This is a genomic window from Mucilaginibacter sp. NFX135 (assembly GCF_048565145.1).
Taxonomy (GTDB): Bacteria; Bacteroidota; Bacteroidia; order Sphingobacteriales; family Sphingobacteriaceae; genus Mucilaginibacter.
Window position 1 is genome coordinate 922,744 of sequence record NZ_CP183412.1, and the last position, 230,686, is coordinate 1,153,429.

Below are 230,686 nucleotides of genomic sequence, written 5' to 3' on the forward strand. Positions count from 1 at the left end.
ACCTGTTCGGCCAGAGCCGGAAATTTTTCAACCTCCAGTACATCCAAACCGGCGCCCAGTATTTTGCCTTGTTTAATGGCGTTTAGCACAGCGCTCACTTTAGCAGTTTTACCGCGCGAAGTATTGATAAAAAATATAGGTTTTTTAAAGTGGAACAGGTATTCATCATCCACCAGTCCGTTGGTTTCGGAAGTAAGCGGGATGTGCAGGCTCAGCACGTCGCTATGTTTCACAATGTCCTCCATGCTCACTTCGCGGGCATAGCGGTCGCTAAAGCCGGTTTTGTACTTATCATAAGCAATTACCTCCACCTGGAAACCCGACAGCTTACGGGCAAAGCTATGCCCCATGTGGCCATAGCCAATAATGCCTACGGTTTTACCTTTAAGTTCAAAACCACGGTTGGCTTCGCGCTGCCAGCTGCCGCCGCGTATCTCGGCATCGCCTTTATTTAAATTATTCATTAAGGATAGGAGCAGGCCAATAGCATGTTCGCCCACCGCGTCCGAGTTACCTTCGGGTGCATTAATCAGGCTGATGCCATTTTCGGCGGCATAGGCTTCGTCAATATTATCCATACCGGCACCGGCCCGGGCCACAAAGCGCAGATTTGTTCCGGCATCTATCACCTGTTTATCAACCCTGAATTTGGAACGGATCACCAAGCCTGCATAATCCCCGATGATCTGCAAAGCTTCATCGGCTTTGATCAATGGTTTGTAATCGCATTGGTAACCTTTGGCAACGGCCATCTCCATAAATATGGGATGCACATCGTCGACAATAAGAATGTTATTTTTCAATTTTGAATTATTAGGAAAGGGCGAATTTACAAAACCTCCTATTATTAGTCATCAGCTATTTATTGTATTCCTGATTTTTACAATTTGAATATAATTTTACGAATATGGCATAACGGATTTGAACGCCGGCAAGGACTCACCCCGGCGTCGCTTCGCTCGCCGACCCTCTCTTCGCCTGCGGCGGAAGGAGGGTTGAAAATATTAATCAATAACGTCATTGACGCGTGAAGAGAAAATCCCCTCTTTGCGGCAAAGCCGGAGAGAGGGTGATCCAGCGAAGCGCAGATCGGGTGAGTCGTTTCGCCCCCATTTAAATATATTTGTTCAGCAACAAAGCCCAATTATGGAAAACTTACAAAAACAGGTTAAAGCATTAAAAATATACGCAGGCGTTTTAACCTTATTGGTATTGGCATTAATGATCATGGTGTTCAGACAGAACAATAGCGATAACGAACATTTTAAACACATCACCGCCGAACGCATGGACATCGTCGATAGCAACGGTAAAATTCGCATGGCTATCAGTAACCGCGAGCGCCAGCACCCGGGAACCATCGGTGGTAAAGAACTGCCGAAACGCGACCGCCCTGCCGGTATGATATTTTTTAATGATGATGGCGACGAATGCGGCGGACTGGTTTATGACGGCGATAAAAAGAGCGCGAGTATGACCTACTCTATCGATCAGTATCAGAACGACCAGATCATGCAGATCCAATACAGTCAGGATAAAGACGCGGGCAGCCTGCATCGCAGTTATGGCTTAAAACTGTGGGATAAGTACGACAGCTTTCCAGGTGTAAAAGTGGTAGCCTACGCCGATTCATTAAAAAAACTCAAGGATACCGCCGCCTACAATGCCGGCATTAAAAAACTACAGCAACCGGGTGTAATTACTGCCGAGCGGCTTTTTGTAGGTAAAAACACCAAAGGCGAAGTAGGTTTGTTTTTGCGTGACGATAAAGGCAAACCACGGTTAAAAATTTATATCAACGCCCAAAATCAGCCGGTTATAGAAACCCTGGATGACAAAGGCATGGTGGTATCATCCAAATAACCGACTGCCATTTTGCTGGCCTTTATAAATTGGCACGGGAATAGCTTTATAATTAATTGGATTATTGATTTATAGACGATAAAGCATCCATGTAGTTTTTCACACAAAGAGATGAAATCACTAATTCAATAACTCACTAAATCAATAATTGCAAAAGATGAAACTCATCAAAATAAAAAAGCTGGGGGCAGACATAAAGCACCAGGCCGAAAAACTGGCTGATAGCGGCTTTAAACAGATATTTACCCACATAGATCAGCTCAAGATAAAAAAAGGGGTCGACACGATGGGGCTGGATAAGTTTATAAATCAATGCGCACTCATGGCAGCCGGTTCGGGCGCTATATCGGGTAGTGGCGGTATGATCACGCTGATAGCAGGCATGCCCATTGACTTTGCCAACCTCATTACTCAGCAATTCAGGGTAACTATGGCCATTATGTACTATAACAAGGGCAGTTACCAAATTGAATTTAATGATTTTATGGGACTGGTAGCTACCTCGCTAAGGGTGGAGGCCGGCGTAGCCATATCCAAAACCATGATGGAGGGCATTGCCGAAAAATTCCTCATGGTATTAGGTACACGCACCGCCGAAAGAATGGTACCTGTTGTAGGCGCCGTGATTGGCGGCACCGCCAATTACCTGTTCATCAAACGCATGGGCGAAATGGTTAAAAAAATGCAGGACACACCCATAGTGATACCGGTAAGTTAAGCCCCCTGAGACTCCCTTAGAGGGAGCTCGCACTCCTGCCTGCCGCCACCTCGTTGGTAAGCTTTACAAAATCGGCAACTGTGAGTCGTTCGGCCCGCAGGTCGAGGGTGGTATTGCCAACCATCTGTTCTTTGTTAATGAGTGATGATATGGCATTGCGCAGCGTCTTGCGGCGCTGGTTAAATCCGGCCTTCACAATCTGCCAAAACAGCTTCTCGTCGCAATCCAGGGCCTCAGCGCTATTCCGTGTCAGCCTGATCACCGCCGAAAGCACTTTGGGCGGCGGGTTAAATACACCGGCCTTTACGGTAAACAGGTACTCTACTTTGTAGTAGGCCTGTAAAAACACGCTCAGGATGCCGTATTCCTTACTGCCGGCTTTGGCGGTGCAGCGTTCGGCCACTTCCTTCTGGAACATGCCAACCACTTCAACCACCTGCTGTCGATTGTCGAGCACTTTAAACAGTATCTGGGAGGATATATTATAGGGAAAATTGCCAATAATAGCCAGCGGACCATTAAATATGCCGCCAAAATCCATCTCCAGAAAGTCGGCATTGATGAGGCGGCTGCCCAGCTGGGGGTATTTTTTTTGCAGGTACTGGTATGATTCCTCATCAATATCGATCAGGGATACTTCGTACTCTGTTTTCTGTAATAAAAAGTCGGACAGGATACCCATACCCGGACCAACCTCCAATACGTGTTGATAACGGCCATCAGGTTTCAGGCTGTCCACAATTTTAGCAGCGATATTTTTATCCGTAAGAAAATGTTGCCCTAAATGTTTTTTTGCCCTTACCAACGTCATTATTAATCAAATATTTGAGCAAATTAAGGCATATTTGTGCTTTATTCGGGAACTATAAGCTTAAAATCTTTTATTTGCAGTAAAAAAACGAGGTAAAAGGCAAAAGGTTAAGGGTAAAAAGGAAGGCCCGGACCGCAAATTATAAATAAAATAATCACAGATCAACATCAGTGAGATCAATCCAAAATCGGTGAAATCATTAAATGATCAGTGTAATCATACATAATAACATGAGCGAAAAAATTAAAGTAGGGATAAGCATAGGTGATGTAAATGGCATTGGATTAGAAATAATTATAAAGACACTGGCAGATGCCCGCATTTACGATTATTGTACTCCCATTGTTTACGGGCATACCAAGGTAGCTTCGTTTCATCGCCGCGCAACCCAGGTTAATGAGCTTAATTTTCATGTTATTAATGATCCCTCACAATCGCAGCCCAAAAAGCCCAACATGATCAATTGCTGGGAAGAGGACGTAAAGATAGAGATGGGCCAGGTTACCGAGGCAGGCGGCAAGTACGCTTTCATCTCCTTGGAACGCGCTACTTTTGATTTGAAAGAAGGCTATATAGACGCTCTGATCACCGCTCCTATCAACAAGGATAATATACAAAGCGACCAGTTTAATTTCCCGGGTCATACCGAATATTTACAACAACGGGATGGCGCGGCCGAATCGCTGATGTTCTTAGTAAGTGATACCCTGCGGGTTGGTGTAGTTACCGGGCATATTCCTATCAGTAAAGTATCCGAAAGCATTACCGGCGAAAAAATACTGGCCAAGCTTAAGCTGATGAATCACAGCCTGCAAAATGATTTCTGGATCCGCAAACCCAAGATTGCGGTGCTGGGCCTTAACCCGCACGCCAGCGATAACGGATTGATTGGCAATGAAGAAAAAGAAGTGATCATCCCAGCTATTGAAGAGGCACGCAACAATGATATACTGGCCTTTGGACCATACTCGGCCGATGGTTTTTTTGCTAACGGAACTTATTTGCAGTTTGATGCCGTATTAGCCATGTATCACGACCAGGGACTTATTCCTTTTAAACAAATAGCATTTGAATCGGGAGTTAATTTCACGGCTGGTTTAAACTTTGTACGCACCTCGCCCGATCATGGTACCGCTTATGACATAGCCGGTAAAAACCAGGCTTCGGAAATATCATTTCGGGAGGCGCTGTTCACGGCTATACATATTGTAAAACACCGCCGTGAAACCCTGGAGCTGAATGAAAATCCGTTGGCATTTACCAAACTGAGCCGCGACAGGGACTAAAATCCGCTCTGTAATAGTAATGTTTCAATTTAATTAACGTTAGATTAAAACATTTGCTTAGTTATCGCATTTACCACTTTAATGAATGATTTTTTTAGTCGAGTCCGATCCATTGATGCTTTCCGCGCGGTAACAATGTTCCTGATGATATTTGTGAACGACCTCGACGGCATTCCAAATACACCTAACTGGCTCAAACATGCCGGAGAAAATGTTGATGCCTTAGGAATGGCCGATACCATTTTTCCCGCGTTTTTATTTATCGTAGGTTTATCAATACCTTTCGCGTTTCAAAACAGGTTAAAAAGCGGCAATTATAAACTGCTGTCGCGCATAGTCAGTCGCTCGTTTGCGCTGGTGTTCATAGGCTTCTATCATGCCAACATGGAAACCTATAATGAGGTGACCACACTGCTGCCAAAGCCTGTTTGGGAAAGCCTGGTTACATTTAGCTTCTTCTTTATATTTTTAGATTACGGTAAAGAGACTTCCAACCTTAAGCGGTATATACTGCAAGGTTTTGGAATAGCGCTGCTCCTGGCCATGTCCATCCTCTATAAAACCAGCGATCCGGGTCATACCTGGCTTCACTTTACCTGGTGGGGAATCCTGGGGCTAATAGGTTGGGCGTATTTGCTTTGCGCACTGATATACTATTACTCGGGCGGATATCTATGGATCCAGGCGGCGGCATGGATCTTCTTTATGTTTTTTAACATCGATTTTCACTTTGGATTTTTGGATTTCCTTGCCCCTTTGCAAAAATATGTGTGGATAGCCGGCAATGGAGCCATGCAGGCCTTTACTATGGCCGGGGTATTTGTATCGGTGCTGTACATGCGGCTTAAGGCCAACAACGAACTTAAATTATTATGGGCCGCCCTGATCATGATCGCCATTATCATGTTTAACATGGGCTTCATAGTACGCTACTTTAGCGGTGGCATTTCCAAAGCGCGCGATACCCCTTCATGGGTGCTTATTTGCACGGGCATTAGTTTGGTGATGTATGCCATTTTTATTTATGTGGTGGATTTTAAACATAAATACAACTGGTTCAAAATCATTGAGCCGGCCGGCACCAATACGTTTACCTGTTATATTGTACCCTTCCTGTTTTACCCCATGTATGAAATGAGCAACCTGGGCTATCCCGAATATCTGAGCCAGGGAACCGGCGGACTGATCAAATGTATCCTATTTGCCTTTGTAATGGTTTGGCTCACAGGCTTACTGGATAAGATCAATATCCGGCTGAAGATATAGTTTGAAGCTTAAAGCAGAAGGCTAAAAGCTTAAAGCTTCCATTTGCTTTCAGCCTTTGGCTTTGCGCTTTAAGCTAAATATGGTCTTTAAATTTCAAATACCGAAATAGTATTTGGTTTATATTATGCCCTGTTTTTGATAATTAGCCTTGTAGATTACAATATTATCTTTACCTTTAATCATTAGTGTTTTATCAGGTCTATAAGCAAATTAAAAAAACAGTTTCCAGTTATGGTATTTTTCCATACATTTGCGGGCTAATTGTTGCTCATTGAAATCGCTTAGAACATATTCGATTCCTTTTACAGGACTTAAACTGGGAAAACACCAGTTTGAATACGCTGTTGATGATGCTTTTTTTGACGAGTTTGATTACTCGCTGGTAAAAAAAGCAAATCTGCAGTGCCAGGTGGAATTGGATAAACAGGAGACCATGCTGATACTGGATTTCCATATCAGCGGAACTGTTAATGCCACCTGCGACAGGTGCCTGGCCCAATATCCGCAACCGTTGGATATAACCGAACAGCAGATCGCCAAATTTAGCGACGAGGTGATTGATGAAGATGACGAGATCATCACCCTGAATAAAAATGATCATGAGATCAATATAGCAGGGTTAATATATGAATATATAAACGTTGCCATGCCATTTATATCGGTATGCAGCGATGAGGGTAACACCTCTTATTGTGATAAAGAGATGCTCGAAAAGTTAAATAACCTTTCGGGAAATGAAGGACAAAATGAGCAGACAGACCCGCGGTGGGATGTACTCAGGAAAATAAATAAATAATAAATAACAGGATCATGCCACATCCAAAACGTAAAATATCCAAATCAAGAAGAGATAAGCGTAGAACACACTACAAAGCTGAGGCTCCAACTTTAACTACCTGCCAAACTACCGGTGCTATCCACTTACCACACAGAGCTTATACTGTTGATGGTAACGTTTACTACAACGGTAAATTACTGATAGAGAAAGCAGCAGTAGCATAAGTTTAATTTTCTGAAAATGAAGATTGGCTTAGATATTATGGGCGGTGATTTTGCTCCCAAAGCAGCCGTTTTAGGGGCAATCGAAGCTTATAAGGCTTTATCTGCCGACCAAAAATTGGTGCTCATTGGGGATAAAGAAATTGCTGCCACTATTCTTCAGGAAAACAATGTGAGCCCCGATCACTTTGAGTTTGTGCATACAACCGAAGTGATTGGTATGGGCGAACACCCTACAAAAGCTATTGTTCAAAAACCGGATTCAAGTGTTTCGGTTGGATTTCAATTGCTTAAGGAGGACAAAATACAGGCCTTTTCTTCGGCTGGTAATACCGGCGCCATGCTTGTTGGCGCCATGTTCAGCGTAAAAACCATTCCCGGCGTTATTCGTCCGGCTATGACCACTATTGTGCCCAAGCTTAAAGGAGGTTTGGGTATTTTGTTGGATGTAGGCGCCAACGCCGATTGCAAACCAGACGTTATGGTTCAGTTTGGTGTTTTGGGCAGCTTACTCGCCCAGTCTGTGTATGACATGACCAACCCCCGGGTGGCGTTGATGAACATTGGCGAAGAAGAAGAAAAAGGTAATATTCTAAGTCAGGCCACCTATCCTTTAATGAAAGAAACATCCCTGTTTAACTTTGTAGGTAACGTTGAAGGACGCGACCTGTTCAGTGAAACTGCCGATGTTTATGTATGTGATGGCTTTACCGGTAATGTAATATTAAAGCTGGCCGAATCGTTTTATGTGATAACACGAAAGAAACAGCTTAAAGATGAGTTTTTTGACCGGTTTAATTATGAGCAATACGGTGGCAGCCCTATCCTGGGTGTAAATGCCCCCGTAATTGTAGGCCATGGCATTTCAAGTCCCGAAGCAATCAAAAACATGATCCTTTTATCAAAAAACATGGTTGAGAGCAAATTGGTGGACAAAATTAAACAAGCTTTTCAGTAAAAAAATAAAAGATGAGTAAGATTCATGCTGCTATTACTGCTGTACATGGTTACGTTCCCGACTATATTTTAACCAACCAGGAGCTTGAAACACTGGTTGATACCAATGATGAGTGGATTGTAAGCCGTACCGGTATTAAGGAGCGCCGTATACTTAAAGGCGAAGGCTTGGGTACATCTGATATGGCAGTTCCGGCGGTTAACGGCTTGTTGAAAAAACGAGGTATAAGCGCTGAGGAAATTGACCTTATTATTTTTTGCACAACTACGCCCGATATGCCCTTCCCGGCAACGGCAAACATCCTGGCCAACAAAATTGGCGCGGTTAATGCCTGGGGTTTTGATCTGCAGGCGGCCTGTTCCGGCTTTATATTCGGCCTTACCACAGGTGCCCAGTTCATTGAAAACGGTAAACATAAAAAGGTACTGGTAATAGGCGGCGATAAAATGTCGTCGATAGTTAATTACGAAGATCGTGCTACCTGCATTATTTTTGGTGATGGCTGCGGCGCCGTATTGCTTGAGCCTAATGCCGAAGGTTATGGTGTTATGGATTCCATCCTGAAAAGCGATGGGTCAGGTGCACAGTACCTACATCAAAAAGCCGGCGGTTCTGTAAAACCAGCAACTCATGAAACCGTAGAGGCCCGTGAGCATTTTGCTTACCAGGAAGGCCCTGCGGTATTTAAATTCGCGGTAACCAACATGGCCGATGTTGCCCATGAGGTAATGGAACGCAACAGCCTTGGTGCTGATGATGTGGCCTGGTTGGTACCGCATCAGGCTAATAAACGCATCATTGATGCTACAGCCAGCCGCACGGGTTTAAGCGCCGATAAGGTGATCATTAATATTGAACGCTATGGTAACACAACTAACGGAACAATACCATTATGTTTATGGGAGTGGGAGAGCAAGTTCAAAAAAGGTGATAATCTTATTTTAGCCGCATTTGGCGGTGGCTTTACCTGGGGCTCCGTTTATTTAAAATGGGCTTATTAAGTGTACATACAGAAAAATAAAACATCTGTTCATTTTAATATGTTACTTAATTTATAGCCAAATCATAAAAAACATTTGCACATTTGCAGTCTGCATATTTGCATATTGCCAGTTTGCACATTATCATATAACTTAGATAATAAACTTTATCCAAAACCACTCAATCCCAAAGTATGGATATTAAACAAATTCAGGACCTTATTCGTTTTGTTTCAAAATCAGGCGTAAATGAAGTATCAATTGAGCAAAAAGATTTTAAGATAACCATAAAAACCAACGAGGTACAACCACAGGTTATTCATGCAAGTATTCCGGCGCAAACCGCCCCGGTTGCATTACCGGTTGCTCCCGCTGTGCCGGCAGAACCTGCGGCGCCAGTTGCTCCGGCAGCGGCCGATACCTCAAAGTATCTTACTATCAAATCGCCAATGATCGGTACTTTTTACCGTTCGGCCAGTCCAGATAAACCATTATTTGTAAACGTTGGCGATGAGATAAAAACAGGCACTGTTGTTTGTATTATCGAAGCCATGAAACTCTTCAACGAGATCGAGTCTGAAATTTCAGGCCGTATTGTGAAAGTATTGGTTGACAATGCCTCACCGGTTGAATACGACCAGCCTTTATTTTTAGTAGAACCTATTTAGTAGATGTGCAGATATGCGGATTTCAGATGTGCAGATGATTGGTTTTAATTCATCTGCACATTTATAATTTGCACATCTGCACACCTGTAATTTATCATCTGCATATTTGCACATTTGTAATCTGCACATTTAAAAAAAGATGTTTAAAAAAATATTAATAGCTAACCGGGGTGAGATCGCCTTACGTATTATCCGTACCTGTAAAGAGATGGGTATAAAAACCGTAGCTGTATATTCAACTGCCGACCGTGACAGCCTTCATGTACGCTTTGCCGATGAAGCTGTTTGTATAGGCCCCCCGCCAAGCCGCGATTCTTACTTAAGTATTCCTAATATCATTTCGGCTGCTGAGCTTACTAATGCCGATGCCATACATCCGGGCTATGGCTTTTTATCTGAAAATGCTAAATTTTCTGCCATCTGTGCCGATTATGGTATCAAATTCATAGGTGCAACAGCCGAGCAGATCAATAAAATGGGTGATAAGGCATCAGCCAAAGAAACCATGAAAAAAGCCGGTGTACCTATTGTTCCCGGATCTGAAGGTTTGCTTACCGATGTAAAACAAGGCATTGCCATATCTAATAAAATTGGTTACCCGGTTATATTAAAAGCTACTGCCGGTGGTGGTGGCCGTGGTATGCGTATTGTTTGGAAAGACGATGAGTTTGAGAATGCATGGGATTCGGCCCGTGCCGAGTCTGGTGCTGCCTTTGGTAACGATGGCCTTTACCTGGAGAAATATGTACAAGACCCGCGCCACATCGAGATACAAGTGGTGGGCGACCAATATGGTAAAGTATGCCACCTTTCTGAGCGCGATTGCTCTATCCAGCGTCGTCACCAGAAACTGGTGGAAGAATCACCATCACCGTTCATGACCGAAAAACTTCGTAAAAAAATGGGTGATGCCGCTATAAAAGGCGCCAAAGCTGTTAAATATGAAGGTGCAGGTACCGTAGAGTTTCTGGTTGATAAAGACCGTAACTTCTACTTCATGGAAATGAACACCCGGATCCAGGTAGAACACCCGGTTACCGAAGAGGTGATCAACTTTGACCTGATCAAGGAGCAAATAAAGGTTGCCGCAGGTATCCCTATCTCTGGTAAAAATTACGAGCCAACCATGCATGCTATCGAGTGCCGTATCAACGCCGAAGATCCATTTAACGGCTTCCGCCCGTCACCAGGTAAAATAACTAATTTTCATTCGCCAGGTGGTCACGGCGTACGTATAGATACGCATGTATATACCGGTTACGTGATCCCTCCAAACTATGATTCGATGATAGCCAAAGTGATCTGCGTAGCACAAACGCGTGATGAAGCATTAAGTACCATGGAGCGGGCATTGAGCGAATTTGTAATAGAAGGTGTAAAAACAACCATACCATTCCACCTCAAATTATTGCAGGATCCTAACTTCCGGGCCGGTAATTTCACTACCAAGTTTATGGAAACCTTTGAATTTTAAAATAAATTCAAACTATCTTCATATAATTAAACATACTTAGCACAATAGCGTTGATACAGCGGTATTTATAAACCATGAGCGATAACAAACTAATTAAAGCCATCAAAGACAAAGGCAAAACGATGGAGGCAGAAATGTCCTTCTTTGATCATTTGGAAGCGTTAAGGTGGCATTTGGTAAGGGCATCAGTAGCTATTGTGATATTTACCGCTGTAGTATTTTATTTTTACGACTGGATCTTCGATACCGTGATCATGGGTCCAAGCAGGCCTACCTTTTGGACCTATCGCATGCTCTGCGAGATTGGCGCGGCACTACACCGTTCAGGTTTTTGCATCGATAAGATCAACATCCAGTTGATCAATACCGAAATGGCAGGACAGTTTACCCTGCAAATTAATTCAGCGCTCCTTATAGGGATCACTTTGGGTATCCCTTACCTCATCTGGGAGATCTGGCGCTTTGTAAAACCAGCCCTGCATGAAAAAGAGCGAAAAGCCGCTACCGGATTTGTTTTTTATGCTTGTATGCTTTTTTTCATGGGCATATTATTTGGGTATTATGTTATTACCCCAATGTCCATTAATTTCTTATCGGGCTATACGGTAAGTTCAAAGATCCAGAATTTATTCTCTATTGATTCCTACATATCATCAGTTGCCACTTTAACACTGGCAACCGGTGTGGTTTTTCAATTGCCTATTCTGGTGTACATATTATCAAACCTGGGTATTTTAACGCCTAAATTTATGCGCGAAACACGCAGATACGCTATTGTGATCATCCTGATCATCGCGGCGGTGGTAACCCCAACGCCTGATATGTTAACCATGACTGTAGTAAGTATCCCGCTGTTTGTACTGTATGAAGTAAGTATTGTAGTAGCCGGTTTGGTTGAGAAAAGAAAGATAAAGCGCCACGAAGAGGTGATGTCCTAATTAATGTGCAGATGATAGATTGCAGATGTGCAAATGATAAATAACAACAAAAGCGGCCATAGCCGCTTTTGTTGTTTAGCCCTCACGCGTCATTGCGAGGTACGAAGCAATCTCTATGCTGTACAGAGCCGATATAAAGGATTAACCTTCCTACGTAGAGATTACTTCGTACCAATGACGCGCGGGAAAAGCACATCCATCTGCACATCTAATCACACATGTGAAATTCGCGCATCCTTACATTTAAAATTTTTGCACATTTGTATCTTAACTTAATACTTATTTAACTGATGAAAGAAGGGCTAAAGATTGCCATTGGCGCCGACCACGCCGGCTTTGATTATAAACAAGCTTTGCTGAATGTTGTATCAGCAACCGAGCTGAAAGATTTCGGCACTTACTCCAATGCCTCGGCAGATTACCCCGACTTTGCCCACCCCGTTGCCTCGGCCGTTGAAAGCGGTGAATTTGACCTGGGCATACTGGTTTGCGGCAGCGCCAACGGTGTAGCCATCACCGCCAATAAACATCAGGGCATCCGCGCAGCCATTTGCTGGACAGTTGAACTGGCCGAACTCGCCCGTAAACATAATAATGCCAATATCGTATGTATTCCTGCCCGCTTTATCAGTATTGATGATGCCGAAAAAATTGTAGCTGCTTTTCTAAGTACCGAATTTGAAGGTGGACGCCATGCTACCCGCGTAGGTAAAATTGCCTGTTAAAGCTTAAAGTCAAAAGCTAAAGGCCGAAAGCAAAAGAATGCCTTTTACTATAAACCATTAACAAACAATAAATGAAAAAAATATATCTGTTGGCCATCTCGTCTGCATTTGCTTTAAATGCCTGTGCCCAGCAAAATCCAACCATTATAAAGTACGCTAAGTTGATCACTGCCGACGACGCCAAAAAGCACCTGAGCATCATAGCATCAGACGCGTTTGAAGGCCGCGAAACCGGCAAGCCCGGCGCCGAGAAAGCAGCAAATTATATCGCAGCTGAATTTAAAAGGTTGGGCTTGCAGGCTCCTGTGAATGGATCGTACTTTTTGGATGTTCCGCTTACACAAAACCTGTTGCAGGTAACCGATTTTACCGTTAACGGCAAAACATTTAACTATGGTAAAGATTTCTATCTTACCGGAACCTACCCTGATAATAACCTAACTGCCAATACAATCGTATTTGTGGGCTATGGAACTGAAGAAGAAATAAGCGCTGCCGACTTGACCGGGAAAATATTGCTTTGGATAAACGAGGACAAACCCGAAGCCGGATCCACCCCCAATACAAGCTACCGCATGACGGCCGCCCGCACCAAAATTGTTAAAAACCTGCAAAGCAAAAAACCTTTAGCCATACTTGCAGCTAACCCTGGCATCGCCAAAGCACTAAGCCGCTTTGGTAACAGCATAGCGAGCCCGCGTTTAACCATCAAGAAGGACGACGCAGTACCGTCAAACCCAAATGCGCCGGTATTCAATATTACTACCAGCCTGGCAGATGAGCTGCTAAAAACAACAGGTATAACCTATGAACAATTAAAGGCACAGTCGGCCGCTAAGACTACTCCAGCGGTGACTGCGAATACCGATATCGTACTAAATTATCATACTGAAAAGAAAGATGTAAAAGCGGTTGATGTATTGGGCTACCTGCCGGGTACCGATCTTAAAGATGAGGTACTGGTGTTCTCGGCGCACTATGATCACATTGGCTTAAACCCCGATCCCAATGCCAAGGATAAAGTAAATAACGGTGCCGATGATGATGGCTCTGGTACTACAGGGATATTGGAAATTGCCCGTGCATTTTCCCAAGCTAAAAAAGATGGGCACGGCCCACGCCGCAGCATTTTGTTTTTAGGTAACGTAGGCGAAGAAAAAGGTTTATTGGGTTCTGAATACTACTCCGAGCACCCGGTTTTTCCGCTGGCTAACACCATAACCGACCTTAACATTGATATGATTGGCCGTGTGGGTGAAGAGTATATCGGCAAGCCCGATTCAGCTAATTATGTTTATGCCATAGGCTCATCAATGCTGAGTAAAGAACTGCATGAAGTTGGAGAAAATGCCAATAATACTTACACCAAGCTGCATTTAGATTATAAGTATGATGACCCGAATGATCCAAATCGGTTTTACTACCGCAGCGATCATTATAACTTTGCCAAGCATGGCGTGCCTATTATATTTTACTTTAACGGCGTGCATGCAGATTATCATCAGCCTGGCGATGAAGTAAGCAAGATCAACTTCCCGCTGCTGGCCAAACGTGCACAATTGGTATTTTACACAGGCTGGGAACTGGCCAACCGTGATAAACGCCCTTTTGTAGACGGCAAAATATCTGAAGAGGCCAGGTAAAACATTTTGGACAATCGGTTATAAAAATTTAAAATATAGAGACGCGTATTTGCGTCTCTTTTTTGTTTCCGGTAAATATTCAGGAGGCGTAAATATGCGTCTCTATAAAAAAAATCTTATTTTCGCATATATGGGAAGCACTGCGGAAGAGTTTTTGGTAGCCTCTGAAGAGAAGGCGTTTGACGTTGATCACCGCCGTATTATCAATAATAATATTGATAAATACAGCACTGCCGTTGAGCGCGGTCTTTCCCGCATTACTAACCTTGACAATGCCAAACGCAAAGGACATGTGATCAAGTGGAAGGTGATGGAAAACCTGGATAAATTTTTACCAGAGTTTGAAGCCAATTTCCAAAAACGCGGTGGCAAAGTGATCTGGGCCAATGATGCCGAAGAAGCCAATCGCGAGATATTGAGTATTATTCGGAAAGCCAACGCCAAAACTGTTGTAAAATCAAAATCAATGGTTACGGAGGAAATTCATTTAAATGAGTTCCTGGAAAGTAATCAGATTGAGTCATTGGAAACCGACCTTGGTGAGTATATTGTGCAGCTTCTGGGGCAAAAGCCATACCATATAGTTACCCCGGCTATGCATCTCAGTAAAGGGGATATAGCTAAACTATTTCATGAGCGTTTTGGTACCCCTATTGATGCCACACCGGAGCAGCTTACCCTTAAAGCACGCGAATTACTGCGCGACAAATATCTGCAAGCTGATATCGGCATTACTGGTGCTAATTTTCTCCTCGCTGATACTGGCAGTATCGCTATTAGCGAAAACGAGGGAAATGCCCGCTTATGTACTACATTCCCTAAAATACATATTGCTATTGTGGGTATCGAAAAGCTGATACCATCTATTGCAGATCTCGACCTGTTCTGGCCAATACTATCTACACATGGTACCGGCCAAAACCTTACGGTTTATAACACCATTTTAAGTGGCCCGCGCCAACCCAATGAAACCGATGGCCCCGACGAAATGTATGTGATATTGCTGGATAACGGTCGCACCAATCTGCTGGCTCAGAAAGAGCAGCGCCAGGGGCTATACTGCATTCGCTGCGGTGCCTGTTTAAACGTTTGTCCTATTTATAAAAATATTGGCGGCCACACCTATAATACCACCTACAGCGGCCCTATTGGCTCAATTATTACCCCCCATACCCGGGGCATGGGCGAGTTTAAACACCTCAGCTATGCCTCCAGCTTATGCGGCCGATGTACTGAAGTTTGCCCGGTTAAAATCGACATTCACAAAATGCTGCTCCTTAACCGTCGCGATGCGGTAAAAGAGCACCTGGTTACCCCTAAAGAACGCTGGGGCTGGAGCATCTGGACAAAAGGGATGCTCAAACGCAAGCTCACCGATTTTTTTGGAGGAAAGATGAAGAACTATCTACTCAAAACTTTCTTTAAAAAGACATGGGGGCACCTGCGGGATATGCCCAATGTAGCCGAAAAATCATTCAGCAAACAGTGGCAGGAAAAGAACCGCGTTCAGGAAGACGAATAAATCTGTACTACATCCAAAACTAACATGCGAAAAATAATTTTGAACCTGGCTTTGAGCCTCGACGGATATATTGAAGGCCCTAATGGTGAGTACGACTGGTGCTTTGCCGATCAGGACTATGGTATGACCGGGTTTTTAGGCAGTACCGATGCCATATTTTTGGGACGCAAAAGTTATGAGATGCTTATGCGCGATAGTCCGGAGGTATTCGCGGCAATTAAAATGTACGTTTTTTCCAATACCTTAACACATGTTGAGGGCAATGCCGAAATCATTACCGAAACTGATTTTAAAGCGCGTATAGAAGAGATCAGGCATCAACCCGGAGCAAATATTTGGTTGTTCGGGGGAGCCGAATTGGTATCGGCTTTTATAAACCATAACATGATCAATGAAATGTTGATATCCGTGCACCCCGTGATTTTAGGTGCCGGCAAACCGCTTTTTATCAATATAAAGGAACGCACAGAACTTACACTCATTGGCAGCGAGCAGTTCAGCAGCGGTTTGGTACAATTGAAATATACGCTCAAACCCAAATTTGATTTGAGTGTGCTGGATAATTTGTAAAGATCAAAATTCCAAAGGAGCACCGCTTAATAGTATCAATATTATCATCGGCAAGGCTTTTTAATGATGGAAATCTCATTGACATAAGGTTTATACCAGCAATGTGCTGATTTTTGTAAAATATATGCGGTAAAACCTCATCTGCACCTGCTTGGGGATTGCATTTTACACATTAGTGTTTATATTTGCGGTCGCAAAAAACATCATTTTATATAAATATAATGAGAGAAATACAGTTCAGAGAAGCGCTAAGAGAGGCCATGGTCGAAGAAATGCGCAACGACGATAAAATATACCTGATGGGTGAAGAGGTTGCCGAATATAATGGCGCCTATAAAGTAAGCCAGGGTATGCTGGATGAATTTGGTGCCAAACGCGTTATTGATACGCCCATCTCTGAATTAGGCTTTGCCGGTATAGGCATTGGCTCTGCTATGAATGGATTGCGCCCGATCATCGAGTTCATGACTTTTAACTTTTCGTTAGTGGCTATTGATCAGATCATCAATGGTGCAGCCAAGATCATGTCCATGAGCGGTGGCCAGTTCTCGGTTCCGATCGTTTTCCGCGGCCCAACCGGCAATGCGGGGATGTTAAGCTCACAACACAGTCAGTGTTTTGAAAACTGGTATGCCAACTGCCCTGGTTTAAAAGTGGTAGTACCATCAAACCCTTACGATGCTAAAGGTTTATTGAAATCAGCTATTCTTGATCCGGATCCGGTTATTTTCATGGAGTCTGAATTAATGTATGGTGATAAAGGGGAAGTTCCTGAAGAAACTTATTATATACCATTAGGTAAAGCCAAAGTGGTTAAAGAAGGATCTGATGTTACTTTGGTAGGCTTTGGTAAGATCATGAAAGTGGTTATAGCCGCTGCTGCCGAACTGGAAAAAGAAGGCATTCATGCCGAAGTGATCGACCTGCGTACCGTACGCCCTATCGATTATGCTACTGTGATTGAATCGGTTAAAAAAACAAACCGTTTAGTGATCATTGAAGAAAGCTGGCCTTTAGGCTCAATCGCTACCGAGGTTGCCTTTAAAGTTCAAAAAGACGCGTTTGATTATCTTGATGCACCTATACTACGCATCATGGGCGGCGATGTTCCGCTGCCTTATGCACCAACCCTGATCCAGGAATACCTGCCAAATCCGGAGCGTGTGATTAAAGCGGTTAAAGAAGTAATGTACGTTACTAAATAATAACGTTATACCATATTATATAAAGCCTGCTCATTGTAGCAGGCTTTTTTATTTGCAACCAATAATTTCAACAGAATATATCTTAAGGATGTTAAAAATGAAGGTTATTCTTGCCGTTGACTAAAATCGATGGCAATGTTTTTTAAAAGATACATAAATAGTTTAAAGCAAATTAAGCAGGCTCTGCTAATTAATTGATCAGCAACTTATAACCCCGGCCATGCACATTAATGATCTCGACATTAGGATCGTCTTTTAAGTATTTGCGTATCTTGCTTAAAAACACATCCATGCTACGACCGTTAAAGTAATTATCATCGTGCCAGATATTCAGTAAGGCTTCTTCCCGGGTAAGTACCTCATTTTTACGCATACACAACAAGCGAAGCAGCTCGGCTTCTTTGGTTGATAGTTTTTGCTGGTTATCACCAATGGAGATCGTCTGCAGGGTAAAATCAAATATGTACTTGCCAATTTTAAACGAGGTTTGCTTTTCTTCCTCCTTTTTCTCGGTATTCTCGGTTCTCTTAAGCATGGCATTAATGCGCAGCAAGAGCTCCTCTATGCGGAAAGGTTTGGTAATGTAATCGTCGCCCCCCAGGTTAAAAGCCTGCATCTTATCTTCGATCATGCTTTTTGCTGTAGCAAAAATGATAGGTACATGCGGATTTATCTTCCTGATTTCTTTACCCAGCGTAAAGCCATCTTTTTTGGGCATCATGACATCCAATATCAACAAGTCATATACCTGTTTGGTAAAGGCGCGCAAACCTTCTTCGCCGTCTTTGCATAAAACAACATCAAACTTACCTTTTAACTGCAGATAATCCTGTAGTAGCGCGCCCAGATTGGCATCATCTTCAACCAGTAATATTTTTTTCATTTGCTTTTTTTAGTCCGGAAGTCCGATAAGTCAGAATGTCCGGAAGATTATCCTTTATTTGAAAGCCTGATAATCACAGGGAATCCAAACGCTATATTTTATTTTTTACTTTGCCGGCTTATCACACTTCCGTACTTTCGTATATCTTTTATACCTGCGCAAATTTAAGCTCAAATTCCGAGCCTTTGTCTTTTTCAGATCTTACACTTATTGTCCCGTTCAATCTTTTTACAATCGTATTCACATAACTTAAGCCCAGGCCAAAGCCCTTCACATCATGAAGGTTCCCGGTAGGGATACGATAAAACTGTTCAAATATTTTGGTTTGCTGATCACGGCTCATACCTATTCCCTTATCGGCGACGCGGATAAGCACCTGCCCGTTTTTCACTAATGTGGTTATGGTGATATCTGGTGTATCGGCACTATATTTTATAGCATTATCAACCAGGTTGTACAGCACGTTTGAAAAGTGCAGCTCGTCGGCTATAATCGTAGTATTTTCATCAGTAAGATCGAGCGTGGTTTTGGCGTTGCATTTATGTAGTTTAAGCGCCATGCTATCTATTACCACCGTTACCATATCATTCACATCCAGCGGCTTTTTATCCAGCTTAAAATCATTTTTTTCAATACGGGCAATATTGAGTACCCGTTCAATATGGCTGCCTAAACGGGCGTTTTCTTCAAAAATAATATTGGCTAAACGTGATACCCGGCTTTTATCTTCCGATATCTCAGCATCCTTTAAAGCTTCGCTGGCTATCATGATAGTTGATACCGGAGTCTTAAACTCGTGGGTCATATTATTAATGAAATCGATCTTCATCTCCGATACCTTTTTTTGCCTGAGGATTGAGAAGATGGTATAACCAAAACAAAATATCAATACGATCAATAATCCACCGGTGGTACCCATGGTGGCGGTCATATTACGTAATATGAGTGAGTTTTTTTGTGGGAATGATAACCTGATCTTACCCGGATCATTGATCACATCTTTACCAAATATGGGGGTTTGATAGGTATTGGCGGCTATAAATACGGGTTTATTACCATCGTTATCAGTAGCACTTGAAAATATGAGTGAATCGCTGCTGGCGGTTGTTACTTCATAGCTAAAGGGCAAAGAAATGCCTTTATTATGTAGTTCAAAACGTAATAAAGAATCGATCCAAAACGGGTTTATGCGTTTATTTAGCGGCTCGCCCGTTTTGCGGTATTCTTCGGCAAGGTTTTCAATTACGGTAGTTTTACCCGTGTTTAAATTTTGCAATGAATCCGTCTCCAGCATTTTCTTGATCTGTGCTACCTGCCGTTCCTTTTGTTTGCGAATTTGTTCACGCTGCCATAAAGGATTTATTTGCGGAACAGAAATGAGCTGCTTACCGAACTGAGGGTCGATATACACATACCTTAGGGTATCATATTTATGCAGTTTTTTAGTGCGTATAGTACCGCTGATGCGGGTACGTACTATTTGTGGCGTAAACCGGCCGTGTACAACGCCCAACTCATCGGTGTACTCTTCTACCTTTACCTGGAAATCCACCGTACCTTCCTGCTGCAGCAAATTGGCCAGCTCATCATCCATTTTTTTATGCATGATCATCCGTTCCAAACTATCACGCAAAAGGGCTATTTTCTTTTCGCGCAGGGTTTGTCTTCTTTTTTTTGGCAGATACAGTTTATTGGCATCGCTTTTTACAATCTTTATTCCGGTATTGGCGTCATCAGCGTTGGTTACTTTCCGCTGCCGCTGTGCCTTGTTATTTAAAAAGTTTACCGCATCCTGCTTACTTACTTTTGACACTACATTGTTAAGCGCCTCGTTCACAGAGCGGTCAAACAATTCAGATTGCATCTGGTACGATTGCCGTAAAAAGTATAATTGCATGGCCATTACACCGAGCAGTGCAAACCCCATTAATCCAATTATTAAACCGATGCTTCTTTTCTTCATTTGTTAACAAGCAAAATTATTTTAAAATAACCGTACAATACGCCCTTTTAACAAATTTTAACAATTACCGGCGGCAATAACCTTTTGAAATATAACATTTTGCCTTTTTGGGGGCCATAAATGGCTTGAATTATACAATATACAAAAATGACATGGGAAGGGGACACTAAACGGGGTCAATTCAAATTGCACCTCCCTAAACTCAGGTACAGGCAATTCACCATAGCTTCAAAAGCTGCTGTATACAAAAAGATCCCTCTTAAAACTAAAAGGGATCTTTTTAAATTGACAATATCTTTCTTATCGCACAGCGAAATTAGAACGGCAGGTCGTCATCGTCAGCCGATGAAGCGATATCCGGTGATGGTGCCGCGTATTCTGGTGTTGTAGCGCTACCGGCGCCTGCTGCCAGCGCGTTAACACGCCATAACTGCAATGAATTAAAATAGCTTTTTTTACCTGTTTTGTCAGTCCAGGGACGACCTTTCAGATTAAAAAACACTTCTACATCATCGCCTACTTTAACTGCGTCAAGCAGCGCGCAACGATCCTGTATAGCTTCAAACTTTAAATATTCAGGATATTGAGGGTTCTCAATATATTCAAGTATTAGTTCGCGTTTTTTAAGTGACTCAGTAACCTGCACTGTTGGCGACACTTCATATACCTTACCTTTAACTTCCATAATAATCTTCTCAAAAAAATTTAAAATGTAAAGTTAATAGATAAGAAATTAAAATAGGGTGTTTTTAATTTATAAATTCGCAAAATAAATATGCAAGTTTTCCACACCGAGAGTAAAATCGTAATTACATGCAATAAAAGGCTATCGCCTTACCTGCAGCAGGAAGTTGAGGCACTGGGTTTTAAACCAACCCGTGTTTTCCAGACCGGGATTGAGCTTCAGGGTACCGTAACTGATACCATTGCGCTTAACCTTAACCTGCGCTGCGCCAGCCAGGTACTCTATTTACTCAAAAGCTTTAAGGCTGACGATCCAACACAGCTTTATAATGAGCTGGTGACCATTGAGTGGGAAAAACTGATCGATTTTGCCGGCTATTTCTCGGTATCGTCAAACGTAAATAACGAGCACATACTTACCCCGCTGTTTGCCAATGTAAAGGTAAAAGATGCCATTGCCGACAGGATAAAATCCATAAAAGGTATACGCCCCAACTCAGGTGCCGAAGCCAATAAAACATTGATACACCTTTACTGGCAGGATAGCGACGCTGATATTTTTATCGATACATCAGGCGAAACACTGGCCAAACATAGCTACCGCAAAATACCGGGCAAAGCGCCAATGCTGGAGGCTTTGGCAGCATCAACCGTTATGGCTACCAACTGGGACAGGCAAAGCACATTCATTAACCCTATGTGCGGATCAGGCACATTAGCCATCGAAGCTGCTTTGCTGGCAACCGATAAATGCCCGGGTTTGTTCAGGATGAATTATGGCTTTATGCACATTTTAGGTTATGATGAAACAGTATTTTTTACTGAGCGCCGCAAATTAAAGGATAAAGCGAAAAAGGAAACCGGCTTTAAGATCATTGCAACGGACCTATCTGCCGACGCGGTTGACATCGCGCAAAAAAACGCGAAAACTGCCGGCGTAGACCATTTGATAGATTTCAGCGTTTGTGACTTTGCAGACACCGAAGTTCCTGAGGATGCAGGCATCGTGATGTTTAACCCGGAATACGGCGAACGCCTGGGTGTACACTCCAAACTGGAAGCCACCTACGCACGCATGGGCGATTTTATGAAAAAGAAATGCCTGGGATACCGGGGTTATATTTTCACGGGAAACCCCGATCTGGCTAAAAAGATCGGTCTGCGCCCATCAAGAAGAATTGAATTTTACAATGGTAAGCTGGACTGCCGTTTACTGGAATATGAGTTGTATGAAGGCAGCAAAAGAGAACCAAAAGAAGTATAAATGAAGAAGATCATCTTATTATCCGCTGCTATTTTATTATCCGCTTATTGCAAAGCACAAACCGAACTGGCATTTCCGTTTCAGGGTGGCGGCGCTGTAATGACCCGTTTTTTCAGGGATAGCCTGAAAGTAACACCCGAAATCATTAGCAAGAAAGCTTCGGGTACAGCAGTATTTAAGTTTACAGCCGACGAAAAGGGCACCATCAAAAAAATAATTGTTTATTATGCTGATGATTACGTGCTAACCCTGCCTATTATTGCAGCGCTTAAAAAATCAAATCACAAATGGATAATTCCGGATCATGAGAAACTGCATGATTTTATTATCCCGTTCTCCATCAGCTTTAATCCGCCGGCTATGGCCAGTAATGCAACCATCAAGGAAGCTTACAAATTTTACAGCCAGCGCAAACCCATTATATCTTACAACCAGGTGCCATTGGAGTATGCTACCCTGTTACCAACAGTTATTGTAAGCTACGATATACCGGAGTAATAGCTTTACCATTTTTAACAGAAAAAAGCCCATGCTCATTGAATTGACCATGGGCTTTTTTCTTGTCATAATATCAGCTATACGTTTGTCTTTTGTTTAAGTCTTATGATAATATGCACCTGTCGGTTAAAAAAAGTAAAAAATAAAAATCTAAGCACCCATTAATTTCGTTAGGTATAGATAACCAATTTATTACGTGAATGAAAGAGATGCTGAATTTTAAAATAAAGGCGATTGCAGCCAATATCAGGAATACCCGGGAGGGCCTGAATTACACGCAGGAATATCTTGCGGCAAAGTTAAGTATATCGCAAAATGCTTATAGTAAAATTGAATTAGGCTATACTAAAATAACGGTTGAACGCCTTTTTCAAATAGCCGCCATATTAGGCTCAGATGTTCATGAACTCATCGAGACCGAAAAAGTAGCAGCCGCTTAATTAAGCTGAAAGCTAAAGGCAGAAAGCCTAAAGCTTTACTTGGTTCTTTAAAATCCATCCCGCTTTAAGCTTTCTGCCTTCGGCTTTAAGCTTTTTGCTATTTTTGGCTGATGGAACATAGTGAATTAATTGACGCAACCGTACAGTTTGTACGCGAAACACTTAAAAATGCTGAAGGCGGACACGACTGGTGGCATATACAACGCGTTTGGACAAATGCCAAACTGATAGCTCAAACCGAAAAAGCCGATCTGCTTACGATTGAACTGGCAGCCTTATTACATGACATTGCCGATAGTAAATTCCATAATGGCGATGAAGAGATTGGCCCGCGTACTGCCGGCAATTATCTGCAAAGCATGCAGGTAGATGCAACCATGATTGAGCATGTACAGCAGATCATCCGGCATATGTCGTTCAAATCAAGCTTTGATAAAACTACTTTTCACTCTCCAGAACTGGCCATTGTACAGGATGCCGACCGCCTGGATGCCATCGGTGCTATTGGGATTGCCCGGGCATTTACGTATGGCGGGTTTAAGGGCCGGGAATTGTACAATCCCGAAATTGCGCCCAATCTGAACATGAGTAAGGAGGAATATAAAAACACATCGGCCCCAACCATCAACCATTTTTATGAAAAGCTGTTATTGCTGAAAGATAAAATGAATACCACTACAGGCAAAAAACTGGCCCAGCAACGGCATGATTTTATGGAAGCTTATTTAAAACAATTTTATACGGAAGTGGGATTGTAAACTAAATAAAGTTTAGTTTCTTTGCGCAAAATTTGAGGCTGATGAAAAAAACGATACCCCTAACCGTTCTCCTGCTGAGTATTACCTTATTTGCATTTGCACAGGATACCCTGAAACAACAGCGTTTTAATCTCCATTTCCAGCAAACTGTAATTACCCAATATAAGCCATCATTTGGTGCCGATTATACCGGTGCCAACAGTTTGCTTACCAAATCAGAAACACAAAGCTCCATCACCACAACACTTTTTGGTGCGGCCCGCTTATGGAAGGGTGCACAGGCCGTTTTTAACCCGGAACTATCCGGAGGATCTGGTCTGAGTAAAACCCTGGGCGCCGCGGGCTTTCCTAACGGTGAAACTTTTAGGGTAGGTGCTGCGGAACCTAAAATTTATATCGCCCGCCTATATTTTACCCAGAATTTTGAGTGGGGTAAAGAAAAAGACACTCTCACTGATGACAATAACCAATTGGCCGGCTTAAAAAGTAAAAGATACTTTTCTTTTACCGTTGGTAAATTCGGCATGGCCGATTTTTATGATGGTAATGAATTTAGTCATGACCCTCGTTCACAATTCATGAACTGGGCCCTGATGGATAATGGCGCCTGGGATTACCCTGCCAATACGCGCGGCTATGTTCTGGGTAGCCATTTTGAGCTGGGGCAACCCAACTGGACGCTGCGTTTCGCCTTCACCATGTCGACCACTACGGCTAATGGCGCTATCTGGGATGCCAAAATAGGGCATGCCAATACCCAAACACTGGAGTATGAACGCCGTTATACCATCAATGGCAACAAAGGTACTGTACGGGTATTGGGCTTCAGGAATAATGGCAAAATGGGCGTTTACAACCAGGCACTGGCTCAAAACCCTGTGAACCCGGTAGTGGATACTAACCTTACCTATGGCAAGCACAAATATGGTTTCGGCATCAGCGCCGATCAGTATCTGAGCAAAGATTTTGGCGTATTTGCCAAAGTAAGTTACAACGATGGTAAAACCGAAACCTGGTATTTTACCGAGATCGACCGTTCATTAAGTTTTGGGGGCGTGCTCAAAGGCACTTCCTGGAAACGCGGTGATGATGAACTGGCTTTGGCCTTTGTAGCTAACGGGTTATCAGCGCCACATCGCAATTATCTGGCAGCCGGTGGTTATGGCTTTATTATTGGCGATGGAAAGCTCAACTATGGCCACGAGCTGATAGCGGAATTATATTATAAAGTAAACGCTTATCAAAAGAAGGTTTGGCTTACACCCGATTACCAGTTTATCGTGAATCCGGCTTACAATAAAGACCGCGGCCCGGTAAACGTATTATCGTTGAGGGCGCATGTGGAATTTTAGCATCTAACCCCATATCGCCAACACACCAAAATAAAGCAACATACATCCGGAGCTTAAAAAGTTCATGCGCATGGCGTTTTTATAATCGGCGTTCTCGGTTGATTGGCCAACCTTATAAAACCAATAGTTAAAAAACAAGAATATAGGCAGGGCGCAAAGCAGGAAAAAATAAAAATTCAACATCTGCCCTGCCAAGTGCCAGTAATAGTAAGATAAAGCTATCCCCAGGGCAAATAGCACGCCTGAAAAAATAAATGAGCCTTTATAACCCAGCAATAAACTTATCGTGCGGTCACCGCGACGGCTATCCTCCGCATGTTGGTAAACCTGGGTAAGCGGGTATGATGCCCCAATAAGACAGGAACATATAGCCCCGGCCACAGCAAAACCAATATCCCAATGCCTGAACAGGCTTAATCCGCTTAAAGCTGAATAAGTGGTATAGTAAATAAATGCCCCCTGGAAAAAGAAAACCGTTAAAAAACTGATAATAGGATACTTTTTTAATCGTGTAGATGAGTGGCTGTACAGTTTTGACATAATACCGTAAAGCAAAACCGAAAAGGCAAATTCCCAACTGATCAGGAAACCCAGTAAAAAGGCTACCACCTCCAGCAGTATCGAAAAATAATACAAACTGATATCTACCTCAGGCGGTTCAGCTAACAGGGCGATGCTCTCCTCGTCGCGGTCAAAATAGCTATTATAACCGTTACTTGCCGGGAAAGCCAGTAAGTGCCAGATAAAAAAAACCAGAACCGCCGGCCAAAAATGAACGTCATGCGCCTGGCTAAAAGCAAACAGATACACCGGGAGCAAAAAAACAGAAAATACAAAACGCAGATGCGCCCATGCCGATGGGGTAGGTATTAACTGTTTTAAGTTCATGAGCTGGGTACTAATTTAGTGATTATGATAAATATTATTTGAGCGCTGAAGGCAACCCTTCGTACTTGCATTAACGTAATAATAATAAACATGGTTGCCTTGTGATCACGAATGTAAAAATTGATACCTGATAAAATGTTATGTTTGAAAGTACGTTCGTAATTCATGATGAAAAAAATTTATTTCGCCACTATTTTAGCTTTTTTAGTAATTAACAGCTTTGCACAGATAAAAACAACGGTCACCAAATCGGCCATTGCTTTTAAAATTAAAAATATGGGTATTACTTGTACCGGTGTCTTTAACGGCTTGCAAGCCGATGTGCAGTTTAAACCTGCAGACCTTGCCGGCAGTAGCATTATTGCCTCAATAGAAACCGCCACGGTTAATACAGATAATGAGATGCGTGATAATCACCTGAAAAGCGCTGATTATTTTGATGTAGCTACTTATCCAAAGATCACGCTAAAGTCGGTATCATTTAAACATAAAAGCGGAGACAACTATACGGGCAGTTTTAACGTAACTATAAAAGACAAAACAAAACTGATAGAGGTACCTTTTACTTATACAGAAAAGGGGAATACCGCGGTATTTAATGGCAGCTTTAAAGTAAACCGCAAGGATTTTGGCGTAGGCGGCAACAGCATGGTACTGGCAGACGAGGCTACGGTTACTGTAAACGCAGAGATCAAGACCCCCTAAAGGGGGAACTTTTGATTTCGGAATTAGGATGTTCGATTTCGGATTTTAGGGTTTCGGATTTAGAAATTAGAGTTTAGAATTTATATAGATGGATAGTTGCATCAGTGCCATTGGGATAGCTAATCCCGATAATCGAATAGCGCAAAATGATATTTACCATTTTATGGTGAATGCTTTTGGCTTGGATACAACTAACGCGGCCCGGTTAAAAAGTATTTATGACCACTCCGGTATTGACTATCGCTACTCTGTGATCCCGGATTTTGGCGAGGGCGATCCATCACAATACACCTTTTTTAAGCAATCGGCTGATCTGGAACCTTTTCCCGGCACCAAAGAGCGATTGAAAGTTTACGAGAACGAAGCTATAGCCATTGCCGTTAAGGCAGTACAGAATTGCCTTGCCGGTTTTGATGAAGGCATTTTACCGCAGATCACCCACCTGATCACCGTAAGCTGTACTGGCATGCATGCCCCTGGTATTGATATTGAGCTGGTTGAAAAACTGCCGCTTAACCGTGATACCGAACGCACCTGTATCAATTTTATGGGGTGTTATGGCGCCATCAATGCGCTCAAAGTATCGGATTATATTTGCCGGGCCAACCCCGAAGCTAAGGTACTGATCGTGAGCATTGAGCTATGTACTCTCCACTTTCAAAAAGTTAATACGCTTGATAACTGGGTGGCCAATTCGCTGTTCAGCGATGGCGCGGCGGCTGTCCTGGTAGAGAATACCGCCAATCGCTCGGGCACAGGAACCTGTTTTTCTTTAAAGAACTTTTATACCGAATTTGTAACCGAGGCCCGGGACGATATGGGCTGGCATGTGGGCGATACTGGTTTCGAGATGATATTGACCTCCAAAGTATCTAAGCAGATTAAAAAACATATCGGCGCCCTGATGGACCGTTTTCTGCATAAAGTAAAAATGAATGCAGATCAGATCACCGCTTACGCCGTACATCCGGGCGGCCGCAAAATATTGGAAGCCGTTGAAACCGCGCTCGATCTTCCTGAAGAAAGCAACGCCTTTGCTTACCAAACCTTGCAGGAATACGGTAACATGTCATCGGCCACTATATTATTTGTGTTGCAAAAAATGCTCGCCGCGCAAAATTTGAAGGAGCAAAAGATCATGAGTTTTGCCTTTGGCCCCGGCTTAACTGTGGAGGGTATGATACTCGAAATGCATTAACCCATGAGCGATGTAATCATAGTAGGTGGCGGGTTGGCTGGTTTATTCAATGCCATTTTATTGAACCGGGCTGGTCTTAAAGTTACGGTTATCGAAAAAAAGACTTACCCCATGCACCGGGTATGCGGCGAATACATCTCCAACGAAGTGATCCCATTTTTGAGCAAACTGGATATCGACCTGGAACCTTTACAGGTTGCCCGGATCAGTCGACTGGAGGTAACCGCGGTATCCGGCACCAAACTTTCGCAAAAACTCGATCTGGGTGGATTTGGCCTAAGTCGATTTACTTTTGATAATCTATTGTACCATAAGGCAATGGCCGAAGGTGTAAATGTTATGCCTGGCACTCGGGTTGAAGATATCCGTTTTGTCGATCAATATTTTGAAGTGGTTACACCTGGTAACATCTTAACCGCGCCGTTGGTAATAGGTTCATTTGGCAAACGATCCAACCTTGATCAAAAACTGAAACGTCCTTTCTTTTATAAACGCAGTCCGTACCTGGCCGTCAAATTTCATGTGCGGATGGATTTTCCGGATGATCTTATCCAGCTCAATAATTATAAGGATGGTTACTGTGGCGTAAGCAAAACCGATGGCGACCGTTATTGTATGTGCTATATGGCTCACCGGGATGACCTTCGCAAGTTTGGCACCCTTGAAGGCCTGGAGCAAAACGTGATCCGCAAAAACCCATACCTGGATGACATTTTTAGTAACGCCGAGTTTCTGCTGGATAAGCCCGAAGTGATCAACGAAATATCTTTTGAGAAAAAGGCCCCTGTTGAAGATCATATCCTGATGAGCGGCGATACTGCCGGCATGATAGCCCCGCTTTGCGGCAACGGCATGACCATGGCCATTCATTCGGCCAAAATATTATCCGAAAAGATCATCGCCCACTATCAGCCTGCAACATTTACTGCCGATAAACGTGCGGCATTAGAAGCCGATTATACCCACAGTTGGAATAAGGAATTTGCCCGGCGCCTTTGGGTCGGCAGGCAATTGCAGCGTTTGTTTGGCAATAACACTACCACGGCGCTCACCTTAAATATCCTGAATAGCCTGCCTCCGCTGTCCCGGTTCCTGATCAGTCAAACGCATGGACACGAATTTCATTAATGAAAACGAATAGGCACAAATTAATATTTTATTCGATCTCATTCGTGAAATTCGCCCCAATTCGTGAAATTAGTGTCTATTATTATGCCTGATTTAACCATACGCGCCTCCGATGCCGAAATAATGGATGATTTTGATCTGCCGAGCAGCGAGATCGAACCTGTTTTAGCAGGTTTAGGTAAAGTAAACGCCCTACTGGGTGGGCATAAAAGTCTAATCAAGGCATTAAAGAATTTCCCTATTCATACCGGCTACTCCATAAGCGATTGGGGCTGCGGCGGTGGCGACACTTTAATCGCCATTGCCAAATGGTCGGGTAAAAACAATTTGCAGCTCAATTTAACCGGTATTGATGTTGCACCAGCCGCTATTAATTTTGCCCGTCGGGAATCAGCTAATTTTTCGAATATCAACTATTTGCAGGCCGATGTGATTACCGGTACAAAGCATATAAGCCCCTGCGATATCGTTATCAGCAGCCTGTTCACGCACCATTTTGATGACGAACGATGGGTAACGCTTGTCAAAAACATGCAGGCATCCGCGCGCAAGGGCATCATTATTACCGATCTGCACCGCCATTGGTTATTGTATTATGCCATTGTAGCAATAACCCATGTTTTTACCCGGAACAAAATGGCCCGTAATGATGGTCCGCTATCTGTAAAGCGTGCATTCAAAAAAGCCGAATTGGTTGCTTTATTAAAAAATGCAGGAATTGATAACTATAATTTAACATGGCATTGGCCATTCCGCTGGGCTTTAATCATCTACAAATCGTAACTTTACGATATGAATTTGCGTGTACTGGTTTTAATAACCGCCCTGGGCGTGGCAATTACGCTTTCGGCCGTTAACTTTTATTTTCAGCACAAGTGGTACGATGTTATGGTAACCTTTCTGGCTACACTCATTACCAGCTATGTGGTTTTCTATTACCTCATCGAAAAATATATCTATTCACGCATCAAGCTTATCTATAAACTCATCCACAATTTAAAGCTTGGTCGCGACCTGCGCGATGCTCTTGGCGAACATGTAAGTGCCAATCCCATCAACGATGTAGAATCAGAAGTAAAGGAATGGGCCAAACAGAAAAAGATAGAGATAGACGAACTGCGCAAACAGGAAAAATTCCGCCGCGATTTTCTTTCCAATATCTCGCACGAGTTCAAAACACCGCTTTTTGCTATACAAGGCTATATTGAGGCCCTGCAGGATGATGATTTTGAGGACCGTGAGATGGCCCGCCAGTTTTTAGAGAAGGCCTCTAAAAATGTGGATCGTTTGAGTTATCTGATCAAAGATCTGGACGAGATCTCTAAACTGGAATCGGGCGAAATACCCATCAATTACAGCAAATTCAAGATCAATGATCTCATCAAAGAGGTTTTTGAATCATTGGAGATCAAAGGCAAGCAATACCATATTAAATTAATATTTAAGCAAAAATACGACGAAGGTATTCTGGTATATGCCGACCGGGAGAAAATACGCCAGGTACTGGTTAACCTCATTGACAATTCCTTTAAGTATGGCAAGGAAGAAGGCAGTACTTCGGTAAGTCTTTTTGTACTGCATGATCAGGTGTTGGTTGAAGTTACTGACGATGGTATTGGTATAGAAGAAAAGTTCCTGCCGCGCTTATTTGAGCGTTTTTATCGTACAGACAGTAGTCGTTCAAGGCAGATTGGCGGCTCCGGTTTGGGACTGGCCATTGTAAAACATATTATTGAAGCACACCAGCAAACCATCAATGTGCGCAGCACCGAAGGCTTGGGTTCAACCTTCGGCTTTACGCTGCAAATTGCCAAACAAGCTTTGCATTTACCCAATATACCCGTGTTGAAAAGTTAACATTAACTTAACATAGCAAACGTACCTTTACCCCAATTTAAAGCATTATGTCACTTAACAGCATATTCCAATACTTTGTACCCAAGGACAAGAAAATATTTTTTCCCTTATTTGAGCAGGCGGCAAGCAATGTAGTTACCATGGCTACCGTATTGGTTGAGGCTGTTAACTCCAACAATCCTGCAACCCAGGAAGAGCTTTATAAACAGATAGATAAGTTAGAGAACAAAGGTGATGAGCTAACTCACCAGATATACCTGGAATTAGGTAAAAACTTTATCACCCCGTTTGACCGTGAAGATATACATGCGCTGGCCACCGCTATTGATGATGTGGCCGATTATATTCATGGGGCAGCCAACCGCATGAGTCTGTACAAGATTGATGACTTTAATGAACATATCCGCAAGCTGTCTGACCTGATATTACAGGCCAGCGTCGATCTGGAAAAAGCCGTAAAAGAATTAAAAGACCTTAGGAATGTACGCAACATTGCCGATTCCTGCATCAGGATAAACAGTGTGGAAAACCAGGCCGATTATGTATTTGACCGCGCCGTGGCCGATCTGTTTCTGTATGAAAAAGATGCTATCCGTTTGATCAAATACAAAGAAATACTTGCCGCGCTTGAAACCGCTACCGATATGTGCGAAGACGCGGCAAACGTTATGGAATCAATTTTAGTTAAAAACGCTTAAGCATACTTAATCATCACTAAATGGTTACCTCCTTACTTGTTGTTGTTGTCGTTCTTGCCCTTCTGTTTGACTATACCAATGGTTTTCATGACGCTGCAAACTCCATCGCCACTATAGTATCTACCAAAGTATTAACGCCTTTTCAGGCAGTGCTTATGGCTGCCGTATTTAATTTTGCAGCATACTTTTTTATCAAAGATCATAAAGTTGCCAATACGGTTTCAAAAATTGTATTGGAGCATTTTGTGACCATTCATGTGATACTTTCCGGCTTAATTGCCGCTATATCCTGGAACCTGATCACCTGGTGGTTTGGTATACCTTCCAGTTCATCACATACGCTTATAGGCGGCTTTGCCGGTGCCGGTATGGCCAATGCCATTTATATGCATGTTAATCCGCTAAACGCAGTTGAAATGCATTATGTGTTAACCATTATAGCCTACATTGTACTGGCTCCATTTATTGGTTTGGTTATTGCTTATTTGATCACCATACTAATATTACATATATGTAAAAAGGCCAGGCCTGCAACTGCCGAACGCTGGTTTAAGAGGCTGCAACTGGTATCGGCAGCGGCATTAAGTTTTGCTCATGGCGGTAACGATGCGCAAAAGGTAATGGGTATATTATATGTAACCCTGATCACTTCAGGTGTAATTAAATCCGGCGCGCCGATGCCCGAGTGGATCCCATTGGCTTGTTATACCGCTATTGCCGCCGGAACCATGTCTGGTGGTTGGAAAATTGTAAAAACCATGGGTTCCAAAATTACCAAGGTAACCCCTTTAGAGGGTGTAAGCGCGGAAACCGCGGGTGCGGTTACCCTGTTTATCACAGAAAGATTTGGTATCCCGGTTTCAACTACGCATACTATCACAGGTTCTATCATAGGTGTTGGTTTAACAAAACGTGTTTCGGCGGTACGCTGGGGGGTTACTATTAACCTGGTTTGGGCCTGGATCATTACTATACCTATATCTGCCCTTATTGCCGGTGGTGTATTTGCACTGATACACCTGATAGGATAAATTTTTATTGCCTGCAATTTTTACTAAATTTAAACATGATGAAAACAAAGTTTTTAGTAATTACCGGTTTGCTGGCATTTACAACATTTGCTGGCAGCAACACCCTCAATCAGACCGCACAGGCTGCGGTACTACCTGCACAAATTACACCAACCAATTTAGAAATAGGCAAGGGCCTGAAGCAGGCGCTTGAAATAGCTACCGGCAAAAGCTCAGATCAGTTATCGGCAGTTAACGGTTTTTTTGGTAATGCCGCGGTTAAAATACTTTTCCCGCCGGAGGCTCAGAAAGCAGAGAAAACTTTACGCAGCCTGGGCATGGGCAAACTTTGCGACAATGTGATACTATCGCTTAACCGTGCCGCCGAAGATGCCGCGAAGCAAGCCAAACCTATTTTTGTGGATGCCATTAAGCATATGACACTGCAGGATGTAACCAATATTTTAATGGGTAACCAGGATGCTGCTACACAATATTTTGAACACGCTACTACCCCTCAGCTAACTGCTAAATTTAAACCGGTTATACAAACCAGCCTCAACAAGGCCAACGCAACCAAGTATTATACCGATGCTGCAAAAGCCTATAATAAAGTTCCTTTCGTAAAAAAACTGAACCCTGATATCAGCGATTATGCAACTCAAAAAGCCATCTCGGGTTTATTTGTAGAGATAGCTAAAGAAGAATTGAACATTCGCCAGAATTTAGGTGCCCGCACCACACCGCTATTACAGAAAGTATTTTCTTTTGCAGATAAGAATAAGAAGTAAAAGCCTTCTCTTTGATCAGGCCTATAGTTCATAGATCATGGTTCATAGTTTTATGCGGCGTGTTTAGTTCATATCAAAGCACGAACCTTGACCATGAACTATGATCAATGACCTATGAACCAAAACTAACTACTTCTGAAATTTCACCTTTACGGTAACTGTTTCGGGCTTGTGGTTATTATTCCCGATCCATGAGGGGCCATTTTTAATCAGGTCGATGGCTTTTTGATCAGCGATACTATTCAGGCTCTTTTTGATCTTAAAATCACTTAGCGATCCATCAGCATCTACGGTAAAACTTACATTTACATTGCCGGTGGTGCCATCGGGTAAAGTTGCATTGGCTTGCAAGTATTTTTTAAAGCTGCTCCAATTATTTTGTGGATGAGCGCTTTCGGCAATGGGTTCTCCGTCGGCATCTTTTTTACCGTCATAACCTACTACCACAACCTCGTTAAGCGAATTGGTAGCATCCTTAAGCTCAACCCTCAAACTATCGCCTACTTTCGCGCTTACTTGTTTACGTTCAAAGCCTATGGATGCGATATCCAGTGTTTCATTAGATGCCGGAGCCGCCGACAAGGCAAATTTACCATTAACATCCGTTACTGTTGATTTATTAGTACCCTTAATGCGTATAGCAGCTCCAATGACCGGTGAACCATCGCCTTTTGAAAGAATGATACCCGTTATCCGGCTGGCTTCGGCCTGTGATTTAGGATCTGCGGGAATCACGGTTAGGCCATCAACCTTTCCGGGTAATATGGACGCTTTGACGGCCTTTGATCTCCTCAAGGCTATGGCATTATCCAGGCTGTCCTTTTTACTTTGCGAAGTATAATTCATTACCACAGCCTCGCTTAACTGTTGGGTATTATCGGTTTTATTAGCTTGAGTTTTAACCTCGTGCAAAACTACAGGAACCGGTTGCTTGAATGCATGATCGGCATAATCAGCTGTTGAAGTTGTTGAAGCTTGTTTACTATCCGTAGCAGATATTTCCTGTTGGTAAACGGCCTTATCATTGGGTTGGGCAACAGGCTGCTTAATAGTCTCTTTCACTACAGCCGCTGGTGTTATACTTTGGGCCACCAATGCTTCAGGATGGGTGGCAGGCTGATTTGGCGCCGCTACGGTATCTTTAAGTGGTACAGCCTGTGTCTTGTCGGCCTTGGTTTGCTGCACGACATCGGCTACTCTTGCTTTTTCGGGTGCAGGAGATGAGTTTTTGAGCCACAATCCACCAATAGTTAATACTATTAAAACCGATGCCGCTATCGACCATATCTTCCATGAAATAACACGGCCTCTTTTTTCCACTGTGCGTTCCTGCAGGCGGCCAGTCAGTTCGTTCAGATTTCCCTGCTGATTTTTTGAAATGGCTTCGTAGCCTTCCAGGGCATCCATCAAAAACGGATCGTCAAGGGTCTCCCGCTCCAACTGATGCATGTCGGTAGCGTTAAGCTCCCCGTTAAGGTACTTCCTGATCTGCGATATGTCGGCTTTTTTATTGCTCACTGCTCTTTTCCAGGCAAATTTTTAAATTTCGTTTGCCATTTTGTATATAACTTTTCACCTCATTTAAACTAAACCCGGTTATATCAGCCACCTCTTTGTAACACTTCTCTTTTAAGTAAAACAGATCGATGCTTTGCTGCTGCGCGCCGGTCAATTTATCAATACAACGCTCCAAAGCTTTATAAGCTTCTTCGCGGTTATTATCATCAGGATGCAAAAAAGGAGTAAATTCCATAACCTCATCCAAAGCAACCACTTCTAATTTTTTGCCGGCCCTTAACTGCATCAAGCAATAATTGCGCCCCAATACATACAGCCAGCTTCTGAATATAGCTATATCATGCTGTTTTACTTTAATAACCAATTCTTCAAATATGCCCATCACGGCATCTTTAGCCAAATCTTCATCCTTCAGGTATTTTAAGCAGACGCCATAAACCAAAGGCATATACCGCTCATAAAGCTGCCCTAAAACAGCAATATCACCGTTATCACGGTAAGCAGCTAACAATTCTGCGTCAGTTGATGAGCTTAGTTTATTTGGTTTGATAAAATTGGTCATTAAAACACTGCCAAAATAAATTTTTTATATCGTTTATGGAAATTAAGCTGCTGTAACATCCTTATTAAAATGAAAGCAATGTGCAGATTCAAATGTGTAAATAGGCAGATGAGGACTGCAGGTATAAAAATCAGTAATTCACTAAATCAATAATTATCAAATGAAACAGCTACTATTCATTTTAATATTCGCGGGCCTAACCGGGTTTACGCCTGCCTCCAATCGTCATATCAGCGGAACGGTTTATGACGATAATAACAAGGTGTTGCCGGGTGTACAGGTAATCATTACAGGCACCAGTCGAGGTACACAAACTGATATCAAAGGCCATTATACTATTGACATACCTGCAGGTAAAAGCAATCTCACGTTCAGTTTTATAGGCTTTGAATCACAAACCATCAAAATCGGTAAAAGCAATACGTTGAATGTTCATCTGAAAGCATCTAACCAGTTACTTAATGAAGTGGAGGTAGTAGGTTACCCCACGCAATACAAAAGCAATGTAACTAACGCAGTTGCTACTGTCAATTCAGCTGTTGCCGATAAAATGTACTCCGCACCGGTAGCCGGGGTAGCAGTCAGCAAAAACGTAAGGCATTACAACAAGTCTATTCAGATGAGGGAAATAAAAATGATACCCCCTCCCGTGCCTGATAACGAAAGCTATAAAGGCATTAACGAAAATGGTTTTAAAACCGTTGAAAGTGAGCCATTATCCACTTTTTCTGTTGATGTGGACGCGGCATCCTACAGCAATGTAAGGCGTTTTATTAACAATGGTCAGCTGCCCCCTGCCGATGCGGTACGGATTGAGGAAATGATCAATTACTTTCATTACAATATTGCCGGCCCAACCAATAACGAGCCGGTTGCCATACATACCGAACTGTCTGCCGCCCCCTGGAACAGTAATCACCGCCTGCTGCGCATCGGTCTGAAAGCAAAAACTATCGCTAACGATAAATTGCCGGCATCAAACCTGGTATTTTTGATAGATGTTTCAGGCTCAATGTATGAGCCTAATAAGTTGCCATTGGTACAATCATCCTTAAAAATGCTGGTTAACCAATTGCGCCCGCAGGATAGGGTGGCTATTGTAGTATACGCTGGTGCCGCTGGTGTGGTTTTACCGGCAACATCAGGCGATAAAAAGACTACTATTAACAACGCCATTGATAACCTGCAGGCAGGCGGCTCAACAGCCGGCGGCGAGGGTATTAAACTGGCCTACAAAATTGCCATGGAAAACTTTATGAAAGGCGGCAATAACCGCGTAATGCTGGCTACCGATGGTGATTTTAACGTTGGTGCATCCAGCGACGACGACATGGAAAAACTGATTGAAAAAGAACGTGAAAGCGGTATATCCCTATCCGTTTTAGGCTTTGGCATGGGCAATTATAAAGACAGCAAAATGGAAACGCTGGCCGATAAAGGCAATGGTAACTATGCCTATATTGATAATATTACCGAGGCCCGCAAAACCCTCATCAGCGAGTTTGGCGGTACCCTCTTCACCATTGCCAAGGATGTAAAATTACAGGTAGAATTTAACCCCGGCAAAGTGCAAGCCTACCGTTTATTAGGCTACGAGAACCGGGCCTTGAACAAGGAGGACTTTAACAATGATAAAAAGGATGCCGGCGATATGGGATCTGGCCATACCGTAACGGCTTTTTATGAGATAGTGCCTGCCGGCGTTAAAGACGATTACTCGGGCAGCGTTGATCCGCTTAAATATCAAAAACCGAAACCCGTGCCTTATTCAAGCTCATCTGATGAAATGCTGACCATTAAGTTCCGGTACAAACAACCTACCTCATCGGTAAGTAAAATGAGCCATGTGGAAGTGTATGACAAACCGGTAGCTTTAAATTATACATCAACCGATTTTAGGTTTGCGGCGGCTGTAGCTGAGTTTGGCATGCTGCTGCGCGATTCGCAATTCAAACAACATTCTTCCTACGACCAGGCCATCAAAATGGCCCGTGCCGCCAAGGGTGACGACAGTGAAGGTTATCGTGCCGAGTTCATTAAACTGGTTGAAAGCGCCAAATTATTGAGCCCCAGCAATAAGGTTTTGGCAGCCGAGGAATAGACTTTAGATGTGCAGATTTCAGATGTGGTAATTATGGATTTGGGGTCATAATTGGCCTGCAAATTTTAAATCCGCTTATTTGAACATCTGAAATCTGCATATTTGCACATCTACATATTTGCACATCTGAAATCTGTGAAACTGTACATCAAAAATATGGTATGCAACCGCTGCAAAATGGCGGTACAAACCGAATTGGAAAAAGTCGGGCTGGAACCTTTGAGCGTGGAACTCGGTGAAGTAGCGCTGAAAAAAAGTCCGGAAGCACAACAACTTCAAGCGCTGGAAAAATCACTGACATCTCTTGGTTTTGAGCTGATAGATAACCAGAAAAGCCGCCTGATTGAGCAAATAAAAACCGAGATCATCAAATTAGTGCATTATACCGATACGGCCAACCCATTGAAACTTTCGGTGCTGTTAGCCGACCATCTAAATCATGATTACAGTTACCTGAGCAATCTGTTTTCATCGGTAGAGGGTACCACCATCGAAAAATATTATATCGCCCAAAAAATTGAAAAAGTTAAAGAACTGCTGATCTACAATGAACTGAGCCTGTCTGAGATCTCTTACCAGTTAGGTTACAGCAGCGTAGCTCATCTTTCGGCCCAGTTTAAGCAGGTAACCGGGATGACGCCATCACAATTCAAGAGTCTGCAAAAGCATGACCGCAAAAGTATCGACGCTGTATAAGCTAACCCTTTAACGGTAAAAATCTTATAATAACCATCCATAATTCTGTAAAGCCTACAGGTTGAGCTGTGAGTAAATTTGTGTCATCAATTTAATAACATAAAATCATGACACATACTTATCAAATAACTGGCATGACCTGCAGCGGTTGTCAGCATAAAGTTGAAACCTTGCTTTCGCAGGTAAAAGGTGTACAAAACGTGGATATCTCCCTTGCCGAAGGCACTGCCGACATTACCATGGCGCAACATATCCCTACAAGCACCTTACAGGATGCGCTGAAAGACTATCCCAAATACCAGCTTAGCGAAGCGCAGCATACCCATACCATGAGCATGGATATGGAGGATACCGAAAACCGCACCTGGCTGGCCACCTACAAACCTATCCTGCTCATTTTCGGCTATATTTTAACCATAGCTATTATAGCCGGGTATATGGAGCACGGGTTCATGACCATGACCGCCATGCGCGTATTTATGAGCGGCTTTTTCCTCACTTTCTCCTTTTTTAAACTACTTAATTTGCAAGGCTTTGCCGATAGTTACTCCATGTATGATATTGTAGCCAAACGCTTTAGGGCATGGGGCTATATATATGCTTTTATTGAACTGGGACTTGGTTTAGCCTTCGCGCTGGATGTACAGCCTTTTGCGGTAAATGCAGTAACCTTTGTGGTGATGACTGTAAGCCTGATAGGTGTGCTGCAAAGTGTACTCAATAAACGCAAAATTCAGTGCGCCTGCCTGGGGGCTGTTTTTAACCTGCCCATGAGCACCGTTACCATTGTGGAGGATGCCCTGATGATTATAATGAGCGCGGTTACTTTGGCGATCATCCTTTAAGAAACCCATTGGCTATCTAAAAAACTTTTTAAAGCTTATTTTAACAAAACAGCCCGGTTTTCCTTTTGGAGCGGAAAACCAGGCTATTTATATATACAAATATACGCAATATTTTGAGGAGTATCCAGGGTGCTATTGTACCACTTCGCTGATCTGGATAAGCGGTGTGATATTGGTGTACTTTGGAAAATCAGCTCTAATTTCGTCCACATGTTTTGCAAGGGCAGTCTCGTAATCAGAAAGCTTGTCGAAATACAAATAACCAATTGCCAGGAACGGAACAGGCACATTAGGCGTTCCACCAGCCAATCCTTTATCAATAGCATAAATTTTGAGGTTAAAGAATTTCGCCATCAGCGGCATGTGGTTCTTGGTGTAATAGTCCATGTCAAAAGTTTTCCCTTCACCATTGGGGTAAAGGACGGTTACTTTGATCATGCCTTTTTTTACTTTGGGAGCGTCTGTAGTTTGAGCTTGCAGGCAACTTACAGACATTCCCAAAAACAGGAGCATTAAAATAGCTTTTGCTTTCATTTTATAGGCTTTTAAGGTTAAATTTAAAGGTATTGAAAAAAGCCGGGATCAGCCTAATTTTCGATGGTGACGAAAATAACCGATCTTCAAAATGTTGACTTTCACATATTACGTGCTGGCGTCCGGGAAACATTACACCCATGCCCGGTTGAGGTTTATACGCCAGTTAAACAGCTAAAGGTCCATTCCAAAACTACCCACTATATGTCATTTTTTTGCATGTAACCAGCATTATACATTTAAAAACCATCTTATTCCCTAACTTTGCGGTTTGCTCCGGATATAAAATACCAGGGGCCTTGGTTAATAAAAGGGGAATTTCATGTACGATATTTGTTGCATAGGGCATATTACTTTGGATAAGGTGGTGACACCACAGGCGGTTAAACACATGGCCGGTGGCACATCTTTTTACTTTTCGAGCGCCATCCGTAATATGGATGTGAGCTATACTTTGGTAACCTCGCTTGCCGAAAACGAAATGCCAACCGTTGAAGCTTTGCGCGCCAAAGGCACTGAAGTACATGCATCTACCTGTGCCCATACCGTATATTTCGAAAATATTTACTCCGGCAACCAGGACCACCGCACCCAGCGTGTGCTCCAGAAAGCCGATCCTTTTACCGTAGAACAATTGCAGGGTATTGATGCCCAGATTTTTCACTTAGGTCCGCTTTTGGCCGATGATATCCCGGTTAGCCTTATCAAAGAATTAAGCGGCCGTGGCAGGGTATCGTTGGATGCGCAAGGTTACTTACGCAAGGTAGAAGACAAAAATGTGATCCCGGTTGACTGGCCCGCCAAAAAAGAAGCGCTGCAATACATTGATATTTTAAAGGTTAACGAGCACGAACTGGAAGCTTTGACCGGACTAACAGATATCAAAAAAGGTGCATTAGTACTGGCCGATTGGGGCGTGAAAGAAGTAGTGATCACCCTGGGTAGTATGGGCTCCGTAATTTATGCCGATAGTCTTTTTTACAATGTGCCTGCCTATATCCCCACAGCTGTTGTTGATGCTACGGGTTGCGGCGATACTTATATGGCCGGATATTTATACCAGCGTATCAAAGGCGCTTCGTTCCAGGAAGCAGGCGAATTTGCAGCCGCCATGGCCAGCTTTAAAATAGAATCGTCAGGACCATTTACCGGCACTAAAGAAGATGTGCTGAATTTACTGGAAGTAGGCGAGAAAAACGTTTGCTGTTTATAGTTAATTATTGAATTAGTGATTAAACAAAACCATTCTTCTTCCCGTCAGCAGATAAGCTTCGGACGAAATCAGGCAGAACAATGGTGGCCATGTGCGGATGCGGGGCATAGCAAGTTTTTGCTGAAGCGCAGAATTGTGCGAACAAAGTAGGGCAAAATAATTGCAGCCCTGGTTCTGACTGATTTGCGGGGTAAAAGCCTCGTGCGGCAAAGAAGCATTTCTGATGACTTGATTTTTGGTTACTTTGTATCAAGACAAAGTAACAGCCTTAGCGGCAATTGAGCGCTCTACGATAGACTTCTCCGCCCTGTATAGCATAGAGATTGCTTCGTGCCTCGCAATGACGCGCGGAATTGAATTGTGGACATTATTTATATTTCCCTTACATCCGTAGCACTTATCCATCCTTCGTTGCCGTTGGAGAGCCTGATCTTTACCCAATCGGCGTTATGCTCCAGGATATCTACCTTGGTGCCATCGTGTAGTACAAACAGGTCTTTCGACTTTAATGTGGGTTCACTTTTGATGGTAACCGAACCGCTGAAAACAATGGCCTCGTGATGGCTGTCAAAATAATCTGCCTGCCTACCGGCTATAAAAATACAAACCAAGCCTAAAAACACCAGCGCTATGGCTGAGTAAAAGGATACTTTTTTAATGGTTACCGATGAGGTGAACCTGTACAGGATCAGTACCAGCGCCCCTCCCAATATCAACAATACACTCAGCACAGCCAGTGTACCTAAGGAGCAGGTCAGGATAAAACCATGCCACCATTTGGTGATAAAAAACTCGGGGGTTGCTTCCAGCTTGTCGGTAGTTTTTAAGTTGGCCAGCTGGATATTGATACGGATATCCTCATCACCGGGTGAAAGCTTGTGCGCCTTTTCGTAATACAGCAATGCCGATGGTATATCGCCGTTTTTGTAATAGGCATTACCCAAATTAAAGTAAATCGCAACCGAGCGGTAACCACCATCAACCAGTTTCTGGTAGGATGCTATGGCCGCCGGGTATTGAGCTTTTGCATATTCGGCATTGCCTTTCTTAAACAAGGCCATGGTAGCATCATCGCTAAACGCTAACAGCGGCGATATGATAAGCAATAATATATATATAATACGTAATAGAGTGCGTGTTGCCGGTTTCGCGTTGCCAGACACATCTGCACATCTGAAATTTGTACATCCGCACATTTGCACATCCGCATATCTGCACATCCTCATTTTACAATTTATCTTCGATATCATTGATCATGTTTTTTGCTTTGTCAAACATCTGCTGCTCTGATATACCCGATACCGGTGCATAGCGCGCCATATCACACAGGTCAAGCGTATCCAGCAGCTCGTTGATCAGCCCTTCATCCAGCGATCGTGCTTTCAGTTCCGAAGCGATCTTTTCGCGGTTCAGGTCGGCCGCGGCAATGTTCAACTTGTCACTCAAATAACCATACAAGCCTCTGAATACATTTTCGTAAAAAGATTTAGAGTTATTGGCTTTTAACTGCGCCTGAGCGCTGGCCAGGTGTTTGGCTGCTATTCTACCCGCTTTCCTCTTTTTCACCTCCACAATATCGCTGTTATTCTTCTCGTACCATTTGCCGTATATCAATGCGCCTAAAAACAAAAGCGGACCAAAAGCCAGGAAACTATAATACAGGGTCGAGTCGTAAAAACCTTCGCCATTTTTAGTGATATCGCCGCTGGTTTTAATATAGCGGATATCTTTATTCAGCAGTTTTATATCCTGCTTATCGGCACCTGAAAAAGCGGTTACATTATTTTCCAGTGTCCCTTTGTTTACCTTTATTTTGAAGCCCTCGGTAGGCACCGATACATATTTGCCGGTAGCCGGATTAAAATACGAAAACTTAACCGGGTCGATGGCAAAATTACCCTCGTGCCGTGGTATCAGCAGATAGTTATAGATACGGGTACCTGTTTCGCCGCTTTCTTTTTCGGCAATGGTATCCTCGGTTTTGGGGTCGTACTTTTCAAAATCGGCAGGGAATACAGGGCTTAAAGGTTTTAACAGTTTCAGGTTACCGGTTCCCGAAATTTTGATGCTATAGTTGAGTGGCTCATTAGCCTTGATCTCTTTTTTATCTAAGGAAGTACTGATAGAGAATTTACCTACCGCGCCACCAAAGCCATCTGGTTTTCCCGGTGGTAGTGGTTTTACGTGAATAATGGTCGGGGCGCTTTTAATCTTGTATTTAACATCGTTATAGGTACCAAAAAACTGTCCGAACATATCGTCGTCGCTTGCTTTGGCGGCCTCGCGTATCACAAACAGCATGGATATGGGATCAATAGTGATGTTGCCGGTATGCTCGGGGAACAGAATGTTCTTTTTCATATCGGCCACGTTGTATTTTACACCCTTGTAAGTTTCCACATGCCAATTCGGGTTCTGATTTGGATTTTTGATTTCCTGGCTGAAAAAGCCATTCAGATCAGGGAGTTTATCCGGTTCGCTGCCTACAATAGCTACCCGGGTATATAATTTGTAGGTTAAAGTGATCTGTTCGCCCAGATACACGTTATTTTTGTCCACATCGGCCCTGATGAACAGTGATTTATTAATATCAGTACCAGGTCTTTTCATAGTAACCCGGCTATCGGGAGCACTTTGTGACTGTGCTGCGGCCGCTGCATTATTCTGCGGGGCAGTGGCGCCTTTTACTACTTTTATTTTCAGCGGTTTAGTATTCAGCTGCCGTCCGCCCGAAAAAATGGTTGCCGGCCCAATGGTGTAAGTACCTTCTTTTACAGCAACCAGCACATAACTAATAGCTATGCTCGAAGAAGCATTACCATTGATAACTTCCATGCTGGTTGACGTGTTTGGGCCTGACACTACCAGGAAACCGGTAAAGGAAGGGGGTGTAAAACGGTCGCCATTATTATTGAGGGTAAAAGTTACTTCAAACTGCTCCGTTGTACCCACTTCTGTTTTACTTGCCGAAGCCGTAAAATGAATATCGGCAGCAAAAAGCACGCTTGTACTCAGCAGTAGTAGTAACAATATGAAGTATTTCCTTTTCATTCTTTCATTTATCTGGTTCGGGCGGCGAGGATCGAGGTTCGGGTTACGTGCTGTCCGAAGTCTCCGACTTCGGACCATTATGCCTGTAGTTTGCAACTACATAATCAAAATCTGTAGTCTGAAGACTACGAACATAGTCGTCCGAAGTCAAAGACTTCGAACAGCGCAGACTCCGAACTTAAGACTACAAACTTAAGACTTAACCTTACCATTCTTTTTCTATGTGCATTTTAGCACCTTTTTGCTTTTTATTTTTCAGCTTATCCTGCGTTTGCTTTTCGTCGTTATTCAGGGCTTCCAGCATACGTTCGGCATCCTCTTTGGATACGTTATTTGGATCGGGTTTCTGACCAGCGTTGTTTTTATTCGGATCGTTTTTATCCTGCCCGTCTTTATTATCCTTATTGTCTTTGTTGTCCTTGTTCTTATCGTCGTTCTTTTTGTCCTGGTCCTTCTTGTCCTTGTCCTTATTGTCTTTATTATCCTTGTTTTTATCTTTATTCTTGTCTTTGTTCTTATTATTCTTATCCTTATTTTGTTTTTGCTTCAGCTTTTCCAGCGCATAGGCCAGGTTATAGCGGGTTTCCTCATCCTCCGGATTGTTGAGTAATGATTTTTTATACGCCGTTACACTTTCTTCCAGTTTGTTTGACTCCAGCATGGAGTTACCCAGGTTATGGTAGGCTTTAGCCAATACCTCTTTGTTCTTGCTTGATGCCGCTATCTTGACAAACTGCTGCCCGGCATCGGCATATTTCTTTTGTTTATACAAGGCATCGCCCAGGTTAAAGTTACCGGCCACGGTTTTACCCTGTTTGCCGATAGATACCCGGTAGTTGTTTTCGGCATCCTTATAGTTTTGCTGCTGATACAGTTGATTACCCTGCCTGATATACTTTTTTTCCTGCTGGGCAAAAAGGACAGAAGCCTGCAGCACTAATATAACTACGATGATATATTGCTTCATGACTTTTTTACTTCAAATAATTTTAACGCGCTTAACCGCATATTTTTACGGTTAGATATAAAAAATTCCGCCACCAATAAGCCCAAGGCTATAGCCAGGAAAAACTGAAAGCGATCTTCAAAATCTTTAAACGATTTGCTATCATATTGTTTGCGCTGAACCTTAGCTACCTGATCCATCACAATATTTAAGCCGCTGTTGGAGTTGTTGGCCCTTACGTAGATACCGCCACCCGCGGCGGCTATATCCTTACCCATTTGTTCATTCAGCTTGGTGATGATTTTATTACCGGTTTCATCGACACGAAAGGTACTGTTAGCCTCATCCGGATAAAGCGGGATAGGAGCGCCCTCTGCAGAACCCACGCCTATAACATTCACCATCACTCCCTTGCCTTTTGCTGACGACGCGGCCTCCATGGCGTTATCCTCATGGTTTTCGGCATCGGTTATCAGGATCATGGCTTTACCAGTTCCATTCTTAAAATCGAACGATTTTACGCCCAACTCAATAGCAGCGCCTATAGCCGTGCCTTGTGTGGGTACCATTCCTGTACTCACGGTATTTAAAAACAGCTTGGCTGCAGAATAATCAGTGGTCATGGGTAATTGTACATAGGCCTGGCCTGCAAAAACAATCAAACCGATACGGTCATCATGCATCCTGTCTATCAGCTGTGAGATAGCCCGTTTGGCGTTTTCCAGGCGGTTTGGCGCCAGGTCTCGCGCAAGCATACTGTTGGATACGTCGAGCAGTATCATCAAATCGGCGCCTTTGCGTTTTACCTCCTCCGTTTTTGAACCCAGCTGCGGATCGGCCATGCCGATGATCACAAAGGCATAGGCTACTATAAAAAAGATGAACTTGAGCCATGGCCTGGAGAATGAAACCTGCGGCATCATGAGGCGCACCACGGTTTTATCGCCCAATGAGGCAATGGCTTTCCTTTTCCAGCGGCTTACCAGAATAAACAGCAGGATAAATACCGGAATAACCAGCAACCCCCATAAAATATCTGTATGTGCAAAACGTAGCATCTTTTTTAAATTAGATTTAAGGATTTTTGGAGCAAGGAACAAGGATTTCTAAAACCCGTATCCTTTCTACCCTTACTCCTTATTCCATTAATCCTTACTCCAAATGTCTTCTCTTTATTTCAAAAATCCTTGCTCTAAAAGTCTTTGCTCCTTGCTCCAAAAATCTTTGCTCCCCCTATGTTAAAGCTCCCTTAAACAGGGTATTTTTTAATAAAAACTCAAGCGATAATAAGGCCAGCGCGATGATGGCCCAGGGCAAAAACATTTCTGTTTTGCGGCGGTACTGGGTTACATCGATTTTGGCTTTTTCCAGCTTATCAATCTGTGTGTATATCTGTCTCAGTGTTTCGTTATTGGTTGCCCTGAAATATTTGCCTCCGGTTATATTGGCTATTTTTGATAGGGTGCCTTCGTCGATATCAACCTTCATTCGCTGATATTGTATGCCCATTGGTGTAGGCACCGGATAAGGCGCATAACCATTGGTCCCTAAACCTACAGTATAAACCCTAACCCCAAACTGTTTGGCTATCTCGGCCGCGGTAATAGGCGGTATAGAACCGGAGTTGTTTGAACCATCGGTAAGTAAAATGATCACCTTGCTTTTGGCGGTGCTGGTTCTTAAACGGTTCACGGCGGTAGCCAGGCCCATACCTATAGCGGTTCCGTCCTCGATCATCCCGTTCTTGATATCAGAGAATACATTGATCAATACATCATGGTCAATCGTGAGTGGACACTGCGTAAAGCTTTCACCGCTGAAGATCACCAGGCCGATACGATCGTCGGGGCGGTTCTTGATAAAATCAATAGCGATATTTTTGCCGGCTTCCAGGCGATTGGGTTTAAAATCCTCGGCCAGCATACTGCCCGAAATATCAGATGCTATCATGATATCGATACCCTCGGTACTGCTGTTTTGCCAACTTAATGACGACTGCGGCCTGGCAAGCGCCACAATTAAGGCAGCTATAGCCAATGATCGTATCACAATACCCACATGCCTGAAACGGGCTGTATAGCTTTTTTTGAAAGTAAAGCTCTTCAAGGTAGGCACACCCAGCGTACCCTGCAGCTGGCGCTGTTTCCAAACGTACCAGGCCACCATTAAGGGTATGATTAAAAACAACCAGAAAAATCCCGGATGGGCAAATTCTATTCCTTTAAACCAGCTCATTTGTTATCCTCTTGCTTTTCAATGGGTAATTGAATGGCTTGCTGCGTTCTGTTCACAAAGGCAACGGCATTATCCATGCTTTGTTCATTATCCTGCGGCAATGGTTTTTCTTTCGCAAATTTCACCAAATCGGCCAGTATCAGTACCTGGCGCAGCGCGTTGCGGTTCTCTTCGGTGATATCCATATACCGCAGACTGGCAAATATCTCATCAGAGGTTTGCTCATGTGCTTTGATCATATAACGGCTTTCCAGATAATCACGCATAATATCAGTAAGTTCGGTATGATATTGCTTTGTTTGCTCCTGCTGCCATAGCTTTCTGTTGCGCAGTTCGGTTAGTTTTTGCAGCGCTATCACGTGAACGGGTACAATGGGCTGGGGCTCTTCAACAACCACTTCTTTTTTATTCTTCTTCCTCAGGTAATAGATCAGAAAAATAAGCCCTCCGATTATGATGGCTGCTTCTATGCTGATCACCAGGGTTAGATGATCCATCAGCCAGTCTAAAAAAGTATACTGGACAACCAGCGGCTGTTTGATGTCATAAGCGGCTTTGGTGGTATCCACCGCAACGGTGGCTACTATCAGTTTCAATGGCGCGGTTTTAATCTCAGCACCCTCGGTATGGAAGGCGTATGCCGGGATCACATATTCCCCGCTATCAAACGCGGTTATGAGGTAATGATGCCCAATAGTTTCGATACTTGCATCATTCTTATCAACTATGGTATCAGCTTTACTGCCTACGATCAAAATTTTATTGGCTATGCTGTCTGCCAGTACCGGGAATTCAACCTTGTCCTTATCCTTTATGTGCATGCGGGCAGTAAGGTGCAGCTGTGTTTGCTCGCCTATTTTAATAGCTTTACGATCGAGCGTGGCTCCAACCTCCGCGGTTTGCGCACTGCTTTTGTAAACAAATCCGGTAAGCAGTATAGTTAACAGTAGCAGGTGTTTAATAAAGCACTTTATCATCTTTTGCCTTCCCGCTTTTTAAATAATGTCATTAATGGTTTCACGTATGATTCATGGGTACCAATACTGGTAAAATCAACACCCGAGCGGCTAAAGGTTTCCCTTAGCTGGCCGTTCCTTCTTAGCCCTTCGGCTTTAAAGGCAGTGCGTACCGCCTCGTCAGAAGTATTCACCCAGAGCAGTTCGCCGGTCTCTTCGTCCTTCATCGGGATGAGGCCCAGGTTTGGGAACTCTTCCTCATGCTTATCATAAAGGCGCAGGGCAATCAGGTCATGCTTTTTATTGGCTATCTTTAACTCATCCTCAAAAGCGGGACTTATAAAATCGGAAATAATAAAGGCCGTACACTTTTTCTTGATGGCCCGGGTAAAGAATTTTAATGCTTCGGCAACGTTGGTTCCCTTGCTTTCGGGCTTAAAATCGATCAGCTCGCGGATGATCATCAGGATATGGCCGCGGCCTTTTTTGGGCGGAATGAACTTTTCGATCTTATCGCTAAAAAACAGCACGCCCACCTTATCATTATTCTGTATGGCCGAAAATGCCAGCACCGCGCAAAGCTCGGTGGCTATATCCTGCTTTTGCTGATTTTGCGTTCCGAAGTTTTCAGAGCCGCTTACATCAACCAGCAGCATAAAGGTAAGCTCGCGCTCCTCGTCAAAAACCTTTACATAAGGGTGGTTAAAACGGGCGGTCACGTTCCAGTCGATAGTGCGGATCTCATCGCCCAATTGGTATTCGCGCACCTCGCTAAAAGCCATACCACGGCCCTTAAAAGCCGAATGATACTCGCCCGAAAACAGGTGATTGCTCAACCCACGGGTCTTGATCTCGATCTTCCTTACTTTTTTCAGCAGTTCTTTGGTATCCTTAGCCATAAGAGCCTCACCTAAATCCTCTCCAAAGGAGAGGACTTTTGATTTGCATTTTTATTTTTAATTCTTTTAATCATTTATTTTTACTCCCTCTCCTTTGGAGAGGGTTGGGGTGAGGCCTACGGTACTTCTACCACGTTCAATATCCCTGTAATAATATTTTCACTGGTAATGTTCTCTGCCTCGGCCTCATAGCTTAAACCTATACGGTGACGCAGCACATCATGGCAGATGGCACGCACATCCTCGGGGATCACATAGCCCCTGCGTTTGATGAACGCGTAGGCTTTTGCAGCCAGCGCCAGGTTGATGCTGGCCCTTGGCGACGCGCCAAAGGTGATCAGATTTTTATAGTGCGCCAGTTTGGCCTGCTCGGGGAAACGGGTAGCAAAAACAATGTCAATAATGTATTGCTCAATCTTCTCGTCCATATATACTTCCCTTACAATTTTTCGGGCGCGCACAATTTCCTCCGGTTTGATGATGGGTGATGGCTTTGGCATGCCGCCTGGCAATATATTGGCTCGGATGATGCGTTTCTCTTCTTCCTTATCCGGATAGTTGATCACCACCTTCAGCATAAAACGATCGACCTGTGCTTCGGGCAGCGGGTAGGTACCTTCCTGCTCAATCGGGTTCTGGGTAGCCAGTACCAGGAAAGGGTTTGGCAATGGGAAGGTATTGTCACCAATAGTTACCTGGCGTTCCTGCATCGCTTCCAGCAGCGCGCTTTGCACTTTGGCGGGTGCACGGTTGATCTCATCGGCCAGAATAAAGTTGGAGAACAGCGGCCCTTTACGCACAATGAACTCTTCCTTTTTCTGGTTGTATATCATGGTACCCAGCAAATCGGCAGGTAAAAGATCGGGGGTAAACTGGATCCGGCTGTAATCGGCCTGTATGGCTTTAGCCAGCGTATTGATGGCCAGTGTTTTTGCCAGTCCCGGAACACCTTCCAAAAGGATGTGACCATCGGCCAGCAAACCGATCAGTAATCGCTCCACCATATATTTTTGTCCGATGATCACTTTATCCATCTCCAGTTTCAGGAGGTCGATAAACGCGCTTTCTCTTTGTATCATTTCATTCAGCGCCCTGATATCGGTTGAATACGATAAACTACCAGGTACAGTGCCTGATGAAACGTTTTCAGTATTACTTTTTAATTCTTCCATGCTTCTTTTTTGTTCGGTAGGCAAACTTACTCACACTAACATTTTTTCGCCAAAAAAAATGCCCGCTTAAATGTTAAAATTTGTTAAATCTTTGTCGTTCGCCGTAAATATATAAGTTTTTAGGAGGTAAGGGAGTAAGCCAATAGTCTAAAGTCCGAAGTCTTAAGTTATTCCTATGAAAAAGAAGATCTTAATGGCATCAAAAGGCTTGTTTAGTAAAATGCCGATCAAATTGCTGCACGCATAGCCGACTCACCCCGCCTACGCTTCGCTGGGCGGCCCTCTCTCCCGCTTTGCGGCAAAGAGGGCGGGGAAATTCTCTTTTCCAAATACCCTCTTTGCGCCGAAGGCGGAGAGAGGGATGTCGAGCGCAGCGATGACAGGGTGAGTCGACACCACGCGGCAATTTGAATTGCACCCGTTTTGCTGTGTTTTTTAAAACAGAACGATTTGGCTACCTTTAAAATCCATTTTAAGAATATACATGTATAAAAAATATTTATCCTTCATCCTGTCTCTTGTCACCCTATTTTTCTCAGGCATTGTTCACAGTCAAACTGCATTCAAAAACATCCCTCTTCCGCCAAACATCAGCAGTGTGAACGAAGAATTTTCGGGCATGACGCTACACGCCGGCAGGGTTTACCTCGAACCGCAATACGGCAGTCATAAAGAAACCAAACTCGATGGTGATTTTTTTATATACAGCCTGCTGGCCGATAGCGTTGGCCGTGTGATTGACGGTAAAGACACCGCGTTAACCGCTTATCGCACCGTCCGCGTTAAAAACCTGGATAAATTGCCCGATTCTGTAAAAACTTATTATGAAGGTTTTGAGGCAATAACCATTGTGAACAATGTGGCATACTTATCCATCGAAACAAATGACACCTACGACTATTGTTTTTTACTCCGAGGAATCCTGGACACCCTACAAAATACCATCACCATCGATGCTCAGCATTTCGCAACCCTTAAAAGACCATTGCATATTAACAACGCGGGTTTTGAAAGCGTAACCTGGCTGCCTAAGGAGAAAAAGTTATTGGCTTACTATGAGTACAACGGCATGCCCGATGGCGGTAAGGGTTATTTGATTGATACCTCTTTTCAGAGAGCGCCACAAGCTATAAAAGTGCCATTTCTTTATTTCAGGATAACGGATATCACCGCTACCCAAAAGGATAAGATCTACGGTATCAACTATTTATGGAACGGTGATTATGATGCTTACCTGAATAACGACCAGCTTAAAAACCAGGAAGAAAATATAAAAACAACTATTCCCGACCTGAAGGATAACATCACCCAAAACCCGGATTACCTGAAAAAGAAAAGCACCAGCTATGGTCGTATCGTAGTGCTTAAAAACCGGAAGGATAAACATTGGAAACAGGTAACCTCGGCATTCCCCGCACCAAAAAATAACTGGGAGGGTATAGCACTTTACCGTGACGGCGCGCTGATTATTACTGATGCTAACCGCAGCAACAAACAGTTGACTACGTTTGGATATGCGAAATTTTAATGTGCAGATGTGCGGATTTCAGATTAACGAATGATTTAAATGTTCTTCTTAAAAAAACATTTGCATATCTGCACATCTGAAATCCGCACATCTAACCTCAATGCTTATCGCCAAAGCCAAACTCTTTATAGGTATTGGGTGCGCTATCCGCATTTTTGAACGCGAAAGTGAATGTGGCACCCCAGCTTTCAAAATCAGCATTTTTATCGGTCGATGTTTCCACATGTACCGAGCTGATCATATATACCCCTTCGCGGCTCAGTTTAAAATAGACTTGTCCCTGGGCATCAGAGCTTAGTTTTTGCGGGAATACATTACCATTTATAGTACGGGTGTACACAATTACCACGGCATCTTTTAATGGTTTCCCTTTAAATAATATCTGGGCGGTTACATCATCGCCATAGCTGGCTTTATATGGATTTTGCTGTATCACTATTTCATAAGTTTCGCCCAGCGGTTTATCAAAATCTTTGCCGTTGGGTTTATCAACCGCTATCAGCGTTTTTAAATACCGGTTTGTTTTTTCGACAAAGTATTGTTGATTGCTGTTCTTAGCATCCTCGGCTATTTTATCCAAACCTTCGTTATCCAGATATTTCAGGAATTTATTTCTTTCCGATTCAATGCTTTCGCTTTTCACCATCTCAATGAGGGCTAACCCGCTATTCTCCAATCTGTAATTCAACACATTTGCCGATGTATCTTTTGGAGCCTGACTCAGGTCGGTTTTTTTTGATCCTTCATAAAGCATAAACTTAGAAACCTTGGCATCTTTATACCGGTATTCGGCGTCTTTTTGAAAATCATTACCGCTTAACAGGTGCAGGCTGAGCTTGTCGCCTTTTTTCATGTTAAAGGATTCCGGCAGCAAAAAATAATCCTGTGAGCTGACGGCAAACCCAATGATCAGCAAGAGCGCGAGGAGTAAAAGTCCGTTTCGTTTCATAGTTATTAGATAGGATTACCAAACATACAAAGTTTTAAAAACTTCAGTAGTTTTACACTATGATTTTTGACCGTAAAAGCCTGAATAACGAAAATTTAACATTTTTTTACAAAAAACTGTTGCTGCCTCGCCTCATTGAGGAGAAGATGCTGATCCTTTTACGCCAGGGTCGTATTGGCAAATGGTTTTCGGGTATAGGGCAGGAAGCTATTGCCGTAGGCAGTACGCTGGCCATGCAAAGCGATGAATATATATTGCCCATGCACCGCAACCTGGGTGTTTTTACTACCCGGGATATCCCGCTTTCCAGGCTGATGGCCCAGTGGCAGGGTAAGCCCTCGGGTTTTACCAAGGGGCGCGACCGCTCTTTCCATTTCGGCACGCAGGAATATAAGATCATCGGGATGATATCGCACTTAGGGCCACAGCTGGCCCTGGCTGATGGTATTGCCCTGGCCGATGTTTTAGCAGACCGGAAAAGATCGACCCTGGTATTTACCGGCGAGGGCGCAACCAGCGAAGGCGATTTTCATGAGGCCCTCAACATTGCATCTGTTTGGAAACTGCCGGTTATATTTTTAATCGAGAACAACGGCTACGGTCTTTCGACCCCGGTAAACGAACAATACAATTGTTTAAAATTGGTTGATAAGGCTGTAGGATACGGTATAGAAGGCCGCCGGATTGATGGCAACAATATCCTGGAGGTTTATCATACTATCAAGGAGATCAACGAGAGTATCCGTGAAAATCCACGGCCGGTACTGCTGGAGTGTATGACCTTCCGAATGCGGGGGCATGAGGAGGCTTCGGGAACCAAATATGTTCCGCAGAATTTATTTGAATGGTGGGCGGGTAAAGACCCGGTGGCTAATTTCGAGCAGTATTTACTGGACGAAGGCGTGATCCGCCCGGAATGGATCCCGATATTCAAAAAGGAGATCACAACGCTTATTGAAACAGAATTTGAAAAGGTTTATAGCGAGGCAGATATAGTACCGGATATAGCAACCGAAGTACGTGACATGTACCAGCCTTATCAGTTTCCGGCAGCACAACCGGCAACTACCCCCGCAACGCATAAACGCTATATTGATGCCATAAGCGACGGCCTGCGCCAGGCCATGCGCAAACACCCCAACCTGGTGATCATGGGTCAGGACATTGCCGAGTATGGGGGAGCCTTTAAAATAACCCAGGGCTTCGTGGAGGAATTTGGCAAGCCCCGTGTGCGCAACACGCCTATTTGCGAATCGGGCATTGTAGGCGCAGGCATGGGCCTGGCCCTTAACGGCTACAAGGCCATTGTTGAAATGCAGTTTGCTGATTTTGTTACCTGCGGCTTTAACCAGATTATTAACAACCTGGCCAAAACACACTATCGCTGGGCTCAAGCGGTTGATGTGGTGGTGCGGATGCCTACAGGAGCCGGAACAGGAGCAGGGCCATTCCATTCGCAAAGTAACGAGGCCTGGTTTACTAAAACTCCCGGACTTAAAGTGGTTTACCCCGCTTTCCCGGCTGATGCCAAGGGTTTATTATTGGCCGCTATTGATGACCCAAACCCGATTATTTATTTTGAACACAAATACCTGTACCGCAGCATCAGCGGCGATGTGCCAGAGAATGATGTGCTGATAGAAATAGGCAAGGCCAATGTAGTAAAACAGGGCACACAAGCCAGCATTATTACCTTTGGCCTGGGTATACACTGGGCCCTGGAATATGCCGAAAAACACCCCGAACTTTCTCTTGAGATCATCGACCTGCGCAGCCTGCTGCCATGGGATCAAGAAGCGGTAGAAGAAAGCGTAAAGAAAACAGGCAGGGCCCTGGTATTACATGAGGATACGCTTACCAGCGGTTTCGGTGCGGAGATAGCCGCCCACATAGCCGAGCATTGTTTTAAATACCTGGACGCACCCGTAATGCGCTGCGGCAGCCTGGATACCGCCATACCCATGAACAAAGCCCTTGAAGACCAGTTTTTGGCAAAGGCAAGGCTGGAGGAAACGGTTGAGAAATTGCTCGAGTATTAACCCCCTTGCCCCCTGAAGGGGGAACTTTTTGATGTGCAGATGATTGATTTTAAATCAAAACATCTGCATTAATCATAAACATTATCTATAATTTGCACATCTGCACATCTGAAATTTGCACATTGGCTCCCCCTTCAGGGGGCTGGGTGGCTCCATTTAAAACTCTTGATCATCACCGCAATATCCTGCTTAATAAAATTAAGCACGGGCTGGATAGAATCCAAGCGGGGTTCGGAGTTAAAGTAGAGGGCGCCACGCAGGTAATTTTTCGTACTGTCGGTCAGGAAGAATTGTGCCGATGAAGCCGCGTTGCCGTCAATAGTATAATAAATGCCATAAACCTTACGGTCGGCGTAGCCTATTACACCTTCATCAATAGAAGTGGCTTTTACGGTATGTTTAAATGCGAAGGTGCGGGCATCTTCCACCAGCTCATTAAATACTTTTTTTGATGTTACCGGTTGATAACTTAAATGCAGCGTGGCATGAAACTGGGGGAACTGCATATTTACCCAGCATGGTTTGGCACCCTTGGTTCTGTCGGGTTCAATAACGGCGTATTTGGGATAGCTAAAGGAGTAAGGGCAACCCGTGTTATAATCCTGGTATTCTTTTTTTGGAAAAGCGATGCGGTAATATCCCCGTGGTTTTGGCGAATAATCATGGTTACCGCCACAAGCAGCCAAAAACAACAGCGCTGCTATTAATAGCCCAGCATATCTCATACCCGGTTATCTTTAGCGTTCCATATCTCCCATGACCTTTCGGCTTGCAGCACCAGCATTTCGTAACCGTTTTTGGTTGCGGCACCCTGCTCGCGGCCTTTTCGTAAAAATAAGGTTTCCTCGGGGTTGTAGATCAGGTCGTACAGTAAATGCTCGTGGGTTATAGCCTCATAAGGGATGGGCGGGCATTCATCAATTTTGGGTGCCGTCCCAACAGGAGTGGTATTGATAATGATCTTATGCCTTTTGATGTCGTGCGGTTTCAGACCGCTGAACAAAATATGATCAGGATGCGGCTTGCGGGTAACCGTTTTAAAGGCAATGCCCATATTCTCCAGTACACATTTTACCGCTTGCGCCGCACCGCCATCACCCAGCACCAAGGCCTCAGCTTCAAAATCCTTAATAAGCGGACGGATGGACATCTCGAAACCGTACAGGTCAGTATTATATCCTTCCAGCCTGAAATCATGACCTCCAATACCAACCTCCCCGGTAAATGCAGCCTGTACAGGACTTTCGGCAATTACACAGATACAATTAACCGCCCCGGCTTTGCGGGCATCATGCTCAATCCAATCCAGGTATGGCAGTACAGCAACTTTATGCGGGATGGTAATGTTGAGCCCGCAGATACCTGGGTGTTCATCCAGCAGGTCCTGCAGATCTTTGATGTGCTCCAGCGGATACAGCTCATAAGCAGCATCGGTTATACCTTCGTTCTTGAATTTTTCGGCAAAGTACTTCTTTGAAAAAGAATGTGAAAGGGGGTAGCCTATAAGCCCGTATTGTTTCATGGCGTAATATTAGTAACATTTCATAAGTTATGGAAACTATTGAGCAGCGGGAGGCGGATTCCTTTTTAATTTAAAGTACAAAACTTTAGCTTTTTGTCTGCGCCAGCAAATAATAAACGCGATAAGCAAAGTACCCGCGGGTATAAACAGGGCGTAATCATGCATCCTTTTCGTGGTTAAGGCAGCCAGGATGGCGCCGGCTAAAAAACAAACGCAAACAAAGCCAAACAGCCGGGCCTCGCGCAGGGCAACCCGATCGCGCTTGGGCATGGTGCCCCTGAAAAAAGCTTCGGCAAAACGGCGCAGGTTACCCGTGGTCATTACTGAGTTGTAGGTCCATTGTTCCAGTTTGGTAAAGCTGGAGTTTTGCATAGCCGCCACCAGCGATATGGCCAGTACTAAAGGAATATCCGGAAAAGAATCTGACAAGAACGAGCAGGCGATCAATACAATGATCTCGAAACCCAGGCAGGTTAACGCGGGCTTGGGCAGATATTTTAATACCGATGGCAGGTGCATGCGATAGGCGATGAACACACCAATCAAAAATGCTATAATAGGCGGAATGTGGTGCATGGCCTGCTGCCAGTCGCCCAGCGCTGCGTACATCCCTAAAAATACAATATTGCCAGTCATGGAGTTGGCAAATACCCCACCATGCCCTACATAGGTAAATACATCCAGGAAACCGCCAGATAAGGTAAGCAAGGCCGCTACTTCTATAGAATTATCAGAGTACACCTGTAAAGGTATCTGATCCGGGTCAACTGTTGATGAGTTTTCAGCTTCCGAGGCCATTGTTGTTTGATGGTTTTATAACTCAAATGATGTTGATGCCAAGATAGTTAAACAAACACATTATGAGGACACAAAAACGAATAAGCCGCGAAAAACTATCTGGTACCCATGGATTTAGCTTTCAGCTGAGGTTTCTCCTCGCACCAACACGTTACCCCTCGCTGTTTGTTGAAATTATATAAAGCGTTCTTCATGATGGACTTATACTACTTAAACGGATTACCTGTAGTGTATTGGCTAAAAGCTATTTCCAATCCCAGCGCTGCCATACGTTTAATACTTCGTTTATCTATATACGGTCCTCCGATAAGACCATTCCCGTTATGAATATCCTGGTCAACCTGGATATAGGCTTCCGCATAATTGACCAGTTTTTCAACTCCCGATACATCCTGCTCCAGATAGCTAAGTAAGTTTTTTAGCTTATTTTCAAAAGTATCTGGCCCGAGGGTGGGTTCGTAAATGGCACAGCTATATTTATATAAAGCTGTGCCAAATGCTCTTGTATCGTCTTTGTTAAATGTTTCGCTGGGCTTTAATAAGCTCATAGCAGTTATTTGCAGCCAGGTAAGGTTTTCGGAGGTAGCCCGCAAATAAACTTTATGATGGCTCTCAGTACCTATATATCTAATGGCGATATCCGGCGAGGTATCAAAATAAATAACCAGGTAAAACTTCTCTCCTGTTACCTGCAGATACACTATGGCTGTATCTTCCTTGCTTTCCAGATCAACCTTTGCTATTTGCGGTATACCATCAATTCGTACTACATCATGAATTTGCAAGTACTGTTCTGTTGCGCCCCAGGTTTGTTGTTCAATTTCCTGTAAAGCGGCCCTGATAAGCCGATCTGTTAAATTCATTATATAATTATTGATATGATAAAGCTATACAATGGGTCCTAAACAAAAAAGCCCTCAGAAATTAATCCGGGGACTCTCTAACTTTATATAGTAAGATCAGTCAAGTTCACAAATTCAAAAAGTGGTCGAAAGTATCGCTGCGGATACCTAATCTTAATGTTTCCAGCGGGATAATATCTGTTGGGGCAATATTACCCAGGCTTACGTTGGCGCCTATCAGTTTTATAAACCATACCTGCTGCGCTTTTTGCGGAGCCTCCCAAATAATGGTGCCCTCGGGTATTTGGGTCAGTATTTCATCAATAAGCCCCTGTCTTACCTCGCCTGAGTCGCGGTAGATGCCTACGTTACCGCTTTCGCGGGCTTCGGCTATTACTTTCCATGAACCAGCCTCAATTTCGGCGTTCATCAGTTTGATCCATTTATAAGGTGCAAAGATCTTTTGCACGTCCTTGGAACCCACTTCTGATATCACGGTAACCTGTTTAGCCAGGCGACTGATATACTCGCATTTGATATCATGCTCAATGGTGATCGACCCGTCAGATACTTCGCAGTGTTCCAGTTTGTACTTATCCAATATGCGGCAGTAATCATCAAACTGGTTACGTACAATAAAAGCCTCGAACAAAGTACCGCCAAAATATACGGGGATGCCCGCGTCCTGGTACAGTTTTATTTTTTCGGTTAAGTTGGGAGTAACGTATGAGGTTGCCCAGCCCAGTTTAACAATATCCGTATAAGCTGCACCTACTTCCAGAAAATCCTCTACCTGCCTTAAACTTAGTCCTTTGTCCATCACCATGGTGATGCCTTTATCGCGGGGTTTAGCTGTACGTTCTGGAAGATCATTGATCATATAATTCATACAATAGATGGTTATAGCCTATAACTAAAAGTTCTAATGGTGCAAATATCCGAAAAAAAAGTGAAACCGGATGTGCAAATTTCAAATGTGCAGATGTGCAAATGATGAAGTTTTTGTAAAATTTATATCACAGATGTGCGAATGTGCAGATGAGTAATTGATGTGCGGATGTGCAAATAACAGATGTGCAGATGAAAAAAAGGATTCTATAAAAAATGCAGATAACAATTGATCAAAACATCAATCATTATCTGCACATCTGCTATTTCGTATATTTATTGATAATATCTACAATCACCTTATTCTTTTGCAATTGCGGCAGGTAATCAAAAAGAATATAATGCTTATCCGGATCGCTGGTGAGGGCCATTTCCAGGTGGTTTAGCGCCTCATTGTATTCGCCTTTGGCAAACAAATAGGCCACCATACGGTAATAAAGTTCGGCTGCTTCGGGGTTATTTTTAATAGCCTCGGATATGATCTCGATAGCACCGGGCAGCCTGTCCTGTTCATACAATATAGATGAGTAGTCCAACCAGGCATCAATATCCAGTGGATTAAGCTCTACTACTTTTTCATAAGCCTGTTCGGCTTCGGGCATATGGCCCAGTTTATACTCGGCATCAGCTATGGCAAACCAATAATCGGCATTGGCTATGTCCAGGTCGAGCGCTTTTTTATAAAAATGCAGGGCCTCAAAATAGCGCTCTTCAAAATCAAGCGTAACACCTATGCCAAACCAGGCATCAGCCAGTTTCGGGTCCATCTTAACCGATTTTTTATAAAAGGCGCGGGCATCGTCCATTTGCTCCAGCTTTTCGTAGCACTCACCAATAGCACAATAAGTATCGGCATTAGGCTGCTCGTACTCAAATGTGTGGCGGTATACTTCAATCGCTTCTGCGTATTTTTCCAGGTTAACCAGGGCATTACCCTTGTTAAAGTAGGCCGATGCAAAGCTGTCCTTGATCAGGATGGCATAGTCATAAGCGTCGATAGCTTTTTCAAACAAGCTCAGCTTGGTGTAGGCGTTGCCCAAATTATACCATGCGGCATAACTGTAAGGCTCGTTATCAATATACTGCTGATAAAACTGCACGCTCTCCTGCTGATTGTCCATCACGTCATAGCAAAAAGCCAGTTCATAAAGGGCATCCTGGTTTTCCATATTCTGCTTAAGGCAAAGCTTAAGGTAGGTTATGGCCGTGTCATAGTCGCCCATGTTTTGGTACACGTAGGCAATATGCAGCAGGATCTCGTCGGTTTCTTCGGCCAGACCTAATGCTTTTTCATAATTTTCCAGGGCTTCGCCATAGCGCTCCATACTTTCGTACAGATTGCCGCGGATAATATAAATATCCGCATCGGAAGCTTCCAGCATAGCCGCTTTTTCCAAAGCCGCGAATGCCTCGGTCACTTTATTGGTAACAACCAGTAATTGTGCCTGTTTAATTAAAAAAACCGCTGCAAAAGGGTGCTGGTTACGCGCGTATTCTGCTACTTGCAGTGCCTTGGCCGGATCATTTTTCTCTATGTAATAGTCGATAATGTTCTCAAACGCCTGGGCATCAAAAAAGTACTGGTCGTGATTACGAATCATCTCCTCGTACCGTTCTACCGAAAACTTTGGATCTTCGGTAAAACCAAATTCAAATTCTTCTTCCATTCAATTTTGTTTGCAGAACATCCGCTTTAGGTTAACAATTGTTATTGTCTTGTAAAGACTTATTGAGTTCAAAATACAACAAGTAAGCCTCCAATAAACAATTTAGTTTTCAACATTCGCACATTTTTAACATGATTTACATGCAAAGCATTGATAATTAACGACAAGCAATTCACGAGCCAAAAGTGGGCAAACTAAAAATTGCCTTAAGATTTTTACCTTTGACAAAAGTAACAATTATGAACCTCGATATTTCAGACATTCTAAAACGTTTACATATAAACGATATTAATGACGCTTTTAGTACGGGCAACCACTGGGGCAGCAGCGCCGGCGCTACCGTAAAAGATATTATATCGCCTGTTGACGGCAAAAAAATAGCATCCGTAAAATTTGCTTCCGAAAACGATTATAACCAGGTAGTTGAACAAGCCACCAAAGCTTTTAAAACATGGCGCAATACCCCCGCACCAAAACGCGGAGAGATCGTACGCCAGATTGGCGAAGCTTTACGTACCCACAAACACGATCTGGGCAGTCTGGTATCGTACGAAATGGGTAAAAGCCTGCAGGAAGGCCTGGGCGAGGTTCAGGAGATGATTGATATTGCCGACTTTGCCGTTGGCCTAAGCCGTCAGCTGTATGGATTAACCATGCACTCTGAAAGGGCCAACCACCGTATGTATGAGCAATACCACCCGCTGGGCATTGTGGGTATTATTTCGGCATTTAACTTTCCGGTAGCCGTTTGGAGCTGGAACTCCCTGCTGGCCTGGGTTTGCGGCGACGTTTGTATCTGGAAACCATCAGAAAAAACACCTTTAACCGCTATTGCCTGTCAGCACATCGCGCAGGAGGTATTCAAAAAGAATAATATTGAAGAGGGCGTATCCAACCTCATCATCGGCGACCGTAACATTGGTGAGCTGATGGCGGCCGATACCCGGGTACCATTGATATCGGCTACAGGATCAACCCGCATGGGTAAGGCGGTTAGCGCGACTGTAGGCGCGCGTTTAGGGACAAGTCTGCTGGAACTGGGTGGTAACAACGCTATTATCATCAGCGAAAATGCCGATCTGGACATGTCGCTCATCGGCGCGGTATTTGGCGCGGTGGGTACTGCCGGTCAGCGTTGTACCAGCACGCGCAGGCTCATTATTCACGAAAGTGTTTACGAAACCTTTAAACAAAAGCTGGTGAATGCCTACAAACAGATCTGCATTGGCAACCCATTGGATGAACATAACCACATGGGCCCGCTGATTGATCATGACGCGGTGAAACTGTACCTGGACTCCATAGAAAAATGTAAAGCCGAAGGCGGCAAATTTGTGGTTGAAGGCGGCAAGCTTGAGGGCGAAAACTATTCATCGGGCTGTTACGTAAAACCCTGCATTGCCGAGGTAGAGAACCATTTTAAAATAGTACAGCACGAAACTTTTGCGCCGATACTTTATTTGATCAAATACAGCACACTTGAGGAAGCTATCGATTTGCAGAACGGTGTTCCGCAGGGCTTATCATCGGCTATTATGACTAATAATTTGCGTGAGGCAGAACAATTTTTATCCTATGCTGGTTCTGATTGTGGCATAGCCAATGTAAACATCGGTACATCGGGTGCAGAAATAGGCGGCGCGTTTGGCGGTGAAAAAGAAACCGGCGGCGGTCGCGAATCTGGTTCTGATGCCTGGAAAGTTTACATGAGGCGCCAAACAAATACTATTAATTACTCAAAAACGTTGCCTTTAGCACAAGGGATCAAATTCGACCTTTAGTTAGGTTCGAGGGGCGTGTTGCGAGGACCGGGATATAATTTATAACAAAGGTTCACGAACCTCGCAACACGCTCCACGAAACCCATATGATTATTTTTTCATTTTCTAATTTTTGTACATGTTCAATTACCGCAAATTATTAATCACCGGCACCACCTTATTAACTGCATTAACATTTAGTCAAACAACTTTTGCGCAAATACTCCCCAAAGCAGAGCCTGAGCCTCCAAAAGGCTGGCAATTGATGGACCTGAAAGAAAATGGTTTTTATGGCATCAGCTTAAAACCCGCTTATCTTTTTTTACAGGGCAAAAAAAGTAAGCCTGTGGTAATAGCCACCATTGATAGCGGTATTGATACTTTGCAAAAAGACCTGAAAAGTATCCTTTGGACAAATACCAAAGAAATTCCTGGCAACGGTATCGACGATGATCATAATGGTTATGTGGATGATATACACGGCTGGAATTTTTTAGGTGGCCCGGATGGCAAAGCTGATTTTAATGAAACCACCGAGGAGGTACGTGAATATAATAAGCTGAAAGGTAAATTTGAAAACATCAGTGATACTAATGCCGTTGATAAAAAGCAATACGCTTATTGGAAACGTGTAAAAACCATTTACGATAGCACCGTTAATAAATCGCGTACCGAGACTGAACAGCTGCAACCCATCATGAATGCGCTGATGGTAACCAGCGGTTATATTAAAAGAGGGCTTAGTCTGCCAGCCAACGGCACCTTTAAACAAGCCGACCTGGTAAAATTGAAGCTGGCTAATGACACCCTTACCCAAAGCAAATATGTTTGGGAATCTATATTTTCGCAAGAGGGTACCAATAAAACCAATGCCGCAATCATCAAAGATCTGAGTGAGTACCTGGCCAAGTTAAACAATGACCTGTCGCCCGATCTGGAAGCCCGTAAGCGCATAGTTGGCGATAATGTAGATAGCATGGACCATAAACCTTATGGCAACAACCTGCTTAAATTTACAGATGCATCGCACGGTACCGGCGTAGCCGGTTTAATCGGGGCCATCCGCAACAATAGTTATGGGATTAATGGTGTGGCTGATAACGTGCAGATCATGGCTATTAAGGCGGTACCCAATGGTGATGAATACGATAAAGATATTGCCAACGCCATCCATTATGCGGTTGATAACGGTGCCCGCATTGTTAACATGAGCTTTGGTAAAAAAATATCGCCGCATAAAGAGTGGCTTGATGAAGCTTTTAAATACGCGGCATCAAAAGATGTACTGCTGGTACAGGCGGCAGGTAATGATAATCAGGATGTAGACGTTATTCCTGATTATCCGAACGATACCTTTTTGGATGGCGCAACTGATGCTGATAACGTGATCAACGTTGGCGCATCGGGACCCAGATTAGGCGAACACCTGGCCGGTGATTTTTCTAACTACGGCAAAAAGAATGTGGATGTATTTGCTCCGGGTGTTAAAGTAACTACTGTTGATACCGATGCCGAATTTATGACCGAGGATGGTACCAGCTTTTCATCGCCCATCACGGCAGGTGTAGCGGCTTTATTGCTGGAATATTATCCAACCCTGAGCGCTAAACAACTGAAGCAGATCATCCTGCAATCGGCTACGCCTTTAACCGGCACTATGGTGTTCAGGCCAGGCAGCAAAACCATTAAGGTTGATTTTGCCTCCCTAAGCAGAACGGGAGGTATTGTAAATGCTTACAAAGCCCTGCAGATAGCATCAAAAACAAAAGGCGAACGGGCTAATTAACGAGTCGATCAAATATAACGCGTCATTGCGAGGCACGAAGCAATCCCAAACTATACAGAGCGGCTCTGCCTATCGGGGATTATTAATATTATTAATTATCTTTAAAGGTATTAATGAGCTCCCTCCGGTCGGTTGTCCACGCTGCGCTCGCAATGACGCAACAGTTTAAAATAAGAAAGCTTAGCAGGTTACTGCTAAGCTTTCTTATTTTAAACCATCCTATTTTATTCTAAAACTCGTCGCAGGTAATTTACCTGGCCGAGATGATAATTCAAATGGATCGCCAACCGTATCAGTATATAACTGTTTGGAACTTTCATATCATCAAACATGATCGGGTACTCAGCTTCCATGCGCTCATCGTCAAAAGTGTTCAGCGTTTTACTGATCATCAGCATAAGCGCTTCCAACTGCGCCACAAGCTCAGTTCGTGGTACGCCTTTTATGATAAACTCCTGGTCGCGGTTACGAACATATCCAGTTTTTGCAAGCATGGTACCGATCAGGTAATTGGTGCCTCCAACAATGTGCAGCACAAGGTTACCGCTTGAGTTCTTGATCGTTCCCGCTGTCTTCCAGAGGTTTTCTTCATCATGGAATAAGTTGATCTCTTCAATCAACCTGCGGATATCACGCTCATAAAAATTGGCCAATGTACTATTCAACATAGTCATGATATTTATTTATAAATTTAGTAAATCATAAGAATTACTAAACTCGAATTTGTCATCCTGAGGAACGAAGGATCTTCTTCGCGGGCCAAGTCGGTCGGCATACATGATGAAGAAGATCCTTCACAACGTTCAGGATGACAAGAGTTATAAAGTAAAGAAGCTTTCCTGATGACAAGGAAAGCTTCTCTTCGATAAAATAAGTTACACTACTTAATCCTGCTACTCAGTTCAGATAGCGGCATGGTTACCATCCTGCCAATCGGTTTCTTACCTCTGTAGGTGATTACCCGTAGCGTTGTTGCATCCTTAGGCGCATCAATAGGCTGCGTATATTTTGGATAAAACCTGTCGGGGAATGAATTATCAAAACTGTAATAAATATCGAGCCCATCCACCTCATTGGTCAGGGTGATCTTTAGCGTACCATCGGCATTGCGTATAGCGCTAAAGGATGGATCATAAACACTTGGCGCATATTTTGTTTCGGCGGCATTAAAACGATCGAACTGTTTCTCTACTTTTCCAAAGAAATAAGGCCAGCTTTTCTTTTCCTTTGGCGACCATACCGACTCGGCAATAGCCATACCTCTTGGCCAGGTCATATATTCGGCCTGGCGGATGTTGTACACCTGTTCGGTCCATAAATTAGCCTGCCCGCCTTTGATCAACCTGGCGTCCACACTATCCGGTACCGGCTCAAACTCGTATGATTTGCTCAGGCGCAGCGTAGCGTAAATTTTTGTTTCGTTCACACGGTCGCTTTGCATGTAATCCAGGTAAGCAAAAGTAGTAGGACTCATCACTACTTCATGACCCTGTTTAGCGGCCTCGATGCCTCCTTTAATACCTCTCCAGCTCATTACCGCGGCATTCGGACCAAGTCCACCTTCAATGATCTCGTCCCAGCCCATGAACTTTTTACCTTTTGATTCAACTATCTTTTCCAAGCGTTTCTCAAAATAGCTTTGCACTTCCTGTTGTGTTTTCAGTCCTTCTTTAGCCATCAGGGCTTTAATAGCGTCGCTTTGCTCCCAGAAGTTCTTAGCGCACTCATCGCCGCCCATGTGTATATAAGCAAACGGGAACAGCTGCGCCACTTCAGTCACCACCTTATCCAGAAAAGTGTATACATTTTCATTAGCCGGACAAAGGGTGTTGTCCACAATGGCTGTATTATGCGGACCATTCCAGTTCATAAACGGCTCGCCGGAGTTAACTACATATTTATCGGCCCCCGGCGTACATGATAGTTCGGGATAAGCTACAACAGCGGCAAGACTGTGCCCCGGTACATCTATCTCGGGTAATATATTTACAAAGCGGTCTTTGGCATATTGCACCAGCTCGCGGATATCATCCTGGGTATAAAATCCACCGTAAGTGCGGGGTTCATCCGGTGTCGGCGGAGTAAATGTACCAAACTGACCCACTTTTTTAACGTTATAAGCCCCAACCGAAGTTAGCTTTGGCAAACTCTTGATCTCTACGCGCCAGCCTTCATCATCGGTTAAGTGCAGGTGCAGCAGGTTCAGTTTATACTTCACCATGGCATCTATATATTGTTTTACCTCTGCTTTGGTAAAAAAGTGACGCGCCACATCAAACATTAATCCCCTCCAGGCAAAACGCGGGTAATCGGTAATTTCTACACAAGGCACCGTCCATTTTACATTTTTCACCGGCTCCACGCTTTCAATATCGGCAGGCAACAGCTGCATCAGCGTTTGTACACCATAAAATAAACCTGCGGCTTCATTTGCCCTGATCACGATCTTTTTGGTTTTTACCGACAGCGTGTAGCCTTCGGTACCAATAGCCGCATCGGCAGTTTTATTCAGAATAAGCCTGATAGAAGCCGTAGGCGCCACGCTCTTGATGATCACGGATGAACCCGGCGCGGTAGCCAGTTTCTTTTTCAAATAAGCCTTTACCGAAGTCAGTTCAGCCTGATTGCCGGCCTCTACAATAACACTTTTAGGCAGCAGGAACTGGCCCGTTAAACGGGTGGTTTTCACCGGTTCGGGAATAATGGATAAGCCGCTTTGTGCAACCTGACCAAACGAGAGCGCATGCGCAAAGCAGCAGCAGAGCAATAAGGATAACTTTTTCATATAAAGGATATGTTTTAATTGGGAAACGGTATGCAAATTAAACTTTTTAAATAAAATTAAAAAGTTGCAGAGTAAAATTTGTTGTTTTAAATTGCATATAAATACATCTCGTAGCTGCGCCTGCAGTATATACCCGATTGTACAAACCAATTATTCATTTACCTGAACTAATACCTATGGCAACTGATAGAAGAAAATTTTTAAAACAATTTGGCACCTCGGTTCTCCTCACTTCGGCATCGCTTACCAGCCTGGCTGCCAAAGAGGAGCATGAAAAAAGAATACTACAGGCCGAAAAACGTGTAAGCCCTAATGACAAGATCAGGATAGCCACTATAGGCATGGGTATTATGGGTTTTAACGATACCCACGCGGCGCTTACCGTACCAGGTGTGGAACTGGTAGCTGCCTGCGACCTGTACAAAGGCCGGCTGCAGCGTACTAAGGAAGTGTATGGCCCCAATATTTTTACTACCGATAATTACCACGATATTTTAAACCGCAAGGATATTGATGCTGTTATTGTGGCTACCAGCGACAACTGGCACAGCCCCATATCTATTGAAGCCATGCGTAAGGGCAAAGCCGTTTACAGCGAAAAGCCCATGATACACCACATTAGTGAGGGTCTGAATGAAATAAAAGTGCAGCAGGAAACCAAAGCGGTTTTCCAGGTAGGCAGTCAGCGGGTAAGCAGCATAGCGTTTAAAAAAGCGAAAGAGCTTTACCAGGCGGGTGCCATAGGTAAGATCAACGCGGTAGAGGCCTCTTTTAGCCGGCAAAGCGCGCTGGGGGCATGGCAGTATACCATTCCGCTGGATGCGTCGCCCCAAACCGTTAACTGGGCGCAGTTTCAGGCCAACAGCAAGGTAAAACATGCTTATGACAGTAACCGTTTCTTCAGATGGCGCAATTACCGCGAATATGGTACCGGCGTTGCCGGCGACCTGTTTGTACACCTGTTATCGGGCATTCATTTTATAACCGGCTCCAAAGGACCGGATAAAATATTTTCGATAGGCGGTTTAACCTATTGGAAAGACGGCCGCAATGTGCCTGATGTGATGAGCGCAGTGATCTCCTATCCCGAATCGCCGGAACATCCGGCTTTCCAGGTCACCCTCCGGGTAAATTTCGTAAGTGGTGAAGGTGATCGCGCCTCCACCAAAATTGTGGGCTCTGAAGGAGTTATTGATATGAGCGATGGCGGCGGCTTTACCATCCATAAAAGCAAAATGCCGGTAGCGCCGGGTTACGGCGGTTGGGATGCCTTCGGAACTTATCCGGAAGCCATGCAAAAAGCCATTGTAGAGGAATACAATAAAAAATATTCTGCTGCCGACCAGCAGGCGTCCAAAATGGATGATGTGATTTACCATGAGCCCGAAGGCTATAACGACTCCAACGAACATTTCGCCAATTTTTTTGATTCCATGCGAACCGGTAAACCCGTAGTGGAGGATGCTGCCTTTGGCTTCCGCGCAGCGGCCCCCTGCCTGGCCTGTAATGATAGTTATTTCGAGAACCGGGTGATCAAATGGGATCCGGTTGGAATGAAGCTGGTGTAGGTAATAGAGACCCTTGTTGTCATTTAGAGTTTATATAATTAAGCTGAAAGCTTTAACCATGCTCCCACGAGATACGCTGCGCTAATCTCTCGGGAGCGAAAGAATCGCACGGCTCCGCTTTTTTTCACCTCCTTGTTGTCATCTCGAACGAGGTACGAGGAGAGATCTTCTACGCGAAGTAATTGAGCGCAAAAGATTTCTCCCTCCGGTCGAAATGACATTATTGGAGATATAAATAACAAAAAAGCCGCATTAAGCGGCTTTTCCTATGTTTAGTAAAATTTAAATCTCTATTCTTCTACCATTTCACTGTTAGGGCTGTTTACTTCGGGTACTTCATGTTTGAAATAGTGTTTCTGAAATATCAGGATCATAATAACACCTACACAAATAGAGGCATCGGCCAGGTTAAATATTGGTCTGAAAAACTCAAACGGTTCATTACCCCAAACAGGTACCCAAGCCGGGAATGTACCCTGGAACAATGGGAAGTAAAACATATCAACCACGCGCCCATGAAATAAGGGGGCATAATTGTACATGATACCATAAAAGGTCGAGTCGACGATATTTCCTACGGCACCGGCCAAAATAAGCGCCACATTCATGATGAGGCCGCGATGATATTTATGTTTTATTAAATATATAAGTGTATAAACAATACCGCATACCGCAAAAATGCGAAACAGCGTAAGTGCCAGTTTACCTGCATCTCCTCCCCATTCTATACCAAATGCCATACCGTTGTTTTCGGTATAGCGCAGCATACCATGGCTCCCAAAAAAATGGATCTCTTCACCCATGATCATATGTGACCTTACCCAGGTTTTAATGATCTGATCAAAAAGAACAATAAATATAGCCGTTAGAAAAGGTTTGGTATAAGCAGCCTTCATTTATTGCTTTAATTTAGCTTCCATGGTCAGGGTAGTGTGCGGCACGGCGCGCAAACGCTCCTTTGGTATCAGTTTACCGGTTTCGCGGCAAATACCATAAGTTTTGTTTTCAATACGCACCAGGGCAGCTTCTAACTGGTCAATAAATTTTTTCTGACGGGCGGCTAACTGGTTAATCTGTTCTTTTTCCAGTGTGGCCGAGCCATCTTCCAGTGTTTTATAAGTACCGGCAGTATCATCAGTTCCGTTCGCGTTTGGCGAGCTTAACGAAGTTGCCAGCGAGTTTAACTCTTCTTTGGCAATACGCAGTTTATCAAGAATAAGAGTTTTAAACTCTTGCAGGTCTGATTCAGAATATCTGGTTTTTTCGTTTTCTACTTTCATTTATACTTTACTAATAACAATAAAAATTTCATTTCCATCAATCTCTACTTTGTCACCTTCATGTAGTTGAGCGTCAAGCACTATGCTGTCTGCTAAAATTTCGGCGCAAATATAGGATAAATTATTTTTTACCGCTTCGCTGATATAAGGATGTTCGCTAATGCGAACGTCAATTTTATCAGTAACCTCAAAACCTTTCGTTTTACGCAGGTTCTGGATACGGTTTATCAACTCTCTCGCAATCCCCTCCTCTTTTAATTCATTGGTTATGGTAACATCTAAAGCCACAGTTAGTTTTCCTAAATTTGCAACTTGCCATCCGGGAACATCTTCTGCAATAATTTCTACATCTGCAACCTGTATTAAGTACTTGTTTTCAAGTACATTAACACCGCCATCGCTTTCCAGCCTGGTTATGTCATCCTGTGTAAAATTATTTATAGCCTCGGCCACAGCCTTCATATCCTTCCCTACTTTTTGGCCCAGCGCCTTAAAGTTTGGTTTTATTTTCTTTTTAATGAAGCCTGCAGTGTCGGTAATGTACTCAATATCCTTGATGTTTGTTTCAGACAATATCAATTCTTTTACCTGCTCCACATGCTGCTTAAAGCCCTTGTCCAATATAGGTAATAATATTTTGCTGAGGGGCCTGCGAACAGGGATCTCGATCTTTTTACGTAATGATAACACCAACGACGATACATCCTGTGCCAGCTGCATACGCTCTTCCAGGTCGGCATCAACCAATTCATCATGGTAGCTTGGGAAATATGCCAGATGTACCGATTCAAATTCCTCTTTACCGGTAACCTTGTTCAGATCTTTATATAAACTATCGGCAAAAAACGGCGCTATCGGCGCCATTAATTTACTGATGGTAATTAAGCAGGTATATAATGTTTGGTAAGCCGACAACTTATCGTCGGAGTTATCTGATTTCCAGAAACGGCGGCGGCTTAAACGGATATACCAGTTGCTGAAATGCGCATCGACAAATTCCTGTATAGCACGGGCGGCTTTGGTTGGCTCATAATCGGCATAAAAACCATCAACCTCGCGGCTCAGAGTATTGAGTAAGGATATCACCCAACGATCAATTTCCGGGCGTTGCGCCAATGCTATCTCGGGCTCACTGTATTTAAACTGATCGATATTGGCGTACAGTACAAAGAACGAGTAAGAGTTATACAGCGTACCAAAAAACTTACGGCGCACCTCATCAATACCTTCTTCGTTAAATTTCAGGTTATCCCAAGGCGCGGCATTGCTGATCATGTACCAGCGGGCCGCATCAGCGCCATATTGTTCAATGGTCAGGAAGGGATCAACGGCATTGCCCAAACGCTTTGACATTTTGTTGCCGTTTTTATCCAGCACCAAACCGTTTGAAACCACGTTTTTGAACGCGATACCTTTGTTACCCACTTTGGCATTTACCGCCTTTACCTCGTCGCTGCATTCGCTTAGCATTACGGCTATGGCGTGCAGGGTAAAGAACCAGCCACGAGTCTGGTCAACTCCTTCGGCAATAAAATCGGCCGGGTAGGCGGCAGCAAATTCTTCTTTATTTTCAAAAGGGAAGTGCCATTGCGCATAAGGCATAGCGCCCGAGTCAAACCAAACGTCGATCAGATCGGGCTCGCGGAACATTTTATTGCCGGCAGCCGAGGTCAGGATCACATCATCCACATAGGGGCGGTGCATATCTTCCAGCTTAAAGCCTGCGGGCATAAAACCTGCGGCTATCGACTTTTCGATCTCGGCGTTCAGCTCTGCTATAGAACCAATACATTTTTCTTCTGAGCCATTTTCTTCGCGCCAGATAGGCAATGGTGTACCCCAGTAACGTGAACGCGAAAGGTTCCAGTCCACCAGATTTTCCAGCCAGTTACCAAAACGGCCTGTTCCGGTTGATTCCGGTTTCCAGTTGATGGTTTTGTTCAGCTCCACCATTTTATCCTTTACCGCGGTGGTACGGATAAACCAGCTATCGAGCGGGTAATATAATATGGGTTCGTCTGAGCGCCATGAGTGCGGGTAGCTGTGCTCATATTTCTTTACGTCAAACGCTTTATTGTCTTCTTTCAGTTTGATAGAGATCAGTACATCCGTTGCCTTAAAACCAGGCTCGGCACGCTCTGCATCGCTATAGTATTCTTCTTTTACATAGCGACCGGCAAAATCGGTCACTTCATCAACAAAACGGCCTTGTTTGTTAACCAGTGGAACTTCTTTGCCTGTTTCATCCAATACCATTACCGATGGTACACCTTGTTCTTTACAGGCCCTGAAGTCATCAGCGCCAAAAACAGAAGCGGTGTGTACTATACCTGTACCGTCTTCGGTAGTCACAAAGTCGGCAGGGATCACGCGGAAGGCGTTTTTCTCCAGGTTCTCATTGCTTACATAAGGCATCAGCTGATGATAACGCAAACCGATCAGCTCAACGCCTTTAAATTCAGCTCTTACTTCCCAGGGGATAATCTTATCACCACCGTTATAATCCTGGAATGATGTGTTTTCGCCTTCGGCTTTAAAGTATTTACTTACCAGCGCTTTGGCCAGTACTACACTAACCGGCTCATAAGTATAAGGGTTAAAAGTGCGGATCTTTACATAGTCGATATTTTCGCCAATGGCCAGTGCGCAGTTTGATGGCAGTGTCCATGGAGTGGTTGTCCATGCCAGTATTGCGGTATCCTCATTTACATCCTCAAATAAAACAGGGATCAGGGGATGCTGCTGGTCGTTCTTTAAATGGAACTGGGCCACAATCGAAGTGTCCTTTACCATTTTATAAGTACCCGGCTGGTTGAGCTCATGCGAGCTTAAGCCGGTACCCGATTTTGGCGAATAGGGTTGTACCGTATAACCTTTGTATAAAAGGTCATTTTTATAAAACTCCTTCAGGATCCACCAAAGGCTTTCAATGTATTCGTTTTCATAGGTAACATACGGATCGTCAAGATCAACCCAATAGCCCATTTTTTCGGTCAGGTCGTTCCAAACGTCGGTATAGCGCATTACCTCCTTGCGGCAGGCATCGTTATAATCCTTAACGCTGATCTTTTTACCGATATCATCCTTGGTTATCCCTAAAGCTTTTTCAACGGCAAGCTCAATGGGCAGGCCATGGGTATCCCAGCCGCCTTTGCGCTTTACCTGGAAACCTTTTAGCGTTTTGTAACGGCAAAAAATATCTTTTATAGAACGCGCCATCACATGGTGAATACCGGGCATACCATTAGCGCTCGGCGGCCCTTCGTAAAACGTGTAGGGGTTACTTGCCGGGCGACTGCTGATACTTTTGCCAAATATGTTGTTCTGCTTCCAAAACTCCAGTATCTCTTTGCCTGTTTGCGATAAGTTTAACTGCTTATATTCCTTATACATGTATATAGTTCACCTCAATTTTTAGAGGTTGCAAAAATACGGAAATTATAAATGATTTTTTTAATTTGGACGAATGAAAAATAAAGTAAGGCGTACGGTATTGATGTTGTTGGTTGCCGTGATCCTGTTTTCGGCATCAATGGCTATCCCTGCCTTATACCATTCCAAGTGGAAAGACCTTGTTCAGGGCGCCGCGCTGGGCTTAACCATAGCCGGCATCATCAGTATTATTACCCTGGTTATAGATTATTTACGCGAAACAAAAAAAGGTGCCTGACCTGCTATTTTTTAGGCGACAATAAAATTATATCTTTATACATACTATAAAAAGCACCAAATGAGATCTAAAATATATATCATTATTTCGGGGATTATATTTATCACCGCTTTAATCATCAGTCTGCAAAGCGCAGATCACTCAACCACCGACAAATGGGCCAGCGTTGTCATGGGCTTTACATCTGTTACGTTTATAGGAGGGCTGATATCGATTTTTAAAAAAGGCAAGTCAGCCAAAAACGAACAAGCGCTGAATTAAAAAATGCTAATGCGCCTGGCACAACCATTATCAGTATATCAATGAAGTTTTATAAACCCCATCGGGGCTAAAGCTTTGTAGAAAAAACATCATTAGGATCAGTGCCGTAGGTACTGCACTCAGGTAGCATACCTACGGCATGCTAAATTCTTATTGTTTACTTGCTACAAAGCTTTTACTCCTACGGAGTAAGCTAATACCAGTTCAAAACAGCTATCAATAAATACTCCTGCTCGCGCCACCATCAACCTGGATGGTAGTCCCGCTTATGTAAGCAGCCTGTTCCGATGCCAGGAAGGCAACCAGCGCGGCCAGTTCTTCGGGTTTGCCTATGCGGCCAAGCGGGATGCTTTTGGCCCTGTCTTTAATAGCCTGTTCCGGGTCTACGTCTTTTGGCAATGTATGTTTTATCCTGTCGGTCAGGATCAGTCCCGGGGCTACATTATTTACGGTGATATTGTACGGACCAAATTCATCTGCCATCAATTTGGCCATCCCCACCACACCCATCCGCATAGTGGTTGACAGCACCGAGCCGCCCAGCACCGCTTTTACTGAAACACTCACAATATTGATGATGCGCCCGCTGCCTGTTTTTTGCATATGCGGCAATACCAGCCTGCTCAGGCGCGCAACGCTCAGCAAATTAAGGTCAAAAGCTTTTTGCCATTGCTCATCATCAAAATTCTCGAATTTATCAAAGGGAGGACCACCGGCATTGTTCAGCAATATATCAATCCGCCCGAAAGCGCTTGCGGCTTTGCTAACGAACGCTTCTATCTCGTCGGCCCTGGACACATCAACAGGTATAGCGATCACCTCATTGCCGGTGATATGTTTTATTTCGGCAGCGGTTTTATTCAGCTCCGCCTCATCGCGCGAGCCAATAATCACTTTTGCTCCTTCGGCAGATAAAGCTGTGGCTACTGCTTTACCTAATCCTTTGCTGGCTGCTAATACTACAGCTACTTTGTTGTTGAGTTTCAGATCCATAATACCCCTCCATGCCCTCCCCGAAGGAGAAGGTTCTTTTAGTTAATTAGCATGTTTATAAAAATCAAACGCAATGTCGACTCACCCCGACATCGCTGCGCTCGTCACCCCTCTCTACGCGCAGCGTAGAGAGGGGTTTCTTTACCCTCTTTGCGGCAAAGCCGTAGAGAGGGTGGTCCAGCGAAGCGTAGACCGGGTGAGTGGTTATGCGATTTGTTTTTAACCTTGTAAGTTTAAACTCCGCCTTTTCACGGGCTATTATTCTTTGGAGAGGGCCGGGGTGAGGCTCTTATTCCTCAATATCCGGTCCTTTTATTTTCTTTCGGTCAACGCCGCCATCCAGGCTCAGTAAAAAAGCAGGAAGCAGCGTAAGATTGCTGATCATAGCCACCAGCAATGTTATGGATAACAAAATCCCCAATGCTACGGTTCCGCCAAATTTGGATACCGCGAATATGCCGAAACCAAAAAACAATACCGTCGCGATAAATATCATACTCACCCCCGTTTCGCGGATAGTATCCGATACTATACGCGATATCCCTTTACGGGTATAGCGCAGCTCATGACGGTAACGGGTGATAAAATAAATAGTTTGATCGGACGAGATCCCCATCGCTATACTAAATATCAGTATAGTTGATGGTTTAAGCGGGATACCAAAAAAGCCCATGATACCAGCTGTTATAATAAGCGGTACCAGGTTGGGCACCAGCGAAATGGCTATCATTTTCACCCCCCTGAACAATATCCACATCACCCCGGCTATCAATACAATAGCCCAGGCCAGGCTTTCGTACAAGTTTGTAAGCAGGTAATTGGTTCCCTTTATAAAAATGATGCTGGATCCGGTAAGCTCCACATGAAACTTTTTAGGGTTAAATATCGAGTCGATACGGGGCTGTAGTTCGGCCAGTACCACGTTCATTTTTTTGGAGCCGGCATCAACCATTTCAAAGGTTACCCGGGTTATGCGGTGATCTTTATCCAGGTAAGTATTCAGGGCGCCCGACGAGCTTTTGCCCGAATTGGCGGCATAGTTTAGGATAAAATTCTGCTCCAGGCCGTCGGGCAAACGATAGTACTCCCGACTGCCGCCATAAAACGCCTGGGTTGAGAATTTTAATACCTGGATAAGAGAAATAGAACGGCTGAATTGCGGATACGAGGAGATCAGCTTTTCCAGTTTTTCTACCTTACGGATCACCGTTTGGTTCACCACACCATTTTTTCGTTTGGTATCGATACTTACCTCCAAAGGCAGTACCCCGTTAAAGTTAGATTCAAAAAACTTCAGATCCTCCAGCGTATTGTTATGCTGCGGCAAGTCATCAACCACATAACCATTAATATTGATGCGATAAATGCCCACGGCCGAAATAGCCACCAGCACCAGTGTGGTAATATAGATAGCTTTCCTTTTTTGATGAACCAGGGTATCCAGCTTAATCAATAAGGCTTTCATCCATTTACTATCCTTAATACCGGTTTGTTTTGCTTTAGGAGCGGGCAGGTAGCTGAATACAATAGGTACCAATATCAAACTCAAAGCAAAGGTAGACAGGATGCCCAGCGAAGCTACCAAACCAAACTGGGTAAGCAGTTCGCTGTTGGTAAAGCACAATACACCAAAGCCAATAGCAGTAGTAATGTTGGCTATAAAAGTGGTGATACCAGCCTTTTCGAGCGCGATGGCCAGGGCCTCCATTTTATTGCCCGATATGTCAAACTCGTGATAGTACTTATTAAGGATAAAAATAGTGTTCGGGATGCCGATAACCACCACCAGCGGCGGAATGATGCCGGTTAAAATGGTCATTTCATAATGCATCATATACAAAATGCCCAGGCTCCAGAGTACACCCAGCACCACAATAAGCACCGGGAATATCACCGGGAAAAACGACCGGAAAAAGATAAGCAGAATGATGGCCGTGATCAATATAGACAAGCCCAGGAACATGGAAAACTCATGCGCCACCAGGTCGCCCACAACGGTACGGATGAGCGGCAGGCCAGAGTAATGTACCTTGATGCCATGCTTCTGCTCAAAAGCTTGGCCCAGCTTAAGCATTTTGTTGATGATAGGCACACGTTTGGGCGTATTGATGATCTTATCATCAAAAGTGATAGCCATTAAGGTTGATTTGCCATCGTTGCTCAGTACCACCCCCTTGTAAAATGGCAGGTTTAAAAGCTGCTGCTTTACGCTATCAACCGCCTGCGCAGAAGGCAGTACGCCGGTAACCAACGGTTTTACTACAAAACGGTGCTGCAGCGTATCCTTTTCTAAATTGTACACATTAGCTGCCGAAACCACGGCTTTAACTCCTTTGATCTGTTTAAGCTGGGTGCCTATCAGGAACCAGTCGTTAAATACATCTTTATCAAATATCTTGTCAGATTTGATCCCCAAAACCATCGATGAGGCATCCTGGCCAAAGGTTTGTTTAAACTGATTATAGCGGATATAGGCCGAATCGGTAATGGGCAGTACTTTACCTCCGTTAAAGGTTATTTTTACTTTCGACGCTTCAAAACCCATAAAAGCACTCAGTGCCAAAACGCAGATAAGTACGATGAGTCTGTTTTTAAGGATAAAAGAGGCGGTGTGTTTCCAGAACATTTGAGTGACATTAAGGGCGCCGCTAAACTACGAAATTTGATTTACCCACCGGCTCAAGATATTGATATTGTGACAAAGTGTTAACTTGTTGCCTCATTTATAGCGGGCGGGAGGGGGCTTTGTTGTTGGGATTTAACCTATAAACATTTCACCTCGGGTTATATAGCCCCCTCAGAAATCATTAAAGCCCGGGCGTCCGCCCTTTAGAGGTTTTCATGCTTCACATATCGGTGTTTTCACCTATTGCCTGGCTAAAATATTAACTACATATTGGGTATATTATTTAAATATGAAGTTAAACTATTGTTCCTATACCTAAACCCATGTTCAGAAAAGTATACCTCTTGTTTGTCGCTGCCTGTCTGGTTGCCATTGTCATTAACAGCTGTAAAAAAGATTCACGCACAGATCAGCAGAATGCCGTTTCCGATCCGGTTATTGCACAGGCCAAAAACTGGTATGAAAGGACTTACCCTGTGAGTGAAAACAAGGTGAATACCCAGAGCACTACTAATGCCGACCTAAGTCAATTGATTAAACCCGACTGGCAGCATACAGTCAATTATAAGCGGAGCGATCAGCCAGTATTGGAAATTCCCCTTGAGCTATCGGTTAAATTTGTTTCAGCACTGAAAAACATGACAACCAGTAGCTTTGTTTATAGTAAAGATTATAGCCGCAGTTCATTCCTGTTACTACAAGATGGCGAGCACTACAATGCTTATATCATGACCATTATAGCTGATGCGGCTTATCTTAAAAACGACGTAACCAAGCTCGATCATAATAAATACAACAAACGCGATACCGATTTTAGTGGCGTAGTTTTATACAGTACACCCAAGGGGGTCTTTGTCAGCGGTTGGTTTTATAAAAATGGAATGATTACCCAAGCACTACAACCAAATGGCAGTACTGTAAATAGTGGTGGTCAAAAAGTGCAAAGCCTGCATCCTGAGTTAACGGAGGTAGATTGCACAGACTGGTATCAGTATTCGGAGGTTGATGGCACCGTAGTAGATGTGAAATTTTTAGGCACCACCTGTAATCAACATGGCGGCGATAATAGCGGCAATGGCGGTGCGCCGAGCGGAAGTGGTGGTGGTGGCGGCGCGGGTGCTACTCCATCGAAGCCACCACCACCTCCTCCATGTACCGGCACCAATTCAAGTACATTAAAAGTACAATCAACAGATGGGCATTTGGTTGTTTACAAAAATGTGGTACAACCTCCACCAGGTGATGGTGATGGTACATTTCCCCCACCAACAACGCCTCCTCCGCCACCACCGCCATCTACATCAAGCCCATGTACAGTAACAATACCCGCACCAACCATCTTGGACAGCTTGGGATCAAAATATCCTTGCACTAAGGTGCTATTAGCGGCTTTACCAAATTTGAATACCAATATTGCAAGGCTTATTTATCAGGCGTTTGATTCAAAAAACAGCAGTGACATTACTTTTTTCGCTGGAGACCCTGCTGATTTTACCGGAACTGATTCCAAAGAAGATGGGCATACCATTGGATATAAGATCTATATAAACCCATTTGTCCTTTCAAATTCAAGTAACGAGTATAGACTGGTTACATTGTATCATGAAGCCCTCCATGCCTTTTTAAACTTAGAAATGGAACGATTGAAAGATGTAGGCTTTGCGGCCAAATATCCAGAGATTAAAGTGACATCACATTCTAATCTTTCTGGCAACATTAAAAACATCTTTGATTATACATTTGATGAAGGAGCTACGGTGAGTATCGTAGACAAAGACCCGCAGCACAGAACTATGGCAGAATACTTCACAGATAATCTCAGGGATGCTATATTAGCCTACAATCCCAGTTTCCCTGTTGACCGGGCGACTGCATTGGCAAGGTATGGGATATTTAATGACACAAGTATCATCGCAACAAATAACGCGGAACGGGATGTAACAACAGGCAATTCCGTTGGCCATAAATGCAATCCATAAGCTTATTTTAAACCATGAAAAGATATCTCATTTTATTTGCAGTATTAATATTAAGTACAGTTAACGCAAATGCACAAACTAAATTAAAGCTATATGGGGGTAAACACCATGACCAATTCCTCGGATGTATTGATTGTTCTACGGAAGATTTGAATTCCATATGGTGCGGATTTGGTGAATATGGTTCCGTACATAAAGCCAATTCCATATGGAATGAACTAGGAAAATATGGGAGCAATAAAAGTGACTATTCGCCTTTTAATAAAAAAGCAAAATACCCCCCTCTGGTATTGGACCAAAAAGGCAAATCATATGGATTTATGACTATAAACAAAAGTAACCCTAAAAGATCCTGGGATTCTTTTGTTAATCAAATAACGGAGCAAAGGGATGAGATTGTAAAAGATATACCGGCCTATCATGACCGGGTTTTTCATGATTTTCATAATTGAATATCGAGCGATAATAGCCGACTGAGTCATATTTAACAAATCATATTGCAAGTAACTAAGGTAAAAGCCATGAAACAACTAACAATATTATTCGCTTTAATCATTTTTACCTCCCTTAAAATGTAATGTCGCAATTTATTCTTCCGAACACTTGTAGTGTTATCACCGCACCATAGGCTTGTAGTTAACCACACGTGGGACGCTTGCGCTAACGAATCACTAATTCAGTCATTCACTAACCCACTAATTAAAAACAAAAAAGTCCTGCTTTCCATCTGGGAAAGCAGGACTCGGGGTGCTCCGTAATGTATTCTTTAATTAATTAAAAATCAATTAATTAAAATTCAGCAATTGTGATGTAGGTGGGGTCATGGCGAAATAATCGTCGTACCCGTACTTTTTAGGTTGCTGGATAATTGCTTTCATAGCAATAAGCTTGTAAACGTATGAACCGGTTTCGCGGTTCAGGCTCATGCGGAAGTAATTATCTTCATTTTGTTTGTTAATAGCTCTTTCCAGCTTAATTGAGCCGTTGTTGTACGCGGCTGCGGCCAGTGTCCAGTTATTAAACTCACCGTATAGTTCTTTGATATACTTGCAGGCTGCAATGGTTGATTTGCGCAGGTTAAGGCGCTCGTCGACACCATGGCCCACTTTAAGCCCGTAAGTACGCGCGGTGCCCGGCATAAACTGCCACAGGCCGCGTGCTCCCTTGGGTGAAGTGCCTTCGCAAAGGCCCGACTCTACCAGTGGGATGTACTTAAAATCATCGGGGATACCATAAAGCCTCAAAAGCGGTTCAATAACCGGGAACCATTTTTCGGCTTTGCGATGCAGAATGGTTGACTGAACGGTTTTGAAATTATGCTGTTTAAGCGATATTTTCAGTTTCCGTGTCACCCGCGCATCGTTTACAGGTAAAGCTTCGTTTGCAAAATTGTATGCATTTGCATTGCTTTTTATAAAAATAAATTTCGAGTTCCGATGGCTAATATCTCCAGTGCTCACAACCTTTTCATTGATGGTTGTGCTGAAAATATTGAGCTTTGAAATGAGAACCAGCACCAGCATTACGGAGCACGTAATTAAGTGTTTTTTGATCATTTCTTTCTTTATCATTAACTATACATTTGGTTAAAATGTGCAGCAAAGGTAGTTTATACAGGTCACATAATCAAATACTTAGCAAAATACTAAAAATTTTAGCTGCGGTTTTCGGTTCAAAAACAGGCTTTAAAACTGTTTAAACCGGGTTTTTGAACCGATTAAAATTTTTGCTTTTTTTGATTAAAAATTGCCAAAAAAGCGTATCTTTGACCCTCACGCTGCGAAAGCGCAAAACAAAAAAATATGGTATTTAAGAGACCAAACGGTAGTCGCGACGACAAGCCAAAAAGAACAGCAGGCCGGAGCTCAGGAAGCGACGAAAAACCCAAAAGACCTGCAACCGCGAAAGGCAAAGCCACGCCAAACGGAGAGAAAAAGAAATTCACCAAACCCGAACCCAAAACTTTTCAGAGCAACAGGTTTAGCGACGACAAACCCAAAAGCAATTTCAGGGACGGCGCTTCATCGTCGGGCGAAAGAAAATCCGGCGGAAGATCAAAACCTTATTCAGGCCGCCCATCGGGTGATAGCTCATCATCATTTTCACCGCGCAACAAGCCATACTCTGGCAGGCCAACCGGTGGTGATGAAGAAAGACCGAAAAGAAGTTTTGGATCAAATACCGCTGGCGACAGGAAGCCATACTCTGGCCGTCCGTCATCCGGAGAAGATGAAAGACCAAAAAGAAGCTTTGGCGGTGGTGCAGCCGGTGATAAAAAGCCATACTCATCTCCGCGTACCCGCTCATCAGCAGGTGCCGAAGGTAAACCCAAAAGAAGTTTTAGCGAAGGCGGTGACCGTAAGTTTGGCAACAGACCAACCGAAGGTGGCTTTAAAAAACGCGATGACGCTTCATTTAAAGATAAACCGTACCGCGATAAACCGTCACGTGATCAGGATGCGCCGGCTAAAACCATGCGTGGCCGCAAAAACCCCGCTGCGCCAAAAGCCAAAGACGATGGCCTTATCCGCCTCAACCGTTATATTTCAAACGCTGGTATCTGCTCACGCCGTAAGGCCGATGAGTTGATCATTGCCGGTGTAGTTTCGGTGAATGGTGTAGTGGTTGATGAACTGGGCGCCAAGGTTGATCCCACCAAAGACGATATCAAATACAACGGCGAAACCCTTCGCCGCGAAAAAATGGTTTATGTGTTATTGAATAAGCCAAAAGACTATATTACTACTACCGAAGATCCGCAGGAACGCCGTACCGTAATGCACCTGGTTGAAAAAGCCACCAAAGAGCGTATTTACCCTATCGGTCGTTTAGACAGGAATACGACCGGCTTATTGTTAATGACCAACGATGGTGAACTGGCCGACAAGCTGTCGCACCCGCGCAGCAACATCAGCAAGTTATACCAGGTTGAACTGAGCAAGGCTTTAACCCAGGGCGATTTGAACAAAATTGGTTTTGGCGTTGAACTGGAAGACGGCGTAATAAAACCCGACGCGGTATCATACGTAGCCGGCGGCACAAAAAGAGAAGTGGGCATACAAATACACAGTGGTAAAAACCGTGTGGTACGCCGTATTTTTGAAAGCCTGGGTTACGAGGTGGTAAAACTCGACAGGGTAGTTTATGCCAACCTCACCAAGAAAGACCTGCCCCGCGGCAAATGGCGTTTCCTGGATGAGAAAGAAATTATCCAACTGAAACACCTGATAAAATAAGATTGGTAAATGTGCAGATTTCAGATGTGCAGATTGTCAGAACTATGATTCACCAGGTTGAAGGATTTTCATAATCTGATCAAAAATCAGGGCAATCCTTGAATCCTAAAAATCAAGGTTCAGAAACAAAAACAGAGCTATTATTTAGCTCTGTTTTTGTTTTATATAATCGTTGTCAATAAGCTACTACTTTTTAAAGCTTTCAAAACCCATCAAAAATTTGTTAAAAAGTGTTAAAATCGATGGTTTTGAATCAATTTCGGAGCATTTTTGAGGCGTTTTTTATCGATTTTTAGCCAGAAATTGTTAAAATAAAAGGTTTAAAAAGTTTTATTTCAGGATCGGTGTCCGTTGGGTGGAGAGCTGTTTTTTTAGCAATTTTATTAACTTGCGGTCGTAACCCAATTTCATCTCTCATGAAAAAAATCGCATTGTTCATTGTCCTATTGCTGCCTTTGTTTGTGCAGGCGCAAAACAAGCAAAACAAAAAGAAAGGCCCCTCAACTTATGACCTCGTTATTGGTACCTATACCACAGGCACCAGCAAAGGCATAGCTGTTTACCGCTTTTATGCCGAAAACGGCAGGCTGGCCTATCTGAGTCAGATCGACGGCGTTGTAAACCCTTCCTATGTAACCGTAAGTGCCGATAATAAGTTTATTTACGCTGTAAATGAGTTACCCAAGGGCGAAGTAAGCTCCTTTTCATTTGAGGCCAAAACGGGCAAAATGCAGTTTATCAACAAACAATCGTCCCTCGGTGCCGACCCTTGTTATATAACGGTGGATAAGGCGCGTAAAAACGCTTTTATTGCCAACTATTCAAGCGGGCAGGTTACGGTAATGCCTATCAATAAAGATGGCTCTTTAGCCAATGGAGTAGAGACAGTGAAAAATGATGGCACAGGTCCTAATAAAGAACGCCAGGAAGGGCCGCACGCGCACATGAGTATCCTATCTCCAGATGAGAAATATGTGCTGTATAATGATCTGGGGACGGATAAAATACATATCTATCGTTTCCGCTCAGGTAAAAGTTCACCCTTAACCGATCCAACATCGGTAAGCGTAACTCCGGGCGATGGTCCGCGCCACCTGGATTTTTCGCCGGATAAAAAACACGCCTACCTGATCACCGAAATGGGATCGAACGTTTACGTGTTTGATTATGACAACGGGAAGCTTAAACAAAAACAAACTATAACCCTGCTTCCGGAAGGTTTTAAAGGTCAAACGGCTGGCGCGGCTATCCACATATCGCCCAATGGTAAGTTCCTGTACGCATCCAATCGTTTAGAAACCAACGAGATCATTGTATATGCCATTAACCAGGAAACCGGCGAACTTACCTTTGTGCAGCGCCAATCATCCATGGGTAAAAACCCCCGTGACTTTGCTATCGATCCAACAGGTAAATTCCTGCTGGTAGCTAATCAAAACAGCGACAGCATATTTGTATTCCGGATAGATCAAACTACTGGTCGTATATCACCAACCGGCTTTAAACTGGAAATCGGTAATCCTGTGTGTTTGAAATTTGTACCGGCTGAGTAAGAAGCTAAAGGCTTAAAGCAAAAAGCTCAAAGCTCGCAAGGATTTTCCTTACAGCTTTGAGCTTTTTCATGATATAGCTTTTGGCTTTAAGCCTTTAGCTTTCGGCTTACTTGCTTTTTGTAAACGAATAAATGATGTACCCGGTACCACCTGTACCAATGGCTACTGGTGATTTCAGGGTCATGGTTGAACCATCATTGCTGGCTATATCTAAACGATAACCTTCGGCTACGTTTTTAGCCTTATCGCCCTGGTACAGTTTTTTAAATTGGAATTGTGTGCCTGTAGTGCCTCCGTTATAAACCGACCAGAAGATAGTTTGTGAAGTACCGTTCGATAAAGTATACACACCATTGCCGCTATTGGTTAGTTTCCAGGTACTGCCTGCAAATGCTTCGGGAGGTGCCTGGTCAAATACATTTTGAACAGCATTTTGAACCAGGCCATCATAACTTACGTTGTTTAACGTCCAGGTACCCACAAATTTGCCGCGTGATACGTTACTGGAAACTGTGTTTTTTTGTCCGGAGCAAGCCGATAAAACAAGAATAACGGATAAGATTGCGATTGAGGTTTGAAATATCTTTTTCATGATTTGGGTTATTTATGGCATAAGAGCATAAATCCTGCCAAACATAGTAAACTCAACAGTTTTTTAGCTTAAGCTTTTTCTGCATTTCGCTTAATCGCTTATTAATGGACTCTGCTATTTGGTTGGCTTCTTTAATATGATTAAGGCTATTGGCAAATTGCTGATCGTTGTTTTTGAAAAATGCGGCGCGGCTTAAATGTATTACAGTCTTCATGGTAGCTCCTAAAAGTTTAGTTATACGAACTTTTAAAAGGAATGTTACTCCAAGGTTAACTGAAAATAATTTTCTTAAAGTCCGGCCACTGTACTTAAAAAATGAATAAGCTTATCCATGGCTTTGGCACGGTGACTTATTCTGTTCTTTTCTTCCAGGCTGATTTCGGCAAATGTAACCTGATAGCCATCGGGTTCAAATATGGGGTTGTAGCCAAATGGATCATTGCCACTGGGTTCGGTGCGAATGCGGCCTTCAACAGTTCCATCAAAAAAATGTTCTTCCCCGTTCCATATCAATGATATCACGGTACGGAAACGTGCTTTGCGATTGGTTTCACCCGCTAAGTTTTGCAATACCTTATTAATGTTCGCCATTTGGTTACCATGCTCGCCTGCATATCGTGCGGAGTAAACACCCGGCTCGCCGTTTAAGGCGTCTATTTCCAGGCCGCTATCATCGCCAAAGCAGTTCAGTTTATATTTCTGGTAAATATAGCGGCTTTTTATGGATGCGTTTTCGCGGAAGGTGGTGCCGGTTTCTTCAATATCATCGGTACAGCCGATATTATCCAGGCTCAATAGCTCAAACCGGCCTTCTATTTTGGCCGATACTTCTTCCAGTTTATGGCGATTATTGGTTGCAAAAACTAATTGCTGCATTTTTTTGATTAATGGATAAATGGATCAAAGATTTTTGGACAAAAGACTAAGAACTAAATACTTCGGACTATAGACTTATAAAGCCTTCATTAGTTCCCAGAAAATTTTCTTATTGTCAACACTATCCATCATCTCATCAAAGCCAAAACTGTACAGTGCCGTACGCGTGCCTGATGTTTTTGGTGTGTTGAGCGCAAGCGGCGTCATACCTTGCGGAATGGCTGCCTGACCTAATAACAGGAGTTTTACAGGCTTAAAAAAAGCGGCCAGCTGAGCAATTGTTATGTTATAATGTTGAGCCATGTTGAGTATAACCACATCATCAAGCTCCAGCGCCTTGCGCTTCAGTATATTTTGCAGTGCAGCCAAATGGGTTTCGGCAATAAACTCCTGATCGGGATAATGAACCAGGATCAAAAAGTTTTTTAAATTTTTACCCAGATAATTAAAAGCAGGCTCCGGCGTTTTAACCTCAGGCTTAGCTTCTTGAGGTATTTTATTTATGACGGGGGTTTTTATTTCGGGTTGAGATTCCTGAATAGATGGAGGACTAACTTGCGTTCTTATTTCAGGCTCGGATATTTCTTCAACAATAGGTGGAAGTATTTCTCTTTTTTCGTATAAGGCTTTGTCTGTATTTAACAGGTAAAGTTCATCCTGTAATATAAAGCGCAGGGCAACCGGGTTTTCAACTTTCACTTTAACAAATTTTAACCAAAAGTAGTTAAACGGTTTCAAGCTTTATAGCCATATTAGCACAATTATAGGCAGTTATATATAATTGCCGTTTTTTGTTCGGCTATAATTAATAAATTTTACCGAAATTCGAAGTTTTTAACGGACTATTGATCCGTATTATATTAGAGTATAAGTGCATTACATGAGAAAGTTAGGGATATTCATTTTAAGTTTTGTTTTGATCATATCAGTTGCCCGGGCGCAAACCAAAGTTGATTCCACGGCAAAAGCAGTTAAGGTTGATTCAGCTGCAAAAACAACGGCTAAGGCCGATTCAACAGTGGTACCATCAGGTCCGAAGCGTACTTTAGATAAAATTGCGGCCATTGTAGGCAACAGCCCCATATTACAATCAGATATTGAAACACAGTATGCCAGGTTCCTGTTTGAAGGAAACCAGCCAGACGCAAGCGTAAAATGCCGTGTTCTGCAATCTTTATTAACGCAAAAACTATTGGCACAACAAGCCGCTATTGATAGTATTGAGGTAAAAGAGGACGAGGTTGATAACAATGTTGATCGTCGCATGCGCGAAATGACTCAAAGAGCAGGCGGGCAAGAAAAACTGGAGGCATTCCTGGGTAAATCTGTTATTCAATATAAAGACGAGATCCGTCCGGACCTGAAAGAGCAGATGGTTGCGCAGAAAATGCAGCAACATATTACTGAGAAGCTTAACGTGACCCCACAGGACGTTAAAAGCTATTATGACAAGATCCCGAAGGACAGTTTACCTTCCTTTAATAAGGAAGTAGAAGTTGGCGAAATCGTATTTCAGCCGAAATTAAATAAGGAAGAAAAAGAGCTGTACAAGGAAAAAGCCGAAGAACTGCGCCAACGTATAAAAAAAGGCGAAGATTTTGGAACGCTTGCCCGTTTATACTCCCAGGACCCTGGCTCGGCGCCAGATGGTGGTGATCTGGGCTTTGCCGATCGTACCACCTTTGTGAAAGAATTTACAGCGAATGCCTTCAGGCTTAAAGCGGGTGAAATATCACCGGTGTTTGAAACCGATTTTGGCTTTCACTTTTTACAGGTGATAGAGCGCAGGGGTGAGCAGGTGCATGTTCGGCACATATTAATAGCACCGGTAATTACCCAGGCCAGTTTGGAAAGGGCGAAAGTAAAAGCCGATAGTATCTATACGCTAATGATGACCAATAAAAAGATCGACTTTTCGAGCGCGGCCGCTTATTACTCTGATAACAAGGATACCAAATTCAATGGCGGCATGATGCTGAATGCCGAAAACGTACAAAACCGTACAACCTTTATTCCTACCGATAAACTTGATCCTAAAGTTGCCCTTACGGTTGATACCATGAAAGTTGGCAGCATATCAAAACCTGATGTGTTTACCGGCCCCGATGGTAAAAAAACATATAAAATATTATACCTTAAGTCGGCAACAAATGCACATAAAGCCAACCTGGAGCAGGATTTTCCTAAACTAAAGGATATGGCTTATGAAGATAAAACCAATCGCGCGGTAACCCAGTGGTTTGAAAAACGCAGAAAAGAAACTTTTATTAGGATTGACCACGAATATCAATCCTGTGATATATTGAAAAAATGGATCACCGCTCCGGCAATCACCGCGCAAGCTAAATAAAATTAACTATATGCAACACCGATCTGACGTGGAAGCTGCCGATGCTTTAAGGCAGGCATATCAGCAAATACGCTCCGAAATTGGCAAGGTTATTATCGGGCAGGATGAAGTGGTGAAATTTGTACTGGTATCCATCTTCAGCAACGGTCATTGTTTACTAGTTGGTGTGCCGGGCCTTGCCAAGACCCTGCTGGTACAAACTATTGCCCAGGTGCTTGATCTTGATTTTAAGCGCATACAATTTACGCCCGATCTGATGCCGTCAGACATTATTGGGTCTGAAATACTGGGCGAAGACCGTAACTTTAAGTTTATCCCTGGCCCGGTTTTCTCCAACATTATCCTGGCCGATGAGATTAACCGTACGCCGCCTAAAACACAGGCTGCCCTATTAGAAGCCATGCAGGAAAAAGCGGTTACGGCTGCCGGTATTACCCATAAACTTTCGCAGCCGTTTTTTGTACTGGCTACGCAAAACCCGATTGAACAGGAGGGTACTTATCCCTTACCAGAGGCGCAGCTTGACCGCTTTATGTTTAGCGTAGCGCTAAACTATCCTTCTTTTCAGGAAGAGCTACAGGTGGTTAAAAATACAACCAGCTCTACCCAAACCGGGGTTAATAAAATATTGAATGCCGCACAGATCATTTATTTTCAACAACTGGTACGCAATATACCGGTTACCGATCATGTGCTGGAGTATGCCGTTAAGCTGGTGTCCAAAACCCGGCCCAATGGTGAGTTTGCAACGCCACAGATCAATCGTTTGCTGAGCTGGGGTGCAGGCCCAAGGGCATCGCAATTTCTCATCCTGGGTGCTAAATGCCACGCCGTGATCAATGGCAAATATTCGCCCGATATTGAAGATGTACAGGCGATTGCTAAGCCTATTTTAAGCCACCGTATAGTACGCAGTTACCATGCCGAGGCCGAAGGGTTGTCGGCTGCCGATATTATTCAGCAGTTGTTTTAAAAAGCTAATTTGTCATCCTAAGCGGAGCGAAGGACTATTCATAAATATACATATCGCTTAATAGATACTTCACTACGTTCAGCATGACAAATAACAAATATTATAAAACAAAAAAGAGCAGTTCTTAGAACCGCTCCTTTTTGTTTATCTATTTATAAAAACTCTTATTCGTTTTCAATTGCCGAAAACACCTCCAGCAGGATATCCCATTTTTTCGTTTTATCCAGTTCCCAGATCCGCACATAGTTGTAGTTACTTACTACATTGCCTTTTGTTATACGGGCATGGCCATAAGTATAAGCCAAATCGTTACTGGCAGAACGGCCACCGTCTGTAGTTTCGGCGGTAATACTGATGGCCTGGTTATTAATAAATTTCATAATCACATCCGGACCTGTCATCGGGTCGAAGCCTGGGAAATAATAACGGGCCTCGGGACTTAAAAACTCCTTATAGCTGGCCAGGGCAGATATAGTTAAGGAGTGATTAAATATCTTGTCGGTATTTACAATGATGCTTTTTGCGGTAAACGGATCCTTGCTTGGCGCTGTACGGGCGGCAGTAGGCTCTTTAAAATCGGTTACTTCTTCTTGTTCAGGCTCCGGGTGCTGTATACCCAGGTCTATCAGCAGCTTTAGTTTACCTTCGGCATCAGAACGCCAAACGGAAACATAATCACCAAAAACTTTGTCGTCCTCGCTTTTACCATTGGTATAAATATAAGGCCCGGCAGTAAAAGCTAAATCACCATTTGCTGATATACGGCCAAATTTAGGGATCCAGCTTAGCTTACCTGCTTGTTTATCAATATTTGAATAAAAGTCGGTTATTTTAACAGCGTTTGGTTTAAAAATAATGCCTTCAGGATCGGCAACAGACAAAAAGCCATCTTTTATGCCTTTGCGCTCTACTAATTTATTAAAAGCTTCTTCGGCACTAACTACTTTATTTACTTGTGCGGGAGCAGTTTGCGCAAAGGCAAATGCACTGTAACCAATAAATGTAGCAGCTAATAGTATTTTCTTCATGATCATATCAGATTTTGGGGCAATTTAACAATTAATTTTAAGTCGGGAATGTAATTTGAATTAAGGTGATAAGTAAATAACTCCGCAGCATCGTAGCTAAACAGGTTCATATCTGAAACGAAAGGGTTGATATTTAATTGTAACTGAGCGGAGCTAATCATGCAAAAACTGACACCTAAGGGCAAAATATTAAGTAAATGCCTTCAATTTAAAACTTATTAACCCCATAGCGCTGATTATGTTTTGATTAAAAAAAGCATTATGTGCATATTTATAAAAATTACGTTGCAATGAACAAATTTATCGCTTGTTTAATAGCTATGGTGTCGGCTTGTTTAGCAGCCCAAGCTCAATATATACATGACCTGCAGGGCAAACCATATATGGAGCAATCTTATACTGAGGTAGAAGGCAATCCGTTCCTGATCAGCAGCTGGGCCGATGGAAACATTGACTTTGCAAATGGAAAAAAAGCAACCATCAGAGTGAAATATGACCTGGTGAAGGATGTGCTTTTATTTCAGCATAAAGGTGATTCGACTGCCATGTATTTTGTTGATCCGGTTAAAGGGTTTACACTAACCAATTCATTCATTAATGAAAGTAACATCCTCCCTTTGGTGTTTAACAGCGGTTACCCGGCTATTGATGTGCAAACAACGACCTCATTTTACCAGGTAGTTGCTTCTGGCAAAATGCAGTTATTAAGGCACTATCGGAAAGCAATACGTACCGATCAGGCTTTTAATTCGGCAACAGTTACTAAAACATTTGCATTTACTGATCTTTATTATCTATATGCTGATAACAAGATCGTCCGTATAAAGCCAAGCCAAAAAAGTATCCTCGCCGCTATGGCCAATAAAAGCACAGAGATACAAGCTTATTTGAAAACTAATACTGTTGACTATAAAAACGATGCGGCCTTAGCCAAGTTGTTTAACTATTACAATTCGCTTTAATAGCTCAGGATTTGCTCCAGTGTGTACCGTCTTTACTGTCCTTGAGCTGAAAACCTATGCGGGACAGGCCATCGCGTATTTTATCAGACATGGCATAATCTTTATTGATCTTCGCCTCGCCCCGGAGCTCAACTATCAGGTTTAGTACATTCGGCAAGTCGTCATTTGCCGCTTGTTCGTCCTTTAATCCCAATACATCCAGCACAAAAGTGTTCATTAAGGTTTTAAGCAGCTGCAAATTGGCTTCATCTATTTTCATTTTGCCATCATGAACCGAGTTAATAATGCGCGATGCCTCAAACAGCTCGGCAATAAGCACAGGGCTGTTAAAATCATCGTTCATGGCCGCGTAGCAACGCTGCAACAGGGGTTCTATTTCAATTTCGGTGGTGCTGCTTGCCTTTAAGCCGTTAAGTAGTGCAAAGGCATTCATTAAGCGTTTAAAGCCTTTTTCAGACGCTTCCATAGCTTCGTTGCCAAAATCAAGCGTACTGCGGTAATGAGCCTGCAGCATAAAAAACCTTACAGTCATAGGGCTGTAGCCTTTATTCAGGATAGAATTATTACCGGTAAAAAGCTCATGCGGTAAAAAACTGTTGCCTAATGATTTTGACATTTTTTGCCCATTCACCGTAAGCATATTGGTATGCACCCAATAATTGGCTGGGTTTACACCGCAGCAGGCCTCATGCTGTGCAATTTCATTAGTATGGTGGGTTGGCACCAGGTCAATACCGCCGCCGTGTATATCAAACTGGTTACCCAGGTATTTTTGGCTCATGGCCGAGCACTCCAGGTGCCAGCCTGGGAAACCAACGCTCCAGGGCGATGGCCATTTCATCAAATGCTCCGGTTTGGCTTTTATCCACAGGGCAAAATCAAGCTTGCCATGTTTTTCGTCCTGACCGCCAAGGGTGCGGGTATTGTTTAACAGATCTTCAAGATTACGGCCGCTCAGTATGCCATAGTTTTTGCTTTTGTTGTATTTCTCCACATCAAAATACACCGTACCATCAACCTCATAAGCATACCCTTTTTCCAGTATCACCTTTACCATTTCTATCTGCTCAATAATATGGCCGGTAGCGGTTGGTTCAATGCTGGGTGGCAGCGTGTTGAATATTTGCATAACATCATGAAAGCCAACGGTGTACTTTTGTACAATTTCCATGGGTTCCAGCTGTGCTATTTTTGCTTTTTTTGATATTTTATCTTCTCCTTCATCACCAGCATCGCCTTCCAGGTGACCGGCATCAGTCACATTACGAACGTAACGTACCTTATACCCGATTTGAGTAAGATATCTGAAAATAAGGTCGAAAGATATATAAGTACGACAGTTGCCCAGGTGCACATCACTGTAAACAGTAGGGCCACATACATACATGCCCACATGGGGCGGGTTAAGTGGCTTAAATTTTTCCTTTTTACGGGTTAAAGTATTGTAAACAAACAAATTTTGTTGCATGAGCGCAAACTTACGATTTTTTCAATTTCATGGTAACTTATAGAAGCAAGAGATTAGAGTCAAGAATCAAGAGGATGTAAAATAATCCTGGGATTTTCTTAAATCTTGATTCTTGACTTTAATCTCTTGCCGCTTTAATTGAGTACTACATCACTGCGCAGGGGGTAATGATCTGATAACTTTTTCTCAATGATCTTGTAAGTGGCTACGTCGAACTGCGGGCTGGCCATAATATAATCGATCTGGTAGTTCGGAAAATCGCCGTTATAGGTGCGACCGAACCCTGATCCTTTCTGTCGGAACGCGTTTTTTAATCCCTTAGCCATCTGGTTAACCGCAAACGAAGTTGGTGTATCATTAAAATCGCCCGAAATAAGATAAGGGTACGGGCATTTGGCGGCATGTTCTTTGACCTTAAAAACCTGCTCGCTTCTTTTTCCAAAAGCGATTTTCAGCTTACCCCCCAAACGCTTGGTTGATTGCATATCCGTTTTCCCTTTTTTGGATACACTGTCCAGGTATTTATAGTCCTCGGGATCAAAGCGGATGGACTGCAGATGAATGCTATAAAAGCGAAAGATCTGCTTCCCTTTTTTTACATCAACAAATAAACACTGGTTCTCGGAGTGGGTGTCAGTAAGTCGGATCAATCCTTTGTTCACTATCGGGAACCTTGAAAAAATAGCCATACCAATAGCCTCGGTACTATTAAAGTTAAAAGGTTCAAAATAAAAATTGCTGGCACCTATGATCCTGATCAGTGAATCGCGCATTTCAAACTGGCCCTTGTTTTTAGTATAAAACTCCTGGAAACCAATAATATCGGGCTGCTGCTGACTAATAAGTGTCAGAATTTGATGCTTGGTTGATATATCGTTGGAAGCCCCGTATCGTTTAAAGTTATGCACGTTATAGGTCATTACCCTGATGGCATTTTCCGCGGCGGGCTTTGCAGTCTCCGCAGCGCTTAATCTGAAACCAATATTGTTGAACAAAACATTGTAGCCCAATAGAATAGTAATAAAAGACAACAGGAACTGCCAGCGACGGCGTAACAGCCAGTATGCAAGCATAATAAGGTTAAAGATAAGTAGTACAGGGTAGGCCAGGCCAAAAAAAGCGAAAATCCAAACCTTTCTGGGGTCAACATGAGGCGCTAAATAACTCATCAGTAAAGCAACACATAACAATAGGTTTATCCATAAAAGTATTTTACCTATAAAGCTTTGTTTGCGTTTAACTTTCATTATTGCTTGCGCGAAATAAAATTTCTTTTTCCTGCTTGGTCAGGCTGTCATAACCCGATTGTGATATTTTATCTAAGATACGGTCAATTTCATCCTGACGGGGATACTCAGGGCTGTTTTTATTGAAGTTTTTAGCTGCTACTTTCAGTTTGGGCCTGGCTTTAAATATATTGCCGATACTGCCTATCCAATCATGCCCCTTTTGTAATTGTTTAATATAAACAAAGCCCAGCAAGGCGCCACCCAGGTGGGCTATTTCGCCGCCCGCGTTAGGGCCAACAACGCCCAGAAAATCAATCACCAGGATAACAAATACCAGCCATTTTAACTTTACCGGGCCAAATAAGATTAATGATATAGTGTAGTTGGGCAACAGCGTGGCGGTAGCCACTACAATAGCCATAACACTGGCAGAAGCCCCCACAATTAAAGCAGAGTCGGCAGCGTGCAGGCTGGTAAAGGCTGGTAATAGATTATAAGCCAGCAGATAGAATAATGCACCCGCAAGGCCCCCCATAATATACAAACCAATGGTGCGCTTATTGCCCAGGTACTCTTCAAATATCTGCCCCATCCAGTAAAGCCAAAGCATGTTAAACAAGATGTGCAAAACGCCATCATGCATGAACATGTAGGTAATGGGTGTCCAGAAGTGGGCAAGCAATTTGGGGAAAGAGGCCGGCATACGCAGGTATTCGATCGCGAATATTAATATTCTACTATTACCAAAACCCGTAAAAAGTAGTTGTTCCAGGATAGCCGAAACATTGATGAGTAAAAAAACGGCTACGTTAATACCAATGAGCAGATTGAGCTTATTGCCCGACCGCAGCATTTTGTACTGAATATTTTGCCAAAGGGTACTCATAAAATATACTTCCGTTTATTGGATAACTACCGTTATTAATAAAAATTGTTTGGTCTTTGCAAACGCCAAACCTTTACCATAATATAACCGATCAGTGCTCCGCCTAAATGCGCGAAATGCGCTACCGAATCGCCCGAATACTGTTTTACACCCAAAAATAGCTCTAATACCACATACACCGGTATAATGTATTTTGCTTTAATAGGTACCGGGATAAACATGATCATCAATTCCATGTTGGGATAAAGCATGCCAAAGGCAATTAACAACCCAAATATAGCACCTGATGCGCCTACTATTGGTACATAATATATCTCGGCTAACTTTTGACCCTGGTCTCCGTATGCTGCAAAAGATTCTGGCAGGCTGGGGTGACTTATAGTGAATGCGCCCGTTATTGCATGTACCTCATAAGCCTGAACCAGTGTTTGAAACACAATAGCTCCAATGCCGCAAATGAAATAAAAATTAAGAAATCTTTTTGAACCGATGGAATACTCCACAATAGGGCCAAAAGAAAATAGTGCAAACATATTGAAGAAAATGTGTGCGAATCCTCCATGCATAAACATGTAGGTTATAACTTCCCATAATCTGAAATTTGGTGAGTTAAAGTAATACACTGGCAGATATTTGAATACATCAGGAATGAATTTTTCCAGTGTAAGCGACCCGATAAAAAATATAATATTAATGATGAGCAGGTTTTTTACAACCGGCGGTATATTGGCAAATGGTGATTGACTGTTCATAGTATAAATAAAAGCCGTGTCGGGCTATTTTTCAAATCGTTCTAAAAGCTCGGCCATGGTAAAGGTACTGATTACGGGCTTACCGTTCAATGCCTGGTTTGGTGTTTCGCAGGCAAAAAGCTGGTCAATGAGCTGGTTCATCTCCTCCAATGATAATTTGGTGCCGGTTTTAATAGCCCCGTTGCGGGCTAATGACCGGGCCAGGTTATCGCGCTTGTCCAGTTTTAAAATGGCCATATTGTTTTTAAAGCCTTCCAGCAAATGCTCCAGCAACTCATGCTCACCCACATTGCTCAGCTCGGCAGGTATCCCTTCTACCACCACGGTATTTTTACCAAACTCACGGATGTCAAAGCCCAGTGAGCGGATATCAGGCAAAAGCTCTTTCAATAACTCAAAATCGGCACCGTTTAGTGTTACCGACTGCGGGAATAAACTTTGCTGACTCACGCCCGAGTGATTTTGCAGTTGCTGTAAAAAACGCTCGTACAAAATACGTTCATGCGCGGCCTGCTGTCCAATGAGCATAAAACCCGATTTAATTTGCGACAGGATAAAGCGGTTATGGATCTGGAACAAAGCCCGTTCGCTTGATTTAGCTACTTCCTGCTCATTAACCGCAATGCGCTCTTCCTGGTGCAGTTCATGCTGCAGGTTATCCTCTTTTTTGCTGATCTCGTACAAGGTATCCCAGTTTTTGGGGATAGGGTTGTTTCTAAAACCACCATCCTCCCTTAAAAAAGGATGTTCGCGTACCGGTTTTTTCTCAGAGGCAAAAGGGTTAAAATCGGGGTTGAAGGATATGGTCGGCGCCACTATCTCCTCAAATGGCTTGGGTGTTATCAGGTGTTCAATGCTGTTCTCCTGGTCAAAATCAAGGCTTGGGGTAATGTTATACCGCCCCAACGAGCGCTTTACCGCCGAGCGGATAATGGCATAAATAGCCTTTTCGTCCTGGTACTTGATCTCGGTTTTGGTAGGGTGCACGTTGATATCTATATGTGATGGATCGATATCAATAAACAGCACATAAAAAGGGAAACTATCATCAGGCAGCAACTCTTCAAAAGCAGTAAGCACCGCGTGGTTCAAATAAGCATCGCGGATAAAGCGGTTGTTTACAAAAAAGAACTGCTCGCCCCGGGTTTTACGCGCAAACTCGGGTTTGCCTACAAAACCGCGCAGGTTAATAATAGTGGTATCTTCCTCCACAGGTACCAGGCGTTGGTTATAGTTATTGCCAAACAAGTGTACTATACGCTGCTTTAATGCGGCTCCCGGCAAGTGGTAAACCTCCTGCCCGTCATGGTGCAGGGTAAAAAATATTTGTGGATTAGCCAGTGCCACCCGTTGAAACTCGTCGATAATATGGCGCATCTCTACCGGGTTACTTTTTAAAAAGTTGCGGCGGGCGGGTGTATTATAAAAAAGATTTTTAACCGATATAGAGGTACCGGTATCAGCCTGGCAAGCCTCCTGGCTTACTACTTCGGAGCCTTCGATAAAAATGCAGGTACCCAGCTCGTCCTCATGGCGGCGGGTTTTCATTTCAACCTGGGCTATGGCTGCTATAGATGCCATAGCCTCGCCCCGGAAACCCATGGTGCGTATAGCAAACAGATCGTCGGCCTTGCGTATTTTTGAGGTGGCATGGCGCTCAAAACACATGCGCGCGTCAGTAAGGCTCATGCCGCAGCCATCATCAATAACCTGTATCAATGATTTACCCGCGTCCTTTACAATGAGCTGAATTTTTCCGGCCCCGGCGTCAATAGCGTTCTCCACTAATTCCTTTACGGCAGATGCGGGGCGTTGCACCACTTCGCCAGCGGCAATCTGGTTGGCAACGGCATCCGGTAAAAGCTGTATGATATCTGACATCTAAAAAAAATCCCTCCAATTTCGAATTCGATGCTAAATTAAATATTTGAAGGCATAACTTTATGATTTGATAATTGTATATGAAAAGGATGACGGAATAAAGATTTTTGGATTAAGGACTTTTAGGATAAAGATGAAGGAATAAGGGGCAAAAATATGGCAATCTTGTTCTTTTCTCTAAAATCTTTGTTCTTTGCTCCAAAAATCCTTATTCTATCCTTTACAAAAATTTAGTTTATGAAGAAATTATGGCCAGCACTGCTCCTTTTCGCGGTAGCCTGCAAGCAAAAAGAGTACAATGCCGACCTTTTGGTTAAAAACGCCGTAGTTTATACGGTTGATAGTTCCTTTACTACCGCCAATACCATTGTGGTAAAAGGAGGAAAAATACTGGCGGTGGGTGATGCTGATACGCTGGAACAAAAATACCTGGCCAAAGAAGTGGTTGATGCGCAAGGTGCGCCTGTATATCCCGGTTTTATTGATGCACATGCACATTTTTATGATTATGGATTGGGTTTGCAGGAAGTTAACCTGACAGGTACACACAGTTGGAATGAAGTGATCGATTCGGTGCAGGTCTATTCGGTCCGGAATACCGATGGCTGGATAACCGGGCAGGGTTGGGATCAGAATGATTGGACTCTGAAACAATTCCCCAACAAAGCTAAGCTCGATTCGCTGTTCCCGGTAAGGCCCGTGATACTGAGCCGTGTTGATGGGCACGCGGCCATAGCCAACCAGGCGGCGCTCAATATTGCCGGTGTTAAGCCTGGCCAAACTATTAATGGTGGCGAAATAGAAACCATTAACGGTAAACTTACGGGCATCCTGGTAGATAATGCCGTGGGGATAGTAACCCGAAAAATCCCTGAGCCAACAAGTCAGGTAACAGAGGACGCCCTGCTGGCAGCTCAAAAAAACTGTTTTGCCGTGGGATTAACTACCGTGGACGATTGCGGCCTACCTTATACCATGATAAATACCATTGCCGAACTGCAGCACAAAGGATCATTAAAAATGCGCATGTACGTTATGCTGGCCGATAGAGAAGAAAATTACGAATACCTGTTTAAGCGTGGTGCTTATAAAACCCCAAGCTTGAACGTAAGGGCTTTTAAGGTTTATGCTGATGGTGCATTGGGTTCAAGAGGAGCTTGTTTACTGCAACCCTACAATGATCAAAAAAATTGGAAGGGTTTTTTACTAAGCAGCCAAAAACATTTTGAAGAGGTGGCCAAAAAAATTTATGACAAAGGCTTTCAGATGGCTACCCATGCCATTGGCGATTCGGCCAACCGGGTGATGCTGAAAATATACGCCTCTGTACTGAAAGGGAAGAACGGCCGTCGCTGGCGTATTGAACACGCCCAGGTGCTCTCGCCCCAGGATATTAAACTATTTGGGGACAACAGCATCATCCCTTCGGTGCAGCCCACTCATGCTACATCCGATATGTACTGGGCGGGTAAAAGATTGGGAGAGGAGCGTTTAAAATCGGCTTATGTGTATAAACAATTATTAAAACAAAATGGTTGGATACCTTTGGGAACAGATTTTCCGGTAGAGAATATAAACCCCATGTATACGTTTTATGCAGCAGTGGAGCGTAAAGACATGAAGGGTTTTCCTGAAAGGGGTTTTCAACCCGAGAATGCCCTAACCCGGACCGAGGCATTAAGGGGTATAACCATATGGGCTGCCAAAGCCAATTTTGAAGAGAAAGAAAAAGGCAGCCTGGAGCCTGGTAAATATGCCGATTTTGTGATACTGAATAAGGATATCATGAAAATAAAAGGCGCCGAATTGCCAAAAGTTAAAGTGACCAGTACTTATATAAACGGAGTTAAAGTATATGATAAAAAATAAATGGGGCTGTATCCCCTTTGTGTTGTTTGGTTTTACCTTGTTAAATACGGCCTGCGCGCAAATACCACCAATTATACCAACCGGGCAGGCATATATAAACGAAGAACGGCTGGTTGAACACTCCACTGTTTTATTTAACAACAGTAAATACCTGCTGCCGCTGAAAGATCTTGATCAGTTAAAAATAGCCAGCGTTCATTTCTCTAATCAGTACGCTGGTGTGTTTGATAGTTTGCTTAATAAATACAGCAAAGTGCAGGCGTTTGACGGTCGTACTTACAGCGGTGCAAAAACATTGGCCGATCTATCTGCCGATCTGAAATGGTATAACACCATCATCCTGCAGGTAACCGATGCCGATCTGAACAATCCGCAGGTTATTGATTTTATCAACAGTACCCAAAAACTCAAAAATGTGATCGTGGCGGCGTTTGGTGGCGGCGCTATTTTAAATAAGCTAAACACTGTTGCCGCACCCATTTTATGGAGCGAGCGCTTAACAGCTGTTGCCGCGTTATACAGCGCACAGGCCATTTTCGGAGGTTTACCTATAACGCAAAAGCTCACCCGTACCTACTCGCCGCAATTTGCAGCAGGCATGGGTTTTATTACCGATAAGATCAGGCTGCAATATACCGTTCCGGAAGATGCCGGTATTAACGCTAATAACTTAACCGGTATTGACGACATTGCCCGCGAAGCCATTGCCGAACATGCTACCCCAGGCTGTGTGGTGTTGGTGGCCAAGGATGGTAAGGTGATATTTAACAAAGCCTACGGCTATCATACCTACGACAAAACCATTCCCGATCAGATAACGGATATTTTTGACCTGGCATCCATGACCAAAATAACCGCTACCACCGTAGAGGCTATGAAACTCACAGATGAAGGTAAGCTAAACCTGGAGGCTACCCTGAGTGACTATCTGCCCCAAACTAAAAATAGTAATAAGAATAATATCCAGATAAAGGAGTTGCTGATGCACCAGGCAGGTCTGATACCGGATATAAAAGGCTTTGACATAGTGAAGCCGGCAGATCATAGTACCGATTCATCCGCAGCTTACCCAACCCGGGTATCTGATCATTATTTTTTGCGGAAAGATTATTATAAGGATGTGATGTTTCCGGAAATGCTGAGCTCGCCATTAAAAACACGAGGGCAATATGTATACAGCGATGTAAGTATGCTGTTTATGATGGAGGTGCTGGAAAATATTACATCGGTGCCCGAGAATGTGTATGTACAGCAGCAATTTTATAAACCACTGGGAATGCAAACCGCGGGTTTTTTACCGCTGTACCGTTTTAACCAAAACCAGATACCACCTACCGAGAACGACCAGGAATACCGCCAGAGCTTGCTGGATGGCTATGTGCACGACCCAACCGCGGCCCTCATGGGTGGGGTAGCTGGTCATGCCGGGCTTTTTGGCAGCGCCAATGATGTAGCTATTATGTACCAGATGCTGCTGAACCGGGGTACCTATGGCGGCACCCAGTATTTTAAACCCGAAGTAGTTGATCTGTTTACTTCCAAGCAATCGGCGGTGAGCCGCCGGGGACTGGGTTTTGACCGCTGGGACCCTATAGCCGACAGGCATTACCCATCTAAACTGGCTTCGCCGCAAACTTATGGACATACCGGTTTTACGGGCACCTGTATCTGGGTCGACCCGAAATATAACCTCGTTTATGTGTTCCTGAGCAACCGGGTACATCCCAATGTAAGTAATAAACTGGGCAGCCTCAACATCAGGCCAAGGATACAGGATGTGGTTTATGAGGCGATCAATAAGGGAATGTAAGTTGGCTTATTGAAATGAAAGTAAAATTAATTCCTGTAATAAGAATTGGATATCATAATCAAGGCATCCCAGTACCAGAAAAAGGACCTTATTGGAGTTATTCTGCTCTTTGGGATAATTATAATGCCGCCAATTATATAAAAGCAGGATTTAAGGATAGGTTTAAACCATACTTGTCCGGCTCAACTTTTTATACATTATCAAGTCTATCGAAGGACAATTTAATAAAAATCATTAAGGATCATGCTTATGATATCATCAATAACAAATATGCCAGAACCGAAGCAAGCCCTTTAAATGGGGGTTATGTTTTGAACGTTGATGACGAAGACATATATTTCCCTCAATGCTGTGGAGATTTGAGCGATATAAATTATTGGGAGAAACTTGTATTTAATAACCAGCTTTCATTCTTTGCAGGCCACCCCGAACCTCAATTAGAGATAAAAAAAGATACAATAATATTTGATTTTGAGGTGGGTGAGTTTGATGAGCATTTTGTACCACCACCTGCATATAATAAGGTTGAGGTTCATAAGATCGATTTAAAAGGAGCGATTGAGCATGTAAATGCCGAACTACACCATTTTGCTGATGTTATTAAAAAAATAAGTATAGCTGAACAGTTAGATATACCTGATATAGATAAACTTTTCATCTGGGATGAGTAAATTGTTTGATCTAAATTCAACTATTAACCGGAGTGATTTATATGATTTTAACTTTAAGTAAAACAATTTTCCAGTCAGTTCGTTTCAGTTTTCTCTAATAAATAAAAATTACTAAACATGAGAAAACTATTCAAAGTTACCCTGCTTGCTTTAAGCCTATTGTTTATTGGTCAATTTTCAAATGCGCAATCCAAGATCGGTTATGTTGATTTTCAGGCAGTTGTTAGTCAGATGCCCGAGGCTAAAACTATTAAGCCCCAGATGGATGCCTATCAAAAGCAATTTGTGACCCAGTTAACCGCTATGAACAACGATTTGCAAACCAAGGGAAAGGCCTATCAGGATCAAAGCAAAACCATGAGCGATGCCGATAAAACAGCAAAGCAAACGGAATTACAGGGGCTGCAAAAAAAGATGCAGGACTATCAGGCCAGTGCACAGCAGCAGGTTGAGGCTAAATCAAACGAACTGATAAAACCAATAACCGATAAGGCCCGCGCCGCGGTTAATGACGTAGCCAAAGAAAAAGGTATTACCTATGTATTTGATTCTTCCCAAGGCTCGGCGCTGCTTGTTTCTAATGAAGGTTCCGATCTTACGGCTTCGGTTAAAACCAAATTGGGTATCAAATAAAATTTTCTAAAATAAGGGAATATAAAAAAGCGCCTCATCGAACGCAACATAGCAATCCCAAACTATACAGAGCGGATATGCTTATTGGGAGATCTTTTTGGTAATACCTGGTGGGTAACTAACCTGCTTTGAAACGCTGCCAACTCAAACAAAACGCCATCTTGTTATAAAAATACGGTGGCGTTTTGTTTGGGCTATGTAATTTTACGATGTGGTGGATGTTGACGCATTGTTTTATAACTGATTCATAGTTAGTAAGTTTTGCTGTATTTTCTTATATGGCATAGCCTGTTGATTATGGATTGATCCAATATACCGCTGATAAGAATGTTAATTTTGCGGTATCTATGAGTACGTTAACATCAAAAGCCCCTGCCATTAAGGAGCATCATCAGTCCATAGCAACACTGCTGGCTTTTGCCCTGATCCCTTTATCGGGTTTTGCTACCGATATTTATATTCCATCATTACCCACCATGGCCGGCGAAATGGGCGTGAGCAATGTGCAGGTACAATTAACATTAAGTATTTTCCTGATCAGCTATGGTATATCCCAACTATTTATCGGCAGTATACTGGATAGTTTTGGCCGGTATAAAGTTAGCCTGGGCTCGTTGGTCATTTTCGCGGTTGCCAGCGTAGTGATTGCCATCACCCATAATATCTATCTCATTTACCTGATGCGGGTGATACATGGCGTAACCGTTGGTGCCATTATAGTTGCCAAACGAGCCTACTTTGTGGATCTGTTTACCGGCGATAAGTTAAAGCATTACCTGAGCATGTTTTCTATCATTTGGTCAACCGGGCCTATTGTGGCGCCGTTTATAGGGGGATATCTGCAAACCGCTTTTGGCTGGGAATCAAACTTTTATTTTTTGGCGGGCTTCGCGGTGGTATTTGCCATCCTGGAGCTTATTTTTAGTGGTGAAACCCTGGTGCATTTTTCTGAGTTTCATTTTCAAAAAATCGTAAAAGTATACGCCAACATGATCAAAACCCACAGCTTCACGCTGGGTATAGTGATGCTTGGTTTAGCTTATTGCATGGTGATGACTTATAACATGACTGGTCCGTTTATTATTGAGCATCATTTACATTTAACACCTGTTATTGCTGGTTATAGTTCGCTGGTGCTGGGCTTTGCGTGGATGGTTGGGGGCTTTATCGGTAAGGCAACTATCAACCGCCCATTCTTCAAAAGGATGGTGGTTAATGTGATCATGCAGGCGCTTTTTGTACTGGTGATGATCATCAGCGTTCAATTTATCAATAATTTATATTCCATGATATTTTTCGCGTTCATCATCCACGTTTGCGCCGGGTATACTTTTAATAACTATTTCACCTTTTGTTTAAGCAAATTTCCTAAGAATGCGGGTATCGCTGGTGGCCTAACCGGGGGCATCACTTATGTGATCGTTTCTTTTTTAAGTTACGGTATTGTTAACGTAGTACCGGCCAAAGACGAGCGCAACCTGAGCTATAGCTACCTGATATTCATTTTACTTTCAGCACTGATCATGTTCCTCATCTTCCGGATCAATAAAAAAGAAAAGGCGCCGTCGGAGGCTTTTGCATAATAATCTAAAGCACCTGGTTAAATTCCAACCTTTCACCATCAGGCCCGGTGATGTTAAAATACTTACAGCCATTCTTCCAGAACTGCAGGAAAACCGGGGCTTCTTCGATAATGTTAAAGCCAGCCTCTTTAATGATCGCATAGGTTTCATCAATATCACTCACATCAAAAGCCACATGGTCAATATGCCCGTTGCCACGGTTCCTGATCTCTGTTAAGCCAGCTTCGGGTAATTGGTAAAGTTCTATGATCATGTTTTCGCGCTGCATCATTACACAGGTGCCCTGTTCGCCATGATCGATAAAATGGGCCTGCATTACGTTGTTAAAACCCAGTCGCTTGTAAAATTGCTGTGACGCATCGAGATTGGTTACGGGTATGCCTATATGTTGTATGCTGTTGATTTTTAGTTGGATAGCGTTTTTCATTCAGGGCGATATTAATAGTATAAAATTAAAAAAATGAGTAACTTGACTAAGTTATATCATTTTACACAGTGTTAACACATTTGCCGTAAATTGCTGTTAAACTTGCAGCCATAATTAACCAACTTAATGAAAATCGGAATTGTATGTTACCCAACCTTTGGTGGAAGCGGCGTTGTAGCCACAGAACTCGGTAAGGCCCTTGCCGACCGCGGTCACCAGGTTCATTTTGTTACCTATAACCAGCCAGCCCGGTTGGATCTTTTTTCCGAAAACCTGTTTTACCACGAGGTATCGGTATCCAACTATCCGCTTTTTGATTTTCCGCCTTATGAGCTGGCCCTGGCCAGCCGCCTGGTTGATGTGGTTCGCCACGAAAAGCTGGATGTATTACACGTTCATTACGCCATTCCGCATGCTTCTGCCGCGTTTATGGCTAAACAGATATTATTAACCTACGGCATTTATATCCCGGTGGTTACTACCCTGCACGGTACCGATATTACCCTGGTAGGTAAAGACCGCACTTTTAAGCCGGTAGTTACTTTCTCTATCAATCAATCAGACGGTGTTACTGCGGTATCTGAAAACCTGAGGCATGATACTTATGAGTTTTTTGAGATCGATACCGATATCAAGGTGATCCCAAACTTTATCGATCTTACCCGTTTCAGTCTTAAAGCAAAAGACCATTTTAAAAAGGCCATAGCGCCATCGGGCGAAAAAGTACTGGTGCATACCTCCAACTTCCGTAAGGTAAAACGTACCGAGGATGTGGTGCGGATTTTTGCTGAAGTAATTAAAAAAATACCTTCCAAATTACTGATGGTTGGTGACGGACCTGAGCGTTCCGGCTGCGAGCAGTTATGCCGCGACTTAGGTGTTGCCGATAATGTGCGCTTTTTGGGTAAGCAGGATGCCATTGAAGAAATACTTTCGGTAGCCGATCTGTTCCTGATGCCCTCACAGTCAGAAAGTTTTGGTTTAGCCGCTTTGGAGGCCATGGCTTGTAAAGTACCGGTGATCAGTACCAACGCGGGTGGTTTACCCGAGTTAAATGTGGATGGAGTAACCGGTTTTCTGAAAGATGTTGGGGATGTAGAAGGCATGGGCAAAAGCGCTATTTATATACTGGAAGACGAAGACCGGCTAAATCAGTTTAAAGAAAATGCCCTGGCCCGCGCTAAGGAATTTGATTTGGCCACCATTTTGCCTTTGTATGAAAATTACTACTTACAGGTGATTGATAAGTGTAAAGACAAGTGTAAAGAGCTGTGCACAGGTAAAGCCAAGGTTGCCTGAATGTAAACGGTATACAATTAACTCATATAAAGTTAATTAGCTATCTGGGGATTTTTTTTCTTATATTCAGATCATTCATTTGATCACCTAAATAGGTGTAACATACCTGATACAATTGAAAGAATATTTTCTAAAGGTTAAATATTTTCGTTGATGTTAACTAACTTAGTCTACTGTTCACTTTTAAAATTAAACTTATGGCAAAGCACACAACCCTAAAACGTGGTCAATTACTTAAGTACATTGGTAAAAGATGGAAGAATTTAAACATCAGCAACCCCTTCATGAAATTTCTGGGCTACGACGGAAACGGCTTTGCTGATTTGTGGGTAGAATATCAGGGCCGCACATTATTCCTCTCTATTAAAGAAGTTGAACTGGCTGTTTAAAACGGCCTGTTTTTATACTACGTAAAGGGTTTGGTTTTAAACCTACCCCGGATAATTATGGCTTTATAAAAAAAGAAGCTATATTCGTACAAAGGAAATGGTGTCTTCCTACTTAACCGCCCTAAAAAGCTGATGGCGCCTGCAATAAATTAACCCACAGGATTTACCCTGTGCTGATTTTTTGTAGGTGGAAAAAAAACTCAATATATCGCTTTTGAAATTATACCGGCATAATGTCCGGATGAAACTCCTGTTCTCTTCGTATTTTATTGCTGTAAAAAGCTCCAGTCTACTTCATGTCATTGCGAGGTACGAAGCAATCGCATGCTTTACAGAGCCGCTTTGTATTGTTTGCCGAATACTTCGCAGTGTAGTTTTCTGTTACCGAATAAAAGAACCTAAATTAGTCGCTCATGAATGATAAGCTTTTTACGTCCGAACATTTTTCAATCCTTAAACATCTCATCCGCTGGACGGTTATCATCATACCCATCGCAATCGTCATCGGTAGCATGGTGGCCCTGTTTTTATGGTTGCTTAATTGGGCAGTCCATTTCAGGTTTGCTCATCCCTTTATCCTGTATCTGTTGCCTGTTGCCGGCGTGTTGATCTATTTTATTTATAAGCTGATTGGCGGATCTACCGAAAAAGGGAATAATCTTATTATTGATGAGATCCATACACCCGGTGGTGGCGTACCCAAACGCATGGCCCCAATTGTGCTTATCACCACTATTATTACCCATTTGTTTGGCGGCTCGGCCGGGCGCGAAGGTACAGCAGTACAAATAGGTGGCAGCATAGCGCAAATGTTTAGCGGCTGGTTTAAATTAAGTGAGGATGATACCCGCATTGTGCTCATTGCCGGTATTGCCGCGGGGTTTGGAGCCGTTTTTGGCACACCGCTAACCGGGGCTATATTTGCCATGGAAGTGTTGACTATTGGTCGCATTCAATACAATGCCCTGCTGCCCTGTCTTATAGCCAGTATTATAGGCGATGTTACGGTTGCTGCCTGGGGTGTTCATCATACCCCATATCACATCGATATTTTCGCCACAGCGCAGCATTGGTTCTCGGCTTATTTGTCATTTGATTTTGTTTTGCTTTTTAAGATCATGATCGCCTCAGCTGCATTTGGACTGGCCAGTTACCTGTTCGCCTGGATGGTGCATGGCATCAAAGGCTTTTTCATTAAACGGATTCCTATTCCCTGGCTGATACCTGTATTGGGCGGACTGATCATTATTGGTCTTACTGTGCTGATCGGCAAGCCAGATTACCTGAGCCTGGGTGTCGATCCCGAATATGCCGGCGCCGTTACTATTCCCTCGGCTTTTCACGCGGGAGGTGCCGATACCTGGAGCTGGCTCTGGAAAACCATTTATACTACTACCACACTGGCTACAGGTTTTAAAGGCGGCGAGGTAACCCCGCTTTTTTACATCGGTGCAACATTGGGTAATACCTTATCTGTATTAATGGATGCCCCGGTAAGTTTATTTGCAGCGCTGGGTTTCATTGCGGTTTTTGCCGGGGCAACCAATACTCCACTGGCCTGCACCATTATGGGGGTTGAACTTTTTGGCGGCCAGTATGTTTTGTTTTTCGCGGTAGCCTGTTTTACCGCTTATTTCTTCAGTGGTCACTCCGGTATTTACAGTGCGCAGCGCATTGGCATACCCAAAGTAGCAGATACCCGTTTTTCTGATGCGGCCACCCTTTCAGAAGCAGGCAATCGCCGGCAAAATTATGTGCAAAAGAAATTGCAGAAGTACGGATTGGGAGGTAAAAGGGAAGAATAAGGGTAAAATCCTTCAAATTCCCTTTCCCGTCAGCATAAGCTTCGGGCGAAAGTGGACAGAACGGCGGCCAAGTGCGGCTGTAAGGGATAGCAAATTTTGCAGAAGAGTGGGGCTGATAAGCGTGCGAGTATTGTATATAAATAATACTGCACGCAGACGACTCACCGTCTATCTCCGCCAGCTGGCGAATGGGCCACCCTCTTTTTGCCTACAAGGGGAAAGAGGTTTGGGATTTTTTTCCATTTATATCCAAATTTTTCAAATTCCCTCTTTCCAGCGAAGCTGAAGAGCGAGATGGCAAGCGCAGTGATGACCGGTAAGTCGACTCTTGAACCATTCAAAACCATAATTCAAACCCGAATAAACTTCACCAACTCCTTCAACACATTTCGCCCAAATTTTTACCTTTGCCTAAACTCAAACTATACATGAGCGAAAAGATTTTAGTGATAGGAGCCAACGGCCAGATAGGGACAGAACTGGTTGTTGCTTTACGAAAAATACATGGCGCCGAAAGCGTTATTGCATCCGATATCAATGATCCGGGTTATGCCATACGCCACAGCGGGCCTTATGAGCTGGTGAACGTGCTGGATAAGGACAATCTGCATCACATTTTCCAGAAACACCGCCCTACCCAGGTTTACCTGCTGGCAGCCATACTCTCGGCTGTAGGCGAACAAAAACCCAAACTGGCCTGGGACCTGAACATGACTGGCCTCATCCATATACTTGATTTTGCCGTGGAGTTTAAAACTGCCAAAGTTTTTTGGCCAAGTTCCATCGCGGTATTCGGGCCAAACTCGCCGCAATTCCATACGCCGCAATATTGCGTAATGGACCCAAACACCGTTTATGGCTTCAGCAAACTGGCCGGCGAACGCTGGTGCGAATATTATTTTACCAAATACGGATTGGATGTACGCAGCATCCGTTACCCCGGCCTCATCGGCTGGCGCGCTAATCCGGGTGGCGGCACTACCGATTATGCCGTGCATATATTTCATGAAGCGTTAAAAAAAGGGAAATATACCAGTTTCTTATCAGCGGATACCGCTTTGCCCATGATGTATATGGATGACGCCATCAGGGCTACTATATCCTTAATGGATGCACCTGCCGAACAGCTGACCATCCGGTCGTCATACAACCTGGCAGGTATCAGTTTTACGCCGACCCAACTGGCCGGGGAGATCAAAAAACAGATCCCGGATTTTGAAATAAGCTATGCCGAAAACGACTCGCGGCAGGCCATTGCCGATAGTTGGCCAAAATCAATTGACGATAGTTATGCCGAAAGAGACTGGGGATGGAAACTGGAATATGACCTGGCCGCCATGACCAATGATATGCTGACTAATTTAAAAAACACCATATAAGCCGAAGGCATAAAGCAAAAAGCTAAGGGTTTGAAACTTATATAAAACAAATATTATATTTAACCACTTTACCCCGATTGGGTAAGCAGTTATAAATACTTAGGTTGATTATGAACTATCAACCATGAACAATGAACTAAAAACATGGGAAGAGCATTTGAATTCCGCAAAGAGAGAAAATTTAAACGCTGGGCCAAAATGGCCGTGCAGTTTACACGTTTAGGTAAAGAGATTGTAATGGCCGTAAAGGCAGGCGGTGGTGATGTTACTACCAACTCGCGCCTGCGCACCGCGGTACAAAATGCCAAGGCGGTAAATATGCCTAAAGATCGTGTGGAGGCTGCTATAAAAAGAGCTACCAGTCGCGATGAAAAGGATTATGAAGAATTAGTATACGAAGGATACGCGCCTTATGGTGTTGCCGTATTGGTTGAAACCGCAACCGATAATACCAACCGTACCGTAGCCAACGTGCGTAGCTATTTTACCAAATATGGTGGTTCGTTGGGTAAAACAGGATCATTGGATTTTATTTTCACCCGCAAATCTGTTTTTACATTTGATCCTGGCGATCGCGACCTGGAAGAACTGGAGCTTGAACTGATTGATGCTGGTTTAGAAGACCTGTTTGTGGAGGCCGATGAAGAAGGAAACGATATCGGCGTGATCCATACCGCGTTTGAAGATTTTGGTAAAATGCAGAAAGCCCTGGAAGAACTGGGTGTCGAAGTAAAATCGGCCAAGCTGGAGCGTGTGCCGCAATCATTCCACGAAGTTACCGAAGAACAGGTTGCCGACATCATGAAACTGATCGATCGCCTGGAAGAGGACGACGACGTGCAGGCGGTTTACCATAACATGGCGGAGTAATTTTTGATTTCGGAATTGGGATTTTCGATTTCGGATTTTGAAAAGTGAAATATAACTCATGTCATTGCGAGGAGGGACGATGAAGCAATCGCGAACTTTGCAGGGTACAGTTTTGATTTTTGAATTTTAACTTTTGAATTAATTCCCCATGCCTCTATTCAGTTCACGTAAGGAAGAAAAAAAGGTAAAAGTGACTTTTGCCAATGGCTTGCTTTTTGTTGAAAAACCTGATGGTAAACAACAGGCTTTTCCGCTGGAGTGGTTCCCGAAACTGATGAACGCCAGCGATGAGGAACGGGAAGACTGGAAACAAACCGATAAAGGCATTCACTTTAACCAATTGGATTTGGACGTGGATCTTTAAATAGAAGCAAGAGATAAGAATCAGGAATCAAGATAAATATGATGTTTGTCTTGATTCCTGATTCTTGTTTCTAATAGTCTGAAAAAAATTATGACTTTCGAAGAGTTTTTTAAAAAGAAAAAGATCGACCTGGCTGCTTTGCAAGCGGTGGAAGGGACACTATTTTCTGAATTTAAAACTCATTTTGAACAAATGGGCGAAAAAAGTTTCGACCATACCAAAAAATACTGGTTCAATAAACTCAGGCGACAGTTCCCGGCCGCTCCCGAAATAAAAACGGAAAAGGTAAGGATAGAAAACAAGCTGGCCGAACAAACCATTACCGAAAGCCTCACAGAACCAGCCGCGCCATCAGCCAAACTGGGTTTTGCGCCTAAATTCAGGGCTGGCGGAGTTGCCAAATCTGCCGAAGAAAAACAAGAAACCAAGCCCGAAGAGACTACACCTGCTGCAGAGGCTTCGGCCAAACCGGCATTTAAGCCCCGGTTTAATCCAGGTATGGTAAAACCCAAACCAGCAGAGGATACTGCAAAACCACAGGAAAAGTCTGAAGCGAAAGAAGAAAATACAATCCCCGCAACTGACGCTCCAAAGCCATTTAAGCCACGTTTTAATGCCGCGATGATGAAGCCGAAACCTGCTGAAGAGGCCGCAGAACCACAAGATAAGCCTGAAGCAGAAAAAGAAAATATATCACCGCCTACAGATCAAGCATCGGCAAAACCAGCATTCAAACCCCGGTTTAATGCTGCCATGATGAAGCCTAAGCCTGCGGAAGGTGAAGCAACACCAGAAGAAAAACCGGAGGTAAAAGAAGAGCCTGCTTCATTTGCTGAACCTGCTCCCAAACCCGGATTTAAACCGCGTTTTAACCCCGGTATGGTAAAACCAAAACCTGCGGAAAACGAAGCTGCACCGGAAGAAAAGCCAGAAGATAAGGCTGATCCTCCGCCTCCTACGGGAGAGTCTGCCCCTAAATTGGGATTTAAGCCCCGGTTTAATATGAAAACTCCTCCGCCAAAATCAACTGAAGAGTAGCTGAGGACATGTTTTCTCCACGCGTCATTGCGAGGTACGAAGCAATCTTTATGCTATACAGAGCGGCTCTGCTAATCGGGGATTGCTTCGTACCTCGCAATGACGTGCGGGAGAGAGAAAACTATCATTCCAAACTACTTGCTGTGCGAAAACAGCCAGCTAAATAGTTCCGGTTCTTTAAACGCATTATCCCAGCTGTTATGGTCAACGCCCGGGTAGAGGGTAAACTTAGGGTCGCCGCCGGCCTCTTTAATGGCTGCTACCATTACTTCGGAATGATCGGACGGAACAACACTGTCTTTGCTGCCGTGGAAGATCCATAGCGGTACTTTTTTAGCGTATTTTTTAGCGTTCAGTGTATTGTCGCCGCCGCAGATAGCAAAAGCCGCGGCAAATATCTTGGGTTCGCGGCCGATAATTTCAAACGTACCCATACCGCCCATGCTGAGGCCACCCACGTAAACCCGGTGTTTATCAACAAAAGGTTTATCTAAAAACTGATCGACCAAACCCATCAGCAAATGCATAGCTATGGTAGGTTGCTCATTTACCTGGAAAACGAATTTGCGCTTTTGCGTAGCGGGATCGGTTTCCTGCTGTACGTTTGACCAGTAGCTGTTTGCCGGGCATTGCGGGAAAACTATAATAGCTTCGTATTTTTCCCTTACGCTATCCTGCAACAAACGTGATGGCCCATATTTTAACTGCGACTCGTTATTATTGCCGCGCTCGCCGGCACCATGCAGCACAAACAGCAATGGGTATTTTTTAGCGGGATCAAAATGCTTGGGGAATAGTAACCGGTAAGGCAGGGTATCGCCTTTCATAGTAAAGCTGCCGCGGTCAAAAGACGATAAGTTTTGGGAACGGGCCGAAAAAGAAAATGCTAAGAGTAAACTTAGCATTCCTATAATAAATTTTTTGTGGATCATGGGCTATGTTTAAGATCTGTTTATGCTATAGTTAGCTAAACAAATTTAACGCCTTTTGATTTACATTTTTTTAATATTTTTTTACAGCGGTAACAATGAACATAAAAACCACTGCCTTTTAGACATTTCTAAAAAAGGCTGTCGTGCTGAGCTCCGTCGAAGCATGGTGGCCGGCCTCTGCGCTCTTCCCTTCGACGGAACTCAGGGTGGCAGCCCTGTTTTTTAAGGGTGTTTAGCTATAGCCGGACTCTCAAAACCCAGCTTGGTAAGCCCTTTCTGTACTTCGGGACAGCTCATGAACAGTTTCCATAATAAGCCGGTGCGGTAGTTTTCGATCATCACGATGATCGGTCCCTGGTCAATGGCCAGGTATGATTTGGCGTACCAGTTATGTGATTCACTAAAAGCATCAACAAAGCCATATTCACCCCAGATCTTATCGCCCAGGTCGTAATAAAAGTGGCGCAGAGCTTTCATCGAGTATTCAGGCGTATATGGAAATGCCGACAAGGCTGCGGTAGGTGTGATCACCCCCAGATCATTAGTGGGCGAATGGGCATTGTATCCTTCAAAATTATCACTTGCGGTAAGTCCCCAGCAGTTTTCGCCATAACCTTTAAATTTTTTAGGGTTATCTACACAATAGGCATGATTGATCAAAGTATGATTTTTATTCTGCTCCCAATAATCGGCATACTGATCTTTTAAACCTTTGGGGTTTAAGCCCAGAAAGGAGTATTGCGAAAAGAAAAGCGGTCCGCCGTAATCAAAACCCAGAGGCAGCTTAAACCCATAAAATGTTTTACCATTCTTGAAAAAGTCACTTTGAGCCCAGCCCCTGTGGTATACATCGGCGCTTACGGGATAACGCTCTGCCGAAGCCGCCAGCACATAGGTGATCAGGCACTCGTTAAAGCCATGTATCGGGAAGTTCATGGCCCAGCCATTGTTAGGGCTCCAGTGCCAGTACAGGGCGTCACGGCCCTCGCGGGTATACCAGTTCCATTCCATTTCGCCCCACATCCAGCCGATCACATCGCGTATGCGCTGCTCTTGAGGGGTGTTGGCTGTAAAGTATTGCCTGGCACAAAGCAGGCCCTGAAAAAGATAAGCCGACTCCACAATATCACCGCCATCATCCTTACGGCCAAAGGGGATCACCTTACCGGTTTCGCCGTTCATCCAGTGCGGAAACGCGCCGTGGAAAGAATTGGCTTTATACAAAAAGTTAACTATTTTAACCATGCGATCAACCGCCTGCTTATGCGTTATCCACTTACGACTATCAGCCACGATGATAGACATGATGCCGAAGCCCGATCCGCCGGTGGTTACCACCTCATCGCCATAATCAAAAGAGGTATTGCTGCGCTCGCGGGCCAGGCCGCTCACCGGGTGGCCAAAATCCCAAAAATAGCGGAAAGTCTGGCGCTGAACTACATCGAGCAGGGCGTTATCGCTTAGGTTTTTGATAATACCAACGGGTTTAATAGTATCGGTATTAGCCGTTGCAGGTTTTTGCGCCAGGCAGTATATGGCCAGGCATAATAAAAAGGGGGTTAGCAATAGTTTTTTCATGTAGATATATATGCGGGTTTTCTTTTTTACAAAGACCGGAGGATCGGTTAAAAATGGCTGCCTGCCTATGAAACAGGCAGCCGATAAATAAACCAATCAAAAATTAATACCCTGGGTTTTGTGATAATTTACCTCCGCTTAAGTCAATTTGAGGTTGAGGTATAGGAAATAAAGCATCCTTAGCGGCCCATGTTTTGCCATCGGCTGCAAATGCTGAGGCTGCACGGCCTGGCTGCACAGCATCCTGACGCACAAGGTCAAAAAAGCGGTCATGTTCCATAGCCAGTTCAACGCGGCGCTCGTGCCAAATAGTTTGTAAGTTTACAACCGAAGGAGCTGTCAGGCCCGCCCTTGCTCTAATTTGAGTCAGATCGGTAGTGGCTGCACCAATGTTTCCGGTTTGAAAGGCTGCTTCGGCGTGTATCAACATTACATCAGCTAACCTGAGTACGCGCAGGTTTTTTGGAAGGAAGTCGTTATTTCCACAACTTTTTTCAAGCCCGGTACGGCTGTGATAGGCCTTGTAATTATACCTTGAGTTTTCTACAGATTGCTGGCTTGGTACTTTAAAGCCGTCCCATAATATGGTTGGATTTGTTGGGTTAATAAATATAATGGTACCTGCTTTTCGCTTATCGCCGGCTTCGTATTCGTTTACTAATGATTGGGATGGGTTATTAAAGCCAAAACCCAGATCGCCTGTTGGCCACGCTCCCTGAGCTGCATTCTGACTGGAACGTGGTCCCTGGCTGTCGGAATAGATCTGTATAGCGGTATTACAAGCGTTTGAAGTACCGGTTTGTACTTCAAATAATGATTCCGAACTATTTTCACCTTTTTCTCTCCATATATCTTCATAAGTAGGATACAAAGAATATGCACCTGATTTTCCGGTAATTACGGAATCGGCTAAGGCATAGGCACGTTGATAATTTTTTTGATATAAAAATACTTTGGCCAATAAGCCCTGGGCAGCTCCTTTTGTAGCGCGGCCTACCTGTGTTTTATCTTTGGTAGGTAGGTTATCATCGGCAAATTGAAGGTCGCTGATAATAAAGTTATATATCTGTTGTGCTGTAGCCCGGGTTTGGTATTGGGGGTTATTGGCATCAGATGCTGCAGGTACTTTGTCCAAAAGAGGTACGCCGCCGAAAAAGCGGACCATATTGAAATAAAAATAGCCTCTTAAAAACCTTACTTCGCCAATTAAACGGTTTTTTGTAGCTGCGTCAAATTGCGCGTTTTGTAATTGGCTCAAAGCCTGATTGGCGCGTGAAATCCCCTGGTAGTATCCTTGCCAAATGTTATTAATATTGGCGTTGCTTGCAGGTACGTTCAATGCGTCTACCTGGGCAGCGTCGCCATAATCTGAAGGTGTGCTGCCTTTATCGCCATCATCAGATGCTATGTTGGTTAATACGATGTATTGTAATCCATGGATATCGGGCCCAAAGCCACCCAGCCACATTACATTATAAACACCATCAACCAGTTGTTGCGCGGCCGTTGGGTCTTTACTGATGGCGTCCTGGGTTACTAATCCCTGAGGTGATGTGCTCAGGAAATTTTTCTTGCATGCGGCCAGCCCTGCTATTAATAACAGCACAATTACTGCCGGTAATATTTGATTTCGTTTAAATATCTTTTTCATTGTAGTATGTTTTATAAGCCTAAGTTTACTCCAAACACCACGGTACGCGGTGTAGGGTACGCGTTGGTTTCAATACCCGCATTGGTTGGCGATGTGCCAGGCAGTTCGGGAGTAAAGCCAGAATAACCGGTTATAGTAAACAGATTTTGTGAGCTGGCATATACCCTTAATGATTTAATAGTATGGCCCAGTAAGTTTTTGGGCAGAGTATAACCTAAAGTAAGATTGTTTAACCTGATATAGCTGCCAGATTCAATAAAGTAAGTAGATGCCGGTGTATTTGACTGAATAACCTGCGGATCTGTTTGTGATGGTTTTGACGGCGTATAACGGGCATTTGCATATGAAGCTTCGATATTATCCGTTGCCTGATAACGGAATGCCTTTTTACCATTGTATATTTTACCACCTAAACTACCGCTAAAACCAAATGACATATCAAAATCACTATAGCTGATACCTCCATTAATACCGAAATAAACTTTAGGTTGGTAAGAGCCCGCATAAACACGATCATAGGCATCTATTTTGCCATCTGGTACACCGTTAGGGCCGCTTATATCTGCATATTTTATGCTGCCTACGCGGTTACCATCGGCAGCTGCCGGTGAATTAGTTGCATCCGCTGCGGTTTGGAAAATACCTATCGCTTTTAAAACATAAAAACTGCCTGCGGCAACCCCATTATTTGATAGTGTTGTAAAACCCTGCTGACCTACACCGCCATCGGGTAATGCCTGACCACCATTAAGGCTTAAGATACGATTGGTGTTAAAAGTGGCATTTACGCCAACGTTATAACGTAGCTTTTTGGTAATATCATCGCGCCAGTTTAAACCGGCTTCGATACCCTTATTACTGATTGTTGCAGCGTTGGTAACATATTGATTGTTTGGATCACCAAAAATTGCCGGTATTTGTACATTGATCAAACTGTTTTTTGTTTTTTTGCTGTAATAGGAAACTTCACCCGTTAAGCGCGAGTTAAGCAGTCCAAACTCAAGGGCTGCATCGTACTCTTCGGTTGTTTCCCATTTAAGGTTAGCATTTTTCAATTCAGAAATCGCCGCTCCCAACGCGGTTGTCGTTGGCACGCCGGTTGAGCCCGGACTTCCAAAAAAATAAGGGATATTTGACTTTGCAGTTACGATGTATAAGTTACTGGCAATATTATCATTACCTATTTTACCATAACCGGCACGAAGTTTTAACAAGTCAAATACCTTTTGATTTTTCATAAAACCTTCTTCGGTGATGATCCAGCCGGCGCCAAATGAAGGGAATACGGCGTAACGGTTGGCCTGGGCAAATTTAGATGAGCCGTCATCCCTGATATTCGCTGTAATTAAATATTTACCGGCATATGAATAGTTGATACGCCCAAGAACGGATATGCGGGTAAATTTATCGCCAAACAGCGGAGTCGCGTTAGGGTCATAGTTATTTACCTGATCGGTAGTAGGGTCACCTGTTCCCAGATACCATAGGTCCTGATTAGCGGGTACCCCTTTTTGCGATCCATAGGTATATTGCTGATAGTAACGCTCTGTGGTAAAGCCGCCTAAAATAGTGAGGCTATGCTTGCCAAAAGATTGCTGATAAGTAGCCGTATTATCCCAAATGTAACGGTTGTTGTTATTGCGGGTGAAAATAAGCTGACTAAAATCTGCACGTTGGTTACCGCCTGGGGTTATATAGGTAGTAGAATCGGCTGCGAATTTATAATTATAAACCCGCTGACTATTGAAATTTACATCGGTATTAATAGCACTGTGCAGGGTTAAGTTTTTAATGGGTTTATAATCAATCGCAATGTTGCCTTGTAAACGGTTTTCTGTTGATTGATCGTTGTTTTTACCGATATCAATTAAAGGGTTGCCCACATTGCCAAATAAGGATGTGTTGCCATATAAGCCATTGCGCATAGCCGGAATAATCGGCGCTGCCCTGTAAGCATCATTATAGGCTGCACCCAGGTTTACATTGCGGGTATTGCTATTGGTAAAAGAAATTTGTGTGCTCACCTTTACTTTATCAGATAGGGTAAAGGTTTCGGAGGTACGCAAGTTAATGCGGTTAAAGTTATTATTGATAACAATGCCATTATCTGTTAAATAACCCGCGCTAAAAAAGAACGTGTTTTTATCACTGCCGCCTGATATGGAAACATTATTGCTTTGAGTTAATGATTTACGCAAAATTTCGCCAAACCAATTTGTTGTACCGTTATAGGCAGGCGTAAACACGGGTGTTGTAGTACCCGGTGCAGCATCTGCAAGATACGACTGGTACTGCGAAGCATTGGCCATTTGAACCACTTTTGACGCATCGTGAAAACCGATAGTCCCGTCATAAGAAATTATGGTTTTACCACTTTTACCCTGTTTGGTGGTGATGATAATTACACCATTTGCCGCACGCACACCATAAATGGCTGCGGCTGACGCATCTTTTAATATATCGACATTTACGATGTCGTTATTATTGATGTTGCGGATGTCATTGGTCAATACCCCGTCAACCACATAAAGCGGATCGGCACCTGCAAGCAGGGTACCGGTACCCCGGATGCGGACAGTTGGCTGTGAGTTGGGCGCTCCAGAACTGATAACCTGAACGCCGGAAACTTTACCTTGTAAAGCCTGGGTAGCTGTTTGCACGGGTTGCTTGGCCAGCTCCTCGCCTTTTACGCTGGCTACGGCTCCGGTAACATCTCTTTTGCGTTGTGTTCCATAACCAACAACAACTACCTCCTGCAACGCTTTGGCTTCGGGCTGTAGTTTTACGGTTAACGTGTTTTGGTTATTAACAGGCAACGACAATGTTGTATAACCAATGTAGGTAAAAACAAGTGTTGCATCTGGTGGCGCCTGTAATGTAAAAGCGCCGTTAACGTCGGTTTGTATTCCGGTAGTGGTACCCTTTATAGCAACACTTACGCCAATTAAAGGCTCGCCGGTATTGGCATCGGTAACCTTACCTTTTACCGGAGCGTTTTGAGCGAATAAAGTGTTTACAAAAAAGAAGCAAAATAATACCAGCACTGAAATAGTAAGATTTCTTTTCATAGTGGTTAATAGTAAGTAAGCGTTATAAAATAATTGGTTTATTATTTGACAAAACTGGACAGATATTACTCATTTGTCAAAAAAATTAACTCAACATTAATACATCAATTAAAGAACACTTGCTCAATATTTATGTTTTTACTTTTTAAAAGTTTGATTATCAAACGCTTTTTGCTATAATTTACATTGTGTATATACTACAGCACAGTGCCGGTTTATACAAATACCACTTGGCCCTGTGAGAGGTAATGATGTAGTATTTGATTTATTATGAGAGCCTAATTAGCCTTTATAACGTGGGTGAATTTCGGGGTGTTTTATTTTTAACAGGAGATATTAATATCTTTAATCACCATACTTATAACTTAAAACCTGCTAATTATGAAAAAACAACTCTGTTTAATTTTCTTAGGATTTCTTGTGATCTTTTTTATCAATTCCTGTAAAAAGCAAGGCGCTAATGCTCCTGATCAAAATGGAAAGATCTCCGACGATGTATTGAGTGCTATTACCAAAATGGGCTTCAACGCTAACGATGTTCATGCGGTTAATGATGGTTACATCGTAGAGGGCGACATTTTTATTTCCAAAGCATCACTGGGTAAAACGGTGAGCAGCCCAAACATCGTTATCGCCAAAACCGAACAGTACCGAACCAATAACCTGGTAACAGGTTTACCCAGGATGATCAACATATCGGTAACGGGCTTAACCGGTAATTTTATTACAGCCACCGATGCAGCCATTTTACGGTGGAACAACTTAAATCTTACCGTTAAATTTCAGCGGGTAGGCAGCGGCGGAAATATCGATATCAGTGGCATTTACCAAGGCCCTTATCCCGATGGATCTATTTTGCTGGGCAGGGGTGGCTTTCCCGAAAATGGAAATCCATATGGCACCGTTGTACTCAATACTTATGTGTATAATGCTAACAGTAATGTTGGCTATATGACATCAGTAATACAGCATGAATTAGGGCATTGTATAGGCTTGCGGCATACCGATTATTTTAATCGCGCCTTTAGTTGTGGCGGAAATACCAATGCCGAACCATCAAACTATAATCCATCAGATCCGCAGAATTATCCCGGCGCTATCAACATCCCAGGAACGCCGACAACTGCTGACGCGGGTTCATTAATGCTGGCCTGTAACAATGGTGTCGACCGTTCTTTTAATCCCAATGATGTTGTAGCGCTGAATTATCTGTATGGTCAGCCGGCAGCCCCTTCAGCAACTATCAATAACAAGAGTAGTTTTGATTGGGTGGATGGTGGTTCAAACCCTATAGTGAATGGTTCAGGATCAGGCAGCGGAACAATCAAGGCCCCGGCTGGTTCAACCGTAGCGGTAACCATTTCTGCTTACGGACCACAAATTACTCGTACCACCTTTACCATGTCAGGGGCGCAGTTAAGTGGCCCTATGGGAAATAACGTTACTGTGCAGGTTGGCAGTACCACGCAAACATTTGTAACGCCGGCCAGCGGCCAGGTAAGCTGGAACGGAACATTTTATAGATCTACTTCATCAGGCACAGGTCATATATCAGTGCAGTTGCAATAATGATGTTATACACATTGATTTAAAAATTAAAGGAGAAGGCCGCAAAGGCCTTCTCCTTTAATTTTTATAGTTCTATTAGAAATTCCGTGAGGTTTTTATCATGCTCCAGGTTGAGCTTTTTGCGCAGCCGGTAACGCCTGATCTCGACACCGCGCAGTGAAATATTCAGTAACGAGGCCATTTCTTTACTGCTCATGTTCATGCGCAGATAGGCGCATAATTTCAGATCATTCGGCACCAGGTCGGGGTGACCGGATTTAAGTTTTTTGAAAAAGTTTTCGTGCGCCTCATTAAAGCTTTTTTCAAATATGTTCCAGTCGCGCTCATCATTCATACCCTCGTCAATAACTTTTTGAATGCGACGTAACTGATCAGCAGCCAATTTTTTGCCAGAGCTGTCTTTCAGATGTGTTATTTCTTCGCTGATCTTTTGCAGCAGTTCATTTTTATAAACCAGGTTCATGGCCGAGTTGGCCAGCTCGCGGCTTTTGCCGGCCAGGTCGGCCTGCAGTTGTTCATTTTTAATATTGATGATATGCTGTTCGTTGGCAATGGCTTCCTGTTTTAAAAATTCTTCTTTTTCTTTTTGCAGTTTCTCCTGTATATGCTGTTGGTGGCGCCGGAGTTTTAAGCGGTAATAATATCTTACCAGGTAATAGGCCAAAATGAGCAATAACACATAAAAAAGGATAGCCAGCTTGCTCAAATACCAGGGAGGTAGTACTATAAAGGTTAAAGTAGTTATAGCCGATATATTTTGATCATTGATCTTGGCCCTCACTTTAAAGTGGTAGGTGCCCTGGTCAAGATTGGTAAACTCTTTCTGGCTTTGCGGCGCCCAGTCAGACCATTGCCTCGAGTATCCTTCCAGGTAATATTGAAATTTCACCTTAGCTTGTTTGTAATAGGGCAATGAGTAGGCTATACGGATATTGTTTTGCGAGTATGGTATCTCAATAGTGTTATGCGGGCTATTCATATCGCTGAGCACGTAAACCTTGTCGGTCACGTTTTCGATGCGGCGTATCAGCACTGGTGGGATTTTTACCGGGCTGGGCAAAAGAGCGTCGCCATCATTCAATATCACAAAGCCATCGTCGATACTGATGAGGTAGGTTAAATTGTTAATGCGGTTAATGGTTTCGTAATGCTGTACCATTTGCCCGTTGAGTACCGTGAACCTGTTGGTATCGATACTGGTTTTACCGGGTATCGAAAAATCGGCCAACGCTACGCGCCCGTGATTGATAAACCAATACCGCTTGCCCAGGGCCTTAATGATCTTACCCGACGAGGCGAACGTGCCCAGTTTTTTGTTGAGCTGAGTATATTTAAAAAAGCGATCGGTGATATCGTCATAGATATAAAAACCGGAATCAGAGGAAAAAACCACGTGATTGTCCAGGTCAAATACATTCACGTTATAGCTGCCAGGCAGACCGTATTTCCGGTCATAATATACGCTGGAGGTTACTTTTTTAAGATCGCTGCTCAGCGTGAGCTTATAAATACCCTTATAGGCATGGCTCACCCATATCTGCCCTTTGCTGTCCTGCTCTATAAAGCGCGAGGGTTCGCCAAAACCTTCTACCTTATGACTGAATATCCAGTTACCGGCCGCGTCTTTTTTATAGATCACCAGGCCGGTATAGGTGCCCTGTACCAGCTTGTCCTGACTGAGCTTTTTGATGGTCCAGCCGCCGGTTACGGTTGATATTTTGGTAATGGTGTTGCTATTCACCTGGTAAGTACCATCATTATGACCGCATAGCAACCGTCCGTCCTGTAACGACAGATCCCAAACCTGCCCCTGCGAACCGGGGATCAACTTAAAATCAAAAGATTGGAAAAGTTGGTTATTAGCGGCGATCCAGTCGCTGTAAAAAAGCCCCTGATTGGTGCCGAGGTATATTTTGTTGTTAAATATGATGCTGGCATAAACCGTCCCAAACCTGCCGGTTTTATCGAAGTAAAAATATAGGGGTGAATTTACCTCTATGCGGTCGATGCCATTATCCAGTCCTGCCCAAAGATTTTGTTCATTATCGGTGTATAAACTTAAAACGGTATTGTTTTGCAGCCCACTTGCCTTATTAATGTGTTGTACCACATGCCCGGCGGTGTCTACAATTACAATACCGTTGAGGATGGTACCATAGGCAAAGTATTTACCCGGGATAACAGCACCGTTATTCAATTGGTAGGTTTTTAAAAAGTCGTTTGCCTGATTGGCCCAGGGGGTTATATGGGCGCCATCGTAAATAAACAGTCCGTTTTGCGCGGTGCCAATGATATATTTATTGCCCTGAAACGGCAGTATGGAGAGCACGCCGCTTGTGCCTAATATATTGCTGCCCTGTACATACTCCAACCGGTTGCCCTTTAACTCAAACAATCCTGACGATACCTGCTCCACAAAGAAGCGTTTGCCCGCCTGAAATAAAAACAGGTAGGGCTTTGGCGCTTTGATAACGCTGATACCGCCCTTTGCATAAATGTATATGGCCCCGAATGATTGGAACAGCACCCTATCACCATCGATATATATTTTCCAGATCTCCTCGTTAATGGGCCGGTATTGTTTGGGAACCAGGTTAATCAGGGAGTTATACTTTAAAAAGCCTTTATGATCATCCTGCCAGTAGCCAAACTCGCCAAAGGCGCCGGTGTATATTTTGTCCTTACCATCGGCCAGAACCGAGCGTACAATAAGGCCGTTGGGCATGTGGTGCTGCTGCCAGTATTTGCCGTCGAAACTTAACAGTCCTTCGGCATTGCCAAAATACATGATGCCCTGCTCGTCGCGCGTTACCGACCAGTTTTGATTGCCCGACTGGTATATGTTTTTGGTATAGTTTTGTACATAAGGAACACCTATGCTTTTGATATCAACCGCGCCGGAATGAAAAATAGCAGTAAAAAACAGGTATAAACCAATCCAGATAGCTTTGCGCATAGTGTTTATAACAGATGTAGGGTGTGATCAGTTGTACGAAAATACAGTTTGAGTACCGGATAAAAAACAATAGCAACTATATAATTGTAGTATAACAAGCAAAAATGGCTATTGCAGATACTATGCTATTTACTTAGCTTGCAATTAAACAAACATAAACAAACATGAAGAAACTATTTACCATGCTGATGCTCGCTGTAATGAGCTTTGGCGCTGTTACCACCTATGCTTTACCACAAACTAAAAAAGATGGTACTGCCGATAAAAGATACAAAGCCAATAAAGTAAAACTAAAGAAAGACGGAACGCCAGATAAGCGTTATAAAACAGCTAAACCAGCCGCTGCTCCGGCCAAGAAAAAAGCTTAATCAAAAAAAACCCCGATGATATTTTTCACCGGGGTTATTTTGTGGGGGCCTCCGCGCCGTCATTGCGAGAGGAACGACGTGGCAATCCCCGATAGGCAGAGTTCTCTGTAAGTAGGGGATTGCCACGCTACGCTCGCAATGACGTGTTTTTTTATGAGGCTTTTACCCTCTTTGCTGCTTGCGGAAGAGAGGGTGGTCGAGCGAAGCAAGACCGGTGAGTCTATTCGCCAGCCAATTGTATCTTTCCTTTTTTCTGTAAGTTTACCGGTTGAGGCACCTTTACATAATAGCCTGTACCATCATACTCCCTTTTGCGGGGGTGACTTTGGCAGGCATCGCTGCAGCAGCCTTCCATTTTGGTGCCGCATTCGTCACATTGGGTAAAATGCTCATTACACTCGGGGTTGGCGCAGTTGATCATTTTGGGCGTAATCTTGCCGCAGTTACGGCAGGTAGATATCATCACAGGGTTTACGCTGTTCACATCAACAGAAAGGCGGTTGTCGAAAACATAACATTTGCCTTCAAAATCCTCGCCTCCGGCTTCCTTACCATATTTGATGATACCACCATGCAGTTGGTAAACATCCTTAAAACCCTCATGCAGCAGCAGGGCCGATGCTTTTTCGCATTTAATGCCGCCGGTGCAATAGGTTAATATCTTTTTATCCTTGTACTGGGCCAAGTGGTTGATCATCTCCGGGAAATCCCTGAAATTCTCAATATCAAGCGTTACCGCGTTTTTGAATTTTCCTAAGGAGTGTTCGTAGTTGGAACGTACATCAAGTACCACCACATCGTCGCGATCTTTCATCGCCAAAAAATCCTTGGGTTCCAGGTGTTTGCCGGTTTGCTGCTGCGGGTTGATTACATTAGGATCGCGCAGACCCGAGTGTACGATCTCTGATTTATACCGTACGTGCATTTTTACAAACGAAGGGGTATCCACCTCATCAATCTTAAAATCGATACCGGCAAAACGCGGGTCGGCGTGTACGGTATCCATATAAGTTTTACAGGCTTCGGCTGTGCCCGAAACGGTACCGTTAAGCCCCTCGGTTGCTACAATAATGCGACCGGTTAAGCCTAAACTTTTACAAAATTTTAAATGATCGGCAGCAAATTGCTCCGCATCAGCTATTGTTGAATAACAATAGTACAGTAGTGTATTATATTGTGCCATAATCCATTGATACCGCTGCAAACGGTGTTAAATGAGGCGCAAAGATAGGAATTTTGTTTTGAGTCCGAAAGTCCACATAAGTCCGGAAGTCGGAAAGTAAAAAAATGCTGCACTAAACTTTCGGACTTATGCTGACTTTCTGACTTCCGGACTCCTTTCTTTACCTTATACCATAAAATATCCTGAACCCTTGTATGTACTTTTGGTTCCCGGCATAGGAGATACCGTAGTCAACCCGGAAAATAAGGCGTTGTACACCGATGTAAAACTCGCGGTAGTTGGTATTTCCTTTGGTGGTAAGGAAATTGGCGCCAATCAATTCTTCCAGTTTTAGTTTACGCAGGATGGGTATCCTGTTGAATATCGATCCGGCAAAATTATGCTGGAAGTGTGCCTCCAGGAAAGCGCCGTTGGTGCTGTAGGTATAGAACGGTAAAAAGTGGAAACTGCCCACATAAGTTGGATCGAAGGTTAAACCTTGATTACCCAAAAAGTGGTTATAATCCATATAATACAGTTTGTTGTTATTAAAAAAGCCGCCCGCGGATACCTTAAAAGATGAGAAGCCGGTTAGCCCCAGACGGATATTGTTTTGCGAAATATCGGCCGAGGCGAAATCATAATCAATATCAGACCCAAACGCGCTTTTGATGCCCTTACGGTAATTGACAGTTAGGGTAGGATATTTTGAGGGCAGATTGAATTTACCGGTGGGCCTGGTTTCATACTGCTGATCAAAAGTAATGGTGGCCGATGCCGTGAAAACAAGCGCCTGGTTATCCGGAAATAACTCCGAATGATCATCGGGCGGTGTTCCTGGTGGAGCTAAAGGATTATTAGAAGTAAATTCCCGGTCTTTCACATCCTTAAACTTGCCGAAGGATGTATTATACAGCTGACTGCGGCTGGAATAAGTGAGGTTGCCGTTCAGCAATACACCATTCAGTATCTCCCGCTGATAACCAAACATGCCGTAATGCGACCGATAATATTTTACATAGTTGTTTTCGCTGAGCAGGGTACTCAATGTGTTGAAATATAGCGACCGCGTGCCTACGTTGTTCAGGTCGAGCACATCGCTGCCAAAGCCAGCAAAAAATTTGGCGTTATGAAAAGGATCGTTCCGGTACTCGCCATACATATTGGCGCTGAGTATTTTATTTGAGAAGCCATACCGCAGATCGGGCGTTATGCTGTATGTCCTCAAGCTGTCCAAAACATGCGTATACCTTACTTTGGCGTTGATGCCGAAACCTTCAACCGTGTTGTAATAAAACGTTTGAATGAAAGGGTATATGTACAGCGAATCTTTTTCACTGCGATTGCTGGCATGATAGCCAAATATCAGGTATCCCGGATAATTGATATGGTTTTTGTGGTGCTGCAAGGTATCCAGGTACTGGTCGGTTTTTTTAAAAGCGGCTATACTATCTTTTTTCTGTATGTCACGCGCTTCCTGTTGGGTTAAAGGAACCGGGCGTGCCGAAGCCCAGTAATCCTCTTTTTTAGAGTTGGCCGCGGTATCAACCTTTAATACTTCGCCGCTAAAAAAGCCATCTGGGAAAGTAGGGTTAATTTTATAGTTGTTGTAAATGGTGTTGTAATAGCCACCAAACCTAAATCCCAATACCTTGCCTTTAAAGTTAAACTGTACCGAGGCCGGCATCCAAACACTGTCGGTAACAGCAATATACTGTTGTTTTATTTGCAGCGTATCAATCAGGTTAATGTTGCTCCTCTTGTTAGTTACATACAAATCGGCGGCATATATGCGCCAGTCGCCTTCCACAATATATATATTACCTTCAAAATACTGGCCGTGCCCGCGGCGTGGTATCACCTGTATCTTATCAATAGTACGGCCATTCTCAACCGAGGTGCCCAACAGTTTATACCGGTAAAAAATACCGGCGAAAGAGGCCACCGGCGATACAAAACCCCGGGTGCTGAGGCCATTGATAGCAAACACGTTCTGGTAAAAATTCACTTGCAGATCCGACGCTTTATTATAACTGAACGCGGTGTTGATGCCCGACATTTTTTTGGCGATGGTGATCTCCCTTACTTTATTGGGTTTTTGAAAGCTGAGGTCAGACAAGGACTCCGACTGGTAAAGGATTCCCCTGCCCTGGGCGTCGAGGTCAAGGGTTTGCCGTACCGCCGGTGATAACAATGATTTGGGCGCGCTCAGCAGTTTTTGTACACCTTTAATATAAACCGCGCAGGAGTAGGACGTAGCTTCCTCTATATAATACTTGCGCTTTTTGATCACCTGTTTCATGATGGTATCACCCGCATCATGATTTTTTTGATAAACGGATGCCACGCGGTTGGTGGCAAATACCTCATCCTGCATCTGCACATTCAGTTGCTCATCATGATCGGTTATGGTTACACTAACGGTTTTTTCATTATAGCCAACTACCCGGTAAGTTATATGATAAGTACCCGGACTCAGTTTAAACTGGTAAGCCCCATCCTCATTGGATGTAGTGCCATAAGTGGAGTTTTTGATATATACCGACGAAAAAGGGATCAGGTTGTTTTGTTGATCGGTTATTTGGCCCGATAATAAATATTGTTGCGCCGAAGCATTTATAGTACCTAACACTATAAAAATCAATAGTATGCAGTTCTTCATATTTTATTACTAATCAATACGTTTTCCCTGCAAAATGTTTTATCTGCAATTAATAAATATTTAACACTGGAAATTAGAGGAGTGTCATGTTAGCCCCGCATGCGCCTCACTGGAAAAGGGTACAGGAATGTTCTTATCCGCGCGTCATTGCGAGGTACGAAGCAATCTCTATGCTGTACAGAGCAAACAGGTATGATTGACCTGCTTATGTAGAGATTGCTTCGTACCTCGCAATGACGCATTTTTTTGCCAGTGGTCGGTGTTATCACCGCACCACCCGCCCATCACACACGGCTTGCACCAATAAGGTTGTTCTGAATGAAATTGATCATCGGTAACCCAATCCAACTTTCATACGTATTAACTCAACCCTAAGTCGTAACAATCTGTCCTTCTTTATTTGAGAATGCCAGATCATTGCCCCCTCTTTTTTGCCAATCTGAACGAGCAAGTTAACCTACAATAACCATTTATCTACTACATTATGAAAAGAAGAATTAACAACAGTTATCAACCAGCAGGACGCCTATTCCCGCACCGCGGCAAACAGCTGGCTGTAATTTTAATCTTAGCTATTAGTGTCGTTCTCACCAGCTGTAAAAAAGGACAAGTGTCTGGTACGGGTAATGATAAAGCAAATCCTGCAAGTACCCATGTTAGCCTGGCTGCGGCACCCTTCCCCACCAAGAGCGAGACATTAGTAGCCATGCAGGTTTACAATAATCATTTTTATAATCAATACGGTACTTATGGGCCCTCTTACAAAGCCTACTATTGGAAAGATGATAGTCATGCCGGGCGCATGGATTTCTGGACGCAACAGGAAGCCATCGAGACGCTGATAGATGCTTACAACCTAAACCCAAGTACAGATTTTTTGAATAAGATCCAATATTTGTACAATGGTGTTCGTGATGGCTACGGTACCTTATGGTCAAATAATATCTATAATGATGATGTGGTTTGGGGATCGTTAATGTGTATAAGGGCTTATCACCTCACCAATGATGGCGGTCAGCTCGACATGGCCAAAAACAACTTTAACATGATGTGGAACCGTGCCTGGGACACTTCGGCATTAGGTGGCGGATTGTGGTGGAATACCAATAACAACACCAAAAATACCTGTGTAAATGCACCGGCGGTCATCTGCGCCATGCTGCTATATCAGGCCACCGGCGATAGCTCTTATAAAACAAAGGCCAAACAAATTATGGATTGGATGGTGGCACGCCTGTACGATGCCAATACCGGCGAAGTTAAAGGCGCTATTATTCCCAATGGAACCATTACCGAAGGAGCGCTTTCTTATACGCAAGGAACTTTTATTGGCGCATGCGATCTGCTACGTTCTGAATATCCATCGGTTGACTACCTGGGGATAGGTAAAAAAGCGATGGACTACGCTAAGGCCCGTTTATGCAGTTCGCCGGGCGGCATATTGAATGACGAAAACGGCAATGGAGATACGCAGGGCATGAAAAGCATTTTTGCCCGCTGGGCCTGTCAGTTTGTACAGCATACCGGAACGGCTGGTACCTATGGCGCCTGGCTTGATCTGAATGCCGGGCAAGCCTGGTCTATCCGTAACTCCGCCGGGCTCATGTGGAACATCTGGGGCACCCGCACTTCAGATACCCAGGTACTCAACGCGTTTCAAACTACCTGCGGTGTTGCTATGATGAACAACGCGTATCTGTACCATTAAAAACTAAGCTTGCTCGTTTGGTAAACTAAAAAGGTCCGGGCTAATGTCCCGGACTTTTTATGTTATATAAATATCGAATACTGAATATCTAATGTTGAATAATGAGCCTTGTGCAGAGCCAACTCACCCGATCTACGCTTCGCTGGATCATCCTCTCTTCGCCTTTGGCGGAAAGAGGGTAAGGAAAAGAATCAGGAAAAATGGAAACCCCCTCTATGCGCGAAGCGGAGAGAGGGGTGACGAGCGAAGCGATGTCGGGGTGAGTCGAATCGGCGTTTGATGACATTAAATATGGAAGTAAAAGATCGATGTTCGATATCCAAAATTTCAGAATTCGATATTATTTCTTCTTTCAGTTCCCTCCCCACGGAGGAATGTTTAATTTTGCCCTCTCTAAAACAGTACAGATATGTATAATACACTAAAACCGGTTTTACAGCAGGAGCTTGCCGACATTGAAAATGCAGGGTTATATAAAAAAGAACGCGTCATAACCTCGGCACAGGGTGCTGATATTACCGTTCAGGGTGGTCAGGAAGTGATCAACTTTTGTGCTAACAATTACCTCGGCCTGTCGGGCAATCCCAAAGTGGTACAAGCCGCAAAAAACGTGATGGATACCCACGGCTATGGCTTATCATCCGTACGTTTTATTTGCGGTACACAGGATATCCACAAACAGCTGGAAGCTAAAATATCGGAGTTTTTAGGTACCGAAGATACTATATTATACGCCGCGGCATTTGATGCCAACGGCGGTGTTTTTGAACCCCTGTTTAATGAGCAGGATGCCATTATATCCGACGAGCTGAATCATGCCTCTATCATCGACGGCGTGCGTTTATGCAAGGCGCAGCGGCAGCGTTACAAACATGATGATATGGCCGACCTGGAAGAAAAACTGAAAGCCACCAAAGATCTGCGTCACCGCATCATCGTAACCGACGGCGCCTTCAGCATGGATGGAACCATTGCCCAGCTGGATAAAATTTGCGCGCTGGCCGAGCAATATAATGCCCTGGTGATGATCGACGAAAGCCATTGCTCGGGCTTTATGGGTAAAACCGGCAGAGGTACGCATGAGCATCATAATGTAATGGGCCAGATAGATATTATTACCGGCACTTTAGGCAAAGCCCTGGGTGGTGCATCGGGTGGTTTTACATCGGGCCGTAAAGAAATTATTGATATGCTGCGCCAGCGCTCGCGCCCGTATTTGTTCTCCAATACCCTGGCACCTGCCATTACCGGCGCTTCCATAGCGGTGCTGGATATGCTGAGCGAAACCACCGTCCTGCGCGACAAGCTGGAAAGCAACACCCAATACTTCCGCCAAAAAATGACCGAAGCCGGTTTTGACATTAAACCCGGAGTGCATCCCATTGTACCGGTGATGCTGTATGATGCCAAGCTGGCCCAGGAGTTCGCAGCCAAAATGCTCGACGAAGGTATTTATGTGATCGGTTTTTACTACCCGGTAGTACCACAAGGCAAGGCCCGCATCAGGGTACAAATATCAGCCGCCCACGATACTCATCACCTGGACAAGGCCATTGCCGCGTTTACCAAGGTGGGTAAAGAACTTGGGGTGATTTAGCCCCCTAACCCCCTAAAGGGGGAATGATATGCAGCAAGGTATAGCATTCCGCCTGCGGTGGAAATAGAAAAAAAATTAATAAAGACGTCATTGCGAGGTACGAAGCAATCTCTATGCTATACAGGGCGTCCCTGCTAATTGGGGATTGCTTCGTACCTACCCATGACATGTGGAGCTAAACTTTTCAAATCCCCTCTTTCCGCCGCAGGCGAAGAGAGGGGGGCCAGCGAAGCGCAGACCGGGTCGTTTCTGCGCCTTGCGATTTTTATTACTCATGAAAAATTCCTATATTGTATAAAACCAACAGCCCGGCTTCCCGAAAACAGGAAGCCGGGCTGTTGGTTTAAAGGGAAATAAGTTCCAAAAATAGACTGTTTTTAATTAGTTAATTGGCTCCTAATTATTTAATACTTTTTAAAGTTTTAAAAACTGCTCAAAACCGGATTGAAATTTGTTAAAAAGTGTTAAAATCGATGGTTTTGAACTGGTTTTTGAATGTTTTTAACCCCTTTTTTGGCAGAAAAGTGTTAAAATTTAAAGTTTAAAAAGTTTTCCCGAAGGGTGTATCAAAACGCCGGATCATTTTATTTGTTAAACCATTTTTTCAATTAATGATTTTTTAAGAATTAATTAAGCGCCGATCACAAATTTGGGTTTTATAACCTTTTATAATAAACCCATGTTTAATTCTTTCAAATCTCAATTCATATTACTGGCGTGGCTGCTGACCACCGGTACCCTGGTTTACGGCCAAAGCAGGCATAGTAAAACCTCGGCATTTACCAGTTATAAAGGCCTGGTGATGGCCGGCTACCAGGGTTGGTTCAATGCCCCCGATGATGGCGGTGGCCGCGGTTGGAACCATTATACCTCGCACGGAAAATTTGAACCCGGCCACACCAATATTGATATATGGCCCGATGTGAGCGAATACAAAAAAACCTATAAAACGCCCTTTAAACATGCCGACAGCAGCTTTGCCTATCTATATAGCTCGCATGATGCATCCTCAACCGAAACCCACTTTAAATGGATGCAGCAATACGGTATCGATGGGGTATTTGTACAGCGTTTTATAGGCGATGTGCAAAGAGGGCGCGGCAAGGCCCATAACGATGTGGTGCTGGGCAATGTACTTAAATATGCTCAGAAATATAACAGGGCTGTATCGGTAATGTATGATCTTTCGGGTATGCAGGCCGGTGGCGATTCCCTGGTGATCAAGGACTGGAAGCACCTGGTCGACAGCCTGAAATTAACCAACCGGGGGAACAAGCAAACCTACCTGTACCATAACGGTAAACCACTGGTGGCTGTATGGGGTATTGGCTTTAACGATCATCGCCGGTACGGTTTAACTGAAGCCGAAAAGATCATCGATTTTTTGAAAAATGATCCGGTTTATGGCGGTTGTTCGGTTCTGCTGGGTGTACCTACCTACTGGTGCGATTTTGGAAATGATACCGAAAAAGACCCGCATTTGCACGATGTACTGCGCAAGGCCGATATTATACATCCCTGGTTTGTGGGCCGATATAACGAGACATCGTACCCGCAATTCAAACACCGTCTTGCCGAGGATATGGCCTGGTGCAAAGCCAACAAACTGGATTATGTACCCGTAGTTTTTCCGGGGTTTAGTTGGCATAATATGAATCCGCGCAGTCCGCAAAATCAGATCCCGCGCAACCGGGGGCAGTTTTACTGGAAACAGATCACCGGAGCCATATCCAGCGGCGCCGAGATGCTGTACGTAGCCATGTTTGATGAGGTTGATGAAGGTACGGCCATACTCAAAGCGTCAAAGAATCCGCCGGTGGGGCTAAGTAATTTTGTGAAGTATGAGGATGATATTCCCAACGATTATTACCTGTATTTAACCGGCTATGCAGGCAAAATGCTCCGGAAACAGATACCGCTTCAGGATAGTATACCACTACCCAATAGGAAAAAATAGTGAAAAAAGTAGTCCATATATGTCGATATGCATCAACTGTTAATGTTTTATTAATCTGTTATTATTTGCGGCGCATAGCTTAGCTCCCGGTAGGTAATTCATCCGAATTGCTGATACAAATATTTAAATCGATAACCGTACATTTTATGAAGAAAAAGTATGCCGGTGCGCTGGCTATTTTAATAACGGCGTTTTGCTCTTTTGAGGCGCCTAAACCACCTGTTAAATATCCTTATCAAAATGCCGCTTTACCTGTTGAAAAACGGGTAGCCGATCTGCTAAGCCGTATGACAGTTGCCGAAAAAATAAAACAGCTGGATATGTATAGCGGTCATGAAGTGGCTAATATGAAAGGCCATGAATCGGTTTCGTACTCAGACAGTGCCCGCATCAACATAGGCACCGAAGGCATTGGTTCGGTGCATGACCTTTATCCATTAACCAGCGATATCAGCAATCAGATACAACGCTATGTGGTTGAGCATACTCGGCTGGGGATCCCGGTGTTATTTATTGAAGAGGGTTTGCATGGTTACTCGGGTTTGGGAAGTACTACCTTCCCTATTCCTTTGGCATTGGCCGGGGCCTGGGATACTACCCTGGTGCACCAGGCAGGGCATATCATTGCTACCGAAATGCGTGCGCATGGTGTGGCTATGGTTTTGGGACCGGTGCTTTGCCTGCCGCGCGACCCGCGCTGGGGCCGTGTAGAAGAAACTTACGGAGAAGATCCTTATCTGGCAGCAGCCAATGGTGTTGCCATGGTAAAGGGCTTACAGGGTAATAAAGTAAGTGATCCGGATGCTGTACTGGCCGAACCCAAACATTTTGCCGTACACGGTATACCCGAGGCGGGCAGCAATACAGCACCGGTAAATATGGGCGAACGTGAGGCCCGTTCATCATTTTTGTATGTATTTGAAAAAGCCATCAAAGAAGGCGGTGCCCTGGGAATGATGGCTGCTTATAGCGAGCTTGATGGCATTCCCTGTGTGGATAATAAATGGTTATTGAAAGATGTGCTGCGTAAGGAGTGGGGATTTAAGGGCTTTGTGCTGTCAGATCTGGGGGCTATCAAAATGTCGATGGTTAATCACAAAGTAGCAGCCAATACCGCTGATGCGATGGAGCAAACGCTTACTGCCGGGCTGGATATGCAGTTTTATGATTTTCCGCATGCGGAGTTGATGAGCGCCATCAAAAAAGCATTGGCTACCAAACAATTAAGCATGAACGAGCTTGACCGGGCCGTTGGCGATGTACTGCGGGTTAAATTTATGCTGGGTCTGTTTGATCATCCTTATGTTGATGAAAGCCTCATTAAAAAAGTGTTTCATACCGAGGCGAGCCATGCTGTAGCGCTTAAAGCAGCCCAGGAAGGTATCAGCTTATTAAAAAACGATAACGCGCTGTTGCCGCTTAATTCCAATACACATTCGGTTGCTGTCATTGGTCCTCTGGCGACCAGTACTTACCTGGGCGGTTATGCCAATACCGGTGGCAAGGGCGTAGCTATACTGGAAGCCCTGAAGCAGAAAGCCGGCAGTGATATGAAAATTGAGTATGAAGCTGGTTATTCTACCAAGGATACCTCAGCAGTAAAGCAAAGTGAAGAATTACAAAAGGCTGTCGACCTGGTGAACAACTCCGATGTAGCCGTGGTTGTATTGGGCGAAGATATTGGTGAAGTTGGCGAAGGAAAAGATAGATCAAATCTTGATCTTAACGCCAGGCAAACCCGCTTGATTGGGGCTCTTCAAAAAACCGGTAAACCTATTGCTGTGGTGCTCTTTAATGGCAGACCGTTGTGCATCAACTTTGTGGCTAAAAAAATACCGGCCATTGTAGAGTCATGGTTCCTGGGCGAAGCCGGGGGATCGGCCATTGCCGATATATTACTCGGGAAAGTCAATCCATCGGGTAAATTACCAATGACCTTTCCGCGGTCGACCGGGCAGATACCTTATTATTACGATCATAAACCTACCTCAAGGCACGTATATGTAGATCAGGATACCTCGGCCCTGTTCCCGTTTGGACATGGTTTGAGCTATACCACATTCGCGTATTCAGGCTTAAATGTTAGCCAGAAAAGTATACCGGTTAATGGTTCGGTGAATATCAATGTCACTGTAAAGAATACCGGGAAGGTAGCGGGTACAGAAGTGGTGCAATTGTATATCCGGGATGTAATTTCAAGCGTTACCACGCCGGTAAAATCATTAAAGGGCTTCAGTCGCATCAGCCTGAAACCGGGCGAAAGCGGCAAGGTTCAGTTTAAATTGAGTACAGAAGAATTAAAAGTTTGGAACCGCGAGATGAAACATATTGTGGAGCCCGGCGAGTTTAAGATCATGATAGGTTCATCGTCAGAAGATATCAGGCTGCGGGGCAGCTTTTGGGTAAAATAATTGTTAGATGTGCAGATATGCTGATTTCAGATATGCAGATGAGTTGAAAAGTATTCTGGAGTAGGTTGTTAGATGTGCGGATGTGCAAATTTCAGATATGCAGATGATTTGAAAAGTATTCTGGAGTAAGTAAACTTATCCGGGATTTAGTTGATGTTACCAGTATTATGGTGACGCGTATGCCCGGGGTGAGAGCCGGGCATATTTGTGTCTCCCTTTATATACAACAAAGCCCAGCTGTATTAACAGCAGGGGCTCTTATTGAAAGGTTAATATGAGCTTAAGGCTTAGGTACAGTCGGCCTTACCGTGGTCAAAGCTATCTGTCCTTTGAACATTTTAGCGCCATCGCCAGTTAGTCTCAGGTAATAATCGGAGGAGCAAGGGGTGCCATCTTCATCCAATGATTTAAAACCTGATCCTGCCGGTACAAAAGCCTGGGTTTCCGCTGTCTTGGCGATTTGGTTGCTTTCATTATATTCATCAAACATAGAGATGTAAATGCCTTGCGCGCCGGCCCTTTTCATATTGTAAAACTGTCGCCACATGAAATCGCCGTGGGCCCGTTGTTGCGCGCTTAAATCGCCGGGTAAAACACAAGGCTGGTAATCAATGCCATTAGTCTTGCAATAAGCCTCGTCGGGCACATTGATGGTATTGTAAAAATTGTCTGATTCAATAACATTGCTTATTCGACCCACCATCCAGGGAGATAGCATATCAAATGCCTTGTAAGTAGCCAGGAAGCCAGGGCGGGAGTCGCTTTCCTCTTTACGCCAATGCGTTGGTACACCGCCGATAACATAACAGCCTTTGCTCTTAAACCAGTTAATCACAGCCAGGCAGGACGCAGCTGAGAAATTATGATTATCATCATTAAAGCCAAAGCCCCAGATACACACCACGGGCTTACCATTTTGTTTGGCATAAGCCGGCGAGGATGTATAGACCGACATTTTATTGGTCCAGTCGGTTTCCATTTCAGTGGCCATATTTGTCCAGCCGCTTACATCGTACATAATGTAAAATTTAACGCCATTTTTTTCGGCAGCGGTCTTTACTTTGGCCGCCATAGCATCACGTACAGGGCCTTCTATGCCGCTGGGGTTAAAACGTTGTAAAGCGGCCCCATCAATACCATAATCCTTCATCCACTTAAACTGTACATCCACAGTTTGATCGGTATAGGACGAAAATACACGCGCTTCGCTGCCATTGTTCAAATTAGCAAAGTCGGTTTTAAACGTGGTTGTGTAATCACGTACATCGGGCCAGGCATATATGGCCTTGTTGGTTGGCGAGGGTGCTTTTGCCCAATCGTTCGACCAATGCCAAAACATGTTGATGGGTGATCCATCACCAATAGCAGCAAACCAGCCCTGGTAACCCACCACAACTTTACCCACCACATCACCAACAGGCGAAGGGGTAACATCGACAGGGGTAGTTGGCGGAGGAACCACTACTGGAGGTGGCGGAGCGCTGTTATCGGTTGTTTTTTTGGAGCAGCTGCTCATGGAGCAAGTGCTGATTGCGGCCAATAAGACTATTAAACTTAAAGTGCCGGATTTATGCTTTCTCATCATTTGGGGTTTAATTGAGGTAGAATGGTAGGGTTGGATTAACAGGTTACTTTTTGATGCCTTCGGTCGGGATCACTTTTTTTATAGTACCATCGGCGTTATAATAAAGCTTATCTACACAAACAGATCTTTCCCAGTCCTGGTGCGAGATAGCGCTGGTATGGTAAAAGGAATACCACTGGTCTTTGTATTGTACAATAGAACCATGATTGGTATAGCTATCGGTTGGGTCCATATAAATGCCTTGTGACTTCCATGGGCCGAGCGGACTGTTACCGGTGGCATAACGCATTTGGTTGTGCTTACCAGCTACGTCGTGGTTGTCTGAGTAGGACAGATAATAAATGCCGTTGCGTTTATGTACCCAGCTGGCTTCATGAAAATCTTCCAGCCCTTCCATCGGTTTCATTTCGCCGTCTATCTCCATCATGTTGCTTTTTAGCTTACCGCCTTCGCATTTGCCGCCGCCGCCGTAGTAGAAGTATGCCTGACCGTCATCATCGACAAAAACGCAGGGATCTATCATGGATTTTAAACCCTTGATGTAACCCTGCACGGTAAAGCCGCTTGCCGGGCTTTTGCTGGTAGCTACGCCAATTTTCCAGCTGTCGTTCCATTTGGAATCACTGGGATGGGGAAAATAGAAGTAATAAGTTCCGTTTTTGTAAGCACAATCAGGAGCCCACATAAAGCCGCCTTCAGGGCGGCCCCATGATACCTGGCTGGCACGCAATATTTCGCCATGGTCTTTCCAGTGTATCATATCATCGGTCGAAAAAACATGGTACTGATCCATCAGATCGCAGCCACGTGATGGCGAAATATCATGCGAAGCATAAACATACAAACGGCCATCTTTCCAGACATGGGCAGATGGATCAGCAGTGTACATAGATCTGATGAAGGGGTTACCTAAAGCGGTGTCGGCTTTGTTTTGGGCTAAAACCGGTGTTACGGATAACACACCTAAACCAATGGCCCACACCAATGATCGGAGTCTGCTTTTTCGCGTTGAGTTATTTATTATATTCTTTATAATCATGGTTATACAGTTTCTTTTTTTAGAAGACAGGAAGATTTTTTCTTCCTGTCTTACTTAGTTTAAAAATTAAGGTATAGGTTGTTTTAAGTTTATTTTTTTGCCCGGAACCGCAAGTAATCTATACCAGTAACCAATTCCGGGTGATCTTTACTGGTGGTAGAAAAGAAGATACGGAAGTGGTTGATGGCAGAATAATCTGCCCCACCATCGCCTGTTTTAATAGATTTACTAAAGTCGAGCACTACATCGTTCCAGCCGCTTTTTAAGGTAGCAGCTAATGGCGCTACATCCCAGGCCGACTCATGATCGTCAGATTTGCCTGAACTGGTAATCTCAATAGAGCCATCTTTGATAATAGTAGGATCTGATATAAAGAACCAAAATCTGAACTGGCCATTAGCCTCGGTCAGTTTGGTATCAACCGGTGTCGATGTATCCTTGATGAACTGCATGAAATCTGAACCATTGGCAATGGAATTTTTGATATAGCCTGCACCCTCTTTTTGGCCCGTTGTTGTAATGTTAACGCTGCCCACAGTTTGCCATCCATCAGCTTTATCGGTATTGTCAAATACCACTAATGATGGGTCTGGAGGAGGTACTGTTGTTGTGTCAACGGGAGGCGGTTTAAGTCCCGCGATATCCCGCGAGGTATATTTTTCTTTTTTACAACCGGCAATTAGGCCTATGATCAGGATGGAGCATACCATCGTTGTTTTTATGAATTTCATTTCCTGTTTGTTTAGGTTAAATTATTTAGGAACATCTATCTGCACTATTTCCGAAAAATTAGAGCTGTTGAAGCTGTCGCTCAGGCGAACCCCCACCCGCACAAAAAATGTACGGCCCGGCAACAGGTTGGGTACAGTTAAGGTTATCGATTTTTCAGCAGCGCTCAGATCAGTAAAGTTTTTGTTGATAGTTACCGCGTTTACATCCGAAAAATCCCTGATAGAAGCCCCTGCACCCACCAGCTTGGTGGTGTTAACGTAAGGCTGCGTATCCTTAATAGTTGGCATACCCGCAGCAATAGGCGCGGTAATATCATACTTGATGGTTAAGGTTGTACCACTTAAGCTGGTAGTCAGGTTTTTGATAACGATATAAGGGGTAACCGTAAAATCATGCTTGGTACCTTTATCAATATTTACTACTATAGTATCGGTTACCGGCCAGAAAGCGCCGTTGGTAGGGACCACTTTATAGGCGCTTTTAAACAGCTTGGTGTCTTCAAACGTACCATCAAATTTACTGGGGATGGTTTGCGGGGTTGTCCATCCGATCTGCTGCAGTTTGATCTGTGTACTGCCGCCCGATGTTTGTAGGTTACCGCCTGCGGATGAAAGTATATTGCCCTGAAAGGAGGCGTTGGGTCCATCATAGTTATCTGTTTTTGTACAGGCAGAGATGGTAAGAATAGCTGCGACCACTAAAAAATTGCTGATTAGCTTTTTCATATTTAAAATTTTTAATACTTAATAGTTAGGGTTATTAGGAAGCAGGTTAGGGTTTTTGCCAATCTCGCCGCCGGGGATCCCTTCATAATAAAATTGTTTCTGGAAGGTGTATTCGCGGTTAAACAGCTCAGGTTCGGCCAGGAAAATGTATTTGTTTTCGTTGAAAACATAATAGGGCATCAGGCCTTTAAAGTGCGTGCGGTCAAGCACCACATCGGCAGTGCGCCATCTCTTCAGATCCCAGTAATATTGGTTTTCAAAGGCAAGCTCCATGCGGCGTTCGTTGCGCACTTTAGTAAGATCAATGGATGAGTAAAGTGTAGCACCGGCCCGTGTCCTAAGCTGATTAATGGAGCTTAACGCGTCAGATGCATTGCCTAATTCTATAGCGGCTTCGGCACGGTTAAGCAAGATCTCACCATAGCGGAGATCAATCCAGGGTTGCTCGCTTCTGTTCAGATCAACCGCTGCCTGGGGTTTGTTATAATCAACATATTTGCGCACATAAAAGCCGGTGCGGGTTAATTCATCGCCGCCGGTCCAGGGGCCGGTAAAGCCAATTATCTGCCTGCCCTGGTAAAGGGTTTTAGTATCGCCTGCAAGTACGTATGAGCGAGAGTTGGGCTGCTTGGCCACTTCTGCCGCAGCTGTTCCGCTAAAAGATGGATATATACCTCTTTGCATATCAAAGGTAAGTCCTCTTAAGGTAGCACCCGGGAAATAAACAGTAGCTATTAAACGGGGTTCGAGCCCCTGCATCAGGTCGGCACGATTGGTGAAACGTTTGGGTGTACCATCGTCATTGGTTACCGGGAGGTTTCCCCAAAGCTGCACCAGATCAAGAGTTGGATATGAACGGGATAGCGCGTTTGCGGTCATATAACGGGGCGACATGGTTGCATCCCAGCTATGAGCGGTATGGTTGGCAATAGAGTATTGTTTGATGAAGATATTCTCCGGGCTCCCGCTTTTCAGGAACAGATCAACATAGTTCTGTACTTTGTCTGAATTGGCATTATAAAGCGAATAATGGCCTTCTAATGCTTTGGCTGCATCATAGGCAGCCTGGAAATATTTGGTTGCCTGATCCGCCGGTATCCCAACCAATCCAGCTGCACGGGCGGGGCCATCAACAAAATTTACAGAACCGTATTTGGCTATACACGCAGCATAAAGCATCGCCCTTGATTTTAGGGCGATCGCCGCATATTTGTTGGCCCTGCCTGCATCGCTGGCTTCGGGCATCATCTGGTAGCCCAGATCAAGTTCCGACCCAATAAAATCCCAGGTTTCCTGTTCCTTATTACGATGTACCTGAAGGGTTGATAACGGAGCCGCGGGATCCTGTGGTTCCTTGATAAGCGGCACCCCTCCATAACGTTTGGCGAGGCCAAAATAATAGTAGGCCCTTAAAAAATGAGCCTCACCTAAAAGCGCGTTTACCGTTGGCTGGGTTAATGTAGCAACGTGTTTGGGTAGTTCGGCTATCAGGATGTTTACATTCCGGATATCGCCATAAGGCCAGTATCCAAAACCACCGGCAATGTCTACACCGCCCCAGGGCCCAACTTCTTCGCCTGTTACTCCGGCCGAATTATAAAAATTCTCCCAATCGTTACCTCCGGTTTTAAAACCCTGATCTGGCCGGTATTTGAAATCCTCAATAGGTAAATTTTGATATATGGTCGCTAAAAACGACTTAACACCTGCTTCACTGCTATATATTACATCGGGCGTAAATATATTGGTTGGCGGGATATTCAACTTCTGACAGGAAGTTACCGATGCTCCAACGGTGATAGAGATGGCTATGATTAATTTGTTTATACTTTTCATGTGTCAATAGTTATTCGTTAATAATTTGCTTTTAAAGGCACTCATGAGGTGCTGCGCAGTTTAAAAGGAAACGTTAGCACCCAGATTAAAGGTCCTGTTCATAGGGTAGGTATATCCGCCCAGGGCTACACCAAAATCTCCATTGTCTCTTGGGTTTGGCCCCTGGTGCTCCGGATCGTAGTTCTTTAAGCCGGTAAAGGTTAACAGGTTATAACTGTTTACGTATACCCTGAGTTTCTTAACACCAATACTCTTTAAAAGAGTTGGGGGTAGCGAATACCCAAATTCCAATGATTTTACACGCAGGTAACTGGCGTTTTGTATAGCCTTGGTGCCCTGGGCATCTGGCGAGCCCATTGCCGGATAAAATCCCGGAACCCACACGGTATTGGGGTCAAAAACATTGGCATATGGATCTGTCGTATGCCAGCTGTTGAGGAAACGGGTAAGGGCGCTTCGGCCATACATGAGTGGTGATGCAAATTGCTCACCGTATTGAACATAAACACCGGCGGCACCCTGTAAAAGCATATTCATATCAAAGCCTTTATAGCTCAAGCCTATAGTAAGACCGTAGTTATACAGCGGAATATCTGTGGTTGCAATCGGGTGACTGTCTTTATCATCTATCACCCCATCATTGTTCCAGTCTTTGTAATAATAATCACCCGGAACAACGTTATTATTGCCTCCGCCGGTGTTTACACCATAATTGTATATCTGGTTATAGCTGGTGAATTGTCCTGCATATTCAGGACCCCACCAAACATTCTGATATCTGTTGGTTTGGTTTTCTTTCCAGTTTAAGTACTCGTTGCCCGATTTACCGCGAAGAACATTTAACGCTTTTAAGCGGGTGGTGCCTATGTTACCCGCGAGGTTTAAACCAACCTGACCAAATGTGGTACGGTACGCCAGGTTAAAGTCAAGACCCTGCACCCGGTCGCTGTTATAATTGATCTGTGGTACAGCCGCGCCTACTGTTCCTGGTAAGGCTACAGAAGGTTGAGCTGGTAATCCGGTCCTGTCGTTTCTGAATACCTCAATGGTACCGTCTATCTTACCGCCAAACAGGCTGAAATCCATCGCGATGTTTTTGATGGTATTCACTGACCAGGTTAAGCCGGGGTTGCCTAATTTAGGTGCGGAGCCGTTTACAGCGCTGGGGCCGAAGATATAAGTGTTTACCGGGTAAGTGTATCCATTAATATAATTGAATGCAGGTGCATTAGCCTCATCGCCGGTTTGGCCGTAAGAGGCTCTCAGCTTTAAATTGGTCAGGATATGTTCAGGAATCAGATTCCGGAAGAAGTTTTCCCTGGTTAAAACCCAGCCTACTGATCCGCCCGGGAAAAATCCCCATTGGTCTGACCCTGGCTGATACAGATTATTACCATCGCGGCGAAAGCTAAACTCGGCCAGGTACTTGCCTTTGTAATCATAATTAAAGCGGCCTATAATACTTTTATGTGCCCGGTCCTGCAACGCGCCGGCATCCATGCCGCCAGACATATTGGAGTTTTGTAAACCTCCAAACAAATAATCAACAGGGATCTCGATATCGCGGTAAGCATTAAAATTATCGGCAGTTTCATGGCTTTGCTCATAAGTAGCCATAGCTGTTACATGATGATCTGTAAAAAAGGTGCGGACATAGTTTAGTGTTACCTGGGCCAGGGTATTAAAGTGCGTATAATATGCCCGGGTTATACCTGCCGGTGAATTAACTACACTGGGTATATAGGTATCATTGGCAGCGCTGTAAGTATATAAAGAAAATGAACGTTTAATCTGGTTATTGTCGGCAGTGCCATAATCTATGTTGAATAGAGCTTTGGCGCTTAAGCCCTCTATGCCAGGTATATCATAAGTTAAATTTAACTGGCTGGTAATGTTTTTGTTCCTGAATCGTTTTGAACCCACTTTATCGGCATCTGTAATGATGGATGGGTTCATATTATCATCCATTACAGCGGGGTATAAGGGATTATCATTGGCATATATCTGGTGTGTGGGTATTTGGTTCCAGGTATATTTGTAAACGGTCCACTCATCGGTATAAGGCTGATTTTTTTCATCCATCCAGGCCGATGTTAACACCTGGGCTTTTAATCCTTTGGTGATGCTGGCAGTAACGTTTGAGCGAAAGTTATACTTGTTATAATTCAGATCGCCTGTTTTAAAAACACCGTCTTGTTTTTGATACCCAAAATTGAAGAAGTAGCTTATTTTATCGCTTCCGCCATCAATATTTAAATTGTGCTGTATCTGGTTTGCCGTTTTCTTGAAAACCAGGCTTGACCAGTCGGCCGATTTGCGTGTACCGTTTAAATACGGTTGGATATCGGCATAAGAAAATTGCGGCGTAACATTGGATATAAAATTATTAGCAAAATCGCGTTTAACTTTTTCATTGGTCAGCATCATGTAATCCACCGCACCAACCCCTTCCGGCATACCCAGAAATGTTTGTATCGCGTCGTTAACAGAATAATTAATATTGATCTTTCCGTTTTTCGAACCTTTTTTAGTAGTGATTAAAATAGCGCCACCGGCCGCCCGCATACCATATATAGATGCTGCCGCATCTTTCAGCACAGAAATACTCTCAATTTCGTTAGGATCCATTCTGCCTATAGTTGATTGGTCGCCTCCAATGATACCATCAATTACAATTAATGGAGCGGTTTGATAACCCCTGATATTTAAATTGTTAGCATATGAACCAGGCTCTGCGGTTTTTTGAACAATACGTATACCGGGAATCTTACCGGTTAGCATATTGATCACACTCTCGTTTTTAGTTGTGACGATCTCTTTGCTTTGCAGTGTAGCTATGGAACCGGTTATGGTAGCCCTTTTCTGTACACCGTAGCCCACAACCACTACCTCATCAAGACTCTTACTGGTGGTTTTTAAGGCTATGGTGCCGCCTTTAATATCTTTAACAGCCAGTTCTTGTGTTACATAACCCAGAAATGATAGCTGTAAAACGGCATCGGTGCTGGGAACGTTAAGCTGGAACTTTCCGCCCACATCGGTAATAACGCCTGTGGTTGTCCCTTTGATTTTTACACTCACCCCCGGAAGAGCAGACCCATCGGTTAAGTCAATTACTTTTCCGCTGATGGGGATCTGCTGGGCTAACAAACTAAGCGGGAAAAGAAAAAATAGAATAAGTGAGTATTTAAGTTTTTTCATACTGTTTCTCGTTAATGATTAAGTTTAAATTATTGGGTTACCTGGTTAAGGTAGTAGGTATAATGCGGCAGCACACCTACGGCGGGTATGGTTGATAGTGATTCATGGCTATATTGGTTAATGAGGTACACTAACTCGTTGCCGGTGGGTAGGCTAAAGCAGTGTGCAACTGGTTTATAATTGTATACAAAACAATAGCCGGCGATTAATAAAAGATAAATAATTGATTAATATGATGCCCATTTTGAATTTTTCCGCAATCGATTGTAGTTTTTTAATGAGCGGTCAAGTTTTTTATTACCTGCTGATTAATGAGTGTTACTGATATTAACAGGTGGGTGTTCAATTTAATTGATGAGATAATTATAACTGTAAATATTTGCCGGGGAAGCAGCAAAAAAGTTTGGCTAAAAGCTCCGCTGGGAGTAATCACCCATAAAAAGACTTTATTCAAAAGTGGGTTACATGTAAACCCACTTTTCTGGAGACTCCGAGGCGACAAGAGGTGAATTTGACAAAGTATTTCGGCAAAACATCGCTGAAGAGTATTTTATATTAACACAATGATTATCTTAAACTAATGTTCAATTGATGCTAACGGTGTTTTTTTGCGGGGAAGTTTTAACAAACATAAAACCCGCCATCTCCATTATGAAAAGCAACTCGCGCTATTTAAAAATCGGTGCATTATTAATTCCGGCCATTAGCATTGTGGCAATAAGCGCGGCCTTTATCAGCTGCAAAAACAAAAATAATCCTGCTCCGGCTATCGACAAGGTAGGCCACGTGGTAGTTATTTATTTAGAGAATCATAGCTTTGATAACCTGTACGGCCAGTTTTCGGGCGCTAACGGATTATCGGCAGCAGCAACTGCTAATGTTACCCAGGTTGATGCCAATGGAAACGCTTACACTTATTTGCCTCCTATATCCGGCACCAGCGCTTTTCCTACCAACTTACCAAATACCTATTTTAATATCGATCAATATATTCCTTCTGATCAGGAAACACCGGATGTGTTACACCGCTATTACCAGGAGCAAATGCAGATAGATGGTGGTAAAATGGACAAATTTGCCTTGTACAATACAACTGCCGGTTTGGCCATGGGTTTTTACAAAACCAGTTTATTGCCTTTGGTAGGTATGGCTCAAAAATACACTTTGTGCGATAACTTTTTTCACAGCGCTTTCGGAGGTTCATTTCTGAATCACCAGTGGCTTATTGCCGCGGCAAGCCCGGTATTTCCAAATGCACCGGCCAGCATGGTTGCTAAATTGGACGGCTCTGGTAATGTAATTACCGATGGTGCAGTTACACCTGATGGGTATGTGGTAAACACAAGCTATACAGTTAACGCGCCACACCCGGCAAGCGCTAAGCCCGAAACCCTGGTTCCTAATCAAACTATGCCAACCATTGGCGATAGGCTAAGTGACAAAAACATTTCATGGGCATGGTATTCAGGTGGCTGGGATAATGCTTTGGCAGGTAAACCCGACGCTACTTTCCAGTTCCATCATCAGCCATTTGCTTATTTTGCCAAGTATGCTGATGGTACACAAGCCAAAAAAGATCACCTGAAAGATGAAACGGCCTTTATTGACGCGGCCAAAAACGGCACCTTGCCAAGTGTTTCATTTGTAAAACCACTGGGTATTAATAATGAACATCCTGGTTATTCTGATGTGCAGAACGGCGAAAGCCATACCGTTGAACTGATCAACGATGTGCTAAACGGTCCCAATGGAAAAGACGCGGTAATTATTATTACCTATGACGAAAATGGTGGTTTCTGGGATCATGTGGCTCCGCCGGCAATTGATAAAAAGTGGGGACCAGGTACACGTGTGCCTACGTTGATCATTTCGCCATTTGCTAAAAAAGGATATGTAGATCACACACAATATGAAACGGTAAGTATATTATCGTTCATCGAAAAAAGATGGAACTTACAGCCATTGACCGACCGTGACAAAAACGCAAACCCAATGCTTAACGCGTTTGAGTTTTAGCATTCGGTTGAGTACAGCGATCCATAGAATAATATTAATCAGGGGACAGTTCGACGGAACTGCCCCTGTACTTTTTTATCAAAACCTGGTTTTGAAGGTAGTTTGCCATAGCCGTTATTATACATGAAGAAAGTTGTTTTTATAGGAGTGATACTCATGGCAATAATAGGTTATGCGCTTTTTTCAAAAGGCGAAGAGAAACCAACTCCGGCTAAAGCAATAGCACAGGTATTATTGACCGAGGTAGATGATCTTTCATCTTTTTTGAAAAATAAATTCCAGGCAGTCGCTGAAAGTGATTCGCCTAATGAAAAGCAATTACAGCAATTATTTTTACAGGCCAGGCTCCGGTATAAAAAAATAGAGTGGGCAGCCGAGTATTTTGATGCTGCCACCACCAGATCGGTAAACGGAGCGCCCGTACCAGAAGTGGAAATGAGCAGTGGACAGGTGTTTGAACCTGCGGGATTGCAGGTAATTGAAGGCTACTTATTTCCCCGGTATAACGCCACTAAACAAAAGGAATTGATAAAGCAACTTAAAACCTTGCAGTATGGCTGTAATAAATACAAAACTTATTTTAGTAATATTGATATTCTGGATGGGCAAGTGTTTGATGCTGCCCGATTGGAAGTGTTCCGGATATTAACATTAGGTATAGCCGGGTTTGATGATCCGCTAACCCAAAAAAGCATGGCCGAAAGCGCCGTAAGCCTGGAAAGCCTTAAAAACGTGCTGAATTATTATGCAGGTAATGATGAAGCTTCTAAAAAGCTGGCATCGCAAATTTCGACAGCTATTATATACCTGAAATCGCATACAGATTTTGATAGTTTTAACCGGGCCGAATTTATAACGCGATATGGTAATCCTATCAGTCGTAGTATTGCAAACGTTGAACGCCACCTAAACATTCATGTGATCAGGTACAATCGCCTGTTGCGTCAGGATGCCCAAACCCTTTTTGACGTCAATGCTTTCAATGTAAACGCTTATGCCCCCAATGCCGATGCGGCATCAACCGCGCAAAAGATAATGTTGGGAAAAATGCTGTTTTCTGATCCGGTATTATCGGGTACCGGAACAAGAAGCTGCCGCTCATGCCATCAACCCGAAAAAGCTTTTACCGACGGATTGATCAAAAACACCATACTCGGCAGTAAACAGCCGTTGAAAAGAAACACACCCACCTTATTAAACGCGAGCCTGCAGCCAGCGCAGTTTTATGATTTGCGTGCCACCACGCTGGAAGATCAGGTGAGCAATGTTGTGCATAACCCCGATGAAATGCATGGTTCAATGGTCATGGCTGCCAAACGATTGTGGCAAAACAAAACCTACAGGCAACTTTTTGCAGCAGCTTACCCAGTACAGAAACGTATGGGGATAGATACCCTTGAGGTGATGAATGCCATTGGGTCTTATGTACGCAGCCTTACGATGTTGAACAGTCGTTTTGACGCTTATATGCGCGGCGATAATACTGCCATGAACCCGGACGAACTGCATGGCTTTAACTTGTTTATGGGTAAGGCCAAGTGTGGTACCTGCCATTATATGCCCTTGTTTAACGGTAATCTCCCACCACGATTCATGAAAATGGAAAGCGAGGTGATCGGCGTGCCACAGTCAGCAACTGCGCATGTGATTGATGCCGACCTGGGTAGGTTTAATATAATGCAAACACCGTCATTTAAACATGCTTTTAAGGTAACTACGGTACGCAATGCATCACGTACGGCACCATATATGCATAACGGTGTATTCAAAACTCTTAATCAGGTGATGGATTTTTATAACAAAGGCGGTGGTACCGGCCTGGGTATAAAAATTGATAATCAAACCCTGCCCTTTGATAAACTGAACCTCAGCGCTAAAGAGAGTAGGGATATTATTGCGTTTATAAAGAGTTTGGATAGCAGGTATTAGACTTGTTCTGCTGTTTGCTCCGTATCAGGAGCTATTATTTCCTGTTTTATTTTTATCCGTTTTTTTCTGGGCGGTTTTGGTGCTGCTATAAAAAAATACAAGATATAACCCATAATCAATCCTGATATTAATCCACCAATATGTGCCGCGTTATCTGCATTGCCAAGCAGGCCGAACAGTAAATTAATCCCAACAAAAAAGAGGAAGCTAAGCAGAACACCCTTTTTATTTCCTTCACCAGTTTTATTCGTAGTTAGCAAGGCGATAGCAACTCCATACAATCCAAATATAGCTCCTGACGCGCCAATACTTACAATAGCCGGATGCCACCATATGCTTGCGAGGCTTGCCAGTAGGCCACATATAAAATAAGCTACGCCCATTTTAAAATTGCCCAGCACCGACTTTAAAAAAGCAGCCACCAATATTAAGCCAAACATATTCATTAACAGGTGCATTAGTCCGTCATGTAAAAACATGCAGGTAATAAGCCGCCACCATTCACCACTTTTTACAGCAGGACCGTAGCTGGCCCCCCATTTATACAGATCGGCTGTATCAAAAGATATAACACCCAGACCAGCGAAAACCATGATGATAAAGATGAGGACATTTACCCCGATTAATATGGTAATAATGCCGGTATCGGCCCATTTCATGCCTGCAAATGGTCTGAAAAATGCCGTTATGTCCGCCTGCCAGCTACGAGGGGTATATTTCTTTAGTTCGGCGCGATTGAGCTTGGGAATAGCTATCATAATGAGCCAAATACCAGCCCCTATTCCAAATGAGTAAAATATCCATTGCAATTTATCTCCGTTCCGGTCTTCAAAAGATGTTGTTTTAGCCTCCATAATAACCGGAGTATCCCCATTGTACATATTTGAGGCCTTAATGCCCGCTATGAATCCCCGTTGTTTACTGGTATAGCCAACACGATCAAGGTAGGTGAAGTAATTAAGGTTTTGATTTTTAAATTCCTCATTAACATCCTGAGCAAACTCTTTAGAATAGCTTTTCTTCTCTTCGACATTTAAGTTATTGCTGATGGTTTTGCTGTATTCTGTACCGAGCCAGGCCACAGGTATGCTGTTTTTACTAATGGAATCACTTAATATAGGGCAGGCAACGTCAATGAAAAAAGTAAGATGCTCGCTGCTTCTTCCACTCACCTCTGTACGGTAATGAACGGCGATATGTTTTTTATCTATAAAATGGTTTTTTAGATGATAGTACTTGGTTACGTGTGCTGTGTTGAGCTGACTAATATTTTGTAATGACGTTAATTCACCTGTTGCTGTGAGTAAGTACTCCTGGGTAGTTATAGTTGATACGAAGATGGCGCCAGCCGCCACAAAATAATACAAAAATGGAAGATTATCCTTTTTGGTTTTCAGGGAAAGCAGTTTAACGCGAGGACGTAACCATATCGCCACAGATAAAATGCTGAATCCGATAGGTAACCAAAAATTAATAAGCTCCTGGTTAAGTGGTAGCTGCTCTTTTATGATCAACAGCCAGTTTAAAAACGAATAAATACTGATGACAAGCAGGACGATAATTAAAAATGGCAGATAAATGAGTTTTAGTTTCGTTAAAAAATTAGCCATAGCTTAACTGTGAAAATTGGTTTTTGTTATTCTGAGGATTTGCTCGGCGCCTCCTATTTCAGTTTCGCGATCATATCAAAATGATCAACCGTTTTTATGCCCGATGGCGACTCGTTGAATGCGGAGTATAATACATATTTTTTATCCTGATCAATGCCAGGTAAGGTTTGGCCGATCATTTTTTTGATATTTTCGTTCTCCTGCTTAATAGCCGTGGTATCCTTTAGTTTGATGGAGGATACATAATAGATCATTGGGAAAACACCCTCGGGCGTGGTTTGGTTCATTATCCGGATAATGCGCGGGTGGGTGGATACCTGCTTAATAGCTACCGGGAATTTATACTGGCCATAAGCTTCTCTTAAAACCTTGTTGTAGAAATTGCTCATATCCTCTTCGCTATTATATTTCCACAAATCGCTGGGGCGAGAGCAGTCTATCGCGGATGAGGAGATATTTAAGGCATCTATCAAAAAGCCTTTGCTATAGCATTCCCTGGCCTGATCACACAGCTCGGGAGCCGTTTTGCCATTAACTTTATAGCGGCTCACATCCAGCTGGCTTAATTTCCAGCCATAGTTATACTTACAATAAACAGCCGCTATCATATCCTGGTTGGGGATGGTTTTATCCTTTGGCACAAAAAAGGCAAAGTACATTTCGTGTGTTGCGCCCTGGTAAGTTAGCGAATAGCCAGCTGGTCCTTTGACGCCCGAACTGATGGTATCGCCGCTTATATAACGGTTCACTACATAGTATTCGTCAAGCAGGATATAATCATTTACTTTTACGCGGTTGCTCACCAGTTCTATGTGCCTGTTTTTATACAGCGTATTAATAAAATCATTCGACATAATGTTCTCCAGCTGCTTTTCGTCGTTCACTTTCAGCTGTTTAAGCAATTCATCGTTAAGCTTGTGAAATTTATCGGGATTGCTGATCTGTTCATTTTTCCAGCTGCCGGGTTGTGTGGGCTCACAGCTTTGCAGGGTAGCCAGGATCAGGAAAAAGCCAAGTACCTGCGATAAGGATGGTTTAGATTTCATCTTTAATGTTAAAATAATTAGGAGGTACTATTTTAATCATTTGCGGTCACATTGTCAAATGCCCGGTGCGGGTATCTCAAACGCTAAAAGGCACCTTCAAAACTTTTTAAACTGTAAATTTTAACATTTTTCTGCACGAAACGAGCTAAAACAGACTCAAAAACCGTTGAAAAAAACACAGTTTAACACTTTTTAACAAATTTTAACACGGTTTTGAGCAGTTTTTGAAACTTTAAAAAGTAAATAATTAATTGTCAAATAATGCCTAAAAGAGGTTGTCATCCTGAACTCGGTGGAAGGGCAGAACTCGGGGTTTGGCCCACCATGTTTGGACAGCGCATGACTGCCTTTTTTAGAAATATCTACTCATAGGCTATTAGCCTTGAAAGAGATCATGATTTATCTATCCCCGGTAAATCCGCAAATATTTTATTCCTTTCATAAATAAAATAATATTTTCTTCGTAAAATCCTTGCAATGAGTAAGTTTTATGCTTAAATTTATACAACCAATAGTTCTAAAACCTTAATTTCAGGAGGATTCGTCATGAAGAAAAAAGCTACGATAGTTCCTCAGCCTGATAAGACTGAAGCTACTCACTCAGAATTGCTCACCAATCACCCTAACAACCCTAAAATGTACCGCGATCATAAAGTATGTGATCACTATACCCATGGCAGGGTTAACAAGTTTCCGTTTGGCAGCAGCCACGGGCCAGCCTGTTTTTAAAGGCAACCCTTTTATAAACTTACTATTGTGCAGGTACGGTCAGGTACCTGACTTGTTTCTTCTGCCTATATCTATGATATTTTTATTGTTAAGCTATGCTCCAGGAGGCAAAAGGCTGGTAGCATCTCTATTAACCTTTTATAGTCCGCTACCCACTGCCTGATACAAAAAGCCGAGATTTGTGGCAGAGTTACCACCACCCACATAAACGTAGCCGTTATTAATAAAAGCGTATCCTCTTTCTATACCCCAGCTACAAACATTACATCCTACATAGTCATTTAAATGTGCCCAGGTATCTGCTGTGGGGTCATATTTAAAGCAATCATGTGCCGGCGTACCTGCAAGCGGTTCGCCGGTAGCGATAAAACCCTTGTTACCAAAGGAAAAACCGGTTGTGTACGACCGGGCTTCCGGAAAATCATGTATTTGTGTCCAGGCGTTGTTAGCCGCCGAATAGGAAAAAAAGTTGTACATGCCGGTATTTGTAGCCCCGCATCCTACATAAGCTATATTATTTATAACAAAAGCGGATGCCAGGTTTCGCCAACCGTAATATTGTTTATCAGGATAGTCAGCAACCTTGCGCCAAGCATTTGTACTGCTGTTATATTCGTAAAAAGAGTTGTCGGCCCCATCTACTCCCGCAGTTTGAGATGTGCCCAAACCGGTATAAATTTTATTGTTTATAGCAAACATGGTACCGCCGTATCTTACAGGAACCGGATAATCGGCCTTTTGCGTCCATGTGTTTGAAGATGGGTCAAATTCATAAAAGTTATGAGTTGAAGATAAAATATACATATACGCTTTGCTGCCGGTTGCGGTAACCATGGCGTTTGTTACTTTGAACGGTATGCTGATTTGTTGCCACGAATAATCAGCCGTATTAAATTTCCAGAGATAAAGCTGGCCGTCTGAAAAAGCCAGGGTAGAGGCGATAACATATGATGAGTTATTAATTGTAAATGCACCAGGAACTGCATAGTCATTAAAAGGTATCTTCCCAACAATTATCCATCTATCTTTAACGGCTATATCAACAGTACTGGTAACCGTATAATCCAGCATTTTTAGCGTCACCTTAGCCTTTCGCCTTGGATATGGGCCATTAGGCATATCATAAGTTAACTGCGTAGTATTTCCGTTTTTTAATTCGGTTAAATTGCTTTCGCTATAAACAACATTGCTTGATACAAGCGGATGAAAATATTGTCCTTTGATAGTTACTTGATCATTTACATTCACTGCAGATGGGGTAACAGCTGTTATAACCGGTTCCCTGATCTGGAACTGGGTAGCAGATGTTATGGTTTGAGCTTGTGCTTTAATGGTAATATTATTAAAGCTATGCGGAACATTATCTGGCACCATAACCTTTAAACGTTTGCGGGTACTGCTCACAACTGTGGCCATTGCGGTACCTATGTTTACCTGGTTTAAAGAATTTTGATACCCGAAATGATCGCCAGTGATAATTAAAGAATCTCTGAAGGTGGCAAGTGAGGTGAAATTTGTGATCACCGGTGTATTCAATGAGAAACCGGTAGTAATAATATCTGCAGTGCCATTATATTTTAAAGCAATGGAAGACGTGGCCTGGCTGAGATTTATTGGTACAAGACATTTTAAAATAGTATCGTTTATGGATATGATACTGGTTGAAATATCACCGAAAGCAATGTTTAAATATTGACCTGAAAAGTATTTACCTTTTATGATGATTGTATCGCCCAGGTCGGCTTTTAAGGGTAAAACTGAACTGACCATTGGTTTTTTTGAGCCGGATGAATTAAAGTAAACCACGTTATAGCGGCTGTACCCGGTAGTACTGCTTGTTGCATAGGTGGCAACAAAATACTTGGTGTTTTTTTGGAGCCCAGTAGGTATATCAATTTTAAATGCGCCTTTAACAGCAGGTGCAGCTACTTTAAATCTTTGCGGATAGGTAAAAAGGCTATCGCCTGATAGTAAAAATCCATACTCTGTTATTCCCCCAGGTACTTCATTGATCTGTCCGTTTAATGTAACTCCTCCATCCGGGTAAACAGTAACTGTGTTCGTAACTATTTTAGGGTTATCAGGAGGAATGGTCGCATGATCTTTTTTGCAATTGCTCAATAAGGTTGCGAGTAAAATAATGATGCAGAATGAGAAATAGTAGGCTAATTTCATGATAAAGTTAAGTATCCAAATATATACTTATCCGGTGATATATCCATGACGCAGCCTGAACCAGGCCCTTAATAAAGAAGCACAAGCAACCATATCTTTGAGGCAGATAAATTTAAAATTCAAATTTTTTTAAAACATTTTTCAACTGCGCAAATACACGGCCATGAGCCTCCCAACCTTTGTATCAACAAACAAAAAAAGAGGGAGGTTCCCAAAAGCCGTAAGTGGGTGTTACTTTCTTTGGCTAAAGCCGTGAAAGCGGTCTGGGTTTTAGTTCTTCCCTGCAACCTATTACTCTTTTTCTTTTATATATCTCTTCAAAGTAACGATACTGTTACCACTTCCATAAAAAACAATTACCTTGAATAACTAAATTTGAATGTATAGCCTTCAAAACCAAAACATATGGACCAGATCAATAAAGAAGATATCAAACAGGAAGTATTTGACCTGTATGACGATTACGCGCACAACCGCCTTAACCGCCGTGCATTTGTTGAAAAACTCTCCATTTATGCCGTGGGTGGCTTAACCGTACCTGCGCTGATGAGTTTCCTGATGCCCAACTATCAAACTACTGCGGAGATTAGGGTCGATGATCCACGCTTGAAATCAGAATATATCAACTATACATCTCCAAAGGGTGGCGGCACAATTAAGGCCCTGTTATCAATGCCGGCGGATGCAAAAGGCAAATTGGGAGGTATAGTTGTGGTGCATGAAAACCGCGGGCTGAACCCCTATATTGAAGATGTAGCCCGAAGAGCTGCCCTGGCCGGATTTATTACCCTTGCGCCCGATGCCCTGACACCGCTGGGCGGTTACCCGGGCAATGATGATGATGGCCGTGCCATGCAAAGCAAGCGCGATAAAAGCGAAATGGAAGAAGACTTTATAGATGCGTTCCATTATCTCAAAAACCATAAAGATTGCAATGGCAAAGTAGGTGTTGTAGGCTTTTGCTACGGCGGCGGCATTGCCAATATGATGGCTGTGCGCATTCCGGAACTGGCAGCGGCTGTTCCATTTTACGGCAGCCAGCCGGCTATTACCGATGTGCCTAAGATCAAAGCACCATTGTTACTGCACTACGCTGCACTGGATACCCGTATTACCGAAGGCTGGCCGCCATATGAAGCCGCCTTAAAAGAGCATGGCAAAAAGTACCAGGCTTTTATTTATGAAAATGCCAACCATGGTTTTCATAACAACACCACACCCCGTTATGACAAGGCTGCTGCAGACCTCGCCTGGAAAAGAACCATTGATTTTTTTACTGAAAATTTGAAAAGCTAATAGTCGGGCATTGGAACAAGAATTAAACGCGATGCCGACTCTCCCCGACATCGCTGCGCTTGTCACCCCTCTCTCCGCTTCGCGCATAGAGGGGATTTTATTTTCTTCACCCTCTTTGCGGCAAAGCCGTAGAGAGGGTGGTCCAGCGAAGCGTAGACCGGGTGAGTTTGCTCTGCGATTTGGCTCATTGAGTCCCGTTGCCATGTTTTATTTCACCGTTCAATGTGCGTCCGGTACCACTACTTTCACTGCTTTCGCTTCCTTCCTCTTTTTAATGGTGATGATCACCAATGGGATACAGCAGGCATTTAAAATAGCCAGCAGCAAAAATGCGTCCATATAGCTTAGTAAAAAAGTTTGCCTTACCACAATGTTTTCCAGCGCGCCGATAGATTGCTGCAGAGCACGGAGGTAATTGGAGCCATGCGCCATAAAATTATGAATGAGGGATTGTTGCCGGTCAATGGTTTGCGGATCCGAGGCCGTTACATGAGTAATTAAGGCAGTGCGGTTTGCCACCTCGCGGTGCGCTATATAGGTGTTAATTAAAGCAATGCCAAATGAACCACCCATCTGTCGCATCATGTTGTTGAGCGCGGCACCCTGCGGGATCTCTGCCGGTTTCAATTCGGATACAGCCAGGGCTGTTAATGGCACAATCAACAATGCTGCACTTAGTCCACGGAAGATCAAAGGGATGAAAAAGTACGCGCTGCCGGTTGTCAGGTTTGATCCCGACATGATATACCCAAACGCTGCCGACAAGCCAAAGCCCAGAATGATGAGGTACTGCGGTCGTAACCCGCTTTGCAGCATCTTACCCAAAAAAGGCGAGATCATGGCTGCCATTAAGGTTCCGGGCAGCAGCATGGTGCCGGTTTGGAAAGCGGAGTAGCCGATGATGCGCTGAGAAAACAAAGGAAAAACAAACACATTACTGAATAGTCCGAACCCCAAGACAAAGGTCATGATGGCCGAAATAGATAAGGTGGTACTTTTTAACACCCGCAGGTTAATAACCGGGAAAGGGATCCGCAGTTCCCACCAGATAAGTACGGCTAATGATAGTGTCGAAATGATGGTAAGTATCAAAATGTAGGTTGCCGAGAACCAATCGTCGGTTTGGCCACGCTCCAAAACTACCTGCAGCGAACCTACGCCTACAGTGAGCAGACAGATGCCAAGCCAATCGATACTTCGCCCGTCCGTTGATTTTTTGGTTGGTTTGAGATAGATGTAAGATAATAGCGCCGCTGCAATTCCGATAGGGATATTAACATAAAAAATCCACTGCCATGATAAATTGTCAACAATATAACCACCCATTACCGGTCCGATAGACGGCCCAATAATGATACCCAGGCTGAATATGCCGCTGGCGGTAGCCCGCTCTTTAGCAGGGAATGTTTCGAACAGGATGGATTGTGAAGTTGATAACAATGCGCCGCCGCCGATGCCCTGCAGGAAACGAAAGGCAACCAGTTCCCATAAGTTATTGGAGAACCCGCACATGGCCGATGCCAGCGTAAAGAGTAAAATGGAGCCAATGTAATATTGCTTCCTGCCGATCTTTTCGGCTAAAAAGCTGGTCATGGGGATGATGATCACGTTGGCGATAGCATAGGAAGTGATCACCCAGGCGGTATCTTCTAACGAAGCGCCCAGGTTACCGCTCATAGTGTTGATGGATACGTTAACAATGGTGGTATCAATCAGTTCAATAATAGTTGAAGTGATGATAGTGATAACGATGATCCATTTTCTGAAACCGGTTTCCATAAAGGAGATGTATATGATTTTAAATAAATAGAAGCTTTGTAATGTATTCGAATGGAATTACCGTAATTGGACAGTTCAGGACCAAAATTTTTTTGCCTGGATGTTGGTATGCCCCAGGTTTTTTAATAAGGTGCGCAGCTCAACAACCAGCTCGCGGTTCCCCGTGAGATAAAATGAAGTGTGCGCGGTGCAATAACCCTGCTTTAGCAGCCAGTTAGCCAGTTCGTGGCGGGTTGTGAGCGTATTTACCGGCGACCGGAAATACTCCCTCACCAATTGCCCGGTATGCGGGCTATCCAACAATACGGCGCCGTCAAAACGGATCCCGGGTAGCGTGAGCTGTTGTAAGGCCAGGAGGTGACCGAGGCTGCTGGCATCGCCCAGGCCCACAACCAGGTTGGTAGGGTGAGGTGCCTGGTGTGTATCTCCTATCTTTACGTATTGAACCGAATCGCCGGCACTAAGATGTTTTGCCCAGCGGCTTCCACAACCTTCATGTGCGGTATCAACCAACAGCGAGCAGGTAGCCGTTTCGGCGTCCCAACCGAATGGGGTATAATCCCGGTAGCATGAATTGCCAATCCGGAATTTGATATAAGGCACTTCGTTCCAATGCTGCATATCAGCAGAAGGCAAGTGCAGGTCAATCTCTACCATAGTAGCAGTTTCCCAAACACGCACTTCCAACACCCGTCCGGTTTGGAGCAGTTGTGGTCCGAGGTATTTTTCTGCCTTGTTTTTTATTTGTTGTAAAATAGATGTTTCCATGTAACATATTTTTGATGATACAAAGAAACCTGCTTTTTAAGTATAAATAAATGGCGGCTTTGGTGTAATGATAGGACTATTTTCGGTATTGTTCGCGAAAGGCGATTGCCGATGTCCCCGTTACTTTACGAAACAGGCGGGAGAAATAGGAATGATCGGTATAACCTAAACTATGAGCGATCTCCTTAACCGTGAGCTGGCTATAGTATAACAAACGCTTAGCCTCCATGGTTACTTCCTGCTGTATCCAGTAACTTACCGGGAACCCGGTGACCTTCTTTAACGCTTCGCTCAGGTACGCTTCAGACACGTTTAACATGGCTGCATAATCCGCCGGACTTTTATTGGATCGTAACCCGGTTACCAGCAGACTTTTGAACTGGCTGGTGAGTTGGGCCGGGCGGGATACTTTTAAATTGGTGCCGGCATATCCGTTATAACAGCCAGCAGCAATAGTTAAAAAAGATTTGAGCAAGGCATGGATGGTTGTTGCGTAAAAGGGATCGGTATTATCCTCGGTATATTTTTCATGAAGTAACAGCAGCAGGTTTTGGTATTGCCTGAGCTGAGTGTTATTAAGCAGATAAGGTTGCTGAAGGAATAGCCGTCCCTCAAATACATTGCGGCATTGAGGTGGAATCAACGAGGTATCAACCCCAATAAACCAGCCATCTGTATGTTCGTTACGGATGCGTTGATGTACCTGGGTGGGTAGGATATAATACAACATACCACCAGATAACTGAACTTCGTTGAAATCGATCATCAAAGAACCGGAACCAGCCTCTATCAGAAAAAAAATATAATGATCATCCCGGTGCGCCTCCAGTACGCGCGGGTCCACCTCTATAGGATCACCCTTTTTAAAATGCTTTAAGTGCAAGCCAAAGTCGGTCCGGTCCTTTAATAAATGAATGGGGATGTTGTTCATTGTTCAAAAGTAATCATTTGAATTAGGGTTGTACGTTTTGGGTAATACGTTGTACGTTAAAAAAACGTATAACCTAAAACGTATTACGTATAACCCAAATCGGCTCCTGCCCTGTAACATTCTGTATTTCCCTTAGTCACAATCCTCAGATGTAACCTAACATATTTGTTATAATGTTTAGGATGCACGGATTAAAAAAGCGTATATCTTAGACTAATATTTAAAATATCAATTCACGAACAAAACAAACTGAGTGCCCGCAATATTATACGGGGGCGCAAGTTTTTAATAAAATACTTTTAACATGGCTATCAACTTACAAAAGGGACAAAAAATAGATCTCGGTTTATCAAAAATGACAGTTGGTTTGGGCTGGAACCCAAATGAAGGTACAGGTTACGACTTTGACCTGGATGTATCGGCAATTATGATAGATGAGAACAGGTTTGTTCCGCAGGATGAATTTTTTGTTTTTTATAATAATGTCGACTCGCCCGATTCTGCCGTTCACCATACCGGCGATGATCCATCTGGCGGTAACAGCGATGGCGGCGACGACGAATCCATCAACGTGGATCTGACCAGGGTAGATCCCAAGATACAGGAGATATTATTTGTAGTTACCATACACGAGGCGCAGCCCCGCAGGCAAAATTTTGGCCAGGTGCGCGATTCCTACATCCGCATTATTGACGACCTTACCGGCAGCGAAGTATGTAAATATGAACTGGGCGAGGATTTTTCGATTGAAACGGCTATTGAATTTGGCAGGTTATACCGCCGTGGCGGCGCCTGGAAATTTGAGGCATCGGGCGTGGGCTATAAAGAAGATCTGGCCTTTTTTTTAAGCAAATATTTTAAAGGACAGATCATTAAGTAAAAACCCCTCCCGTCCCCTAAAGGGGATGCTTTAAAAGTTAAATTTTTAGAACCCTCTCCTTTGGAGAGGGCAGGGTGAGGCTATTAAATTATACAACTATGGCAATTAATTTAGTAAAAGGTCAAACAATTGACCTGCGTAAAAATGATAAAGGCGAGAGTTTTGACCTGTCGTCGGTTACTATTGGCTTAGGCTGGGATGTAAAACAAAGCGGCAGTGGTGGCTTTTTGGGCAAGCTCTTTGGTGGCGGCGAAGAAGCTGAGTACGACCTGGATGCTATTGCTTTCCTGCTGGATAAAAACGGCAAGGTGGCCGATAGAGGGCGCACCTTTGAAAAGCCAAATGGCAATAAGGTTAGTTTGTACGAAGGAGACGTGATTTATTTCAATTCCATGCGTCACCCATCGGGCCATATCTGGCTTACCGGCGATAACCGCACCGGCGCGGGTGATGGCGACGACGAGCAGATCATCGTTAAACTGGATTCCCTCGACCCAAAGTTCGACCGGATCCTTTTTATAGTAGCCATTTACCAGGGACGCAAAAACAACCAACATTTTGGCATGGTTGATAATGCTTTTATCCGTGCGGTGGATAATCACGGCAAGGAGATAGCCAAGTTTAGCCTGTCAGGTGATTCCACCTACAACGGTATGTGCTCTATGACCTTTGCCGAAGTTTACCGCAAAGATGGTACATGGAAATTCCGCGCCATTGGCGAACCACATACCACCGATAATTTTTTAGAAATACTTAAACAATATTAAAGGTTGCGTGGATCGAGTTGCGAGGTTCGGGGCTTAAATGGTATGCCTTTATGTTCCCCGCAACTCGTAACACGCAATTCGACCTCCTTAACACGCAACCCGACCCTCACAACCCGCCCCTAATGTTCTACCAGCACTATTCCTTTGATCTTTGGCTTACATTGATCCGTTCCAATCCTGATTATAAAGTTGAGCGTACTAAAATATACCACCGTGATTATAACCCATCCGGCAAAAGCATCGATGAGGTGGCTAAAGCTTTCCGCACGGTCGACCTGATGTGTAATGCCGTTAATGAATGCACCGGTAAAAATATTGATGCGGAGGAGATGTTTCTGATGGTGATCAGCCTGATCAATGATAACCGGTTGAATTTGAATGATATTGATACCCCAAAGCTTTATGGCGATATGGAGGCGTTGGTGTTTAAGCACCTGCCCACGGTTTATGAGCCTGTAACAATTGAGGTATTGGATAATCTAAAACAAAAAAGCGGTGCAACGTTCAGCTTGCTAAGCAACACCGGTTTTATAAAAGGAGCAACATTAAAAAAGATACTGGCTGGGTTAAAGATGGATAAATACTTTGATTTTCAGCTGTACTCAGACGAGGTGGGAATGTCGAAACCCAACCTGGAATTTTTTAATTTGATGCTGCAAAATATTAAACAGATCAATAAAGAAAAAGATATAACTTTAGCAGGCATCATTCACATTGGCGATAACCCTAAGGCCGATATTGAAGGTGCTACAACGGCAGGTATAAAAAGTTTGCTTGTCAATTCAAACAACACATCCATTTCTTCATTATTAACTTATTACAGATAAAAGATTTTTGGAACAAGGAACAAAGATTTTTGGAGTAAGGATTTTTGGACTTATAGCGTAAAAAATCACTAATTCACTAAATCATTAATTCAATAATTATTTAATGAACACTACCTATTCATTACATCATATTAGCAATGCGCAGGCATTTGGGTTTAATCCCGATGATTACAGTCGTTTTAAGTTTGGCGATGATGCGGTGGCCAAATATTTTGGCGCCCACCTGGCCGATGGCTTTGTCAGGGATTACCTGGCCGAAAATCCCATCAAACAGCAAATTGTGGTGATTTCAAGCCCTTATTCGTTTATCCCAACGGCTACTTTTGCCATGAAAAACTGGTTTGTGGCCCGGCTTAACCGCTGGCTGGCCCGGCATGGCTACCCTGTAGTACAGGAAACCAAAGTACACCGCACCATTACCTATAAAGAGGATTACGGCGAGCTGAATGCCGAGCAAAGGATGAACCTGATCGGTAATGATTCGTTTCATATCGATAAGGATTTTTTGCAGGGTAAAACACTGATATTTTTAGATGATATCAAGATAACCGGCAGCCATGAGCGTATGATCATGAAAATGGTGGGCGAGTATGGCCTCCGCAATGATATATTTATGCTGTACTTTGCCGAACTGGTGAACAAAAACATCCACCCCAATATCGAAAACCATTTAAATTATCACCAGGTAAAAACCATTTTTGATCTCGATGGAATCGTCAAAAGCAATAATTTTTGCATCAATACCCGTATCGTAAAGTATATTTTAAACTATGATTTTGAGAGTTTTTGTATTTTTATCCAGGATCAAACCTATGATTTTATAAACTTGCTTTATGATATGGCGCTGGGCAATGGCTACCATACCATCGAAGCTTATACACTTAACCTGAACTTTATAAAAGAAAACCTATTTTTAAACAATCATAACTTAATTCAACATGGCAATTAACTTGCAAAAAGGTCAGCGGGAAAGCATTAATGCTCCCCAGTTTACCATTGGCCTGGGATGGGATACCAATAGTTCTTCAACAGGAAGCGCGTTTGATTTGGACGCCTCTGTTTTTATATTGGGCGATAACAAAAAAATTATAGCCGACGAATATTTTGTTTTTTACAACAACCTGAAATCGCCGGATGGTGCGGTAGAGCATACCGGCGATAACCTTACCGGTGCCGGCGATGGCGATGATGAGCAGATTAAAGTTGACCTGTCAAAGATTGATGCTAAAATATCCGAAATATGCATCGTGGTAACTATTCACGAAGCCGAGGCCCGCAAACAGAATTTTGGCCAGGTACGTAACTCTTTCATCCGCATATTTGATCCGGGTACAGGGGCTGATATTTTAAAATATGAGCTGGAAGAAGATTTTTCGATAGAAACGGCTGTTGAATTTGGCCGGATCTACAAAAAAGATAATAACTGGAAGTTTGAAGCTGTAGGCGTTGGCATGAAAGGTGGTTTACAGGATTATTTAACCAAATACCAATAATATATTATGGCTATCAATCTTCAAAAAGGACAAAGGATAAGTCTGGAGAAAAGTAACGGCAGCAAATTGCAAACGGTTTGTGTAGGCATTAACTGGGGCGCTATTGAAAAGAAAGGCCTGTTTGGTTTTGGTACCACAAAAGAAGCTGTTGATTTGGACGCCAGCTGCGCTTTATATGACGATAATAAACAACTGATAGATGTGGTTTACTTCGGTCACCTGAAATCAAAGGATGGCGCGGTAAGGCATAGCGGTGACGATTTAACCGGCGATTTATCCGGCAACGACGGTCTGGACAATGAAGTGATCACTGTTGATCTGTCTGGCCTCAGTGCGTCTGTAAGCTATGTGGGTTTTATCCTCAATAGCTTCCGCGGGCAGGACTTTGGTACTATCCCGTTTGCGTCTATCCGCATATACGAGGGTACCCCAACCCGGGTAAACGAAGTATTTGCGACTTATGATATAGCGCATAGTAAAGATTTTGCAGGCCATGTATCCATGGCGATGGGCGTATTTTACAAAAAGAACGGCGAATGGAAATTTAACGCCATTGGTGAACCAACCCGCGACAGGAAACTGGAAGAGTCGGTGAAAACCATGGCACAAAATTATTTATAGGTAGCGAGGTTTGTGGATCGTGGTTCGCGTACTATTTAATACGAACCTCGCAACACGAACCACGATCCCGAAAAAAACATTAAAACTCAATACAATGGAAGGCACACCAGGAAATAACGAACTAAATATAACACCGGTTAATTTAGATATTAATCCGGCCCCGGCTACTAATGCCAATACGCCAGCAAAATTGCTGGATAAGGAAGGTAATGTTGATTTAGCCAATATTACCCCGGCCGAGGTTCAAAAATATGGCGAAGTAGCCAAAGCACTCGATCCAAAGGATGTAAACTCTATCCTAAATTACGGTACAGAAGTGCAAAACTCAATGGAAAAGTATAGCAATACTTTCCTTACTTCGGTACGTACCTATAACTCGGGCGAGGTTGGTGGTTTGATCAATGAACTGCTTACCGAACTGAATTATATTGATGTAGATGAGCTGAACCAGAACGCGTTCACTTCGTTTATATCGCATATCCCCTTTATGAAAAAGCTGGTGGTTGATGCCAAAAAGCTTTTCCAGAAGTATGATACCGTAATTAACAATATCGATAAGATCACCAACAAGATCAAAGCCGGTCGCGTTAATTCATTAAAAGATAACAGCTCGTTGCAAACCATGTTCGATAGCAACGTAGGCTACATCCACCAGATGGAAGAGCTGATTATTTCGGGCCAGTTAAAATACAACGAACTAAGCGAGCAACTGGCACAAATGGACGCCAATCCATCGGCCTATAATGATTATGAAATTGCCGATCTGCGCGATTTTGTAAACCGTTTAGACAAACGCCTGGCCGATTTGAAAGTGGTGCGTTTTATTATGCTGCAATCGCTGGCGCAAATACGCGTGGTGCAAAGCAACAATACTACCATAGCCGAAAAAGCACAGTCTATCGTATCTACCACAATCCCGGTTTGGAAAAACCAGCTCACTATTGCCGTGGCCCTGAACCGTCAGAAGGAAAACGTGGAGATGCAGAAAAAGATCTCGGACACCACCAACACCATTTTGCAAAAGAACGCCGAACTGCTGAAACAAAACAGTATCGACGTGGCCAAGGAAAATGAAAAGACCGTAGTATCGCTGGATACACTGAAAAAAACAACCGCGTCGCTTATTGAAACGCTTACCGAGGTTAAACGCATTCACGAAGAAGGTACCGCCAATCGCAAAACCCTCAACACCGAACTGCAAAACCTGGAAGTGGAACTAAAAAAAACGGTTACTAACGCGTAGTTAAAAATATAAAACACGCGTCATTGCGAGGTACGAAGCAATCTCTACATAAACAGGTCAAATCTGCTCTGTACAGCATAGAGATTGCTTCGTACCTCGCAATGACGTATTTCTTATTATCCCCATCGTCTGTGTCCTCACAGACGATTTGCATTCCAGGGGTATTAGTTGCCAGTGAGGACACAGGCATCGGGTGCAGGTTTTTTGTGAATTCTACTCCATCGTCTGTGCCCTCACAGACGATTTGCATACCGGTGGTATTAGTTGCCTGTGAGGACACAGGCAAGGGTGCGGACTAAAAAGTATTTCTAAAGCCCTCTCCTTTGGAGAGGGTTGGGTGAGGCTGTTTATTTTCGTAAATTTACAGCTGTTAAAAATTTGAGGTCGCCATTTGATGGATGAAAGCAGGTTAAATATTTTAAATCAGTCAAACCGGATGCTCAGTAAGCTGCAATTGCTTTCTGTTTTTTTCGGCGATGATATCATTTATAAAATATACCTGCGCAGCCAGGTGATCCACAAGCTTTTTGAAACCAACCCCGAGCTGGATATCAACAAGCTTGATCTGTTTCACCTGCAATTTACCCAAAGTCTCATCGATCTGCTCCGCAAGATCAAAAAGAACAACGAAACCAACGTAAGCCTGCTTTTTGACGAGATTCAGATCAACAAGGAAATGATCGACAGGCTGAACGATCCTTATTATACGCAGGCAAATTTCAACCTCGAAAAACAACGGCAGGCGCTAAAGGTCAATCTGTCGTTGCGGAAGTTGTTCCAGGTACTATCAGATAACTCGACTGATAACCCGCTTTCAAAAAACATTAACGCGTTCAGCTCCCGGTTTGCGGCCGACTTTTTTTATCCCATCGCCCCTGAACTATTGCAGGAGATAACAGCCTATAACGATAAGGACGTTTACACCGATGAATATGCCACCATTCAGCGCAAGCTGATGGGCGTTTTGTGCAAGTATGAATTTAGAACCGAGTTTTATTGCGGATTGAAGGCTGGCACCCAGGTAGCGGAAGTATATAAGTTTGTGAACGACGACCGGTACTTTATCTATTCCCTGTCCGACAATCTGTTCGTGTTCCTGGATATCGCGAAGTTAGCTGGCATCGACATGACTAATAATATGTCGAAAAAGGAAAAACTGGTACACGAGTTGCGGGATAAAAACGATAAGCTGGAGGGTAATGCCGCCGCCATGAAAGCGTTTATGCCTGCCGAGATCAAAAATCTATTGGCTGATAATTATAAAAAGATATCGGATATAAGCTTTATGGAAAATATCAGCAATATTGATGTGCAGGCCAATATTTTAAAAAGCATGCTGAATACCGATTTAATTTAGTTTATTTAACCCGAAAATTAACTCCTTACCTGTTATATGGATTTCTTACACACCATTCTGGGCCCCGATATTAAAGCCGGTTTGCTCATCATTTTAAACCTGATCGTGATCGAGAGCTTGCTCTCTGTTGATAATGCCGCAGTGCTGGCTACTATGGTTTTGGATCTGCCACCCAGTCAACGTAAAAAAGCCCTGCGCTATGGTATCATAGGCGCTTATGTATTGCGTGGGGTATGTTTGTTTTTAGCGGCCTGGCTGGTAAAAATATGGTGGCTAAAACCTATCGGCGGCTTATATCTGCTGTACCTGAGCTTTAACTACTTTAAGGGGAAAATACAAGCAGCCAATAACGATGGCGGAGAAGAAGAGGTGGATAAAAGCAAGAACTGGCTGTACCGCTCAACCGTGGGCGTGTTTGGCGTGTTTTGGGCTACCGTAGCTTTAGTAGAGCTGATGGACCTGGCCTTTTCTATCGATAACGTATTTGCGGCCGTGGCCTTTACAGACCACGTGGTGTTGATATACATTGGGGTATTCATTGGCATACTGGCCATGCGTTTTGTGGCCCAGGCCTTTGTAAAGCTGATGGAGAAATTTACCTTTTTGGAGACCGTTGCCTTTATTGTGATCGGCGTGTTGGGTATTAAACTATCCGCATCATTGTATGTACACTTTAATGAAACGTCATCTTTCTCCAAATTCATGGAGAGCGAAAAGGCCGATATCTTCACCTCGGTATTTACTGTGGGGATATTTATAATCCCGGTGCTCACATCGCTCTTATTCAACTTTCCCAAAAGGCACACCATCGAACCGGAAGTAGCCGAAGCAGCCGAAGATGTGCTGGATAAGCAATAGAGATGTTCATTGGTTTATTAGCTCATTGGTTCATTAGTATTAAATCGGCAACAATGCTGGCTTATACCGTTAAAACCAATGAACCAATGAACCAATGAACCAGTGAACCAATGAACTAATAAATGATGAACATCAATAAAATAATAGCCTCCATATTTGGCATCGGCTTTTTAAAAGGTGGCGGTACCTATGCAGCTATAGTAACCTGTGGATTTATCTGGTTGTTATGGCAAAGCCCGGTATTACAAAACCCCTGGTACCTGTTTGTGATCACCATTGTAGTAACCCTGCTGGGTGTATACGTAAGCAACAAAGTAGAACCTGATTGGGGCGAAGACAGTTCGCGGGTGGTAGTTGATGAGGTTGCCGGTATGCTGATAGCCGTGGTATTTGTACCCATGAACCTGTATACCCTGATCGGCGGACTTGTCCTGTTCCGCTTTTTTGATATCGTAAAACCCCTGGGTATCCGCAAAATGGAAGCCTTGCCCAGCGGCACCGGCGTTATGATGGATGATGTGCTGGCCGGCGTTTACTCCAATATACTGGTATGGGTAGGCTACCTGGCGTGGCTTGCATTTGTAAAATAATGTTTTTAATTCCCTCCCGTTGGGCTACTGTGTGTACACATCTTTTCAATGCACTAATAGTTAAAAAGAGCTGCTCCAGAGGAGCAAAATGTCGGTAGAAATAATAAAATTCAATCCTCTTTTAGTACTGTAGGTACTCACCTAACCTGGTTCAAGTCTCTTGATGCGCCATTATTTGACCTGCAAAGTTCAATAGTGACGTACTTACGGCACGTAAACTTCTTTTGATTCTATTTCTACCGACATGAAACCCCTCTGGGGTTTATCAAAAAGATGTGTCAACACAGTAGCCCCACAGGAGAGGCGCGCCGGATTGTGTTTTGGCAGGGAGGGGTTTATGCGTGTGATAGAAACCCTGTCATGCTTATGAAACCCCTACACCCCCTTCCCGCAATGTCATTAAGTTAAGGATACTCCATAGGAGTAAAAGCTTTGTAGAAAACAAACAACAATCATTTAGCATGCCGTAGGTATGCAACCTGGGTATAGTACCTACGGCACTGATTTGATAACCTACATTTTTTCTACAAAGCTTTAACCCCGATAGGGTTTGCAAAAATTTCTTAACTTAATGACATTGCCCCTTCCCGAGGGAAGGAATTGCACACACCCTTGCTTTTAATCTTTAATTCGATCTGATGTTAGCTACAAATTCCCTTTCCTGATCTCTTCCACCGCATAGTTAGCCGCCCTCGCAGTCAAAGCCATATACAATATCGACGGACTTTGGTTGCCGGTGCTGGTCATGCAGGCGCCGTCGGTTACAAATACATTTTTGCACTGGTGTAGTTGGTTCCATTGATTAAGCAGCGAGGTTTTGGGATCCTTACCCATGCGCACACCGCCCATTTCGTGAATGTCGAGGCCGGGGGATTGTTTGTTTTCATGTTTTTCGATGTTTTTGCAGCCGGATTTTTCCAGCATTTCGGCGCTTTGGGTTAAAAAATCCTGGATCATGCGTTCATCATTATCATCATACTCCACAGAGGTGATCAACAGTGGGATACCCCATTGATCTTTCTGGTCTTTACTTAGGCGCACATGATTGCTTTCTTTGGGGATGGTTTCACCCTGCAGGTACATGTATACCTGCCAACCTCCAGGTTCGGTTAAGGAATCTTTATAGTCGCCGCCAATTTCACCTGCAGGTTTTTCGGCTGGGTGTTGGTTACGATACGCACCCATAAAAGTAGTAAAGCCTCCTTTGTAATCGGTTTCCTGCCGGTGCAGATTACGGTAATTAGCCAGGATCAGTTCTGTAGGGTTGCGGCCAAAGTAGTACCGGTCTAAAAAACCGTCCATGCTGGCAGTTACCGATGCCCGGTAGTTTTGGAAGGCCACATATTTACCCAATAGTCCGTTATCATTGCCCAGGCCATTAGGGAAACGTGCTGAGGTGGAATTCAGCAGGATGAGATTGGTGTTTAGCGCGGAGGCATTCATGAAAATGATCTTCGCTTTATATTCCATCACCTCTTTGGTGTTGGTATCTATCACTTTAACACCTGTGGCCTTGCCCAGTTTTTCATCATAAATAACAGAATGTGCCACAGAAAATGGCCTGATGGTGAGGTTACCCGTACGCTTAGCCCAGGGTAGTGTAGAACTTACCGAACTAAAATAACCACCGAACGGACAGCCGCGCATACATAGATTACGGGCCTGGCATTTACCACGCCCCTGATCCAGGTGGAGTTGACCGGGTTTGGTTAAGTGAGCCCAGCGCGCGTGTACCAGGTGGCGGTCGGGATAGTTTTCACTAATCTTTTTGCTGATCACCTCCTGCACGCAATTCATATCAAACGGTGGCAGAAACTCCCCATCGGGCATGGCTTCAATACCATCTTTATTACCGCAAACTCCAATGAATTTTTCTACGTGCGAGTACCAGGGCGCCACATCATCATATCCAATAGGCCAGGCAATGCCATAGCCAAAACGTTCGGGATTGGTGAACTCATATTTGCTCCAGCGCTGGCAGGCACGTCCCCATGTCAATGATTTACCGCCAACCTGGTAACCCCGGATCCAATCGAAGGGTTTTTCTTGGATGTAAGGATGGTCCTTATCTTTGATAAAAAAATGCGCGGTGTCTTCACCAAAACCCGCTGCCTTGCTGATGAGCGGATTCTCTTCCAGAAACTCCCTGGCCATTTGCCCGCGGTGCTTAAACTGCCAGGGATCCATAGTAGCGGTTGGATAGTCTTTGTTGTGCTCTACATTACGGCCGCGTTCCAGTACCAGCGTTTTTAAACCCTGCTCGCACAGTTCCTTAGCGGCCCAGCCACCACTAATGCCCGAGCCTATAACAATGGCATCATAAGTTAAATGATCTGCTGTTTGCTGTAATTTTTCGGGTGGCTTTGACATGGGCTTTATGAGTTATAATTAAAAACTATTGTTTGATTTTTATACTATAGATTTTATATATATGGCTGTGTGGCCTATCTGCATCTTACTCCTTATTTAACTTTTCTGCTACACCATGATCTAAAAAGATTTGCGCGTTGGGCAGGGTTTGAAAGATAGAAGCAGGCACATCAATCGTTAACGGGCCGTTCAGGGCCTGAGCTATGATGCCCGCCTTTTTCGCACCGCTGGCGATCAGTACCGGTGTCCGCGCTTCGGCTAAATGACGCAGGCCTAAGGTGATCCCTTCTGTTAATTGTGGTTGCTGTGTGAAATATTTTTTGGCTACATCGATAGTTACAGGCGCTAATGCAGAATGATGCGCATAGGTATTAAAATCTGTGCCGGGCTCATTGAGTCCGATATGCCCGTTCATACCAATGCCCACGATCATCATATCCAACCCTCCGAGATCCTGGATGTGTTTGTTCATTTTTTCACATTCTCCATCAAGATCGGCAGCTTTAGCATCGAAAAACCTCACCTGCGCTGGCGCTATCTTTAATTTTGAAAAGAAATGCTGATGCAGGTAATGACTGCAACTGCCTTCATTATTTTTATCCATACCCACCCATTCATCCAAACCCACAAAATGAGCCTGACTAAAATCTATTTTTCCCGCTTTAGCATATTGCACCAGGAACTTAAACATCCCGGTAGGTGATTCGCCCGAAGGGAAACAGATTAATGAACCGGGTTTCTGTTTTATCTGCCGCCAAACCCAATAAGCCGCCGCGGATGATAACGAATCGTAATCTTTATATCGCTGTATATTCATGGCGCTTATTGATGGTTTAGCCAAAGGTCGATAGGTTTGGCTACTTGAGCCGAGAATGGCAGGTGTATCTTTTTGCCCTGTCCTGCCGAGGCATAGGCCGCGTAAATGATCTCCAGTACAGCCCGACCGTCTTCGCCGGTTACCAGCGGAGTTTTATCATGGCGAACACAATCAATAAAATGTTTAAGCTCATGCGGATAGCCCTGGTTAAAGGCCTCCTCAAAAATGGTAAAGCTCCAGCCCTTGGAAGTATCGGCCTTTTCCATGGCATAGCCATACCCTTCGCGGCTGTAGGTTACCGCAGCATTGCCCATAAACAGGTCGGCATAAATTACGCCCCCGGTACCGTATATCTCACAACGGTCATCCATACCGCCATGTTTGGCCCAGCTGTTTTCGGCTACAGCTGTTACGCCGTTCTCAAACTCCACAATAATTACGGAGTTATCCTCACCTTTGGTACGGCCTTTATGAAATACGGTGCTCATGGTGGCGTATACATTGCTCACTTTGGCATGATTAAGCATCCACCTGAACCAGCCCAAAGCATGGCAGCCCATATCCATAATAACCCCGCCGCCGGCCAGGTTTATATCATAAAACCAATCGCTGTGCGGGCCGGAATGTTTTTCGCCCTGTTTCAGCATAAAAACTTCGCCCACGGCGCCATCCTTTACCAATTGCCGGGCCCGCTCATATTTTGGGGCGAAGCAGAGCTCTTCGGCGTACATCAGCTTTACATTATTGGCTTTGCAAACGGCTATCATCTCGTCGGCCTCTTCCAATGTTACGGCCAGCGGTTTTTCAATAATGATGTGCTTACCAGCATTAGCCGCTTTGATGGTGGCTTGCGCATGCAGGTAATTGGGCAGGCAGATATCCACCACTTCACAGTCTGATTCGGCAATGAGCTTATCAATATCATCAAACCACTGAGGTATCTTGTATTTTTCGGCAAAGGCTTTGGCTTTATCCGGATTGCGGGCGTATACGGCAACCACTTCGGCTTCGGGTATAAAGCGATGGTATGATTCCATGTGGATATCGGTAATAAAACCGGCGCCAAGTATGGCTACTTTGGTTCTGTTCATGGGCATAATTAGGTTAAATAGCTCAGGAGACGCATGTAATGCGTCTCTACAAAAAAATAGCACGTAGAGACGCATTACATGCGTCTCCTATTTAAATTTTATTCTCAACGCTTGTGAGCGAAGCACTGTTAGGTCTATTCAAGATTAAGGAATTAAATACTAAATCAAAAATAAATTAAAGTTTAAAAAAGGATTTAGCATGACACAGAACAGTCATTTATGAGCCGTGGCCTGGCATCATAATTTATTTGCGGGCCGCAACATTTGGTTTTATAAAAGTTAATACATAGTATTGTGTATTATTGACACAATGATTGTTATCTGCTGTTAATAAGATATTTATAACCAATAAGTACTCCAAACCTTTTTAAATTTTATGAGGACAAGCTATAAATTAAGCCTTGCGCTGATGCTGTCATGCGCTGCTGGCAATTTCCACACTATTGTGCAGGCGCAAAGCAAACAAGTGCCGCAATTGCGTGCCAATAACGTAAAGCAGATCATAGCTGCTATGACGCTGGAAGAAAAATCGAAACTGGTAGTAGGCATGGGCTTTAAAATGCCCGGTATGCCGCCGCCATCAAAAGATAAGATGAATGAGCCGATCGATATCGGCGGGTTCAAACTGCCCCCATCTGATCCGGATGCTTACAATATACCCGAGAAAGTGCCCGGCGCTGCTGGTCGTACCCATGGCATTCCCCGTTTGGGCATCCCATCCATGACCGTGTCTGATGGGCCTGCCGGTTTAAGGATTGAACCGATACGCAATGGCGACAAATCAAAAACATACTATGCTACTGCCTTCCCGGTGGCAACCCTGCTGGCATCAAGCTGGGATACCGAACTGGTGAACAGAGTAGGTATAGCCTTTGGTAACGAGGTGCGCGAGTACGGAGTGGATATCCTATTGGCCCCCGGCTTAAACATCCATCGTAACCCGCTGGGCGGCCGTAATTTTGAGTATTACTCAGAAGACCCGCTGATTGCCGGCAGCATGACGGCTGCCGTTGTAAACGGTGTGGAATCAAACGGCGTGGGCACATCCATCAAGCATTACGCGGCCAATAACCAGGAAACTAACCGTAACAGCATCAACACTATTGTAAGTGAAAGGGCCATGCGCGAACTGTATCTGCGCGGATTTGAGATAGCGGTGAAAAAGGCTCAACCCTGGACAGTGATGTCGTCCTATAACAAGATTAACGGGACTTTTACTTCGCAAAGGCACGATCTTTTAACCACTATCCTTAAAAAGGAATGGGGCTTTAAAGGATTTGTGATGACCGATTGGTTTGGCGGTGCCGACCCTGTAGCGCAAATGAAAGCAGGTAACGACCTGATCATGCCGGGCAGCCCGAGTCAATCAGCCGCCATTGTGACCGCGGTTAAAAATGGTACGCTGGATATTAATCAGTTGAATGCCAATGTAGAGCGCATCCTTAACATCATTATCAAATCGCCATCATTTACCAAATACAAGTATTCTGATAAGCCCGATCTGGCGGGCCATGCCAAAGTAGCCCGCGAGGCCGCGGCACAGGGTATGGTATTGCTAAAAAATGACGACCATGCTTTGCCTTTAAAAGGAGCTAAAAGGGTAGCCGTGTTTGGTAATACTTCCTACGATATTATTGCAGGCGGTACCGGGAGCGGCGATGTTAATAAAGCGTACACCATATCACTGATGCAGGGTTTGGCTAATGCCGGTTATAAGTTGCAAGAAAAACTATCAAAAAGCTATACGGGTTACCTGGCCGAGATGAAGCTGAAACAGCCTAAGCCTAAAAACTTTTTTGATCACCCGGCGCCTATCCCCGAAATGGATGTAACCGGCATTGTAGCCGATGAAGCCAATGGCGCTGATGCCGCCCTGATTACGATAGGCAGAAATGCCGGTGAGGGTGCTGACAGGAAACTGGAGAATGATTTTTACTTATCCGACGCGGAAAAAGGGATGATCAAAACCATTGCAAGCGCTTTTCATGCCAAAGGTAAAAAAGTGACCGTGGTGTTAAACATCGGCGGCGTAATTGAAGTAGCCAGCTGGCGCGACGAGGTTGACGGTATTTTACTGGCCTGGCAACCTGGTCTGGAAGCGGGTAATGCCATTGCCGATGTGCTGAGCGGTAAAGTAAATCCGTCGGGCAAATTAGCTACCACTTTCCCGGTTGATTATAAGGATGTGCCATCGGCCAATAATTTTCCGGGTACACCTGCCGATAAACCCGAGCAGGTGGTTTATGAAGAGGGGATCTACGTAGGTTATCGCTATTACGACGCGGCCAAAGTTAAACCGGCTTATGAGTTTGGCTATGGCTTGTCATACACTAATTTTAAGTTTAGCGGTCTGAAACTGAGCTCGGCCAGTTTTGCCAATAGCATTACAGCAATGGTAACCGTAAAAAACACGGGCAATGTGGCGGGGAAAGAGGTAGTGGAGCTATACTTGGCCGCTCCTAAAAAAGATCTGGACAAACCCGAGGATGAACTGAAAGCTTTTGGTAAAACCCGCTTGCTGGCTCCTGGTCAGTCGCAAACGTTGAGTTTTGTGATCAAGGCTGCCGACCTGGCTTCTTTTTATACCGACAGGCAAGCCTGGATAGCAGATGAAGGTAAATATGAGGTGAAAGTTGGTTCGTCATCAAGAATGATCGAAGAAAAAGCAACCTTTAAACTGGCCAAGGATATTACGGTAGAGAAAGTGAACAAAGCCCTGATGCCAGAACAAACTATCAAGGAACTGAAACTGTGAGTAAGTTTATAGAGTCAAGAAGTAAGAAACAAGAGATAAGATAAACACTTGCCGCGCTGTCCGAAGTCTCTGACTTCGGACGACTACGTGGGTAGTTTGAAACTACCGGTAGTCTAAAGACTACAAGCATAATGATCCGAAGTCGGAGACTTCGGATAGCGCAGTATTTTTAAATTAAGCTCCTATAAACCATTTAACTCCATGATGAATCAATTTAAATTCATAGCCTTACTGGGTCTGCTGCCTGCAACCGTAGCGATTGGTCAAACCAAATGGACAGAAAAGAAATCGGGCGACGTTGTTTGGGTGACTAATACAGGCGGGCAGAACCTGGGCTATTCCACCACATCGGGCGTAAAAATATTAACAGTGGACGGCCTGGCCTTTAAAGATCTGAACAAGAACGGAAAGCTGGATAAATATGAAGACTGGCGCCTGTCGGTTGATGTACGGGCGAATGATCTGGCGTCAAAAATGAGCGTTGAGCAAATTGCCGGTTTAATGTTATACAGTAAACATCAGCCCATACCTGCCGCTCCTGCCGGGCCTTTCGCAGGAACCTATGGCGGTAAGGTATTTGCCGAAAGCGGGGCTAAGCCTTATGATCTGTCTGATCAGCAAAAGCAATTCCTGGAAAAAGATAATGTAAGGCATGTGCTCATTACTTCGGTACAAAGTCCTGAGGCGGCAGCGCAATGGAATAATAACGCGCAGGCCTTTGTGGAGGGTTTAGGATTGGGTATCCCGAATAATAACAGTTCCGATCCGCGGCACGGCACTGTGGCCACCGCCGAATTTAACGCGGGAGCAGGCGGATCGATTTCTATGTGGCCGGGCTCGCTGGGTTTTGCCGCTACATTTGATCCCAGGGTGGTGGAAGATTTTGGTCATATCGCTGCCCTGGAATATCGCGCTTTGGGTATTGCTACAGCGCTATCGCCACAGGTGGATATCGCTACCGATCCGCGCTGGTGGCGGGTGAGTGGTACTTTTGGCGAAGATCCGCAGCTCTCGGCCGATATGGCGCGGGGGTATATTGATGGCTTTCAAACTTCTGTTGGCGATAAAGAGATCAATGGTGGATGGGGATATGGCAGTGTGAATGCCATGGTGAAACATTGGCCCGGAGGTGGTGCTGGTGAAGGCGGTCGCGACGCGCATTATGGCTATGGCAAGTATGCGGTTTATCCGGGCAACAACTTTAAACAACACCTGATCCCTTTTACCGAAGGTGCTTTTAAGCTGAAGGGTAAAACGGGTATGGCCGCGTCGGTAATGCCTTACTATACCATATCCTTTAACCAGGATGTAAAGAATAAAGAGAATGTTGCCAATAACTACAACTCCTATATTATTAACGACCTGCTCCGCAAGAAATATCATTTTGATGGCGTGGTATGTACCGATTGGCTGGTGACCGGCGATGAAACTGCGGTCGATCAGTTTTTGTCGGGCAAATCATGGGGTGTGGAAGGACTTTCGGTGGCGCAGCGGCATTACAAAGTATTGATGGCCGGTGTGGATCAGTTTGGTGGTAACAACGAAGTGGCGCCAGTGGTAGCCGCATACCAGATGGGTGTAAAAGAGCATGGCGAAACCTTTATGCGGGCACGGTTTGAGCAGTCGGCAGTACGCTTACTGCGTAACCTGTTCAGGACGGGACTTTTTGAAAATCCATACCTCGATCCGCAGGCATCAAAAAGTATCGTCGGTAACCCCGATTTTATGAATGCCGGTTACCAGGCGCAATTGAAATCTATTGTACTGCTGAAAAACAAGGGGAATGTGTTACCGCTTACCAAAAACAAAACGGTATATGTGCCCAAACAATTTACCCCGGCAGGCAAAAATTTCCTGGGTATGCAAACCCCAGAAAAGCTGGAATACCCGGTAAATATAGAAACGGTAAAAAAATATTTTAAAGTGACCGAAAATCCAGATGAAGCTGACTACGCCCTGGTGTTTATCAATAGCCCTAATAGTGGCGGTGGTTATAATAGCGACGATGCCAAAAATGGCGGCAACGGCTATGTGCCGGTAAGCTTGCAATATCAAAAATATACTGCGACCGATGCCCGCGCGACCAGTATAGCCGGCGGCGATCCGCTGGAAAAATTTACCAATCGTACCTATAAAGATAAATCGGCAACAGCTATCAATGTGACTGATCTGGCTATGGTAAATGACACTTATACCAAAATGAAAGGCAAGCCTGTGGTTGTTTCGGTTAATATGGCTAACCCTATGGTGTTTTCGGAGTTCGAAAAAAATGCCAATGCCATTGTGGTTGATTTTGGCGTACAGGGACAAGCGACATTAGATATATTGACCGGCAACAGCGAGCCATCGGCATTGCTACCGCTGCAAATGCCCGCTGATATGCACGCCGTTGAAAAACAGTTTGAAGATGTGCCCCATGATATGAAGTGCTATGTGGACGAACAGGGTAACACCTACGATTTTGGTTTTGGTTTGAACTGGAAAGGCGTTATCAATGACGCCCGTACGGCTAAGTATAAAAAAGGGGGTGTAAAGCCTTAGTTAGAATGCTCCATGTCATTTCGATAAACAGCGATGGACAAAAAGTGGTGGGGTGAGGAGAAATCTTCTGCGTAGTGCAGGGTTTCAATTGCAAATCGCAAAAGATTTCTCCTTGTGCCTCGTTCGAAATGACAACCCTTTTATTTCTTTCAAACAAAGGTGCCTTTGCAGGAAACTTTTATTTCATCCCCAAAATTCTTCGGTAGATGCAACCGGGGAAAGCAGCTCGAGCACTGGTTCAACTTCAAGGCCGCTGGCCCAAAGCCCGGCATCAAATTTTTTGAACGATGCTAAAGACGTCAGCAGCTCATGGGCAGCTTCGTTTTCAAATTGGTCAAAGTGCATAAATGTTTTTCCATCGGGCAGCAACCAGCAGCCGTACTTAATTCCTGGGTGGTTAAGTTCTTTTAATTCCTTTACGATACCGGCAATGTTTGCCTGGTTAATCGGTGCAAATTCAGGCGTGGTGGTGTATTGTACTCTTACTATTTTCATAATGATTAGTTTGGATGAGTAAAAATAAAGGCTAAATGCCAACCGTAAAACGGGCAAAAAAGACTTTTTACAGGGTGTTTTGCGACAAGTTGATAAAATGAATATTTATAATGCTTGTACGGATAAATATGAAAAGACCGGGTGTAAAACCATAAATTAGCTAATGGTAACCTTTAAAACATGATTATGAAAAACTGCTTGTTATTATCTGTAATGTTGTTGTACTGCACTTTAGTCAAGGCCCAAAAAGCCGATCTGGCCATAGTTAAAACCGATGCAGGGCTCGTTTCGGGCAGTACCAATGTTGCAGGAGATGTACATATATTTAAAGGGATCCCCTTCGCTGCCCCGCCGGTTGGCGATTTGCGGTGGAAAGCACCACAGCCGGCAAAATCATGGGAAGGTGTAAAACAATGTACTGCCTTTTCGGCCAGCCCCATGCAGCCTAAGCCTCGTGAGTTTGGTGTTTACACGCATGAATTTTTGATCCCGGATGAGCCCATCAGTGAGGATTGCCTGTACTTAAATATATGGACAGGTGCACGGTCATCTGCAGAAAAACGACCAGTATTGGTTTATATCTATGGTGGCGGCTTTTCGACGGGAGGTGCAGCCGTACCCATTTATGACGGCGAGGCCACCGCGAAAAAAGGGGTGGTGTTTGTGGTGATCAATTACCGTGTTGGCATATTTGGGTTTTTGGCCCATCCGGAACTGAGTAAAGAATCTGGTCATAATGCATCCGGAAATTATGGCTTGATGGATCAGCTGGCGGCCTTAAAATGGATCAAACAGAACATCAAAGCCTTTGGCGGTGATCCGGATAATGTTACCATTGCCGGGCAATCTGCCGGTTCCATAAGTGTAAATTACCTGGTGGCCTCTCCCTTAGGAAAGGACCTGTTTCAAAAAGCTATTGCCGAGAGCGGCGCTGGTTTTATCGGTCAGGAAGACTCTGAACTGGCCGGGGCTGAAGCCAATGGTGTAAAAACAGCGCAGGCATTGGGTGCTAATTCCATTGCCGAATTAAGGGCAAAACCGGCAGCCGAACTGGTGGGCAAAGGTCAGCAAAACCATCCCATTGTTGATGGCTATGTATTGCCTCAAAGTATAGCGCGGATTTTTGCCGAAAGTAAGCAGAACGACGTACCGCTGCTCACCGGTTGGAACGAGGACGATGCGTTTGTAGGCAAACTCAAAAACGCAGCAGATTACAGGGCCGAAGTATTGGAACAATACGGAATCCGGTCAAATGCTTTTATACAGCTTTACCCTGCCAATACTGATGCCGATGCGGTAACCTCACAGATCAGGATAAACCGCGACCGGCTGTTTGGAACACAAAATTATACCTGGGCCAATGTGCAAAGTGAAAAGGGCAAAGCAAAAGTATATGTTTATCGCTTTACCCGTCGCCTGCCCGCCACAGCCGATTTTATAAAGTATAGAGCTTTCCATTCCGGTGAAGTGGCCTACGCCTATGATAACCTTCAATTTTTAAACCGCCCATGGCAACCCGTTGATCATAAGCTGGCCTCTATCATATCAAATTACTGGGTGAACTTCGCCAAAACGGGCAACCCAAATGGTAAGGGCCTGCCCGCGTGGCCCACCTATAATACACATAGTAACCAGATCATGATACTGAGCGAAAAGCCAGCGGCAACTACGCTGCCTGATAAGGCGGCTTTGGATTTTATGCTGAAAGAAGTGAGCGGAAAATAAAGTTTACAGTTTCTGCTCAATCACCTTTACTGCGTTCCCCCGTTCTAATGAATGATGGGCCAGCCATTGGCTCTCGTGCTGTATTATCTGTTTTTCGGCTTGCCGGGCCATTACTTTGGCTTCCAGTCGGCCCAAGCAAAGCTTTTTGTTTTGTAGCTGCGAGCGGCTGTCCATGGTCATCACTTGTATACCGGTAGGGATATGGGTGCCGCGCACCGCAGTTTCTACCTTGTTTACATTTTGCCCGCCCGGGCCCGATGCCCGGGTGGTTTCGAGCTTTACATCTTTGATATCAAAAGCTGTTTGCTCATCCGTGTTAAAAATCCCAACACCTACAAACCAGTTTTTGCGTTTGTGGAATTTGCGGTAGGGGCTTTGAGCAATCCATTGTATAGTGCCCTGCCATTCATTTATAAACTTGCTTAGGTTGTTACCTTGCGCCAGTAATGTGGCCGACAGTAAGGTGCCGTTTGTACCTGCCGGTTTTTGTTCAACTACGGCAAGTTCTATCCCGGTTTGAGTGGCTTGCTTCAGCATCAGTTCCATTACTTTGTATACTACCCGGCAGCATTCCGCCGGACCTTTGCCTGCTGTTATTTGTATAATTACTTTTTCCATTTTATTCTTCGTTCATGCGTACAATGCGCGGTGAAAACACGCCTTGTACGATTATTAATTCCGTTTGTGCCTGCATGATCATTTCAATATCCTTATAGGCCGATGGGTTTTCTTCCAGGCTGCCGCCAATGAGAGAGACATCAGCCCCGGCCAGCATTTTTTTAAGAGCCGAATTGGTATTGCTTTCCCTGGCCTGTTGCCGGCTCATAGCCCGGCCCGCACCATGTGCCGCGGAGTATAAAGCTTCGGGTTTGCCCTTGCCTATCACCAGGTAAGCGGGAGCCGTCATGCTGCCGGGGATGATGCCTAACTCTCCGTCATGCGCGGGTGTCGCGCCTTTGCGATGGATAATTACTTCAGTACCATCGGCAAGCCGATCCTTCCAGGCAAAATTGTGATGATTCTCTACTTTGAATAGCGGTTTCAGACCTAATGCTTTAAGTAGATTGCTGTGGATGCGGTCGTGACAGGCCCTGGCATAATCACCTGCGAGGGTCATGCTCAGCCAGTATTCCCGTCCTGCTTCACTGTTCAGATCGAGCCAGGCCAGCGGTTGTACTTCGCGCGGCAGTTTGCAGGTATTCATGGCAATCTGCGTGTAGTGGCGGGCAATATTGGCTCCCAGTCCACGGCTACCCGAATGGCTAAGCAAAGCCATATACTTGTTGGCAGGTAAACCCATAGCGTTATTATCGGCCAGACTGACCTCCCCGATATCTACAAAATGATTACCACTGCCCGATGAACCCAACTGTTTCACGGCCTTACCATGCAGTTTTTTCAACAGCGGTGTTTCCCGGAATGCAGGATCGTCCAGCACTTCGTGATCCTGGCAAATATCAAGGGCGCCTTCCATACCGAAATGAGTATGGGTATTGATAGCCTGTTTGATCTGATGGGTATAGCGGTCGATAAATTTTTCGCCGGCATCTATAATGGTCAGCGCCATACGGCAGCCGATATCCATACCCACACCATAAGGGATCACCGCATTACGGGTGGCCAGTACACCGCCAATAGGCAGGCCGTAACCACTATGCGCATCTGGCATCAGAGCGCCTTGTACACTTACGGGTAATGACAGCGCCAGTTCCATTTGTTTTATAGCAGATGCCTCAATATGAGCCTCCCCATAAATTTTAAAAGGCAAGGTATGCTGTGTCAGTTCAAATGAGTTGGCAGTTTGCTTTATGGTGTCGCTCATAAATAACCCGGCTATTTTTTGTGTAGCAGGATCATTGAGGTACGTTTCGGGGCGGTTCCTGATATCGGCTAATAATGCGATGATATCATTGGCATTCCGGTGCTTAAAATATTTGGCTATGGTGTTGATGGCCATACTTTTTTGCTTATCAGTACTATAGCCTATGTTATCCAGTTGTTTTGTTTTCAAATAGCCCATAATGGCTTTGTTTTAATAATCCAGGTAGGCTTCTTTTGAGGCGTACCTGGGTTGGTTTTTTAATTTGTTAATGTATTGGGGTTTTTCAAAGGCATCAACCTTCCAATATCTGTAGCCTCCACCTTTTATCTTTTTAAGGCGAGGGTACAAGTGGTTGTATTTGATGTAGTTTTCAATTTCACTAAGTTCCTGCTCCAGCAATTCATCTACTTGTTGCACTTTATAGATGATGCGTGGTTTTATTGTCAATACAAATCGCCAGGTGTCAGTAAGGGCATAGGTGGTTTCCCATCTCCAGTACCTGTCATTCCAGGTTTCTTTAAGATAAAAATACTGCTTTTCTGCATCAGAAAAGTTAAATTTCTTACCGTGAAACTCAACATGATCAAACTCGCGAAGAGCTTGTTTTTTTTCCTTATACAGATAGCGTCTCTTCCGGATCTTACGTCTTTTGAATGATTTATCGGGATGATACCAAACGGTGTTGATTTTATTTAATAATTTCTCATAGAACGCTGCATCATCACTTCGCTTAATGTCATCTCTTAAAAGAAAAAGGCGCATCCAGCCCCTTTGGTAGGGCTTTTCGACCGGTACCATAGGCAACTTGCGGCGTCTTTCCCACAAATCATCCTGTAGTTTATCTAACCTTATCAGTTGCTTATCAAAGTCTTTTTTGACAAGCCGCTTTTTTCTCCTGGCCGATTTTTTAATGTACGGCCAATCATGTATGTCCATCGGACTTTACGTTTTAACGTTTTCAATTTTATTGGTGATTTTAAATGTTCGTCCACGGTGTGGATATACCCATTTTGAAAAGTGCAGCGCAAAACCTGGAACACGAAAAATCCGGACAAACAAAGTTTAAAGCTGATCAAAAGATCATCAGCAAACGGGTTTCAGTAAAATGAATAATGGTGATTGTCCGCCTGGTTGCAGGCAGCCGACTAATGGGATATGTTGGAGATACTTTCTTGCATGATTCCCGGTATTAAGTGATTAATAATGAGAATTGACCACAAAGATGGGAAATGTTTTTTAAAACGCAAAATGCGGCTGCCAGGTAATTGCTTTTAAAAGCAGGAGGCTCCTATGGAGCCGTTAGTATAGTATCAATAAATTAAGTTTTTGGCTCCATTGGAGCCCCCTTATAGCTTAGGCTGCCGGGTTTACTTAGTTCTTTTGCTGTTTAATCAGGTTTTCCAGCGCCTGCAAGTGTTTTTTAAAGGCGGCACGGCCTTTTTCGGTAACGGAGTAGCGGGTGTTAGGTTTACGGCCAATAAAGCTTTTTTGAACCTCCATATAAGCTTCCTTTTCCAGCGCTTTCAGGTGCGAGGCCAGGTTACCATCGGTAAGGTCCAGCAACTCCTTAAGCGAATTAAAGTCGTAGCTTTCATTAGCAACCAATACACTCATGATCTGCAGGCGTATGCGGTTTTCAAATGCTTTATCAAACTGATCTAACGAAATTTTCACGAATCGTATTTAAAGTGCATTACAGTGCCGTATATAATATGCAGCACGCCAAAACCAATAGTCCAAAGCAGCAGGCCATACCCCGGTATCAGCGCGGCGAGCAAACCTAATAAAATCTCAATGATCCCCAAACTCTTTACACCCGAATAGGTATAATGACTGCCGGCAACTAAAGCCAGGCCGTAAAATATCAGTGTGGCCGGAGCAACAATACCATAATGACCATGATAAATGAGAATAAAAGTAAACAGGCCACCACTTACCAATGGAATAGCCATATTGATTAACAATCTTTTACTGCCTGTACCCCAAAACGGCTGATTGGTTTTGCGGGCTTTTCTGTAGGATAGCCAAATACCTGTGCCAATGGAAAGAATCAAAACAGCGAAAGCCACCAAAAATAACTCGGCGATAGATACGATATTATCGCGTTCGTAATCACCGGTTTTAAGCAGGTTGTAACCAATTCCCGCGCCAATAAGGGCATAAATACCTGCCATAATGCCCGACAGGCCGCTAAGCGAAATGAACTTGGCCGAACGCTCCATCAGGTCGCGGATGGAGCTGAGCTCGGCGTGAACGTCTTTTTCTTCCATTGAAAGTGCTTTGATTTTCAAAGTTAATAAGATTGTTTGGAATTGCAAGAGGAGGGGAATAAAAACACTGTAAGTGCGAAGTTTAGATTTGTCATCCTGAGCGGAGCGAAGGACCTATTCTTCAACAAGCTTTCCCGTTGATTGTGTATTCAAAAATAACTTATTCCGGTGCTCATGCAGAGAGTATACCCGCTCTTGGCCGCGGGAGGGCCTTTATTTTGTAGCCACAAAGTAACCAGACCGAACGTAGTGAGATAATGAGCACTAATAAAATAGATAACTGCGAATAACGGCTTTCAGCAGAGAGGCTTCTTTACCGCACAAGACCTTTGCCCTGCAAAGCGGACAGAACCAGGGTTGCAATTATTTTGCCCCACTTTGTTCGCACATTTCCCTATGCTTCAGCAAAAACTTGCTATGCCCCGCATTCGCACGGTCCATCATTGTTCTGCCCGCTTTCGGTCGAAGCTTATCTACTGACGGGGAAAATAAATCATGTTAATCCTTTAATCCGAAAAATCAAGGTTCAGAAATCACTAATTCATTAACTCACTAATTCAATAATTAACCCGCGTTAGCGATAGCAGCGGATACCGGCCCGTGGCTAATGCCTTGTGGCGCGTATGAGCGGATAGCGCGAGCCGGAGGCAACGCCCTTATTAGCATCAAGAAAATCAACTCAATAATTAATAAGGCTGTTCTGCTGACGAAAAAGAAATCCTTATAATGTCGACTCTGTAATTCACTAACCCAGTAATTAAATCGTGGTAATTCTGAAATTCCTTTAATTGAGGTTCTGAAAAAATCACTAAATCAATAATTCATTAATTAGATCCCTCCACCCCGCGTTTTCCTGTTAACAAACGAAGAGCCTTAATAAGACATAACCAAGATGAGGATACAGCGTGAGGAAGGAAGAGAAATTGAAGAAAAGATTATTTTAATTATATTTTCAATAATTATTGAAAATTCAAAATAAATAGTAATTTTGTGTTATTGAATCATCTCTGAACATAAAATTATAGCAGTATGAAAACGCTAAATGATCATGTGGTACTTTTTGATGCCGAATGCCCCATGTGCAGTATATATACCCGGGCTTTTGTTAAAACCGGTATGCTGGCCGGTGATGGCCGGCAGGCCTATCAGCAAGCAGCCGAAAATAGCTGCCCGGTGTACGACCATCAGCGTGCTGCCGATGAAATTGCCCTCGTCAACCTTAAAACCGGCGAAGTTACTTATGGTATCAAAAGCCTGTTTAAAATTATAGGCAATACCTGGCCGGTATTCGCGCCGCTGTTTACATTTAAGCCGTTTGTATGGCTCATGAGCAAGCTTTACGCTTTTGTATCACATAATCGCCGGGTTATTATCCCGCCGGCTAAAAGTAGCGACGGCTTTGCATATCAGCCGACGTTTAAACTGTACTATCGGATAGCTTATTTGCTGTTCACCTGGTTTATTGTGGGCTACACGCTTACCGCATACGCGCATTTACTGAGCCCGATGATATCCCTGGGTAATGCTTACCGCGAGTATATGATCTGCGGCGGACAGATCATTTTTCAGGGAGCGGTGATGAGCTTTTGGGACCGCCGGCAAACCTGGACCTACCTGGGCAACATGATGACGATATCTTTGGCAGGCAGTTTGCTGCTTTTAATTCCGATGGCAATAAACCATTGGCTTCAATTTAGGTCTGAGGTGTATGCCTTGTATTTTATGGGGGTGGCCGGATTAATGTTTCTGGAGCACATCCGCAGAACTCAATTATTAAACCTGGGTTGGACATTGACCATTACCTGGGTTGCATACCGTATTATTTTGTTGGCACTGATCTTAAACCTGAACTAATGAAAACCTATAAAAAAATTGTACTCGCCGGTGGTAACGGTTATTTGGGTACCGTATTGGCGAATTATTATAAAGACAAGGCAAATGAAGTGATCATACTGGCCCGTAAACAGGCTAAAACGATCGATAACATCCGTACGGTAGTTTGGGATGGTAAGGCCGAAAACGGCTGGACGGTACAACTTTCCGGTGCCGATATGCTGATAAACCTTTGTGGTAAAAATGTAAACTGCCGTTATACCGAAAAAAACAAAGCCGAGATCATCACCTCCAGAGTTTTGCCTACCGAATTGCTTGGTCATGCCATACATAAAATGAGCAATCCTCCAAAATTGTGGATCAACGTAACCTCTGCTACGATATACCGTTATGCAGAAGACCATCCGCAGGATGAGGAAACCGGTGAAGTGGGCTATGGTTTTTCTATCGATGTATGTAAAATATGGGAAGAGGTTTTTCTGAAAAGCGAAACACCGCATACCCGTAAGGTGGCTTTGCGCATGGGTATTGTGTTAGGTCGCAGCGATAGTGTTTTCCCGCGTTTACTTAACCTGGTCAGGTTCGGGCTTGGGGGCAAACAAGGTACCGGTAAACAATATATTGCCTGGGTGCATGAACAGGATGTGGCGCGCAGCACACAATGGCTGCTTGATCATCCCGAAATTGAAGGAGTGGTTAACTGCACCGCGCCTGCCGCCATAAAAAATGCGGATATGATGCAAACTATACGCAAAAGCTATGGCATGCCATTTGGCCTGCCCGCACCCGAATGGCTGCTGGATATCGGGGCCATAGTGATTGGCACCGAACCCGAACTGATATTAAAAAGCCGCTGGGTAAAACCCAAACGCCTGCTCGATTCCGGCTTTACCTTTCAATATGAAAAAGCAGAATACGCGGTGCATGATATTTTGAGTATAAAGGGGTGAGAGGGTGACAACAGCAATAGCGGAGGTGCCATCATTCCTTCACATCACGTCATTGCAATGACGTGTGGTTTACTTAATCCCCCCGCTGCCGCAGGCTTTCAGCCCGTGGCAACCATATTCTCAGCTTTTAGCTGAAAACTAAAGCTGAAAGCTTTAATCATGCCACCCACGAGATACGCTGCGCTAATCTCGCGGGAGCGGAGGTGATTTTTAAATTTATGATAATTATCCGCGCTGTCCGAAGTCTCAGACTTCGGACGACTATGCCCGTAGTCTTCAGACTACCAATCATTCTTCTGCTTTTTTCTTCACCTCCTTGGTCATCTTCAAGGTTAAAAACAGCAGTAAACCTGCTGCTACCACAATAGCTATCCAAATGAACACCGTATAATCACGACCGGCTTTGGCAGGTTGTTTGGTTTGATAGGCGGCGTTTTGGCTAACCGTTTCATGATTGATTTGCGGGGTATTGTCACGGATGCTGTCCACAAAAAATTTAAGGTCATATTCAGGTGCCTGTACCGATTGATCGCCGGTCAGCAAACGGTAGCTTTGTTTATCATCCAGGTAACTGATCAGCGACTCGGCCGATTGGTAAGCATCTATGCTGCTAATGGTTAAAGGCAGATTATCGCCATTGTTTATTTGTATGATCAACTGATTAGACTTAGCGGCAATCAGCAGGTCGGTGCCTTTGGCGGAGTTTAGTTCGGCCTCGCTAAGGAGTTGCTTATCGCGGCCGATAACCTGGTAAACAGATACATCACGCTTAAAATATTTCGGAGCGGTTATGTTTAAATGCAGTTTGTTAACCTGGTAATTGTCGTTTAGCTTTAGGGTAATATACGTAGTTTTATTGCTATCTACACGGGTTAACTGAACCGGCGAAACTGGTGCATAGTTTAAGGTAGCTGCATACTCCGTATATATGCCAGCTTGTAAAAATTTGATGGGTGCTTTGTTCTTATCGTTTACCAGCAATTTAAAGTACCTGTAATTGCTTGCCGGGAACGAGAGCGATTGCATATAGGTGCCCTCGCTGTTTACCACCGCTTCCTGCAAAGGGATCTCTTCCTGAATAGCGAACCATTGTTTCAGATCGTCGCTGCCTACTAAATTTACTTTGCGTTGTACGGCGGTGTTTTGCAGCTTTATCCACAGGCGGTCGAGCGCCAGGCCTGTTTTATTTTCTACAATAAAAGTGGTGCCTGTATCGGTACTCAACCTCGCGTCAACCTGGTTAAATAGCACAAAACTTTTCTGATTCCGCTGGGGCAGGCTGCCCGCCTGTATATAAGGTATAAAATTACCTTTGGCATCAACTATCCGGACATCTGACAGATCGGCTTTGGCTTTGGCTACAAAAGCGGGCTGTAAAGTGATCCGGTAAAAACCGGTACTATCAACTTTTGGAAGGGCAGCCTGGTATTTAAAGTTTTGTTGTGCCGATGCCGATAGCACCAGTCCGCAAAATAGCGCTGTGACGGTTAATATTTTATTCATCCTTAGGTTTGGCTTCATCATCAACAATAATTTTTTTAACCTTTTGGTACATGAACGATATTATAAGCAGTATGATGCCCAGGCAAAAGAACGCCGCTATTTTACCCGCAACCGGTATGTTATTAATATCGAACAGGAATAATTTAAGCAACGTTAACGAAAACAGGCTTAATGATACTATCCGCATTACCCTTAACTTATGGCGCATCCCCAGCCACATGAGCGCAAAGGATAACAGTCCCCACAAAATAGGCAACCCGGTTTTAATGTAAACTGTTTCGATACGATCGATAGAATGGTTATTGCCGTAAAACAGCAAATTACTTAGCAGGCTTATCTCCAAACTTAAAAACAATACTACTGCCGCGCTGATAAGCCAGGTGAAGAATACTTTCATACCCGCATCCAGATTTTTCTGACTGAGGCGAATGATGCGGTAAAATAGCAAACCAACAAAAATGGCTGCTATCCAATGCGCCATGAAATGTCCGGCAGGTATCTTTTGCTGTTCCAGTATGAGGCGTTGCAAGGCGAAAAATTCGGGAGTTAAGACCAGGTAAACCGTAACACATATCATGAGTATGGCCAGCCTTATTTTTTCATTAAAATGGAGGGCTTTTACTTTTAACGATACCAGGTAATACGTATACACAAACACGGGCGTGTACAGCATCATGTATAATATATTAAGTGAGGTATAGGGGAAATGATTTACAAACTGATGGTTAACCTCAAATAAGCCACTTAAAAATAAAAGCGCAAGGGCCGTTATGCTGAAAACATGACGGTCGATAGTTAGCCCTTTTACTGCCGGCGATTCTTCCTTGCCTACCAGTACCGATAACAGGTACGAGCTTATGGCCGCAACCAGGGTAGTTATAAAACCCTTATTGGCAATAATGGTAAGGTTTAAGTTATTGTCTACGTATATCTGGTACCAGTCCATCAGCAGACTTAGCAGCATGGCCACCCAAAGCAGTAAAGAGGTAAGCTTCATTAACTGGATAGATGAACGCTGATACAGCCAATACAGCAACACGGTTTCGGACGCCCAGAAAATAGTAATACTGTGGCCATGCAGTTGTATAGGCGCAGCCAGCGAAATAAAGGTAAGCGTGATGCCGATGAGCAGGTACAAGATATTGGTATCAACCTTGCGGTTACGGAACAGCAGATAGGATAATACCAGGTTCACCACACCCAGGCTTATACAAAACAAGCCCCGGAATTGCTCTTCTTTCATCACCGTAAGCAGGTATAAACCGGCCGCGAAATACAGTGCTGTGTTACTGAGCAGGATGGTAAAATCAGAGGCGATGAATTTTTTATTTTCCTTAACGTTATGCGCCACATTGATGATAAAGTACAGCACATAAAAAATGCTGGCGTAAATAAAGCCGATATGATAGCTTGGCGCAGTAAGCGTGTACAACACGGATGCAAAAACAATAACCGTAAATACAAAGCTGATGATATTAAGCACCCGCCAGGCTTTAAAGTACGAGATGATGAGCAAGCCGGTATTCAGTATCAGCAGGTATATAAATAAGGCATCGTAATTGGCATGGCCGGTGCTTACCATAAACGGACTGGCAAAGCCGCCCACCAGGGCAATCACGGCCAGCTCCTGCTTATCATACAACAAGGATAGCAGTACAGCGAAAATGGTGATCACGATCAAAATAATGAAGGCAACCGTTTGGCTAAACAGATTGAACTGATGAAAAGCCAGTGTTATAGTAAAATAAAACATGGCTAAACCGCCGCCTACCAGTACCGAACTAAACGCCTTATAGCTATTACGCAAGCGATGGGCAATGCCTATTAAAATAGCCCCGCATACAACGCCGATACCCACACGGCCTATCGGGCCTACCCAATCATTATCAATGGCGTATTTTACAAAAAAGCCAATGGCTAAAACCAGTATGGCAATACCAATTTTGTTGATGAGGTTTTCGCCGATGAATTTTTCCAGGTCGGGATGGCTTTCAAAAAAGGACGGTTTCGGTTCTTTAGGTTTTGGCGGAGAAAAATCTCCGGTTTTAACCGGTCGGCGAATAGCGGATAGACTATCAGATATTACCTCAGGCTGCCGCTCAACATGATCGGGTTTAATAAATTCTGGTTTTGGTTGTACAACGGCCTCCGGTTGGGCGATATTTACCGGTTCATCAACCTTAACAACCGATGGTGTTTCGGTAGTAGAGGGTTTAGTTTCCTCCGCTTTTTTGCCGGGCTCTTCAAACAACTTATAAAGCTTAATTCCCTCTGTTAAACGTTTTAATTCAGCTAATTTATTATCAATATCGCTCAACTTACGGTTAGTATCCGTTTTGTTGCTTACTATTAAAAATATAATCAGGAGTAGTATACATATGGTTAAAATGTCCATTGGCAGAGGTTTAGTAAAAGGTTAAAGATAGATGATTTATGAAAAAAATCACATTTCATATAAATAATGTATATGCTAAATCAATTAACTATTTTAGCTTGCAATACAAGTAATAACGTCTCCCTGGTTGGTAAACACCATATTAAAACCTTATAATGAAGCTATTTTTAAAGCACTTCCTGTTACTCTGTTGGCTGTTGATCACGGCGAAAGCCTGGTCGCAAAACATTTCTCCATCGCTGTTGCATGGCGGCCATTGGAAAGCCGTGTGGATTACCGCGCCCGATGAACCTGCAAAAGATTACGGTGTTTATCATTTCCGGAAAAACATCAATCTGAGCACTAAACCCGCCTCATTTATTATACATGTATCGGCCGATAACCGGTACAAGCTCTATGTAAACCAAACGCTGGTATCCCTCGGCCCTGCCCGTGGCGATACCTATTATTGGAATTACGAAACCGTCGACCTGGCTCCGTACCTTAAGGCGGGCAACAACAGTATAGCCGCCCTGATCTGGAACGAGGGCGATTACCGCCCTGAGGCGCAGATCTCTCTCCGCACGGGTTTCATTATGCAGGGAAATACTGCTGCCGAAGAAATAGTGAACACCGATAAAACCTGGAAATGCGTCCGCGATAAAGCCTACCGGCCGCTTACCGGTATAGGCTATCATCCTTATTACGTTGCTGGTCCGGGCGAATGGGTAGATATGAACGTCGCTGTCAAAAACTGGAACGCTGTTGACTTTGACGACAGCTCCTGGAAAAATGCCGTCAAAATCGACTTTGGTAACCCTAAAGGTACTGTGAATGCTTTTGGCTGGATGCTGGTCCCTTCGTCCCTGCCGCAAATGGAACTCAAATATCAGCGCATCCCTGTGCTTCGCAAAGCAGAGGGCTTGAGCGTTCCTAAATCTTTTCCATCGGCAAAAACAACAGTCACCATACCAGCCAATGTTTCGGCTACTTTACTGCTCGATCAAACTTATTTAACCAACGCCTTTGTTACGCTTAATTTTAGCAAAGGGAAAAACGCGGCTATCAAACTAACTTATGCCGAATCTATGTTCAACAGTTTAGATCATGGTATAGTTAAAGGTAACCGGAATGATGTGGAGGGCAAAATTTTGGCAGGTCGGCGGGATAGTATCATTTCTGATGGCTCTGCCAGTCAAACATTTACTACCCTGGCCTGGCGCACTTACCGCTACATCCAGCTGCAGGTTAAAACAGGTGATGAGCCTTTGATTATTGATGATATTTACGGAACATTCACCGGTTATCCATTCCAGCTGAACGCTAAACTGGAAACCGGCAAGCCCGAAATACAAAAGATACTAGACATTGGCTGGCGCACCGCCCGCCTTTGTGCCGGCGAAACCTATACCGATTGTCCCTACTACGAGCAGCTGCAATACGTTGGTGATACACGTATACAAGCCCTGGTATCCTACTATAACAGCGGCGACGATCGCCTGGCCCGCAATGCCATCAACCAGATGGATCAGTCGCGAGTGGCCGAGGGGGTAACGCTGAGCCGCCATCCGTCATTTTCGCCGCAGATCATTTCAACTTTTTCGTTATGGTACATCGGTATGCTGCATGATTACTGGATGTACCGGCCCGACAGCGCCTTTGTAAAAGATAAGCTGGAGGGGGTAAGGTCTGTACTGGCTTTCTTTAACAAATATCAACAAGCCGATGGTTCGCTGAAAGATACGCCTTACTGGACTTTTGTTGACTGGGTAAGCGATAAAGGCTGGAACTTTGGTGAGGCCCCGCAAAGCAAGGAAGGGCATTCGGCGGTATTGGATCTGCAATTGATGTGGGCTTATAACCAGGCCGCCGAAATGGAATCTAAAATGGGCATGGCTGCTTTTGCCGAAATGTATAAGGCGAAAGCCGCGCAGTTAAAAACTACTATTCAAAATAAATACTGGGATGCCGGCAGGCAATTGTATGCCGATACGGAGGACAAACAACTGTTTTCGCAACATACCAATACGCTGGCTGTATTAACCGGTATGCTGGCCGATGCCGATGCAACGGCAGTATGCAAAAAAATGCTTACCGATACCTCCATCACCAAATGCACTATCTATTTTAAATATTACCTGCACCAGGCTTTAATAAAAGGAGGTTTTGGAAACGATTACCTGCAATGGCTGGATATATGGCGCAAGAACATCGATATGGGCCTTACCACCTGGGCCGAAATATCCGATCTGGAACATAACCGCTCCGATTGCCACGCCTGGGGTGCCAGTCCGAATATTGAGTTTTACCGCACAATATTAGGGGTGGATAGCTATGCACCGGGCTTTAACCAGGTAAAAATAGAGCCCCATTTAGGCGACTTGAAAAGCGTAAGCGGTGAAATTCCGCATCCAAATGGTAAGCTGTCGGTAAAGTATCAATTGGAGAAAAGTAAGTGGTTGGTATGGATCAGCCTACCTCCAAACACATCGGGAGTGTTTATATGGAAAGGCAAAAGTTACCCGGTTAAGGCAGGGGAGAATAAACTAAGCATTTAAAAAAGCTGATCTTTCCCACATGATAAAAAATCCAAAACCGAAAAGCTGAAAATATGTTTAAGATGATACAAAACTTAAACCGATGATGTCTCCTAAATCACTTACTAAAACACGATGGATCATAGATGCAAATCGTGTAATTGTATATCCCCATCGAGTATCTTACATACTCGCGGTAGTTGTAGCCCTTGTGTTTGCGGGAATTATGGTGCTTTATATAACAAACGTACACGGCGACACAGCTGTTTCCATTCCCTTTTTTATTTTCCTGGTCATAATACCCGTGTTATTTTTCGCTTTCGGAAATACCTATGTGGAGTTTGATGGCTCCAGGGGTACTATGCAAAAAAAACTCTTTGGATTTATCCCCGTTAAAACCATGCCCATGAGCGCGCTTTTTGGCATTAATGTGGTTACCACAACAGGGGGCTATAATTACAGGCTGTTTTCAAAAAAAGACAGGTATGGTAAAGGTATCCTCGTTTCATCGGGTTATACTAAAAAAACCGATACCAATGCGCAGGCTTTTGCAGAGCAGGTAATACCGGTTGTACACGGCTATCTGGATCAGTATGGTTCTGTGGTTGATAGCGCGCCGCAACCTATTACCTCCTATAAATATTATACCCATACAGGTGGCTCCTTCACCATAAAAAAAAGAAAAACAGGGCTTATTATTTTTGGCATCTTATTTTTGGCTTTCGGCATTCATGAATTGGTCAATCCCTGGATGAAAGACGTAAGCATCCTGCAAAAAGTACTGGTTACTGTGGTTTGTGCGGGCATAGGCCTGGGATTTATGCACGCCGCTTTTTCCTCCATAGTTTTTGATACAGGAGCCGGAGTTATTAAAAGAACAGGCCCTTTAGGGTGGGGTAACAAAACAATCTCATTTAATGATTTTGCCGGTTTCCAAACCATACGTAAAAGTACCAATTCGGTGTATACAGGTACAGAAATACATCTGTATTATCGCATACCTGATACACAACAACAGGCGAGCATGATGTTGCAAGTGCTAAAATCAAGCGAGCAAATAGAGCGCTTTTTGGAAGAGACAAAGAGCATCATGAATATTTGACGATGGTAAGGTCTCCCGCTGTTGTAAGCGCTTGTGGTTATCCTAATTCGCTATAATGCTTTTTAAAGGTGATATTGGCATAATATGTTTATTATCAAATATTTGTAGATTTGATAGAGCCAACTAAACCCAAACCTATGAAAAAAGTACTTATAGTAAGCTTGCTGAGCTTAGTAGTTATTATGATGTATTCATTTACCCGGGCCGAAAAGAAAAGCCCGGAGGGTATCCTGATTCCGGAAGGTTATCGTAATTGGACGCATGTGAAAACGGCGGTCAATAATCCCGCTTTTGCGTCACATTCTGGGTTTCATCATATCTACGCCAATTCAAAAGCGCTGGATGGTTATAAAACAGGCCGGTTTGCCGATGGAGCTATCATTGTATTTGACGTACTGGAATCCCTCCCTCAAAAAAACGGGGATATGTACGAAGGCAAAAGAAAGCTGATAGACATCATGGTTAAAAACAGCTCGCGGTTTAGCGAAACAGGCGGCTGGGGATACGAAGAGTTTACGTACAGCGATAGTGTAACTACAAAGGCCTTGCATCCCACAAAAGAACAATGCTTTAACTGCCACAACACCCGCAAAGCAAGTAGCTTTATTTTCAGCAGTTATCGGAGTTAAGAGGTCAAGGCCTGTCAGTGGTTCGACAGGGCTCACCATGACATCCATATTAGCGCAAGTCTTGTGTGTGGACCTGTGGGTTGATGACTTGCGCTTAAATACCAGGTATAGAAGTCACAAGTCAGCCTTTACCCACAAAGTCGCTATACAAGACTTGCGCCACTTGATGCGCCTTTACAATTGAAGATATATGGCTTCCTGGTCAAAAAAAGCCATGATTTGTGTATTTAATGTCAGGAAAAACGATAAAATCGTTTGATAAATTGCTAAAAAAAGCTAATCAAAGTCATCTTTTATTGAAAAACTCTTAATGGAAGCGGGTTTTATGTCGTTTTTGCAATTTTTGAGTAAAAATACTTTGATTTTCTGTTTGAAAAGTAAAAAGCAACGCTAACTTTACCCTTGTAATGTTGATTGCTTATTGTATTACTTACACTTGCGTTAATTACATATTTAACAATCAGATATTATTAAAAATGTGATATTTACGTGCCCGGGGAAAACCAGGTGGTCAAATTGATTGTCAGGTGCACCTAAAATCCGGTTAAATCTATATAATGAAAAACAATATGCCAACCAAGCTAAAAGTCCTCTCAATCGATATCGGTGGATCACATATCAAAGCCACCATCCTAAACGAAAAGGGTGAGCTAAAAATGGATTACGATAAAATTGTAACCCCAGCGCCCGCCAGCCCCGAAAATGTAATAAAGGCCATCAAAACCCTGGTAAAGGATTTTCCGGCTTATGATTATATATCGGTAGGTTTTCCGGGATATGTAAAAAATGGTGTCATCAAAACAGCGCCCAACCTGAATACTAAATTATGGGCTGATTTTGACCTGAGAAAAAAACTAAGCGAGGCTTTAGGTAAACCAACCAGGGTAGTAAACGATGCTGATATGCAGGGCCTGGGTGTGGTTGATGGCAAGGGGCTGGAAATGGTGATAACCCTGGGCACCGGTTTTGGCACCGCTTTGCTGATGGATGGCCATTTATTGCCCCACCTGGAATTGTCGCAATTGCCTGTTAAAACCGATAGAAATTATGATGAATACATAGGCGAAAAAGCGCTGGAAAAACATGGCAAGGAAAGATGGAACAAGCGGATGGAAAAAGTTTTTGAGATTTTAAAAACCGTATTCAATTACGATACTTTATATATTGGCGGCGGCAATTCAGACAAGCTTACTTTTAAGCTGGATAAGAACATGAGGATAGTGACCAATGCCGACGGTATAAAAGGCGGCTCCAGACTATGGCTGTCTGACGCGGAGAGTAAAATTACAAAAGCAACACCAACTAAATAAAATCATACACACCGAATTAACAATGGAAAATTCTAAGGACATTGAAAAATTGGCGATAGATACCGTACGGGTATTATCGGCCGATGCAGTACAAAAAGCAAACTCTGGTCACCCCGGCACCGCGATGGCGCTTGCACCGATGGGTCACGTTTTATGGTCGAAATTTTTAAACTATAACCCTAAAAACCCGGATTGGGCAAATCGCGACAGGTTTATCCTTTCGGCAGGTCATGCCTGTATATTACAGTACAGCTTTTTGTATTTAACGGGGTATGATTTGAGTTTAGATGATATCAAACAATTCCGCCAGCTCAACAGCAAAACCGCCGGTCACCCGGAATATGGTTTGGCTCCTGGTGTTGATGTTACTACCGGTCCGCTTGGGCAAGGCTTTGCCAATGGCGTAGGTTTTGCCATTGCGCAAAAACATTTGGCAGCACGTTACAACAAACCAGGTTTCGACCTTTTTAGCTATAATATTTACGCGATCACCAGCGATGGCGACATGATGGAAGGTGTAACATCAGAAGCAGCATCATTAGCAGGTCATTTGCAGTTAGGTAACCTGATCTATCTGTATGATGATAACCACATCTCTATTGAAGGCAGTACCGACATTGCCTTTAACGAAGATGTAAGCGCCCGTTTCCGTGCATACGGCTGGCAGGTGCAGGAAGTAAATGATGTAAATGATACCCATGCTTTAGAGCTGGCGCTGATCAACGCTAAATCAGAAACACAAAAACCATCATTGATCCGCGTTCGTTCATTAATCGCTTACGGCAGCCCAAATAAATCAGGTACTGCCGGTTCACACGGTTCGCCGCTGGGTGCCGATGAAATTAAGCTGGTTAAACAATTCTTTGGTTTCGATCCTGAAAAATCATTCAACGTGCCTGATGAAGTAATCAAATACTACCACGAAAAAGGCGCGAAAGGCGAAGGCAAAGAAGAAAAATGGAACAAATTATTTGCCGATTATAAAGCCAAATATCCAGAACTGGCTGCCGAGTACGAAGCCGCATTTAAAGGCGAACTGCCAGCTGGCTGGGCAGATAAATTGCCGGTATTTAAAGGCTCAGACCCTAAAATGGCAACCCGCCAGGCATCTGGTAAAGTGCTGAACGCTATAGCTCCAGCTTTACCCAACCTGATCGGCGGCGCGGCTGACTTAGCCCCATCAACAGAAACCAACCTGAAAGAATATACTTCATTCACTTCCGAAGACAGGCATGGCCGTAACTTCCACTTTGGTATCCGCGAGCATGCCATGGGTTCGGCTTTAAATGGTATGTCGTTAACCAAAGGTTTGCTGCCGTTTGGCGCTACCTTCCTGCAATTTGCTGATTATATGCGCCCGCCGATCCGTTTGGCAGCCATTATGAAGATCAGCCCGATATTTGTTTATACGCATGATAGTATCGGTTTGGGCGAGGACGGTACAACCCACCAGCCTATAGAGCACTTATCAACGTTGCGCGCAATCCCTAACGTAACCGTTATCCGTCCGGCTGATGCCAACGAAACCAGCCATGCATGGCGCGTAGCTATCGAGAAAAAAGGTGGCCCGACTGTATTGATATTCACCCGCCAGGGCTTGCCTATCCTTGACCAGGATAAATATGGTAAAGCCAGTGATCTGGAAAAAGGCGCCTACATTGTATCCGAAGGCAGCAAAGGTCCGGATTTGATCCTGCTGGCTACCGGTTCTGAAGTATCCCTGATTATGCAGGCCCAGGAAAAACTGGAAGCCGAAGGTATCTCAACCCGTGTGGTAAGTATGCCATCATGGGAGCTGTTCGAGAAACAGGATGCTGCTTATAAAGAAAAAATATTACCAAAAGCAAGCCGCAAGCGTTTAGCTGTAGAAATGGCATCCCCAATGGGCTGGCATAAATACACTACCGACGAAGGCGATATGCTGGGTATGACCACCTTTGGTGAGTCGGCACCTGCTGAAGATCTGTATAAACACTTTGGTTTTACAGTTGAAAACGTAGTAGCCCGCGCTAAGGCGCTTTTATAAGATGTGCAGATTTCAGATGTGCAAATGTGCAGATGATAGATAGGCAGATGTTTGGATGGATGCGTTCCTTAAATCATCTGCACATCTGAAATCTGCACATTTGAAATCTAAAAAATATGGATTGGAATAGCAATTTAATCAAGAACCTGGAATGGTCGTCGGAGATCACCCACATCAGCGGTAAGCAAAAGGTGGCCGATGAAATTGCCGCGAAGGTAAAGGATGGCGATATCCTGGGCGTTGGCTCGGGTTCAACCGCGTACCTGGCCCTTGTTGCTATTGCCAAAAGGATAAGGGAAGAAAAGCTGAACGTAAAAGCCATCCCTACATCGCTGGAGCTATCCATGTTTTGCAGCAAGCTGGGTGTACCTTTAACAAGCCTCTACGAAAACAAACCCGACTGGCTGTTTGACGGCGCCGATGAGGTGGATCCCAACAACAGCCTGATCAAAGGGCGCGGCGGGGCTATGTTTAAGGAAAAACTGCTCATCAGCTCAAGCAGGGTGAGCTATATTATTGTTGACGATTCGAAAATGGTAACTAAATTAGGTTCGAATTTTCCCGTTCCGGTTGAAGTGTTTCCGCAAGCTTTGTTGTATGTAGAAAAAGAACTGCAGCAATTAGGCGCCAACAACATCCTGCTGCGCCCGGCAAAGGGTAAAGACGGACCTGTAATTACCGAGAACGGCAACATGATACTGGATTGCAAATTTGATGAGATCGGCAGTACGATGGAGCGGGATATCAAATCCATCACCGGCGTTATTGAAAGCGGGCTTTTTATAGGATATAACCTGCAAATTTTGATGGCATCGAATACGTAGGGGGGGATGGATGAAGGATTTTTGGAGCAAGGAACAAGGACTCTGAAAAGAAAAAGGGTGTCATGCTGACAGCCTCTCCCGTTGTTTGTGTCCTCACAAACAACCCGCGTTTGAGCAATCTGAATAGTTGTTTGTGAGGACACAAACAACAGGGGGACGAGCTAAATGATACTCAGGTTACCTATTTTACAATATAAATTAGGAACTTTACTTATCAATATAAATGCAGGCGGTTTGGGAGGTAAAACCGCCATCTGCACAAAAATACATCTACCTCATAAATTGAATTGTGAACTTTAAAACAACCAAATAAAATGGCAACTAATAATGTAAAGCAAATACATAGTTTCGGACAAAGCATCTGGCTTGATTTTATTGATCGGGAGATCATGGCATCCGGAAAGTTACAAAAACTGATAGACGAAGATGGCGTTAGAGGCGTAACCTCAAACCCGGCTATTTTTGAAAAGGCCATCACCGGCAGCTCAGATTATGATAACGATATTGCTGAATTGTCAAAAGCTACCGACGACAACGAACAACTGTTTTTTGGTCTGGCCATAAAAGACATTCAACAGGCAACAGATCTGTTTAAAGGTATCTATACCGAATCAAATAAAGTTGATGGGTATGTGAGTCTGGAAGTTTCTCCGTTTTTAGCTTTGGATACCGAAGGTACCGCCAAACAAGCCGAAGAACTTTGGAAAAAAGTTGACCGTAACAACGTAATGATCAAAATTCCGGGAACTCAGCCAGGTTTAGCTGCCATCAGGCAGTCGATCGCTAAAGGTATCAACATCAACGTAACCTTATTATTTGGTTTAGAGCGTTATGAGGCCGTTACCGAAGCTTACATTTCTGGTTTAGAGGATCATTTGGCTGCCGGTCATGAGATCGCTCATATCGCGTCAGTAGCCAGTTTCTTCCTGAGCCGTATCGACGTGATTGTTGATCCGCTGCTGGAAGCTAAAGGCGAAAAAGACCTGGTTGGCGAAGTGGCTATCGCTTCTGCTAAAAAAGCATATGAAATTTACAAAAGGGTGTTCAGCACCGAAAGATGGAAAAAACTGGAAGCAAAAGGCGCTCAACCGCAACGTTTGCTTTGGGCAAGTACCGGCAGTAAAAACCCGGCTTTCAAAGACACCAAATATGTAGAGGCCCTGATCGGTCCGGATACTGTGGATACCGTTCCTTTGGAAACTGTTGAGGCATTCCGTGATCATGGTATTGCTGCCAATACATTAGAATCCGGTTTAGATAAAGCCACCGAAACTTTGGCTAAATTAAAAGGTCTTGGAATTGATCTGGACGCTATCACCCAGCAACTGGAAGATGAAGGCATCGAGAAATTTAACAAGCCATTTGAAAAATTATTGAACGCTATTGAGGAGCAAAAAAGCAAAGTAAGCTAATTGCTCCATGGAAGCTGCAAATATTAAAATCCTCTTTTTTGACGTTGGTGGCATTTTGCTCACCAACGGCTGGGGGCGCGACTCGCGTAAGCTGGCCTGCGAAAAATTCGGGCTCGATCAGGCTGAAGTGAACGAACTTCATAATTTCATTTTCAACGTATACGAAATTGGCAGCATTACGCTTGACGAATACCTGGATACGGTAATTTTTAACCATCCGCGCGATTTTGTGCGCGAAGACTTTAAGGAGTTTATGTATGCCCAGTCGGTTGTATTGGGCGATACATTAGCCTGGCTTAAGGAATGGAAAAAGGATTGCGGTTTCCGCATCATTTCGGTAAACAACGAAGGTAAGGAGCTGAACGATTACCGGGTTAAAAAGTTCAAACTGCATGAGTGTTTTGACGCTTTTGTATCATCGTGCGAAGTAAAAATGCGCAAACCCGATCCGGGTATCTGGCAGCTGGCCATGGGTGTTGCCCAGGCTTCGCCGCAGCAATGCGTGTATTTTGACGACCGTATGATGTTTGTGAACACCGCCCAGAAACTGGGGATCCGCGCGTTTCAGCATACCGATTTCGAGACCACCAAAAAAATATTAGAAGATCTGAAAAAAGAGAACGGTGTTCATTAGTTCAATGGTTCATTAGTTCATTGGTGAGTGGTTTATTAAATGCTCATTGGAAAGGCCCAATGAACTGATGAACAAATGAACCAATAAACTAACGAATGAACCAACAAGCTAACTAATGAACCAATGAACAAATGAACCAATAAACTAACAAGATGAGCACAACAGATAATAAATATGCTTTCGGTATGATAGGCCTGGGTGTTATGGGCCGAAGCTTGCTGCTGAACATGGCCGACCACGGTTTTGCAGTAGCCGGGCATGATAAAGATACCACCAAGGTAGCATCACTTAACGAAGAGGCTGGCGACCGTGCCGCTAAAGGTTTTAGTGATGTAAAAGAATTTATCCAGAGTTTAACCACACCACGTGCCATCATGATGCTGGTACCGGCCGGTAAAATTGTAGATAGCGTTATTGAAGAGCTGACTCCGCTATTGGAGAAAGGCGATATATTGATAGACGGTGGTAACTCACACTTTACCGATACTAACCGCCGTGTAGAAGAACTGGAAGCCATTGGCCTGCATTTCTTTGGCATGGGTGTTTCTGGTGGCGAAGAAGGTGCACGCCGCGGCCCGAGCATGATGCCGGGTGGCGATAAAGATGCCTACAACGTAATGAAGCCTATTTTTGAGGCTATTGCCGCCAAAGTTGATGGCGTACCTTGCGTAACCTATATCGGTCCGGGTGCATCTGGTCACTTTGTTAAAATGGTGCATAACGGTATCGAGTATGGTATTATGCAGCTGATAGCTGAAACCTACGAGATCCTGAAAAAAGGTTTGAAACTTCACAACGACGAGATTGGTAAAATTTTCGCCGAGTGGAACGAAGGCCGTCTGCAATCATTCCTGCTGGATATCACCAAGGATATTTTCAAATTCAAAGCTCCGGGTACCGATCATTTATTGTTAGATGATATTAAGGACGAAGCCCGTGCCAAAGGTACCGGTAAATGGACATCGCAAGTGGCTATGGATCTGCAGGCTCCTATCCCTACGGTTGATACCGCGGTAGCTATGCGCGACCTGTCGAAATATAAACAACTGCGCGAAAAAGCTGCTGCATTGTACGCTAAAGACCCAATTGTGCTTGATGCTGATAAAGACGAGCTGATAGCAGCTTTGGAGCAGGCATTTTACTTCACCATGATCATCAGCTACGCGCAGGGCATGCATTTATTGTCAAACGCGTCGGCAGAATATAAATATGATCTGCACCTGGGCGAAATTGCCAAGATTTGGAGAGGCGGCTGTATCATCCGTTCAAAATTCCTGAACGATATTTTCAAAGCTTACGAAAAAGATGCCAAACTGGAACACCTGCTGTTGGATTCCAACGTACAATCCATAGTGGAAAGCGTGGTACCGGGCATCAGAAAAGTATTATCAAAAACTATTGCTGCCGGAGTAGCTGCACCAGCCTACGCCGCGTCATTAAGTTACTTTGATGCTTTCCGCAGTGCAAGGATGCCATCAAACCTGATTCAGGCTCAGCGCGACTATTTTGGCGCGCACACCTATGAGCTGATCGGCAAAGAAGGCACCTTCCATACACAATGGGCAGCTGAATGAGGGCTTTTTGGAGCAAAGATTTTTGGAGCAAGGAACAAGGATTTTTAGAACAAAGATAAAAGGACTTTTTAGAGCAAAGATACAAGGAATAAAGAGCAAGGACCGGAAGAACATGGATAGAAGGAGTAAAGAAAAATCCTTGCTCCTTGTTCCCCAAATCCTTACTCCCTAAAAAAACAACAATGAGCACACAAACTAAATCAGATCCTACTATATTCATCATTTTTGGTGGCACAGGGGATTTAAATTCACGGAAAATTGCACCGGCCCTTTATAATCTGTTTTTAGATGGATGGCTGCCAAAACAATATTCCATTATAGGAACCGGTCGTACCAAACTTACCGACGAGCAATTCCGCGAGAATTTGCATAACGATATCAACCAGTTTTCGCGCAGCGGTAAGGTAGATGAAAAAAAATGGGCCGAATTTCAGGCAAATATCTACTACCAGGTATCGGATGCCAATGATTTTGAAACTTACAAAGAGTTTGGCAAACGTATCGAAAAACATAACGCCGACTGGAAGGCTAAAGCCAATGTGCTGTTTTACCTGGCTGTGGCGCCAAATTTCTTCCCGATCATCGCCTCGAACATATCAAAAGCCAAGCTGGCCGATGATAAAAAACGCGTACGGATCATTATCGAAAAACCATTTGGTCACGATCTGGAAACTGCCAAAGAACTGAACAAGCTATTGTCTGGCATCTTTGATGAATCACAGATCTATCGTATCGACCATTACCTGGGTAAAGAAACCGTTCAAAACATTATGGCTTTCCGCTTTGCCAACTCCATTATGGAGCCACTGTGGAACCGTAACTATATTGAACACGTACAGATCTCGGTTACCGAGCAACTGGGCGTGGAAGAACGCGGCGATTACTACGACGGATCGGGCGCTATGCGCGATATGATCCAGAATCACCTGCTGCAATTGCTTTGCCACGTAGCCATGGAACCGCCTGTAAGCTTTAATGCCGATGAAGTGCGCGACCGCAAGGTTGACGTATTAAAGGCCATGCGTAAGTTTGGTCCGGAAGATGTACGTAACTCGGCCGTTAGGGGCCAGTATGGCAGCGGCTGGATGAAAGGTAAAGAAGTACCGGGCTATCGCGAAGAACCAAAAGTTAATCCGGAATCAAACACCGAAACTTTTGCCGCTATCAAATTTTTTATTGATAACTGGCGCTGGCAGGGTGTTCCGTTTTACCTGCGTACAGGTAAACGCATGCACCAATCATCATCGGTTATTACCATCCAGTTTAAGGATGTACCACACTTGATATTCCCCACCGAGGCCGCCGAAAGCTGGCAGCAAAACAGGCTCATCATCAGCATACAGCCCGAAATGAGCATCCGTTTGCAGGTACAGGCTAAACGTCCGGGTATTGATATGGTGCTAAACGCTGTGGATATGGTGTTTGACTATAAAGGTACTTATACCAACCAGGCGCCAGAAGCTTACGAAACACTGATACTGGATACCATGCTGGGCGATCAAACCCTGTTTATGCGTGGCGACCAGGTAGAAGCTGCATGGGAACTGGTTATGCCGATCCTGAGCACCTGGCAAAATAAAAAGAGCCTGAATTTCCCTAACTATTCTGCCGATTCATGGGGACCGGAAGCCGCCGAAGCACTAATTGCCCGCGACGGATTTACCTGGTTCACCTTGCCGGTAAATGGGAAAAAAAGTTAATAATGAGAGTGGTGAGTTGTGAGTGGTCAGTTTTGAGTTCTATCAAAAGAAAGCATACGGAACAACCACTCACAACTCTCTACTCACAACTCACTACTCACAACCATGAAATTAAATATTTCTAATACTGCCGATGAAGTACTAATTGCCCTGGCAGATTATTTTGTTAAAATAGGCAACGAATCCATCAATGCGAGGGGTAAGTTCACCGTGGCATTATCAGGCGGCAGTTCACCAAAAAAACTGTATGAGTTGCTTGCATCTACCTCCTATGCCGACCAGCTCGACTGGGAAAAAGTATATTTCTTTTTTGGCGATGAGCGCAATGTACCGCAGGATCATAAGGACAGCAATTACCTGATGGCCAAAAAGGCCCTGTTTGAGCCTTTGCTGATCAGTCCGGCCAATATATTTGCTGTTGATACCACGTTTGAACCGGCAGAGGCTGCGGCCAAATACTGGAACCTGATCAGCACCTTTTTTGACGAGGATGAGCCAAGCTTCGACCTGATATTATTAGGCCTGGGCGATAACTCGCACACGGCCTCCTTATTTCCGCATACACCGGTATTGCATGATACCAAACCTGGTGTAAAAGAAGTTTGGCTGGAAGATCAGCAGGTATGGCGTATTACGCTGAACGCACCATTAATCAACGAGGCTCGCTATATCGCGTTCCTGGTTTATGGTGAAGGTAAAGCCATTGCCGTACACCACGTACTGGAAGATGCTGAGGATATTGAAGAATACCCTGCCCAACTGATCGATTCCATCGCCGGCGAAACCCTCTGGTTTTTAGATGAAGCCGCTGCTGCTGATCTGGAAGAGCAGGAATAATTGCAGTCTGAAATCAATCAAAGAATAATGTAGAGACGCATCACATGCGTCTCTTTTTTTGTGCTATAGCAAAATAAACTTGTCATCCTGAACGCAGTGAAGGATCTTCTTCGCTATGAATACCGCTGGCTTGTCATCTGAAGAAGATCCTTCGTTCCTCAGGATGACATTCTTATCTACTTGCACAGAGCAGGGCCTGTGCGATTCCTTCCCTCGGGAAGGAAGGGGTTTCGCAAACGAGTAATCTCCCGACATATCAAATGGATCGGTTTGTGATTTCTGAAATATCCTGACCCTGATCTCCACTCATCAAAACCTTACTAAAACTGTGTTAAAATTTGTTAAAAAGTGTTAAAACGGGTAGTTTCTGAACAAATTCTGGTGATAAAACAGGCCAAAAATCGGTAGAATTTGTTAAAATACAGGGTCAAAATGACCTTAAGTAGACAATGCTGATTTGTGTCTGTGTTTGAATTTTGTAACTTTGGGTATGGCAACAGAAACACTCGAAGATTTTTACCGAAATAAATTTGACTGGCTGCCCAACAACCTGCAGCAAAACATAGGTCACTTTAACGTTTTCAGGATTGAGGATTGCATTGGCCCCAACGCTAAACCAGTTACCTATAGCCGCAGAAGCTTTTATAAGATCAGTTTGATGCGTGGTGAAAACATTATTCACTATGCCGATAAAAGCATTACGCTGTCGGGCACTTCGCTGATGTTTTTTAGTCCGCATGTGCCTTATACCTTTGAGCATATGTCTGATGACCGTACGGGTTTCTTCTGCATCTTTACCGAAGCTTTTTTTACCGAACGTTTTAGGGGCGGTTTAAGCGAACTGCCCATGTTTGCCCTGGGCGCTAAGCCGGTATATGCCCTGAATGATGATCAGGACAGGTATGTAACCGGGTTATTTACCAAAATGCTGGATGAAATAGGCTCCGATTACGATTTTAAATACGACCTGATCCGCAATTACGTGACCGAAATGGCCTATTATGCCCTCAAAACGCAACCATCAGAAAACGTATATAAACACGCCGATGCCAAAAGCCGCATTACTTCGGTATTTACCGAACTGCTGGAGCGCCAGTTTCCGATAGAGAACCCGGCACAGCGGTTTTCCCTGCGCTCGGCCAATGATTTTGCCCAACGCCTTTCGGTACATGTAAACCACCTGAACCGTGCCATCCGCGAAACTACCGGCAAAACCACTACCGATCATATTGCCGATCGTTTGCTCAGTGAAGCCAAATCCCTCCTCAAACACACTGACTGGAATATCTCAGAAATAGGCTATTGCCTGGGTTTTGAAGAGCCAACGCACTTTAATAACTTTTTTAAGAAACAAACCCAGCTCACGCCATCGTCATTCAGGAATGTTTAATTCCAAACGCAGTAGATTAGCTGATGTGGCCAGGCCTCTTGGTCTCCACGCGTCATTGCGAGGTACGAAGCAATCTCTATGCTATACAGGGCCGATCTGTAAGTCGGGGATTGCTTCGTACCTCGCAATGACGCGTGGAGAGAAAGGTTTTACCCTCTTTCCGCCGCAGGCGAAGAGAGGGTCGCCCAGCGAAGCGCAGGCGGGGTGAGTCGTTTGCGATATGTGGTTTTGAATTGCAACCTTGCATTTGTTTTCCTAACCGCAATTCGTTATATTTGTTATAACCGCGCTATATAATTCTCCCCAAAGCAAAAGTAAAACACCCAGTAAAATTCAAATTGTTTGAATTTCGTAACCATTGGTTTGATTCGCGTAATGCACAGGCTTGCCTGCCACCCTACCTTTGTTCTATCAATTAGAACAAAAAATGGACAACAACAAAAAAGTATGGTTTATTACTGGCGCCTCCAAAGGATTTGGGCTCAGTTTAGTGAAACAATTACTGGATGCTGGTCAGCTTGTTGCCGCCACCTCCAGAAATCAAGAGGAGTTAATAAAAGCAGTTAACACTCCAAACATTAATAACTTTTTACCGCTACAGGTTAATCTGGTGAACGAAGCCAGTGTATCATTGGCCCTGCAGCATACCAATGAAACTTTTGGCCGGATAGATGTAGTGATCAATAATGCCGGTTATGGTATAGGCGGCGCTATCGAGGAGCTGACCGACAAAGAAACCCGCACAGCATTTGACGTAAACGTATTTGCCACCCTAAATGTCATCAGATTTGTGATGCCTTATCTGCGCAAACAACGTTCGGGGCATATCATCAATATATCGTCTATAGCGGGTATTGCCCCTGGAACCGGTTGGGCTATTTATGGAGCCGCTAAATACGCGGTGATCGGCCTGTCCGAAGTATTGGCAGCCGATGTAAAAGCCCTGGGTATTAAGGTTACGGTAGTTGCACCGGGCGCGTTCAGGACCAGTTTCCTGACACCAGATTCACTAAGCATGACCGAAAACCCGATAGCCGATTACACGGATGTGCGGGAAACGCATGCCAAATACCTGAAAATGGATGGCGAGCAGGCCGGTGATCCGGAAAAAGCCGCTGCATCTATCATCAAAATTGTGGGCGAGGAAAATCCTCCATTGTATTTGCTGTTAGGTGGCGATGCTTATAACCGGGCTTTAACCAAATTGGATTCACTGTATAAAGAGATCCACCAGTGGGAAGAGCTTACCTGTTCAACAGATCTTGAGCACGACTTACAGGTTAAATAAAAACCTTATCCCAACCCTGTATCTATCCATAAACATAAAAACAAAAACAAAAAATGAGCAATAAAAAAGTTTGGTTTGTAACCGGTGCCTCCAAAGGCCTGGGACTTAGCCTGGTAAAAAGATTATTAAACGAAGGCTACCAGGTAGCGGCCACCTCAAGAAGCCTGAGCGACCTGACTAAGGCCGTAGGCAGCCAAAGCGAGCAGTTTTTGCCGCTGGTAGTGAATATCAAAAACGAAGAAAGCGTACAAAACGCTATAGAATTGACCATAAATACTTTTGGTAAAATTGATGTAGTAGTGAACAACGCCGGCTACGGCTTGGTTGGTGGCCTTGAAGAATTAACAGACGCCGAATTGCGTGATAATTTTGAAGTAAATGTTTTCGGTTCCTTAAACGTGATCCGCAAGGCATTGCCTTATCTGCGTGAGCAACAATCCGGACATATCCTGAATATATCATCAATCGCAGGCTTTACCGGAAGTTTTCCCGGTTTCGGGATCTATTGCGCTACCAAATTCGCGGTGAATGGTTTTTCGGAATCGTTGACCGAAGAAGTAAGGCCGTTTGGTATCAAGGTAACAATAGTGCAGCCAGGCTATTTCCGTACCAATTTCCTGTCGGAAGGGTCCTTGATCACTCCAAAGAACCCTATCGCTGCTTATCAAAACGTGCGTGATATTCAGGATTTTCATCAAAACAGCATGGATCAGCAGCAGGTAGGAGATCCCGAAAAGGCAGCAGAGGCTATGATCAGGATCACCAATGAGCCGGAAGCCCCACTCAATTTATTTTTAGGTGCCGATGCTTATGAACTGGCTACTAAAAAAATAGCCGCTGTTCAAAGCGATCTGGAAAACTGGAAAGAATTAACAACCTCAACAGCAATAGCATAAATATGGAAAAGGATCAACATATAGGCGTTTGGGTAACAAGTGATGGTTACATACGCCATGAGTTATTACCAAACGGCCGCTATGTTGAGGCCCGCGGTAACCGAAAGATGGCTTACACCGGCTTTTACAGCATTAGGGATAAGCATATCGAATATCTGGATGATACCGGCTTTACCGCCGATGGCGATTTTGACGGTAACGTGTTTTACCATGCCGGTATGGTATTGTATAAAGAATCGGCCTGAATTGAAAATTTATCAACAAAAATGGAACTGAATAAAAAGACTTGATAATAAAAGGGGGCTTTCTTTATCTTTATAGAAATTCTAACCCCAATATAATATGAGTTTTCAAGATCAGATCAGTTCGATATTTGTGGAGGAAAGCCAGATACCGGCCGAATTCCAGATATCAGAAGTGCATCAGCGCGAATACCTGTGTGATGGAGAGATGAAGCCCTGGAACGGGCCTGTGACCGAAGTGTATTCGCCTGTTTGTTTTCCCGGCCCGGATGGGTTTAAACGCAAGCTAATAGGTACTTATCCTATCTGCACCGAAACAGAAGCTAATGATGCCCTGGAGGCAGCCATTACCGCCTACGACAATGGGCGCGGCGAATGGCCTACCATGAGCATTGATGGCAGGATAAAATGCATGGAGCGTTTCATCTATAAAATGATTGAGCAGCGCAGCCTGGTGGTAAAGCTCCTGATGTGGGAGATTGGCAAATCATACGGCGACTCGGCAAAGGAATTTGACCGTACCATCGAATACATCAACGCTACCATTGATGCCCTGAAGGCGCTCGACCGTAAATCGTCCCGCTTTGAAATGGCCGAAGGCTTGATCGCACAGATCCGCCGCTCACCGCTGGGCGTGGTGCTTTGTATGGGGCCGTTCAACTACCCGCTTAACGAAACTTTTACAACCCTGATACCTGCCCTTATTATGGGCAATACCATTTTATTTAAACCGCCTAAGCATGGTACGCTGTTACATTATCCCCTGCTAAGGGCCTTCCAGGAATCGTTCCCTAAAGGTGTGGTGAATACCGTTTATGGTCGTGGCGCGGTAGTTACCCCCGGACTGATGCAAACCGGCAAAATAAATGTGCTGGCCTTTATAGGCTCCAGTAAAGTAGCTAACGATCTGAAAAAGCGTCACCCTAAAATAAACCGGTTAAGAGCGGTATTAAGCCTGGATGCAAAAAACGCGGCTATTGTTACCAAAAATGCCGACCTGCAACTGGCCGTGAGCGAATGCGTTTTAGGCGCCCTGTCATTTAACGGACAGCGTTGTACAGCCATCAAAGTAATATTTGTGCATAAAGATGTAGCCGATGAATTTTTAAAACTACTGAGCGAGGCTGTATCTAAACTAAAATTTGGCCTGCCATGGGATAAGGACGTAAAACTTACTCCAATGCCCGAGCCTAATAAGGCCGAATCGCTGACAGAAATGGTTGATGATGCTATAGCTCATGGCGCAAAAATCATTAATGAAAATGGTGGCGAAAGCGTTGCCTCATTCTATTACCCGGCTATTGTTTACCCGGTGAACGAAAAAATGAAGCTATACCGCGAAGAACAGTTTGGTCCGATTATTCCTGTAATTCCGTTTGAATCGATAGAAGAGCCGATTGAATATCAGATCGATTCGCCGCATGGTATGCAGGTGAGTATATTCAGTAACGATGCCCAGGAGATCTCATCATTGATCGATCCGTTTGTAAATCTGGTAAGCCGTGTAAACATCAACAGCCAGTGTCAGCGCGGGCCCGATGTGTTTCCATTTACAGGTCGTAAGGACAGTGCCGAGGGTACACTTTCGGTATTTGACGCGCTGCGGGCATTTTCTATCCGCTCATTGGTTGCCACCAAACTGAACGAAACTAATAAACAGATCATCAACGAAATTGTGAACGGCAGCGATTCCAATTTCCTGAGCACGAAGTTTATATTGTAGGCCCCCCACCCCCTAAAGGGGGAGCGATTTGCTTTATCGTTCCCCCTTTAGGGGGTTAGGGGGTATTAACTCTACCAGCAATAAATTGGGCACCCAGCTTAAAAAAGCGATGATGAGATAATTATTCTCAAAATTTACGCCGTTGCCTAAAACGGTAAACAACCATATATAAAAACGTAATGTTACCGCGGCAAAGGCCAGTGCGTAACTACGTCGCATCATTTTAACGTGCTCATCAATTTTACCGTTCTTTACCAGCAGAAAAGCAGATAGCGTAAAAGCCACCCACAAGGTATTTTGTATTAAAAAGGAAGCGAAAACGCCCTTACCCCGGTTGATGAACAGTGTCATGACATAAGCGCCTGGTGCGGCAAAAAATAAAACGCCAAAAACATACAATTTGCCCAATGCCCTATGCAGCGGACGATTACTATACACCTTTTTTGAAAACTGGAAAAAGCCGGCCAGCAAAATAATACTGCTGCCAAAAATATGGCAGTAAAAGGCCGGCATGTACCAGCCTGTTTCAATGGCCGCCTGCTTAAAGCTCAAAAAAACGGTGTCCTGCTTAAAATTTAGGTATTGAGCAAAAGTACCCAGGCTCAATACCACTATCCAAAAGAATGCGAAATACCGTAGTAGGCGGGCTGTAATACTCATTTGGCCGCTAATGTATTGGCTTTTTGCGCGTTTAGTTTGTTGTTGATAAAGTTGATGTTGTATTTATCAATAACTGTCAGGGAATCATCAACGTTAGCCAGGTTGCCTTTATCATACCTGTCAAAATGGTTCACAAATATGTCGTTCCAACGTTGGTTTTTAAACTTGTATTGGTACGATGCATAGATCTCATTTTTCATCAGCTGCAGGATGGCTGGGGTAGCATGGTCAACGGTTCGGCTATTTGATTGGTTTTTAGTGTAGCGGGAGAGTACATAACAATTTTGTAAATAGGAATCGTCCAGTTTTACGTATTGCGTTGGAAATATGCGTTGGCCCTTTTGATATACTGGTGCCAGTTTGCCATCTTTTATTTGCAGGTAATAATAATACGGCCCCTCATCCAGAGTTTCGGTCGTATCTAATAGGGATTGATAGAATTGCGATGTGGTTTTAAACTCAAATAACGAATCATTGAGCGCTCTTAGTGAGTTTTCATTACATGACCCAGACAGAGCGCCACCGCCTTCACCATCGCCCATGTAAGCACTTGCGTTAAAACCCAGTAGCCGGTTTTGTTTTTTATCAACTAAAAGTACTTCTTTAGTAGTGTACAGACCTGATCGCCCGCCCAAATAATCATCCGCTATGGAGTAAAAAGCGCTTTCAAACCAATTATCTCCTGGTTGTTTAGTACCGCTAAAGGTAATGGCCAGGCTTAAACTGCCTTCTCCATCGCCTTCGTCCATGCTTTTTACACCTTTTCTCAAAGGATTTTGGAAATCGATCAATTTGGAGGTGATCTGCCAGTCGGTTAAATAAGAAGGAGGTATCAATATAGAAGAGGTCCTTTCCCTGCTGTTATACTCCATAATGTTCTTTGAACTCTTATCCGAAAGTTTAGCAGATGATCCGTAGAGTTTTATTTTAGGTAGCACATCGGCTATCTTAAAGTCGATTAGTTTTTCGCTTACGGTCAGGTCTTTTTTCAGGTAAAAATAGTCGTCTTGTTTTTTGAGTAAAGCCAGGTTCTCCTCGTCATTCAGTGGATAAAGCTGGTCATAATCAACAGGTACTACCAATTTGCCAGTCAAGTCAAAAAGGCCTCTTTTACTGCCTTTTTCAACCTCTATCAGTCCATCCACTGTTCGGCCGATATTGTGTATCAGGTCGTATTCCGGTGGAATGATCTCTTTGAGTTCCGGATTTAAAAGCGCCATCTGATGGGTGGGTACTTTACCATCTTTATTATCAACTCCCCAATAAGTTTCCTTTTCAAGCGGACTTTTTGATACATAATAATAGGTTTTACCATCCATATGTTCAAACCACAGCACGGTATCATACCTGGTTTTTAGTTTTTCGGCAGTTTTAAAGGCTGCCAGGGTAATTGGTGCATAAATATCCTTCTCGGGTATGGTTTTATTGATCACTTTGTTTTGAAACGCAACATAGCCCTTTACAAAATCAGTAGCATTTACCTTGCTTATCTTGTATTGATGGCTGCCTGTTTTGTGGATAGTGAATACAAGGGTTGCTTTTTCGGCCGTCAAGGCTTTATGATCAAAGGTTGCAATAATATTGGTGGTAGCCAGTTCCGGATTTATAAATTTAACTGTGGCATCTTCGGTATTTAAGCTTACTTTAAAAATAGGGCTTTCTTTACCGCCTGTGTTGGTTTTATTGGTAAGCACCTTCAACAGCGCTTTTACCAGTCGGGCACTTTTTTGATCTGCCTCAAAATAAACACTTGCCGAATCGATATTACCTGCCTGTATCTGCACGTTAAAGGCATTTAAGAACCGGGTTATTTCGCCTTTTTCTGGCTTAGTTAGGTATTTGCTACGGATAAATAAGAAGCCGCACACCAGGATGACTGCAGCAACTACTATTATTATGACAGGTTTAGTTTTCATACAACCAAGGTAAAGTTTTTTTTCAATTGAAAAAGATCATTGAAACAGGTGAAAATCAGGCGGATAGAAAAGGGCTATATGATATAGGTCATATATAGAGAAAATTGATACCGCATAGATTTTTAGAATTAATAGCTTTCTTTAAAAAGCGTATATTTGTTGCATAAATAATAATAAAATAGCTAATATGTTAACGATAGGACAAAAATTCCCTCAATTTTCTAAAACCGCTGTAGTAAGCCTTGAAAAAGGTAAAGAGTTTGAAACACTAACTTCTGATTACCTGGTGAACGACGATAACGTTTGGACCGTAATGTTCTGGTGGCCAAAAGATTTTACATTTGTTTGCCCAACTGAAATTGCTGAGTTCAACAAAAACTATGGTGAATTCCGCGATCGTGAAACTCGTTTAATTGGTGCTTCTACAGATTCTGAATTTGTACACGCTGCCTGGAGACGCGATCATGATGATCTGCGCGATCTGAAATTCCCGATGCTTGCTGATACTTCAAAATCATTAGCAGAAGATCTGGGCATATTGGAACCAACCGAAAAGATTGCATACCGTGCTACTTTCATTATTGACCCTACAGGTATTATCCGTTGGGTATCTGTTAACGATTTAAGCGTTGGCCGTAATGTTAAAGAAGTTTTACGTGTACTTGATGGTTTACAAACAGATGAGCTTTGCCCTTGCAACTGGGAAAAAGGACAAGAAACACTTACTGTTTAATACCCCTATTATACTATATATCCTCGTGCAAAAATTTGCGCGGGGATTTTTTTTAAGCCGAATACAAGCTGAAAGCTTAAGGCATAAAGCCGAAAGCTTTTAAAACAACCCGCTTTAAGCCTTCGGCTTTTAGCTTTAAGCACAAAAAAATATGAACGAAAGCACCGAAGTGATCCAGGAATTGCTGGAAAGTATTGGAATAGATAAAAACTATAGAACAGAGGCTCTCAGCCTGCTTGAAAAAGGCGAATCACGTTATCTGCGCGACCTGAAGCTGAATTTTACAAGCACCCTTACATCGGCCCACCTAAGTACTAAAGAGTGTGCCTTGTTAGGACTAAGCACAGCGGTTAATAATAATAACACACCGCTTACCGTTTTTTTTACCAGGTATGCCCAGGAACAGGGTGCCGACGCTGCTGAAATAGCAGAAGCCGTTGGTTGCGCCTCTTTATTGGCCTCGAACAATGTATTCTACAGGTTCAGGCATTTTACGCAGAAAGAAAAATATACCCAGATCCCGGCCCGTATCCGTATGCAGCTGATGATGAAGCCGGTAACCGGTAAGGAGTTTTTTGAATTAATGAGTCTGGCCATATCCGCGGTTAATGGTTGCGAAATGTGTGTGAACGCGCATGAGGACTCATTGATAAAATTATCCACTACTGAGGAGCGTATTTTTGACGCTGTGCGTATCGCATCGCTGATAACATCTGCCGGTAAAGTGATTTTTTGAACGAATAAGTCAGGATTTAATAAAAAAAGGCATGAGATTTAAAAATTTCATGCCTTTTTCATAAATTATGCTTAAATGCTTAATTAAATTTGCGTTTGTTAATTAAAAACTTCTAAATTTATACCTAAGATTAAACGCCCCCTGGATCTGCAGAATCTTTTCATAAAGCAAAGTGTTTACGGGAGGCAGTACTTAAATTTTAATTGTTAATTTTTTTTGGGGAAAGCCGTTCCTGGTAATAGAGGAACGGCTTTTATCGTTTTTATTAGTGCGCGTCTACCGGCATTTTAACAGCCTTTTTAAATGGCTGCAGATATAATAACGGTATCGAGAACAACATCACTAAACCAGATATCCAGTAGGCATCATCATAAGTTAACAGCAATACCTGCCGGGTAACGGCGCCTTCTATAGCTCCATAAGCCATGCGGGTAGCATCAATCAATGAATGTCCCTTAGCCATAAAACCATGCAAATAGGCATTAAAGCGCTCTGTAAACGCCGGATTGGTTGATGTAATATTGGTTAAAAGATTATTGCGGTGCAATCCCTGGCGAACGTGAATAATGGTTGTAAGGGTGGCAATACCAAACGAACCGCCTAATTGGCGCATCATGTTATTTAAGCCGGTTCCCTGTCCAACTTCGGGACCTTTCAGATCGGCAATTGCCAGCGTAGTTAATGGTACGAATAATAAAGCCATACCTACACCGCGTATAACCAGTGGTATAAAAAAGTCGCCTGTACCTACCGCCAGCGTTGAATTGCTGAGCATGGTGGTAAATACAAAGAACAGGAACATACCGGCCGTTGCCATAAACTGGGCAGGGATACCCTTATTAAGCATTTTGCCTATAAACGGCATCATGATAATGGTACATAAACCACCCGGAAACAGGATCTCGCCCGTTTGCTGCGCCGTAAAGCCGAGCAGGTTCTGGCAAAATACCGGGAACACAAACACCGATCCATACAACCCAAATCCGAGTATAAAGGAAGTGAACATACCTACCGCGAAGCTTCGGTGCCTTAATATGGCAAAGTTTACTATCGGGTAATCGATGCTCATTTCGCGCCATATAAAAAGGATCAAGCCTAATATGGCGGTAATAGTGAGCACGGTGATATAGGTTGTAGCAAACCAATCTTCAGTTTCGCCTTTTTCCAGGATGGTTTGTAAACTACCAACGGATATGGCCAGGAACAGAATCCCCCACCAGTCCACGGGTTTTCCTTTCTCGTCTTTCGGTGTTTCGCGCACAAAGGTATAGGCAAAAAACGCAGCTATGGCACCTACGGGAATGTTTACATAAAATATCCAGCTCCAGTTTAAGTGGTCGGTTATATAGCCACCTATGGTAGGCCCCACAGTTGGCCCTACTACCGCGCCTAAACCAAATAACGCGGTAGCTGTACCAATTTGCTCACGCGGCCAGGTTTCAATAAGTATAGCCTGTGAAGTTGATATCAAACCACCCCCGGCTATACCCTGTATGATCCGGAACAATACCAGCTCGCCCAGGCTTGTAGCATTACCGCACAAGAATGAAGCAATGGTAAAAACGATAATTGATGTTATAAAATAATTTTTACGCCCGAAACGATTGCCAAGCCAACCCGACATCGGAAGTACGATTACGTTGGCAACAGCATAACCGGTAACTACCCAGGCAACGTCTTCAAGAGTTGCCCCCAGGTTACCCTGTATCTTGGGCAACGCTACATTCACAATGGTGGTATCAATCAGCTCCAACAACGAAGCCGTAATTACCGTGATTGTGATGATCCATTTTTTAAAGCCTGTTTCAGCCATATTACATTAAATTCTAAATTCCTAAACTTTAAATCAGAACCAGAACTTACAGAATTAAAGAATTAACAGAATAATAAATCCGAAATCCTAAACCCGAAATCCCCAATCCTCGATTATCCTTTAATTACAGATACTTTTACGCTCATACCCGGGCGCAATTTGTCAAGAGTTGCTTTATCAGCTTTTATTTTTATTTTAACAGGTACACGTTGCACAACTTTTACAAAGTTACCGGTGGCGTTATCTGGTGGTAGTAAAGAGAATTTTGCACCTGTAGCAGGCGAAAAATTGTAAACTTCGCCTTCCAGTTTCAGATCTGGGTAAGCATCAACTTCGATGTCAACTTTCTGACCACTTTTCATGTCGTTCAGTTGGGTTTCTTTAAAGTTGGCGGTAATGTACAGGCTGTTATCGTTAATGATGGAGAACAGTGTTTGTCCTGCCTGCACCAATTGACCCAATTGGATGCTTTTTTTAGATACCAGGCCAGCAGCCGGTGCTTTAATAGTGGTATAGCTTAATTGCAGTTTAGCAAAATCAATATCCACTTGCTTTTGGGTTACACCGGTATGGGTAACTTTTAATTCGCTGCGTGTAGTACCAATTTGTTCCTGTGCGGCTTTGTACTGATCTTGTGATGCACGTAAAGTAGCTTTAGCCACATCCAGATCGGCTTTAGCCTGATCAAATTGCTGCTGGGTTACAGAACCATCTTTTACCAGGTTGGCATAGCGGTTGTAATCCTTTTGTACTTTATCTAAACGGGCGGCGTTTGAGGCAACCTGCGCTCTTGCACTTGCTGAGTTAGCTTCGTTAGCGTAAATCTGTGATTGATTTACGTTGATACCGGCGCTTGCGCCTACTTGCGCGGCCTGTGCCTGCTCCAATTTAACTTTATAGTCACGGTCATCTATCTTAACCAGTACCTGATTGGCGTTTACGTGAGTATTTTCTTCAAAATAGATCGAATCAACATAACCTCCAACGCGGGTAACAACCGGGCTGATATCGCCATCGATCTGCGCGTCGTCGGTATCAATATGCTTACCGAAATATATATATTCTTTGATACCGAAAATGATACCTCCAACAAGTAGTATACCTAATATGATAGGGATAACTTTATTCGGTTTCTTTTTTGGTGTTTGTTCCTGTGTTTCGTGTTCCTTTGCCATTGTATATAGTATTGATTGGTTTAGTATTATTGTTTGTTAATTTTTCCAGTTGATTTTAATAAGGTATAGTAAGCCAAACCAGCATCGGCTTTTGCCAGTTCCAGGTTGATCTGGGCCTGATAAAGTAATGTTTCGGCATCAGCGCGATCTGTAGCTGAGGATATATTGCTCTTATATTTTGATTCCAATATTTTATTGTTCTCGCCGGCCTGCTCAATAGCTACCTGTAAAAGCTTAATCTTGTTTAAAGCCGAAGTATAGTTCTGGTAGTCCTGGTTCACTTCATCCTTAATACGATCAACCATAATGTTTTTATTGATCACAGTTTGTTCGCGCTCAATTTTAGCCTCGGTAACCTTGTTTTTGTTGGTCCATAATGAGCTAAAGCCCCATGACAGGGTTAAGCCGCCTGTTAACGGTGTAATGTAGTTACCGCTTTTAGGGATAGGGTTGATATTGGCATCTATATAATAGCCAGCAACTGATGCTACCAGCGTAGGCAACGTATTGCCTTTGATGCTTTTAATGTTGGTTTCGGCTACTTTAGTGCGTAGGTCAAACTGTTGTAGCTCGGGCCTGTTGCTCATTGCGGTATCCAGGTAATTACTAAATGGAGCAACTTGCCGGTCGGCTTCAGTTATCTGGTCGATGTTGAGCTGGGTGCCTTCAGGTAATCCTAACAATACATTCAGGTTGTAGTTAACAATGCGGCGGTTTGTTTCCAGATCGACGCCGTTAATTTCAATGTTTGATCTTTGCAGCTGGAAACGCAGTACATCATTTTTAGTTACCAATCCCTGTTCAAAAAATCTTTGCGCCTGTTTAATCTGCGCGTCAACGGTGGCCAAGTTTTGAGCGACTACCTTTTTGCTTTGCAGCACTTTATACAAGCTGTAGTAGGAGCTGATAATATCATAAACGATCTGATCTTTATCATTCACCGCATCCAAACGGGCAACCTGGGTTAACAGGTCTGTTGACTGACGGGCGTACTTAAGCTTATTGCCTTCAAAAATAGTTTGATTCAAGGTCAATATACCCAGGTAAGCATCGGCCCGGTTGGGTAAGTTAAAACTTTCGGGACCTAAAGCCAGCCTGTTTGCCGGAATCTCAGCATGATTGTAGCCATAGCTTATTTTACCGGTTGGCAACGATTGGTCTTTAGCCTGGTTGTATTCAGAAACAGCCTGGTCAATTTTTGATTGTGAAAGCTTTAAGGTCTTGCTGTTTTCCAGACCAAGTTTTATAGCCTCATCCAGGGTAATGGTTCTGTCCTGCGCATTTGCGGTTCCCACAAATAGCGAAGCTGTTATTACAAACGTAATAGCATACAGGCAGAAAGGGTGCACTGCATTAAACAGTGAGAGGTGGTTGGTTTTTTTATTTAGAGTTGTCATTTTCATTAACTAAATACGCTTTTAATAGGGTTTTTAAATATTTTTTGATACGGGGCTTAAATTGTTCCTCCAACACTTTTTCGTCCTGTATATCAACACCCAGCATGGTTGATGACATCAGCGGGGTATTCATAATGAAGTTTTTGGTTCCATAAAGCGTGGCCACTACCATTTGCATGTCGGTATCTTTACTAAATTCACCATTGTCCATTCCTTCCTGTATTATCCTGAACAGCTCAGATACACTTTTCATCAACATATTGCGTATGGTTTCGGCAAGCTCAGTGCGGCGGTTCATGGTCAATTCCTGATAGAGCAATTTCTGGAAGCAGTTGTTGTTCACTACCCGGTCGCCATAGATCTCGATATATGATTCTATTTTTCCCCAGGAGCTGATGCTTTCGTCGTTACCTAAAATTTGCAGTATGTTTTGAAACGAGATGATCTTACGTTCAATAACCGCAAGGAATAAGCCTTCTTTTGAACCGAAATAATAGTTGAGCATGGCCATATTTACACCGGCTTCGCCCGAGATCATACGGGTGGAAGCACCGTCAAAACCCATCTCTGAAAACACGCGCTCGGCTACGTCCAGAATGTGGTCCTTTTTATCTATCTTATCTTTGTCCATTTTCTTTTAACGGCACAAAATTAATCAAACGATTGATTAAAGCATAGCGATCCTGGCCAAAAAGCTAATCACTTGATTAAGATTACTCATGAATGACAGATTTGTTTTACTAATCAGCAGAAATTTTAGGTTATTACAGCAATTATGGTTTGCCTGTTATCCGTTTGAAATATAGCGCATTCCATATTTATGCAATGTTATATTATTGATATAAAGATAATAAATTTCCATCTTTCAAATATATTTGCCAGCATGAAGCGGATAAACCTCATTACCATCTTTTTATACCTTTCAACCTTCGTATCAGCACAAACCTCGCCACCGGCCGATTTGGGCGCTATACAGCAAAATTTTAAAAAGCTCAATACACTGGGCAGCGTGTTGTATATAGCTGCTCACCCCGATGATGAGAACACCCGTTTGCTGGCTTATCTGGCCCAGGAAAAGCATTACCGCACCGGTTACCTTTCCTGCACAAGGGGCGATGGCGGTCAAAATCTGATTGGAAATGAACAAAGTGAACTTTTGGGATTGATACGTACGCAGGAATTGCTGGCCGCCCGCCGCATTGACGGTGCCGAACAGTTTTTTACCCGCGCCAATGATTTTGGCTTTTCCAAAGGTCCTGAAGAAACACTGAAAATATGGGATAAGGATAAGGTGTTGGGTGATATGGTTTGGGTGATCCGTAAGTTCCGGCCCGATGTGATGATATGCCGTTTCCCCACAACCGGCGAAGGCGGCCATGGCCATCATACTTCATCGGCTATATTGGCGCAGGAAGCATTTACGGCAGCGGCCGATCCTAAACGTTATCCCGAACAGTTAAAATATGTGCAGCCCTGGCAAGCCAAACGCCTGCTTTGGAATACTTTTAGCTTTGGCACTATAAACACTACCGCGGCCGATCAGTTTAAAATTAATGTAGGTGTTTATAACCCCATTTTAGGGAAAGGCTATGGTGAACTTGCTGCCGAAAGCCGTAGTAACCATAAAACACAGGGTTTTGGCTCGGCCAGGCAACGCGGCGAAATTTATGAATATTTTAAAACCATTTTGGGTGATGTTCCGCAAAACGACCTGATGGATGGTGTTAATACTACCTGGAAACGGGTAAAAGACGGCGAATCTATCGGTGCAGCCATCGGCATCATCAACAGGGATTTTAATGCCGAAGCTCCCGAAAAGTCAGTGCCAGCTTTAGTACAGTTGTTGGGTAAGGTGGAAAAGGTTTCTGATATATACTGGCGAACCCAAAAAACAAAAGAATTGAGCGAGCTGATTGCCGCCTGTTCGGGCTTATGGTTTGAGGCTTACGCCACGGAACCAACATATGCCCTTGGCGATAAGATCCAGGTGCGTGCCCAGGTGGTTGACAGGTATAGCAACAGGGTAAAGATCAACAGCATAGGGTTTCAAAATAATGTTTCCAATTTGAACAGCCAGGTGATCCCGGCCAATCAGCAGCAAACATTTGAGCAAAGCGGTACTGCCGATAAATTAACACAACCTTACTGGCTGGAAACCCCGCATAGTATAGGCGCCTATAATTTACCTGATGAAACATTGGCCGGAAATCCCGAAAACCCCGACCTGCCCAAAGTTGATTTTGAATTTATTATAGAAGGCAAACCGGTTCATTTTGAACGCAGGCTGTTATATAAATATGTAGACCCGGTAAGGGGCGAGGTTTATCAGCCGCTGGAAATTACACCGCCGGTTACCGCCAATATCGAAAACCAGGACTATATTTTTAATTCGTTACAGTCTCAAGTGGTTCAGGTAAAATTAAAAAGCTTTACTGAGGCCAGCGGCAATATCAGCCTGAAACCCATCGACGGCTGGAAGATCGATCCCAAAAAAATTGAATTTACAGGGAAAAATAAAAATGACGAGTGGACGGTAGCTTTTACTGTTGCACCAACGGATAATAAACCCCGGATCAATAATTTAGAAGCCCTGGTAACGGTGAACGGGAAAACTTTTTCACTGGCTTTGCGTCGTATCCGGTATGATCATGTGCCGGCTATTACACTATTCCCACCCGCCGAAACCCGCTTGGTAAACCTCGACCTGAAAATTGCAGGGAAAAAGCTGGCTTATATTACAGGCGCCGGCGATCTGATGCCCGAAGCCTTGCGCCAGGTAGGTTATGATGTACATCTGATTTCAGAAGGCGAGATCATGAATACCGATCTTTCCGTATATGATGCCATTATTACCGGGGTTCGTGCCTATAATGTGAACGAACGCCTGCCCTATGAACAAAATCGACTGATGGATTATGTTAAAAATGGCGGTAATTTATTGGTACAGTATAATAATAACTCAGGTCTGGTGGTAAAACAGATCGGCCCATATCCTTTCCGGGTAGTGAATCAAAGGATTACCGACGAGAATGCAGAAGTAACTATACTGGATAAACAAAGTCCGGTACTTAACTATCCAAATAAAATTACCCAGGACGATTTTAAAGGCTGGATCCAGGAGCGTGGACTGTATTTTGTAAGCGATATAGACCCGCAATACAAAGCCATTTTACAAATGAACGATAAGGGTGAGCAACCTAATAATGGATCATTAATAGTTGGTGATTACGGCAAAGGTCGGTTTGTATATACCTCCCTCGCATTTTTCAGAGAACTACCTGCCGGCGTACCAGGTGCTTACCGCTTGTTTGTGAATTTATTGAGTAAGCCGAAGGGGCAATCGTTGTAAAGTAAAGGTCACTCTGGGTATGTGCGATTCCCTCCCGTTGGGCTACTGTGTGGACACATCTTTTAGTTGTAATCTTGATAGAGTAGCCATCCTTCATAAACGTTATAGAATTTAGCCAGGCCCTTTTGCAAGACGATCGGGCCTGGTTTTCTTTGAGAAGTATACCCTTTCCAACCACCTATGCGTGCAATTATCCATGTTGCCCATTTCAGGGTGTTTACTTTTGCCGTGTTCTTTAACTTCTCTGTTGCCCCTTCCAACTTTTTGGCTATCATTTGTAAACATTTTTGTTCCTGGTGATCAAATACCTCATCTATAGATTGTTCATTATCATCCTGATATGCGAGCATCATCTGCAGGATACGCAGACTTGCCATCATCGCCAACAAAGTAAGTTTGCGTATAGCCCAACCTTGTTCCAGTTGAGATTTTTCGATTCTGAAGCCGTCTGTTTTAAGTAAACGGTGGATCTGTTCAATATGCCAGCGCTCTTTATACCAGCAAATGATCTGCAAGGCCTGTTCGGCTGTTGTTACTTCATGTGTGGTTAATATCCGCCAGTAAATACCTTTGTTTTGTTCAGCTGCCTCTACCACATATATTTCCTGAACGTTTGCCAATTGTTCATTTCTGCAGGAAACCGGCTTTAAAAGCTCAACCTTAGCCCATTTTAGCCCCATTCGAACAATACCCTTACTGCTGGCCTTTCTGATATCGCCCGCTACAGCAAGATCATAACTATACATAACAGGTAAGGCATTCAGGCAACCGCTTAGCTTTAATTTCCCGCTTATCAGCCGGTCATGATTAGAGCGGATCAGTAAATGTACTTTGTCTTTTTCAACTACGTCAAACAGATCGTAAATGTCGCTTTCCCGATCTGCAACGATGGTTATCGCATTTGCCTGCTCCAATAACGCTTTACTCTGATTGGCTGCCGCTATCCATTTATAAGATTCTTTTTCCTGGATAGGTAAATGCTGATAATCACGATCATGTTTCCCCGGAGTATCTGCGGGCCTTTCCCATGTTTTAATATAAGAATAGCCCAATGCATGACTATTGCTCTGCATCAACTACTAAACTACTATGCAACATAAAGCCCAGAATATCATCCCTTGAAGTAGTTCCTAATCCACTTTTAGGTTTAATTCGTCCCCGCTTGGATGAAAAGTTAAACTCTGTGGTATCTTGTATACACAATAAATGGCGGCCCGAACTTAATGTCCGGCAACGATCAACTATACTTTTTTCTATAGCGCTTTCGCTGAAACTTTCGTTGTTAAACAAACGATAGAAGCTTTTTTGTTCTGCATCTGTTTCTGTGATCTGTCGTAAACTACTATTACGGCCCGTGGTTAGCTTCCTTAATGCATCAGTCGCACGCCTTTCTATCCGTTTATCGCCAAATGCTCCCTTAAAATCAGGGTTCGAATTTATAGGTTCATCCATTTCGCAAAAATCGAACTTTTATAGCATACTTGTGTCCACACAGTAGCCCTACGGGAGGGTGTAGGGAGGGGTTAATAAGCATTGCAAAATTCCTGTATGCAGTATAAACCCCTCCCTGCCTTTGCGCACCAACCAACCGCACCCCTCTCGTGGGGAGGGAATCTTGAAATTTCAAAAAAAAGAGCCTGTCATCCTGAGCTTGTCGAAGGGCGTGCGTAGAGGCCTTCATACCATGCTTCGACAAGCTCAGCATGACACCCTTATTCTTTTTTTCGCCAACCCTTTTATACTGAAATAATTTATTGGTAAAAATCAATTAATCATCTATTTTTGCAAACGTTATAATTAACAGTAATATGAAACATCACGAAGAAGAAGAAAAAAGCCTTGATTTTGTATTTTATCTTGTTGGCTTAGTTTCCGGGCTTTTTATAGGAGCAATAATTGATAAAGGATTTACCTGGATAGCCATTGGTGGTGTTTTGGGCTTATTAACCGCCGGTTTCTTTGTAACTGTATTGGTTAAAGGCCGTGGTGAAAAGGCCTGATCCTGATCTGCCCTCATTTATAAAAAATTGGAACCAGTTTTACGGCATTGTAGTTGTATGGCTGGTTTTTTTAATTTTAGTATTTTGGCTCATTACAAAATTATTTGAATGAGTTTACCCGATTGGATAGTTTTAGGCCTTACGCTGCTGGTCATTGTAGTTTATGGCGTATGGAAAAGCGGCAGCAATAAAAATATCGATCAGTTTTTAGTGGGTAACCGCTCGCTACCTTGGTATCATGTCGGGTTTTCGGTTATGGCCACCCAGGCAAGCGCTATTACTTTTCTTTCGGCACCTGGTCAGGCTTATTCCGATGGAATGCGATTTGTGCAATTTTACTTCGGGTTACCGCTGGCCATGATTGTGCTGTGTGTAACCTTTGTGCCTATCTTCCATCGCCTTAAAGTTTATACTGCTTACGAGTTTCTGGAACAGCGTTTCGACCTGAAAACCCGGGCGCTTACTTCCTTCCTTTTTTTGGTGCTGCGCAGTCTGTCAACCGGGGTAGCTATTTATGCGCCAGCCATTATTTTATCAACTATTTTAAATATCAACACGGTTTATACCACGCTGTTTATAGGCGGACTAGTTATATTTTACACCGTTTATGGTGGTAGTAAAGCAGTATCATACACCCAATTGCTGCAAATGAGTATCATATTTGCCGGTATGTTTTTGGCCGGTATACTGGTGGTTAATCTATTACCATCGGGCGTAGGTTTTACACGTGCCTTGAAAATAGCCGGTAAGCTGGGCCACATGAACGTAATAGACTGGAAATTTGACTGGAGTAACCGCTATACCGTATGGAGCGGTCTGATAGGCGGCTTCTTTTTGCAGTTATCCTATTTCGGTACAGACCAAAGCCAGGTTGGACGTTATTTAACGGGCAGCTCTGTGGGGCAAAGCAGGCTGGGCCTTATTATGAATGGGCTCATCAAGATCCCTATGCAATTTCTTATCCTGTTGATTGGTGTACTGGTTTTGGCCTTTTACCAATTTAACAGGCCACCCATATTCTTTAATAATTACGAGGTAGCACGGGTAAAGCAAAGCGGTTACGCAACCCAGTACAATTATCTCGATCAGCAATACACCCAGGCTTTTGAACAGCGCAAAGCAAAAGCCAATGACCTGGTAAAAGCTATTGACGGCAAAAATGAGGATGAGATAGATCGTGCGAAAGATGCTTTAAAAGTAGCTGATATTCAGTCGCGCATCATCAGGCAGGATGCCATTGCGCTCATGAAAAAGAATAATGTAAATGCCGATGATAATGATACCAATTACGTATTCCTGACCTTTGTAAAACAGTACTTGCCCCGCGGACTGGTTGGGTTGCTGATAGCCATTATATTTTTGGCTTCTATGGGGTCAACAGCAAGCGCCCTTAATTCACTGGCCTCAACTACCGTGATCGATATTTATAAACGCACCATAAATAAGGATGCGTCGGACAAAAACTACCTGCTGGTATCTCGTATTTCAACCGTGTTTTGGGGCGTGGTATGTGTAATTATGGCTTTGTATGCCGGCAAGCTGGGTAACTTGCTGGAGGCCGTAAACCAGTTAGGCTCTTATATATACGGAACCGTATTGGGGGTATTTATAGTTGCTTTTTATATGAAACGGATAAGCGGAACCCCCGTGTTTATTGCCGCTATTGTTAGCGAGGGGGGCATATTATATTTAGGCCTGAGTAAAACAGTGGCTTATTTGTGGCTTAACCCCATCGGGTGTTTCTTAGTGATGATTGTGGCTTACCTCATCAATAAATTTATGCAACAAAAAAGCCCGGGTCAAATAGAATCGGGCCTGTAATGTTTTACAGTTTGTTGTCTGATAACTAATCTTTGGCCTGACTAAGCGCTTCCAGGTTCAATCGCAGGTATTCGTCGTCATTACTTTCCTTTGAAAGCTCGATACCGGCTTCGGCAGCGGCTATTGCACCAGCCTTATCCCCTTTTCTTAATAACAAGCGCGATTCCCACAGTTTAAACCATGGTACTTTAGGCTCTTCTTTTTCGGCTTCGGCTACCCAGCCTAAAGCTTTGTTCACATCTTTATTATTTTCATAATACCACTGAATAGCATTAAAATAATAAGGTTTACGGTCGCCTTTCATCAATTCGTCAATATTGGTCATGATCTTGGCATCATCATCAGTTTCCATGTGGATTGCAGCGGCTGTATGATCCCAAACCAGGTAAAGGTCGGTCGACCGGGTCGTAGAATTAGCAAACGCCATGGTAAATGTTTCCCGTTTTTCATTTACACGGATTGATTTTACATCAAAGCGTAAAAGGTCGTCGGCTTGCTTATAACTATAAGCGCCCCATTGTTTAGCTGTTTTATTCAGGATGATGGTCCACTCGCCTCTTTGCGGGATACTGAATAATGAATAGGTACCAGGAGGTACTGCATGACCTTCAATGATCACTTTTTCGGTAAAAGTAATGGTAGTTGCGGCATTGGCTCCTGTGCGCCAAACCTCGCCGTAAGGAATAATGCCACCAAATATTTTACGGTCCTTAACATTAGGCCGGGAGTAGGTAATGGTAACCTTGCCCAGTCCAAAATCCTGGATAATGGTTTGTGTAGAACTGGCCTCAGGGATACGGGGTACTGCCTGAGCATCGCTTTTATAGCTTACACATGCCAATAGCATGGTGGCTAAAAATAAGTAAGTCTTTCTCATGTTATGTTTTCGATACTAAGATACCAAATGTTTTTAATCGGGAAATATTGTATTGGAGTAATAAAATTTATGAAAGTTTAATGAGGTTATCAGTTCAAAGGCATAAGTAACAAGCTTTTTGCATTTGGCTTTCAGCCTTAAGCTTTTTATTACCTTTGCGCTATGATTGATGTGATATTAAACAAGGGTAAAGAGAAAGCTGTTTTGCAAAGGCATCCCTGGGTATTTTCGGGCGCTGTTGAAAAAGTAAAGGGTAAACCCGCCAATGGCGATGTAGTACGGCTGCTTAATGCAAAAGGCGATTTTATGGCCTATGGTTTTTATAACGATCAATCGCGGGTTGCCCTGCGCCTTTTGGAGTGGGATGAGGCCGTTGAAATTAATGACGACTGGTTTCGCCGTAAACTGGCTACGGCCATTAAAAGCAGGGCTCATGTATTAGCAAACGGAACCAATACCTGTCGCCTGGTTTTCAGCGAGGCCGATTATTTGCCGGGCTTAATTGTGGATAAATATGCTGGTCATCTGGCTGTTCAGGTGCTTACTTCGGGTATGGAGCGGGTGATGCCTGTAATAATTGATGAATTGCAAAAACTGCTGAGCCCCGAAAGTATATCTGATAAAAGCGATAACTCCTCACGGGCCCACGAAGGCCTTGCCGAGGCCGAAAATAAAGTACTTTTTGGTAATCCCCCGCCTGAAATTGTAGAAGTGCTGGAGAATAATATTGTTTATGGCATCAATATCACCGAAGGCCAAAAGTCGGGCTTTTATTGTGACCAGCGCGATAACCGCCATATAGTAGCCAACTATGCTACAGGGAAAAAGGTATTGGATTGTTTTTGTTATACCGGCGGTTTTACGCTCAATAGCTTAAAAAATGGTGCGTCGTCGGTAACCAGTGTAGATAGTTCGGCATTGGCTATTGAAACTTTGAAAGAAAATATCCTGTTGAATAAATTGGATGCTGATAAACATTCGGCCATAAAATCTGACGTGAATGTGCAGTTGCGCAAATTCAGGGATGATGGCGAAAAGTTTGATGTTATTGTACTCGATCCGCCAAAGTATGCTCCCTCGCGCTCTGCGCTGACAAGGGCTTCCAGGGCTTATAAAGATCTGAACCGTTTGGGCATGCTGCTGCTGAACGAAGGCGGCCTGTTGGCTACCTATTCCTGCTCCGGTGCCATGGATATGGAAACCTTTAAACAAGTAATTGCATGGGCCGCGCTGGATGCCGGGAAACAAGTGCAGTTTATTTACCAGTTTCATCAACCCGAAGATCACCCGGTAAGGGCCTCCTTCCCCGAAGGGGAATATTTGAAGGGTTTGCTGTGCAGGGTATTTTGATTTGGAGTAAAGATTTATGGAGTAAGGAGCAAGGACTTTTCTTCTTACTCCATAAACTTTACTCTTCGTTCCTTTTATCCCTGTTCTAAAAATCTTTGTTCTTTATTCCGATAATCTTTGCTCCCTTTTTCACCGCCTTTGCTTTCATTTTCAAATTCAGCATCTCTACCAGTACCGAAAATGCCATGGCGAAGTAGATGTATCCTTTAGGAATATGCTGCTCAAATGCCTCGGCCAGGAGCGAAACACCTATCAGCAACAGGAACGACAGCGCCAGCATTTTTACCGTTGGGTGCTTGTTCACAAACCCGGCCACGCCGTTTGATGCCCACATCATAATGCCTACGGCGATAACAACAGCCAGTATCATGATCTCGACATGGCTGGCCATTCCTACGGCGGTAATTACAGAATCGAGCGAGAAAACGATATCCAGTAGCATGATCTGGACGATGGTACCCCAGAAGCTGTGCCGCTTTATCTTTTCAGCACTTTCTTCTTCGCCTTCAATTTTATGGTGGATCTCGGCGGTACTTTTATAGATCAGGAACAAGCCGCCGATGATCAGGATCAGGTCGCGACCGGATATGGCCAGTTTTTCCACCCAATCAGCATCCGTAACATTAAAAATATGTGCCAGATTAAACAGAGGCGCGGTAAGCGTCATTACCCAACTGATGGATAACAAAAGCAATACCCGGGTGATCATGGCCATGCCTAAACCCAACCTTCGGCCCTTAGCCTGCTGGTTTGCCGGCAGCTTGTCAGATAAAATAGAGATGAATATCACATTGTCAATGCCCAGAACAATCTCCAGCAAAGTAAGGGTAACGAGTGATATCCAGGATTCGGCATTCGCAAAAATTTCCATAGCAGGCTAAATTGTTTGCCTCTAAAATAACAAAACCCCTGCCGAAAATGGCAGAGGCTTGCGCTCAATGTTAAAATATTAAGGTGTTTGTGAAGAAGCAAGAAATTAGAATCAAGAGTTAAGAGTCAGGAATCAAGGCCAATCATGTCATTTGCGATAGCGTGGCAATCGCATGCTATACAGAGTGAATATGCGTAGTTCGTGATTGCTTCGTGCTGCGAAATGACATATTTTTTTCTTGCTGAATCTCTTAATTCTTGACTCTCATCTCTTGACCCTTTTTAGTCAAAGCTTACGCTGCCGTAGCTGGTGTTAATAGTTATGTTTTTATCGTTTGAGCCTTTACCCAAATGGCCTTTATAGTTCTTGGTAGGGTTATAACCTCTATCGTTATCAGCTGGACTTTTGCTGGTGATATTGATATCATGACCGCCGTAATTAAAGCTGCCATAGCGTACGGTTACGTCAAAATCGGCGTTTTGCTCATTGCTGATGCCCAGTTTAACGCTGGAGTAGGAGGAGTTTACCGCTAAATTCTTTACGTTTTTATCCACCTCGGTAATATTCAGGTTGCCGCTGAACTTTACATTGATGTTACCCGAAGTAGTGATGCGACCAATTTTAGCCGAGCCGTAGCTGATGTCGGCATTCAACTTATTACATTCGCCCAGATTCAGGCTGCCATAAGCTACGTCCAGGTCGCTACCGTTAAGCGAGCCAATGGTGGCACTGCCGTATTTAACCGTGATCTGGTTACCCGGATTGCTTAGGTTTTTGGCTACCAGGCTGCCGTAAGAGTTATTAATATTTAATTTCCCATCCAGATCCGGCAGACTGGTGGCTCCGTATTTATTACTTACGTTTAATGGATTTTTGGATGGCATATATACCGTGTAATTCACTTCAATTTTGCGCACATTGTTACGTTTGCCGCCAAATAACGACCATGAGCTGCCATTGTCATCATTGTTGATACTGGTTTTAAAATAAACGCCAGAGCCATCTTTGCTATCCCTAATGGTGACATTATCCAATAGTTTCTGCGCCAGTTCGTCATCATTGGCGCCCACTTTTATCTGTACGTCAACCTTTACCTCGCTTTTGCTCCAGGTATTCACGGTTATTTTGCCGAATCGGTTGTCCAGGTTAATCACATCGTTACCACCTATTGAATAGCTTTTGCTATAGTTTTTTATCTTTTCAACACCATCATCATGCTGCTTGTCAGTATCAGTGTTATAGCTAAAATCGGTATCAAATTCCTTAAAACCTAAAGCTATCTGCGGCGCTATATTATTACTGAGATCACAGGCAAGGTTCATGGCACTGTCATTCAACTTGTAGTTAAAGTTTTGGTCAATATGCTTAAACTGTTTGTCAAAACCTTTAAGTTTAAGATTCATCTGCAGTTGGTGTTGCATGTTGAGTTTGTTCATGCGTACCTGCAGGTCCTTTATTTTAATGTGCAGATCCTTCATTTTTAACTGAAAGTCTTTGCTGTCGGGTGGCGTCAATTTGTTTAAGGGAGCCATCGGGGGTGCAGGTGGAAGCACGGGAACCGGAACCGGCGGCGCAGGGGTTTGCTGTGCAAAACTGATCGTATTAACGGCTAACAGGGCCATTAAAGCAAACATCGACCGTTTAAATATTTTTGATTTCATCTTTTTGGTCTTTTTTCATTTGATTGAATTGTTCTATTACACTCAATTGCTGATTAAGCACCTCGGTTTGTACCTGCAAGTTCCGGATCATGGCACGTAAAACACGCTCCTGGTTGGGGCTGGTGGCTAAATCGGCATTAAGCCTTTTATAGGTAGAATCCATTTTGGCTATTTCGGCGCTAAACTCTTTATACAGCTGCGGATCGGCTTTAGCAACCGATTTCAGCTCGGTCAATTTTGTTTCAACAAGCGATGCATAGTGCATTTGCTGTTTGGCATACTCAGGGTTTATGGCGGCCAGGTCCACGGTTTTTGCGCCTTTTTGGCTTTGGAGGTATATTCCGAAACCGATGCCCATGACAACAATTACCGACGCGGCGACGCGAAGTACGAAAGCGAGCGAAAAAGTTTTGGTTTCCTGCTTTTTTGGCAACTCCTCCGGCATGTTGAGGCTTTGCTCAATTTTGCTCCACAGATCGGCCGATGGCTCAATCTCGTCAAACTCTTCGCGGTTGTTTTTAATGAAATCTTCAAATCGCTTGCTCATAATTCTGTTCCTTTCCTTTTTAAAATTTCCATTAATTTTCTTTTAGCTCTCAAAAACTGTGTTCTTGAGGTGTTTTCTGATATATTCAATATTTGTCCTATTTCTTCATGATCATAACCTTCC

192 protein-coding genes and 1 riboswitch (2 of these 193 running past the window's edge) are annotated in these 230,686 nt (G+C 43.8%); of the genes, 106 read left to right on the forward strand and 86 right to left on the reverse strand.

The window, feature by feature from the left end:
- Nucleotides 1–803, reverse strand: partial view of an NAD(P)-dependent oxidoreductase gene (locus ACNURT_RS04085; RefSeq protein WP_419700658.1) — the 5' portion only. It extends 127 nt beyond the left edge of the window; the window shows 803 of its 930 coding nt (coding positions 1–803); it begins with the start codon at nt 801–803; the stop codon falls past the left edge of the window.
- Nucleotides 804–1,146: 343 nt separating this feature from the next.
- Between ACNURT_RS04085 and ACNURT_RS04090 the strand changes: the two genes are divergently transcribed.
- Nucleotides 1,147–1,863 carry a hypothetical protein gene (locus ACNURT_RS04090; RefSeq protein WP_419700659.1) on the forward strand — a complete coding sequence of 239 codons (717 nt, stop codon included), beginning with the start codon at nt 1,147–1,149 and terminating at the stop codon, nt 1,861–1,863.
- A 157-nt stretch (nt 1,864–2,020) separates the two neighbouring features.
- Nucleotides 2,021–2,581 carry a hypothetical protein gene (locus ACNURT_RS04095; protein WP_370998072.1) on the forward strand — a complete coding sequence of 187 codons (561 nt, stop codon included), beginning with the start codon at nt 2,021–2,023 and terminating at the stop codon, nt 2,579–2,581.
- A 16-nt stretch (nt 2,582–2,597) separates the two neighbouring features.
- Here ACNURT_RS04095 and rsmA read toward each other — a convergent pair whose 3' ends face one another.
- On the reverse strand, nt 2,598–3,392 hold the full coding sequence (gene rsmA / locus ACNURT_RS04100) for a 16S rRNA (adenine(1518)-N(6)/adenine(1519)-N(6))-dimethyltransferase RsmA (protein ID WP_419700660.1): 795 nt from the start codon (nt 3,390–3,392) through the stop codon (nt 2,598–2,600).
- A gap of 230 nt (nt 3,393–3,622) precedes the next feature.
- Here rsmA and pdxA point away from each other — a divergent pair, with 230 nt between their 5' ends.
- From pdxA to ACNURT_RS04170, 14 genes are all read left to right on the forward strand, one after another.
- Nucleotides 3,623–4,678, forward strand: coding sequence for a 4-hydroxythreonine-4-phosphate dehydrogenase PdxA (gene pdxA, locus ACNURT_RS04105; RefSeq protein ID WP_370998070.1), 1,056 nt, complete (start codon nt 3,623–3,625; stop codon nt 4,676–4,678).
- Nucleotides 4,679–4,759: 81 nt separating this feature from the next.
- Nucleotides 4,760–5,944, forward strand: a complete 1,185-nt coding sequence (locus tag ACNURT_RS04110) for a DUF5009 domain-containing protein (RefSeq protein WP_419700661.1) — start codon at nt 4,760–4,762, stop codon at nt 5,942–5,944.
- A gap of 271 nt (nt 5,945–6,215) precedes the next feature.
- Entirely contained in the window at nt 6,216–6,740 is a 525-nt protein-coding gene (locus ACNURT_RS04115; RefSeq protein ID WP_419700662.1) for a YceD family protein, read from the forward strand.
- 14 nt (nt 6,741–6,754) lie between these two features.
- Nucleotides 6,755–6,946: a 50S ribosomal protein L32 gene (rpmF, locus tag ACNURT_RS04120; RefSeq protein WP_090472767.1), complete on the forward strand. Its 192-nt coding sequence runs from the start codon at nt 6,755–6,757 to the stop codon at nt 6,944–6,946.
- 16 nt (nt 6,947–6,962) lie between these two features.
- A complete protein-coding gene (gene plsX / locus ACNURT_RS04125) occupies nt 6,963–7,901 on the forward strand; it encodes a phosphate acyltransferase PlsX (RefSeq protein WP_419700663.1) in 939 nt (312 codons plus the stop codon).
- A gap of 11 nt (nt 7,902–7,912) precedes the next feature.
- Nucleotides 7,913–8,902, forward strand: coding sequence for a beta-ketoacyl-ACP synthase III (locus ACNURT_RS04130; protein ID WP_419700664.1), 990 nt, complete (start codon nt 7,913–7,915; stop codon nt 8,900–8,902).
- A gap of 173 nt (nt 8,903–9,075) precedes the next feature.
- Nucleotides 9,076–9,549 carry an acetyl-CoA carboxylase biotin carboxyl carrier protein gene (gene accB / locus ACNURT_RS04135; RefSeq protein ID WP_419700665.1) on the forward strand — a complete coding sequence of 158 codons (474 nt, stop codon included), beginning with the start codon at nt 9,076–9,078 and terminating at the stop codon, nt 9,547–9,549.
- Nucleotides 9,550–9,688: 139 nt separating this feature from the next.
- Entirely contained in the window at nt 9,689–11,023 is a 1,335-nt protein-coding gene (gene accC / locus ACNURT_RS04140) for an acetyl-CoA carboxylase biotin carboxylase subunit (RefSeq protein ID WP_370998062.1), read from the forward strand.
- A gap of 74 nt (nt 11,024–11,097) precedes the next feature.
- Complete coding sequence (gene tatC, locus ACNURT_RS04145; protein ID WP_419700666.1) at nt 11,098–11,961, forward strand: twin-arginine translocase subunit TatC; 864 nt, start codon at nt 11,098–11,100, stop codon at nt 11,959–11,961.
- A 290-nt stretch (nt 11,962–12,251) separates the two neighbouring features.
- The gene (gene rpiB, locus ACNURT_RS04150) at nt 12,252–12,686 is read left to right on the forward strand and encodes a ribose 5-phosphate isomerase B (RefSeq protein WP_370998060.1); all 435 of its coding nucleotides are present in this window, start codon (nt 12,252–12,254) and stop codon (nt 12,684–12,686) included.
- A gap of 71 nt (nt 12,687–12,757) precedes the next feature.
- Nucleotides 12,758–14,329, forward strand: coding sequence for a M28 family peptidase (locus tag ACNURT_RS04155; protein ID WP_419700667.1), 1,572 nt, complete (start codon nt 12,758–12,760; stop codon nt 14,327–14,329).
- A 130-nt stretch (nt 14,330–14,459) separates the two neighbouring features.
- Nucleotides 14,460–15,851, forward strand: coding sequence for a LutB/LldF family L-lactate oxidation iron-sulfur protein (locus ACNURT_RS04160; RefSeq protein WP_419700668.1), 1,392 nt, complete (start codon nt 14,460–14,462; stop codon nt 15,849–15,851).
- Between the two features lie 24 nt (nt 15,852–15,875).
- Entirely contained in the window at nt 15,876–16,421 is a 546-nt protein-coding gene (locus tag ACNURT_RS04165; RefSeq protein WP_419700669.1) for a dihydrofolate reductase family protein, read from the forward strand.
- Between the two features lie 221 nt (nt 16,422–16,642).
- Nucleotides 16,643–17,626, forward strand: coding sequence for a pyruvate dehydrogenase complex E1 component subunit beta (locus ACNURT_RS04170; protein ID WP_370998056.1), 984 nt, complete (start codon nt 16,643–16,645; stop codon nt 17,624–17,626).
- 190 nt (nt 17,627–17,816) lie between these two features.
- Here ACNURT_RS04170 and ACNURT_RS04175 read toward each other — a convergent pair whose 3' ends face one another.
- The 3 genes from ACNURT_RS04175 to ACNURT_RS04185 form a co-directional block, all read right to left on the reverse strand.
- Nucleotides 17,817–18,509: a response regulator transcription factor gene (locus tag ACNURT_RS04175; RefSeq protein ID WP_370998055.1), complete on the reverse strand. Its 693-nt coding sequence runs from the start codon at nt 18,507–18,509 to the stop codon at nt 17,817–17,819.
- Nucleotides 18,510–18,657: 148 nt separating this feature from the next.
- On the reverse strand, nt 18,658–20,472 hold the full coding sequence (locus ACNURT_RS04180; protein WP_419700670.1) for a sensor histidine kinase: 1,815 nt from the start codon (nt 20,470–20,472) through the stop codon (nt 18,658–18,660).
- Between the two features lie 316 nt (nt 20,473–20,788).
- Complete coding sequence (locus ACNURT_RS04185; protein WP_166092703.1) at nt 20,789–21,157, reverse strand: DUF3127 domain-containing protein; 369 nt, start codon at nt 21,155–21,157, stop codon at nt 20,789–20,791.
- A 90-nt stretch (nt 21,158–21,247) separates the two neighbouring features.
- Between ACNURT_RS04185 and ACNURT_RS04190 the strand changes: the two genes are divergently transcribed.
- From ACNURT_RS04190 to ACNURT_RS04210, 5 genes are all read left to right on the forward strand, one after another.
- Nucleotides 21,248–22,420, forward strand: a complete 1,173-nt coding sequence (locus ACNURT_RS04190) for a THUMP domain-containing class I SAM-dependent RNA methyltransferase (RefSeq protein WP_370998053.1) — start codon at nt 21,248–21,250, stop codon at nt 22,418–22,420.
- A complete protein-coding gene (locus ACNURT_RS04195; protein ID WP_419700671.1) occupies nt 22,421–22,918 on the forward strand; it encodes a hypothetical protein in 498 nt (165 codons plus the stop codon).
- Between the two features lie 200 nt (nt 22,919–23,118).
- Entirely contained in the window at nt 23,119–23,358 is a 240-nt protein-coding gene (locus ACNURT_RS04200) for a helix-turn-helix domain-containing protein (RefSeq protein WP_370998051.1), read from the forward strand.
- Between the two features lie 110 nt (nt 23,359–23,468).
- Nucleotides 23,469–24,116, forward strand: coding sequence for an HD domain-containing protein (locus ACNURT_RS04205; RefSeq protein ID WP_419700672.1), 648 nt, complete (start codon nt 23,469–23,471; stop codon nt 24,114–24,116).
- Nucleotides 24,117–24,157: 41 nt separating this feature from the next.
- Nucleotides 24,158–25,468, forward strand: a complete 1,311-nt coding sequence (locus ACNURT_RS04210; protein WP_419700673.1) for a carbohydrate porin — start codon at nt 24,158–24,160, stop codon at nt 25,466–25,468.
- 3 nt (nt 25,469–25,471) lie between these two features.
- On the opposite strand, the gene ACNURT_RS04215 is transcribed toward ACNURT_RS04210, so the two are convergent.
- The gene (locus ACNURT_RS04215) at nt 25,472–26,356 is read right to left on the reverse strand and encodes a UbiA family prenyltransferase (RefSeq protein WP_419700674.1); all 885 of its coding nucleotides are present in this window, start codon (nt 26,354–26,356) and stop codon (nt 25,472–25,474) included.
- 165 nt (nt 26,357–26,521) lie between these two features.
- On the opposite strand from ACNURT_RS04215, the gene ACNURT_RS04220 reads away from it, so the two are divergent.
- The 8 genes from ACNURT_RS04220 to ACNURT_RS04255 all read left to right on the forward strand — a co-directional run bounded on the left by ACNURT_RS04220 (nt 26,522) and on the right by ACNURT_RS04255 (nt 33,743).
- Nucleotides 26,522–27,061, forward strand: coding sequence for a YceI family protein (locus tag ACNURT_RS04220; RefSeq protein ID WP_419700675.1), 540 nt, complete (start codon nt 26,522–26,524; stop codon nt 27,059–27,061).
- Nucleotides 27,062–27,149: 88 nt separating this feature from the next.
- A complete protein-coding gene (locus tag ACNURT_RS04225) occupies nt 27,150–28,259 on the forward strand; it encodes a type III polyketide synthase (protein WP_419700676.1) in 1,110 nt (369 codons plus the stop codon).
- Between the two features lie 3 nt (nt 28,260–28,262).
- Nucleotides 28,263–29,387, forward strand: coding sequence for an NAD(P)/FAD-dependent oxidoreductase (locus ACNURT_RS04230; RefSeq protein ID WP_419700677.1), 1,125 nt, complete (start codon nt 28,263–28,265; stop codon nt 29,385–29,387).
- An 84-nt stretch (nt 29,388–29,471) separates the two neighbouring features.
- Nucleotides 29,472–30,170 (forward strand): methyltransferase domain-containing protein, encoded by a 699-nt coding sequence (locus ACNURT_RS04235; RefSeq protein WP_419700678.1) that lies wholly within the window; start codon nt 29,472–29,474, stop codon nt 30,168–30,170.
- Nucleotides 30,171–30,179: 9 nt separating this feature from the next.
- Nucleotides 30,180–31,244, forward strand: a complete 1,065-nt coding sequence (locus tag ACNURT_RS04240; protein WP_370998042.1) for a sensor histidine kinase — start codon at nt 30,180–30,182, stop codon at nt 31,242–31,244.
- A 47-nt stretch (nt 31,245–31,291) separates the two neighbouring features.
- Complete coding sequence (locus tag ACNURT_RS04245; RefSeq protein WP_370998041.1) at nt 31,292–31,942, forward strand: DUF47 domain-containing protein; 651 nt, start codon at nt 31,292–31,294, stop codon at nt 31,940–31,942.
- Nucleotides 31,943–31,962: 20 nt separating this feature from the next.
- Nucleotides 31,963–32,973, forward strand: coding sequence for an anion permease (locus tag ACNURT_RS04250; RefSeq protein WP_419700679.1), 1,011 nt, complete (start codon nt 31,963–31,965; stop codon nt 32,971–32,973).
- A 35-nt stretch (nt 32,974–33,008) separates the two neighbouring features.
- On the forward strand, nt 33,009–33,743 hold the full coding sequence (locus ACNURT_RS04255) for a DUF4197 domain-containing protein (RefSeq protein ID WP_419700680.1): 735 nt from the start codon (nt 33,009–33,011) through the stop codon (nt 33,741–33,743).
- 129 nt (nt 33,744–33,872) lie between these two features.
- Here ACNURT_RS04255 and ACNURT_RS04260 read toward each other — a convergent pair whose 3' ends face one another.
- On the reverse strand, nt 33,873–35,261 hold the full coding sequence (locus ACNURT_RS04260) for a carboxypeptidase-like regulatory domain-containing protein (RefSeq protein ID WP_419700681.1): 1,389 nt from the start codon (nt 35,259–35,261) through the stop codon (nt 33,873–33,875).
- Entirely contained in the window at nt 35,251–35,823 is a 573-nt protein-coding gene (locus ACNURT_RS04265; RefSeq protein ID WP_419700682.1) for an RNA polymerase sigma factor, read from the reverse strand. The genes ACNURT_RS04260 and ACNURT_RS04265 overlap by 11 nt, the downstream gene beginning before the upstream one ends.
- 160 nt (nt 35,824–35,983) lie before the next feature.
- Here ACNURT_RS04265 and ACNURT_RS04270 point away from each other — a divergent pair, with 160 nt between their 5' ends.
- The 3 genes from ACNURT_RS04270 to ACNURT_RS04280 all read left to right on the forward strand — a co-directional run bounded on the left by ACNURT_RS04270 (nt 35,984) and on the right by ACNURT_RS04280 (nt 39,465).
- A complete protein-coding gene (locus ACNURT_RS04270; RefSeq protein WP_419700683.1) occupies nt 35,984–37,924 on the forward strand; it encodes a YfbK domain-containing protein in 1,941 nt (646 codons plus the stop codon).
- 177 nt (nt 37,925–38,101) lie between these two features.
- Nucleotides 38,102–38,620, forward strand: a complete 519-nt coding sequence (locus ACNURT_RS04275; RefSeq protein WP_419700684.1) for a helix-turn-helix domain-containing protein — start codon at nt 38,102–38,104, stop codon at nt 38,618–38,620.
- Between the two features lie 107 nt (nt 38,621–38,727).
- Nucleotides 38,728–39,465 (forward strand): heavy-metal-associated domain-containing protein, encoded by a 738-nt coding sequence (locus ACNURT_RS04280; protein WP_419700685.1) that lies wholly within the window; start codon nt 38,728–38,730, stop codon nt 39,463–39,465.
- 132 nt (nt 39,466–39,597) lie between these two features.
- Here ACNURT_RS04280 and ACNURT_RS04285 read toward each other — a convergent pair whose 3' ends face one another.
- Nucleotides 39,598–39,999, reverse strand: coding sequence for an EthD family reductase (locus ACNURT_RS04285; RefSeq protein WP_419700686.1), 402 nt, complete (start codon nt 39,997–39,999; stop codon nt 39,598–39,600).
- 322 nt (nt 40,000–40,321) lie between these two features.
- Between ACNURT_RS04285 and ACNURT_RS04290 the strand changes: the two genes are divergently transcribed.
- On the forward strand, nt 40,322–41,212 hold the full coding sequence (locus tag ACNURT_RS04290) for a PfkB family carbohydrate kinase (protein WP_419700687.1): 891 nt from the start codon (nt 40,322–40,324) through the stop codon (nt 41,210–41,212).
- Between the two features lie 371 nt (nt 41,213–41,583).
- Here the strand turns inward: ACNURT_RS04290 and ACNURT_RS04295 are convergent, their stop codons facing one another.
- The 8 genes from ACNURT_RS04295 to ACNURT_RS04330 form a co-directional block, all read right to left on the reverse strand.
- Entirely contained in the window at nt 41,584–42,438 is an 855-nt protein-coding gene (locus ACNURT_RS04295; protein ID WP_419700688.1) for a tetratricopeptide repeat protein, read from the reverse strand.
- 1 nt (nt 42,439) lies between these two features.
- Complete coding sequence (locus ACNURT_RS04300) at nt 42,440–44,263, reverse strand: BatD family protein (RefSeq protein WP_419700689.1); 1,824 nt, start codon at nt 44,261–44,263, stop codon at nt 42,440–42,442.
- Between the two features lie 205 nt (nt 44,264–44,468).
- Entirely contained in the window at nt 44,469–45,230 is a 762-nt protein-coding gene (locus ACNURT_RS04305; RefSeq protein WP_419700690.1) for a tetratricopeptide repeat protein, read from the reverse strand.
- Complete coding sequence (locus tag ACNURT_RS04310) at nt 45,227–46,267, reverse strand: vWA domain-containing protein (RefSeq protein WP_370998028.1); 1,041 nt, start codon at nt 46,265–46,267, stop codon at nt 45,227–45,229. Before ACNURT_RS04310 ends, ACNURT_RS04305 begins: the two co-directional genes overlap by 4 nt.
- Nucleotides 46,268–46,442: 175 nt before the next feature.
- Nucleotides 46,443–47,444: a vWA domain-containing protein gene (locus tag ACNURT_RS04315; protein WP_419700691.1), complete on the reverse strand. Its 1,002-nt coding sequence runs from the start codon at nt 47,442–47,444 to the stop codon at nt 46,443–46,445.
- Nucleotides 47,441–48,421: a BatD family protein gene (locus ACNURT_RS04320; RefSeq protein WP_419700692.1), complete on the reverse strand. Its 981-nt coding sequence runs from the start codon at nt 48,419–48,421 to the stop codon at nt 47,441–47,443. The genes ACNURT_RS04315 and ACNURT_RS04320 overlap by 4 nt, the downstream gene beginning before the upstream one ends.
- Nucleotides 48,418–49,299, reverse strand: a complete 882-nt coding sequence (locus ACNURT_RS04325; protein WP_419700693.1) for a DUF58 domain-containing protein — start codon at nt 49,297–49,299, stop codon at nt 48,418–48,420. The genes ACNURT_RS04320 and ACNURT_RS04325 overlap by 4 nt, the downstream gene beginning before the upstream one ends.
- Nucleotides 49,300–49,415: 116 nt before the next feature.
- Nucleotides 49,416–50,375: an AAA family ATPase gene (locus ACNURT_RS04330; RefSeq protein WP_370998116.1), complete on the reverse strand. Its 960-nt coding sequence runs from the start codon at nt 50,373–50,375 to the stop codon at nt 49,416–49,418.
- A gap of 580 nt (nt 50,376–50,955) precedes the next feature.
- Between ACNURT_RS04330 and ACNURT_RS04335 the strand changes: the two genes are divergently transcribed.
- The gene (locus ACNURT_RS04335) at nt 50,956–51,999 is read left to right on the forward strand and encodes a hypothetical protein (protein ID WP_419700694.1); all 1,044 of its coding nucleotides are present in this window, start codon (nt 50,956–50,958) and stop codon (nt 51,997–51,999) included.
- Between the two features lie 97 nt (nt 52,000–52,096).
- Here ACNURT_RS04335 and ACNURT_RS04340 read toward each other — a convergent pair whose 3' ends face one another.
- A complete protein-coding gene (locus ACNURT_RS04340; protein ID WP_419700695.1) occupies nt 52,097–52,948 on the reverse strand; it encodes a DUF4198 domain-containing protein in 852 nt (283 codons plus the stop codon).
- Between the two features lie 59 nt (nt 52,949–53,007).
- Here ACNURT_RS04340 and ACNURT_RS04345 point away from each other — a divergent pair, with 59 nt between their 5' ends.
- Complete coding sequence (locus tag ACNURT_RS04345) at nt 53,008–54,987, forward strand: alpha-ketoacid dehydrogenase subunit alpha/beta (protein ID WP_419700696.1); 1,980 nt, start codon at nt 53,008–53,010, stop codon at nt 54,985–54,987.
- A 134-nt stretch (nt 54,988–55,121) separates the two neighbouring features.
- Here the strand turns inward: ACNURT_RS04345 and gldD are convergent, their stop codons facing one another.
- The 6 genes from gldD to ACNURT_RS04375 all read right to left on the reverse strand — a co-directional run bounded on the left by gldD (nt 55,122) and on the right by ACNURT_RS04375 (nt 60,704).
- Nucleotides 55,122–55,712, reverse strand: a complete 591-nt coding sequence (gene gldD / locus ACNURT_RS04350) for a gliding motility lipoprotein GldD (RefSeq protein ID WP_419700697.1) — start codon at nt 55,710–55,712, stop codon at nt 55,122–55,124.
- A complete protein-coding gene (locus ACNURT_RS04355; protein ID WP_419700698.1) occupies nt 55,709–56,509 on the reverse strand; it encodes a shikimate dehydrogenase family protein in 801 nt (266 codons plus the stop codon). Before ACNURT_RS04355 ends, gldD begins: the two co-directional genes overlap by 4 nt.
- Before the next feature lie 36 nt (nt 56,510–56,545).
- Nucleotides 56,546–57,307 carry a YoaK family protein gene (locus ACNURT_RS04360; protein ID WP_419700699.1) on the reverse strand — a complete coding sequence of 254 codons (762 nt, stop codon included), beginning with the start codon at nt 57,305–57,307 and terminating at the stop codon, nt 56,546–56,548.
- A 206-nt stretch (nt 57,308–57,513) separates the two neighbouring features.
- Nucleotides 57,514–58,170, reverse strand: a complete 657-nt coding sequence (locus tag ACNURT_RS04365; RefSeq protein ID WP_419700700.1) for a DUF4279 domain-containing protein — start codon at nt 58,168–58,170, stop codon at nt 57,514–57,516.
- 106 nt (nt 58,171–58,276) lie between these two features.
- A complete protein-coding gene (locus tag ACNURT_RS04370; protein ID WP_419700701.1) occupies nt 58,277–59,038 on the reverse strand; it encodes a phosphosulfolactate synthase in 762 nt (253 codons plus the stop codon).
- A gap of 262 nt (nt 59,039–59,300) precedes the next feature.
- Entirely contained in the window at nt 59,301–60,704 is a 1,404-nt protein-coding gene (locus tag ACNURT_RS04375) for a tetratricopeptide repeat protein (RefSeq protein ID WP_172336049.1), read from the reverse strand.
- Nucleotides 60,705–60,943: 239 nt separating this feature from the next.
- On the opposite strand from ACNURT_RS04375, the gene ACNURT_RS04380 reads away from it, so the two are divergent.
- A complete protein-coding gene (locus tag ACNURT_RS04380; protein ID WP_419700702.1) occupies nt 60,944–62,485 on the forward strand; it encodes an aldehyde dehydrogenase family protein in 1,542 nt (513 codons plus the stop codon).
- A gap of 118 nt (nt 62,486–62,603) precedes the next feature.
- The gene (locus ACNURT_RS04385; RefSeq protein WP_419700703.1) at nt 62,604–64,250 is read left to right on the forward strand and encodes a S8 family serine peptidase; all 1,647 of its coding nucleotides are present in this window, start codon (nt 62,604–62,606) and stop codon (nt 64,248–64,250) included.
- Nucleotides 64,251–64,474: 224 nt separating this feature from the next.
- Here the strand turns inward: ACNURT_RS04385 and ACNURT_RS04390 are convergent, their stop codons facing one another.
- Complete coding sequence (locus ACNURT_RS04390) at nt 64,475–64,924, reverse strand: DinB family protein (RefSeq protein ID WP_419700704.1); 450 nt, start codon at nt 64,922–64,924, stop codon at nt 64,475–64,477.
- Between the two features lie 206 nt (nt 64,925–65,130).
- The gene (locus ACNURT_RS04395) at nt 65,131–67,035 is read right to left on the reverse strand and encodes a beta-N-acetylhexosaminidase (RefSeq protein ID WP_419700705.1); all 1,905 of its coding nucleotides are present in this window, start codon (nt 67,033–67,035) and stop codon (nt 65,131–65,133) included.
- 176 nt (nt 67,036–67,211) lie between these two features.
- Between ACNURT_RS04395 and ACNURT_RS04400 the strand changes: the two genes are divergently transcribed.
- Complete coding sequence (locus ACNURT_RS04400; RefSeq protein ID WP_419700706.1) at nt 67,212–68,603, forward strand: Gfo/Idh/MocA family protein; 1,392 nt, start codon at nt 67,212–67,214, stop codon at nt 68,601–68,603.
- Between the two features lie 290 nt (nt 68,604–68,893).
- On the opposite strand, the gene ACNURT_RS04405 is transcribed toward ACNURT_RS04400, so the two are convergent.
- The 3 genes from ACNURT_RS04405 to ileS are packed head-to-tail and all read right to left on the reverse strand — an operon-like array spanning nt 68,894 to nt 73,276.
- Nucleotides 68,894–69,499, reverse strand: coding sequence for a lipoprotein signal peptidase (locus ACNURT_RS04405; protein ID WP_370997992.1), 606 nt, complete (start codon nt 69,497–69,499; stop codon nt 68,894–68,896).
- Nucleotides 69,500–69,883 carry a TraR/DksA family transcriptional regulator gene (locus ACNURT_RS04410; RefSeq protein WP_166092596.1) on the reverse strand — a complete coding sequence of 128 codons (384 nt, stop codon included), beginning with the start codon at nt 69,881–69,883 and terminating at the stop codon, nt 69,500–69,502.
- Nucleotides 69,884–73,276 (reverse strand): isoleucine--tRNA ligase, encoded by a 3,393-nt coding sequence (gene ileS, locus ACNURT_RS04415; RefSeq protein ID WP_419700707.1) that lies wholly within the window; start codon nt 73,274–73,276, stop codon nt 69,884–69,886. It lies immediately after the preceding gene.
- Between the two features lie 73 nt (nt 73,277–73,349).
- Here ileS and ACNURT_RS04420 point away from each other — a divergent pair, with 73 nt between their 5' ends.
- A complete protein-coding gene (locus tag ACNURT_RS04420) occupies nt 73,350–73,553 on the forward strand; it encodes a hypothetical protein (protein WP_419700708.1) in 204 nt (67 codons plus the stop codon).
- Between the two features lie 60 nt (nt 73,554–73,613).
- Entirely contained in the window at nt 73,614–73,814 is a 201-nt protein-coding gene (locus ACNURT_RS04425; RefSeq protein WP_419700709.1) for a hypothetical protein, read from the forward strand.
- Nucleotides 73,815–74,030: 216 nt separating this feature from the next.
- Here the strand turns inward: ACNURT_RS04425 and ACNURT_RS04430 are convergent, their stop codons facing one another.
- Both ACNURT_RS04430 and ACNURT_RS04435 read right to left on the reverse strand, forming a co-directional pair.
- Nucleotides 74,031–74,807, reverse strand: a complete 777-nt coding sequence (locus ACNURT_RS04430) for an SDR family oxidoreductase (RefSeq protein ID WP_419700710.1) — start codon at nt 74,805–74,807, stop codon at nt 74,031–74,033.
- 289 nt (nt 74,808–75,096) lie between these two features.
- Entirely contained in the window at nt 75,097–77,433 is a 2,337-nt protein-coding gene (locus ACNURT_RS04435) for an efflux RND transporter permease subunit (RefSeq protein WP_419700711.1), read from the reverse strand.
- Nucleotides 77,434–77,756: 323 nt separating this feature from the next.
- Between ACNURT_RS04435 and ACNURT_RS04440 the strand changes: the two genes are divergently transcribed.
- Both ACNURT_RS04440 and ACNURT_RS04445 read left to right on the forward strand, forming a co-directional pair.
- Nucleotides 77,757–79,412, forward strand: coding sequence for a hypothetical protein (locus ACNURT_RS04440; RefSeq protein ID WP_419700712.1), 1,656 nt, complete (start codon nt 77,757–77,759; stop codon nt 79,410–79,412).
- Nucleotides 79,413–79,426: 14 nt separating this feature from the next.
- On the forward strand, nt 79,427–79,864 hold the full coding sequence (locus ACNURT_RS04445; RefSeq protein ID WP_419700713.1) for a hypothetical protein: 438 nt from the start codon (nt 79,427–79,429) through the stop codon (nt 79,862–79,864).
- A 333-nt stretch (nt 79,865–80,197) separates the two neighbouring features.
- Here the strand turns inward: ACNURT_RS04445 and ACNURT_RS04450 are convergent, their stop codons facing one another.
- The gene (locus ACNURT_RS04450; RefSeq protein WP_370998002.1) at nt 80,198–80,983 is read right to left on the reverse strand and encodes a lytic transglycosylase domain-containing protein; all 786 of its coding nucleotides are present in this window, start codon (nt 80,981–80,983) and stop codon (nt 80,198–80,200) included.
- A 231-nt stretch (nt 80,984–81,214) separates the two neighbouring features.
- Between ACNURT_RS04450 and ACNURT_RS04455 the strand changes: the two genes are divergently transcribed.
- Nucleotides 81,215–82,648 carry a pseudouridine synthase gene (locus ACNURT_RS04455; RefSeq protein WP_419700714.1) on the forward strand — a complete coding sequence of 478 codons (1,434 nt, stop codon included), beginning with the start codon at nt 81,215–81,217 and terminating at the stop codon, nt 82,646–82,648.
- Nucleotides 82,649–83,064: 416 nt separating this feature from the next.
- Nucleotides 83,065–84,201 carry a lactonase family protein gene (locus ACNURT_RS04460; protein ID WP_419700715.1) on the forward strand — a complete coding sequence of 379 codons (1,137 nt, stop codon included), beginning with the start codon at nt 83,065–83,067 and terminating at the stop codon, nt 84,199–84,201.
- Nucleotides 84,202–84,307: 106 nt separating this feature from the next.
- On the opposite strand, the gene ACNURT_RS04465 is transcribed toward ACNURT_RS04460, so the two are convergent.
- The 4 genes from ACNURT_RS04465 to ACNURT_RS04480 form a co-directional block, all read right to left on the reverse strand.
- A complete protein-coding gene (locus tag ACNURT_RS04465; RefSeq protein WP_419700716.1) occupies nt 84,308–84,793 on the reverse strand; it encodes a hypothetical protein in 486 nt (161 codons plus the stop codon).
- Between the two features lie 52 nt (nt 84,794–84,845).
- The gene (locus tag ACNURT_RS04470; RefSeq protein ID WP_419700717.1) at nt 84,846–85,007 is read right to left on the reverse strand and encodes a hypothetical protein; all 162 of its coding nucleotides are present in this window, start codon (nt 85,005–85,007) and stop codon (nt 84,846–84,848) included.
- Nucleotides 85,008–85,081: 74 nt separating this feature from the next.
- Nucleotides 85,082–85,669 carry a non-canonical purine NTP diphosphatase gene (locus ACNURT_RS04475; protein WP_419700718.1) on the reverse strand — a complete coding sequence of 196 codons (588 nt, stop codon included), beginning with the start codon at nt 85,667–85,669 and terminating at the stop codon, nt 85,082–85,084.
- Between the two features lie 75 nt (nt 85,670–85,744).
- The gene (locus ACNURT_RS04480; RefSeq protein WP_419700719.1) at nt 85,745–86,368 is read right to left on the reverse strand and encodes a hypothetical protein; all 624 of its coding nucleotides are present in this window, start codon (nt 86,366–86,368) and stop codon (nt 85,745–85,747) included.
- Between the two features lie 181 nt (nt 86,369–86,549).
- On the opposite strand from ACNURT_RS04480, the gene ACNURT_RS04485 reads away from it, so the two are divergent.
- A complete protein-coding gene (locus tag ACNURT_RS04485; RefSeq protein ID WP_370998008.1) occupies nt 86,550–88,019 on the forward strand; it encodes a peptidylprolyl isomerase in 1,470 nt (489 codons plus the stop codon).
- Between the two features lie 10 nt (nt 88,020–88,029).
- Complete coding sequence (locus ACNURT_RS04490) at nt 88,030–88,992, forward strand: AAA family ATPase (RefSeq protein ID WP_370998009.1); 963 nt, start codon at nt 88,030–88,032, stop codon at nt 88,990–88,992.
- Between the two features lie 164 nt (nt 88,993–89,156).
- Here the strand turns inward: ACNURT_RS04490 and ACNURT_RS04495 are convergent, their stop codons facing one another.
- The gene (locus ACNURT_RS04495) at nt 89,157–90,020 is read right to left on the reverse strand and encodes a hypothetical protein (RefSeq protein ID WP_419700720.1); all 864 of its coding nucleotides are present in this window, start codon (nt 90,018–90,020) and stop codon (nt 89,157–89,159) included.
- Between the two features lie 290 nt (nt 90,021–90,310).
- On the opposite strand from ACNURT_RS04495, the gene ACNURT_RS04500 reads away from it, so the two are divergent.
- On the forward strand, nt 90,311–90,982 hold the full coding sequence (locus ACNURT_RS04500) for a hypothetical protein (RefSeq protein ID WP_419700721.1): 672 nt from the start codon (nt 90,311–90,313) through the stop codon (nt 90,980–90,982).
- 4 nt (nt 90,983–90,986) lie between these two features.
- Here ACNURT_RS04500 and cysS read toward each other — a convergent pair whose 3' ends face one another.
- The 5 genes from cysS to mutL all read right to left on the reverse strand — a co-directional run bounded on the left by cysS (nt 90,987) and on the right by mutL (nt 97,198).
- Nucleotides 90,987–92,450, reverse strand: coding sequence for a cysteine--tRNA ligase (gene cysS, locus ACNURT_RS04505; protein ID WP_419700722.1), 1,464 nt, complete (start codon nt 92,448–92,450; stop codon nt 90,987–90,989).
- A gap of 134 nt (nt 92,451–92,584) precedes the next feature.
- On the reverse strand, nt 92,585–93,697 hold the full coding sequence (locus ACNURT_RS04510) for an endonuclease/exonuclease/phosphatase family protein (protein WP_419700723.1): 1,113 nt from the start codon (nt 93,695–93,697) through the stop codon (nt 92,585–92,587).
- Entirely contained in the window at nt 93,687–94,565 is an 879-nt protein-coding gene (locus ACNURT_RS04515; protein WP_419700724.1) for a rhomboid family intramembrane serine protease, read from the reverse strand. Before ACNURT_RS04515 ends, ACNURT_RS04510 begins: the two co-directional genes overlap by 11 nt.
- Nucleotides 94,566–94,600: 35 nt before the next feature.
- The gene (locus tag ACNURT_RS04520) at nt 94,601–95,317 is read right to left on the reverse strand and encodes a rhomboid family intramembrane serine protease (protein ID WP_370998015.1); all 717 of its coding nucleotides are present in this window, start codon (nt 95,315–95,317) and stop codon (nt 94,601–94,603) included.
- Between the two features lie 24 nt (nt 95,318–95,341).
- Nucleotides 95,342–97,198 (reverse strand): DNA mismatch repair endonuclease MutL, encoded by a 1,857-nt coding sequence (gene mutL, locus ACNURT_RS04525; RefSeq protein ID WP_370998017.1) that lies wholly within the window; start codon nt 97,196–97,198, stop codon nt 95,342–95,344.
- A 237-nt stretch (nt 97,199–97,435) separates the two neighbouring features.
- On the opposite strand from mutL, the gene ACNURT_RS04530 reads away from it, so the two are divergent.
- From ACNURT_RS04530 to ACNURT_RS04550, 5 genes are all read left to right on the forward strand, one after another.
- On the forward strand, nt 97,436–99,067 hold the full coding sequence (locus ACNURT_RS04530) for an amidohydrolase (RefSeq protein ID WP_419700725.1): 1,632 nt from the start codon (nt 97,436–97,438) through the stop codon (nt 99,065–99,067).
- Nucleotides 99,054–100,877 (forward strand): serine hydrolase domain-containing protein, encoded by a 1,824-nt coding sequence (locus ACNURT_RS04535; protein WP_419700726.1) that lies wholly within the window; start codon nt 99,054–99,056, stop codon nt 100,875–100,877. The genes ACNURT_RS04530 and ACNURT_RS04535 overlap by 14 nt, the downstream gene beginning before the upstream one ends.
- Nucleotides 100,878–100,891: 14 nt before the next feature.
- Nucleotides 100,892–101,548: a hypothetical protein gene (locus tag ACNURT_RS04540; RefSeq protein WP_419700727.1), complete on the forward strand. Its 657-nt coding sequence runs from the start codon at nt 100,892–100,894 to the stop codon at nt 101,546–101,548.
- Nucleotides 101,549–101,665: 117 nt separating this feature from the next.
- Nucleotides 101,666–102,181, forward strand: a complete 516-nt coding sequence (locus ACNURT_RS04545; RefSeq protein WP_419700728.1) for an OmpH family outer membrane protein — start codon at nt 101,666–101,668, stop codon at nt 102,179–102,181.
- Between the two features lie 347 nt (nt 102,182–102,528).
- Nucleotides 102,529–103,764 (forward strand): MFS transporter, encoded by a 1,236-nt coding sequence (locus tag ACNURT_RS04550; protein ID WP_419700729.1) that lies wholly within the window; start codon nt 102,529–102,531, stop codon nt 103,762–103,764.
- A 4-nt stretch (nt 103,765–103,768) separates the two neighbouring features.
- Here ACNURT_RS04550 and ACNURT_RS04555 read toward each other — a convergent pair whose 3' ends face one another.
- On the reverse strand, nt 103,769–104,191 hold the full coding sequence (locus tag ACNURT_RS04555; protein WP_419700730.1) for a VOC family protein: 423 nt from the start codon (nt 104,189–104,191) through the stop codon (nt 103,769–103,771).
- Nucleotides 104,192–104,317: 126 nt separating this feature from the next.
- On the opposite strand from ACNURT_RS04555, the gene bshA reads away from it, so the two are divergent.
- The 7 genes from bshA to ACNURT_RS04590 all read left to right on the forward strand — a co-directional run bounded on the left by bshA (nt 104,318) and on the right by ACNURT_RS04590 (nt 111,335).
- Nucleotides 104,318–105,490, forward strand: coding sequence for an N-acetyl-alpha-D-glucosaminyl L-malate synthase BshA (gene bshA, locus ACNURT_RS04560; protein ID WP_370995029.1), 1,173 nt, complete (start codon nt 104,318–104,320; stop codon nt 105,488–105,490).
- A 197-nt stretch (nt 105,491–105,687) separates the two neighbouring features.
- Nucleotides 105,688–105,879, forward strand: a complete 192-nt coding sequence (locus ACNURT_RS04565; protein WP_370995028.1) for a hypothetical protein — start codon at nt 105,688–105,690, stop codon at nt 105,877–105,879.
- Between the two features lie 84 nt (nt 105,880–105,963).
- Nucleotides 105,964–106,028: riboswitch (Fluoride riboswitch) on the forward strand.
- 264 nt (nt 106,029–106,292) lie between these two features.
- Entirely contained in the window at nt 106,293–107,684 is a 1,392-nt protein-coding gene (locus ACNURT_RS04570) for a voltage-gated chloride channel family protein (protein ID WP_419700731.1), read from the forward strand.
- A 428-nt stretch (nt 107,685–108,112) separates the two neighbouring features.
- Nucleotides 108,113–109,063, forward strand: a complete 951-nt coding sequence (locus ACNURT_RS04575) for an NAD-dependent epimerase/dehydratase family protein (RefSeq protein WP_419700732.1) — start codon at nt 108,113–108,115, stop codon at nt 109,061–109,063.
- Nucleotides 109,064–109,207: 144 nt separating this feature from the next.
- Complete coding sequence (locus ACNURT_RS04580; protein ID WP_370995025.1) at nt 109,208–109,933, forward strand: YebC/PmpR family DNA-binding transcriptional regulator; 726 nt, start codon at nt 109,208–109,210, stop codon at nt 109,931–109,933.
- Nucleotides 109,934–110,081: 148 nt separating this feature from the next.
- Complete coding sequence (locus ACNURT_RS04585) at nt 110,082–110,297, forward strand: DUF2442 domain-containing protein (RefSeq protein ID WP_370995024.1); 216 nt, start codon at nt 110,082–110,084, stop codon at nt 110,295–110,297.
- A gap of 90 nt (nt 110,298–110,387) precedes the next feature.
- Nucleotides 110,388–111,335, forward strand: a complete 948-nt coding sequence (locus tag ACNURT_RS04590) for a hypothetical protein (protein ID WP_419700733.1) — start codon at nt 110,388–110,390, stop codon at nt 111,333–111,335.
- A gap of 134 nt (nt 111,336–111,469) precedes the next feature.
- Here the strand turns inward: ACNURT_RS04590 and ACNURT_RS04595 are convergent, their stop codons facing one another.
- From ACNURT_RS04595 to ACNURT_RS04610, 4 genes are all read right to left on the reverse strand, one after another.
- Nucleotides 111,470–112,267: a prolyl oligopeptidase family serine peptidase gene (locus tag ACNURT_RS04595; protein ID WP_419700734.1), complete on the reverse strand. Its 798-nt coding sequence runs from the start codon at nt 112,265–112,267 to the stop codon at nt 111,470–111,472.
- A gap of 222 nt (nt 112,268–112,489) precedes the next feature.
- Nucleotides 112,490–113,845: a glucoamylase family protein gene (locus ACNURT_RS04600; protein WP_419700735.1), complete on the reverse strand. Its 1,356-nt coding sequence runs from the start codon at nt 113,843–113,845 to the stop codon at nt 112,490–112,492.
- A gap of 103 nt (nt 113,846–113,948) precedes the next feature.
- Entirely contained in the window at nt 113,949–115,496 is a 1,548-nt protein-coding gene (locus ACNURT_RS04605) for a RagB/SusD family nutrient uptake outer membrane protein (RefSeq protein ID WP_419700736.1), read from the reverse strand.
- Between the two features lie 11 nt (nt 115,497–115,507).
- Nucleotides 115,508–118,564 carry a SusC/RagA family TonB-linked outer membrane protein gene (locus ACNURT_RS04610; protein ID WP_419700737.1) on the reverse strand — a complete coding sequence of 1,019 codons (3,057 nt, stop codon included), beginning with the start codon at nt 118,562–118,564 and terminating at the stop codon, nt 115,508–115,510.
- 381 nt (nt 118,565–118,945) lie between these two features.
- Here ACNURT_RS04610 and ACNURT_RS04615 point away from each other — a divergent pair, with 381 nt between their 5' ends.
- Nucleotides 118,946–120,133, forward strand: a complete 1,188-nt coding sequence (locus ACNURT_RS04615; RefSeq protein WP_419700738.1) for a M57 family metalloprotease — start codon at nt 118,946–118,948, stop codon at nt 120,131–120,133.
- A gap of 64 nt (nt 120,134–120,197) precedes the next feature.
- On the opposite strand, the gene ACNURT_RS04620 is transcribed toward ACNURT_RS04615, so the two are convergent.
- On the reverse strand, nt 120,198–123,089 hold the full coding sequence (locus ACNURT_RS04620) for a ligand-binding sensor domain-containing protein (protein ID WP_419700739.1): 2,892 nt from the start codon (nt 123,087–123,089) through the stop codon (nt 120,198–120,200).
- 164 nt (nt 123,090–123,253) lie between these two features.
- Here ACNURT_RS04620 and ACNURT_RS04625 point away from each other — a divergent pair, with 164 nt between their 5' ends.
- The gene (locus ACNURT_RS04625) at nt 123,254–123,457 is read left to right on the forward strand and encodes a hypothetical protein (protein WP_419700740.1); all 204 of its coding nucleotides are present in this window, start codon (nt 123,254–123,256) and stop codon (nt 123,455–123,457) included.
- A 220-nt stretch (nt 123,458–123,677) separates the two neighbouring features.
- Here the strand turns inward: ACNURT_RS04625 and ACNURT_RS04630 are convergent, their stop codons facing one another.
- Together ACNURT_RS04630 and ACNURT_RS04635 are read right to left on the reverse strand one after the other, a co-directional pair.
- Nucleotides 123,678–124,640 carry a rhodanese-related sulfurtransferase gene (locus ACNURT_RS04630; RefSeq protein WP_419700741.1) on the reverse strand — a complete coding sequence of 321 codons (963 nt, stop codon included), beginning with the start codon at nt 124,638–124,640 and terminating at the stop codon, nt 123,678–123,680.
- Between the two features lie 160 nt (nt 124,641–124,800).
- Complete coding sequence (locus ACNURT_RS04635; protein WP_419700742.1) at nt 124,801–127,281, reverse strand: DUF5686 and carboxypeptidase regulatory-like domain-containing protein; 2,481 nt, start codon at nt 127,279–127,281, stop codon at nt 124,801–124,803.
- Between the two features lie 484 nt (nt 127,282–127,765).
- On the opposite strand from ACNURT_RS04635, the gene ACNURT_RS04640 reads away from it, so the two are divergent.
- From ACNURT_RS04640 to ACNURT_RS04655, 4 genes are all read left to right on the forward strand, one after another.
- A complete protein-coding gene (locus ACNURT_RS04640; RefSeq protein ID WP_419700743.1) occupies nt 127,766–128,989 on the forward strand; it encodes a glycoside hydrolase family 76 protein in 1,224 nt (407 codons plus the stop codon).
- 409 nt (nt 128,990–129,398) lie between these two features.
- A complete protein-coding gene (gene kbl, locus ACNURT_RS04645; protein WP_419700744.1) occupies nt 129,399–130,586 on the forward strand; it encodes a glycine C-acetyltransferase in 1,188 nt (395 codons plus the stop codon).
- 679 nt (nt 130,587–131,265) lie between these two features.
- Nucleotides 131,266–132,543: a glycoside hydrolase family 71/99-like protein gene (locus ACNURT_RS04650; protein WP_419700745.1), complete on the forward strand. Its 1,278-nt coding sequence runs from the start codon at nt 131,266–131,268 to the stop codon at nt 132,541–132,543.
- Between the two features lie 146 nt (nt 132,544–132,689).
- Nucleotides 132,690–134,954, forward strand: a complete 2,265-nt coding sequence (locus ACNURT_RS04655; RefSeq protein ID WP_419700746.1) for a glycoside hydrolase family 3 N-terminal domain-containing protein — start codon at nt 132,690–132,692, stop codon at nt 134,952–134,954.
- Nucleotides 134,955–135,234: 280 nt separating this feature from the next.
- Here the strand turns inward: ACNURT_RS04655 and ACNURT_RS04660 are convergent, their stop codons facing one another.
- The 6 genes from ACNURT_RS04660 to ACNURT_RS04685 form a co-directional block, all read right to left on the reverse strand.
- Nucleotides 135,235–136,470, reverse strand: a complete 1,236-nt coding sequence (locus tag ACNURT_RS04660) for a glycoside hydrolase family 71/99-like protein (RefSeq protein WP_419700747.1) — start codon at nt 136,468–136,470, stop codon at nt 135,235–135,237.
- Between the two features lie 112 nt (nt 136,471–136,582).
- Nucleotides 136,583–137,578, reverse strand: coding sequence for a family 43 glycosylhydrolase (locus ACNURT_RS04665; RefSeq protein WP_419700748.1), 996 nt, complete (start codon nt 137,576–137,578; stop codon nt 136,583–136,585).
- An 89-nt stretch (nt 137,579–137,667) separates the two neighbouring features.
- Nucleotides 137,668–138,309, reverse strand: a complete 642-nt coding sequence (locus ACNURT_RS04670) for a hypothetical protein (protein ID WP_419700749.1) — start codon at nt 138,307–138,309, stop codon at nt 137,668–137,670.
- A 21-nt stretch (nt 138,310–138,330) separates the two neighbouring features.
- Nucleotides 138,331–139,035 carry a DUF3823 domain-containing protein gene (locus ACNURT_RS04675; protein ID WP_419700750.1) on the reverse strand — a complete coding sequence of 235 codons (705 nt, stop codon included), beginning with the start codon at nt 139,033–139,035 and terminating at the stop codon, nt 138,331–138,333.
- An 18-nt stretch (nt 139,036–139,053) separates the two neighbouring features.
- The gene (locus tag ACNURT_RS04680; protein WP_419700751.1) at nt 139,054–140,871 is read right to left on the reverse strand and encodes a RagB/SusD family nutrient uptake outer membrane protein; all 1,818 of its coding nucleotides are present in this window, start codon (nt 140,869–140,871) and stop codon (nt 139,054–139,056) included.
- A gap of 60 nt (nt 140,872–140,931) precedes the next feature.
- On the reverse strand, nt 140,932–144,072 hold the full coding sequence (locus tag ACNURT_RS04685; protein WP_419700752.1) for a SusC/RagA family TonB-linked outer membrane protein: 3,141 nt from the start codon (nt 144,070–144,072) through the stop codon (nt 140,932–140,934).
- Nucleotides 144,073–144,723: 651 nt separating this feature from the next.
- On the opposite strand from ACNURT_RS04685, the gene ACNURT_RS04690 reads away from it, so the two are divergent.
- A complete protein-coding gene (locus ACNURT_RS04690; protein ID WP_419700753.1) occupies nt 144,724–146,088 on the forward strand; it encodes an alkaline phosphatase family protein in 1,365 nt (454 codons plus the stop codon).
- Nucleotides 146,089–146,211: 123 nt separating this feature from the next.
- Nucleotides 146,212–148,017 carry a cytochrome-c peroxidase gene (locus tag ACNURT_RS04695; RefSeq protein ID WP_419700754.1) on the forward strand — a complete coding sequence of 602 codons (1,806 nt, stop codon included), beginning with the start codon at nt 146,212–146,214 and terminating at the stop codon, nt 148,015–148,017.
- Here the strand turns inward: ACNURT_RS04695 and ACNURT_RS04700 are convergent.
- Together ACNURT_RS04700 and ACNURT_RS04705 are read right to left on the reverse strand one after the other, a co-directional pair.
- Nucleotides 148,014–149,627 (reverse strand): rhomboid family intramembrane serine protease, encoded by a 1,614-nt coding sequence (locus ACNURT_RS04700; RefSeq protein ID WP_419700755.1) that lies wholly within the window; start codon nt 149,625–149,627, stop codon nt 148,014–148,016. The two genes, ACNURT_RS04695 and ACNURT_RS04700, sit on opposite strands and share 4 nt — an antisense overlap.
- Before the next feature lie 53 nt (nt 149,628–149,680).
- Nucleotides 149,681–150,673 (reverse strand): hypothetical protein, encoded by a 993-nt coding sequence (locus ACNURT_RS04705; RefSeq protein ID WP_419700756.1) that lies wholly within the window; start codon nt 150,671–150,673, stop codon nt 149,681–149,683.
- 546 nt (nt 150,674–151,219) lie between these two features.
- Here ACNURT_RS04705 and ACNURT_RS04710 point away from each other — a divergent pair.
- Nucleotides 151,220–151,402: a hypothetical protein gene (locus ACNURT_RS04710; protein WP_370994998.1), complete on the forward strand. Its 183-nt coding sequence runs from the start codon at nt 151,220–151,222 to the stop codon at nt 151,400–151,402.
- A 138-nt stretch (nt 151,403–151,540) separates the two neighbouring features.
- Here ACNURT_RS04710 and ACNURT_RS04715 read toward each other — a convergent pair whose 3' ends face one another.
- Entirely contained in the window at nt 151,541–153,577 is a 2,037-nt protein-coding gene (locus ACNURT_RS04715) for an IPT/TIG domain-containing protein (protein WP_419700757.1), read from the reverse strand.
- A gap of 405 nt (nt 153,578–153,982) precedes the next feature.
- Here ACNURT_RS04715 and ACNURT_RS04720 point away from each other — a divergent pair, with 405 nt between their 5' ends.
- Complete coding sequence (locus tag ACNURT_RS04720) at nt 153,983–154,873, forward strand: dienelactone hydrolase family protein (protein ID WP_419700758.1); 891 nt, start codon at nt 153,983–153,985, stop codon at nt 154,871–154,873.
- 219 nt (nt 154,874–155,092) lie between these two features.
- Here ACNURT_RS04720 and ACNURT_RS04725 read toward each other — a convergent pair whose 3' ends face one another.
- The 3 genes from ACNURT_RS04725 to ACNURT_RS04735 form a co-directional block, all read right to left on the reverse strand.
- Nucleotides 155,093–156,652 carry a DHA2 family efflux MFS transporter permease subunit gene (locus tag ACNURT_RS04725; RefSeq protein WP_419700759.1) on the reverse strand — a complete coding sequence of 520 codons (1,560 nt, stop codon included), beginning with the start codon at nt 156,650–156,652 and terminating at the stop codon, nt 155,093–155,095.
- Between the two features lie 75 nt (nt 156,653–156,727).
- Nucleotides 156,728–157,420, reverse strand: a complete 693-nt coding sequence (locus tag ACNURT_RS04730) for a hypothetical protein (RefSeq protein ID WP_419700760.1) — start codon at nt 157,418–157,420, stop codon at nt 156,728–156,730.
- Between the two features lie 76 nt (nt 157,421–157,496).
- Entirely contained in the window at nt 157,497–158,351 is an 855-nt protein-coding gene (locus tag ACNURT_RS04735) for an AraC family transcriptional regulator (protein WP_419700761.1), read from the reverse strand.
- 304 nt (nt 158,352–158,655) lie between these two features.
- Between ACNURT_RS04735 and ACNURT_RS04740 the strand changes: the two genes are divergently transcribed.
- From ACNURT_RS04740 to ACNURT_RS04785, 10 genes are all read left to right on the forward strand, one after another.
- On the forward strand, nt 158,656–159,231 hold the full coding sequence (locus ACNURT_RS04740) for a TerD family protein (protein ID WP_419700762.1): 576 nt from the start codon (nt 158,656–158,658) through the stop codon (nt 159,229–159,231).
- A gap of 98 nt (nt 159,232–159,329) precedes the next feature.
- Entirely contained in the window at nt 159,330–159,998 is a 669-nt protein-coding gene (locus tag ACNURT_RS04745) for a TerD family protein (protein ID WP_419700763.1), read from the forward strand.
- Between the two features lie 122 nt (nt 159,999–160,120).
- The gene (locus ACNURT_RS04750) at nt 160,121–160,825 is read left to right on the forward strand and encodes an HAD family hydrolase (RefSeq protein WP_419700764.1); all 705 of its coding nucleotides are present in this window, start codon (nt 160,121–160,123) and stop codon (nt 160,823–160,825) included.
- 103 nt (nt 160,826–160,928) lie between these two features.
- A complete protein-coding gene (locus tag ACNURT_RS04755) occupies nt 160,929–161,774 on the forward strand; it encodes a phosphoribosyltransferase family protein (RefSeq protein WP_419700765.1) in 846 nt (281 codons plus the stop codon).
- Nucleotides 161,764–162,318: a TerD family protein gene (locus ACNURT_RS04760; protein WP_419700766.1), complete on the forward strand. Its 555-nt coding sequence runs from the start codon at nt 161,764–161,766 to the stop codon at nt 162,316–162,318. The genes ACNURT_RS04755 and ACNURT_RS04760 overlap by 11 nt, the downstream gene beginning before the upstream one ends.
- A 6-nt stretch (nt 162,319–162,324) precedes the next feature.
- Nucleotides 162,325–162,939, forward strand: coding sequence for a TerD family protein (locus tag ACNURT_RS04765; RefSeq protein WP_370994987.1), 615 nt, complete (start codon nt 162,325–162,327; stop codon nt 162,937–162,939).
- A 94-nt stretch (nt 162,940–163,033) separates the two neighbouring features.
- Nucleotides 163,034–164,182 carry a toxic anion resistance protein gene (locus ACNURT_RS04770; protein WP_419700767.1) on the forward strand — a complete coding sequence of 383 codons (1,149 nt, stop codon included), beginning with the start codon at nt 163,034–163,036 and terminating at the stop codon, nt 164,180–164,182.
- A gap of 436 nt (nt 164,183–164,618) precedes the next feature.
- Nucleotides 164,619–165,539: a hypothetical protein gene (locus ACNURT_RS04775; protein WP_419700768.1), complete on the forward strand. Its 921-nt coding sequence runs from the start codon at nt 164,619–164,621 to the stop codon at nt 165,537–165,539.
- Between the two features lie 36 nt (nt 165,540–165,575).
- The gene (locus ACNURT_RS04780) at nt 165,576–166,397 is read left to right on the forward strand and encodes a TerC family protein (RefSeq protein WP_370994984.1); all 822 of its coding nucleotides are present in this window, start codon (nt 165,576–165,578) and stop codon (nt 166,395–166,397) included.
- 122 nt (nt 166,398–166,519) lie between these two features.
- Nucleotides 166,520–166,987 (forward strand): phosphatidylglycerophosphatase A, encoded by a 468-nt coding sequence (locus ACNURT_RS04785; RefSeq protein WP_419700769.1) that lies wholly within the window; start codon nt 166,520–166,522, stop codon nt 166,985–166,987.
- A gap of 645 nt (nt 166,988–167,632) precedes the next feature.
- On the opposite strand, the gene ACNURT_RS04790 is transcribed toward ACNURT_RS04785, so the two are convergent.
- From ACNURT_RS04790 to ACNURT_RS04800, 3 genes are all read right to left on the reverse strand, one after another.
- Nucleotides 167,633–169,357 (reverse strand): GMC oxidoreductase, encoded by a 1,725-nt coding sequence (locus ACNURT_RS04790; protein WP_419700770.1) that lies wholly within the window; start codon nt 169,355–169,357, stop codon nt 167,633–167,635.
- A gap of 85 nt (nt 169,358–169,442) precedes the next feature.
- Nucleotides 169,443–170,174 carry a 6-phosphogluconolactonase gene (locus ACNURT_RS04795; RefSeq protein ID WP_419700771.1) on the reverse strand — a complete coding sequence of 244 codons (732 nt, stop codon included), beginning with the start codon at nt 170,172–170,174 and terminating at the stop codon, nt 169,443–169,445.
- Between the two features lie 5 nt (nt 170,175–170,179).
- Nucleotides 170,180–171,265, reverse strand: a complete 1,086-nt coding sequence (locus ACNURT_RS04800; protein WP_419700772.1) for a Gfo/Idh/MocA family protein — start codon at nt 171,263–171,265, stop codon at nt 170,180–170,182.
- A gap of 376 nt (nt 171,266–171,641) precedes the next feature.
- Here ACNURT_RS04800 and ACNURT_RS04805 point away from each other — a divergent pair, with 376 nt between their 5' ends.
- Both ACNURT_RS04805 and ACNURT_RS04810 read left to right on the forward strand, forming a co-directional pair.
- Nucleotides 171,642–174,020: a glycoside hydrolase family 3 C-terminal domain-containing protein gene (locus tag ACNURT_RS04805; protein ID WP_419700773.1), complete on the forward strand. Its 2,379-nt coding sequence runs from the start codon at nt 171,642–171,644 to the stop codon at nt 174,018–174,020.
- 201 nt (nt 174,021–174,221) lie between these two features.
- Entirely contained in the window at nt 174,222–176,561 is a 2,340-nt protein-coding gene (locus ACNURT_RS04810) for a glycoside hydrolase family 3 protein (protein ID WP_419700774.1), read from the forward strand.
- A 183-nt stretch (nt 176,562–176,744) separates the two neighbouring features.
- Here the strand turns inward: ACNURT_RS04810 and ACNURT_RS04815 are convergent, their stop codons facing one another.
- A complete protein-coding gene (locus tag ACNURT_RS04815; protein WP_419700775.1) occupies nt 176,745–177,056 on the reverse strand; it encodes a hypothetical protein in 312 nt (103 codons plus the stop codon).
- Between the two features lie 186 nt (nt 177,057–177,242).
- Between ACNURT_RS04815 and ACNURT_RS04820 the strand changes: the two genes are divergently transcribed.
- On the forward strand, nt 177,243–178,781 hold the full coding sequence (locus ACNURT_RS04820; protein ID WP_419700776.1) for a carboxylesterase/lipase family protein: 1,539 nt from the start codon (nt 177,243–177,245) through the stop codon (nt 178,779–178,781).
- Nucleotides 178,782–178,784: 3 nt separating this feature from the next.
- Here ACNURT_RS04820 and prfH read toward each other — a convergent pair whose 3' ends face one another.
- The 5 genes from prfH to ACNURT_RS04845 all read right to left on the reverse strand — a co-directional run bounded on the left by prfH (nt 178,785) and on the right by ACNURT_RS04845 (nt 182,873).
- Entirely contained in the window at nt 178,785–179,399 is a 615-nt protein-coding gene (prfH, locus tag ACNURT_RS04825) for a peptide chain release factor H (protein WP_419700777.1), read from the reverse strand.
- Nucleotide 179,400: 1 nt separating this feature from the next.
- A complete protein-coding gene (locus tag ACNURT_RS04830) occupies nt 179,401–180,801 on the reverse strand; it encodes an RtcB family protein (RefSeq protein WP_419700778.1) in 1,401 nt (466 codons plus the stop codon).
- A gap of 12 nt (nt 180,802–180,813) precedes the next feature.
- Nucleotides 180,814–181,539 carry a hypothetical protein gene (locus ACNURT_RS04835; RefSeq protein ID WP_419700779.1) on the reverse strand — a complete coding sequence of 242 codons (726 nt, stop codon included), beginning with the start codon at nt 181,537–181,539 and terminating at the stop codon, nt 180,814–180,816.
- Nucleotides 181,540–181,974: 435 nt separating this feature from the next.
- On the reverse strand, nt 181,975–182,277 hold the full coding sequence (locus ACNURT_RS04840) for a winged helix-turn-helix domain-containing protein (RefSeq protein WP_419700780.1): 303 nt from the start codon (nt 182,275–182,277) through the stop codon (nt 181,975–181,977).
- Nucleotides 182,274–182,873, reverse strand: coding sequence for a hypothetical protein (locus ACNURT_RS04845; protein WP_419702109.1), 600 nt, complete (start codon nt 182,871–182,873; stop codon nt 182,274–182,276). Before ACNURT_RS04845 ends, ACNURT_RS04840 begins: the two co-directional genes overlap by 4 nt.
- A 1,029-nt stretch (nt 182,874–183,902) precedes the next feature.
- On the opposite strand from ACNURT_RS04845, the gene ACNURT_RS04850 reads away from it, so the two are divergent.
- Nucleotides 183,903–184,727, forward strand: coding sequence for a DCC1-like thiol-disulfide oxidoreductase family protein (locus ACNURT_RS04850; protein ID WP_419700781.1), 825 nt, complete (start codon nt 183,903–183,905; stop codon nt 184,725–184,727).
- Complete coding sequence (locus ACNURT_RS04855; RefSeq protein ID WP_370994972.1) at nt 184,727–185,656, forward strand: TIGR01777 family oxidoreductase; 930 nt, start codon at nt 184,727–184,729, stop codon at nt 185,654–185,656. Before ACNURT_RS04850 ends, ACNURT_RS04855 begins: the two co-directional genes overlap by 1 nt.
- A 288-nt stretch (nt 185,657–185,944) precedes the next feature.
- On the opposite strand, the gene ACNURT_RS04860 is transcribed toward ACNURT_RS04855, so the two are convergent.
- The gene (locus tag ACNURT_RS04860; protein WP_419700782.1) at nt 185,945–187,159 is read right to left on the reverse strand and encodes a DUF3999 family protein; all 1,215 of its coding nucleotides are present in this window, start codon (nt 187,157–187,159) and stop codon (nt 185,945–185,947) included.
- Nucleotides 187,152–189,554: a DUF2339 domain-containing protein gene (locus tag ACNURT_RS04865; protein ID WP_419700783.1), complete on the reverse strand. Its 2,403-nt coding sequence runs from the start codon at nt 189,552–189,554 to the stop codon at nt 187,152–187,154. The genes ACNURT_RS04860 and ACNURT_RS04865 overlap by 8 nt, the downstream gene beginning before the upstream one ends.
- A 155-nt stretch (nt 189,555–189,709) precedes the next feature.
- Here ACNURT_RS04865 and ACNURT_RS04870 point away from each other — a divergent pair, with 155 nt between their 5' ends.
- The 16 genes from ACNURT_RS04870 (at nt 189,710) to ACNURT_RS04945 (ending at nt 209,657) form a co-directional block, all read left to right on the forward strand.
- Nucleotides 189,710–192,091: an alpha-L-rhamnosidase C-terminal domain-containing protein gene (locus ACNURT_RS04870; protein ID WP_419700784.1), complete on the forward strand. Its 2,382-nt coding sequence runs from the start codon at nt 189,710–189,712 to the stop codon at nt 192,089–192,091.
- An 82-nt stretch (nt 192,092–192,173) separates the two neighbouring features.
- Nucleotides 192,174–193,172, forward strand: a complete 999-nt coding sequence (locus ACNURT_RS04875; RefSeq protein WP_419700785.1) for a hypothetical protein — start codon at nt 192,174–192,176, stop codon at nt 193,170–193,172.
- Nucleotides 193,173–193,309: 137 nt separating this feature from the next.
- Complete coding sequence (locus tag ACNURT_RS04880; RefSeq protein WP_419700786.1) at nt 193,310–193,801, forward strand: cytochrome P460 family protein; 492 nt, start codon at nt 193,310–193,312, stop codon at nt 193,799–193,801.
- Between the two features lie 557 nt (nt 193,802–194,358).
- Entirely contained in the window at nt 194,359–195,111 is a 753-nt protein-coding gene (locus tag ACNURT_RS04885; protein WP_370994964.1) for an ROK family protein, read from the forward strand.
- A gap of 22 nt (nt 195,112–195,133) precedes the next feature.
- Nucleotides 195,134–197,137, forward strand: a complete 2,004-nt coding sequence (gene tkt / locus ACNURT_RS04890) for a transketolase (protein WP_419700787.1) — start codon at nt 195,134–195,136, stop codon at nt 197,135–197,137.
- A 116-nt stretch (nt 197,138–197,253) separates the two neighbouring features.
- Nucleotides 197,254–197,961, forward strand: coding sequence for a ribose 5-phosphate isomerase A (gene rpiA, locus ACNURT_RS04895; protein ID WP_419700788.1), 708 nt, complete (start codon nt 197,254–197,256; stop codon nt 197,959–197,961).
- Between the two features lie 314 nt (nt 197,962–198,275).
- Entirely contained in the window at nt 198,276–199,373 is a 1,098-nt protein-coding gene (gene tal, locus ACNURT_RS04900; RefSeq protein WP_419700789.1) for a transaldolase, read from the forward strand.
- Between the two features lie 7 nt (nt 199,374–199,380).
- On the forward strand, nt 199,381–200,007 hold the full coding sequence (locus ACNURT_RS04905) for an HAD family hydrolase (RefSeq protein WP_419700790.1): 627 nt from the start codon (nt 199,381–199,383) through the stop codon (nt 200,005–200,007).
- 152 nt (nt 200,008–200,159) lie between these two features.
- The gene (gene gndA, locus ACNURT_RS04910; RefSeq protein ID WP_370994959.1) at nt 200,160–201,581 is read left to right on the forward strand and encodes an NADP-dependent phosphogluconate dehydrogenase; all 1,422 of its coding nucleotides are present in this window, start codon (nt 200,160–200,162) and stop codon (nt 201,579–201,581) included.
- A gap of 182 nt (nt 201,582–201,763) precedes the next feature.
- Nucleotides 201,764–203,281, forward strand: a complete 1,518-nt coding sequence (zwf, locus tag ACNURT_RS04915) for a glucose-6-phosphate dehydrogenase (protein WP_370994957.1) — start codon at nt 201,764–201,766, stop codon at nt 203,279–203,281.
- 105 nt (nt 203,282–203,386) lie between these two features.
- A complete protein-coding gene (gene pgl, locus ACNURT_RS04920; protein ID WP_419700791.1) occupies nt 203,387–204,118 on the forward strand; it encodes a 6-phosphogluconolactonase in 732 nt (243 codons plus the stop codon).
- A gap of 490 nt (nt 204,119–204,608) precedes the next feature.
- Nucleotides 204,609–205,508 carry a helix-turn-helix domain-containing protein gene (locus ACNURT_RS04925; protein WP_419700792.1) on the forward strand — a complete coding sequence of 300 codons (900 nt, stop codon included), beginning with the start codon at nt 204,609–204,611 and terminating at the stop codon, nt 205,506–205,508.
- A gap of 427 nt (nt 205,509–205,935) precedes the next feature.
- Entirely contained in the window at nt 205,936–206,796 is an 861-nt protein-coding gene (locus ACNURT_RS04930) for an SDR family NAD(P)-dependent oxidoreductase (RefSeq protein ID WP_419700793.1), read from the forward strand.
- A 53-nt stretch (nt 206,797–206,849) separates the two neighbouring features.
- Nucleotides 206,850–207,692: an oxidoreductase gene (locus ACNURT_RS04935; RefSeq protein ID WP_419700794.1), complete on the forward strand. Its 843-nt coding sequence runs from the start codon at nt 206,850–206,852 to the stop codon at nt 207,690–207,692.
- Between the two features lie 2 nt (nt 207,693–207,694).
- Entirely contained in the window at nt 207,695–207,937 is a 243-nt protein-coding gene (locus tag ACNURT_RS04940) for an Atu4866 domain-containing protein (protein WP_419700795.1), read from the forward strand.
- A 97-nt stretch (nt 207,938–208,034) separates the two neighbouring features.
- A complete protein-coding gene (locus tag ACNURT_RS04945) occupies nt 208,035–209,657 on the forward strand; it encodes an NADP-dependent glyceraldehyde-3-phosphate dehydrogenase (protein ID WP_419700796.1) in 1,623 nt (540 codons plus the stop codon).
- A 33-nt stretch (nt 209,658–209,690) separates the two neighbouring features.
- Here the strand turns inward: ACNURT_RS04945 and ACNURT_RS04950 are convergent, their stop codons facing one another.
- Both ACNURT_RS04950 and ACNURT_RS04955 read right to left on the reverse strand, forming a co-directional pair.
- Nucleotides 209,691–210,317: a DUF2306 domain-containing protein gene (locus tag ACNURT_RS04950; protein ID WP_419700797.1), complete on the reverse strand. Its 627-nt coding sequence runs from the start codon at nt 210,315–210,317 to the stop codon at nt 209,691–209,693.
- Nucleotides 210,314–212,233: a WG repeat-containing protein gene (locus tag ACNURT_RS04955; protein WP_419700798.1), complete on the reverse strand. Its 1,920-nt coding sequence runs from the start codon at nt 212,231–212,233 to the stop codon at nt 210,314–210,316. The genes ACNURT_RS04950 and ACNURT_RS04955 overlap by 4 nt, the downstream gene beginning before the upstream one ends.
- Before the next feature lie 187 nt (nt 212,234–212,420).
- On the opposite strand from ACNURT_RS04955, the gene ACNURT_RS04960 reads away from it, so the two are divergent.
- Both ACNURT_RS04960 and ACNURT_RS04965 read left to right on the forward strand, forming a co-directional pair.
- The gene (locus tag ACNURT_RS04960) at nt 212,421–212,966 is read left to right on the forward strand and encodes a peroxiredoxin (protein ID WP_419700799.1); all 546 of its coding nucleotides are present in this window, start codon (nt 212,421–212,423) and stop codon (nt 212,964–212,966) included.
- Nucleotides 212,967–213,117: 151 nt separating this feature from the next.
- Entirely contained in the window at nt 213,118–213,702 is a 585-nt protein-coding gene (locus tag ACNURT_RS04965) for a carboxymuconolactone decarboxylase family protein (protein ID WP_419700800.1), read from the forward strand.
- Between the two features lie 265 nt (nt 213,703–213,967).
- On the opposite strand, the gene ACNURT_RS04970 is transcribed toward ACNURT_RS04965, so the two are convergent.
- The 4 genes from ACNURT_RS04970 to ACNURT_RS04985 all read right to left on the reverse strand — a co-directional run bounded on the left by ACNURT_RS04970 (nt 213,968) and on the right by ACNURT_RS04985 (nt 218,718).
- Nucleotides 213,968–215,515, reverse strand: coding sequence for a DHA2 family efflux MFS transporter permease subunit (locus tag ACNURT_RS04970; protein WP_419700801.1), 1,548 nt, complete (start codon nt 215,513–215,515; stop codon nt 213,968–213,970).
- A 113-nt stretch (nt 215,516–215,628) separates the two neighbouring features.
- Nucleotides 215,629–216,690 (reverse strand): HlyD family secretion protein, encoded by a 1,062-nt coding sequence (locus ACNURT_RS04975; RefSeq protein ID WP_370994947.1) that lies wholly within the window; start codon nt 216,688–216,690, stop codon nt 215,629–215,631.
- Nucleotides 216,691–216,716: 26 nt separating this feature from the next.
- Complete coding sequence (locus ACNURT_RS04980; protein ID WP_419700802.1) at nt 216,717–218,087, reverse strand: TolC family protein; 1,371 nt, start codon at nt 218,085–218,087, stop codon at nt 216,717–216,719.
- Nucleotides 218,071–218,718 carry a TetR/AcrR family transcriptional regulator gene (locus ACNURT_RS04985; RefSeq protein ID WP_370994945.1) on the reverse strand — a complete coding sequence of 216 codons (648 nt, stop codon included), beginning with the start codon at nt 218,716–218,718 and terminating at the stop codon, nt 218,071–218,073. Before ACNURT_RS04985 ends, ACNURT_RS04980 begins: the two co-directional genes overlap by 17 nt.
- Before the next feature lie 252 nt (nt 218,719–218,970).
- Here ACNURT_RS04985 and ACNURT_RS04990 point away from each other — a divergent pair, with 252 nt between their 5' ends.
- Nucleotides 218,971–221,436, forward strand: a complete 2,466-nt coding sequence (locus ACNURT_RS04990; RefSeq protein WP_419700803.1) for a PIG-L family deacetylase — start codon at nt 218,971–218,973, stop codon at nt 221,434–221,436.
- A gap of 62 nt (nt 221,437–221,498) precedes the next feature.
- On the opposite strand, the gene ACNURT_RS04995 is transcribed toward ACNURT_RS04990, so the two are convergent.
- Both ACNURT_RS04995 and ACNURT_RS05000 read right to left on the reverse strand, forming a co-directional pair.
- Nucleotides 221,499–222,509, reverse strand: coding sequence for an IS4 family transposase (locus ACNURT_RS04995; RefSeq protein WP_419700804.1), 1,011 nt, complete (start codon nt 222,507–222,509; stop codon nt 221,499–221,501).
- The gene (locus ACNURT_RS05000; protein WP_419700805.1) at nt 222,496–222,888 is read right to left on the reverse strand and encodes a transposase DNA-binding-containing protein; all 393 of its coding nucleotides are present in this window, start codon (nt 222,886–222,888) and stop codon (nt 222,496–222,498) included. Before ACNURT_RS05000 ends, ACNURT_RS04995 begins: the two co-directional genes overlap by 14 nt.
- 356 nt (nt 222,889–223,244) lie before the next feature.
- Between ACNURT_RS05000 and ACNURT_RS05005 the strand changes: the two genes are divergently transcribed.
- The gene (locus ACNURT_RS05005; RefSeq protein WP_370994943.1) at nt 223,245–223,436 is read left to right on the forward strand and encodes a hypothetical protein; all 192 of its coding nucleotides are present in this window, start codon (nt 223,245–223,247) and stop codon (nt 223,434–223,436) included.
- 108 nt (nt 223,437–223,544) lie between these two features.
- Nucleotides 223,545–225,257, forward strand: a complete 1,713-nt coding sequence (locus ACNURT_RS05010; RefSeq protein ID WP_419700806.1) for a sodium:solute symporter — start codon at nt 223,545–223,547, stop codon at nt 225,255–225,257.
- A 25-nt stretch (nt 225,258–225,282) separates the two neighbouring features.
- Here ACNURT_RS05010 and ACNURT_RS05015 read toward each other — a convergent pair whose 3' ends face one another.
- Nucleotides 225,283–226,134: a DUF2911 domain-containing protein gene (locus ACNURT_RS05015; RefSeq protein WP_419700807.1), complete on the reverse strand. Its 852-nt coding sequence runs from the start codon at nt 226,132–226,134 to the stop codon at nt 225,283–225,285.
- Nucleotides 226,135–226,296: 162 nt separating this feature from the next.
- Between ACNURT_RS05015 and ACNURT_RS05020 the strand changes: the two genes are divergently transcribed.
- The gene (locus ACNURT_RS05020) at nt 226,297–227,484 is read left to right on the forward strand and encodes a class I SAM-dependent rRNA methyltransferase (protein WP_419700808.1); all 1,188 of its coding nucleotides are present in this window, start codon (nt 226,297–226,299) and stop codon (nt 227,482–227,484) included.
- Between the two features lie 85 nt (nt 227,485–227,569).
- On the opposite strand, the gene ACNURT_RS05025 is transcribed toward ACNURT_RS05020, so the two are convergent.
- The 4 genes from ACNURT_RS05025 to ACNURT_RS05040 all read right to left on the reverse strand — a co-directional run.
- Nucleotides 227,570–228,355, reverse strand: a complete 786-nt coding sequence (locus ACNURT_RS05025; RefSeq protein WP_419700809.1) for a TerC family protein — start codon at nt 228,353–228,355, stop codon at nt 227,570–227,572.
- 281 nt (nt 228,356–228,636) lie between these two features.
- Complete coding sequence (locus ACNURT_RS05030; protein WP_419700810.1) at nt 228,637–230,016, reverse strand: hypothetical protein; 1,380 nt, start codon at nt 230,014–230,016, stop codon at nt 228,637–228,639.
- Nucleotides 229,997–230,563, reverse strand: coding sequence for a hypothetical protein (locus ACNURT_RS05035; protein WP_419700811.1), 567 nt, complete (start codon nt 230,561–230,563; stop codon nt 229,997–229,999). The genes ACNURT_RS05030 and ACNURT_RS05035 overlap by 20 nt, the downstream gene beginning before the upstream one ends.
- Nucleotides 230,560–230,686: the 3' portion of an RNA polymerase sigma factor gene (locus ACNURT_RS05040; protein ID WP_370994934.1), read on the reverse strand. Its footprint extends 434 nt past the window's final position; 127 of the gene's 561 nt are visible here — the last part of the coding sequence; the start codon falls outside the window, past its right edge; its stop codon occupies nt 230,560–230,562. The genes ACNURT_RS05035 and ACNURT_RS05040 overlap by 4 nt, the downstream gene beginning before the upstream one ends.

Excerpts from the sequence above, each read along its gene's own strand:
- ACNURT_RS04090 (WP_419700659.1), top strand. The coding sequence starts at position 1,147 with ATGGAAAACTTACAAAAACAGGTTAAAGCATTAAAAATATACGCAGGC.
- ACNURT_RS04095 (WP_370998072.1), top strand. The coding sequence starts at position 2,021 with ATGAAACTCATCAAAATAAAAAAGCTGGGGGCAGACATAAAGCACCAG.
- rsmA (WP_419700660.1), bottom strand. The coding sequence starts at position 3,392 with ATGACGTTGGTAAGGGCAAAAAAACATTTAGGGCAACATTTTCTTACG.
- pdxA (WP_370998070.1), top strand. The coding sequence starts at position 3,623 with ATGAGCGAAAAAATTAAAGTAGGGATAAGCATAGGTGATGTAAATGGC.
- ACNURT_RS04110 (WP_419700661.1), top strand. The coding sequence starts at position 4,760 with ATGAATGATTTTTTTAGTCGAGTCCGATCCATTGATGCTTTCCGCGCG.
- rpmF (WP_090472767.1), top strand. The coding sequence starts at position 6,755 with ATGCCACATCCAAAACGTAAAATATCCAAATCAAGAAGAGATAAGCGT.
- plsX (WP_419700663.1), top strand. The coding sequence starts at position 6,963 with ATGAAGATTGGCTTAGATATTATGGGCGGTGATTTTGCTCCCAAAGCA.
- ACNURT_RS04130 (WP_419700664.1), top strand. The coding sequence starts at position 7,913 with ATGAGTAAGATTCATGCTGCTATTACTGCTGTACATGGTTACGTTCCC.
- accB (WP_419700665.1), top strand. The coding sequence starts at position 9,076 with ATGGATATTAAACAAATTCAGGACCTTATTCGTTTTGTTTCAAAATCA.
- accC (WP_370998062.1), top strand. The coding sequence starts at position 9,689 with ATGTTTAAAAAAATATTAATAGCTAACCGGGGTGAGATCGCCTTACGT.
- tatC (WP_419700666.1), top strand. The coding sequence starts at position 11,098 with ATGAGCGATAACAAACTAATTAAAGCCATCAAAGACAAAGGCAAAACG.
- rpiB (WP_370998060.1), top strand. The coding sequence starts at position 12,252 with ATGAAAGAAGGGCTAAAGATTGCCATTGGCGCCGACCACGCCGGCTTT.
- ACNURT_RS04155 (WP_419700667.1), top strand. The coding sequence starts at position 12,758 with ATGAAAAAAATATATCTGTTGGCCATCTCGTCTGCATTTGCTTTAAAT.
- ACNURT_RS04160 (WP_419700668.1), top strand. The coding sequence starts at position 14,460 with ATGGGAAGCACTGCGGAAGAGTTTTTGGTAGCCTCTGAAGAGAAGGCG.
- ACNURT_RS04165 (WP_419700669.1), top strand. The coding sequence starts at position 15,876 with ATGCGAAAAATAATTTTGAACCTGGCTTTGAGCCTCGACGGATATATT.
- ACNURT_RS04170 (WP_370998056.1), top strand. The coding sequence starts at position 16,643 with ATGAGAGAAATACAGTTCAGAGAAGCGCTAAGAGAGGCCATGGTCGAA.
- ACNURT_RS04175 (WP_370998055.1), bottom strand. The coding sequence starts at position 18,509 with ATGAAAAAAATATTACTGGTTGAAGATGATGCCAATCTGGGCGCGCTA.
- ACNURT_RS04180 (WP_419700670.1), bottom strand. The coding sequence starts at position 20,472 with ATGAAGAAAAGAAGCATCGGTTTAATAATTGGATTAATGGGGTTTGCA.
- ACNURT_RS04185 (WP_166092703.1), bottom strand. The coding sequence starts at position 21,157 with ATGGAAGTTAAAGGTAAGGTATATGAAGTGTCGCCAACAGTGCAGGTT.
- ACNURT_RS04190 (WP_370998053.1), top strand. The coding sequence starts at position 21,248 with ATGCAAGTTTTCCACACCGAGAGTAAAATCGTAATTACATGCAATAAA.
- ACNURT_RS04195 (WP_419700671.1), top strand. The coding sequence starts at position 22,421 with ATGAAGAAGATCATCTTATTATCCGCTGCTATTTTATTATCCGCTTAT.
- ACNURT_RS04200 (WP_370998051.1), top strand. The coding sequence starts at position 23,119 with ATGAAAGAGATGCTGAATTTTAAAATAAAGGCGATTGCAGCCAATATC.
- ACNURT_RS04205 (WP_419700672.1), top strand. The coding sequence starts at position 23,469 with ATGGAACATAGTGAATTAATTGACGCAACCGTACAGTTTGTACGCGAA.
- ACNURT_RS04210 (WP_419700673.1), top strand. The coding sequence starts at position 24,158 with ATGAAAAAAACGATACCCCTAACCGTTCTCCTGCTGAGTATTACCTTA.
- ACNURT_RS04215 (WP_419700674.1), bottom strand. The coding sequence starts at position 26,356 with ATGAACTTAAAACAGTTAATACCTACCCCATCGGCATGGGCGCATCTG.
- ACNURT_RS04220 (WP_419700675.1), top strand. The coding sequence starts at position 26,522 with ATGATGAAAAAAATTTATTTCGCCACTATTTTAGCTTTTTTAGTAATT.
- ACNURT_RS04225 (WP_419700676.1), top strand. The coding sequence starts at position 27,150 with ATGGATAGTTGCATCAGTGCCATTGGGATAGCTAATCCCGATAATCGA.
- ACNURT_RS04230 (WP_419700677.1), top strand. The coding sequence starts at position 28,263 with ATGAGCGATGTAATCATAGTAGGTGGCGGGTTGGCTGGTTTATTCAAT.
- ACNURT_RS04235 (WP_419700678.1), top strand. The coding sequence starts at position 29,472 with ATGCCTGATTTAACCATACGCGCCTCCGATGCCGAAATAATGGATGAT.
- ACNURT_RS04240 (WP_370998042.1), top strand. The coding sequence starts at position 30,180 with ATGAATTTGCGTGTACTGGTTTTAATAACCGCCCTGGGCGTGGCAATT.
- ACNURT_RS04245 (WP_370998041.1), top strand. The coding sequence starts at position 31,292 with ATGTCACTTAACAGCATATTCCAATACTTTGTACCCAAGGACAAGAAA.
- ACNURT_RS04250 (WP_419700679.1), top strand. The coding sequence starts at position 31,963 with ATGGTTACCTCCTTACTTGTTGTTGTTGTCGTTCTTGCCCTTCTGTTT.
- ACNURT_RS04255 (WP_419700680.1), top strand. The coding sequence starts at position 33,009 with ATGATGAAAACAAAGTTTTTAGTAATTACCGGTTTGCTGGCATTTACA.
- ACNURT_RS04265 (WP_419700682.1), bottom strand. The coding sequence starts at position 35,823 with ATGACCAATTTTATCAAACCAAATAAACTAAGCTCATCAACTGACGCA.
- ACNURT_RS04270 (WP_419700683.1), top strand. The coding sequence starts at position 35,984 with ATGAAACAGCTACTATTCATTTTAATATTCGCGGGCCTAACCGGGTTT.
- ACNURT_RS04275 (WP_419700684.1), top strand. The coding sequence starts at position 38,102 with ATGGCGGTACAAACCGAATTGGAAAAAGTCGGGCTGGAACCTTTGAGC.
- ACNURT_RS04280 (WP_419700685.1), top strand. The coding sequence starts at position 38,728 with ATGACACATACTTATCAAATAACTGGCATGACCTGCAGCGGTTGTCAG.
- ACNURT_RS04285 (WP_419700686.1), bottom strand. The coding sequence starts at position 39,999 with ATGAAAGCAAAAGCTATTTTAATGCTCCTGTTTTTGGGAATGTCTGTA.
- ACNURT_RS04290 (WP_419700687.1), top strand. The coding sequence starts at position 40,322 with ATGTACGATATTTGTTGCATAGGGCATATTACTTTGGATAAGGTGGTG.
- ACNURT_RS04295 (WP_419700688.1), bottom strand. The coding sequence starts at position 42,438 with ATGAGGATGTGCAGATATGCGGATGTGCAAATGTGCGGATGTACAAAT.
- ACNURT_RS04300 (WP_419700689.1), bottom strand. The coding sequence starts at position 44,263 with ATGAAAAGGAAATACTTCATATTGTTACTACTACTGCTGAGTACAAGC.
- ACNURT_RS04305 (WP_419700690.1), bottom strand. The coding sequence starts at position 45,230 with ATGAAGCAATATATCATCGTAGTTATATTAGTGCTGCAGGCTTCTGTC.
- ACNURT_RS04310 (WP_370998028.1), bottom strand. The coding sequence starts at position 46,267 with ATGCTACGTTTTGCACATACAGATATTTTATGGGGGTTGCTGGTTATT.
- ACNURT_RS04315 (WP_419700691.1), bottom strand. The coding sequence starts at position 47,444 with ATGAGCTGGTTTAAAGGAATAGAATTTGCCCATCCGGGATTTTTCTGG.
- ACNURT_RS04320 (WP_419700692.1), bottom strand. The coding sequence starts at position 48,421 with ATGATAAAGTGCTTTATTAAACACCTGCTACTGTTAACTATACTGCTT.
- ACNURT_RS04325 (WP_419700693.1), bottom strand. The coding sequence starts at position 49,299 with ATGGCTAAGGATACCAAAGAACTGCTGAAAAAAGTAAGGAAGATCGAG.
- ACNURT_RS04335 (WP_419700694.1), top strand. The coding sequence starts at position 50,956 with ATGTATAAAAAATATTTATCCTTCATCCTGTCTCTTGTCACCCTATTT.
- ACNURT_RS04340 (WP_419700695.1), bottom strand. The coding sequence starts at position 52,948 with ATGAAACGAAACGGACTTTTACTCCTCGCGCTCTTGCTGATCATTGGG.
- ACNURT_RS04345 (WP_419700696.1), top strand. The coding sequence starts at position 53,008 with ATGATTTTTGACCGTAAAAGCCTGAATAACGAAAATTTAACATTTTTT.
- gldD (WP_419700697.1), bottom strand. The coding sequence starts at position 55,712 with ATGAGATATGCTGGGCTATTAATAGCAGCGCTGTTGTTTTTGGCTGCT.
- ACNURT_RS04355 (WP_419700698.1), bottom strand. The coding sequence starts at position 56,509 with ATGAAACAATACGGGCTTATAGGCTACCCCCTTTCACATTCTTTTTCA.
- ACNURT_RS04360 (WP_419700699.1), bottom strand. The coding sequence starts at position 57,307 with ATGGCCTCGGAAGCTGAAAACTCATCAACAGTTGACCCGGATCAGATA.
- ACNURT_RS04365 (WP_419700700.1), bottom strand. The coding sequence starts at position 58,170 with ATGAATTTAACAGATCGGCTTATCAGGGCCGCTTTACAGGAAATTGAA.
- ACNURT_RS04370 (WP_419700701.1), bottom strand. The coding sequence starts at position 59,038 with ATGAATTATATGATCAATGATCTTCCAGAACGTACAGCTAAACCCCGC.
- ACNURT_RS04375 (WP_172336049.1), bottom strand. The coding sequence starts at position 60,704 with ATGGAAGAAGAATTTGAATTTGGTTTTACCGAAGATCCAAAGTTTTCG.
- ACNURT_RS04380 (WP_419700702.1), top strand. The coding sequence starts at position 60,944 with ATGAACCTCGATATTTCAGACATTCTAAAACGTTTACATATAAACGAT.
- ACNURT_RS04385 (WP_419700703.1), top strand. The coding sequence starts at position 62,604 with ATGTTCAATTACCGCAAATTATTAATCACCGGCACCACCTTATTAACT.
- ACNURT_RS04390 (WP_419700704.1), bottom strand. The coding sequence starts at position 64,924 with ATGACTATGTTGAATAGTACATTGGCCAATTTTTATGAGCGTGATATC.
- ACNURT_RS04395 (WP_419700705.1), bottom strand. The coding sequence starts at position 67,035 with ATGAAAAAGTTATCCTTATTGCTCTGCTGCTGCTTTGCGCATGCGCTC.
- ACNURT_RS04400 (WP_419700706.1), top strand. The coding sequence starts at position 67,212 with ATGGCAACTGATAGAAGAAAATTTTTAAAACAATTTGGCACCTCGGTT.
- ACNURT_RS04405 (WP_370997992.1), bottom strand. The coding sequence starts at position 69,499 with ATGAAGGCTGCTTATACCAAACCTTTTCTAACGGCTATATTTATTGTT.
- ACNURT_RS04410 (WP_166092596.1), bottom strand. The coding sequence starts at position 69,883 with ATGAAAGTAGAAAACGAAAAAACCAGATATTCTGAATCAGACCTGCAA.
- ileS (WP_419700707.1), bottom strand. The coding sequence starts at position 73,276 with ATGTATAAGGAATATAAGCAGTTAAACTTATCGCAAACAGGCAAAGAG.
- ACNURT_RS04420 (WP_419700708.1), top strand. The coding sequence starts at position 73,350 with ATGAAAAATAAAGTAAGGCGTACGGTATTGATGTTGTTGGTTGCCGTG.
- ACNURT_RS04425 (WP_419700709.1), top strand. The coding sequence starts at position 73,614 with ATGAGATCTAAAATATATATCATTATTTCGGGGATTATATTTATCACC.
- ACNURT_RS04430 (WP_419700710.1), bottom strand. The coding sequence starts at position 74,807 with ATGGATCTGAAACTCAACAACAAAGTAGCTGTAGTATTAGCAGCCAGC.
- ACNURT_RS04435 (WP_419700711.1), bottom strand. The coding sequence starts at position 77,433 with ATGTTCTGGAAACACACCGCCTCTTTTATCCTTAAAAACAGACTCATC.
- ACNURT_RS04440 (WP_419700712.1), top strand. The coding sequence starts at position 77,757 with ATGTTCAGAAAAGTATACCTCTTGTTTGTCGCTGCCTGTCTGGTTGCC.
- ACNURT_RS04445 (WP_419700713.1), top strand. The coding sequence starts at position 79,427 with ATGAAAAGATATCTCATTTTATTTGCAGTATTAATATTAAGTACAGTT.
- ACNURT_RS04450 (WP_370998002.1), bottom strand. The coding sequence starts at position 80,983 with ATGATAAAGAAAGAAATGATCAAAAAACACTTAATTACGTGCTCCGTA.
- ACNURT_RS04455 (WP_419700714.1), top strand. The coding sequence starts at position 81,215 with ATGGTATTTAAGAGACCAAACGGTAGTCGCGACGACAAGCCAAAAAGA.
- ACNURT_RS04460 (WP_419700715.1), top strand. The coding sequence starts at position 83,065 with ATGAAAAAAATCGCATTGTTCATTGTCCTATTGCTGCCTTTGTTTGTG.
- ACNURT_RS04465 (WP_419700716.1), bottom strand. The coding sequence starts at position 84,793 with ATGAAAAAGATATTTCAAACCTCAATCGCAATCTTATCCGTTATTCTT.
- ACNURT_RS04470 (WP_419700717.1), bottom strand. The coding sequence starts at position 85,007 with ATGAAGACTGTAATACATTTAAGCCGCGCCGCATTTTTCAAAAACAAC.
- ACNURT_RS04475 (WP_419700718.1), bottom strand. The coding sequence starts at position 85,669 with ATGCAGCAATTAGTTTTTGCAACCAATAATCGCCATAAACTGGAAGAA.
- ACNURT_RS04485 (WP_370998008.1), top strand. The coding sequence starts at position 86,550 with ATGAGAAAGTTAGGGATATTCATTTTAAGTTTTGTTTTGATCATATCA.
- ACNURT_RS04490 (WP_370998009.1), top strand. The coding sequence starts at position 88,030 with ATGCAACACCGATCTGACGTGGAAGCTGCCGATGCTTTAAGGCAGGCA.
- ACNURT_RS04495 (WP_419700720.1), bottom strand. The coding sequence starts at position 90,020 with ATGAAGAAAATACTATTAGCTGCTACATTTATTGGTTACAGTGCATTT.
- ACNURT_RS04500 (WP_419700721.1), top strand. The coding sequence starts at position 90,311 with ATGAACAAATTTATCGCTTGTTTAATAGCTATGGTGTCGGCTTGTTTA.
- cysS (WP_419700722.1), bottom strand. The coding sequence starts at position 92,450 with ATGCAACAAAATTTGTTTGTTTACAATACTTTAACCCGTAAAAAGGAA.
- ACNURT_RS04510 (WP_419700723.1), bottom strand. The coding sequence starts at position 93,697 with ATGAAAGTTAAACGCAAACAAAGCTTTATAGGTAAAATACTTTTATGG.
- ACNURT_RS04515 (WP_419700724.1), bottom strand. The coding sequence starts at position 94,565 with ATGAGTACCCTTTGGCAAAATATTCAGTACAAAATGCTGCGGTCGGGC.
- ACNURT_RS04520 (WP_370998015.1), bottom strand. The coding sequence starts at position 95,317 with ATGAACAGTCAATCACCATTTGCCAATATACCGCCGGTTGTAAAAAAC.
- mutL (WP_370998017.1), bottom strand. The coding sequence starts at position 97,198 with ATGTCAGATATCATACAGCTTTTACCGGATGCCGTTGCCAACCAGATT.
- ACNURT_RS04530 (WP_419700725.1), top strand. The coding sequence starts at position 97,436 with ATGAAGAAATTATGGCCAGCACTGCTCCTTTTCGCGGTAGCCTGCAAG.
- ACNURT_RS04535 (WP_419700726.1), top strand. The coding sequence starts at position 99,054 with ATGATAAAAAATAAATGGGGCTGTATCCCCTTTGTGTTGTTTGGTTTT.
- ACNURT_RS04540 (WP_419700727.1), top strand. The coding sequence starts at position 100,892 with ATGAAAGTAAAATTAATTCCTGTAATAAGAATTGGATATCATAATCAA.
- ACNURT_RS04545 (WP_419700728.1), top strand. The coding sequence starts at position 101,666 with ATGAGAAAACTATTCAAAGTTACCCTGCTTGCTTTAAGCCTATTGTTT.
- ACNURT_RS04550 (WP_419700729.1), top strand. The coding sequence starts at position 102,529 with ATGAGTACGTTAACATCAAAAGCCCCTGCCATTAAGGAGCATCATCAG.
- ACNURT_RS04555 (WP_419700730.1), bottom strand. The coding sequence starts at position 104,191 with ATGAAAAACGCTATCCAACTAAAAATCAACAGCATACAACATATAGGC.
- bshA (WP_370995029.1), top strand. The coding sequence starts at position 104,318 with ATGAAAATCGGAATTGTATGTTACCCAACCTTTGGTGGAAGCGGCGTT.
- ACNURT_RS04565 (WP_370995028.1), top strand. The coding sequence starts at position 105,688 with ATGGCAAAGCACACAACCCTAAAACGTGGTCAATTACTTAAGTACATT.
- ACNURT_RS04570 (WP_419700731.1), top strand. The coding sequence starts at position 106,293 with ATGAATGATAAGCTTTTTACGTCCGAACATTTTTCAATCCTTAAACAT.
- ACNURT_RS04575 (WP_419700732.1), top strand. The coding sequence starts at position 108,113 with ATGAGCGAAAAGATTTTAGTGATAGGAGCCAACGGCCAGATAGGGACA.
- ACNURT_RS04580 (WP_370995025.1), top strand. The coding sequence starts at position 109,208 with ATGGGAAGAGCATTTGAATTCCGCAAAGAGAGAAAATTTAAACGCTGG.
- ACNURT_RS04585 (WP_370995024.1), top strand. The coding sequence starts at position 110,082 with ATGCCTCTATTCAGTTCACGTAAGGAAGAAAAAAAGGTAAAAGTGACT.
- ACNURT_RS04590 (WP_419700733.1), top strand. The coding sequence starts at position 110,388 with ATGACTTTCGAAGAGTTTTTTAAAAAGAAAAAGATCGACCTGGCTGCT.
- ACNURT_RS04595 (WP_419700734.1), bottom strand. The coding sequence starts at position 112,267 with ATGATCCACAAAAAATTTATTATAGGAATGCTAAGTTTACTCTTAGCA.
- ACNURT_RS04600 (WP_419700735.1), bottom strand. The coding sequence starts at position 113,845 with ATGAAAAAACTATTGCTAACCCCCTTTTTATTATGCCTGGCCATATAC.
- ACNURT_RS04605 (WP_419700736.1), bottom strand. The coding sequence starts at position 115,496 with ATGAAAAAGATATTTAAACGAAATCAAATATTACCGGCAGTAATTGTG.
- ACNURT_RS04610 (WP_419700737.1), bottom strand. The coding sequence starts at position 118,564 with ATGAAAAGAAATCTTACTATTTCAGTGCTGGTATTATTTTGCTTCTTT.
- ACNURT_RS04615 (WP_419700738.1), top strand. The coding sequence starts at position 118,946 with ATGAAAAAACAACTCTGTTTAATTTTCTTAGGATTTCTTGTGATCTTT.
- ACNURT_RS04620 (WP_419700739.1), bottom strand. The coding sequence starts at position 123,089 with ATGCGCAAAGCTATCTGGATTGGTTTATACCTGTTTTTTACTGCTATT.
- ACNURT_RS04625 (WP_419700740.1), top strand. The coding sequence starts at position 123,254 with ATGAAGAAACTATTTACCATGCTGATGCTCGCTGTAATGAGCTTTGGC.
- ACNURT_RS04630 (WP_419700741.1), bottom strand. The coding sequence starts at position 124,640 with ATGGCACAATATAATACACTACTGTACTATTGTTATTCAACAATAGCT.
- ACNURT_RS04635 (WP_419700742.1), bottom strand. The coding sequence starts at position 127,281 with ATGAAGAACTGCATACTATTGATTTTTATAGTGTTAGGTACTATAAAT.
- ACNURT_RS04640 (WP_419700743.1), top strand. The coding sequence starts at position 127,766 with ATGAAAAGAAGAATTAACAACAGTTATCAACCAGCAGGACGCCTATTC.
- kbl (WP_419700744.1), top strand. The coding sequence starts at position 129,399 with ATGTATAATACACTAAAACCGGTTTTACAGCAGGAGCTTGCCGACATT.
- ACNURT_RS04650 (WP_419700745.1), top strand. The coding sequence starts at position 131,266 with ATGTTTAATTCTTTCAAATCTCAATTCATATTACTGGCGTGGCTGCTG.
- ACNURT_RS04655 (WP_419700746.1), top strand. The coding sequence starts at position 132,690 with ATGAAGAAAAAGTATGCCGGTGCGCTGGCTATTTTAATAACGGCGTTT.
- ACNURT_RS04660 (WP_419700747.1), bottom strand. The coding sequence starts at position 136,470 with ATGAGCAGCTGCTCCAAAAAAACAACCGATAACAGCGCTCCGCCACCT.
- ACNURT_RS04665 (WP_419700748.1), bottom strand. The coding sequence starts at position 137,578 with ATGATTATAAAGAATATAATAAATAACTCAACGCGAAAAAGCAGACTC.
- ACNURT_RS04670 (WP_419700749.1), bottom strand. The coding sequence starts at position 138,309 with ATGAAATTCATAAAAACAACGATGGTATGCTCCATCCTGATCATAGGC.
- ACNURT_RS04675 (WP_419700750.1), bottom strand. The coding sequence starts at position 139,035 with ATGAAAAAGCTAATCAGCAATTTTTTAGTGGTCGCAGCTATTCTTACC.
- ACNURT_RS04680 (WP_419700751.1), bottom strand. The coding sequence starts at position 140,871 with ATGAAAAGTATAAACAAATTAATCATAGCCATCTCTATCACCGTTGGA.
- ACNURT_RS04685 (WP_419700752.1), bottom strand. The coding sequence starts at position 144,072 with ATGAAAAAACTTAAATACTCACTTATTCTATTTTTTCTTTTCCCGCTT.
- ACNURT_RS04690 (WP_419700753.1), top strand. The coding sequence starts at position 144,724 with ATGAAAAGCAACTCGCGCTATTTAAAAATCGGTGCATTATTAATTCCG.
- ACNURT_RS04695 (WP_419700754.1), top strand. The coding sequence starts at position 146,212 with ATGAAGAAAGTTGTTTTTATAGGAGTGATACTCATGGCAATAATAGGT.
- ACNURT_RS04700 (WP_419700755.1), bottom strand. The coding sequence starts at position 149,627 with ATGGCTAATTTTTTAACGAAACTAAAACTCATTTATCTGCCATTTTTA.
- ACNURT_RS04705 (WP_419700756.1), bottom strand. The coding sequence starts at position 150,673 with ATGAAATCTAAACCATCCTTATCGCAGGTACTTGGCTTTTTCCTGATC.
- ACNURT_RS04710 (WP_370994998.1), top strand. The coding sequence starts at position 151,220 with ATGAAGAAAAAAGCTACGATAGTTCCTCAGCCTGATAAGACTGAAGCT.
- ACNURT_RS04715 (WP_419700757.1), bottom strand. The coding sequence starts at position 153,577 with ATGAAATTAGCCTACTATTTCTCATTCTGCATCATTATTTTACTCGCA.
- ACNURT_RS04720 (WP_419700758.1), top strand. The coding sequence starts at position 153,983 with ATGGACCAGATCAATAAAGAAGATATCAAACAGGAAGTATTTGACCTG.
- ACNURT_RS04725 (WP_419700759.1), bottom strand. The coding sequence starts at position 156,652 with ATGGAAACCGGTTTCAGAAAATGGATCATCGTTATCACTATCATCACT.
- ACNURT_RS04730 (WP_419700760.1), bottom strand. The coding sequence starts at position 157,420 with ATGGAAACATCTATTTTACAACAAATAAAAAACAAGGCAGAAAAATAC.
- ACNURT_RS04735 (WP_419700761.1), bottom strand. The coding sequence starts at position 158,351 with ATGAACAACATCCCCATTCATTTATTAAAGGACCGGACCGACTTTGGC.
- ACNURT_RS04740 (WP_419700762.1), top strand. The coding sequence starts at position 158,656 with ATGGCTATCAACTTACAAAAGGGACAAAAAATAGATCTCGGTTTATCA.
- ACNURT_RS04745 (WP_419700763.1), top strand. The coding sequence starts at position 159,330 with ATGGCAATTAATTTAGTAAAAGGTCAAACAATTGACCTGCGTAAAAAT.
- ACNURT_RS04750 (WP_419700764.1), top strand. The coding sequence starts at position 160,121 with ATGTTCTACCAGCACTATTCCTTTGATCTTTGGCTTACATTGATCCGT.
- ACNURT_RS04755 (WP_419700765.1), top strand. The coding sequence starts at position 160,929 with ATGAACACTACCTATTCATTACATCATATTAGCAATGCGCAGGCATTT.
- ACNURT_RS04760 (WP_419700766.1), top strand. The coding sequence starts at position 161,764 with ATGGCAATTAACTTGCAAAAAGGTCAGCGGGAAAGCATTAATGCTCCC.
- ACNURT_RS04765 (WP_370994987.1), top strand. The coding sequence starts at position 162,325 with ATGGCTATCAATCTTCAAAAAGGACAAAGGATAAGTCTGGAGAAAAGT.
- ACNURT_RS04770 (WP_419700767.1), top strand. The coding sequence starts at position 163,034 with ATGGAAGGCACACCAGGAAATAACGAACTAAATATAACACCGGTTAAT.
- ACNURT_RS04775 (WP_419700768.1), top strand. The coding sequence starts at position 164,619 with ATGCTCAGTAAGCTGCAATTGCTTTCTGTTTTTTTCGGCGATGATATC.
- ACNURT_RS04780 (WP_370994984.1), top strand. The coding sequence starts at position 165,576 with ATGGATTTCTTACACACCATTCTGGGCCCCGATATTAAAGCCGGTTTG.
- ACNURT_RS04785 (WP_419700769.1), top strand. The coding sequence starts at position 166,520 with ATGATGAACATCAATAAAATAATAGCCTCCATATTTGGCATCGGCTTT.
- ACNURT_RS04790 (WP_419700770.1), bottom strand. The coding sequence starts at position 169,357 with ATGTCAAAGCCACCCGAAAAATTACAGCAAACAGCAGATCATTTAACT.
- ACNURT_RS04795 (WP_419700771.1), bottom strand. The coding sequence starts at position 170,174 with ATGAATATACAGCGATATAAAGATTACGATTCGTTATCATCCGCGGCG.
- ACNURT_RS04800 (WP_419700772.1), bottom strand. The coding sequence starts at position 171,265 with ATGAACAGAACCAAAGTAGCCATACTTGGCGCCGGTTTTATTACCGAT.
- ACNURT_RS04805 (WP_419700773.1), top strand. The coding sequence starts at position 171,642 with ATGAGGACAAGCTATAAATTAAGCCTTGCGCTGATGCTGTCATGCGCT.
- ACNURT_RS04810 (WP_419700774.1), top strand. The coding sequence starts at position 174,222 with ATGATGAATCAATTTAAATTCATAGCCTTACTGGGTCTGCTGCCTGCA.
- ACNURT_RS04815 (WP_419700775.1), bottom strand. The coding sequence starts at position 177,056 with ATGAAAATAGTAAGAGTACAATACACCACCACGCCTGAATTTGCACCG.
- ACNURT_RS04820 (WP_419700776.1), top strand. The coding sequence starts at position 177,243 with ATGAAAAACTGCTTGTTATTATCTGTAATGTTGTTGTACTGCACTTTA.
- prfH (WP_419700777.1), bottom strand. The coding sequence starts at position 179,399 with ATGGAAAAAGTAATTATACAAATAACAGCAGGCAAAGGTCCGGCGGAA.
- ACNURT_RS04830 (WP_419700778.1), bottom strand. The coding sequence starts at position 180,801 with ATGGGCTATTTGAAAACAAAACAACTGGATAACATAGGCTATAGTACT.
- ACNURT_RS04835 (WP_419700779.1), bottom strand. The coding sequence starts at position 181,539 with ATGGACATACATGATTGGCCGTACATTAAAAAATCGGCCAGGAGAAAA.
- ACNURT_RS04845 (WP_419702109.1), bottom strand. The coding sequence starts at position 182,873 with ATGGAAGAAAAAGACGTTCACGCCGAGCTCAGCTCCATCCGCGACCTG.
- ACNURT_RS04850 (WP_419700781.1), top strand. The coding sequence starts at position 183,903 with ATGAAAACGCTAAATGATCATGTGGTACTTTTTGATGCCGAATGCCCC.
- ACNURT_RS04855 (WP_370994972.1), top strand. The coding sequence starts at position 184,727 with ATGAAAACCTATAAAAAAATTGTACTCGCCGGTGGTAACGGTTATTTG.
- ACNURT_RS04860 (WP_419700782.1), bottom strand. The coding sequence starts at position 187,159 with ATGAATAAAATATTAACCGTCACAGCGCTATTTTGCGGACTGGTGCTA.
- ACNURT_RS04865 (WP_419700783.1), bottom strand. The coding sequence starts at position 189,554 with ATGGACATTTTAACCATATGTATACTACTCCTGATTATATTTTTAATA.
- ACNURT_RS04870 (WP_419700784.1), top strand. The coding sequence starts at position 189,710 with ATGAAGCTATTTTTAAAGCACTTCCTGTTACTCTGTTGGCTGTTGATC.
- ACNURT_RS04875 (WP_419700785.1), top strand. The coding sequence starts at position 192,174 with ATGATGTCTCCTAAATCACTTACTAAAACACGATGGATCATAGATGCA.
- ACNURT_RS04880 (WP_419700786.1), top strand. The coding sequence starts at position 193,310 with ATGAAAAAAGTACTTATAGTAAGCTTGCTGAGCTTAGTAGTTATTATG.
- ACNURT_RS04885 (WP_370994964.1), top strand. The coding sequence starts at position 194,359 with ATGAAAAACAATATGCCAACCAAGCTAAAAGTCCTCTCAATCGATATC.
- tkt (WP_419700787.1), top strand. The coding sequence starts at position 195,134 with ATGGAAAATTCTAAGGACATTGAAAAATTGGCGATAGATACCGTACGG.
- rpiA (WP_419700788.1), top strand. The coding sequence starts at position 197,254 with ATGGATTGGAATAGCAATTTAATCAAGAACCTGGAATGGTCGTCGGAG.
- tal (WP_419700789.1), top strand. The coding sequence starts at position 198,276 with ATGGCAACTAATAATGTAAAGCAAATACATAGTTTCGGACAAAGCATC.
- ACNURT_RS04905 (WP_419700790.1), top strand. The coding sequence starts at position 199,381 with ATGGAAGCTGCAAATATTAAAATCCTCTTTTTTGACGTTGGTGGCATT.
- gndA (WP_370994959.1), top strand. The coding sequence starts at position 200,160 with ATGAGCACAACAGATAATAAATATGCTTTCGGTATGATAGGCCTGGGT.
- zwf (WP_370994957.1), top strand. The coding sequence starts at position 201,764 with ATGAGCACACAAACTAAATCAGATCCTACTATATTCATCATTTTTGGT.
- pgl (WP_419700791.1), top strand. The coding sequence starts at position 203,387 with ATGAAATTAAATATTTCTAATACTGCCGATGAAGTACTAATTGCCCTG.
- ACNURT_RS04925 (WP_419700792.1), top strand. The coding sequence starts at position 204,609 with ATGGCAACAGAAACACTCGAAGATTTTTACCGAAATAAATTTGACTGG.
- ACNURT_RS04930 (WP_419700793.1), top strand. The coding sequence starts at position 205,936 with ATGGACAACAACAAAAAAGTATGGTTTATTACTGGCGCCTCCAAAGGA.
- ACNURT_RS04935 (WP_419700794.1), top strand. The coding sequence starts at position 206,850 with ATGAGCAATAAAAAAGTTTGGTTTGTAACCGGTGCCTCCAAAGGCCTG.
- ACNURT_RS04940 (WP_419700795.1), top strand. The coding sequence starts at position 207,695 with ATGGAAAAGGATCAACATATAGGCGTTTGGGTAACAAGTGATGGTTAC.
- ACNURT_RS04945 (WP_419700796.1), top strand. The coding sequence starts at position 208,035 with ATGAGTTTTCAAGATCAGATCAGTTCGATATTTGTGGAGGAAAGCCAG.
- ACNURT_RS04950 (WP_419700797.1), bottom strand. The coding sequence starts at position 210,317 with ATGAGTATTACAGCCCGCCTACTACGGTATTTCGCATTCTTTTGGATA.
- ACNURT_RS04955 (WP_419700798.1), bottom strand. The coding sequence starts at position 212,233 with ATGAAAACTAAACCTGTCATAATAATAGTAGTTGCTGCAGTCATCCTG.
- ACNURT_RS04960 (WP_419700799.1), top strand. The coding sequence starts at position 212,421 with ATGTTAACGATAGGACAAAAATTCCCTCAATTTTCTAAAACCGCTGTA.
- ACNURT_RS04965 (WP_419700800.1), top strand. The coding sequence starts at position 213,118 with ATGAACGAAAGCACCGAAGTGATCCAGGAATTGCTGGAAAGTATTGGA.
- ACNURT_RS04970 (WP_419700801.1), bottom strand. The coding sequence starts at position 215,515 with ATGGCTGAAACAGGCTTTAAAAAATGGATCATCACAATCACGGTAATT.
- ACNURT_RS04975 (WP_370994947.1), bottom strand. The coding sequence starts at position 216,690 with ATGGCAAAGGAACACGAAACACAGGAACAAACACCAAAAAAGAAACCG.
- ACNURT_RS04980 (WP_419700802.1), bottom strand. The coding sequence starts at position 218,087 with ATGACAACTCTAAATAAAAAAACCAACCACCTCTCACTGTTTAATGCA.
- ACNURT_RS04985 (WP_370994945.1), bottom strand. The coding sequence starts at position 218,718 with ATGGACAAAGATAAGATAGATAAAAAGGACCACATTCTGGACGTAGCC.
- ACNURT_RS04990 (WP_419700803.1), top strand. The coding sequence starts at position 218,971 with ATGAAGCGGATAAACCTCATTACCATCTTTTTATACCTTTCAACCTTC.
- ACNURT_RS04995 (WP_419700804.1), bottom strand. The coding sequence starts at position 222,509 with ATGCAGAGCAATAGTCATGCATTGGGCTATTCTTATATTAAAACATGG.
- ACNURT_RS05000 (WP_419700805.1), bottom strand. The coding sequence starts at position 222,888 with ATGGATGAACCTATAAATTCGAACCCTGATTTTAAGGGAGCATTTGGC.
- ACNURT_RS05005 (WP_370994943.1), top strand. The coding sequence starts at position 223,245 with ATGAAACATCACGAAGAAGAAGAAAAAAGCCTTGATTTTGTATTTTAT.
- ACNURT_RS05010 (WP_419700806.1), top strand. The coding sequence starts at position 223,545 with ATGAGTTTACCCGATTGGATAGTTTTAGGCCTTACGCTGCTGGTCATT.
- ACNURT_RS05015 (WP_419700807.1), bottom strand. The coding sequence starts at position 226,134 with ATGAGAAAGACTTACTTATTTTTAGCCACCATGCTATTGGCATGTGTA.
- ACNURT_RS05020 (WP_419700808.1), top strand. The coding sequence starts at position 226,297 with ATGATTGATGTGATATTAAACAAGGGTAAAGAGAAAGCTGTTTTGCAA.
- ACNURT_RS05025 (WP_419700809.1), bottom strand. The coding sequence starts at position 228,355 with ATGGAAATTTTTGCGAATGCCGAATCCTGGATATCACTCGTTACCCTT.
- ACNURT_RS05030 (WP_419700810.1), bottom strand. The coding sequence starts at position 230,016 with ATGAAATCAAAAATATTTAAACGGTCGATGTTTGCTTTAATGGCCCTG.
- ACNURT_RS05035 (WP_419700811.1), bottom strand. The coding sequence starts at position 230,563 with ATGAGCAAGCGATTTGAAGATTTCATTAAAAACAACCGCGAAGAGTTT.